Origin of the sequence: Streptomyces sp. NBC_00083 (genome assembly GCF_026343295.1) — a bacterium.
Lineage (GTDB): Bacteria > Actinomycetota > Actinomycetes > Streptomycetales > Streptomycetaceae > Streptomyces.
Genome location: NZ_JAPELY010000003.1, coordinates 1,188,956 through 1,398,095, shown reverse-complemented (window position 1 = coordinate 1,398,095; position 209,140 = coordinate 1,188,956). Strand labels below are relative to the sequence as shown.

The following is a 209,140-nucleotide window of genomic DNA, read 5'->3' as shown; positions in this document are numbered from 1 at the left end:
GAACCACCGCGCTGCGCGCGGTGGTTGCGCTCCGCTCCGCGGGAGCGCTGGCGGGATGCTGCGCATCCTGCTCAACCAGACTGCTGCGCAGTCTCGGTTGACGATCCGTCCGCTGCGCTTCTGGATCGGCGGGACTTCGTCCTGCTGCCAGTCCTTCGCTTCGCTCCGGTTCTGGCCGGCGGCTCCGCTGCGCTCCCCCGCCTGACGGTCCTTCCGGCTGCGCCTCCAGTCCCTTGGGGCCCGCTGGCGCGGGCCGGGCTGGCTACGAGATGGGGGTCGCTCGTTCGTGTGGGTTCTAGTGTACCGCGTGCATCGGGTTGATGCAGCATGTACCGTTGGCGGAAACACGGGACACCCCCCAACCACCCGGGAACTTCCCCGGAATTCCGAGAGGAACGACCGCAGATGACCGGTCACCACGAATCTACCGGACCTGATCCCGCGCTGAGCAGCGATTCTCTGCGCCGGGTGACGCAGTACCAGACGGCGGCCGTGAACGCCCGGTTGAAGCTGTTCGCTCTCCTGGAGGCGCAGGGCGTGTCCGCGAGCGAGGCTGACGACCTGGTGGCCGCGCTGGAGGCCGGGGCGGTCGCCGGGGCGCAGTGCCAGGTGGTGGAGCTGGACGGCATGGCGCCGCGCCCTCGTGGCCCTGAGTTCGAGGACGGCTGGGACAAGGGCGTGATGGCCGTGAGCGAGGCCCTGGTGGGCATCGCGGACCGGGAGTGGTCCCGGCGCGGCGGCCGGTCGGCCGGGGCCGCTGAACTGGCCGTACACATCGCGGACGTGAGGCGGCGTGAGCGCGCCGACCTGGTGCGGCTGGAGCGGTACGTCCGGGAAGCCGTACTGCCGGCCACGTACCCGCACACCACCAGGCACCGCCAGGTCCTGGAGGCGCTGGGCGAGGCCGGCGGTCTGTGCACGGCCCGGACGGTCAACAGCGATGGGGACTACGTCGTCTGCACGCTCGATGCCGGTCACTACGACCCGGACGACAAGCCGCCCTTCAAGGACGGAAAGCCCGGCGGCTGGCACAGGGCGGATGCGTCGATCTGGAACGACATGGGCGCGGCCTGCATTCCGCACGCGGCCCTCTGAAAGACCGCAGGAATTCAACTCCAGGGGAGGCACGGAATGTCAGCGATTCGGCTCAAGGAACACCAGGTAGATCAGCGGTCCGCGTTTAGGAAGTGGGTGGGATTCCCTGCAAGGTCATCTGTGCCCCCGCAGGGGGCCCGGGGCACGATCGTGTCAGCGACCGGTTCGGGTAAGACGATCACGGCCGCCGCGTGCGCGCTGGAGAGCTTCGCGGACGGCCGGATCCTCGTGACCGTGCCGACCCTGGACCTGCTCGCGCAGACCGCCCAGGCGTGGCGCCTGGTGGGCCACCGGGCCCCGATGGTCGCGGTGTGCTCGCTGGAGAACGACGCGGTGCTGAACGAGCTGGGTGTGCGCACCACCACGAACCCGATCCAGCTCGCTCTGTGGGCCGGGCACGGGCCCGTCATCGTGTTCGCCACGTACGCCTCTCTCGTGGACCGGGAGGACATCGACGCACCCGAGGGCCAGCGGAGGGTTCGCGGGCCGCTGGAGGCCGCTCTGGCGGGCGGGGAGCGCCTCTACGGGCAGCGCATGGACGGCTTCGACCTCGCGATCGTGGATGAGGCACATGGAACCGCTGGTGATCTTGGTCGTCCGTGGGCTGCGATCCACGACAACGCCCGTATCCCGGCGGACTTCCGGCTCTACCTCACCGCCACCCCGCGCATCCTCGCCGCGGCCCGCCCGCAGAAGGGCGCGGACGGCCAGGAGGCGGAGATCGCGACCATGTCGGACGACCCGGAGGGAACCTACGGCGCGTGGCTCGCAGAGCTCGGTCTGAGCGAGGCCATCGAGCGGGAAATCCTTGCCGGATTCGAGATCGACGTGCTGGAGATTCGCGATCCCTCGCCGGTTCTCGGGGAGTCGGAGGAGGCGCAGCGGGGCCGGCGCCTGGCCCTGTTGCAGACCGCGCTCCTGGAGCACGCGGCGGCGTACAACCTGCGTACGGTCATGACGTTCCACCAGAAGGTTGAAGAGGCCCGCGCGTTCGCTGACAAGCTGCCAGAGACGGCTGCCGCGCTGTACCTGAACGACGCCTCCGACGCCGATCTGGCCGCCGCCGACAAGCTCCCCGCGTCATCCATCGACGCGGAGTTCTACGAGCTGGAGGCTGGCCGCCACGTACCTCCGGACCGGGTCTGGTCGGCGTGGCTGTGCGGCGACCACCTCGTAGCCGAACGCCGAGAAGCGCTGCGCCAGTTCGCCAACGGCATCGACGCGGCCGGGCACCGGGTGCACCGGGCGTTCCTCGCCAGCGTTCGCGTTCTCGGGGAGGGCGTGGACATCACCGGCGAGCGGGGAGTCGACTCGATCTGCTTCGCGGACACCCGCGGCTCCCAGGTGGAGATCGTGCAGAACATCGGCCGCGCGCTCAGGTTGAACCGCGACGGCTCCACGAAGGTGGCGCGGATCATCGTTCCGGTGTTCCTGGAGCCCAACGAGGACCCCACCGACATGGTCGCCAGCGCCTCGTTTCGCCCCCTTGTTGCTGTCCTCCAGGGCCTGCGCTCGCATGATGATCGACTTGTTGAGCAGCTCGCTTCCCGTGCGCTCACGAGCGGCAAGCGCAAGGTGCACGTCAAGCGTGACGAGGACGGGCAGATCGTCGGGGCCGGCGGCGCGGGCGACGGCGAGGACCAGGAGGAGGACGACGACACACAGGCCGCCGCCGAAGCGGCCCTGCTCCACTTCTCCAGCCCGCGCGACGCGGCGACGATCGCGGCGTTCCTGCGGACCCGGGTCTACCGGCCGGAGTCCTTGGTGTGGCTGGAGGGATATCAGGCGCTGATCCGGTGGCGCGCGGAGAACGAGATCACCGGCGTGCACGCCGTGCCCTACGACGTCGAGGTCGAAGTGGGGGTCACGAAGTCGTTTCCGCTTGGTCGATGGGTGCATCAGCAGCGGAAGGCGCTGCGGGCGGGTGAGCTGGAGGAGCGGCGCAAGACGCTGCTGGACGCCCCGGAGGCCGGGATGGTGTGGGAGCCGGGCGAGGAGGCGTGGGAGAGCAAGCTCGCCGCGCTCCGGTCCTACCGCCGGGCCACCGGGCACCTCGCGCCCCGTCAGGACGCGGTGTGGGGCGAGGGCGAGGCGATGGTGCCCGTCGGCCAGCACCTCGCCAACCTCCGCCGCAAGGGCGGCCTCGGGAAGGACCCGGACCGGGCGGCGGAGCGCGCGGCACAGCTGACGGCCATCGACCCGGACTGGGACTGCCCGTGGCCGCTGGACTGGCAGCGTCACTACCGGGTGCTCGCCGACCTGGTCGACGCCGACGGGGCCCTGCCCTACATCGCGCCGGGCGTGCTCTTCGACAGTGACGACATCGGACGATGGCGCTGGCGCCAGCAGGAACCAGGAACCTGGACACAGCTGATGCCCGAGCAGCAGGAGCGACTCGACCGCGCTGGGCATCAAGGGCGCCTCCCGAGCGCTGCCGTCTCCCGGCACCCCGCAGCGCGCACGATCCGGCGAAGGGCCCGAGCAAGGCGCAGCAGGCATTCCAACGAGGCCTGGCGGCCCTTGCGCAGTGGGTGGAGCGGGAAGGCGCGGACCGGCCGGTGCCCCGCGCGCACAGCGAGGAGGTCGCAGCCGACGGTGAGGCCGAGCCGGTGGTCGTGAAGCTGGGCGTATGGCTCTCCAACACCAAGAGCCGGCGGGAGCGGCTGGACGCCGACCAACTCGACGCACTCGCCAAGCTCGGCATGCACTGGGCGAGCACGGTCCCGGCCCGTGCGTGAGGAGCGCACAGGCCAGCATGTTCTCCCTCTGCGGCCTGACTGCGTTGCCGGCTATCAGCCGGTGACTGAGGGCGGCAGGGGGATGTCGTAACGCTGGAAGAGCTCCCGGAAGAAGGCTGCGACGATGCGCCGGCCGTTGTCCCGGTCCAGCTCGTGGCCGCCGAAGCGGTAGACGTCGTAGCCGGAAAGGCTCAGCTGCCGGTCCTCCGACACCATCTGGGCGTAGAGCTGCGGGCTCGCCTTGCCGTCGGCTGAGTAGTGCTGTTGGCCATCGACCTCCAGGACGACGCGCACCCTGTTCGGCAGCAGCAGGAGGAAGTCCATGCGCTGCCGAGCGAGGGGGCCCGGCGCGGCGCGGTGCTTGGCCGTGTAGGGGTCGTAGTGGAGGTACACCTGTGGGATCAGGGCGGGCAGTGCGTGTCCTCCCTCGCGGAAGTACAACGCCGCGTAGGTGTGGAACAGGATCTCCTCCGGTGGGGAGGCGAGTGACTCCGCAAGCCGTGCACACAGGGCCTGGGAGGTAGAAAGCTGGTCGCTGGTTCCGCCAGGATGCGTCCGTTGCCACCAGTCGACGAGGGCGGCCCACGACAGGCCGGTGGCGTCGAGAGGCCGGGTGTAGGTCAGGCAGTATTCGGCGTTGCGGACGATTTCCAAGCGGTTGCTGACGGCGTCGCGCAGAACGATGTCGGGCTTGGGGCCGTTGGCCGCGAAGATCAGGTTCTTGAACTCGCCGTCGACTCCGGTCATGCCCAGCGACGCGAGGATCTGCTCCAGTTCTGGAACGTCGTACTCGTCGACCACCTTGCGGGCTACGGCGGCCAGTTCTGGCACGGCCAGCGGTCGCAGGCGTGTGAGCACGTAGCGGAACTTGCTCTTGAAGGCATCGCCTTCTTCGCCCGGCGCGAGCCCCAGGCGCACACATTCAGCCGGAACCTCGTAGGACTTCAGCTCGGCTACAGCGCTGGCTATGGCGGAGCGGAGCGTTTCCGGTTTAACCGCATCTCCCATGGCCGGAGACTACTGGCTCAGGTCCAGATGATCGGCCGCATTGCAGACGTGACCCGCAACCGTCCAGGTTCACGTCGGGCCCAGATCATGGGTTGGGGCCGCCGTGAACCTGGTGCAGGAGGTCAGCGAGGAGTAACGCTGAACCGCTGCGCGATGCCTTCTCCTAGGAGGCGGTGGGCTTGGTACTGCTTCGCCACCGCCTCAGGGTCGCTCCATGCCCCTGCATCCGCGAGCGCCACCATCACTTTGCGTACTGCATCAGCCAGCTGAGTCATGGTGCCGCTGGTGATGATGCGCGTGCCGGGAGGTGCCGCCGCGTTGTACTCGAGAGTGTTGACGCGGTGCAGGAGCACGGGAGTGGCGCTGCAGGTCTGGTCGTAGGTGTCCTGGAACCAGCTCATGGAGTGTGCCAGCTGGGCGACGTCGCTTCGCCAGATCTTGTCGGTGCTGGCTCCTGATTTGGCTTCAAGCACCAGGTATTTGAGTCCGCCGGTGGCCCACAGGACGTCAGGGCCGTTGCCGGTGGCGCGCTCGGGCCGCTGTGCTTCGAATCCGAGGTGATAGCCCAGACGTTCCAGGGCTCGTTCGAAGACTGGAACCTGCTTCTGGTCCGGTCGGTAGACGAGTTCGTCGAGCAGGACGTCAATGCCTACCAGGAAGTCGTTGCGGTCGGCGTAGGTGTTGGCGAGGTAGCCGGCGGCAAGGACCGCCTGCGTGTCCGTTGGTTTGATCTTGGTGGGATTGACGCCGGCGATGGGCCGGAGGATTGCGGGGTTGTAGGTGAGTGCCTTGACCAGGGTCTGCTGGGCCTTGGGCTCGTCAATGAAGTGCTGGTAGGCGGCGAGCTGTTCTTGAAGGAATCCTCGCTCGGTCTCACCGGTCGCTGCGGCAACGGCTTCGCTCATGTGCTGGACGGCTTGTGCGTACTGGCCAAGCGATGCCTGGTCGAAGGCGCGACGGGCAGGGGCCGCACCTGGGGAGACGGTGCTTTGGGGATAGGTGACTTCGGCGAGCGCGCCGCGGGCGGCAGTCACCCAGTTCGGGTCGCGACCCAGAACCTGTGCGATCACGCTTTCGATCTGCTCCAGCGGCTGGCCGGCCAGCCTGGCTGCCACCTGACGGGAGAAGTCGATCTGTGCTCGGGTGGCGGGGCTGAACCGCGAGCGGTAGCGGGGTGAAGCGATGAGCTGGGACAGGTGCGGTCCCAGCAGCAGGACGACGCAGTGGTCGTTGGCTGAGCGAACCCCCCGGCCCATGCCCTGTTCAAGGCGTTGCAACTGACGGTTGACCATCTCGTCGGAGTCGCCGAGCGCGATCGCCTCACGGCGGGTCAGGCCGCCGTATGCCTGCGGAAGTCCGTCCATGACCAGGACTTCGCAGGCTTTGCGGGGCAGGTCGATCCCGTCGTACTGGTTCACCAGGACCACGAGACCGACGTGGCCCTTGCGGAGCTTGGCAACCGCGGCTCCGATCTCGTCGGACTTTGATGCGGTGATCTGTGCGTGCTGCGCCCATGCACCGGCTTTGTGGTGAGAGGGGACCAGGACGACGACGTTGACCCGCTCAGCGAGCTTGGCGGCCATGTCACGGACCGCGGGCTCCTTGATCGAAGCGCTGATGTCCTGGGGCGCAAGGATCAGTCGGTCACCGAGATACCCGGCGCTTGCCGGCGTGATAGGGCTCCCCACCGTTTCGGGATCGGCCGCGAAGTCGGTGACCAGCACGCTGTCGTCGGCCAGCGTGGCGGTCAGATGCACGCGCCGGCGTGCGCGAGCGAAGCTGGCAATCTTGCTGATCGGCGGGTACGGAGGCTGGATCTCGAGCCTGTCGGCAGTGAAGACGGCACGGCAAATCGGGAGGACATCCTTGACCAGCGGCCACGACCACTGGAGATCCTCGTCGTCGCGCAGCTTGTTCAGAGCCGCAGTGACATCGGTATTGCGGCGGGTCCAGGCCCAAAATGGCACCGGAGCTACAGCTGAGGAGTCCTGAGTGGTCAGGCCCTGGTAGGCGATCTCCGACTGCTGGCGCAGGTCGTCAGCGAACAGGTCAAGTAGTTCGGTGAACGTCTTCTCGTGCCGGTCACGGGAGAGCGTCAGGGTGAATTTCTCCTTCACCGTGGCGAGCGCCGCGTGCGCATCATCGATGACGATCGTGCCGACGTCGACGACCGGTCGTCCGTCGCCTTGAAGGCCAAAGACGCTCTTGCCGTTGACGAACCGGTGGAGGCTGAGTACGCAGATGGCTTCACCGCTGGTGAAGCGTGTGGAGCGCGGGTCGTCGGTCACGTCAATGCCGAGTTCGCCAGCCTGCTCCATCGCCTGCGAGGCCAGGTAGGGGTCGGGGGCCAGATACAGCACCGGGCCCTCCCCCTCATTGAGGCTCGACTGGCAGATCAGCAGACCCACCACCGTCTTGCCTCCGCCGGTGTTGAGCTTGATGACCAGATCCTTCTGCGACCGCCGGTCGTACCACGTCTGCAGGACTTGCCCCTGAGGATCGCGCAGGAACTCGTAACGGGCGGCGCGGTCGGGCAGCGCGTCGAACAGGACCCGAGGGTCAGTGGGCGTCGGTGCAGGCCCCGAGCCGAAAGTGGAAAAGTCGATGCCCATGGAAAGTCCCCCCGGAACTTGTCGTCGCGGGCTCCGTGGCACCGCGACAGCCGACGTTAGCGGACGGACCGTCGCACTTTCAGAGGAAAGCGGCGTCCGTGCGGTAGTCGCGCTACTGTCCCCACCTTGCAGCACTGACATGTTGGGAGATCACGATGGACCGGACAGAGCTGAAGGCCAAGATCGACGAGCTGATGCGCCAGTACGACGAAGAGGAAATTGACGGCGCAACCTACGCCCAGGCGATGATGGAGCTGACCGCCTCCGCCCAGGAGTGATGCCAGGCCCACAGTTGATCTTCTCGGTATAGATGCGCAGCCGACCCGTCTCACCGAAGGTGTGCCAATTCGATGAGACGGACCAGCCTCTGTCCGCCTTGGAAGCGCGGGTCAGCCGACGGTCGGTGCAGCCCTGTCCGGGGCGAGGGCTGCCTCCAGCCGGTCCAGCCGTTCGTAGAGGGCGCGGACCAGGCGGGCGCGGTTCTGTACGCAGTGCACGGTGCCCTCGATCGTCGCGGACAGTCGGCCTTCCGCCTCGCGCAGAACGACGTCGGCGAGCGCCCGGCGCCCGCTGCTCTTGGGCATCTGGTCGGCGCGGCGCCGTACGTCGGAGGCGACGGCGCGGGCGTGGCCGGTCAGCTGAAGGGCGATCTGCTCGTAGTCGCGTTCGGCGAGCGTGTCCTCGCCGGTCCAGGCGAGGACTGCCGTGACGAGGCACTCGTACGGCTCGCGGTCGAGTGGGAGCTCCGCCTCAATCAGCCCGTCGGGGTCGTACAGGACGGTGTGGGTGCTGGTGTGCATGGCGGGCCTCGCTGCTGGAGCGTCATCGCGCGGGTGGCCGGCGGTCACCGCTGGGTGTCCTTGCCGCAGCCGTCCCCGTCGTCCTGGTCCTCGCTCTGCTGGGCGAGGAACCGGGCGAAGCCGCGGTCCGCGCGGGCCAGCAGGGCCGGGGAGGGAACGCCGTAGGCGGGCGGCTGGAGGCCGCGGCCCTCCGGGGCCGGGGCGGTGGTGTCGTGGTGTGCGCGCATGCGGCCCCGCCTCTCCGGCTGGTGGTCCGTCGGTGACTTCGACGCTACGCAGCGTCGGCGGATGGCCTCAACGAGATTGCGGGTAATTGCGGCTGCTTCACTCCAGGGCGTCGATCGCGGCCCGGATCAGGGCGCGGGCCGCGTCGCCGTAGACGGCCATCTCCGCGAGGCCGGTGAACGCCTTCATGTAGTCGGCGATCTCGCGCGGCTGGGTCACCTTGATCTCCGCCGTCAGCGTCTCCACCACGGCGCTGGTGTCGTCGTGGACGTAGAACGCCTCCAGCGGCCACACGGTGCGCTGCGCGGTGAACGGGATGATCCCCAACGAGAGGGAGGCGAGCGGCATCACCGTCAGGAGGTGGCGCAGCTGCCCGCGCATCGCCTCGGGTTCGGCGGTGCGGAAGCGCAGGACCGACTCCTCCATGAGGACCACGTAGCGGTGGCCGCCCTCGTAGAGGAAGCGAGAGCGGGCGACGCGGGCGGCGACGGCTTCGGCGACGTCGTTCGGTGTGCCCTGGAAGCGGGTGATCTGGTGCATGAGGGCGGTCGCGAACGCCGGGGTCTGGAGGAAGCCCGGGGGCACGTTGGAGAGGTAGACGCGGCAGATGCGGGTCTGGGCGTGCAGGTCGTACCAGTCCTGCTGGACCTGGCGCATGCCGCCCTGGTGGAGGCGGCGCCATTCCATGTACATCGAGTCGACGGCGCGGGCGGTAGCGATGAGGTCCTGCGCCTGGTCATCCGCGCCGCACGCCGAACACCAGGTCCGGATGTCGGCGTCCGAGGGCAGGGCCGCACCCTTCTGGATGCGGGTGGTCTTCGCGGGGTGCCAGCCGCACCGGGCGGAGAGCTCCTTCCCGGTGAGGCCGGCGTCCTTGCGCAGGTGCGTGAGCCGCACGGCGAGCGCCTCGCGGGCCGACTGGGCGCTGGACGATGGAGAGGTGGTCGTCATGAGATGGCGGCCCTTGGTTGTGCGTGGGTCAGATGCGGTAGTCGGCGTGCGGGGTGGCCAGGTCCCACACCGAGCGGAACGCCTCCGCGCACAGCTTGATGGCCTGCGGGTCCTCGGTGTGGTCGGGCTCCAGGGCCTCGCCGTCGCCGGAGAAGATGTTCCACCGCACGACCCGGTCGTCGATGAGCCAGAAGTCGTTGCCCGGCAGCGCAAGGGTGGAGGCGCGGCGGCGGGACAGCCAGCGGACATCCTCCCCGGCGCGCAGGTTGGCGTCGGTGATGGCGTGCTCGAAGCGGATGTAGTCGGTGACGGGCTCGGACACGATGCGGGCCCGCAGCACCTTCACCCCGCGGGCTACGGTCCGCTCCACCAGCGGCAGCCACCCGCTCCAGTACGCCGAGTCGTCCGCAGGCACGCTCCCGTCCTTCTGGAAGATGTCGTAGACCTCCCGCTCCTCCCCCACGGCGTAGGCGTCACGTAGCTCCAGGTGCAGAGCGTGCCGCTGGGCGGAGTCGAGCAGGTCCTCAAAGCTGGGTGCCGGCGGCTTCTGCGGCATCGCACGCCTTCCTGATCTGGTCGATCATCCGCGCGGAGAGCCGGATAACTCCCTCGTCATCCGCCGGCGGGCTGTCCTGGCTGCACTTGGCCCGGGTCGCCGCGTCGGCGAACTTGCCCTGCAGAACCAGTTCCGGCCCCTGCGCGGTGTCGGTGTCCACCCACACCGCCGGGCAGTTCCCACCGCCCGAGTTCGGGTCCGTGCCGAAGAAAAGTAACGCCATGATCGCCTCCGGAGAAAGCCAGTTGCGGAGAGTTGCGTAACTGACCGTCCCGCGCACCGGCACTCCCGGTCAAGAGGAACGAGAACTTCGGCGGGCTGGCCCACGGGCCGGGGCGCGGGGCCAGCCCTCTGGAGTCAGTTTCTGCCGACGGGGCGGGCGTTCAGCGCCGTGCGCAGGAGTCTGGCGATGGGCTGGTACTGCTGGACGAAGTCGGGGTCCTTCATCTGGTCGGGCTCGGGCAGCTGCTTGTGCGGGATAGACCAGTGCCCGGCGAACGTCCAGCCCAGAGGACGGAGTCCGGCGCGGTCCATGTCCTGGTCGACGCCAGCCAGGTAGGCCGCGTCGACGGGCGGCTCGCCGTTCGTCTGCCAGATCACCCCGTCCAGGGCGATGGGGAGGTGCGGGGATCCGAAGAGGAATCCCAGACATCGCTCGCGCAGAACCGCCGCGCTCTGCTCGGGGCTCAGCGGCACGCCCGTCTCTTCGCCACCGGGACCGGGCAGCGCGGTCCTGCAGTCGGTGTTCGGGAAGATGTCGATCTCCCCGAGAACGACGTGCGCCGTCGCGTTCTCACGGTCGGGGTAGTACCAGTTCGTCGGCAAAAGGACGATCGCGTCGTAGGCGTCTTGGGCGTCGGCCACCGCTGCCGCAAGCGGACTGCGGTCGGTGCGGGGCAAGCCGCGGTCGCTCTCCTGCGAGGGGTGGCGGACCTGCCACATGCAGGTGTGGCGTGTCAGGCGACCGAGGCCGTCCGGCGAGGCCCACAGCGTGCTGGTCGTCGGCTCGGGCGGGGTGGCCGGCCCGGTCTCCTTCTTGCGGCGGCCCCGACTGCGGGGCCGCATGGTCCAGCGCCAGTAGTCCTCGGCTTCCTCGAGGAGCAGGACCCGCTGTCCGTTGTGCGCCCAGGCCGCCGCGATCCCGCCGACCAGGTGGTAGAGGTGGCCCGAGCGCTCCGCCAGGAACCGCAGGACGTGCGGTGCGGGCGGCGTATCGCTGGTCGCGCGACGCAGGGCTTCGGTGTACTTGCCCCCGGCCTGGCTCGCCCGGCGGGCGGACTGCGCGGCGGTGGACTGGTTCTTCGGCATGACGTACTCCTCTGCCGGGCCGGGCCACGCCCCCGACTCCGGCTCGTACGACTGCCGTGGACACGACGGAACGCAGAACGGGAAGGAGCGGGCCCCGCAGGACCTTGACCCCCACGTCCGGTGGCGTGGCTCCGGAAGCGGGCGGTGATCGGCAGTACGCACTAGCCGGGCAGGATGCTAACCGGCGCAGCCCCATCGGCCGAAGCCACCAGCCGCCGGTTCCCTCGAATGGGCGAAGTCCCCGGCGGCCCCGCGCGTGCTGTGCGAGTGAGCAAGCCGCCTCGTCAACAACCAGCTGGCTCCCACAGGGAGCGGGCGAGCCCGGTTCCGTCGCAGTGGAAGCAGTAGCCGCTCCCGGCATCGTCGCGGGGGCTGATGCTGTAGGTGGCGTCCTGGAAGAGCCGGGTGAGCCCGGTGATGTGCGCGGTGTGGATCGGGAGCTCCTGCCGTCTGCTGAGCGTGATTTCCAGGGCGACGCCGGGGCCGGTGAAGTGAGCGTGGGGAAGGTTCTCGGTCATCGCGCGGAGGGTGTCGTTCACTTCGCGCATCGTCTCCGCGCCGGTCAGCTGCACGCGGGCTGCGAGGATCGTGTCGGCGGCGGCGGTGAAGGTCAGCAGCCCGGCCGGACGGGCGAGCGGCCCGACGCGGCCCACCGCGTCGGGATGGGTGTGGTGAAGCTGGACCAGGGCGTGCCACAGGTCGCCCGCCGGATCCGGCGCGGTCTCTTCTCTGTTGCGTCTCATGAACCCTGTCTACGGCCCGGCACCGGCGTACAGCCGGGCTCAGGCTGTCCCCTCCCGCACGGCGGCGCCGCGACTTCCCGGGTGGTCCCGCCGGGCGGGGCACTCACGCTCACGCCCGGCCCGGCGGGGTGGCTTGCCCGGGTCAGGTCCGCCGGCGGAGCCAGCCGCGGACCCGGTTCGGCTCCTGGTCGTCCTCGGGCTCCGGCGGCGCGGCGGCCGCAAGGCGGGCAGCTTCGGCGGCGGCCTCCTGCCGGGCGACGTCTTCGGCCCGGCACGGCCCGCACACCGACTTGTCCCCCGCCCGAACGGCGGTCCGGTGCACGGTGATCTCCTCCCAGCGCTCGTCGGAGAACTTCCGCCCGCACCGCGTGCACACCGGGCGCTGCGCCTCCCGCTCAGCGGCACGGCGCCGCTTGTCCTCCGCGTCGGCGCGGGCCTCCTGGGCGCGGTAGAGGTAGTGGCCGTCGGGGTTGTCGAGCGCGGCGGTCAGCGTCTGCTCGCCCGTCCGTCCCAGCCGCCGCCACACCGCCGCGCCCGCGCCGTGCTCCTGGAGCTGCTCCAGGGTGGTGACGACGACGGGCACCGCCTGGCGGTAGTCGAGCGCGGTGATGGCCTTTTCGTAGAGGGAGTCGTACCGGCGCGGCGCCCAGTAGCGGCGGCCGTCCTCCTCGAGCACGGCGACCGCGTTGTCGACCTTCTCCTCGGTGGTGTCCGCGAACACGAACGCCAGCGGGACCAGGCCCTCCCGGCCGGTCGGCGGGTAGAACCTGCGCCACAGCCGCTTGTCGTGGTCGACGTGCTCGATCGCGTCCGGCCGGGAGCGGACCAGGTCCACGGTGCGCTTGGCCGCGTCCTTCGGGAGCAGCCGGCCCCACTCCCAATACCGCTGCAGTTTGACGACCAGGTCGTGCGCGTCCTCGCTGCGGCGGTCGATCTCCAGCAGCATCACCGGCACCCCGGCCTCCGGCGCCCGCACCACCAGGTCCGCCCGCTGCACGTAGCCGTTGCCGAGCCGGTGCGCGATCTCCGTCTGGAAGCCGAGCCGGTGACCGATGCCCGCGACGTGCAGTTCGGCGGCGGTCGAGGTGACCGCCGCGGCGTGGTCGTCGTAGCCGGCACCGAGCAGCTTCCCGGTCACCGGGTGGTACTTCTTCTCGCGCAGCGCAGAGACCCGTATGCCCTTCGGCTCCAGCAGCTGCTTCGCCTCGCCGTGGCCTCGCTTGGTCAGCACCCACACCTGTCGCTGGTCGTCCCTCACCAGTTCGGGCCTCACCATGTGGTGGTCCTCCAGATCCAGGAGGTTGTCCCGCACGAGCTTGTCGTGCTTGTTGCCCGGACGGGTCAGCTTCCACAACTGGTCGGGCGTAGCCCGCTGGAAGATCCCCAGCGCTTGCAGCAACTCCCGGCGTCGAGGTCCGGTCGCAGTCCTCCGGTGCTCAGGGCTCCTTGCTACATCTACATGAGGGTTGTCGACGCTGCGCCGACCCCCTGTCCGCCGGGCCTGACCTGCCAAAACGCCCGGTCGCTGAGTGCGTGGCGCGGAGGGGGCGATGGAGGGGTCCACGGAGGGGGCCATGCCGGGCTGGTCAAGGGTCTGCTCGGGCTCGTCTGCGGTGCTCGCCACAGGGTGCTCCTGAAGGTGGGGCGAGACCTATCCCGCCATTCACCTTCTATCGGCGCGGAATTCGGGCTTCGTGTGACGCCAGCCTCGGAAAACCTCTCCGCCGTAACCACATCGTGATCAATCGAAGGGGGGAGAGTTCTCCCCCGTCACGCCGCCGGGGTGGCCCAGGGGGACGAGCAGGGTGAAGCGGGTGGGTGCGTACGAAACCAGCGAGAGTCTGCCGTCCAGGGTGCCCGCGAGGTCCTGGGCGAGCGACAGGCCGATGCCTTCGCCGGGGCCGGTCGTATGGCCCCGTGTGAACAGCTGAGCGGGGGCCTCCTCCAGCGTTCCCTCGTCGCCGACGTCGAAGGCGAGAGTGTCGTCGAAGTCCCGTACCGTCACCTCCACCGCCCCTCGGCCATGGAGCCGGGCGTTCTCGAGCAGGATGTCGAGGATCTGGGTGACAGCCCTGCCGGCGATGAGCGCGTCGGTGGTGGCGTCGGGTGCGGAGATCGCGAGGCGTCGGCCGTCACCGGCGAAGAGGCCGTGCCAGCGGCTCGTGACGTCATCGAGGACCCGGCCCACCGATTCGCGGGCGGTGGCTGCCGTGTGGTGGCGGGGGGTTCTGGTCAGGCGGAGGACGTCTTCCACGGTCCGGTGGAGGTGGCGGGTGGATGCCAGGGCCTCCTCGATGGCGGGGCGCAGCCGGGAGTCGCCGTCTTGGGCGAGGGCCGATTCCAGGGTGAGTTGCAGGCCTGTCAGCGGTGTGCGCAGCTGGTGGGAGGCGTTGGCGGTGAAGTTCTTCTCGTGTTGCAGGAGTTCGGTGAGGCTGTGCAGCATGTCGTTGTGCGTGTGCGCGACTTGGTCGATCTCGGCGATGGGGCTGGGCCGGGCGCGGGCGGTCAGGTCGCCGTCGGTGACGGCTCGGCACTGACGTGAGAGGTCTTCCAGAGGTGCGGTGAGCGCGCGTGCCTGGCGGCGGGCGACGAGTATGGCCACGGCCAGTGCGATCAGGGCGACGGCGAGCAGTGCTCCCCAGCCGGCGAGGATGCGTCGCCAGATGTCCTGGGTGGCTGTCGAGGCGCGGACGACACCGATGACCCGCTCGTTGTGCGAGACGGGTACGGCGACGACCAGGTTGGTCCCGGTCCGCGACCTCACCTCTGCCGTGGCGAGGGCCTGCCGCACCGCCTGATCCCCGCTCGGCGGCCCGGAGCCGCCCTTGAGGCGCGGGCCGGGGCCGTAGAGACCCAGCTGTTGGCCCGCCGCGGCCGCGGGCAGTTCCACCGGGTCGCCGGTGGCGAAGTCCGGGCTGACGCGGACGGCACCGGCGAGCGCTGCGCGTTCGAGGGCGTCGCGCTCGTCGGCGAAGAAGGAGGACCTGATCGCGAGACCCAGAGGGACGGCCAGCAGGACCAGGGCGATGAGCACCGCTGTCACGGCCACCCGCACCACACGCTGTCTCATTCCTTCATGGTGAGGGGTCCCGGCGCGTCCGCCGGGTCTCGCCTCGCGGCTTTGCCGTCGTCTAACCCTCATTGGGCGGGGCGTTAACCGTCGGCTCCCTAGCGTTGCTGGCATGACCGGCCGTCCCGGGGCCCCTAAGCGGTTCTGCGGGGTCCGAAGTCCGAGAAGGGCAGTGCCATGAAGCGCGTACGCACCCTTGTTGTTGTCGGCTGTGTGCTCACCGCAGCGGTGAGTGCCGGCTGTTCGGGCTCCGGTTCGGGCCATGCCTCGGGGCCCGGCACTTCGGTGAGCGCGGTGCGCAGCCGTCTGTCGGCGCCGGCCGACTCGAATCCGGCCGGTGACATCCCCGACAACCAGGCGTTCGTCGTTTTCCGCCCGGCCGGCGGTGGTTTCACCTTGAAGGTGCCCGAGGGGTGGGCCCAGTCCGCTCCGGGCGGCACCACGGTGTTCACGGACAAGCTGAATCGCATCGAGATCGCGACCGCTGCCTCGATCACCGCTCCCACCGCGCGGTCGGTGACCGTACATTCCGTGCCCGGGCTGCGGCATCGGGTGGCGCACTTCTCCGCACCCGTCGCATCCCAGGTGTCCCGGCGCGGCGGCAGTGCCGTACTGCTCACCTATCAGGGTGATTCATCGCCCGACGCGGTCACCGGCAAAGTGGTGCGGGACGCGTACGAGCGGTACACGTTCTTCCGCCAGGGCCATGAGGTGGACCTCACGCTGTCCGGGCCGGTGCACGCCGACAACGTCGACCCGTGGCGCCTGGTCACCGACTCCTTTGCCTGGCGGTGACAGCGGTGAGCGCTGCAGCGGCGGCCCTTGAGGCCCGGGAGCTCTACCGGTTCTTCCGGGCGGGCGAGGAGGAGACGCTGGCGTTGCGGGGTGTCTCGTTGCACGTCAGGCGGGGCGAGACCGTCGCCGTCGTCGGCCCGTCGGGAGCGGGTAAGTCCACCTTGCTGGGGTGCCTGGCCGGTCTCGACGACCCGTCGGGAGGTGACGTACGCGTCGGTGGCGTGCGGATCAGCCACCGGCCGGAGTTGGAGCGGGCCCGATTGCGGGCGCACGGTATCGGGGTGCTGCTCCAGTCGAACAATCTGGTGGCCCATCTCAGCGTGACGGACAACGTGCGGCTGGCCCGCAGCGCGGTCCGCGCACACCATGCGGTCGCTGTGGGGGAGCTGCTGGAACAGGTCGGCCTGGCAGGGCGGGCAAGGGCGCTGCCGCGAGAGCTGTCCGGCGGTGAGCTCGCCAGAGCGGGACTGGCCGTCGCGCTGGCCAACTCTCCGGAGGTGCTGCTGGCGGATGAGCCGACGGGTGAGCTCGACGGCGGTAGCGAGCGGCTTGTTCTGGAACTGCTGCGCAGCCGTGCCGACGACGGATGCGGGGTGCTGGTCGTCACGCACAGCGCCGAGGCGGTGCGCGTCGCCGACCGGGTGATCACCATGGCGGACGGGAGAGTCCGTGATGGCCTCCGCTGACCTGCTGATCGACTGCCGGGACGTGGCCCGGACCTTCGGCCGCGGCCCCAACGCGGTGGTGGCGGTGCACGGCTCGTCCTGCCAGGTCCGGGCCGGCGACCGGCTCGCCGTCACCGGGCCTTCGGGGTCGGGGAAGTCGACCCTGCTCCATCTGATGGCCGGTCTGGAACGCCCCACCAGCGGGGTCGTTTCCTGGCCCGCCGCGAACGGTCCTCACGACATCGGCCTCGTGTTCCAGGGCAACAGCCTCATCCCGTCCCTGGACGTCGTCGAGAACACCGCGCTGCCCCTCGTCCTGGCCGGGATGCCCGAGGAGCGTGCCCGGCAGGCCGCCGAAGCGGCGCTGGCACTGGTCGGCGCCGCCGCGCTGGCCGGCCGGCTTCCGGAGGAACTCTCCGGCGGACAGGGGCAACGAGCCGCCGTCGCGCGGGTGCTGGCGCAGGCGCCCAGGGTCATCCTCGCCGATGAGCCCACCGGGCAGCTCGACCACGCCACCGGGCAGCGCGTACTGGACGCGTTGCTGGCCGCCGCGGACCGGATCGGCGCCGCTCTGGTCGTCACCACCCATGATCCGTCCGTCGCGGAGCGGCTGATCCAGCGCCGTCCCATGCACGACGGACGGCTGCTCGCCACCGAGGAGTCGCCATGATCGGCACATGGACCTTCGGACTCGTCCGCCACCGGGCAGGACGGCTGCTCGCGACGGTCGCCGGCATCGCGCTGGCCGTCTCCCTCATTGCCGCACTCGGCTCGTTCCTCACCGCGTCGCAGGCCACCATGACGCAGCGTGCCGTGCGTTCCGTGGCCGTGGACTGGCAGGTCGAGGTACGCGGCGGGGCCGATCCGCACGCGATCCTGGCGGACGTGCGGACCACCCCCGGAGTGCGCGCGGCCGTCCCGGTCGGCTTCGCCCGCAGTTCGGCCTTCACCGCGACCGCCGCCGGGACGACACAGACCACCGGCCCCGGCATGGTCCTCGGCCTCCCCGCTCAGTACCGGACGCTGTTTCCCGACGCGATCCGCCAATTGACCGGGAAGACCTCAGGAGTTCTGCTGGCCCAGCAGACCGCTTCCAACCTCCACGCCGCCCCCGGCGACACGATCCGGATCACGCTGCCCGGGGCCACGGCGCACCCGGTACGCATCGATGGTGTCGTCGATCTGCCGCAGGCCGACTCCCTGTTCCAGACGGTGGGCGCGCCGAGCCAGTCCCAGCCCTCGGCACCGCCCGACAACGTGGTCCTGCTGCCCGCCGCGCTGTTCTCGTCGCTGACGGCGCCGTCGGCGCAGGGCCCGGTGGCTGTCACCACCCAGATCCACGTGGCACGGGACGGCCGCCTGCCGGCCGACCCGGCTGCCGCGTTCACCACGGTGACCCGGGCCGCCCACCATGTGGAGGCCCGTACCTCTGGCGGCGCGGCGGTCGGCGACAACCTCGGCGCGGCTCTTGATGCCGCTCGCCAGGACGCCCTGTACGCGCAGCTGCTGTTCCTGTTCCTCGGAGTGCCCGGGGCCCTGCTCGCCGCCGCGCTGACCGCCGCGGTCGCCGCCGCGGGCGGCGAACGGCGCCGTCAGGAACAAAGTCTGCTGCGCATCCGGGGGCTGCGGCCGGGCCGGATCGCGCGCCTGGCCGTCCTCGAAGCTGGCCTGACGGGCATCACAGGCGGGCTGCTCGGGCTCGCCGTCGCGGCGCTGGCGGGACGGATCGCCTTCGGGAACGCCTCGTTCGGAGCCGGCGCAGGCGCGACCCTCCTGTGGTCCGCGCTGTCGGTGGCACTCGGTCTCGCGGTCGCCACCGCGGCCGTCCTCGCTCCTGCCCTGCGAGATCTCCGCGCCGTCACGGTCGCGGACGTCCGCAGGCCGGCCCGCAGGACCGGTTCGGCCTGGTGGCGCCGCATCGGTCTCGATTTCGCCCTGCTGATCGCTTCCTGGTTCGTCTTCCGCGCCTCGTCGGGCAACCAGTACGCCCTCGTCCTCGCCCCGGAAGGCGTGGCGAGCATCTCCGTGTCGTACTGGGCCTTCCTCGGTCCGGCCTTGCTGTGGACGGGCGCCGGTCTCCTCCTGTGGCGGCTGTGCCTGCTCGGCCTCGCCCACGGCCGCCCTCTCCTGGCCCGCGTGTCCCGGCCGCTGGCCGGCACCCTGTCCGGGGCCACGGCGGCCACTCTGTGCCGGCGCCGACGCCCCCTGGCCCGCTCGATCGTGCTGCTCGCCCTCGCCGTGTCCTTCGCCCTGTCCACCGCCGTCTTCAACGCCACCTACCGGCAACAGGCCGAGGCGGACGCCCAGTTGACCAACGGCGCCGACGTCACCGTCACCGAACCACCCGGCGCGCACGTGTCACCGAGCGCCGCCGGCTCGCTCTCCGTACCCGGGGTCCGCCATGTGGAGCCGGTCCAGCACCGGTTCGCCTACATCGGTACCGACCTCCAGGACCTGTACGGCGTACGCCCCGACACCATCACCGGCGCCACCGCCCTGCAGGACGCCTACTTCTCCGGCGGCAGCGCCCGCACCCTGATGAACCGGCTCGCCCAGCACCCCGATTCGCTGCTGGTGAGCGCCGAGACCGTGGCCGACTTCCAGCTGTCCCCCGGTGACACCCTCAACCTCAAGGTGCAGGACAACCGCACCAAGGCCCTGCGGACCGTGCCGTTCCACTACGCCGGAATCGTCAAAGAGTTCCCTACCGCCCCCAAGGACAGCTTCTTCGTCGCCAACGCCTCCTACCTCGCCCGGGTCACCGGCAGTGACGCCGTCGGCGCGTTCCTCCTCGACACCGGGGGTACGCAGCAGAAGGCCGTCGCCGCCCGCGTACACGACCGGCTCGGCACCACCGCGACCGTCACCGACCTCACCCAGACCCGCAACCGCGTCGGCTCCAGCCTCACCTCGGTCGACCTCTCCGGACTCACCCGGATCGAACTGGCCTTCGCCGTCGTCCTGTCGGCCGGAGCCGGCGGAATCGTCCTCGCGCTGGGTCTGGCCGAACGCCGCCGCACCTTCGCCATCACCACCGTGCTCGGCGCCACACCCCGCCAGCTGCGAGGCATGGTCCTCACCGAAGCACTCATCGTGGCAACAGCCGGCCTCACAGCCGGCACCCTCATCGGCTGGGCCCTGTCCGAGATGCTGGTCAGGGTACTCACCGGGGTGTTCGACTCACCACCGGACACACTCGCCGTCCCCGGCACCTACCTGGCACTCACCGCCCTGTGCGCCGCGGCGGCAGTCATCGCTGCCGGCCTCAACGCGGCCCGTGGCACGAGCCGACCCGCCGTCGAGGAACTCCGCGACCTGTGACCCCACCACCCCCTACCCTGCACCCCATGCACCAGCCCGCCGCCACGCCCCGCACCCGCGTTCTGATCGTCGAGGACGACGCCACCATCGGCCGCCACCTCGACACGGGGCTCCGCAGCAACAACTACCTGCCGACCTGGAGCCGGACCGGCGCCAGTGCACTCACCGCATCAAAGGGCACCCCTTACGAGGCCGTCCTCCTCGACCTGGGCCTGCCCGACATGGACGGCCTCGACGTCGCACGCCGGCTCCGCACCCAACACCCCGATCTACTCATCGTCATCCTCACCGCCCGCACCGACGACATCGACATCGTCGCCGGACTCGACGCCGGAGCCGACGACTACCTGGTCAAGCCCTTCAGCCTGACCGTCCTGCTCGCCCGGCTCCGCGCACACCTGCGACGGCGCACGCCGACCACACCCCCGCGGGAACCGATCCGCCTCGGCGACCTCCTCGTCGACACCGCCGCACGGCGCTGCACACTCCAAGGCCACGAAGTGACCCTGCGCCCAAAAGAGTTCGAACTCCTCACCGCACTCGCCCGCGACGCGGGAACCGCAGTCTCCCGCGAAACCCTCATGGCCGACGTCTGGGACGAGAACTGGTTCGGCCCGACCAAAACCCTCGACGTCACCATGGCCGCACTGCGCCGCCGCCTCGCCGAAGCCGCCGACCGCGCCACCTCCCCGGCCACGCTCCCGCAGATCATCACCCTGAGAGGCCACGGCTACCGCCTGGAACGCCCCGAGCCCGAAAACCCCTCCCAGCCGTATCAGCGCGACCACTGAAAGCATCCACAGGCCAACGGCCCAAGCCACGCACACCGCGGACAAGGGCACGGCACGCGGGCGGACCGGCCCCGCCGTGGCAGCCCGGCCACCGGCCACGGCCTGCGACGCTCAGCCCAACCCACATCGACACCCCCCACCACGTCGACCTCCTCACCAACAAAGCCCAGGACAACGGCTGGACCCTCCTCTTCCCCGACCGCCACCCCCACGCCGGTGACCTGCGGTCCGCGCCCCCGATCACAGGGCTCGAGCTGTCGTGGAGCACCAACAACCCGATGCCCAAATCCTGTTGGCGCTCTCTGTTCAGTGGAGGCGGCTACCTCAGGAGCCATTGCCTGGTCAGCGCCATGACCTCCGCTCGGCTACGGCCGGCATGTTCGGCGGCGATGAATTGCTCGCCGATCCGCAGCGAGAAGGTGAGCATCGAACGGGCCTCGACCTCGCCCTCGTCGGCACAGATGGCACCGAACAGCGAGCGCAGGAACTCCATCCGCCGGTTGTCGACCCGCTGCAGCCGCTGGGCGACGTCGTCGTCACGCCGGGCCCAGTCCCGGATCGCGAGCTCGGCCACGACGCCCGTCGCCGGCCCCTGCCCGGCCATGGCGATGGAGAACAGCCGCTCCAGCTTGACCCTGGCGTCTCCCCCGCCGCTCTCGACCCGCTCGATGACCGCTTCGGACACCTCGCGCTCCCATGTGTCGAGCATCTCGGTGAGCAGTGCGCCCCGGTTTCTGAAGTAGCCGTAGAAACCGCCCTTGCTGACACCGAGGGCCTGAGCCAGCAACTCGATCCGGACCGCCTCCGGGCCACCAGCGGACAGCGCCCGCAGCCCCTCCTCGATCCACCTGCCACGCGGCGTGCGAGTCGCGCCCACGCTGCTTCTCCCCTCGCACCGACCATCACCTATACGGTGCCGTATAGACGATGCTAGCCTCTATCTATACGGCATCGTATAGACAGGGGTCCGTTCATGAAACTCCCCGCTACCGCCCACACGTCCCGCCCCTGGCGGATCCACGAGATCGCGGACGACTTCACAGTTGAGGACGTGTGGGCGCTGCCGACGCCGGGAGGCCCGGACGAACTCGACCGCCTGGTACGCCAGTTCACGAGCGACAATGACCCGCGCGACTCCTCCCGCGTGCAGCGCTTCCTGTTCACGGCCCGCTGGAAGCTCGGCAGACTGCTCGGCTGGGACAAGCCCGACGAGGGGGTGGGCACCCGGGTGCCCACCCTGCGCGACCGGCTTCCGGAGGACCTCCGCGAGGGGCCGCAGGGGCCCGCGTTCCAGTCGGCTCCGTTCACTTCCGTCTACCAGACGCACGACGAGTGGGCGGCCGAGATGGCCAACAAGACGGTGCACGCGCTGCTGCACATCGGCTGGGTACCGGACGAATCCGGCGCCTATCACGGCCAGATGGCCGTCCTGGTGAAGCCGAACGGACTCCTCGGCACCCTGTACATGGCGGCCATCAAACCCTTCCGGTACGTCGGCGTGTACCCGGCCCTGATCCGGTCGATCGGAGAGGAGTGGAACTCCAACTCTCCTGACCGGGAGCCTGGTTGACGACTTGAGTAGCTGTCTAGGGCTGTGACCGGCATGGTCCACCGTGATCGAAAGGCGGCTCGCGGGACGAGCGCACGCGCAACGGCTGGTATTACTGGGGCATGCAGGAAGAGATGGCACGCTCCGCGATCGACACGTTCATCTCCGCGTTCAACGCCTCGGACGACAGCTATGTGACTGCCCTGCTCTCCCAGGCCTTGACCTCAGACGTGATCTTCTGGGGGCCGTTGGGCCGCAGTGAAGGAATCGCGGCGGTCGAGCGGTTCGTGCTGGACATCCGGCGCCACCCGGCGGGGACTGGCACTATGGTGCGCTGCTCAGCGGTGGACATGCCTGACGAGTGGGCCCGGTACCAGTGGGTCTTCACCATGCCGGATGGAGGCCCCCGCCTGGCGGGAACGGACATCGTCCATCTGCGGCGGAGCCTCATCGACCAGGTCATCGTCTTTGCGGGGGAGATCGAGCCGTCCGCCTCCTGAGTCGTCCTTCTATCGCTGTCCTTCTGTCAAACCCACCGCGCCCATCTCTGGGCGCGCCACCTCACCGACAGAGCACCGCGACGCGTGTCTCACTTCATGAGCTGGCTGGCACTTCGGTAGTCGCGGGCCAGGCGGCGGGTCATGAGCCCGACCGGAAAGGACCAAGCCCGCTGGGCCATGCGCTGGAAGACCGTCCTGCCCGCCTTCGACATCCCCTTCGACGGCCGCGCCCCTCTCCACAGCCCGCCTCTGCCGTGTCACCTCAGCGGCGTGTGATCCACAGGTGCAGGATCTCACCTTCGGTGGGCTCTTCCGTGCCGTCGAGGGCCCGCCGGACGCCTGGCGCCAAGTCGAAACGCAACGTCGGCCCTTGGCGCGCCAGTTCAACCCGGTCTAGCGCCACGTGGCGTTCAGGATGCCCCACCATCGTTCTGTCGCAGGTGTCGGCGAGATCCTGGTTGCACTGGGAAACCCGGCTGAGCTTGACCTCCACTGATGACGTTCCACTTCCGTGCGTCAGCACCAGTTGGCAAGTGGGGCTGACGGGGAACCTGATCTCCAGTGCGTTCTCCACGCCGAAGCCGCGGTAGGCGTCGCCAGCTGTGTGCGGCTTCCAGAGCACCAGAGGGGCATCCGACGTCAGAAAGTTCGGCTTGCGGCTCGTCTCCAGGCGCCAGTGACGGTCGCGCATATGCGGGATGCACGCCGTCACCATCTGCAGAGGCAGCACGACGGCCTCATGGGGAGTGACATCGCCGCCCGTCTCCGCGCGGGAGACCTGGTAAAAGACCCAGGCCGCTCCCGCCTCCCGCGGGCTGGGGACGGTGCCGAGGTGCCGGTGCGTGAGGTAGTCCGCCACCAAGGCCCGGTCAACCTCCCGGCCCGCGGCATAGGCACTCACGCCGGCCGAGAACTGGAACGCGGTCCGCTGCCGGGGAGTCCTCGTCGCCTGCACAGCCAAGTAGACAGACAGCAGGTCACGGTCACGAGACCCGGCATCGGGCGCCACGTTCGTCTCGTCGATCCGTCGCAGGACGGCGAGCCCCTGAGCCTCCAGCTTGCCGAGCTCTGTCTCGACCTCGGTCGAGCGCGTGCCATCGTCGTTGAAGATCGTGGAAGTGGGATTCCGCCGCGATGTTCTTCACGTGGGCCAGGTGTGTCTTCGCCGGGCGTCGACGCCGGACCCGGACCTGCTCATCGCTGCCGAACCGCGCAAGGTAGGCCCGCGGCACGTAATGATGGAGCTTCGGCCTCGACATGCGACACAGCGTAGAAGGCGCAGGTCGAACCGGGCAGGGGTATTTCCACGCCGCCAACAACTGGGGCCCTCGCCTGATGCCCGGCTCGCGCCACGACGGCACTCCCCCGCCGGCCGCGTCCCGGACGTCTAGGAACCCAGCCAGGACGCGGCATTGCTCTTCCTCGCGGGCGGCCCGCCCCGGGCAAGAGCGTCACGGTCGACCTGCGCGCATGGCCTCGAGACCAGATGCCGTCCGGGTCGACACCGCCACAGACCTACCGTCGGCTGCCGGGTCAGTTCAGGCCGACGGCTGCGAGTGCGGTGGTCCAGTCGGTCGCGATCGCGTGGCGTGCGTCGTCGAGGGGGACCTGGCCGTTGCAGACGGCGGTCTTGAGGCGGTTCTCGACGGTGTCCTTGTTCCCCGCGGTCTTCCCGCCCGTGCTGTACCGCGGCTCGGGCCACAGGTTCTTCGGATCCCGCGGCGCGCCCCCGAGCTCGAGGGGAACGAGATGGTCCTCCTCATAGTCGGCGGTACTGGTGTCGCTGTACCCGTACGCCGCGATCTGCTGCACCTTCAACGGATTCGTGTACGACGTCGGCGGACGCACCGTGGACGTCCAGCCCGATACGCAGATCGTCGACCCGATCGTGGCCTGCGTGACATCCGGATTGAACGCACCCGGCTGACAGACCGGGTCCGGCAGCGGCAGGTACGACTGCGAACACGACGCGGCGACCGCAGCCGGGGCCGGGGTGATGGACGTGGTGGCGTGAGCGCTGGCCGTGCCGGCGCTCACGGCGCCGGCGGCGAGCGTGAACGCCCCGAAAGCGGACGCGAGTCGGTGAGTCGAAGGCATGTGGGGGCTCCGTCGAATCCAGGCCCGGCCATGGATACCGGGCGTCTGACGGCATGACACCAGTCCCCGGATCTATGCGGGTAGAGCCTCGCGGTGAACAACAGGCGACGTGCGCAATCCTTGCCCGCCCATGGACGTCCCATGACCGGAACTTCAGGGCTCTTTGGTGGCCTCGCAGACCACCTGTCCCCGATCGGATCCTCAGAGCAGTTGATGTCGTCCCGCCTGCCGTGAGCAAGTGGAAGCGGCCGGCAGGCGCTGAGCATGTATGACCCGCCGCCGTCCGAACTGTCCCGCCTCGCCAAACTCCGTGTCGTGGAGGAATACCAGGCGCACCAACTGGAACGCACTCGCGCCGTGATCCGCCAGCTCGAGGCCGAGCAGGAGCGCTGGCGCGAGCGGGACAAGAAGCGGCGCATCGAAGTGTCGTGGAAACTGCAGCCCTCCCGCGCCGACGGCGGCGTCGCCCTCCTCCACCGGGCCAACCGCGGCCTCTATGCCAAGGAGATCGGCTACCTCAACGCCATGGAGGCGCAGATCCATGACCGAGCCGGGCATCGAGCCATGTCAGGCGTGCCGGCCGCAGGACTAACCCGGGAGTCGACCGGCGACCAGGCTCGATCATGCCGGGCGCCCGCGTAGAAAACCCCGGCATGGCCACGACACAGCCAGCCGCGCCAGCAGCACCCAGGCCATGCCCGCCGGGCGCCAGCCAGCTAAGCAGAGGGCCGGGCGCAGTTGGTGAGGGGGGCAGGGTGTGCGGGCGAGGCCTGCCTGGCGCTGGCCGCGGCCGCGCATGTCGCTGAAGAGCCGCGGATAGGCGGCTGTCGGCTTCGCGGAGGACGACTTCGGCGAAGGCGCTGCGGCCGTCGCTCTTGGGCAGGGTGGTGGCGTGGCGTCCGATGTCGGGGACGACCGCTCGGGCGTGCCCGGTCGGCTGGAGGGCGAGGGCAAGGTCCTCCGATGTACAGGCTTGGCCGTTTTCGTCAGAAGGGCTTCGTGTACGCGCTCGGTCCGGCATGCTGCCGATGTCGGTGACGGCTTCGTGACCGTATGCCGAGGTCGGGAGGGACCATGGGAACGAACTGGGAATGGACTAGTCGGAAATTCGGACTGTCGCACCAAGGGCGATCGGGAGTGCTGCTCGAGGACGGGACCGAGCCAGGTCCAGCCATCTTCGATGCCGGTAGCGGGGCCTACATGCATCAGTCGTATCGATGGCAGGACTATGACGGCATGTACAGCAACCCCCAGGCATCGGCATTACGAGGGGCCTGCTCCTGTGGCTGGCGCGGAGAAACCCGCTATCCGCTGTCCTGGGCAACGACCGACGGCGAAAACTGGGTGGAGGAGCCGCCGACCGGTGACTGCAAACGGGACTGGAACGCTCACCTGGAGCAGGTAGAGGCCGCATCCGCCGAGGTACCCGACAAGCTGGACAAGCGTGTCACCAAGTTGGTCAGGCAGCTGGACAACCTCTCAGTTGATGAGCCCCTCACCGTCCTGAAGGTCGTGGAACGCCTGGATCGGCAGCTCAAGGAAGTCCGCCAAGCCACGGCGTACCAGGTGTTGAGCGAACAGGAGTGTCAGGAAGACGGCAGGTCCTGGGAAGAGATCGCAGCCGCCCTGGCATTGCCCATCGACCAAGTCCAGTCCAGGCTCCTGCACTATCAGCGCGGCCACTGACCCCCACGAGACCTTGGTGGAAACCCCACGGAGCCGCACTGGCGAAGGCCGAGCGTTGGACATGCACGGGTCAGGTCCGCAGGCGGAACCAGCTGCGTCGCCGGTCCGGCTCGGGGTCGTCGTCGGGCTCCGGCGGCGCGTCGGCCTCGCGGCGGGCGGCTCGCGTCGGCCTCGCGGCGGGTGACGTCGTCGGCCCGGCACGGCCCGCACACCGTCTTGTCCCCTGCCCGGACGGTGGTCCGGTGCACGGTGATCTCCTCCCAGCGATCGTCGGAGAACTTCCGCCCGCACTGTGAGCACACCGGGCGCTGCGCCTCCCGCTCAGCAGCACGGCGCCGCTTGTCCTCCGCTTTCGGCGCGAGCTCGCGAAATCCAACGGTGTGACGCTCCACCGATCACCGTTACCGACCCGTGATCACCCGGCGGGCGCCGCCTGGCAGAGCTCGGAGACGATCGCGAACGACGTCGTGACCATCGGCACGGCCATGGCCGGCGGCATCACCGCGTGCGTGGTCCGGCCGTGCGCCATCCCGTTGCGGATCTGCCGACCATGGTCGAGGTACTCCGCCTGTCGGGCCGTCAGGACCCCGTCCTTAGCGCGCTGCTGGACGAGCCGGTGCAGCTGCCTCTCGGTCTCGCGTCGGCATCCGGTGGCCTGCTCGACCCTGCCTACCGCAGCGCTTTGCGCAATGCGGCTGTTGTGGGAGGGTCGGCGGCGTCGGCCTCGATGCTGATGCGGTGCGTGCCCGTGGTGGTGGCCAGGGTGCGGCAGGCACTGGCGAAGTGCGCGGCAGTCTCGGGTCCTGCGTGCGGTTCGAACGAGGCTTGGTGGATGGTGAGGCCGGCAGAAGTGGAGGCGAGGTCGGCCCGGGCGATGAGACGGCCGTCGGCCAGGAGGGGGCAGACGTAGTAGCCATGTGCACGCCGGGCCGCGGGTTTATACGCCTCAAAGACCTGGGTGAAGCCGAAGAGCCGCTGGACGCGGGGGCGGTGCCAGATGAGGTTGTCGAACGGGCCGACGAAGACCGGCGCCCAGAGCGCGGCTTCGGGGCGGCCGAGCGCGGCGGGGTGGGCCCAGGCGGAGCCCCAGCCTTGGACGGTGACCGGGGTGAGCGCCGTACGTGGCAGCAGGCGTTCGGCGGTCGCGGGGCGGATGCGGAGGTAGTCGGCATAGTCGTCGACGGTGCCCAGTCCGAGGGTTGTTGCGGCGTGCTCGAGGAGCCGTGTGAGGCAGATGCCGTCGTCCAGGCTGTCGTCGAGCAGTTGGCGGGGGATGCAGCGTTCGGGGAGGTCGAAGAGGCGTTGGCCCGAGGTGTAGCGGGTGCAGGCGAGGTCGCCGGCCCAGACCATGAACTCGAGGGCGGCCTTCGTAGGTCCCCAGCCCCAGCCGGTGGTGATGGTCTGCTCGGTGCGCAAGCTGCGCAGCGGCAGGGGCCCGTCGGCGCGGATGCGGGCGATGAGCGCTGCGCGCTGCCGGGTATCGGGGTACTGGGGGCGGGTGCGGGTATGGCGGCGTCTGAACGCCCACAGCGGCCAGTCGGCGAGGGGCACCAGGCTCAGCGCGTGGGCGGGATACACGAACGCTGCGGGCGGGCTGCCGGAGTTGAGGGCGGCGTCGACGTCACCGGTGGTGGCGTGGGGGATGCGGGTGGCGAGGGTGAGTTGGTGGGCGCGGGCCAGGACGCTGATGCTGTCGAGCTGCACCGCATGCAGGTGCCCCAGTACCGAGGGGACGTCAGCGCGGTCGCCGGGCGGGAAGACCGCGGCCACCGCGACGCTCCGGGCCTGTGTCAGGGAGAGTTCGACCTCGGGTCGGGGTGAAGCGCTCACGCCTGCCGTTCCTGTCATGGGTGGTGGTCTGTCGCACCCGACACTGCCGGGGCCTGGGCAGGCCGGGCGTCAACGGCACTAGTGGGCTGGGCTGTTGCGACCGGTGCCGTCTCTCCCTCCTCAGCGTCGGACCCAGCGGGCCTGGCGCGGTGCAGGCTCATCTGGAGGAGGGTTGCGGCGGCTCCTGTGGCGGCGCAGCAGGTGAGGGTGAGCAGGGCGGTGTCCCATTTCTGTGCTTGGACGAGGGTTCCGGTGATGGTGGCCATGATGCCGTTGGCGACGTCGGCGGTGGCGCCGATCCAGGTGTTTGCCTCGATGCGCATGTCGTCGGTGGCGGTGGCGTCGGTCAGCAGGAAGGCGTTGATGAACAGCGGAGTGACGAACACGCCCGCGATCATGAGGAGGGTGGCGAGGAGCCAGAGGGGGCGGGCGAGGAAGAGGAGGAGTACGGGTGTGGTGAGGCCGAGGGTGAGGATCCTGTACTTGTGCCACAGGTCGCTGCGCCAGGGCAGGGCTGCGTAGGCGATACCGCCGAGGAGGCCGCCTGTGCTGGTCGCGGCGAGGAGGGGGCCGAGCCAGTTGGTGGCGTGTTCGTGCTGGGTGTAGGCGGGGACCAGGATGCCGGTGCCGCCGAACAGGGCGCCCATGATCAGGAGCGGCAGCAGGATGGCCGGCATGCCGGGCAGGGCAAGTGGCCCGAGCCAGCGTCGCCCGCGGTTTCGCGGTGCAGCGGCTGTCGCCGGTGTGCGTGTGGGGGTGAGGTGGTGGCGGTGGGCTGCGGCGAGGTAGAGGGCCATGACGGCGACGAAGCCGGCGGCCGCCGTCTCGTAGCCGTGGCGGGGGCCGAGCAGGACGAGGGCGGCTCCAGCAATCAGGGGGGCCAGGACGAAGCCGGCTTCCTCGAGCACGCTGTCCGCGCTGTGGACGGCCTTCAGCTGGGCCTCCCCTGCGGCCAGGCGCCGCCAGGAGCTGCGCAGGGCGGAGTTGAGCGGGGGGCTGGTGAGGGTGGCGGCGATGACCAGCGGGAGGGTGGTGGGCCAGGGCCAGGTGTAGTGGATGCTGGCGACGACCAGAGCGAGCAGGAGGGTGGTGGCGCTGGCCATCGCCAGCAGCGTGCGCGGGCCGCAGCGGTCGAGGAGACGGCCGCGCAGCGGGGCGCAGAGGGCCAGGACCAGGGTGTAGGTGCCGCCGACGGTCGCGGCTCGGGCGTAGCCGTGGGCGTCTGCGAGGGCCAGGAGCAGCAGTACGGGCAGGGTCGCCGCGGTGGTGCGGGTCAGGAAGGCGATCGTGAGCAGTCCGCGCACGGGCCGGCCGGTCAACAGGCGCAGTGTGCTGGTGCGTTCCGCGCTGCTGCTGGGTTCTTTCCCGGTGGGCGTGCTGGAGGCGGTCACCGCGTCTCCCCCGGTGCGTTCGGTGTCGCGGGCGTGTCGTGTGCTGCGGCGGCAGCCCGGGGCGGGGCGGTCTGTGATGCGGTGGGGGTGGGGTGTGCGGTGGCGCGCAGGGAGTCGGGGTGCAGGAGCACGATCCGGGCGATCTCCTGTCCGCGGTGGATGGGGACGGGATGGTCGGGCTGGACGGCGATGCTCATGCCTCCTCTCTCGGCCATCGCGTTGACGGCCTTGGCGGGGATCACGCCGAGCGGCACGCTCAGGCCCGACGGGTGGGGGCTGGGCGGGGGCATAACCATGAGGAAGGTGCCCTGCGGGATGTGGGCGGCAAAGCCCAGGCGCCATTCCACGGTGCCCTGCCCGTTCGGGATGAACATGCCTTCCCAACCGCCGGTGGACGTGCGGTAGTCGCCGAGGTGGAGCCAGGAGGCATGCCCGGTGGCGATCCAGTCCTTGCCGCGCTGGAACATGCGCTGGCCCCCGAGGCGGCGGCCGACCTGCTGGGGGTCTTCGGCGTCGGGGACGGCGAGGCCAATGTCCTCCAGGGGCCGCATCGTGACAGTGAGCGGAGAGCGCAGCGACCAGCCCAGCTCCTGGCCCAGTACCCAGGGAGGGCAGTCCGCGGGCAGGCGGGGGATGCGCAGGTAGCGGAACGAGTCCTGGTAGGCGTCGCGTTCTGCGCGGGCACCGGCCCGGTCGGCCTTCGGCTTCTCGGGCAGCAGCGTCCAGGGATGGAGCGGGTGAAAGGTGACCTCGGCCAATGTGGTCTGCTCCCGGACGAGAAAACACAGGGGGTTCAGGGATTGGGTGCCGTAGCGGGCCCTGCGGCCGGCCGGGCCCCGTGACGGCGAAGGGGCCTGGGAAAGCGCGGGGAAGGCCGCGCTTTCCCAGGCCCGGCTGGGTCAGGCGCTGGTGTCGGCGCGGTTGAGGCGGCGCAGGCGCTCGGGCTCGGAAAGGGTGTCGAGGTCGAACATGACGACGGAGCAGGGGCCGTAGCCCACGGTGATCTCCTCGTAGGTGAAGGTGCCTTCGTCGCGGTCCAGCGGCGCGGAGGTGAGGTCGACCATGGTGAGGCTGTTGGGGGCGAAGTTGGGGTGGGCGGCCATCATGCCGGCGCGGGCGAAGTTGGTGACGTAGACGGTCTGGTCACCGGGGTCGACGACCAGGCCGCGCGGTCCGGATCCGGTGGGGATCTGGCGGGTCACGGCGAGGGTGTCGACGTCGATGACGGCGATGGTGGAGGAGTTCTCGACCGTGACGAGCGCGTGGCGGCCGTCGGGAGTGAAGGCGACGCCGCGGCCGCCGGTGGAGGCGACGTCCACGCGGTGGGTCTGGTCGGTTGCGGTGTCGATGACGGTGGTGTAGTCAGCCTGGGTGTTGGCGACGAACACCCGCCGGCCGGAGGGGTCGATGCCCAGGCTGTAGGGGTGGGCCTCGCGGTCGACGGGGATCTGCGCGAGTTCGGTGACGCCCAGCGGGTTGCCGTCGGCCAGCGCGGAGATGTCGAGCTTGCTGACGTAGCCGCCGCCCCAGATGCAGACGTAGGCGAGGGTGCCGTCCTTGCTGATGCCCATGTGGCGGGGATCGCGGCCGGTGGGGATCTGGTGGACCTCGACGTTGAGTTCGAGGTCGACGACCGAGATGGTGTTGGAGCCGGAGTTGGAGACCAGCAGGTACCTGTCGCCCGGGATCAGGCCCTGGCCGCGCGGTCCGTGGCCGACCTCGATCCGGCGGACCTCGTTCAGGGCGACCGCGTCGATCTCCGAGATGGTGTTCTGGGAGGTGTTGCAGACGAAGCCGCGACCGTCCTTGGTGAACTTCACCCCGCCGCGCGGGGCGTTGCCGACCGGGATCTGCTTGACGGTGCGGTGCTCGCCCGGGCCGGTCTTGGCGACCACCGAAACAACTCCGTCGTCGGTGTCGGTCGAGAAGAACTGGATATTACGCATGGCGACGTTTTCCTTTTCTTTCGAGGGGACAGCAGACCAAGAAAGTGGGACAGGTCTTTTCCGGTCCGCGGGTGAACATGCAGGCCGACAGGAGTGCTTGGTCAGCCGGTGAAATAGTTCAGGTTCCAGGCAATGGAGATACGCTTCTCCTCGCCCGTGAAGGGGGGTACTGAGTGCTTGAGCCAGCCGGGAAAGACAATCAGCTCTCCCGGTGTGCAGGCGAGACGGACCCGGTGGCTCTCCCCCGCCAGACAGATCCCCGGGTCGTAGTAGTCGACCGCGGGCCGCGGGTCGAGCAGATCGATCTCACACGCCCCGGGCGCGACCACGTAGTAGACCGCGGAGAGCGCCGTGTTGGGATGGAAGTGCGGCTCGTGCAGATCACCCTCCCGGTAGAGAGAGGCCCAGCTGCGCGTCACCCCCACCGACACGGACGCCTCGCCGGCAAGCTGCTCGCCTTCCCGGGCCAGGGAATGCGTGAATGCCTTGGTCAGGGTCATGCCGGTCAGGGCCTCGACGAACTTGCCGGCGACCGAGCACACCCAGCGGCTCACCCGCGCGGCCTCAATGCCGCCCCAGGCGGTGAACTCCCCAGCCGTCTCCCGCTTGTAGCCGAAGTCCTTCACCCGTCCCGCCTCCCGCTGGCTCACAGCGGCGGCGAGCGGCGGGTTGACGTCGTCGGCGAACGGGCACCGCACGCGGGCCACCGGTGTCGTGAACAGCTGCGACACCATCGCTCGCGTCGTGGTGCTGACCTCGTCCGAGCTCTGGAGCAGGGGTGGTGTGCGGGCTGTCTCGTATACCGGCATGACGTGGTAACCCCCACAGTAAATCAGTGGATTTCACGGTGAATTGCAGAGGGCTCTCTGGGCGGGCAGCCCTCAGTGTTTCCTGGAATTCATGGCCTGGCAATCTTTTCGATCCTGCTCAAAAAGAGCGCACGCACTAACTGCACACCCTCACGCTTTCGCGGCAGTTGGTCTGCTCTTCAAGGCCGGGCCACTGGGTTGCACACCGCAGTCACCGGGCCGTCACCGGCCCCACGCTCCCCGCCAGTAAAGGGGACGGGACGAGAAGTCGGGGGCGTGCGCGGGCGCTCTCTCCCCGCCGGGATGCCGACGGGGGAGAGCTCACGGGCTGGAGGGCGTGGAAGGTGCGGCAGGCAGGCCGTGAGCATCCAGAAGGCTGCGGCCTAAGGGAGTGAGGGTGTGGCGGACGCTGGCGCCGTCGCGTCGTGTGGCAATCAGTCCCGAGCGGCTCAGGACGCCAGTGTGGTGCGACACCGTGGCCGCACCGACCTCAAGAGCTGCCACGATCTCATTCGTTGTGGCAGGGGCTCTGTTCGCGACCTGTCGCAGGACCTGCGAGCGGGTCGTGCCGAGCAGGGCGGCCAGCGCCCGGGGCCCGGGAGCCGACCGGCCACGGCCACCAGACAGGACGTTGGTGGGAGACATGAACCTCGGCCTTCCGACGTGCAATTGCTGGATAAGCCCACAGCCGCGCCGCACCCCGAGCCCAGCTCTGGGCGGGCCGGCGCGAGCCGTGTGGTCCCGCCGGGCACCGGCCACTCCTGTGGCCGGACCGCAACTCCCCCGTCTGCCGTCAGGTCCCGTTCAGCGCGAGCTCGTTGATGCGGACGACCGCGACGGCGCTGGGACGGGTCCCGGTCGCCAGGGTGTCGAACTGCGGCTCACCGTCGGTGGTGGACAAGTCCACACCGTCCAGGTGCAGCACGGCCAGACGGCTGTCCGGTGCGAGAGTGCAGTACACCGTCCCGTCATCCGCATCGATCGCGAGGTGCCGGGGCCCCGGCCCGATACGTATCTGACGGGTGACGCGCCAGTCCAGCAGATCCACCACCGCGAGCAGCCCGGCACGCTCCAACGCCACCAGGGCGAAGCCGTCCCCGCCGGTCACCGCGACACCGACCGGGGCCGAACCCGGCACGGGCAGCGCCACGTCCGCGACCAGCACGCCGTCGTCGACGTTCAGAACCGGCAGAGCGTCGCGGCGAGCACACGCCACGACTGCCCCTCCCCCGCACAGCGCGACAGCCCGCGGCTGAACGTGCGGATGGGGACCGAGTCCGGTCCGCCAGCGCAGGGAGATCCGCGCGGGGCGGCCCTTCACCAGCGGTGACAGGTCCAGAGCCCCCACCGTGCCCTCTCCCCGCTCACACACCAGCGCGGTGCGCCCATCAGCGCTCACTGCCATCGCGCCCGGCTCCCGCCCCACTTTGATCGAAGTCGTCACTCGGCCTTCTCCGGTGTCGATCACCGACACGGTGTCCGAACCCGCGTTTGCGACCAGCAGGTAAGGGGTGCCGGGGACCGGTGTGAGGCTGCGCGGCGCCCAGCCCACCCGGATCCTGCCGACCACCTGGCCCGTCGCCACGTCGACCGAGAACACCTCGTCGCAGACCGCGAGCGCCACGAACAGCATCCCGCCGGGGCCGCACTGGGCCACCCCGAGCGGTCCCCGCCCGGTCACCACCGATACGGGCCGCCGATAGGAGGACGGGCCGACCTTCTCCGTCACCGTGAGGGAGCCCGACGCAGTGTCGGCGGAGATCACGAACACCGCCATCCTCGCCCCCCTTCTCCACCTCCACGACATGAACGCCGCCCAGCGGCTGCCGCGCGAGCACGGACACGACCCTCTCCTCCGTGATAGCGGATCGGCACAGCGGGCGAGTCCCATTTCCGTCAACTGTCCGTAACTGAACGGCATATGACCGGCAGTGCAGCCTGGTAGAAACCCTCCCCATCCGGTATAGGATGCCGCCCCCAACTCACCCAAGGAGCACACTCTCCGTGACAGACATGGACACGCCTGCCACCGGCACACTGCATCACGTCGAGATCTGGGTCCCCGATCTCACCCGCGCCATCAACGACTGGCAGTGGCTCCTGGAAGACCTCGGCTACACCCTCCACCAGAACTGGGAACACGGCCGCAGCTGGAAACTCGGCCCCACCTACCTCGTCTTCGAACAGTCACCCGCCCTCACCCACACCCGCCACGACCGCCTCGCCCCCGGCCTCAACCACCTCGCCTTCCACATCGACACCCCCCACCACGTCGACCTCCTCACCAACAAAGCCCAGGACAACGGCTGGACCCTCCTCTTCCCCGACCGCCACCCCCACGCCGCTGGCCCCCAGCAACACGCCGCCTACCTCGAAAACACCGACCACTTCGAAATCGAACTCGTCGCGCCACCCCCCACCAAGACCGCGTAGCCGACAGGACAGAGCACCCCGCAACGGCGACGACGAAGACGCGTTCTGAACTCATGAAGTGTCCGGCGCGATCGGCGTCGCCGCCCCCGCATTCCACCTCATGCCACCACGCCCGAACGACGAGAAGGCCGGGCGGTCGTCAGCCATTGCGGAAGCCTCACCCGCCGTTCCGGCAACCCCACCGGCCATCCAGACCAGCCGGGTCGGCAAGCCGCCTCCGCAAGCGCCGCGGCATGGCACGCAAGTTGGAGACTGAGGGCAGCCGCTCGAAGAAGCCGTCCACGCGCGGCTGGTGGTCGTCCGGCCATGTGGCCTGCGGAAGCATGTCGTCCACCACGTACTGCGCGCCGGGCGCCAGGAGCTGGAGAAGGTCATCCAGCCGGAGGTACTTCCCCGGACGGCAGTCGACGTAGGCGAAGTCGTACAGCGCGCCGGTCAGGGTGGCCTCCGTGAGCCAGGCGCCCGCGTCAGACGCCCTGGCGGAGCTGGGCGTGCCGTGGGCGTAACACAGGGCGCTGCCGGTCGTTGGACCTGACGGTCAAGCGAAGAGCACACAGGCCCCGGGAATCATGTGATTCCCGGGGCCTTGTGCTGGGGACAACTGCAACGCGCTGATGCAACAGGAACCCTTGGTAGGCACCCAGCGCTTTCATCGCAGGTTAGGTCTGCAACACGGATCGATATTGCCGCAGGTGTCCGAGGGCCTACCGGCGGCGAGGAACGGCGACCCGAGCCTCCGCCAGGACGACGCCGGTCGCCGGGTCGCGGTACACCGGAACGCTGTGTGGCCGCCTCGCTACCATCGCCGTCCAGAGGCGCTGTCTGTTCCGTCGCGACGCCAACTTGGCGTAACGAGAAGCCCCCCTTTAAGGTGGGCGCGGGGTCACGAACCCCGCACTCCGAGGCTTCCGTCTAACGCCGACGTCGGGCGCGCCCGTCGTGTGCGGGGAGCGGACCCGCCCCGCCTACGGGCCCCTCATTTCCTGCCCACGCGCGGCTGCTGAAGGCTACTCACGACAAATTGGCCCGCCGAATCCTCCGGCGACGCTTCGCGGCCCGTTCACCTGCGGCGTTTGCCTCTGCCTCGGTGGCGCCTCGGGCGATAGCCTGCTCGTACGCCTTCACGCGTGCCTCTTCCATCTTTTGTTCGGTCCGGTTGTGGATCCACCTGAAGACGCCCATGACGTTCCTTTCCATGTCCAGCAATGACAACCCGCGGTGCACGAACCGTCGAAAGGACCCCGTCCCCACTTGTATGCGTGCCCAGACTCTGAACGGTGAGACCTGCGCGTAGGGCCGGGATCAATGACCCGGACGTTGCTCTCGCAGGCTGCTGGTCCTGCTCGCCGGCCCCGGTCAGGGAACCTCGGACTGCTCGGGCCGCGCGTCGACGGCTTTGAGGATCGATTCCGGCCTTAGCCGCATTCGCCGAGCGCGCCTGGCGGGCGTCTGGCAGCCTGTGGGCGGTAGCCGAGTGGTCAACGGCGGGATTTTGACGGTGGAGTTGGCGCCGTTCACTGCCGCCGTCAGAGTCGTGGAGGGGTTGCGGTCACCCCAGCCAGTGTGCGCCGGGGCTGGTGGGGCTCGGCGCGCTGCTGCCGATCCAGGAAGGGAGGTCGGCTACCAACCTGGCGAGTTCCAGGTCGCCCGCCTAGGGGCTGTCTGACAATGATCAAGCTGTGGCCGAAGTCGGCAGGCATGTGACTGCGGCGGTAGTCACGGCGGCGAAGAGCGGGCTCTTCATACGGACGACACTGGCGCGTGAGAGGCTGAGCAGCGTGATCAGCGAAGCCAATGAACCACGTCGAGAGCTGTTCCTCCGAAATGATCTGGAGGCTGTAGATGTGGTTAGCGCTCACCGTGAGGCGCTTCGTGTCCTGCGGGACAGTATCGAGACCGCTCACGTCGATGCTTACAGCGATGTCCCATGGCCACGAGACGTGGTGGACGCGTACGAGCATGCGTTGTCGATGGCCAAGAGCCAGTCGGCCGAGGGCGTACGGTCGGCGAAGGACGATCCCGGGATGGGAATTGACGTCGCTGTCCGCGACGACGCCGAGTTCGACGTGCTTCTGGCCTTGGCTCCTTTCACGATTCATGCAGAGGCGTGGCGCCAGGGTCAGGAGATCTTCAGCGCCAGCGACACGGGCACAGCCCTGTGGATCGCTGTCACGTCACAGCAAGAGGTTCAGCTCATGTCACGGCTTGGAGCGCTGGGTGTCCCACGGACGGCGTTCACGACTCAACCTCGCAGGCGACGGCGTCTGTTCGCCCGCTGGTCACGGCACCAGATCGCGTAGCCACAAGATGAGCGAGCACAGTTCCAGCCCCGCCTGGTAACGGATGGCGAGTTTATCGAACCGCGTGGCGACGGCCCGGAACTGTTTGAGCCGGTTGAAGCAGCGTTCCACGACGTTCCGGTGCTTGTACGCCTCCCGATCGAAGGCGGGTCGACCGGCCCCACCGGGGTTGCCCCCGTTGAGGGCGAAGCCCCCGCCCAGCACGTCGTGCGCAACCACGAGACCAGCACCAGGGCGCCACGCAGGATCGAATGTCGACGGCATCTCGTTGACCTCGGCCAGTCCTGAAAGTCCGGCGCCGCTCGGGTTGCCGAAGATCCGCGGCCACCCATCGTCCACGAGCAGACCGCCGCAGTTCAGTACGACGCCGCCCAAATTCGACCGGGCGGAGACCTGTAGTTGCAGCAGGGAGGCTCGGCCTGCCACGGGATCGCCGGGCAGCACCTCAACTGGTACGTCGGGGCCGAACAGCTCCTGAAGAAGGAGCGGCCACGCAGGAGCGTCGACGTTGATCAGTTCATTCTCCTCGCGTATCTCCGCATCGTCGCACCAACGCCGAGAGGCCTAGTCCGTCGGGTCACCCGCACGCCGCTCACCAATCGAGATGACCTCTTAAGACGGGCCGTGCCCTCTTCAGAGTCATGTGTTCAGTGTGGGGGTGTAGTTCGCTGTGTCTATACGTACAGCCACCCACGCGATCATGGGGGTGCCCAAGGGGCGTAGCTGCCACCCCGCCGCACAGGCCACCGGGAGCGCGGCGGGCGAATACAGGTCCAAGACGGTGATACTGGCCCTCGCCGCGATGGCCTCCACCGTTTCCGACAGGCTCCGGTCCGCGCCTCGATCGGCGCCCACACCGCGTGTGGGGACCCGCTCCGGCTCGGCGTGACGGGACAATCTCTAGGACGCTGACAACGCAACGCGCCCCCGACGTCGGCCGCGGGCCGACGACGGGGGCGCCTCTTGTCGAACTCCCGTGCATTGCCTGCAAGATTCAGGCGGTGGCAGGCGAACTCGCGGGCCGCTCTCCTATTTTCGCGTGGCCGCAGAATAGGCCCATACAGCGATGATGGCGAGAACGCTGCAGCCCACGGCCCACGCGAGGATCCATCCGACAGTACTCGCGTTCATGCCGGTTAGGTCTGGCCCTAGAGTGAAGAAGGTCACTATGAAAAGACCGAGGCTGATGGCAAGCACGGCGTTGCCATTGATGCGATCTCGCATATCAATCACTGTCCTTGATATTCCAGGTAGCCCTTGGTGGCGGCGCCAGCAGTGCCGCCGCCGAATGCGCCTACCAGTGCGGTGGGCAAGCAACCGATTTCAGCTCCAACTACACACCCGGCTATTGCCCCGGTAACAGCCCCCCCTATCGCACCGCCTATCGATGCGAATCCGATCTTCCGCACGCTGCTCCAGAAGCTCAGCCCGGTGGGGTCGCTGTTGTTCACCGGATCGCCTGCGGCGTAGAGGTAGGGGTTGGTTTCCTGGCCCGACGGGTCGGTGGTGGTGAAGCGGGCGAGGTTGGGGTCGTAGGAGCGGGCGCCCATTTTGTAGAGGCCGGTGGGGTCGAGGTAGGTGCCGGCGTAGCGGTAGGGCTGGGGTGTCTGCTCGGTGGTGGTGCGTGCTTGGCCTGTGGGGGTGTAGGTGTAGCTGTTGACGCGGGTTCCGGCCGAGTCGGTCAGGCCCAGGACGTTTCCGGTGGCGTCGGTGAGGTAGTAGTAGCTCTTGCCGTCCCTCGTCATGGAGTTGAGGGTTCCCGCCGGTTCGCGGACAAATCCCGTGTCCTCGTCGCCGGTTGTGGAGGCGGCGAGTCCGGTCTGGGTCTGGTGGAACCAGGTGTCACCGATCCGGATGCGTTCCGTGTTACCCGTGTCGGCGTTCTCGATCGGATACGTGGTCGATCCGGCTGTGATCGAGGTCTGCTGGCCGAAGTCGTTCCACGCTTCGTTCGTGCGGGCGGGGCCGTCGCCGGGGTTGGCGGCGGTTTCGTTGCCGTTGGCGTCGTAGGACCAGCCGGCCGGGGAACCGCCGCGGGTGACGAGCTGGCCCGGGTCGTTGTAGCCGAGGCCGATCGCGGGGCAGGTGGGCGGCGGTGACGTGGGCCTGGCGAGGAGGTTGCCCGCCTCATCCAGGCAGTAGTGGACCCAGCTCGTGTCGCCGCCGCTGCTGTGGGTGTCCTGGGCCGCGGAGAGGCGCCCTGCGCTGTCGTAGGTATAGGTGGTCTTGCGGTGGGTGGCGTCGAGGTTGTCGGTGCGGGTGTAGATCTTGACGCCGTTCTTGTCCGCGGACGCTCCGGCGGGGCGGTAGGTGTAGCTGTAGGCCAGGTCGACGAGGGTGCCCTTGGGCGAGGTCGCCTTGATGGCTTTCGGTTTCCCGTCGGCGTCCAGGGTCACGCTCTGCACCGTGTTGCCGGGGTAGGTGGTCGTGGTGCGGTGGTCGTTGGCGTCGTAGTCGTAGGTCGTGGTCTGGCCGTCGGGGGCCTTGAGGGTGTGGAGGCGGTCGGCGTCGTCCCAGGTGTAGTCGGTGGTGCCGGCGGGGTCCTGGTAGGTGTCGACGTCGCCGTCCGGGGTGTAGGTCAGTACCGACTGGGAGTTGTCCTGGAGGGTACGGACGGTTTCGCGGCCGAGGCCGTCGTAGGCGTGCTTGACCGTGCCGGTCTGGTCGGTGCGCTGGGTGAGGTTGCCGTCCAGGTCGTAGACGTACGAGACCGTCAGGCCGCCGCTCGTGGTCACCTTGCAGACCTGGTCGAGGTTGTCGTACGTGTACGTGGAGGTCACCCCTCGGCCGTCGGTGACCGTCCTGGGCCGCCCGAGTGCGTCGTAGGTCGCGGTCGTGGCGCCCTGGGGGGCGGGTGGTGCGGACTTGGTCAGGTTGCCGTGGTCGTCGTAGGTGAAGCTCGTGACCTTGCCCCGGGCGTCCTTGATCGTGCAGCGCTGGCCGGTGAAGCCGCCACAGGTGGGCGTGGAGGGGTTGTAGGTCGAGCTGGTCGTGGAGTCGCCGGTGCCGGTGGTGGCGACCGAGGTCGTGTTGCCGACCGCGTCGTAGCCTGCGAGCTCGTTGGCGTGGAAGTCCTCGTGGGGCGGGGCCGAGCCTGGGCCTCGGGGCCCGCTCCCTCGGCGGAACCCAATCGTTCGGCGCGGGCAGCTTCGGCGCCGCGGGTCCGCGTCTTTCGCAGTGCCCCGGCGGACCGTGTCCTGCCCTGGGACCGGTCCGGCCTCGCCGACCGCACCTCCCACCGAGCCGACGCCGCCCAGCTCACAGGCCGCCTCCTCCTCGCGGATCAGCCTCGCCGTCGGATCCAGGGTCGACTCGACCGTGGCCGCCACCGCGATCCGGCGGCCGTGTGCGGCCGTGGCCGCGACCATCCGCCGGTTGACGCGCAGCACCGGGACGCCGAGCGGGGACGAAGCCGCCTCGGCGACTGCGCCGCCGATCGTGGAGCAGGTGCACAGGACCGCGTCCGCGCCCCGGGCCACCGCGTCGTCGGCCAGGACGGTGCGGACTGCCCCGGCCACCACGTCCGGTCCCGACTCCCTTGCCTTGTCGAGCAGTTGGCGGTGCACTAGGTGGCGCATTGCGAGGCCGGCAGCTTCGTCGGGGCACAGGCGTCGAAGGCCGGAACGTGCTCGGACGAGGTGTGCAGCAGCGCGAGCGTTGTCACCAGCGCTCGGGCTCCGCCGCGAGCCGCGTCCGGGCCGCCTCGGTCACGGCGCGGACGGCGCGGACGGCGCGGACGGCAGCCTCCTCCGGGTGGCGCTCGGCCCAGGACGCGGCGTACGGGCAGGGCGGCACGACCGACACGCCCTCCCGTGCCGCCATGGCGTAGAGCTCCGGCACCAGGGTGCCCGGATGCCCTTGCCCTCGTGGCCGGGCTCGACCAGGGTGTGCACCGCGACGAGCGCCCCGGGCTCGGCGTCGAGCGTGAAGTAGTCGATGCGGCCGACCGCTTGAACGCCCTCGACGGCGGTGAGCAGCCCCTGCGTACGGTTCTCCCGCATCTGCGTCACGGTGCAGATTCTCTCCGGGAAGGCGGCGCCGAGCGGGGCGGCCCCGTCGGCGTCAGCGCTGCGGGGCGCTCTCCGCGGGGTTCTGCGGTGCGGGGATCCGGGCGTGCGGGCTGCGCTGCCGGGGGCGGAGGTGTCGGTGCCTAGCTGGACGGTGCCCCGTCCGGGCAAGGGCCTGCCGGGGTTCCGGGCCCTCTTTCGTCCACCTCCCCGGCGTACCGCCGGCACGAGCGGGCCATGGGGAAAGGACACAATCAGGCCCTTCTCACACCCGTCCGGCGCCGCGTCGACCTTCCGTGGGGCATGATCCGTGACGGAGCGTGCCACCGAGGAGCACCACGCGTCGCCGCGGAGGCCCCGCAACCGGAACGGACACAAGGCCGCGAATCGGCCGCCGGGCCCGGCGCTTTGCGTCGACCATGACCGACGGGCCGTCAGGTCTGGTCGCACTTGTGGCATGTTCTCGTGCGCAGAAGAAACACCCGCACCCTTATCGGAGCGCATATGGCCAGGCAGTACCGTGCCGTTCGCACACGCCAGGAACTGATCCGTTCAGCCGCCGAGATCTTCGACCATTCCGGATACGCGGAAGCGTCCATCGCCACGATCAGTTCACGCGCCGGGGTGAGCAACGGAGCTCTGCACTTCCACTTCAAGAACAAGCGGGCCCTCGGCCAGGCGGTCGAACTGGCTGCAGCGCAGGCCCTGTTGCACATCACCGGACGGGTGCCGCTGCGACACCCCGCCCCGCTGCAGCTCCTCGTCGACACCTCGCACGCGCTCGCGCGCTGTCTGCGGTACGACCCGGTGCTGCGCGCCGGCTTCAGCCTGGGCAACGACGCCACGTGGCAGAGCGACGTCAAGCTGTGGGAGCAGTGGCAGGACTGGATCCAGCTGATGCTGACCGTGGCGAGGGACCAGGGAGGACTCGGAGCCGATGTGGCGATCGAGGATGCCGTGTTCGCCATCGCGGCCATGGTCGCGGGACTCGACGCCTTGACCCGCACGGGCGTGGACTGGGATGCGGGCGAAGCCGTCACCCGCTTCTGGCGACTGACGCTGCCGCAGCTCGCGGCCGAAACCGCCAGGGCGGAGCTCCGCCCCGGCGGCAGTTCACCGGAAGCCGACTGCACCGGTGACGAATGCCCGGAGGACCAGGGCCACATGGACGTGCCGCGGTCCTGCGTGGACGCCGCGTGATCCGTGGCCGCGGGGCGCGTGTGCCGGACGCTCGGCCGCCCTCCACGAGCCGTGCGGGCAGGTGCTTTGTGTGCCCTTTGGCCACGCTTTGAGCAGCGGTCACGACCATGGGGGTGTTCAGGAGCCGAGGACCGAGGCCGCGCGGCGGCCGACGTCGATGATGGGGAGTTGACGTGAGTGGCGAGTGGTTTCGCAGGTTCGCTTCCCTCGATGGAGGGTCCGCCTCCCCCCACCGCGTCACGCTGGTGTGCTTCCCGCACGCCGGCGGTGCCGCCAGTGCGTACGTGCCGCTGTCCCGCGCGCTCGCGCCCGGCATCGACGTCCTTGCCGTGCAGTATCCCGGGCGCCAGGACCGCAGGCGGGAGCGGCCCGTCGACGACATCGGGCGGCTGGCCGACATCCTCACCGCCTCGGTCCACCGTGAACTCCGCGGCCCCTACGCGTTCTTCGGGCACAGCATGGGCGCGGTACTGGCTTACGAGACCGCCCGGCGCCTGAGGGACCGCGAGCTCGGCGGTCCGTCGAGGCTGTTCCTGTCGGCCAGGGGCGCACCGACGGGTGAACGCGACCCGAACGACCGGCTCTGCACGGATGCCGAGGTGCTCGCGGCCGTGCGCCGGCTCGGCGGTACCGCGTCCGCCGTCCTGGACGACCCGGAGCTGCGGGACATGGTCATGCCCGCGCTGCGGGCCGACTACGGTGCGCTGGGGTCCTACACATGGCGGGAGAGCGAACCGCTGTCCGTACCGTTCCGCGTGCTGGTCGGTGACAGCGACCCGGTGGTGAATGTGGCGCAGGCGTCCGCCTGGCGGGACTTCACCACGGCCCGCACCACTGTCGACGTCTTCCCCGGCGGGCACTTCTACCTCGACGCGCAGGTGCCCGCGATCGCGAGGACCGTCGCCGACGACCTGCTGGGCGCAGACGATTCCTGGGTGGCGGCCGCCTCGTCCGCCGGGCGCGCTCGGTAACCGCGGCGTCGCGACGCCCGGGAGACCGACCGCGGTCCCGTCGGCGTCGCCCCGCCGTTCGTCCCGTACGACCACTCCTTCCGTGCGCCCGGTGTCCGCAGGGCATCACGGGCCGCCGAGGACCATTGAGGACGCTGGAGCAGGCACGTGATCGAGCAGCTGCTCACCGCGCCCATGGCGGTCGCCGAGGCCTTCCACGACGACGTCGTCGAAGGGGTGGGCCCGTACGAGGCCGAGGAGCGGCTGGTGGCGGACGCCGTGCCCAGACGGCGGCGGGAGTTCACCACCGTACGTGTTCTCGCCCGGCAAGCCCTCGCGGAGCTGCGGATCGCACCGTCGCCGATCCTGCCCGGCCCGCTGGGGGCACCCGTCTGGCCGGGCGGTGTGGTCGGCAGCATGACGCACTGCGCGGGGTACCGGGCGGCCGCGGTGGCGTACGGCGGTGACTTCGCCGCGATCGGGATCGACGCCGAGCCCCATCTGCCGATCGAGGGGATCGGAACCCTCGACCTGGTGACCGTCCCGCAGGAGCGGGCGTGGCTGGCGGCGCTGCGGGTGCGCAGGCCGGAGGTCTGCTGGGACCGGCTCGTGTTCAGTGCCAAGGAGAGCGTGTACAAGGCCTGGTTTCCGCTGACCGGCCGTCGGCTCGACTTCGACGAGGCCGTCGTCACCGTCGATCCGGACCTGGGCACCTTCCACGCGCGCCTGCTCGTGGACGGGCCGGAGGTGGGCGGCCGCCGCATCCGGGGCTTCGACGGCGGCTGGCTGCACCGCGACGGCATTCTGCTGACCGCCGTCGCCCTGACCCGCGGTGCCGCGAACGCCGTGCGGGCGCCGGGCGTCGTCGGCAGCGTCTCCGGGCATCCGCGGCCCGCCACCCGCTCGGCATCCGCTCGCTGAGACTGCTTGTGCGAGATTTGTGCACGCTTGGACCACCTGCCAGCACCCTGGTGACTGAATCTCGGGGGTACGCACAACGCCACGTGTTCGCCGGACGCGTGGTGTCGGTCAGCGGCACGGGGTGCCGGGTGGGGGGATGCGATGCAGTTCCGATTGCTGGGTCCGATGGAAGTCATGGACGAGGGCAGGACCGTGGTGCTGGGCGGCACCAAGCAGAGGGCGACGCTCGGCTTTCTGCTGCTCCAGGCAAACAAGGTAGTGGCCACCAGTCAGCTCCTGAACGCCCTGTGGGGCGTCGACGACGCCCCTGTGACGGCCCGCAAAATCCTGCAGAACGCGGTCTACGGGCTGCGCGGTGCCCTGACTCCCGGGCGTGGTGCGGGAGCTCAGGCGCCGACGGCTCGGGCGGCGCTGCTGACCCAACCACCCGGCTATGTCATGCGCGTCGACCCCGAGCAGGTGGATCTGCACCTGTTCCACACCTGGGTCGGCCAGGGCCGCGACAGGCTCGCCTCCGGAGCTCCGGAGGCGGCGGCGCCCCTGCTGCGCGATGCCCTGGCGCTGTGGCGCGGGCCCGCTCTCGCCGACCTGGTCGAGACGGGCGTGGAATGGCCCGAACTCGTCGCCGTGCAGAACACCCGGCTCGACGTCCTGGAGGACTACTTCGAGGCACAGCTGGCGTGCGGGCGCCACCATGAGGTTCTCGCGGAGCTGGAAACCATGGTGCGGGCCGAGCCGCTCAGGGAACGCTCGTGCGGCCAGCTGATGCTGGCCCTGTACCGCTGTGGGCGGCAGGCGGACGCGCTGACCGTCTTCAGCCGTGTCCGGGCGGTGCTCGTGGAGAGCCTGGGTCTGGAACCGGGGCAGGCACTGCAGCGGCTGCAACAACTGATCCTCACCCAGGACCCCGCACTCGCCCTGGACCGTGCGCGGGAACCACAGGCTCCCCTCACCTCACACAGATCGCCCGCCGCCGACGCTATCTCCGCCGGCACCCCCGCCGATACGGGTGCCGCCGCCGGGGGCCGCCGCCCGGCGGCCGGCACCCGCGGGCCTGCGCCCGCGCCCGGTCCCGCAGCCGCCACGGCGGAGCGGCCGGTGGGCGTCGAACGACGTCAGGTCGGCGTCCTGTGCGTGCGCCACCGGCTCGCGCCGTCTCTCGGCGGCACCGATCAGGAGCACGTCGATCTGCTCGCCGGCGCCGCCCTGCTCGTCCGCGAACAGGTCGAGCGGCACGGGGGAACCGTGACCGCCACCATCGGCTCGGTCTGTCTGGCCCTGTTCGGACTCGACGGCCGGCGCGACGCCCCCCACCAGGCTGTCCTCGCGGCCCTCGCCATCCGCGACGTGCTCGACGTCCCGGCGCAATCGGGCGCGGACACGGACCGGTCCACCGTGCACGCGGCGGTGACCATGGGCGAGGTACTGCTGCGCGCGTGCGACCGGGGCGGGCCGCCGACCGTGATCGGCGCGGTCCTCGACGAGTCGCAGGCACTGCTCTCGGGGGTCCCCGCGAGCGAGGTGCGGGTCAGTGACGCCGTCCGCCGCGCCAGTGAGCACGGCATCGACTACCTCCGCTGTGCGGATCCCGCCGGGAGCTGGCAGGCCCTGGGCTTGCGCTCCCTCGGCGCAGACGAGCCCGACTCCGCGGAGCGGTCCGTGGAACTCGACGTCCTGCGCGGTCTGATGAAGCGCACGCTGCAGCGCGCGGTGCCCCACCTGGTCACGGTGCTCGGCGAGGCCGGCACCGGAAAGAGCCGTCTGCTCACCGACTTCGGGCGCTGGGCCGCGGCCCGGCCGGACGCGCCGCTGGTGCTGACCGCGGACGTGCCCGAGGACGGCGCCGCGTCACCGCTGCTGGTGGCGGGCCGGCTCCTCGCTTCGTACTGCGGCATCCGGCCCGGCGCCGACGAGGCCACGGCGCAGTCCGCCCTCGAACGCGAGGTGCGGGCGCTTTACCCGTCCGAGGAGACGGCGCACCTGCGGCTGGAGCGGCTGCGCCCGCTGGTCGCGCTCAGCGGCGTGGAGGCCGCCTTCGGCGAGATGTGCCCGGGTGAAGTGCTGGACGCGTGGCGGGAGTTCTTCCAGGAGGCGGCGCAGCGGCGCCCCCTGGTGCTGTGTGTCGACGATCTGCACCACGCCACCGACATGGCGCTGGACGCCGTGGGCGAGCTCGCGGAGTCGGCCGGGGCCGGGCCCCTGTTCGTGGTCGCCTGCGCCGGGCCCGAGCTGCTGGCGCTACGGCCGTCCTGGGCCGGCGGCAAGAGCCGTGTCACCACGGTGACCCTAGACCGGCCCGAGCGCATCACCAATGAACAGCTGGTGGAATTCCTGCTGTTGGCCGCGCGCAGCCAAGGTTCGCAGAACGTCGCCGGATAACCGGACGCCACTTCCCCGTGCCGCGCCGGATTCCGGCGCGGCACGTCCTCACCGGCCGAACGTCCATCATCCGGTAACCGGAGGCCCACCCCGTCGCCGTGGCGGCCCGAATGACTTTCGCATGACCGGCGGCCGCGGCGCGCGGAACAGGATGGAGAGTTCCAGGAAGTCTCCCGTTCCAGGAGGCTTTTCCGCGCACGACAAGGAGCGACACATGAATGCAGGACCGGCCGCACCCGAACTCGCCGAACCCCATCTCCTCGCGGTGCTGGCCGCGGCGGGCCTCGATGTCGAATACGTACGCGGTGCGGGAAACACGCTGTACCGGCTGGGCGACGACGGGCAGGAGCTCCCCGTCCTCGACTTCGCGGGCGGATACGGGTCGCTGATGTTCGGGCACAATCACCCCGAGATCGTGGCCGAGGCCCAGCGGCTGCTCGCCGCGCAGTCGCCGATCCACGCGCAGTTCTCGTCCCACCCGTACGCCAATCGGCTCGCCGCCGAGCTGAACCGGATCATCCACCGGGAGACGGGCACCGACGAGCCCTATTACGCCACCTTCGCCAACAGCGGCGCCGAGGCTGTGGAAGCGGCCGTCAAGCACGCCGAGTTGGACCGGGTGCTGAGGCTGGCCGAGGCCTTGGAGGAGATCGCGGCCGGGGTCGAGGAGATCCGTACCGCCGCCGCCGCGCGGCCGGTGGCCGTGGCCGACTCGGTGTGCGAGCGCCTGGGGCTCCCGCGCGGCTCGGCACTGGAGGACGTCATCGCCGAGGTCACCCGCCGGAACGAGGCGCTGAGCGCGCACGCCCCCGTGCTGCTCGCCCTGGAGGGCGGCTTCCACGGCAAGCTGATGGGCAGCGTCCAGCTGACGCACAACGAGGGCTACCGGGCGCCGTTCGCGGCGCTCGGCGCGCACGCCCGCTTCGTGCCGCAGGACCGGCCCGACGTACTCAAGGAGATCCTCGAAGACGAGCGCGCCGACCTGCTGCGGCTCGTCCTCGACGGCGCCGACGTGCGGATCGCCGAGAGCCCCGCGCCGGTGTTCTGCGCGTTCCTCCTCGAACCCGTCCAGGGCGAGGGCGGCATCAGGCCCCTGTCCGCGGAATTCGCGGGCCACATCCAGGAGTTCGCCGACGCGGCGGACTGCCCGCTGGTCATCGACGAGATCCAGAGCGGCATGGGCCGCACCGGCGCCCTGCTCGCCAGCTCCCTGGTGGGCCTGCGCGGCGACTACTACGCGCTCGCCAAGTCTCTGGGCGGCGGCATAGCCAAGGCCTCCGTGATGCTGGTGCGCACGGCCCGCTACCGGGCCCAGTTCGAGCTGGTGCACAGCTCGACGTTCGCCAAGGACAGCTTCTCCTGCCATCTGGGCCTGAAAGTACTTGAGTTGCTGGAGGCCGACGGCGGCCGCGCCTATCAGCGGGCGGCAGAGCGCGGCGCCGCCCTCGCGGCCATGCTCGACAGGGTGCGGACCGCCTTCCCCGACGTGGTCGAGGACGTGCGGGGCCGCGGACTGATGCAGGGCTTCGAGTTCAAGGACCAGTCCGGCGCCACGGACGAGGTGATCCGCGGCGCGGCCGGCTCGGGCCTGTTCGGCTATTTCCTGGCCGGGCATCTTCTGCACGCCCATGGAATTCGCACGTTCCCCACCGCCAGCGCGGTGAACACACTGCGTTTTGAGCCCTCAATCCTGATCACGGACGAGGAGATCGACCGCCTGGAGCGGGGACTCACCGATGTGTGCGGCATTCTGCGCGCGCAGGATTCGCAGCGGCTGGCAATCCCTTCCTGACGCCGATTACCGCTCCGTGCCCAGGCGTTGGAAAGCTCCTTCGCGAGCCGGGGTAGCTTCGCATCTCCTGCTGGAATCTCCGCAATACGCCTCCACAGCACGTCCTGACTCATGGGGAATGCACTGGTGAAAGGTCAGCCGAAGTTCATGACGAGTGAGCACGCTCCTACGGCCGTCGAAACATCCATCGAGCGGGACGAGCCGATCGCCGTCGTCGGGATGGCCTGCCGGCTTCCCGGGGCCGACGGGCTCAGCGCGTTCTGGAACCTGCTGAGAGACGGCACAAGCGCCATCACGGACGTCCCGGCCGACCGGTGGGGCGAGGAATCCACTTCCGCCGTCACCCGGGGTGGATTCCTCGACGGCGTGGCGGACTTCGACGCCGCGTTCTTCTCCTTGTCGCCGCGCGAGGCCGCCGCGATGGACCCCCAGCAGCGGCTCGTCCTTGAACTGGCCTGGGAGGCACTGGAGGACGCGGGCATCGTGCCGGACTCGCTGCGCGGCAGTCCCACCGCCGTGTTCGTCGGTACGTTGCGCGACGACTACACCAACCTGCTGTACCAGCACGGGGCCGAGGCCATCGCGCAGCACACCATGACGGGTGTGAACCGCGGTGTCATAGCCAACCGCGTCTCGCACCTGCTGGGGCTGCGCGGACCGAGCCTGACCGTGGACTCCGCCCAGTCCTCGTCGCTCGTCGCCGTGCACCTGGCGTGCGAGAGCCTGCGCCACGGCGAGTCCACGGCAGCCGTCGCCGCCGGTGTGAACCTCAACCTGCTCGCCGAGAACACCGTCACCGAGCAGCGGTTCGGCGCCCTGTCCCCGGACGGCGTGACGTACACGTTCGACGCCCGCGCCAACGGCTTCGTGCCCGGGGAGGGCAGCGGTGTCGTCGTCCTCAAGCCACTGCGCGCGGCGGTCGCCGACGGTGATCGGGTCTACGGGGTCATCCGCGGCTCCGCCGTCAACAACGACGGTGCCACGGACGGCTTGACCCTACCCAGCCGGGACGCCCAGGAGCAGGTGCTGCGCACCGCGCGCGAGCGGGCCGCCGTGCCCGCCGACGCGGTGCAGTACGTGGAGTTGCACGGCACCGGGACGCCCGTGGGCGACCCCATCGAGGCGGCCGCCCTCGGCGTCGCGCTGGGCACGGGCCGGGAGCCGGGACAGGAGCTGCGCGTCGGCTCCGTCAAGACCAACATCGGGCATCTGGAGGGCGCGGCGGGCATCGTCGGACTCATCAAGACGCTGCTGAGCATCCACCACCGCCGGCTCCCCGCCAGTCTCAACTTCCGTACGCCGAACCCGGAGATCCCCCTGGCGGAGCTGGGCCTGTCCGTACAGCGGGAGTTGACGCGGTGGCCGCGCCCGGACCGTCCGTTGGTGGCGGGTGTCAGTTCGTTCGGCATGGGCGGCACCAACGCCCATGTCGTCGTCGCCGAGGCGCCGGCCGTGGAGCGCGGGGCCGAGGAGCGACCGGGCGGGACCGCGTCGGCGGTTCTGCCGTTCGTGGTGTCCGGCGCAAGCCGGGAAGCGCTGCGCGCGCAGGCCGAGCGGCTGCACTCGTTCGTATCGGACGCCGCATTCGAGGCGGCCCCGGCAGACGTCGCCCATTCCCTGGCCGCCACCCGCACCCACCACGACCACCGTGGCGTGATCCTCGCCCGGGACCTGCCGGGCCTCCTCGACGGCCTCACCGCCCTCACCGCCGGCACTCCCGCGCCCACCCTCACCACCGGAACGGTCACCCCCGGCAAAACCGCGTTCCTCTTCACCGGCCAAGGCTCCCAACGCCTCGGCATGGGACAAGAGTTGTACAACACCTTCCCCGCCTACCGCACCGCCTTCGACCAAGCAGCCGCCGCCCTCGACCCCCACCTCACCCAACCCGTCAAAACCACCATCGAAACCGGCCGCCACCTCAACGACACCGCCCACACCCAACCCGCCCTCTTCGCCCACGAAACAGCCCTCTACCACCTCCTCACCACCCTCGGCATACAACCCGACTACGTCACCGGCCACTCCATCGGCGAAATCACCGCCGCCCACATCGCCGGCACCCTCACCCTCACCGACGCCGCCCACCTCGTCACCACCCGGGCCCGCCTCATGCAAACCGCCCCCACCGGCGGCACCATGATCGCCATACAAGCCACCGAACACGACATCACCCCCCACCTCACCCACCACCCCAACGTCACCATCGCCGCCCTCAACACACCCAACTCCACCGTCATATCCGGCGACGCCCAAGCCGCGCAAGACATAGCCGAACGCCTACGGGCCCAGGGCCACAAAACCACCCGCCTCAACGTCAGCCACGCCTTCCACTCCCCCCACATGGACCCCGTCCTCGACGAGTTCCACACCGCCCTCGCCGGCCTCACCTTCCACACACCCCACACCCCCGCCATCTCCACCGTCACCGGCGCCCTCGTCACCGACCAATGGTCCACACCCGACTACTGGGTCCAGCAAATACGCCGGCCCGTCCGCTTCACCGACGCCATCCACACCCTCGAACACAACGGCGTCACCACCTACCTCGAAATCGGCCCGGACGCCGTCTGCGCTCCCCTGGCCGCCACCACCCTCGCCAACCCCACGGGCAAGCAAACGGTCGCCACCCAGCGCAAGGACAAGCCCGAAACCCTCACCCTCCTCAACGCCCTCGCCACCCTCCACGCCCACGGCACCACCATCAACTGGCCCGCTCTCCCTGCGGAGTCGGCCCCTCACCGCGTCGACCTCCCCACCTACGCCTTCCAACGCAAGCGGTACTGGCTCGACGGCACCGCCCGTACTCGCCGGCCCCTGTCCAGCCTGGGTGCCACGGGCACCGCTGCCGCGGCGGCCGCCGGCAACGGGGACGCGCCCGCGCTCGACCCTCGCGGTGAACTCGGCGCACGCCTGGCCGCCTTGTCCGGTGCGGCGCGCAGGCAGGCCGTGACCGAGCTGGTCGACACACACATCGCCGCCGTGCTCGAGTACGGGGCCGATGAGCGGATCGAGCGGCACACTCCGTTCCAGAAGCTGGGCTTCAGTTCGCTGATGTCCACCGAACTGCGCACCGCGCTCGCCGCGGCGACCGGGCTCCCGCTGCCCGTGGGGCTGCTCTTCGACCACTCCACACCGGAGGCCCTCGTCCGGTTCGTGGAGTCCGAGCTGCTCGGCGCGGACACCGCGGGTGACGACGTCGCGGCCACGCCGGGCGAGGACGGCGAGCCCATAGCCGTCATCTCCATGGCCTGCCGCTTCCCGGGCGGCATCGCCTCTCCCGAGGACTTGTGGCGGCTGGTGTCCGAAGGCGGAGACGCGATCACCGCGTTCCCGACGAACCGCGGCTGGGCCGAGGACCTGTACGACCCGGATCCCGAGCGCCAGGGCAAGAGCTCGGTGCGGCACGGCGGATTCCTGCACGACGCGGGCGAGTTCGACCCCGCCTTCTTCGGGATCTCCCCGCGCGAGGCCCTCGCCATGGACCCGCAGCAGCGGCTGCTCCTCGAAACGTCCTGGGAGGCCGTGGAGCGTGCGGGCCTGCTGCCACAAGCGCTGCGCGGCAGCCGCACCGGGGTGTTCGTCGGTGCCACTGCCCTGGAGTACGGGCCCCGGATGCAGGACGCCCCGCCGTCCGTGCACGGCCATGTCCTGACCGGTTCCACCACCAGCGTCCTGTCCGGTCGCATCGCCTACCAACTGGGGCTGCTCGGCCCCGCGGTGACCGCCGACACGGCCTGCTCGTCGTCGCTCGTCGCGCTGCATCTGGCGATCCGTTCTCTGCGCAGCGGCGAGACGAACCTGGCGCTGGCCGGCGGCGCGACCGTCATGTCGTCCCCCGGCATGTTCGTGGAGTTCTCCCGGCAGCGGGGCCTCGCTCCCGACGGCCGCTGCAAGTCGTTCGCCGCCGACGCCGACGGCACCGGCTGGTCCGAGGGCGTCGGCCTGCTCCTCCTGGAGCGCCTCTCGGACGCGCGCCGCAACGGGCACACCGTCCTGGCCGTGCTGCGTGGCTCCGCCATCAATCAGGACGGCGCGAGCAACGGCCTGACGGCGCCCAGCGGCGTCGCCCAGCAGCAGGTGATCCGGCAGGCGCTCGCCGACTCCCGGCTCGCACCCGCCGACATCGACGCGGTCGAGGCCCACGGCACCGGCACCGTCCTCGGCGACCCCATCGAGGCCGACGCCCTGATGGCGACGTACGGGACCGGCCGCGCGGACCGCGACCCGGTGTACCTGGGCTCGCTCAAGTCGAACATCGGCCACGCCCAGGCCGCCGCGGGCGTCGGCGGCGTCATCAAAATGGTGCAGGCCATGCGGCACGGCGTGCTGCCGAAGACCCTGCACGTCGGGGAGCCGACCACGCACGTGGACTGGACGGCGGGCGCCGTCGAACTGCTCACCGAGAGCAGGCCCTGGCCGGCGACCGAGCGGCCTCGCCGCGCCGCCGTCTCCTCCTTCGGAATCAGCGGTACCAACGCGCACGTGGTCGTCGAGTTCGACCCGGCCGACCGGGCCCCCGCCGCCCCGCAACCCGCGGCGGACACCGAGGCCTCCGACACGACCGGCCTCCCGGCTCCCTGGATCGTGTCCGCGCGCACCGGACAGGCCCTGCGCGCGCAGGCGGCCCGGCTCCGCGCGTCCCTCGCCGGCGACGCCGACCTCGCATCCGTAGGCAGGAGCCTGGCCGTCGCCCGTACCCGGTTCGACGAGCGGGCCGCGGTCTTCGGCGCCCGCGCCGAAGACCGGCTCGCCGCGCTCGGCGCCCTCGCTTCGGGCGAGGGGCACCCCGACGTGATCACCGCGAGCGCCGCGGCCGCGGGCCGTACCGCTTTCCTCTTCACCGGCCAGGGCGCTCAACGCCTCGGCATGGGACGGGAGTTGTACGCGACCCAGCCGGTCTTCGCCGCTGCCCTCGACGAGGTGTGCCAGTCCTTCGACGGCAAGCTGGAGCGGTCGCTGCGCGATGTGCTCTTCGCGGACCCGGAGGGCCCCGACGCCGCACTGATCCATCGCACCGCGTACACCCAGCCCGCCCTGTTCGCCGTCGAGGTCGCCCTGTTCCGGCTCCTGGCCCACCACGGCCTGGCCCCGGACCTGCTGGCCGGGCACTCGATCGGCGAGTTGGCCGCGGCCCATGTGGCGGGCGTCTTCTCGCTCGCCGACGCCGCGACCCTGGTCGCCGCCCGCGCCCGGCTGATGCAGTCGGCCCCGCCCGGCGGCGCGATGATCGCCCTGCAGGCCGATGAGGACGAGGTCCTCGTGACGCTCGCCGGTCATGAGCGGGCCGTGAGCATCGCCGCCGTGAACGGCCCCCGCTCGGTCGTGATCTCGGGCGACGCCGGCGCCGCCGAGGAGATCGCCGCCGTCTGGAGCGCGCGCGGCCGCAAGACCACGCGCCTCACCGTCAGCCATGCCTTCCACTCGCCCCACATGGACGGTGTTCTCGACGCCTTCCGCGAGATCGCCGCGGGCATCACGTTCCACCCGCCGGCGATCCCGCTGGTGTCGACCGTCACCGGGCTGCTCGCCGACGCCGAAGAACTCATGTCGCCGGAGTACTGGAGCGGCCAGGTCCGCGCCACCGTCCGCTTCCTCGACGCCGTCCGCGAACTCGCCCGGCAGCACGCCACGGTCCTCGTCGAGGTCGGGCCCGACGCCGTCCTCAGCGCCCTGGCGAACAGTGCTCTGGGGAACGACAGCGCCGTCCCGCTGCTGCGCTCGGGCAGGCCCGAGGCCGACACCCTGGTCCGGGGCATCGCCCGCGCCCACGCAGCGGGCGCCCCGCTGGACGCGACGGCGCTGTTCCCCGGTACGGCCCACGTCGACCTCCCCACGTACACGTTCACACGCGAGCACTACTGGCTGGCCCCGCAGCCGTCGACGAACGCCCGCGACCTCGGGCTCGACGCCGCCGGTCATCCGCTGCTCGCCACCGCCGTGGACCTCGCCGAACATGAGGACACCGTCCTGGCCGGACGGATCTCGCTCGCCGGACAGGGGTGGCTCGCGGACCACACCATCGGCACCACCGTGCTGCTGCCCGCCACCGCCTTCCTGGAACTCGCCGTCGCCGCCGCCGACCACCTGGGGCTGCCGCACGTGGCAGATCTCGCCCTCGAAGCGCCCCTCGCACTCGCCGACGGCGAGGCCGCACGCGTCCAGGTGACCGTGGGCGCGGCCGATCACGGCGGCGCCCGCCCCTTCACGATCCACGCGGGGCACGACACCGAGGGCGAGCAGAGCCGCCAGTGGACCCGGCACGCCTCCGGCAGCCTCGCCCCGGCGGCCCCCGCCGACCGCGAGCACGACCCGCTGACCGAGTGGCCGCCCGCCGACGCCGTGCCCGAGCCGATCGAGGACGCGTACGAGCGCCTGGACGCCCTCGGCTACACCTACGGACCGGCCTTCCAGGGCCTGGCGGGGCTGTGGCGCGCCGGTGACGACCGCTACGCCGAGATCCGGCTGCCGGCCGCGCTCACCGAGGCCGCCGGCTCCTACGGGCTGCATCCCGCGCTCCTCGACGCGGCGCTGCATCCTCTCGTTCTGGCTGCGGCCGTCGACGCCGAACCCGACACCATCCGACTGCCGTTCGCGATCTCCGGAGTCACCCTGCACGCCGGCGGAGCCGCCGAACTGCGTGTCCGGATCAGCCCGCGGGGGTCGGACACGTTCAGCCTGACCCTCGCCGACGGCACCGGTGCGCCCGTCGCCGACATCGCGTCGCTGACCCTGCGCCCCGTGGCCAAGGAGCGGCTGGCCGGTGCCGCGCGACGGGCCGCCGCCGACGCGCTCTACGAGGTGCGCTGGCCGGTCGTCTCCGCGCCGCGGCCGGAGACCGACCTCACGCTGACCGACATCGGGGAGACACTCACCGGCGTCGACCCGGCCGCCGTGCTCGTCGTCCGCCCTGCCACACCCTCCGCCGAGGGACCGCACGCGGCGACCCGTCGGGTGCTGAGTCTGGTGCAGGACTTCCTGGCCGACGAGCGGTTCGCCGACTCCCGTATGGCCGTGGTGACATCGGGCGCGGTGGCCACCCGGCCCGGCGAGGACGTCACCGATCTCGGTTCGGCGCCGGTGTGGGGCCTGGTCCGGTCCGCACAGTCCGAGCACCCGGGGAGGCTGGTCCTCGTCGACCTGGACGACGCCGCGGACCAGGCCGGCCTGCGGGCGGCTTTGGCCGCGGACGAGCCCCAACTCGCGGTAAGAAAGGGGGAGTTGCTCGCACCCCGGCTCGTCCCGGTGGCCTCGGGGGTCGACGCCTCGACGCCCCGCACCGCGTTCGGTCCGGACGGCACCGTGCTCGTCACCGGCGGCACCGGCGGACTCGGCGCGCTCTTCGCCCGCCACCTGGTCTCCTCGCACGGCGTGCGCCGGCTGCTGCTCACCAGCCGCAGAGGTGGTACGGCGCCCGGCGCCGCCGAACTCGCCTCCGAGCTGGCCGAGTTGGGTGCCGAGGTGCGCATCGAGGCGGTCGACGTGTCCGACCGGGACGCCCTGGCCACACTCCTGGACACGGTTCCCGCGGCGCACCCCCTGACCGGCGTGGTGCACACGGCCGGCGTCCTCGACGACGCGACGGTCCTGGCGCTCACCCCCGAGCGCCTCGGCACGGTTCTCGGCCCGAAGGCCGACGCCGCCCGCCACCTGCACGACCTCACGGTCGGTCTGGACCTGTCGGCCTTCGTCCTGTTCTCCTCCGTATCGGGTCTCACCGGAACCGCGGGGCAGGCCAACTACGCGGCGGCCAATACGTACTTGGACGCCTTGGCCGCACACCGCAGGGCCCAGGGGCTGGCCGGTGTGTCGCTCGCCTGGGGTCTGTGGGACGCGGGCCAGGGCATGGGCGCACGGCTGACCGCCACCGACGTCGCCCGCTGGGAGCGGGCCGGTATGCCCCCGCTCGCCCCGGAGCAGGGCCTCGCCCTGTTCGACGCGGCCCTCACCCGCACCGCCCCCCTGCTCGCCCCGGTGACCCTGCGCCCCGCCCGCATGGCCGGCACCGAGCAGCACGCGCTCTTCCGCGATCTGCTCCCGGCCCGTACCCGCCGGGCCGCGCGGGGCTCGGCGGGCTCGGGCCGGAGTTCGGCGTGGGCGCGGCAGATCGCCGCGCTGCCCGCCGACAAGCGGCACGAGGCCGTCCTCGACCTGGTGCGCGGCAAGGTCGCCGCCGTACTCGGCCACTCGGGCGCGGCGTCCGTCGCCCCCGACCGCGCCTTCAACGACATCGGCTTCGACTCCATGGCCGCCGTCGAACTGCGCAACCAGCTGAACACGGCGACCGGCCTGCGCCTGCCCACCACCCTCGTCTTCGACCATCCCGCGCCGAACGCGGTCGCCACCCATCTGCTCGGCCGGATCGCCGAGGAGAAGGCTCCCGTCGCCACCCGCGCCCCACGCAGGAGCGCGGCGGACGAACCGATCGCGATCGTGGGCATGGCCTGCCGGTACCCGGGAGGGGTGGCCTCTCCCGAGCAGCTGTGGCGACTGGTCGCCGACGGCGTGGACGCGGTGAGCGCATTCCCCTCGAACCGCGGCTGGGACCTGGAGGGGCTGTACGACCCGGACCCGGAGCGAGCCGGTACGAGCTACACCCGGCACGGTGGCTTCCTGCACGACGCCGACCTCTTCGACGCGGAGTTCTTCGGCATTTCCCCGCGCGAGGCGACCGCCACCGACCCGCAGCAGCGGCTGCTCCTCGAGACCGCCTGGGAGACGTTCGAAAACGCCGGCATCGATCCCGCGGTGCTGCGCGGCACCAGCACCGGTGTCTTCACCGGGGCCATGTACGACGACTACCCGGTCCGCGCCAACGCGGCGCCGGGCGAGTTCGAGGGTTTCCTGCTCGCGGGCAACCTCTCCAGCGTCCTGTCGGGCCGCGTGGCCTACACCTACGGGCTCGAGGGCCCCGCGATGACGGTGGACACGGCGTGCTCGTCGTCGCTGGTGGCCCTGCACCTGGCGGCCAACGCGCTGCGCTCCGGCGAATGCGATCTCGCGCTCGCGGGCGGCGTCACGGTCATGGCGCAGCCGACCACCTTCGTGGAGTTCTCACGCCAGCGCGGCCTGTCTGCCGACGGCCGGTGCAAGGCGTTCGCCGCGTCGGCGGACGGCACCGGCTGGTCCGAGGGCGTCGGGCTGCTCCTGGTGGAGCGCTTGTCGGACGCCCGCCGCAACGGGCACACGGTCCTCGCCGTGGTGCGGGGCAGCGCGGTCAATCAGGACGGCGCGTCCAACGGCCTGACCGCCCCGAACGGCCCGGCGCAGGAGCGGGTGATCCGGCAGGCACTGGAGAACGCCCGGCTGACCGCCGCGGACGTGGACGCGGTGGAGGCGCACGGCACGGGCACGACGCTGGGCGACCCGATCGAGGCGCAGGCCCTGCTGAACACCTACGGGCAGGACCGCCGGGACGGGGCGGGCCCGGTGTGGCTCGGCTCACTCAAGTCCAACATCGGCCACGCCCAAGCGGCGGCCGGTGTGGGCGGCATCATCAAGATGATCCAGGCGATGCGCCACGAGGAGCTGCCGCGCACGCTGCACGTGGACGAGCCGTCCGGGCACATCGACTGGGAGTCGGGCGCGGTGGAGCTGCTCACCGAGGCCCGCGCCTGGCCGGCCTCGGACCGTCCGCGCCGGGCGGGGGTCTCCTCCTTCGGTATCAGCGGCACCAACGCCCACGTCATCATCGAGGAACCGCCGGTGCCCGCCGCGCAGGGCACCGGCACCGGCACCGGGGGCGGCCACGGCGTGGTGCCGTGGATCGTGACCGCTCGTGGTGAGGACTCCCTGCGCGCGCAGGCCCGCCGCCTGCACACGCACGTGTCCGAACACCCCGAACTCGCCGTCGACGACGTCGCGTTCTCCCTCGCCGGGAGCCGGGCCTCGCTCGCGTACGGCGCCGCCGTGGTGGGCTCCGACCGGGACACGCTGCTGGCCGGACTCGACACCCTGGCCCGGGGCGGTTCGTCCGCCGACGTGCTGCGCGGCCGCGCCGCGAGCGGGAGGACCGCGTTCCTCTTCACCGGCCAGGGCAGCCAACGCATTAATATGGGACGGGAGTTGTACGCGTCGTCACCGGCGTTCGCGCGGGCCCTCGACGAGGTGGCGGAGCATCTGGACGCCGAGCTCGTGCGTCCCCTCAAGTCCGTACTCTTCGCCCCCGAGAGCTCCTCTAGCGCAGCGCTGATGGACCAGACGATGTTCACCCAGGCGGCCCTGTTCGCCGTCGAGGTGGCGCTGTTCCGATGGTTCGAACAGCACGGCCTGCGCCCGGACTTCCTGCTCGGTCACTCCATCGGGGAGATCACCGCCGCACATGTCGCGGGGGTCCTGTCCCTTCCGGATGCGGCGGTGCTGGTCGCCGAGCGCGGCCGGCTGATGCAGGCCGCACCGGAGGGGGGTGCGATGGTGGCGATCGAAGCCACCGAGGCGGAGGTGCGCGCGGCGCTCGACGCCCGTCCCGCGGGGGCCGGGAGCGTGGACGTCGCGGGGGTCAACGGCCCCCGTTCGGTGGTGGTGTCGGGGGACGCCGACGCCGTCGACGAGATCGCCGCCCGCTGGCGGGACAGGGGAGCGCGGACCAAACGGCTCGTGGTGAGTCACGCCTTCCACTCCGCCCATATGGACGAGGTGCTGGAGGAGTTCCGCGCGGTGGCGGCCGGCCTGACGTTCCGCGCGCCGGGCATCCCGATCGTCTCCAACGTGACCGGCACGCTGGCCACCGACGAGGAGCTGACCTCGCCCGACTACTGGGTGCGGCACATCCGTGAAGCGGTCCGCTTCCACGACGGGGTGCGCTACCTGGAGGCCGAGGGCGTCACCCGTTTCGTCGAGCTCGGCCCCGACGGTGTCCTGACCGCACTGGTGCAGGGCTCCCTCGACACCGATGCCGAGGTCTTGGCCCCCGCCCTGCGCAAGGGCAGGCCGGAGGCCGAGACCGCGGTGGGCGCGCTCTCGCTGCTCCACCTGAACGGCGCCGGTCCCGACTGGACGGCCACGCTGCCCGGTGCCCGCCGGGTGGAGCTGCCCAGCTACGCGTTCCAGCGTCGGCGCCACTGGCTCGACACACCGGCCCCCGCCGCGAACGCCTCCGACTTGGGGCTCGACGCGGTGGGCCACCCGTTCCTGGGGGCCGCCGTGAGCATGGCGGGCCGCGACGAGCTGGTCTTCACCGGCCGTCTCTCTCTGCGGACCCATCCGTGGCTGGCGGAACACGCCGTCGCGGGCACGGTGCTGCTGCCCGCGACCGGCCTGCTGGAGCTGGCGGCGCGCGCCGGTGATCAGGCGGGGGCGGAGCGCGTGGCGGAGCTGACGCTGTCGGCGCCGCTGGTGCTGCCGGCCGCCGGCGGTGCCCAGGTGCAGGTGACCGTCGGTGCGCCCGACGGTGGCGGCACGCGCTCGGTCGAGATCCACGCCCGCGTCGGCGACGGCGACTGGGTTCTTCACGCCCACGGCGCACTGGCCCCTGCCGGGTCCGACGACGTCGGCACCGGCCTGACGCAGTGGCCTCCGCCGGGTGCGACGGAGGTCGACCTCACGGATGTGTACGAGCGCCTGGCAGGGCGGGACTACGTCTACGGCCCCGCCTTCCAGGGGCTGCGCCGGGTCTGGAGCGCCGCGGCCGAGGTCTTCGCCGAGGTGGTCCTGCCGGATCACCTGGCCGATGACGCCGGTGCGTTCCTGCTGCATCCCGCGCTCCTGGACGCCGCACTGCACCCGCTGCTGCCGGGTGTCGCGGCGGAGTCCGGCGCGGAGTTGCTGCCGTTCGCGTGGTCGGACGTACGGGTTCACGCCGTGGGGGCGACCGTCCTGCGGGTCCGGATCGCCTACCCCGGCGGCCCGGGAGGGGACGACGTGTCGCTGACGGTGGCTGACGGTTCGGGAGCACCGGTGGCGTCCGTGGGCTCGCTGTCGCTGCGACCGCTGTCCCGGGAGGCCCTTCGGGCGGCCGCGGAGACGGGGCCGGAGGCGCTGTTCCCGGTGGCCTGGTCCGAGATCGAGGATGTGGTCGAGGGGGCGGAGCCGGACCTCGTCGCGCTGGGCGCCTGGCCCGATGCCACCGTGGTGTCGTACCCGGATCTGGACGGGGTGGCGAAGGCGGAGGCGCGTACCGTGCTGTGGTCGCTGGCGTCGGCCAGTGGTGTCTCCGTCGGCACGGGCATCGCAAGTCTGGCGCGTGTGGAGCTGATCCGGGTCCTGGAGCGGGTGCAGGCCTTCCTGGCCGACGACCGGCTGGCCGACGCGCGGCTCGTGGTCGTGACGCGGGGCGCCGTGGCGGCCGGCCCCACCGAGGACGTGCCGGACCTGGTGCACGCCGGGGTGTGGGGGCTGCTGCGGGTCGCACAGACCGAGAACCCGGGCCGTATCGTCCTCATCGACCTCGACGACGTGGAGCAGGCGTGGCGCGTGCCCTCCGCGGCGAGGACGGGCGAGCCGCAGCTCGCCCTGCGTGCCGGCCGGGCCTTCACTCCCCGCCTCGCCCGTTCCTCGGAGGGAACGGGTAGCGGGGCCGCGGACAACCGCGTTCCGCGGTGGGACGACGGTACGGTGCTGATCACCGGCGCCACGGGCACGCTGGGCCAGGTGCTCGCCCGTCACCTCGTGGCCGAGCACGGGGCACGCCGCCTGCTGCTGCTGAGCCGTCGCGGCGAACGGGCTCCGGGTGCGGCCGAACTCAGGACCGAGCTGGAGGAGTCGGGTGCCACGGTCGAGTTCGCGGCCTGCGACGCGGCGGACCGGGAGGCGCTGGCCGCGGCGCTGGCGGCGGTGCCCGACGAGTTCCCGCTGCGGTCGGTCGTCCACACGGCCGGTGTCCTGGACGACACCGTGGTGGGCGATCTGACACCGGAGCGGCTCGACGCGGTGGTGCGCCCGAAGATCGACGCGGCCTGGAACCTGCACGAGCTGACGCGGGACCTGGATCTCTCGGCATTCGTCGTGTACTCCTCCATCGCGGGTCTTATCGGCAATGCCGGGCAGGCCAACTACGCGGCGGGCAACACGTTTCTGGACGCCTTGGCCGCGCACCGGAGGTCTCTGGGGCTCGCGGGTACGTCGCTGGCGTGGGGCCTGTGGTCGCAGTCGAGCACGATCAGCGGCGGGTTGAGCGAGACGGACCTGCGGCGCCTGGCCCGCCTCGGCCTGTCACCGCTGACGTCACAACAGGCGATGGGCCTGTTCGACGGGGCGGTCGCGGACGGACGGCCGCTGTTCGCGGCGAGCGGCATCGACACCGGTACGCTGCGCCGCCAGGGCGACGGGGCCCACCCGCTCCTGCGGGCCCTGGTGCCGGCCGCACGCCGTCGCAGGGCGGCGCTCTCCGGGGCGGACGCAGGGGGCGAGGGAGCGTCGGGCCTGTCCCGGCGTCTGGCCGCGCTCGACGCGAGCGGACGGGAGGAAGCGCTGGCCGACGTGGTCCTGGCGCAGGTGGCCGATGTCCTCGGCCATGACGGACACGCCACGATCCCGGCCGACCGGTCCTTCCAGGAACTGGGCTTCGACTCCCTCACCGCCGTCGAACTCCGCAACAAGCTGAACGCGGCGACGGGCCTGCGACTGCCCACCACGCTGGTCTTCGACTACCCGAGCCCGGTCGCGCTCGCCGCCTTCCTCGCCGGACAGATCACGGTCGCCCGGACACCCGACGCCGCGGCGGGCGCCGAGCCGCTCCTCGCGGATCTGGAGCGCGCACAGTCCCTGATCGGGGCGCTGGCCCCGGACGACGGGGCCCGGAAGCAGGTGGCGGAAAGGCTGCGTGAACTCCTGCACCTGGCCGACGGCACAGCCGCCGGCGGAACCGAGGAGATGAGTCTCGACTCGGCGAGCGACGAGGAACTCTTCGCTCTCCTCGACGACATGGAGTGACATACGAGAGGGGTCCTGGCCCGCCTCTGGCGGGCCAGGACCCCTCGACAACGGATTCGACGGCAGCAGTGGAACCCCTGTGCATCGGGGGCGCCCACGATTCAAGGCGTCAGCTGGCCACGCCCGACGCCCACAAAGGGGTGACAGCCGTGCGCAGTCCCGTGTCGTGACGGGGCCTCAGCCGTGCCGCGTCCAGCGTGTTGGTCCCGAGGACCTCGGCCTGCAACCGCTGGATCTCGGCGGAGGGTTCCAGACCCAGCTCACGGTCGAGAACGTCGTACAGGTTCTGGTAGGCCTGCAATGCTTCACCGCGCCGGCCGGCGCGGTGCAGAGCCGAGATGAGCTGGCCGTGGAACCACTCGTGCAGCGGGTGGTCATTGACCAGGGCCCGCAATTCGGGGAGCAGCTCCCGGTACCGCCCGAGGCGGTTCTCGATCTCCACCCGCAGTTCGAGGGCACGGATACGCAGCTCGTCCAGGTGGGCCATGCGCCCGTTGAGCACCGACGCGACGGGTACGTTGCTCAGTACCGGGCCACGCCATAATCGGCGCGCCCGGTCGAGGTGCTGTGCCGCTCTCTCGGGCGATCCTGCGGCCAACTCCGTCTGTGCGCGGCGCACTTGCCGCTCGAAGACATGGATGTCGACCTCGTCGTCCGCGATGTCGAGCCGGTAGCCGGGAGCCTGGGTGAGCAGCAGGCGCCGCGGGGCGTCGCCCGCCTGCACCTCGTCCAGCATCCTGCGTGCGTGGTAGACGTGCGTCTGCAGGGTCCTGATCGCGCTGTTCGGCGCGGCATCGCCCCAGAGTTCCTCGATGAGCACCCCCGACGCGACTGCCTCGCGCGGCTGGAACGCCAGCACCGCGAGCATCTGACAGATTTTCGATGCCTTCGGGGCGTGCGTTCGGCCGTCGTCGGTCACGATCTCGAAGGAACCGATGAGATTGAACTGCACTGCGCACGCTCCCGTTCCGGCGCCCTCGCGCCAGTGTCACCGACGATGCTCGTGTGTTGGTCCTGAGATTAGGGAGCGATGGCCGCCCGGGTCGCCCGGCGCAGGGGGAGAGTGTCAGGTTACCGGACGGTAGGTCGGTTCCTGTGGTCCACATCACCCTGCGCGCTGGACCGCTGCTTGACCTGGTCGACCACCACGTCCGGCTGCCGGACGAGAAAGTAATGGGCGATGGAGGCGAGCGTGATGTGACGGTGCCAGCCGGGGTACGACCGCCCCGCGAAGTCCATCGCTCCCACGCGCTCCGACACGGTGGCGAAGTCGCGGGCCACGACGGACCGCAGCCGGGTCAGGCGCAACAGCTCGGCCAGGGAGGGCCCTTCGAGGTTGGTCAGCCACAGGGCAGCGCCCGTCGCGGATGATGCGCCGGCCCGCCACTCCCCCACCAGCAGCAGCTCCCCGGTCCGCGCACCCGGATGCGGCACCGCCACGGGCACGGCCACCCCCGTCACGGTGCCGTCACCCGGGTTCACCTGCCGCCGCAGTCCGGCCAGCGATGCGGCAAGCTCCCCCGCGGTCCTGCCGCGGTCGCCGTACCGCGGCAGCCTGCCGCGGTCCAGGCGCAGCGGGGTGTCCGAGGACACCCGTGCGAGAAACGGGACGCCCATCGCCGACAGATCCCCGGCGAGCGCCACGGAGTCGATACCGGCGACGTCCACCACCACGGGAGCGGCATCCGAGCCGAGAACGTCCGTGAGCCGTGCCACCGAGGCCCGCACCAAGCCCTCCAAGGTGCCCGCCGAGAGGCCGGCGGGGATGCCGACCCGCTGCCGAAGCGGCTCTTCGAGCCAGCGGCCCGCCAGCCGCAACCGCCAGTCGACAGGCACCGCCGAACGCGGCGACGCCAGCCATGTACCCAGCGCGTACTGGCCGTTGAGGCTGCGCCCCAGGCTCGGCAGGAACTGCTGGTCGACACCAATGGAATGGGCGCCGACCTTCGGGATCACGACGGGCCTGACGACCCAGGCCTCCGGGGAGAGGGTGCGCCGGACCTGCCGGGCGAGGGCCCCCCTGAGCGGCATCCACTCCCACGGCGAGGCGCTGATGAAGTGATGCACGCTCTGCTCGGCCGCATCCCCGCCGAACTGAGTGGCGATGTTGCGCAGTGTCTTGCGCCCCGGCAGGGCCAGCAGTCCGCGGACGTACTGCTGTGCCTTGAGGCGCTGGCCCGCACGCCGCAGCGAGACGAAGAGTTCGGGGTCGCACATGATTTCTTCGAACGGCGCCTCCGGCTGCCGCTCGCGTGCGGCGTCGACGTGCCGAACGTGCTGACCCATGGCCCCCCCGAGACACCGCAGCCGGGCAACCCACCCCCACCGCACGGCACTTAGTTCAAAAAAGGACGTCCGTTCGGTTCATTTATACAGGATGCTCACAGGGTCGATCCGGCCAGCGGGCGCTCACGCTCCGCCGGAGGGACGCTGGGGGCCCTACTGGGCGGCCGGGGCGAACTCTTGGGCGGCCTCGGCCTTCTTCTCCCGGAGAAGCCGCTCGGCGCGGTACGGAGAGATGTCCAGCTTCGCCAGGACGGAGGCGCTGGCGATGCTGGGAAGCAGCAGCGCGAACAGGCCGGAGATCTCCTGGGACAGATCCCGTCCCGACAGCGCCTCGGTGACCAGCTGCACCCCGGTCCACGCGCCGACGAGCAGCCTGCCCACCTCTTCCGGATCGACGTGCGGCAGCAGTTCGCCCCGCTCCTTCGCCTCGCCGAGCAGCTCGGTCCCCACGGCGATCCAATCGGGCCAGCGGGTGCCGAACATGGTGCGCGCCTTGGAATCGACGGACAACCGGATCGACGCCCTGAGCACCGGCTCCCGCGGTACGCGGTGCGCGAGCAGCAGTGCGAGATCCACCCATTCCTGCAGCTTGAACGCCTGCGGTGCGGCGCCTTCCAGGGTCACGGCCTCGTCGAGCACGGCACGCGCCAACTCTTCCTTCGACGTGAAGTGGAAGTACAGGCCACCGCGGGTGATCTGGACGCGCTCGATGAGCGTACCGATCGTGGTCGCGTCGTATCCGAGTTCGTTGAACATCTCAGCGGCGGTCTCCAGGATCATCCTGCGCGTGCGAAGAGCACGTTCCTGCCTTGCCATGTTCCGCCTCCGCCACATCCACCCCTCGCCGGTGTGGAAATCTCAGACTGATGAGTGATACCGACCGGACAACCGGTCTTCTATATCAGCTCATTGATGACGCCGCGACTCTCGTCGTGCCCAGCTGGCCGACATGCGCCCCCTGAAGCCGGGCCGAGCAGAACCAAACCTTCCAATTACCTCGCCGTGACCGGCGACTTCCGGCCGTCCGGTTAGCTGCTGCTGGCCAGTACAAGCCGCTCGCCCTGCTCGACGGAGGACGAGGGGTGTCCCGCGCGTCCCGAGACCAACAGAAAAGATACGTAGATGAGTTCTCGACCGTCAGCCACTCGCCGATACGCAGCTTCACCGCTGGGACGCCGCTCGCTGCTCCAAGCGGCCGGGGCGACGGCGCTGGCCGGGGCGATCGGCGCGACCGCACGCGGAACCGCCCGGGCCGCGGAGACCGTCACCACGGACGCCGTCGTCGTCGGCGCGGGCTATGCGGGCGGCACGGCCGCCCGCGAGCTGAGGGCGCGGGGCCTGAGCGTCGTGGTCCTGGAGGCCCGAAACCGGATCGGCGGCCGCATTTGGACGGACTCGCTGGCGGGCGAGCAGATAGAGCTCGGCGGCGGCTGGCTCAGCCCCGACCACCACCTGGTCGCCGCCGAGCTGCAGCGCTACGGCATCACGAGCCACGAGGACATAGCGCCGACCAGCTGGGTCATGCCCGCGACGAACGGCTTCCAGGCCCTGGCCCCGACCGAGGCCAACGCGCGCATGGGCGAGCTGTTCACGAAGTTCTTCGCCGGCTCCGAGCAGTACTTCGAGCGCCCCAACGAGCCGTTGTTCCGCAAGGATCTCCTGCAGGCGGTCGACCCCCTGTCCTTCGCGGACCGGCTCGGCCAGCTCAGCGAGCTGTCCGCCGTGGACAAGCAGTGGATCGCCGGATACAGCGCCACGTTCGCCGGCGGCGACAACACGCGCGGCGCCCTGACCTCGATGGCGCAGTGGTGGGCGCTGGGCGGCTGGACCATGGACGGCTGGAACCGTCAGACCGCCTACAAGCCGAACGGCGGCATGACGGCCCTGCTGGAGAAGATGCTCTCGGCGTCGGGAGCCCAGGTCGTCCTCAACTCGACGGTCGCCTCGATCACCGACACCTCCGCCGGTGCCGAGGTGAAGCTCACCAGCGGCCGGGTCTACAAGGCGGGCACCGTCGTTGTGGCCGTCCCCGTGAACATGTGGAAGACCATCACCTTCAACCCGGGCCTGCCGGCGGTGTTCGCCGACACGGCCAAGAAGGGCGCCGGCGTCAACCCGGCGACGAAGATATGGATGCAGGTCAGCGGCAACGTCGACGCGGTCTACGGCCAGGGGCCCGAGTCGTCCGCCATGCCGCTGGTGATCCCGCAGAAGCAACTGCCGGGCGGAGGGCGGCTGATGATCGGATTCGCGGGCCCCTCCCTCGACGCGTCGAACAAGGCCGCCGTTCAGGCCGCCCTGCGGAAGTACGCTCCGGGCGCCACCGTCGTCGCACACAAGGCCCAGGCCTGGGGCGACGACCGCTACGCCCGTGGCGGCTGGGGCCTGCGCCGGCCCGGACAGCTGCTTCAGCAACTGCCCGCGATACATGAGCCGTTCGGGCGCATCGTCTTCGCGGGCAGCGACATCGCGAGCGGCTGGAACGGCGCCTTCATCGAGGGCGCGGTCGAGAGCGGCCTGTACGCGGCACAGAAGGCCGCAGTCCTGGCCTGAACCCGGAACCGAAGCGCGCGGCCCTCACCTGTCCGGATCCGTCCCGCTCCACCGTGCCCCGTCGAGTGCCCCATGGCGCCGACGGGGCACGGTGTCGCCATGACCCGCTCATTACACATTCATTACCCGTGCTTAAGCTCACATTGACCTGACGCCGAAAACAGACCGGCTAGCCGGTAATTTGGCGCCACGCGACACGCGCGTGACATCAGTCTCGAAGACAGGGGGGGCCTTGTCCGAAACAGCCGTTGCCTCACGTCCTCTGACGCTCCATCAGGCGTTAGCCGCTCCGCACCCGTCCGCACCGCTCGCCGCCTATACACATCTCAGACGGAGCGAATCCATCCTGGTCACAGGCTGGGAGCGCACCGGAGCCCATCAGTTCGGCGTCGATGCCGTCTGGCCGAAGACCCTGAGCACCTACCTGCCCTACGATCCCCGCATCCTCGCCCAGGCCGTCCGGCAGAGCGGCCTGGTCGTCGCCCATGGCGAGTACGGCGTGCCCCTGGAGCACCAGACCGTCCTCAACGCACTGCGTTTCAGGATCAGTCCAGGATTCCGGGCGCCGCGCGACGAGGCGACGGCGCTCCGCATCACCATCGACGTATCCGACCCGAACCCTGGCCGGCGCACCCCCAGCAGCCTGCACATGCGGTTCCACTTGGCGCGCGAGGGAATCACCGTGGCCAGGGCCGACTCCCGGTTCGGCTGGATCTCGCCGGCGGCGTACCGCCGCTTACGCGGTGACCACATCGCCGTCGACTGGGCGGAGTGGCCGGTACCGGCACCGGTCACGCCGGCTCGGGTCGGCCGCGTCGCGGCGGGCGACGTCGTCCTCGCTCCCGGCGACCGGGACCATTCCTGGCTGTTGCGCAACGATGTGAGCAACACCCTGCTCTTCGACCACCCGGTCGACCACGTTCCAGGCCTCGTCCTGGTGGAGGCGGCCCATCAGGCCGCGTACGCCTTCTCGGCGCCCCTCCCTCTCCATGCCATCCGCGTCGACAGCCGGTTCGACCGGTACGTGGAGTTCGACCGGCCGTGCCTGATCGAGGCCATGCCGCTCCCGACGCACGCACAGAACGGGTCGAGCGTCCGGGTTGTCGCCACCCAGGGCGGGGAGACCGTGGCCGTGGTCGACTTCGACGGCGGGACACACTGAGAACCCCTGTGGGCGGAAAAGCCTGTGTGCCCGCGGCCGGTGACGGCCCCGGGCACACAGGTTCACTGGTTGACGAAGCCTCCGTCCACCGGCAACACGGTGCCGGTGAGGAACGGGCACCGGTCGCTGAGCAGCCATGCGGCGGCCGCCGCGATCTCCTCCGGTTCCGCCGTACGGCCCTGGGGTGTGACCGAGTTGGCGAACGCCTCGATCCCGGGGTTGCGCGCGAACCAGTCGGCGGTGATCTCACTGCGGGTCGTACCGGGGGCCACCGCGTTGACCCGGATGCCCTGCTTCGCGTACTCGTCGGCCGCTGCCCTGGTGAAGCCGATCACCGCGTGCTTGGAGGCGATATAGGGCGCGGCCGTCGGGATGGCCACCAGGCCGCCCACGCTGCTGTTGTTGACGATCGAGCCTCCGCCGGTCTCCAGCATCGCGGCTATCTCGTGGCGCAGGCAGTTGAAGACACCGCGGACGTTGACATCCATGATGGTGTCGTAGACGTCGTCCTGCATGAGATGCAGCGGTGTGCGGTCGCCGCCGATCCCCGCGTTGTTGAACGCCGCGTCGAGACGTCCGAAGTGGGTCACGGCGAACTTCACCACCCTGGCCGCGTCTTCGCCGACCGAGACGTCACCGACCACGTAGGCCGCTCGCGCTCCCCCCTGCTCGAGCTCGTCGACGAGGGCCGCCAGACGAGCCTCCCTGCGGGCGGTCAACACGACCGCCGCGCCTTCCTTGGCGAACTCCTTCGCCGCAGCCGCACCGATACCGCTGCTTGCCCCCGTGACGAGGACGACTTTTCCTAAAAGAAGATCACTGGCCATGGCCGCAGTCTGCCAGAGACCGACTAATTAGAGCGTTCGTCCCAGAGGTGTGCTAGGTTTCCCTCATGCGCCAATTAGAGCGCTCGTTCTAGAGTTTGCATACCCGGAGGCCTTTCGCTCATGAGCAGCAAGCAGCCCGTCACCGTCATCGGAATCGGCCCCATGGGGCAGGCCATGGTCAACGCCTTCCTCGACGCGGGCCACGAGGTCACCGTCTGGAACCGCACGGCCTCCCGGGCCGATGCCCTGGTCGCCCGAGGCGCCGTGCTCGCCAAGAGCGTTCAGGACGCCGTCCAGGCCAATGAACTCATCATCCTGAGCCTCACCGACTACGAGGCGATGTACGCCGTCCTCGAACCCGCCGCCGATGTCCTGAGCGGCCATGTCTTCGTCAACCTCAGCTCGGACACTCCGGAGAAGACGCGGGCCGGCTCGCGCTGGATCACCGAGCGCGGCGGCGTGCACATCACCGGTGGGGTCACCGTTCCGCCGGCGGGCATCGGCCAGTCCGAGTCCTACACCTTCTACAGCGGCCCCACTGCGGCGTTCGACAAGCACAAGGCCGTCCTTGAGGTACTCACCACCGCCGACTACCGCGGCGAGGAGCCCGGCATCGCTGCGCTGATGTACCAGATCGGTATGGCCATGTTCTGGCCGTCGATGGTCAGCTACTGGCAGGCCATCGCCGTCGCCGACGCCAACGGGCTCAAGGCCGCGGACATCCTGGCGCACGCGAACGCCACCATGACGGCGATGCCGCACTTCCTCGGCTTCTACGCCGAGCGCATCGACAGCGGCAACCACGCCGGCGACGTCGACCGGCTCGCCATGGGCCTGGCCTCCGTCGAGCACGTCATGCACACCCTCGGCGATGCGGGCGTGGACACCAGCTTCCAGGCCGGCGTCGTCGAGTTCTTCCGTCGCGGTGTGGAGGCCGGCCACGCGGACGACAGCTTCTCCAGCCTGGTCGAGCTGCTGAAGAAGAAGTAACGCGAGCGGTTCCGGTAACGAGGAGGGGCGCCCTACGGCGCCCCTCCTTCTTGTTGGGCCCGCCCTGCCGCCTTGTTGGGCCCGCCCTGCCACGTCGAGCCCCCATGTCCTCGCCGATGCGCACCCGCACCCGGGAGGGTGCCGGACACAGATCCGCCCGGGACCATGGCACGGTCCCGGGCGGATCTGGGGTGGGCCCCTCGGCTGGCGTGGCTGCCCTCAACTAGCGTTTCGGTTCACCCCTCGGCGGCCAGCCGAATCGCCTCGGTGGGGCAGACGTCGAGCACGCTGCTCGCGTCCTCGATGTCGACGGGGTCCACGAGTTCCCGCTTCAGGGGCACCGCGTAGCCCTCGACACCCACCTTGAACAGCTGGGGGTGCATCGCCTCACACGTGCCCGCGCCGGTGCAGGCCCCTGTGTCGATGGTCAGAATCCGCTTGGTCATACGCGCTCTCCACCTCCGTTCCTCGCGCCTGTCACAGCGCGACCGGCAGCGACGGCAGGCTGCGCAACAGCCAGTTCTCCTCGAACAGGATCTCCTCGCGGGGAACCGAGAGGCGCAGGTCCGGGAACCGGTTGAGCAGTGCGGGCACCGCGACACCGGTCTCCAGGCGGGCCAGGGCCGCCCCCATGCAGTTGTGCAGCCCGTGGCCGAGGGCCAGGTGGCGCTGCCCGTTGCGGGTGATGTCCAGACGCCGCGGGTCCGTGAACTTCTCGGGGTCGTGGTTCGCGGACTGCAGGCCGGCGACCACCGGCGTGCCGGCGGGAATCGACACGCCACCGATCTCCAGATCCTCCTTGGCCAGACGGAACAGTCCGACGCAGAACGCGCCGTCGTAGCGCAAGAATTCCTCGATGGCAGTGGGAGTGTGCTCGGGGTGCTCGACGAGCAGTCGCCGCTGGTCCGGATGGTCGAGCAGACCCAGCACGGCGGCACCGATCAGGTTCCTCGTGGTGTCGATGCCCGCCATGATCATCAGGGCGACCATGGACACGAGTTCGTCCTCGGTGAGCCGGTCCTCACCGTCACGCGCCTGGATGAAGACGGAGGTGAGGTCGTCACCCGGGTTGCGCCGCTTCTCCACGATCAGTTCGCGCCCGTAGACGACGATCTCGTCGAACGCCGCCGCGACCTCGGCCTCGTTGTCGGGGTTGGACGGATCCGCGTGGAAGGCGCGCTCGATGGCGTGCAGCATGTCGGCGAAGCGATCGAGCGGGAACCCCAGGATCGCGCCCGTGACATCCGCGGGGATCTTGCTCGCGTAGTCCATCACATCGGGGTTCTGCGACTTCGCGAGGTCGTCGAGCGCCTCGTTCACGATCCGCTCGACCGGCTCCTGCCACGCCGCGGCCCGACGCGGGGTGAAGGCCCCCATCGCCAGCTTGCGCACCCGGGTGTGGTCCGGCGGATCGAGCACGGTGAGAATGCGCCCAATCAGCGTGTCGGCGCCGAAGATCATGCCCGACTTCTTGAACTCCTCGCTCCCCCACACGTCTCCGTCGTTGCTGAAGCGTCTGTCGCTCAGCAACGCCTTGACGTCGTCGTAACGGGACAGGAAGACCATCGGCACATCGCCGACGGGAAAACGGAACTCGTGGATCGGGTCGTGGACGCGCAGCCAGTCGTACACCGAGTACGGATCCTGGTAGTACGCGGAGTCGAACAGCGTCGGTGCCTGTTGCGCTGTAGTCATGGTGCGCCTCCCGGAACGTGGCAGGAAGAGGGTCGGTTAGATGTAGTCGGTGCCCGGCTCGAGGCCCAGCAGGACGCGGCCGTGGGCCTCCAGCGAGCTGACCGGCGTCAGCAGACCGTGCAGGGAGAGCGCCTCGATGTCCCGGAAAGCGCGCTGGAAGTGATTGCTGCGCACGATGGTCGAGGCCGAGCTGATGTTGTAGAGCGTCTCCACCGCTTCCTTGGTGGCCTGCACTACGTAGCCGACCTGTCCGCGGACGGCCGCCTTCTCCTCCACGGTCATCTTCTCGCCGAGGCCGGCGCGGCCCTGCATCACCCGGAGCCAGTCCCCGGAGAGCGCCTCGCACGCGGCGATCTTGTTCGCCGCGTGCGCGAGCTGGATCTGGGTGTAGGGATGTTCCTTCTGCTCGGTCCAGCTCGTGTACGTGATCCCCTTGCCGGGGAGGCGCTCGATGAACAGTTCCAGAGCTGCCTTCGCGATGCCCAGGTAGACAGGGGCGCAGGTCGCCAAAATGTAGCTGGTGAGGTTGTAGTTGCGGCCCTTGACGTCGGCGTTCCAGCGGTTGCCGGTGGAGGCGTCGTACACCTCGACGCCCACCACGCGGTGAGCCGGAACGAACACGTCGTCCGCCGTCGAGGTGGCGCTGCCGGTGCCGGCGGCACCGAACACGTCCCAGTCATCAGCGACGGTGATGTCCTCGGTCGGTACGAGAGCGAAGAGCTCCTCGTGCCGGCCGTCCGGGTGCTCGACCATCGCGGCGTGCACGTTCCAACGGGCGCCGGGCACACCGGTGTTGAACCGCCAGGAACCACTGAGGCGATATCCGCCCTCGGTCGGGACGAGGGTACCGCTGGGGGTGAAGCCGCCAGAGATGCGGACCGAACCGTCGGCGAAGACCTCTTCCTGCGCCTTGTCCGGGTACAGGGAGGCGATCCACGCGGTGGACACCCACACCATGGAGACCCAGCCGGTCGAGCCACAGCCGCGGGCGATCTCGGCCAGGATCACCGCCTGCTGCTCAGCCGGCAGGTCGAGCCCACCGAAACGCTCGGGGACAGCCATGCGGAACACCCCGGCCTTCTCCAGAAGGTTGATGTTCTCCTCGACGAGCCACCGCTGCTTCTCGGTCTGGGCACCATTGTGACGCAGCGTGGGTATTGCCTCCTTCACGGCATCCAGAACGCCCTGGGCATCATTGTCGTGCTGAACCATTCTTCCTCCGATGCGATTTCCCTGAATCAAGGTGTGCCGATGCGGCGTGCCAGGGACGCGTTTCACCCTAGGCGTCTCGCTCAACCTGGCACCCATTTACCGGCAATGCGCCGCTCACCGAGCCCGAAACACAATTCCTCCCCGTGCCCGAAGGGGGCGTGCACGGGGAGGAAATGGCCTTGCGGATGTGGGGCGCGGAGCCTACTCGGGGAGCAGGCTGCCCGCGACCGGGCGGTCGACGGCCATGAGCCAGCGGCCGTCGTCGCCGCGGCGCAGCACGTCGGTGCAGTTGCCCTCGATGTGCAGGGGCTTGCCCTCCCCGTCCGTGCCGTCGATGACGAACTGCACGCCGATCAGGGCCACATCGCCCGCGACGTAGGAGTGGGTGACCTCCGCCTTCAGGACCGGCTTGGTGGAGAGGAACTCCTTGAAGAACGCCAGCCGGTCGGCGCCGGTCAGGGGCGTTCCCGAGAAGTTGGAGATCGCGTCCGCGCGGTAGAGCTTGTCGAACAGCTCGCCGTCACCGGAGTTGAACACCTGAAGGAAGATCTCGTTCTGCAGGTCGGTGTCGTCGGTCAGGTCCGGGTTGTCGAGGTCGAGGTCGACGGTGATGGCCATGGAGTGGGAAACCCCCAGTTTCTTCGTTGACGTGGGTGTGGGTGCGGGGCGGCGCAGACGTGACCGTCCACCGCCGCGGCCCGGGGATTACCGGCGCGTTGCCGGTCCTACTTCTCGCCGTACGGGTCGTCGATGGCGTAACGCCAGTTACCGTCCGTCCCCTTGCGCAGCACGTCGACACCGACACCGGACAGGCGCTCGGGGGCACCGTTCTCATCCTTCGTGTCGATGGTCCAGTCCACGATGAGCAGCGCGGTGTCGCCGGTCACATAGGACTGCTGCGGAACGGCCGTCATCTTCGGCCCGTTGGCAAGGAACTCCCGCACCGAGTCGATGCGCGCCTGGCCGGTGAGCGGGAAACCCGGCTCCCAGACCGCGACGGCCTCATCGGTGTACATCGCGTTGACGGCGTCCACGTCACCCGCGTTGAAGGCCTCGACATAGAGCGCGGTGTGTTCCTCGACATCACTGGTCAGTTGCGCCACGGTGAACATTCTCCTTTTTCCACCCGAATGATTGGTCTGACGGATGGCCAGGCCAATCGGCTAAGAAAATCCAGGTAGACCCTAGTGCGGCGCGGCGGGGCGCAGGCCATCGAGCATCCATCGCGAAGTAACACTTCGGCCACTCGCCCGGGAGCCCACTCAATTACCGGCACGTGCCGGGGCGCCGTTACGATCGACAACCCGATCTGTAATTAATTGAAATTGCATGCCCATTTGGAAAAACACCGGGGAGCTGAGCACATGGCGGGCGAAGAAAAACTCCGCGACTATCTCAAGCGCGCCATCGCGGATGCCCGTGATGCACGCGCCAGGCTGAACGAGGTCGAGGACCGGCAGCACGAGCCGATCGCCATCGTCTCGATGGCCTGCCGGTTCCCGGGCGGGGTGGCCTCGCCCGAGGACCTGTGGCAGCTGGTGACCGACGGCGTGGACGCCGTCACGCCCTTTCCGGACAACCGCGGTTGGGACCTGGAGGCCCTCTATGACGCGGATCCGGAGCGGACCGGGACCAGTTACAGCCGGATGGGCGGGTTCCTGCATGACGCGGACCTGTTCGACGCGGAGTTCTTCGGGATGTCGCCGCGCGAGGCCGTGACGACCGACCCACAGCAGCGCCTGCTGTTGCAGACGGCGTGGGAAAGTTTCGAGCGGGCCGGCATCGATCCCCACTCCCTGCGGGGCAGCCGCACCGGGGTCTTCACCGGCCTGATGTACAACGACTACGGATCGCGCCCGGGGCTGCCCGCCGAGAACGCGGAGGGCTATTTGTTCAGCGGGAGCGCCGGCAGCATCGCCTCGGGCCGCATCTCCTACACGTACGGTTTCGAGGGTCCGGCGATCTCGGTGGACACGGCCTGCTCGTCGTCGCTCGTCGCCCTGCACCTGGCGGCCGGCGCGCTGCGTCGCGGCGAGTGCGACCTCGCACTCGCGGGCGGCGCGACGGTGATGTCCACGCCGGTCGCCTTCGTCGAGTTCTCCCGGCTGCGCGGGCTGGCGGCGGACGGTCGGATCAAGTCGTTCGCGGCGGCCGCCGACGGCACGTCCTGGTCCGAGGGCGTCGGCCTCCTCCTGGTCGAGCGCCTCTCCGACGCCCGCGCCAACGGCCACACCGTCCTCGCCGTCCTACGCGGCTCAGCCGTCAACCAGGACGGCGCAAGCAACGGCCTCACCGCCCCCAACGGCCCCTCACAAGAACGCGTCATCCGCCAAGCCCTCGCCGACGCCCACCTCACCACCCACGACATCGACGCCGTCGAAGCCCACGGCACCGGCACCCGCCTCGGCGACCCCATCGAAGCCCAAGCACTCCTCGCCACCTACGGCCACAACCGCCCCCACCAACACCCCCTCTACCTCGGCTCATTGAAATCCAACATCGGGCATGCGCAGGCCGCGTCCGGTGTGGGTGGCGTCATCAAGATGGTGCAGGCGATGCGACACGGTGTCCTGCCCAAGACACTCCACGTCGACGAGCCCTCACCCATGATCGACTGGGACACCGGCGCCGTCGAACTCCTCACCGAGGAACGCAAATGGCCCGAGACCGGACACGCGCGCCGGACCGCGGTGTCGTCCTTCGGGTTCGGCGGTACGAACGCGCACGTGATCCTGGAGGAAGCGCCCGCCACCGACGCTCCAGTGCGCACCGCGCCGGAGACCATCGAGGCGGGGAGCGCCACGCCGGCCACCACTGAGACGGGCGGCACCGCACCGGACGCTGTGATCCTTGCGTCCGTCGACGCCCCGATCCGACTCCCCGTCCTGCCCTACACTCTCTCGGCCAAGAGCGAATCCGCCCTACGCGCCCAGGCCGAACGCCTCATCACCCACCTCGACACCCACCCCGAGACCACCGACACCGACCTCGCCCACTCCCTCGCCACCACCCGCACCCACCACCATCACCGGGCCGTGATCCTCGCCCCCGACCTGCCAGGACTACGCGACGGCCTCACCGCCCTCACCACCGGCACTCCCGCGCCCACCCTCACCACCGGAACGGTCACCCCCGGCAAAACCGCGTTCCTCTTCACCGGCCAGGGCGCCCAACGCCTCGGTATGGGACAGGAGTTGTACAAGGCCTTTCCCGCCTACCGCACCGCCTTCGACAAGGCGGCAGCAGCCCTCGACCCCCACCTCACCCAGCCCGTCAAGACCACCATCCAGACCGGCACCCACCTCAACGACACCGCCCACACCCAACCCGCCCTCTTCGCCCACGAAACAGCCCTCTACCACCTCCTCACCACCCTCGGCATACAACCCGACTACGTCACCGGCCACTCCATCGGCGAAATCACCGCCGCCCACATCTCCGGCACCCTCACCCTCACCGACGCCGCCCACCTCATCACCACCCGCGCCCGCCTCATGCAAACCGCCCCCACCGGCGGCACCATGATCGCCATCCAGGCCGGCGAAGACGACGTGACCCCCCACCTCACCGACCACCCCGGCGTCACCATCGCCGCCCTCAACACACCCCACACCACCGTCATATCCGGCGACACCCAAACCGCAGAAGACATAGCCGAACGCCTACGAGCCCAAGGCCACAAAACCACCCGCCTCAACGTCAGCCACGCCTTCCACTCCCCCCACATGGACCCCGTCCTCGACGAATTCCACACCGCCCTCGCCGGCCTCACCTTCCACACACCCCACACCCCCGCCATCTCCACCGTCACCGGCGCCCTTGTCACCGACCAGTGGTCCACGCCCGACTACTGGGTCCAGCAGATACGCCTGCCCGTCCGCTTCGCCGACGCCGTCCGCACCCTCGAACACAACGGCGTCACCACCTACATCGAAATCGGCCCCGACGCCACCCTCACCACCCTCACCCGCGACACCCTCGACCAACCCCAGAACGCACTCGTCCTCAACACCCAACGCAGAGACAAATCCCAAGCAACCACCCTCCTCACCACCCTCGCCACCCTCCACACCCACCGCACCACCATCAACTGGCCGACCACACACCACGAGCCAACTCCCCACCCCACGGACCTGCCCACCTACGCGTTCCAGAACGAGCGGTACTGGCTCGAGGCGTCCACCGCCGCCGCGCCCGTGCGGACGAGGGAAAGCGGGCATCCGCTGCTCGGCGTCCCGCAGCCGCTCGCCCACTCCTCCGAGACCGTGCTCACCAGCCGCGTCTCCCTGGCACTCCACCCCACACTCGTCGTTCACGACGTGGCCGGTTCCGCCGTGGTGTCCGCCGCGGCGCTCGTCGAACTCGCGGTTCGAGCCTGCGACAACATCGGCTCCCCGGGTCTGGACGAGTTCGTCCTGCGCGAACCTCTGGTGCTCCCGCCCCAGGGTGAAGTGGAGTTGCAGGTGCGGGTCGGTGCGCTCGACGGCACGGGCCGTCCCGAGGTGAGCGTGTCCACACGGCCGGACGGTGTCACGCAAGCGCCGTGGACCTTGCACGCCGAGGGGGTCTGCCTGCCGGCGGACGCGACGAGCCGTCGGCCCGAGCCACCATCCGACGCCGGCAAGGGGGTCGCGATCCGGCTGCCGGAGGAACTGACCGACGAGGCCGCACGCTACGGGATTCATCCGTATCTGCTCGACGCGGCGCTGCCGCTGCGCAGCGGCGCAGAGGGAACGGTGCGGGTGCCCGCCGACTGGCGTGGGGTGCGGCTCCACGCCGTCGGAGCCGTCACCGTACAGGCCCGGGTCGTCGAGCGAGATGCGGACACCGTCACCCTCCACCTCACTGACGGTGCTGGTCAGCCGGTCGTCACGGTCGACTCGATCGAGTATCAGGACGTCGCCGCTGAGCGGTTCACCGCCGACGCCGGCACAACGGCCGACGCGCTCTTCCGCGTCGAGTGGGTCCCCGCGGCCGAGCCGGGAGAGGTGCCGGCGGTGCGCTGGTCCGTACTCGGCTGGGACGGCGCGGACACTGCGCAGGACAGGACGCTCACCGGTCTCGAAGGAGCACCGGGCGTCGAGGCGTTCGGCAGCGTCGAAGCGATCGCTGCCGCCGCCCACCGCTGCGACGCGGTGGTGCTTGCGTTGCCGGCGACCGAGCCCGCGCGGCCGGCGGCCGCCGTACACGAGGAAGCGGCACGCGTGCTCGCCGTGCTCCAAGCATGGCAGTCCGACGAGCGACTCCTGGACCTCGCACTCGTCGTCGTGACCCGGGGGGCGGTGGCGGCGTCCGACTCGGACGTGCCGAACCCGTCGGCCGCCGCCCTGTGGGGTCTGGTGCGGTCCGCTCGCTCCGAGGCGCCGGGACGGATCGTGCTCGTCGACAGCGACGGCGACGGCGAGGTCACGGCCGAGGGGCTGGCGGCCGTCCTGGCCACCGAGGAGCCCGAAGTCGCCCTGCGAGGCGGTGTGTTGCTGACGCCCCGGCTGTCACCGGCCGCTGCGGCCGAGGGGGCCGCCGAGCCGGACCTCGCACCGCCCGGACTCGCCGACGGAACCGTTTTGATCACCGGCGGCACCGGCACGCTCGGTGCGCTCCTCGCCCAGCACCTGGTCACCGCCCACGGCGTACGGCACCTTCTCCTCGTCAGCCGCTCGGGTGAACAGGCCGAGGGAGCAGCCGAGTTGACGCGTGACCTCAAGTGGCTCGGTGCCGAGGTCACCATCGCCGCCTGCGACGTGGCGGACCGGGACGCGCTCGCCGCACTCCTCGCGGACCTTCCGGCCGGCCGACGGCTTTCCGGTGTGGTGCATGCCGCAGGAGTGCTCGACAACGGCCTGGTCGGGGCGCTGACCCCGGCGCGGCTCGACGCGGTACTGCGTCCCAAGGCGGACGGGGCCTGGAACCTGCATGAGCTGACGCGGACCATGGACCTGGACGCGTTCGTGCTGTTCTCCTCCACCGTGGGCGTCTTCGGCGGACCCGGCCAGTCCAACTACGCGGCGGCCAACGCCTTCCTGGACGCGCTCGCTCATCGTCGGCGGGCCGAGGGCAAGCACGCCCGTTCCCTCGCTTGGGGTCTGTGGCAGCCGGAGGCGACCGACGACAAGACCGGTGACGGGCTCGTCGGCGGGATCAACCGCGGCCTCGACGCCAAGGACGTCGAACGTTTCGTCCGCAGCGGCTTCCACCTCACGACGCGTTCGCAGGGGCTCGCCCTGTTCGACCGGGCGCTCGGCACGGACGCGGTGGCGCTGGTCGCCACCCCGCTGAACCGGGCCGGTCTGCTCGGCACCGCGGACGGAGTGCCGCGCCTCCTGCGCACCGTGGCCGGCGCCGGCCCCGCCCGGCCCACGGCCCTTGCCTCGACGTCCGCACAGGATTCGACGGCGCAGCAACTGGCCGCCCTCTCCCCCGTGGAGCGGGAGCGGTGGGCGCTGCTCCTGGTGCGCACGGAACTGGCGGCCGTGCTGGGCCACGCGTCCGGTGACACCGTGCCCGCGGAGCGTTCCTTCCAGGAGCTGGGCCTCGACTCCATGACCGGCGTCGAGCTGCGCAACCGGCTCAACGCGGCCACCGGCATCCGGCTGCCCGCGACCACGGTCTTCGACCACCCCACACCCGCGGCCCTCGCCGATCAGGTGCTGCGGCAGGTGGAAGCCAGGCTCGACGCCGCGGCCCCGGGGATCCTCGCCGACCTGGAGCGGCTGGAAGGGGCGTTGGCCGCGTCCCCGCAGGACCCGGCGGAACGGACCGAGATCGCGTCCCGACTGCAGGCCCTCGTGGCCAAGCTGAACACGCCTACGGACGCGGACACGGTCGATGCTCTCTCGTCGGCTTCGGCGGACGAGCTCTTCAGCTTCATCGACTCACAGTTCGGCGAGTCCACCCCCTGACCGAGCCCGTCCCTCGTTGCCGCTCTAGGAGAAACAGATCCTGTATGTCCAATGAAGAGAAGCTCGTCGCATACCTCCGGCGGGTGACCGCCGATCTCCACAAGGCCAAGGAACGGATCACGGAGCTGGAAGGTGCATCCACCGATCCGATCGCCATCGTCTCGATGGCCTGCCGGTTCCCGGGCGGGGTGGCCTCACCCGAGGACCTGTGGCAGCTGGTGACCGACGGCGTGGACGCCATCACGCCCTTTCCGGACAACCGCGGTTGGGACCTGGACGGACTCTACGACCCCGATCCGAGCAAGCCCGGCACCTCGTACACGCGTGAGGGCGGGTTCCTGCACGACGCGGACCTCTTCGACGCGGAGTTCTTCGCCATCTCGCCGCGTGAGGCCCAGGCGATGGACCCGCAGCAGCGGCTGCTGCTCGAAACGGCGTGGGAGACCTTCGAGCGGGCCGGCATCGACCCCGACACCCTGCGGGGCAGCCGCACCGGGGTGTACGCGGGCGTGGTGGAGCAGAGTTACCTGGGGCTCGAAGGACCCGAGGAGTTCGAGGGGTATCTGCTCACCAGCAAGCTGAGCAGTATCGCTTCGGGCCGCATCTCCTACACCTTCGGTTTCGAGGGTCCGGCGATCTCGGTGGACACGGCCTGCTCGTCGTCGCTCGTCGCCCTGCATCTCGCCGCCGGCGCGCTGCGTCGCGGCGAGTGCGACCTCGCACTCGCGGGCGGGGTGACCGTGACGGCGACCCCGAGCGGGTTCGTCGATTTCTCCCGTCAGAGCGGTCTCGCGCCCGACGGTCGGATCAAGTCGTTCGCGGCGGCCGCCGACGGCACGTCCTGGTCCGAGGGCGTCGGCCTCCTCCTGGTCGAGCGCCTCTCCGACGCCCGCGCCAACGGCCACACCGTCCTCGCCGTCCTACGCGGCTCCGCCGTCAACCAGGACGGCGCAAGCAACGGCCTCACCGCCCCCAACGGCCCCTCACAAGAACGCGTCATCCGCCAAGCCCTCGCCGACGCCCACCTCACCACCCACGACATCGACGCCGTCGAAGCCCACGGCACCGGCACCCGCCTCGGCGACCCCATCGAAGCCCAAGCACTCCTCGCCACCTACGGCCACAACCGCCCCCACCAACACCCCCTCTACCTCGGCTCATTGAAATCCAACATCGGACACACCGTCGCGGCCGCGGGGGTCGGCGGGGTCATCAAGATGGTGCAGGCGATGCGACACGGTGTCCTGCCCAAGACACTCCACGTCGACGAGCCCTCACCCATGATCGACTGGGACACCGGCGCCGTCGAACTCCTCACCGAGGAACGCAAATGGCCGGACAAGGAGGAGCCGCGACGTGCCGCCGTCTCCGCGTTCGGTGTGAGCGGTACGAACGCGCACGTGATCCTGGAGGAAGCGCCCGCCACCGACGCTCCCGGCCCTGGCACACCCGACGCCGACGCAGCGGACATCACCGGGGCGGGCAGCGCCACGCCGGCCACCGCCGAGGCAGGCAGCACAGCACCGGACGCCGCCGCCACGAGCACCGCGGCCGTCGCGGCCGTCGACGCCCCGGCCCGGCTGCCCGTGCTGCCCTTCACTCTCTCGGCCAAGAGCGAATCCGCCCTGCGCGCCCAGGCCGAACGCCTCATCACCCACCTGGACACCCACCCCGAGACCACAGACACCGACCTCGCCCACTCCCTCGCCACCACCCGCACCCACCACGACCACCGGGCGACCATCACGACGGGCGACCGCGGCGAACTGCTGTCCGCTCTGCGGGCCCTGGCCGCGGACACGGCACACCCGCGACTGACCGTGGGCCGACGCACCAGCGGCCGTACCGCCTTCCTCTTCACCGGCCAGGGATCTCAACGCCTCGGCATGGGACAGGAGTTGTACGACACCTTCCCCGCCTACCGCACCGCCTTCGACAAGGCAGCCGCCGCCCTCGACCCCCACCTCACCCAACCCGTCAAAACCACCATCGAAACGGGCCGCCACCTCAACGACACCGCCCACACCCAACCCGCCCTCTTCGCCCACGAAACAGCCCTCTACCACCTCCTCACCACCCTCGGCATACAACCCGACTACGTCACCGGCCACTCCATCGGCGAAATCACCGCCGCCCACATCGCCGGCACCCTCACCCTCACCGACGCCGCCCACCTCATCACCACCCGCGCCCGCCTCATGCAAACCGCCCCCACCGGCGGCACCATGATCGCCATCCAGGCCGGCGAACATGACATCACCCCCCACCTCACCCACCACCCCAACGTCACCATCGCCGCCCTCAACACACCCAACTCCACCGTCATATCCGGCGACACCGACACAGCCGAAGAAATAGCCCAACAGCTACGAGCCCAAGGCCACAAGACCACCCGCCTCAACGTCAGCCACGCCTTCCACTCCCCCCACATGGACCCCATCCTCGACGAATTCCGGCGATCCGCCGCCCACCTCACCTACCAACCCCCGGCCATCCCCCTCGTCTCCACTCTCACCGGACACCTCGCCGACGACCGCTTCCGCGCCCCCGACTACTGGGCCGACCAACTCCGCGGCACCGTCCGCTTCGCGGACGCCCTTCACACCCTCGAACACAACGGCGTCACCACCTACATCGAGATCGGCCCCGACGCCACCCTCACCGCCCTCACCCGCGACACCCTCGACCGGCCCCACCTCATTGCCGCCGCCACCCAGCACCGCGACAAGTCACAGGTGGAAAGCCTCCTGACCGCACTGGCCCACATCCACAACCAAGGCGGCTCCGTCGACTGGGCCGCCTGCCTCCAGAACACCGACGCCCGCCACACCGACCTCCCCACCTATCCCTTCCAACGCAAGCGGTACTGGGTCCAGGCCGCGACGGGGAACGCCGACCCCGCGAAGCTCGGGCTCAGGCCGGGCGGGCATCCCCTACTGGGTGCGGCGATCTCCGTGGCCGGCGACGACGGGGCCCTGTTCACCAGCCGGATCTCGCTGCGTACACACCCCTGGCTGGCGGACCACCGAGTTGGTGACGCGGTGGTCGTGCCCGCGTCGGCGCTGCTGGAACTGGCGGTACGCGCCGGCGACGAGGTCGGCGCCACCAGCCTGGACGAGTTGGTGACGGAGGCTCCCCTCGTCCTCGACCGGCACGGTGGTGTGCAGATCCAGGTCGCCGTGGGCGCACCCGACGCGGCGGGGCGGCGGTCCGTCACCGTGCACGCGCGACCGGACGAGGGCGAGGTGCTGTGGACGGCACACGCCCACGGGACGTTGAGCGTACGCGCCGGGGACAGCCCGGCCGAGGTGGGTGCGTGGCCGCCCGCAGGCGCACAGCCCGTCGATCCGGCGGAGGTGTACGCGGGACTCGCCCGCTCGGGCGTCCAGTACGGTCCCGCGTTCCAGACCCTCGGGGCCGTATGGCGGCGGGGCGACGAGGTGTTCGCCGAAGTGGCACCGGGCGAGCAGGAGGACGCAGCGGCCTACCTGCTGCACCCGGCGCTGCTCGATGCGGCCCTGCGTGCGGCACTGCCCACCTCCGCGGAGGGCGCGCCGCAGGGCGAGCAGGGAGCAGCGATGGTGTCGGAGTGGCACGGCGTGCGTCTGCACGCGAGTGGCGCGTCCGCGCTGCGGGTGCGGCTGGCCCTCGCCGCCGACGACGGCCGGCCCGCGGTGCGGGTGGCCGACGCGGCGGGTCTGCCCGTCGCGACGATCGACTCGGTGCGTTTGCGGCGGTTGGGTGCCGCAGAAGTCGCGGGGGCCGCGGCACGCACCACCGATCACCTCTTCCACGTCGACTGGGTGGCGTTGCCCGTGGCGCCTCGCGAGGCGCCGGTGCGCTGGGGCGTCCTGGACGGCGACCTGCCCGGTGCGCGGCGCTTCGACACGGTGGCCGATGTCGCGACGGCGGTCGCGTCCGGCGCACCCCTCGACGCCGTCGCCGTGTCCGTCCCCACCCCGGCCGGCGAGGACCTGGCCGCCGCCGCGCACGACGCCACGCTGCGTCTGCTGCGACTGGTCCGGGGCTGGCTCGCGGACGACCGGCTCGCCGACGTGCCGCTCGTCGTGGTGACCCGGGGCGCCCTGAGCGTCCGTACGGGCGAGAGCGCCGATCCGAGCGCCGCGGCCGTGTGGGGTCTGCTGCGGTCCGTGCAGTCGGAGGCACCCGGCACGATCCTGCTGATCGACACCGACGCATACGTGGACGGTGATGGCGATGCCTGGACGGTGCCTGATGCGGTCATCGGCGCCGGTGAACCGCAGTCGGCCTTGCGCGCGGGGCAGTTGTTCGTGCCCCGTCTGCGCCGGCTCGCGCCCGCCGCGGGCATGGCCGCCGCGCCCCGCTGGAACAGCGAGGGCACGGTTCTCATCACGGGCGGCACCGGCTCTCTCGGTGCACTGTTCGCCCGTCATTTGGTGCGTGTGCACGGTGTCCGCCATCTGCTGCTCACCAGCCGGAGCGGTGAACAGGCGCCAGGAGCACGCGAGTTGGTCGCAGAGCTGACGGAGCTCGGCGCCGAGGTCACCATCGCCGCCTGCGACGTGGCGGAGCGCGACGACGTGGCCGCGCTCCTGGACGGGATACCCGAGCGCCATCCGCTGACGGCCGTGCTGCACGCCGCCGGCGTCCTGGACGACGGGCTGGTCGGGTCGCAGACCCCCGAGCGGCTCTCCGCCGTACTGCGGCCGAAGGCGGACGCCGCCTGGCATCTTCACGAGCTGGTCCGCGGGGCGGACCTCGCGGCCTTCGTTCTGTTCTCCTCGATCGCCGCAGTGGTGGGCGGCCCCGGTCAGTCGACCTACGCCGCGGCCAACTCCTTCCTGGACGCTCTGGCCGAGCACCGGTCCGCTCAGGGTCTCGCGGCGACCTCGATCGCCTGGGGGCTCTGGTCGCAGGACGGCGGCATGTCGGGGGGGCTGGACGAGACCGACCTCCAACGCATCGCCCGCAGCGGGTTCCTGCCCGTCACACCGGAGACCGGCACCGCAGTCCTCGACTTGGCGCTCGCCCTGGACCGGCCCACCGTGGTCGCCACCCCCGTGAACCTCACCGCCGTACGCGAACTCGACGAGGCTCCCCCTCTCCTGCGGGAGCTGGTGCGCGGTCCCCGGCGTCGTTCGGCACAGGGCGCGCGGACCGCCGCGGAGCCGATCGCCGAGCGCCTCGCCAAGCTCGACGAGAGCGAGCGGCTGCGTCTGGTGACCGAGACCGTGAAGGAAGCGATCGCCGTGGTCCTCGGCCATGGCGGCGCCGATGGGATCAAGGACAGCGAGCCGTTCCTCAAACTGGGCATCGACTCTCTGACCGCGGTGGAGCTGCGCAACCACCTCAATGTGCTCGCGGGGTTCCGGCTGCCCGCGACGGTGGTGTTCGACCATCCCACTCCCGCGGCGCTCGCGGGCTATCTGCTGAGTGAGCTGACCGGTGAACCTGCCGCGGGCGGGGCGCTCGGGCCCCAGGTGCCCGACTTCGCCGCCGACGTACGACTGGCGGGAGACCTCCGGCCGGCGGCCGACGTCGTCCGGGTCGTCGACGATCCGGACCAGGTCCTGCTCACCGGGGCCAGCGGGTTCCTCGGCGCGTTCCTGCTGCGGGATCTGATGCGCTCGACCCGGGCGACGGTGCACTGCCTGGTCCGGGGTGCCGATCACAACGTCGCCCGTGCGCGGCTCAAGGAGAACCTGGAACGCTACGGCGTGTGGGAGCAGATGGACCCCGACCGGCTCTCCGTCGTCGTCGGTGACCTGGCGCAGCCCCGGCTCGGTCTGAGTGAGCAGGACTTCGACCGGCTCGCCGAGACCGTCGACGTCGTCTACCACAACGGCGCCCAGGTGCACTGGCTGCATCCGTACAGCACGCTGAGGGACGCCAACGTCGTCGGCACCGAGACGGTGCTGCGCCTCGCAGCGCGCCACCGCACCGTGCCGGTGCACTACTTGTCGACCGTCGGGGTCTTCGAGAGCGCGGTGACCCCGGGGGTGCCGCTGAAGGTGACCGACCCGACGGGTCCCCCCGAGCGTCTGCCCAGCGGTTACCTGCAGAGCAAGTGGGTGGCGGAGCAGCTCATCGGTATCGCCCGGGACCGCGGCCTGCCCGTGTCCGTGTACCGGGTCGATGTGATCTCCGGCGACCAGGTCAACGGCGCCTGCCAGACCAGTGACTTCGTCTGGCTGAGCATGAAGGGCCTGATTCAGGCGGGGGCCGTGCCGGCCGATGTCGGCGGCCGCTTCCACCTGCTGCCGGTCGACTACGTGAGCGCGGCCGTCCTCGGCCTCTCGCGACGGTCCGGTGCCGCTGGCGGCACCTTCCACCTGTTCAATCCCAGCGCGCTGAGCCTCAAGGCGTGCGTACAGCGGCTGCGTACGCTCGGATACTCCTTGCGCGAGGTGGACTGGGACACCTGGCGCGATGTGGTGCAGGAGGACCCCGGCAACGCGATGGCGCCCCTGCTGCACGCCTTCGAGATGATGACCGGCGACACGGACGCCTTCTATCCCCCGATGGACACCACGGAGACCGAGGCGCAACTGGCCGGCAGTGGGATCGAATGCCCGCCGCTGACCGAGGAGTTGTTCGACACATACGTACGGTTCTTCGTGCGTACTGGGCATTTCCCCGCCGCCCCTTGACCGGACCGACCGGGCGGCGCCGAAAGGGCCGCCCGGTCGGGGCACCGGGTCGGCGCTGGACAACAGCGCCCACGGCACGGCGCTTTACCGCCTCGGTCATTCGACACCCAGTTACTTCGTGATGGGTGTCCGCAGAATCCCCAAGCCTATGTTCAGTCCCAAGAATCTTCCGAAGGGTCCGGCATGAGTTCTGTATCCGCACGCGAGACCACCGACCGAGTGCAGATCGCGCCGTCGGTACTACGCGAAACAATGTCCCGCTTCGCAACGGGTGTCGTGGTGCTCAGTGTCGGCGGCGAGCACATCCACGGAATGACGGCCAATGCGTTCACCTCGGTGTCGCTCGACCCGCCGACCGTACTGTGCTGCGTCTCCCACAGTGCGGTCATGCACCAGTCGATCGTGTCGGCGGGGCGCTTCGGCGTTTCGGTGCTGGGCGCGGAACAGGAGCGCACGGCACGGTACTTCGCCGACAAGGAGAGGCCTCTGGGGCCCGAGCAGTTCGAGGGCGTGCGCTGGCAGCCCGGCCCCACCACCGGTGCACCGCTCCTCCTGGGCGCGGTCGCATGGCTCGAATGCGAGTTCTCGGAATCCCATGACGTGGGTGACCACTCCATATTCATCGGTCAGGTGGTCAACGCCAGCGCATCCGCCGACGAGTCCGGCCTGTTGTTCTTCAACGGGAGATTCCAGCAGATCTTCGCCGCTTCCCGGTGAGCTCTCATGGCCACCGAAATCGAACCGGAATCGGCCGTCGGCCGCACCTTCATGGAAGCGCTGAACATCGGTCTGGCGCGGGCAAGGTTCTCGGCACCGCATGCGGGAGTGAGACGCGCCCCGCGTGATGAGGGCCTGTCCGATCCCTTCGCGGCCGCGCTGCTTCGCTCGTACGAGGCCGCGCTGCCCACGGTGCTCGCTCCGCGCGATCGCGGGCGCGTGGAGGTGCGGTCCGCGCTGGCAGTGCGCGGCCGCGCGCTGCTGCTGCAAGCGCTGGATCTCGCCGCCGGCCTGCCCAGCAACCGACGTGCGGTCGTGGAAGGCGACGGGTTGCCGCCCGAGTACGAGACGGTGGCGCTCACCCTTCTCATCGAGTGCGCGGCGCTGACCGCGCTGGAGGGCCGGGGGTTTCCCGGCTCCGCGTGCCGGCCGCGCGACCTCATCCGGGCCCTGGGCCGGTCGGCGCGTGCGGCACGGGAGAGGGACACCCCGCCTCCCCGCTTCCCCCGCCTGTGACCTGGGCCCCGATCGCCCTGCTCCGCTTCCGCCGGCGCCTTCGCCGCATCGCCCACCTACTAGAACGAGCGCTCTATCTGGTAGGGTGCCGTTGTGAAGAAGAACCCTGCGGGAGCGGAGCAGCATTCCTCGAACGGCGAGGGCGTCACCGCCACCCGTGAACGCATCCTTCAGGCCGCCTCCCGGCTCATGCAGCGGCAGGGGTACGACGGCACGGGGATCAAGCAGATCGCCACCGACGCGGAGGCGACGCTCGGCTCGGTATACCACTTCTTCCCGGGTGGTAAGCAGGAGTTGGCCATCGCCGCGATCCACCGGGGCGACCTGGACTTCGTCGAGGTGCTCACCGCCGCGTTCGACGACGAGGACGACCCGGCCGAGGCGATCGTCCTCCTGACCCGCAGGCTCGCCGAGGGACTGCGCGCCTCGGACTGGCGCGACGGCTGCCCCATCACCACCACCGCCCTCGGCGCGTCGGAACGCCTGCCCGACATCCGGGCGGCGGCCGCCGAGGCCTTCACGCGCTGGCACACCGTGGTCTTCGACAGGCTGCGGGGCGCGGCCTTCAGCGACGAGGACGCACACGCTCTGGCCCACACCGTGATCAGCACGCTCGAGGGCGCCGAGCTGACCTCGCAGGTGAGCCGGAGCAGTGAGCCGCTGGAGGTGTCGGGCCGCCATCTCGGCCGCCTGATCGAGAGCTTTCGCCAGATGAGCTGAGCGCGGCTCCGCCAGCGCGACCTTCCTCCGTCGCGGCGGCGACCGCAGCCCCCAAGCCGCGCACGGCCGGCCCGTCTCCCCCGTCGGGTCGGCCGTGCGCACCTCCCCGGCCCGCGCCCGCCCGTCGCCGCCCGTGTCCCGCCACGGTCGCGACGACGCCGCAATGGCCCGAGACCTGCCGCCTACGAGGCTCGCAGCCCCGCCTCTCCACGCCGAGCGTGCAACCTTTTGCGCAGTCGGACCGTCACCCTCTGCATGCGCCATCGCCGCGAGCGCGCCGCGCGTGCGGCGCGCGACGGCGAAGGCGCGGCGTCCACCCCAGGTTGTTCCGACAGAGGAGCGAGAGCAGCACGTGAACCCTTACACCACCCCGCCCGCGGCACGTCCGTGGTGGAAGACCACCCCGGCCGTACTCGGCATCCTCGCCTTCGTCGCTCTCGTAGCCGCGTTCAGCTTCGGGTTCGGATTCCTCGTCATGATCGCCGCCATGGTGGCGGTATGGGTGTTGCCGCGATGGCGCTGGTTCGCCAAACTCGGGGCGACGTTCGGCGCGTTCGTGCTTCTGACGCTCGGCGCGGGGCTGGGCGGGCAGCTCGACAGCGCGGCCCACAAGACGGACGCCAAGGCGCACGACAAGGGCGGCCACGGTGTCACGGCCAGCTCCTCCCCGGCGTCCGCACAGCTCCTCAAGGCCGCCGACTACACCTCCAAGCCACTCGACCAAGCCGAGAAGCTGGCCCGTGCAGCCGGGTTCACGCCCACTCGGCACGACGCCGCAGCGGAGCATCGCGCGGTCATCGTGGAGTCCGGGTGGACGGTGTGCTTCCAGAAGGTCGACGCCCCTGCGAAGAACATCGACTTCGCGGCGGTGAAGAGCGGTGAGCCGTGCCCCCGCAAGGACGGCGACCCGCTCCCATGGCCGACGATGCCGAACGTGGTCGGCGCCACCTACAACGCCGCCTCCAAGGAACTCAAGCAGGCCGGCATCGACCTCGGCAGCGTGCGGCTCGACGATGTCTACCTCGACGTGGACGCCCCGACCGCCGAGGAAGCCGCGGAGCACGGCGACGAGTGGCGGGTCTGCTTCCAGTCCCCCGGCGACCGGACCAAGGTCACGTCCACCACTCCGGTCACTCTCGACCTGGGCCGGTGGACCGATGCCGACAACGTCCAGCAGTGCCCGAAGGCGAAGAACACCACCTACAAGGTGCCGGCCAACGACCCCTCCCGGAAGGCCGACGACGGCTCCGACCACAACAGCGGTACATCAGGCGGCGGTTCCTCGTCCTCGACGGGCGGTTCGACGTCCAGGTCCGGTGGCTCGTCGTCCACCTCGGCTGGCGCCACTTCCACATCCGGCGGCTCGTCGTCCACCTCGGCTGGCTCCACCTCAACATCCGGCGGCTCATCGACCACTTCCGGGGGCTCCGCCTCCACATCCGGCGGTTCCGGTGGCGGCAGCGCCGGGACCGTACACCCCGGTTCGTTCTGTTCCCCGGCCGGAGCCACCGGCGTCACCACGGCCGGGACCCCCATGGTCTGCGGGCCCGGCTCCGACGGGCGCAACCGCTGGCACGCGGCATGAAGCCTGTGCGCCGCTCCAGCCTTCCCAAGCATGGTTCGAGCAGGAGGCCGGATCCCACGGCTACTCCCCCGCCGTCCTGGCCCAGGGGTGGCCGGTCGGGTCATTCGTGGCCTACGGCTTCTGCCGGGCACACGCGGTCGCGGTCGCTGTGCCCGCCCTGCAGTCGCGCGGACAACGACCACTCCCACACCAGCTATCGCATCGAACGCACCGACCACGATGGCCGGTTCGGCGGGCGATTGACGCTGTTCGCAGTCAGGGGCATCCGCGAGGACGAGGCCAGCCGCATGGCCGCCGGCCAGCCCTACGGATAGGTCGCGGACCTGTGGCAGCGGGGCCGCCCCACGCTGCCACAGCCCAGCGCTTGGCCCTGATCGGCGCCCTCTCCCCGTCGCCCGCCAGACTTCGCGGTGGGACGTGCTGCTCCAGCTCACCGAACTGCACCACAAGACCCGCGCCCACCCCAGCAGCGGACAACTGCCCCTGGAGACCGGCCCGCTCGCCCAGGGTGCGAGCGGCCTGCCTGAGACGAGCGGCCGCGAGCAGCTGGGAGCCGAGCTCGAGGTGCTGTCGATGAATGAGTCGCGGTACTTGAGCAGGGGTTTGCATCAGACCTGATTCACGGACCCTCACCCGCTCGAGTGAGTCAGGACAGGACGCTCAAGCCAAGGGTCACTACGGCTGCTACGCCCACGCCCACGCCCACGATCATCAGATACCCCTCCGTGCTCCTCCACAGCGACTCTTCCAGGATCTTCTCGGTCGTCGCCCGGCCGGTTTGCGTGGGTCATAGACAACTCGGACGATGGGCTCACCGTCCACGAGTCCGAGGTCCTCGGCAGTCACCACGACGTAGTGCCGTTCCCCTCCTTCGTCGCGGTAGCCGACGTCGATTGAGGAAATGCCGGCGTTCCAGCTCGTTCCTCCGCATCGCCCTTCGGCCGAAACTCCCCTCTTCTTGAGAATCCAAAGGTCACGCTGCCCGAAAATCCCCAGGCCCAGGAATACCAACGCCGGGACATACGGGCCCCCTTGCGGCAGGGCGACCCCAACACCCTCGCAACCTGGGGGGAATTCCTGTCCCTACGCTTCGGCCACCATGGCAAGACCGGTCTGCGGCGGCAGGTTCTCGCGAATGTCAGAGGGCGCGTAGGACGGTTACGACCTTGCCGATGATGTCCGCCTCATCGGCGGGCAGGGGCTCGAACTCGGCGTTGTGCGGGATCAGCCAGGCGTGGCCGGCCTCATCGCGCTGGAACCGTTTCACGGTGGCTTCGCCTTCCAGCAGGGCGGCGACGATGTCCCCGGGCTCAGCGGTCTGCTGACGGCGGACGACGACGGTGTCGCCGTCGCAGATGGCCGCGTCCACCATGCTCTGGCCGACCACCTTCAGGGCGAACAGCTCCCCGTCGCCTACCAGGTGACGTGGCAGGGCGTAGACGTCCTCAACGGATTCCTCGGCGAGGATCGGGGCGCCGGCGGCGATCCGGCCGACGAGCGGGACCTGGACCACGCCCACTGCGCCGACGGGAGATTCTGGAGAAGGGTGCTCTCTCCAGCGATGCCGGACGCGGTAGGCGCGCGGACGGTGCGGATCGCGGTACAGGATGCCCTTGCTCTCCAGGACCATCATCTGGTGCGCGACTGACGAGGTGCTCTTGAGTTTGACGGCCCGGCCGATCTCGCGCATGGACGGCGGGTATCCCTGCCGGGCGACCTCTGCCTGGATGAATTCGACGATCGCGGTCTGGCGGGTGGTGAGTCCATTGGGTCCGGTACGGATTCCGGGCGGGCGACCGGGGCGGGCCACAGCATCAACGGCATACATACGGTGTCCCCCTAGCAATCCTTGCGTCCCGGGACACTAGCTCACCAACTGCAACAAAGGGAACACTGATTCGGCAAGCCATCGCCAGGCGAAGCTCGGTCGTCGGCACTGCGGACGACTCGGCCCACGCACCGCACCCCGACGAGGACTCCGAAAGCGACTCCTCCGTCGAGACCGCCGAGCCCCCGTTCAAGCAGCAGATCTTCCACGTCCTCGGCGTCGTGGCCGTCCTTGCCGTCGAAATCTCGTCGCGGATGTGACGGACAGCCTCGACGCCCCTCACCGCAGGGTCTTCGAGCTGCCCGTCGAGGTACTGCTTGCCGGGGACGATTGGGCTGGCGTCGCCGCAGCTCATGGTGATGACGCAGTCGGATGCCAGGCCGGCCTCGGCGGTGCGGGCTTTCAGTTTCTGGCCGGCGATGCCGATGCGATCTGCCGCATGACTTCGACGGCGGCTGGGTTGACCTGGTCGGCGGGCAGGGAGCCGGCCTAGCGGACCCCGATGCCGTCGCCTGCGAGCTGGGTGAGGAATCCGGCGGCCATCTGCGAGCGGCCGGCGAGGTTCATGAGGGGATGACTTCTTCCTCCTGGGGGCGGGCCGGATCTCCGCGGTCGAGCTGTCGCAGCGCGAGCAGCCCGCCGACCCCGGGAATGAGGGACAGGACCTTGGGGGCCGCCGGGGTCTGCTTGAGGCGCCAGGTCGTGATGACGACGAACAGGTAGGCGCAGCCGTGGGTGGGGCCCATCAGGGACGAGACGGGCCCCAGGTGGACGGTGAACAAATTGGTCAGCATCACGATCAGGGAGATCAGCTCGGCGTGGGCCGCGATGCGCAGATGGGGCGGAGGTCTCAGGGGCATGGTCATGCCCCCGTGGTGGAGCCGGGGCGGATGATCATCAGGACGGTGACCGTCGCCCAGAGGAGGTTGAAAATGCCGGTGGTCATGGCGAGACGGCCCGTAGTCGCGGCCGGCGCCGGCGTAGCACCCGGGCTCACCATGTCCGTCAGGACGCGGTCCTGGCCGGGCAGGATCGCCAGGATCAGGACGCCGGCGGCCGCCGTGGTCAGCAGGATAGAGGTGATCAGCCAGGCGTCGCCGAGGACACCGAGGCTGCTGGCTGTGGCGAAGCCGAAGACGGGGACCGCGACACCGATGCCGGAGTAGATCCTGCAGATGCGGTGCAGGGTCCCCAGGATCGAGCGGGCGCCGTCCCGGTCGCCAGCGGTGCGTCGCAGCGTCGCGGGGAACATGCTCGCGGCGACGGCGACGGGACCGACGGCCAGAATGGCGGCCAGCACGTGCACGGACAACAGGATCTTGGTCATGCCTGGTGGTCCACGGCCGGGCGGCGCTCGCCGATGACCTTCGAGGCCGGAAGGCGGCCGGCCTTGGAAGTGCCCTTGAGCGTGTCGCCGTCAACGGTCACGTCGAAGGCCAGGTTGAGCCGCATCGGCTTGGTGATGGCCTGCTTCCAGGTGAGCCGGTTGCCGTGAAGGGCGAGGTCGCTGAGCGGCACCTCCTCACCGGTTCCGTGAGCGAAGCCGGTCAAGGTGCCGTCTTCCTTCCTGCGCAGTTCCAACCCGGCCTTGATCTTGCCGATGGGGGTGGAAACGGACAGATTCCAGGTTCCTTCAACGGACATGGTGGTGCTCTCTCTTGCGATGTGCCGCAGGTGTGCGGGGCGGTCTGCGGCGGTGGATGCGGGCCGGGGGGTCAAAGGGCGGCGGGAGCAGGGCCCTTGGCGCGCCAGACGGTGCCGCGCCGCTCATGGGCGAAGAGTTCCTCGACGGCATGCGCGATGCGCGGGCCGGCCTCTCGCTCCAACAGGTACAGGCCAAGGTCGAGTCCGGACGTGACGCCCGCACCAGTGATCAGATCGCCGTCATCGACGACACGGGCGCGTACCGCGTGTGCTCCGGTGGCGTCGAGCAGGTCCAGGCCCATGTGGTGTGTGGTGGCATATCGCCCCTCCAGCAAGCCGGCCATGGCCAGGACGAGCGAGCCGCCGCAGACCGTGGCCACGGTCATGTCCGGGGCGTCCATCGCGCGTCGCAGGAGCGCGGGCAGCTCTGTGGTCAGCGTACGGCCGAGCAGCACCGGGATGAATTCGTCCTGCTTCCACGCGCCGTTCCCCGCCTCCTCCGGCTCCTCGCCGGGCTCACCGACGCGGCCGGAGGCGCCGGGCACCAGGAACATGTCCGCCCGTTCCGGGTCGAGGGCAGCGGTGGCGCGCAGTACGAGGCCTCCGGTGCCGCTGATCACCTCGCGAGGCCCCTCCGCGGAGGCCAGTTCCACGTGCACCGCACCCTCCGTGGCCATGCCGCCGGCGTACAGGACCTCGTAGGGGGCGATGACATCGAGCGGATCGAACCCGTCGAACAGGGCGATCTGGACGTGCATGGGGCGGACCTCCGGGAGCGGGTTTGCTGTGTCGTGGTGAAGTCAACCGGCCGCCCGCCTCATCGCCCAGTGGCAGGAGTGACATACTTCAACGGAAAATTGCCATCCCCTCCAGCCAGCGGAGAAACTGGCGTCACCTGGGCACATGGGCATATCGGCCCGCGCTCACCAGTGTTCGGACAGGTAGGTTCCCGCCATGCACACCGTCGCCGTTCTCGCGTTGGACCAGGTGATCCCGTTCGACCTGTCCACGCCGATCGAGGTCTTCACCCGGACCCGCCTGCCCGACGGGCGGCCCGGCTATCAGCTACGGGTGTGCGCAGAACGCGACGAGATCGACGCCGGGGCATTCACCCTGCGCGCGCCGTGGAACCTGGAGGGTCTGAAGGACGCCGACACCATCATCGTGCCGGGGATCGCCGACCCTACGGCCCCGCTCCCACCCGCCGCATTCGATGCCCTGCGGACAGCAGCCGCGTCCGGAACGCGGATCGCCTCGCTGTGCGTGGGCACGTTCCCCCTCGCGGCCACCGGTCTTCTCGACGGGCTGCGCGTCACCACTCACTGGCGCGCAGCAGACCTGCTGGCCGCCCTCTACCCGAACGTCAACGTCGACGCGGACGTGCTCTACGTCGACAACGGCCAGTTCCTCACCTCGGCAGGCGCGGCCGCCGGCATGGACCTGTGCCTGCACATGATCCGCCGTGACTACGGCTCGGCGGTCGCCGCCGACGCCGCCCGCCTGTCCGTGATGCCACTCGAACGCGAAGGCGGACAGGCGCAGTTCATCGTCCACGACCACTCCCTCGCCCAGCAGGGTTCCGAGTTGGAGACACTGTTGGTATGGCTGCGGGAAAACCTCGCCCGCGACCTCGCCCTGGCCGATATCGCCGCGCAGTGCGGAACCAGCACCCGCACGCTGATCCGACGCTTCCGCAACCAGACCGGCACCACTCCCCTGCAGTGGCTCCACCGGGCCCGCATCCGCCAGGCGCAGCACCTCCTGGAGACCACCGAGCACTCCATCGAGCGCATCGGCCGCCAGGTCGGATTCGGCTCGCCCACCACCTTCCGCGACCGCTTCAAGCGCACCACGGGTGTCAGCCCGCAGACCTACCGGCGCACCTTCAGCTGACTCGGGATCAATCCCTCGCATGGTCCTTGCCGAAGGCGATGGCCGATGAGCCGCTGGCTGACAGGGAACGGGCGAGTACGAGGCAGGGGTTGCCGACCCGTGCTCGGCAGCTGTCCCAGCGGGTGAGGTGATGCGCGTGCGGCTCAGTTCGCGCCAACATCACCCTGACCACGATCGCAGAGGCGAAGGGCGCCCCTGCCCACCGTCAGCAGCGCGCGTGGTCAATGCATCTGGTGCAGAGGGTTGTTGGCGTCATTCATCGTTGCACTCCTTTCCACCCCCAAGGGCGGCCGCGTGAACTTCCCGGCCTGAAGGATCCCCCTTCGTCTGTCGGCGATCGAGGGTTCATTACCGTGGTCGTCGTGACGCACACACCAACCGCCCAGGATGTCCGGCGCATGGCCCTCTCCCTTCCCGAGACCGTGGAGAAGGAGGCGTGGAGCATGCCGACCTTCCGGGTGGCCGGGAGGATGTTCATCACCGTGCCGGATGAACAGACCTCGTTCGCCGTGCGCTGCCCCCGCCACGAACGGGCCGAACTGATCGCTGCGGAACCGGAGAAGTTCTGGGTGCCCACGCACGAAGCAGGATCGTCCTGGGTGAGAGTACGGCTGGCCGCGCTGGAGGGACTGGGTGAGCTGCGCGACATCTTGGAGGACTCCTGGCGCCAGGCGGCCTCCGACCGACTTCTCGAAGCCCACCCGGAACTCGGACCCGGCCGGCACTCTGCCTCCACCTAAAGTATCCCCCCGCCGAGTTCCGGGCCTCGCGGGGGCGAAGGGCCACCCGCCCCCGCCGCAAGAGTCGGAGGCACTGCCCTGGGCGGGGCGACGGCGTGAGTGACGGGACGCGCATGAGCGACGCCCCAGCTGCTCGCACCGAGCCCATGACGAGGGCTTGATGATCCTGGTCGGCGAGGTGGAGGCTGATGCGCCGGCCTCCGTCGGCGAGGGCCGTGCGCGCCGGGAGTTCGGCGATCCCGGTCAGGCATGCGGCGAGGTCCGGGGCCGGCTGGTAGTGCCAGGCCTTGAGCTGACCCAGGACGTGGCGGCCCGCTTTGGCCAGGGACCACGGCGCGTTCTCCAGCACCCAGGACGCTGCGCGCCGGTTCCTGATGACCGCCCGCATCCGCGACTTGGTCGCGACCGCGCCGGCGTCGGGGAGCTTCGACGGGCCGCTTGGGCGGGGGGCGACGTTTTCGGCGGATGGTCCGGGCGGTGGCTCTGCTCTTGGGTCGGCGTCACGGCGGCATCCCGGCGCTGAATCGGTACTCCCGCCGCCATCGTGGAGGGGTACACCATCGAGGAGCGCCGCAGGTTGCGTGCCCACAGCTGCAGGAGGCGAGTTGACCAGTCATGGATGATCGCGCCGGCGGTCACCCGGGCCAAGTCGCCGCTGATCACCGTGGGAAGCCATCGCTTCTGGCAGGCGCGGGCCGGGCTTCCCGCGGTGCTCGCGGACCGCTCGACGGTGCTGGGTTCGGGCAGCGCGGACGCGGACCCGGCCGCCGCTCCCCGGACCCCGCCCGCAATCCGCGAGGAGCTCGCCGACCGGCTCCAGGAGTACCTCGCCACCCGTGGCATCACCGACCTGGAACGGGCGGCGGTCGTGGGCGGCCACCCGGTGGACCTCCTGTTCACGGTGGAGGGCGAGAACACGGCGGTACTCATCGACACGGGCCCGCCCCCCGGCCAGGACCCGGCCCGCCACCTGCGCCTCACCCAGGCCCGTGCCGACCTCCTGCCCGGCCTCCCTTCCGGCGGCCGCGGCGCGAAGCCGGCAACGGTGGCCCGCACGGTGCGGGTGCCGGCCTGGCGGGTGGCGGCCGGGGCTCCTTGGCTGGAGCCGCTCCTCCCGTGAACCGCCCCGGCGCAGGGCCCGGGGGGCTGCGCCGGCTACACCGATGCGACCGACGTGTAGTGCGAGGCGTCCCCCGTGATCGAGTAGCTCTCCTTGCCCTCGGTGCCGACCGGCACGTCTCCGGCGACCGTCACGCGGTTCAGGCGGCGCGGCTGGTCGTCGTAGTTGTCGATGGCGTAGTGCTGGGTGATCCGGTTGTCGAAGAGGACAAGCTGGTTGGGGGACCAGCGCCAGCGCAGGATGTTCTCCGGCCGGACGACGTACGCCTGGAGCAGGTCGAGGATCTTGCGGGACTCGGCGACCGAGAGCCCGACGATCCGCTGGGCGAACCCGCCGATGAACAGGCCGCGTTCGCCGGTCAGGGGGTGGACGCGCACCACCGGGTGGGCCGTGCGGAACGCGATCGAGGTGAACTGGGCGCGCTGTTCGGCCTTCCGGTCGTCGACGTCCTCCTCCGGGACCGCGTAGTCGTAGTCGTTGGTGTGCTCGGCCCACAGCGTGTCGGCGAGCTGGCGCAGCGGCTGGGGCAGACTTCGGTACGCGGACGCCGAGTTGGCGATCAGCGTCTCGCCTCCGTACGGCGGGATCGTGATGCTGCGCAGGGTGCTGGCCTGCGGCGGGTTGAGGACGAAGGTGACGTCGGTGTGCCAGTGGTTGGCGCGGCCGCGCTCGCTGTCCACCGGGAGCACGTTCGGCGCGTCGCTGACGGCGGCGACCGTGGGGTGGGCGGTGGTGAGGTCGCCGAAGTGGCGGGCGAAGGCCTGCTGGCCCTCGTCGTCGAGGTGGACGTCGTCGAAGACCAGGGCCTTGTGCTCGTTGAGGGCGGCGCGCAGGGCGGTCACGCTCTCTTCGGCGAGCGGCCTGGATATGTCGACGCCGGACACCTGGGCGCCGATGTGCGCGGTGACCTTGCGGATTTCGATGCCGGACATGTGCGGGTTCCCTTCGGTGGTGGTCAGACCCGGCTGAGGGCCGGGACGGTGTGCTGGTTGGCGGGGCGGGGCAGGCCGTAGCGGTCGCGCAGGGTGCCCCGGGGGCCGTACTCCGTGCGGAACAGGCCCCGCTCGCGCAGGATCGGCACGACGTGCTCGACGAAGAGTTCGAGGCCGGACGGCAGCACGGCGGGCATGATGTTGAAGCCGTCGGCGGCGCCCAGCGTGAACCAGCTCTCGATCGCGTCGGCCACCTGCTCGGGCGTGCCGGCGAAGGTGAGATGGCCGCGCCCGCCGCCGAGGCGCCCGATCAGTTCGCGGACGGTGAGCCGTTCGCGCCGGGCGAGCTCCACGATCAGCGTGTAGCGGCTCTTGGCGCCCTCGATGGCGCTCTCGGGCGGCAGATCCTCGGGCAGTTGGGCATCCAGCCGGAGGACACCCGGCTCCAGGTGGAGCAGCCGTTCGAGGCGGTGGAGACCGTGCTCGGGCACGATGTGGTCGTCCAGGAGCCGCTCGTGGGCGCGGGCCTCGGCCTCGGTGGAGCCGATGACCGGCACGATGCCGGGCAGGATCTTGAGGTGCTCCGGGTCGCGTCCTGCCGCACGGGCCCGGGATTTGAGGTCGGCGTAGAAGGCTTGCGCGTCCTCCAGCGTCTGCTGCGCGGTGAAGACGGCTTCCGCGTACCGGGCCGCGAACCGCTTGCCGTCCTGCGAGGAGCCCGCCTGGACGAGCAGGGGGTAGCCCTGCGGGCTCCGGGGGACGTTCAGCGCCCCCTCGACGCTGAAGTACGTCCCCTGGTGGCGCGGCGGATGGATCTTCGTGTCGTCGCCCCAGACACCGGCCGCCTTGTCCGCGACGACGACGTCGTCCTCCCAGCTGTCCCAGAGTCCCAGCGCCACGTCGAGGAATTCGGCGGCGCGCTCGTACCGGGTGGCGTGGGCGGGTTCGTCGTCGAGCCCGAAGTTGCGGGCCGCTTCGGCGCCCGCCGTGGTGACGATGTTCCAGCCCGCCCGGCCACCGCTGATGTGGTCGAGCGAGGCCAGCCGTCGGGCCAGGTTGTAGGGCGAGTTGTACGAGGTGGAGGCGGTGGCGATCAGACCGATGTGCTCGGTCGCCGCGGCCAGCGCGGTCAGCAGGGTCAGCGGTTCCAGGACGCCGGCGGGGCGCTGGCCGACGTGGCTGAACAGGACGGGCCCGTCGGCGAGGAACAGCGAGTCGAAGGTGCCGCGTTCGGCGATGCGGGCGAGCTCGCGGTAGTGGGCGAGGTCGACGCTCGCGTACGGGTCGCTCTCGGGCAGCCGCCAGGACGCCTCGTGGTGTCCCGTGCTCATGAGGAACGCGTTGAGGTGGAGCCGGCGCGGGGTCACTGGAGGGCCTCCTGGTCCTGGGACGGGTTCTCGGTCCGGTGGTGGGTCCGGTCCTGGATCTGGTGGTGGGCGTGTTCTTGGTGGCGCTCCTCGTGTGCGGTCACGCCGAGCGCGGCGAGCAGGCGCTCGCGGTACTCGCCCAGGTGCGGATCGCGGTACGAGCGCGGGTGCGGGCGGTCGATGGTGAGGTCGACGCCGATGCGGCCCCGGTCGAGCACGAGGACCCGGTCGGCCAGCACGATGGCCTCGTCGACGTCGTGCGTGACGAGCAGGACCGAGGGCCGGTGGCGCTGCCACAGCTCGCGCAGGAGGGCGTGCATACGGATGCGGGTGAGGGCGTCCAGGGCGCCGAACGGCTCGTCGGCGAGGAGCAGTTCGGGCCGGCGGACCAGGGAGCGGGCCAGTGCGGCGCGTTGGGCCTCGCCGCCGGACAGCTCGTTGGGCCAGGCCCGTTCGCGCCCCGCGAGACCGACCTCGGCGAGGGCGGCACGGCCCCGCTCGGCGGCTTCCTTGCCGTCCGCGCCGAGGAGGACGTTGTCGAGGACGCGGCGCCAGGGCAGCAGCCGGGAGTCCTGGAAGACCACCGACACCCGTTCGGGGGCGTCCAGTTCACCGCTTCCGGTCACCTGGTGGTCGAGTCCGGCGATGGCGCGCAGCAGGGTGCTCTTGCCGGAGCCGCTGTGGCCGAGCAGGGCCGTGAACTGGCCGGCCGGGATGTCGAGGTCGATGCCGTCGAGGACGGTGCGGCCGTCGAAGGACCGGGTGAGCCCGGCGAGCCGGACCGCCGGGGCCTGGATCGTGGTCAGTTGCTCAGGGTGCGTCGCCATGAAAGGACCCTCCGTTCGACGAGGCGGACCACGCTGTCGGAGACGAGGCCGAAGACGCCGTAGATGAGCAGACCGACGAGGATGATGTCGGTGCGGCCGTAGTTCTGGGCCTGGAACATCAGATAGCCGAGGCCGCTGGTGGCGTTGATCTGCTCCAGGACGACCAGCGAGAGCCAGGACCCGGTCACCCCGAGCCGGAGTCCCACGAAGAAGCCGGGCAGCGCGCCGGGGACGACGATCTGCCGGATGAAACGGACCCTGGACAGGCCCTGGACTTCGGCGAGTTCGACGAAGCGGTGGTCGATGCCGGACAGGGCGGCGTGCAGGTTCAGATAGATCGGGATGTAGACGACGATGGCGATGATCGCGATCTTGAAGGTCTCGCCGATGCCGAGCCAGAGGATGAACAGCGGGATCAGGCCGAGGGTGGGGATCGCCCGGTTGAGCTGGACCGTCCCGTCGATCAGCGCCTCGCCGACCCGGCTGAGCCCGGCCGCGAGCGCGAGGACCACTCCGGCGGTGAGCCCGAGGGCGAACCCGTACGCGGCGCGTTCCAGGGAGGTGAGCACGTCGGTGGACAGGGTGCCGTCGCTCCACAGCTGACCCGCCGTGCGCAGCACCGTCCAGGGTGCCGGGATCGCGGCGGGATCCAGCTGTCCGGCGGCGGACGCGGCGGCCCACAGGACGAGGACGAGGCCGGGGCCGATCAGCCGTGAGGCGGGCAGCCGTTTGCCGGGCGCGAGCGCACGGCGCCTCGGCGTGCGGAGGGCGGCCGGCGTCTCGACGGGCGGGGGCACCAGGGGCGTGGTCGCGGTGGTGGTCATGGCCGTCACCTCTGGTACTCGGCCGCGACGGCCTGGGCCGCGAGACCCTCGAAGCGTCGGTCGAAGAGCGAGTCGACCCGGAACTTCTTCACGAAGCCGCCCTCGGCCAGGAGGTCCGCGGTCTCCTGCTCCCACCTGATCGCCTCGTCCCAACTGGGCGGAAAGAGCGGCTTGTTGGCGAGGGCGGTGATCGACCGGGCCTGCGCGAGCGTGAGGTTCTGCGTCTTGACGTAGAACTCCTCGTTCCAGGCGTCGGGGTGCTCGTACGCCCACACCTGCCCCTTGGCCCAGCGGGGGACGTACGCGGCGATCGCGGCCGCCTTCGCCGGATCGGCGAGCACGGTGGTGGGCGCCCACAGCAGGTTGAGCAGGTCGACCACATCGGTCGAGATGGCGTGCGCACCCTTGGGCCCGTACTGCTTGAGGTAGGCGGGGGCCTGGCTGTTGGCGAGCGGGGCGATGTCGACCTGTCCGGCCTGGAGCGCGGTGAAGAACTGATTGCTCGTCAGCGGTACGAGGGTGACGTCGTCGTGCGTCAGCCCGGCCTGCTTCAGGGCCCGCAGCAGGACGACGCCCTGCGCCTGCCCCTGCGAGAAGGCCAGTTTCCTGCCCTTGAACCCCTGGACGTCCTTGATGTCGCTGCCGGGCTTGGTGGCGAAGACGTAGCTCGGCTTGCGGGTGATGTCGATCGCGACGATCTTCGCGTCGTACCCCTGGAAGTGCGCTTGGATCGACGGGATCCCCGCGTTGTTGGCGACGTCGAGGGAGTTGGCGCGGAAGGCGTTGATGACATCGGGGCCGGCACCGGTGTTCACCCAGTCCGACACGGTGAACGGCAGGTCGCCCAGCCCGGCCAGTCTGAACTGGAGTTGCTGGACACCCTGGTACGAGGCGATCTTCAGTCGGGTCCCGGCCGGAACGGTGGTGGACAGCGGGGCGGACACGGCCCCTTTGGCCACGGTGCCGGCGGCCTGGGCGCCCGCGCAGCCGCTGAGTCCGGCAGCGGCGGCGACGCCGAGCAGTGAGGACAGGAACAGCCGCCGGTCGACACCGGGCACGGCCGAAGAAACTGGGGGCATGGAGAAACTCCGTGATGGCAGGAGGAAGAAAGGCGCACGGAATTGCGCGCGGGCAGTGCGGGCCGGAAAGGGAGCCAGGGAAGAACGAACGAGCACGAAAGGAGAGCTGGGCACAGACGCGGAACAGGAATGCGTTCCGGGGCCTGCCGTCAGCAGGGGCAGGCGACAGCGTCGAGAGGCCGGAACCGCAGCACGTGGACGCGGCCGGCGAGCCTGTGCGGCCCGGCCGGGCCTGCGCTTCGGCCGTATACCCTCCGCCGGCGCCCGATCGCCGTCACCGGCGCCGGTCGCTCCGTCGGCACGTCAACGTCAACAGTCCTGATCTCAGCGGGACATCAGCAACACAGGGTGCGGCCGATCCGCATCAGGTCGATGACACGGCACCTGGTCAGGAGAACGGACCGCGAGGGTGTCGGCGCGCCACCGGCGCCCCGGTCGCGGACCTGCCGCGACCGGTTGACCACCGGGGAGAATTCCTGCGCGCTGCTCATGCCGAGAATCCTCGCTTCCGCCCGCAATCCCTGTCAATATTCGGAGTTTCTGAATTAATTGGATTCGACACGCTTCTCGGTCGGCCTGTTCAGCATGCTCAGCGGATCCCGGAACAGCACGTCGAGCGCCACGGAACCGCCCGCCACGGCGAGGACCGAGCCCGGGAAACTGCTCGGCACGACCAGCGCGTCCCGGCGCCCCACCGCCTCGCGCAGCGCGGTGAGGCAGTCCTGCCGGTGCATCACACCGACTTCGGTGACGACGACGGTCTCCGGGTTGAGGACGTCGAGGAGCAGCCGGGCCGCGCGCCCGACCATCCTGGCCCGCTCCACGAGGAGGCGTACGGCGACGGGGTCGCCGTCGGCCGCCGCGCGCACCACATGGATGGGGTTCGCCGTGTGGATGACCTGCTGTTCGCGCGCCCTGCGGCACAGCGTGCGCTCGCTCAACTCCGCCTGCAAGCAGCCCACTTGACCGCACTCGCAGGGCTCCGTCGCCCCGGCGAGCGGCAGGTGGGCGATGGCGCCCGCCTGCGAGCGGGGGCCGTGGTGCACTTCGTCGTGGGTGGCGAAGGCGGCGTCCACCACGTTGCCGACGAAGAGGTGCAGCATGCTGCGGCTCCCCCGGGCCCGCCCGAACAGCCGCTCCGCGTTCACCAACGCCCGTGCGTGGCCGTCGACTTGGACCGGCAGGCCGATGCGCTCGCGGAGGGTGTCGCGTACGGCGACGTCCCGCCAGCCGAGCAGGGCGTGCTCCACGATGGTGCCGGAATCCCGGTCCACCCAGCCGCCGGCCGCCACCCCTACGCCGAGCGTAGTGCGGCCGTCGGCGTCGGCCTCGCCGAGCAGCACGCCGAGCGCCCCGGCGGCGTTGACGAGGACACGTTCGGGCTCGGTTCCCTCGTCATGTCCGAGGCGCCGCTCGGCGACCACGCGTCCGCGCAGGTCGAGCAGGGCGACGCTGGTGTAGGGCACTGCCACGTGCACCCCGCCGACCACGAACCGGTCCGCGTCCAGATCGATCGGCACATGAGGGCGCCCCGCCCCTTTCGACCGCGGGGGCGCGGCGGCCTCATGGATCAGGCCGAGCGTGTCCAGCCGTGCGCAGTGGTCGGTCACCGATGCCGGGGAGAGGCCGGTCAGGCGGGCGATGGTGCTGCGGGCGACGGGGCCGTGTTCGAGCACGGAGCGCAGGACCGCACTGGCGCTGGTCCGGCGCCGGGCACCGTCCGCGGCCCGGTGCGCCGCTGGGACGGCAGGTGGGTCGGACAGGGAAAGGGGGGCTGCTGAAGGGGACATGCGTACTTCCTCGGGGAGCTGGTCCGACACCGCGCCGTCTCGTACTCGGCGGAACCGGACTCGCTGCTCCCGGCCGCCTCAGCCGGTGCGACAGGTGGCCGTGCCCTGGCGTCGCAGGTCGACATAGCGACGCGACGCGAAGTTCTCGGCCTGAGGAACCATGGCCCGAAGCTAGCAAACCCGTCCGTCCCTGCCCAGAGCCCGCCCACGCTACGGACGCCCGCCTCCCTCGCCGAGCGGCGGAGCGGGCCGCGGCCGAACGGGACGCGGAGGCCGGGCTCCTCGTGCCCCGCCGCGAAGGGCCCGGCCCGTCGCGGAAGCCCTCGCCTCGACTCGGCTGAGCCCAGGCCTCGCCCCGCGCCGGCTGCCGGGCCGCCTCCGGGAGACCCCCCGGCCGGGTGCGGCGAGAGCCGCTATTCCTGCGCACCCCTGCCGCGTGCACCGCCCGGGTCCGTCTCTTCGCCGTCGCCGCGGAGCGGGTGGTCAGCGGACGCGGCGGGGCGGGTGGTCAGCGGATAAGGCGGGGCGAGTGGTCACCGGACGAGGCGGAAGAACCCGCGGACCTGCTCGACCAGCGATTCCGGCTGCTCCAGCGCGGCGAAATGACCACCTCGCGGCAGTTCCTCGAACCAGCGCAGGTCGGTGAACCGCCGTTCGGCCTCCCGCCGGGAAGGGCGAGTGATGTCGCGTGGGTAGACCGACAGCCCGGAGGGCGCCGTGACCTTGTCGCGGAACGACGCGAAGCTCTCCCAGTACAGGCGCGCCGATGACGTGGCCGACGCGGTGAACCAGTAGACCGAGATCTCGTCGAGGATCGTCTGTCGCGACAACGCGCCCTCGGGGTAGCCCCTGTTGTCCGTCCACGCCCAGTACTTCTCGGCGATCCAGGCGGCCTGGCCGGCCGGGGAGTCGGTGAGCCCGTAGCCAAGGGTCTGCGGCCGGGTGGCCTGTTGCCCCGAGTAGCCCCGACCGGTTCGCTGGAACTCCTTCTCGGCCTCCAGGTTCGCGAGTTCCGAGGGCGTCGGGTCGTCGAAGGTGCCGGCCGCCACGGAACCCAGGTTCAGATGCACGCCGGCAACCCGCTCGGGCGCCACCTCCCCCAGCGCTCCGGAGACCGCCGAACCCCAGTCGCCGCCCTGCGCGCCGTAGCGGTCGTAGCCCAGCGAGACCATCAGCGTGTCCCAGGCGCGAGCAGTGCGCTCGACTCCCCACCCGGTCGTGGACGGCTTGTCGCTCCAGCCGTACCCGGGCAGGGACGGCGCGACCACGTGGAACGCGTCCGCCGGGTCGCCGCCGTACGCACGGGGGTCGGTCAGCGGGCCGAGGACCTCCAGGAATTCGAGTACGGAGCCCGGCCACCCGTGCGTGAGCACCAGCGGGAGCGCATCCCGCTCCGGCGATCGGACGTGCAGGAAGTGGATACCCAGCCCATCGACCGTGTCGCGGTACTGCGGGAAGCGGTTCAGGCGCGCGGCGAACCCGAAGTCGTAGTCCTCGGCCCAGCTTCGGCAGAGCTCTTTCGCATAGGCCAGGGGCACCCCCTGAGACCAATCGTCCACGGGCTCGGGGTCGGGCCACCGGGTCCGGCTCAACCGGGCGCGGAGGTCCGCGATCTCGCCTTCGGAAACGCTGACTTCGAAGGGCTTGGCAGTCATGGCGGGGCTCCCTTTCTCGCGGAGACGTGATCGGGCGTGTGCGAGGACCAGGGTGGCATCCCTCGTACTGCCCGCAGGCGGAGGATGTCGTCGCCGGGCCAACGCCATCGCCGAAGCCAGGTAAAACGCGGATCGCCGGGGAGACCGTGGCGCGAAGGGCGCGGAACAGGCCTGCCCTTCGCTCTACTCAGCCAGTCACCCCAGCGCCGGCAACGAGCTCGGCAAGTCTCCCGTCAGCTCTCGATTCTCGGAAGATCACCGTTAAGGATTCGCCTCCGAGTCAAAATGGCCAACGTTTGCGCAGATCACGTCGTGGCGTATCCGCAGGAGCACCACATGGCGCCGAATTAGACAGGCGAGAACATCGGCAGCCTCTAGCGCAGTGTCCGCGCAGCGTGCATGCGCCCGCGCGCGGCGGCGACTTCGCACACTGCATCGTGTAGGTCGTCTACTGCGGTGCGCACCGGCAGCCCACGTATTCGGGCTCGATAGTCGGCCTCCCACTCCCCGGTTACCGCGGAGACGACACCGATCTGGTGCAGTCCCCCGTCGACACGGTCGACCAGGTAAGGCCCGTTACCGGCCAGCATGAACTCCGGGTTCCGGGTGCGTACGAACTCCTCGGATGTCCAGCAGACGATCCACACCAGCTCGTGCTCCTCGACGTCGGACACGGCCATCCGCATCGCGTCCACGCCCGCAGCCCGCCACTGCTGATAGTCTCGCTCCAGCTGATCCTCGACGGCCTGAACGGCGGCCTCTCGCTCGATCACGCATGCAGCCTCCCGCACAGGACTCTCTCTCAACCAGCCGATTCTGACGGCCAGGGGCACGCACGAGGCGCGTCTGGCGGACGTTCACTTGGCCAGGAATACGACAGCAACGGAACGAGTGTGCTGCGCCAGCATCCAACAAGTTCGGCTGCTGCATCGAGCGCTTCGACGGCACCCCCGTTGATCCCAGCTGCTACGTCGCGCCCTCGGCATCCGCCGCTCGCCGGCTGGCCGCATAGCGCGAGCCCCGTCCCGACCGCACAGGTCGGGACGGGGGTAACACCGGGCGGCCGCAGCATCGGCAGAGAACCGGCCGCGCCCGCTCCCCCACCCATCGGGATCAGGAGAAATCCGGCATGACGCGTCGCCACGCCACCTTTGCCGGCCTGCTCGGACTGGCCCGCGCAGGGAGCACGATCGGAGATTGCTGGGTTAACGCGGCCAAGGCCGTGCCCACCCTCCTCGGTGTCTCGCTCCCAAGGAGGAGTGGACGCAGCGCTGCGTCTTCGAGGCTCCGTTCGTATGTCTCGGCGAGGGCCGGCCGGAGACTCACATGTTCTCGTCCGACGACGACGACGCTTCATTGATGGTGTCGACCTCGGGCGTGGCCCGCCTCCGGCCCGACCGGACGCGGGCCTCATGCTTGGCACCACCGACGCGTCCCTGGGGGTAGTCGTTGAGGAACTCCGGTGCCTCATGAGACGGGTTGGCCTGCCGCCGGAGCGCGCTGCGTATGTGCTTGAGCGCTCCCGGCTCACGAACCGCCTCGGCGTTGGCGATTCCCATGAGCATCGCCGCGGCCCGGCACTGGTCGTCGCTCAGATCCTCAATCTCCTCCTTGCTCAGCTCCCGCCCCTTCAGCGCTTTGACGAGGGGGAGGAATTGCTCGGCGTCGAGAGCGGGGATCAGGCCGTTGAACTGGCTCTCTTCCTCACGGACGTAGCGGCCGTCGGTCGCCTGGGTTCCCGGATACTGATCCATGTTGGTGGTGATGTACGGAGCCCCGCCGCGTCCGGGACGCTCGTTGTACGGGCCGAACGGGGTTTCGCGCGTGGTGAAGCTCTCTGCTTGCTGGGCACCGCCGCGTCCGGTGTCGCGCTCGGCCCAACGCTTCCGCCGAGCGTCGGCCTTGGCACGCTCCTCGTCGGTGGCCCGCTGCACATATGCGGTGGCGGCAGCGTTCCCAGCCATGCGCTGCACGGCTTGGACGGACGCCTGCGTGACCTGACGATTCTCCAAGAAGGGCGCCGCATTGCCGCTCTGGGTTGCTGAGGTCCGAGGTGGCAGAGCTGTTCCTTGCCGCTCGCCACGCTCGTTCTTCCGATCGAAACCCATGATGCTGCCGCTCTCTGTAGTGAGGTCGGTAGCCGGGCGTAGCACCCGGTCCGAACCGTTCCGCCAGTCACCTTCCACGCTAGGCGAACCGGAGGCGTCCGTACATGTCCATGAGGGCAGTCCTCCGTCTCATGTGAGCAAACCGGCTTCAGTGAGGAATCCGCCCCAACAGACCTCGCCCGCAACCGGATCGTCGGCGCCGGCGCCTTTCGCCACCACGAGAGCGACTGGCGGCCCCCAGCGCAGCCCTGACGGCGGGCCACTGGCTCGTCGTCAATGACGCGCCGAGCCGAGGAGACGGCCGTCAACCGTCCCGGAGCGGCCGTCCGTCGACCGGCTGTCGCGGTGCAGCAGCCAAGGTCCGAGCTCGACGACGGCGAGTGCCGCCTCGACCACGAGGAACAGCCACAGCCACTGCGGGACGCCTTGAGCCAGGGCGTACGCCATCCATGTCGCGAACAAGGCGCGCGCGATGCCGTCGAACAGTCCGTGCACCGCAAGCGGTCTGACCACCCGCAAGGTCGCCCAGACGATTACGACCGAACCCATCAGATTCGCGTACAGGGTCTGCATCGGGTCGAGTTCGGGCGTAACGCCCAGCCCGAGATAGTCACCGATCCAGGACAGGCCGTCATGCACCAGCGCAAGAGTCCACGGCGTGGTGAAACCAGCCGTGACGATGAGGTCGTACCAGGCATTCGCACGAACGACACGAAGGTAGGCGGGGCGTGCGGGGGCGAAACGTTGGAACACGGTGAGGCTCCTGTCTGTCCGGTGGGCAGCAACACCTCACGCTAAACAGTGGAGTACGGTCCAAGGTCAAGCCCAAGATCTCGACGAGGGGACGCCATGCGCATCGGAGAGCTGGCCGCTCAGACAGGGACAACCAAGGACACCATCCGGTTCTACGAGAAGATCGGCCTGGTCTCCGGTCAGCGTCTGGCCAACGGATACCGCGACTTCCCACCCGAGACCGTGATGTGGCTGCACTACGTACGTACCGCACAGACGCTCGGCTTCTCGCTGGCGGAGATCGCGCGCACCGGCGAAACACTCCGCGAAGCGCCCGACAGCGCCGAGGCGTTGTCCGCGCTGTTCGAGGAAAAGATCCAGGTCGTCGACGCACGCATGACCGAACTCACGGCCCTACGAGCCGAACTCACCAAACGCGTCGGAACAGGATGCCCACTACGACCCACCGAAGAGTGAGGGAAGCACACCTCGGCCGGGCCCGGAGGCGGAAGTCTGCAACGCCGTACTGGTTGGGAGAGCTCCCGACGGGGATGTCCACAACGTAGACAGGACGTCGCCGATCCCCACCTCGGACGCGGGCGCGGGCGCGGCCGAGACGGCGCCTATCCCGATCGCTGCCACGGTGATGGCCACATGTGAGTGAGAACTACGAGCGAGTGCACCAGGCCGGGGAGAGCGACCCGCAGGCCGCGATCCCCGAGGGCGCGTGCGCGGGACACCACCTGTCGGCTACACGCTGATGCGCTCAGGCGCGTGCGGATGCGCGCGCCCACGAGCAACAGCGTGTCGTAGCCGGGCGCATGGGGGTGCTGCGGTTGACGCTTTGGCTGTGCGGTCGTCGGCCGGACGTTCGGCATCGGGAGGTTGAGGCACGTGCTTGTTCTGGGCCGTTCGCAGGTCGAGGCCCTGCTCGACATGCACTCGCTGATCGATGCTCTGGCCCCGGCGATGGAGGACCTCAGTGCGGGCCGCGCCTCGGTTCCCGACCGCGTCGCCGCCCTGGTGCCCGAACACGATGGATTCCTGGCGGCCATGCCGGGCTTCCTGCCGTCGGCCGAAGTGCTGATGACCAAGCTGGTGTCCCTCTTCCCGCACAACGACGGGACACGGTTGCCTACACATCAGGCGCTGATCGTGGCGTTCGATCCGGACACCGGAGAGCCCGCCGCACTGTTGGACGGTGCCGCCATCACCGCGGCACGCACCGGCGCCTGCTCGGCGTTGTCGGCGCGGCTGCTGGCCCGTGAGGACGCGAAGGTGCTGGCCGTGCTGGGCACCGGCGTGCAGGCAGGGGCCCACGCCCGCGCGATCTGCCGGGTCCGCCCGATCGAGCAGGTCCGCGTCGCGGGCCGCGATCCGGCGAAAGCCGCTGTCCTGGCCGCGGAGCTCTCAGCCGTCCTGGATGCCGAGGTCCAGGCGGTGTCCAGCTACGCTGCGGCGCTCGACGGAGCGGACATCGCCGCCGCGACGACGCACGCCGTCGAACCCGTGATCCGCCGTTCCTGGCTGACACCCGGTGTGCACATCACATCCGTGGGATACAACCCGGCCGGCCGCGAGATCGACGACGCCACGGTCACAGAGGCCCTGGTGTGCGTCGAATCGCGTCAGGCCGTGCTCGCACCGTTTCCCGCGGGCAGCAATGACCTGCTCATGCCGATCCGGAACGGCCTCATCACAGCCGAGCACATCCACGCCGAACTGGGCGAACTCATCTCCGGCAGCAGACCGGGACGCACCACACCGGACCAGATCACCCTCTACAAGTCGGTCGGCGTGGCAGCGCAGGACGCCGCGGCCACGGCCCTCGTCGTCGCCTCCGCCCGCGAGCAGTCCATCGGGCAGAAGGTCGCACTGCGGTGATGCCACCATCAGGACCCGCGAATGGATAAAGGGACCGGCTCAGGCTCCGGCCTGCAGGCGCAGGCCCGTGAGGGTCAGGTCCAGCGCGGCGCGGAACTGGACGATGTCGTCGTGCCCGTCGAACTCGTCGATGATCTCGTGCACGAAGGGGAAGTCCTCGGGGTCGAGCTCTCGCCAGGCCGCGGCGTAGCGTCCGAGGAACTCTTCGCGGTTCACGGCGCCGTCGAGGACCTCCTGGGGTGGTTCCTGCCCCAGGTCCACGGCTGAGCCGACGACGACCCCGGTCACCGCGGACACCGCGTGGAACCGCTGGCGCGCGGTGAGCTTCAGCCGGAGGGTCTGTTCGCCGAGCCTCTCGTACACGCGCAGGGTATTGCCCTGCACATCGGTGTTGCGCATGAAGTAGGCGCCCAGCCATGGCCGTTGCACGATCGCGTCGAACAGGGTCAGGGCCATCGCGCGGAGGTCGTCGATCGGGTCGTCGGTGCGCGGAAGTGCCTCGATCTCGGCCAGGGCCGTAGCCATGACGTGGTCGGTGGCGCGGTCGAGGAGTTCGTCCTTGCTCGCCACGTACCAGTAGATGCTGGCGACGCCGCCCCCGAGACGCTGCGCGAGTGCCCGGAACGTCAGAGCGGGTGCCCCGGCCTCATCGAGCAGGGCCACCGCTTCGGAGAGCACGGACTCCATCGAATGTGAGGCGCGTCGGCGTCCGCCTCGGGAGCGTTCCTGCTGGCCGGCCATCGCTTCTCCCTCGCCCTTTGCACCGTATCGAACTGTGTTCTATCGTAGCTCATCGTACGCCGTTCGATAGCCGAACGACGTTCGATCGAGAGGACTCGCCATGACCACAGCCCCGCCCCCAACCGCCTCCCGGGCCTACCCCTCCCTGCGCGCGGCGTGGATTCCCCTGGCCGCCCTCTGCCTGGCCTTCTTCGTCGAGATGGTCGACAACACGCTGCTGTCGATCGCCCTGCCCACCATCGGCCGCGACCTCGGCAGCGGAACCACCGCACTCCAGTGGGTGACCGGTGCCTACTCGCTGACCTTCGGCGGCCTGCTGCTCACCGCCGGATCGATGGCCGACCGGTTCGGACGCCGCCGGGTGCTCCTGATCGGACTCGCCGTGTTCGGCTCGCTGAGTCTGTGCGTCGCCCTGGTCAGCACGGCGGGCGAGCTCATCGCCCTGCGGGCCGCGCTCGGCATAGCCGCGGCCGCGATGGCCCCGATCACGAACTCACTCGTCTTCCGCCTGTTCGACGACAAGGCCCTGCGGATGCGCGCCATGACGGTGATGATCATCGTCGGCATGTCCGGATTCGTACTCGGACCGCTGCTCGGTGGCACCGCACTGGCCCACGTACGGTGGGAGTGGCTGCTGCTCGTCAACGCCCCGATCGCGCTGATCGCCTGCATCGGTGTCCGGCTCGGCGTCCCGGCCGACCAGCCACAGGACCTCACCAAGGACGCGCTCGACCTGCCGGGCGCCGTCCTGAGCGTCGCCGCCATCGGACTCGCCTGCTACTCCCTGACCAGCGGTGTCGAACACGGCTGGCTGTCCGCGATCACCCTCGCGTCGATCACCGGCGCTGTCGCCGCCGCGGTCGCGTTCGTACGGCACGAACGCCGCAGCCCGGCACCGATGCTGGACCTCAAGGTGTTCGCCCACGGCACCGTGCGCGGGGCCGTCATCGCGCAGATCGGGACGTCCATCGCGATGGCCAGCGTCATGTTCGGACTGATCCTGCACTTCCAGTACGCCTACGGGTGGAGCCCCGTGCGGGCCGGCCTGGCGAACCTGCCGATCATCGTGACCATGCTCACCGCGACCCCGCTGTCCGAGTGGCTCGCGCGCCGGTTCGGTCACCGCATCGCCTGCCTCGTCGGCGCAGCCTGCCTGGCAGGGGCGCTGGCCGGCCTCTCCTGGGGCGTCGACCATGGATACACCGCCATCGCGGCCTGCATGGTGCTCATGACCGTAGGACTGCGTACCGTCATGACGATCTGCGCCGTAGCACTCGTCGACGCCATGCCCAGCAACCGCACCTCGCTCGGCGCGGCCCTCAACGACACTGCCCAGGAAGTCGGTTCCAGCGTGGGCACCGCCGTGGTGGGCACGCTCATCGCCGCCCTGGTCACCACCCAACTGCCCGCCGGAACATGGGACAGCGGCCTTGTCGCGTCGTTCTTCCACGGCGAGCGGATCACCTACGCCCTCCTGGCCGTCGTCGTCGGACTCGTCGCGGCGGGCGGCGCGCTGAGCCTCACCAACTCCCACACCCTCGAGGAGCCCGCCGCCGAGGAGCCCAGCACGGTGGCGGCATGACCCCTGCGGGCTCCTCCGGCCGGAGAACGTCGTTGCCCCGCACCGGGGTCAACACGGACCATGCGTGCTCACCTGCAACCCCGGCGTGTCGAGGAGCACGCCACCGTGCCACGACGAAAGGGTGACGTGAGACCTCACGAGAAAGGGCGAAACATGCCCGAAGTCACCTCCCCGTACGCGACCGGCACTCCGTGCTGGGTCGACCTGATGGCCAAGGACCAGCAGGCCGCGTTGGACTTCTACCGCGACCTGTTCGGCTGGCAGGGAAAGCCCGGCCCGGCCGAGTTCGGCGGATACGCGGTCTGCGAGCTCCACGGCCGAGCGGTGGCCGGCATCGGCCCGACCATGGCAGCCGAGGGGATGCCGGAGGCACCGACCGTCTGGACCAACTACCTGGCCAGCACCGACGCCCAGGCCACCCAGGAGGCCATCGTCTCCGCCGGCGGCACTCTGATGGTCCCGACCATGGACGTCGGCAACCTGGGCCGGATGCTGGTCGCCGCCGACCCGCAGGGCGCGGTGTTCGGCATCTGGCAGCCCGGCGAGTTCTTCGGCGCCCAGGTCGTCAACGAGACCGGGGCCCTGGTCTGGAACGAGCTCCACACCAGCGATGTGCCTGCCGCCACCGCCTTCTACGGCGAGGCGTTCGGCATCGAGATCGAACCGCTGGACGGCGCCGACTCCTACTGGGAAATGCGGGTCGGCGGCCGTGCGGTCGGCGGCGTCACCCTGCTCGACAACGACCCGCCCGGCACCCCTGCGCACTGGCTGGCCTACTTCGCCGTCGACGACACCGACTCCACCCTGGACACTCTCGTCAAGCGCGGCGGCACCGTGATCGCGCCGGCCTTCGACATGATGGCCGGCCGCATGGCAGTCGTCGCCGACCCCCAGGGCGCCCCCTTCGCCATGATCAAGCCCCAGCCCCTGGCATAGCCCGGCCGTGTCCTGCCCGCCCAGGACAAGAATCAGGGCGGGCAGGACAGGCACCGACGAGCCCCGGCCCTGCAACGACCTTGCTACGGACGGGCGTTGCGCTCCGGACCTGCCGCGGTCAACCTGCGGTGTCGCGTCATGGCCGCAGCCCATCGCCGGTGGCCATCAATTCACGTTTACCGGCGTAGGTCACGGGTACTGCGGCCCGGACGGCCGCGCGGTTCCAGAACCTTCCACAGAGCGTCCTCGGGCTACCTACCTGTGACCGAACCGAGAGCCATCACCGCGTCGCCCGCGAGTCCCCTTCGAGGCCGGGCTCGGTGTTGGCCGACTCCACGGGCGTGGTGGAGCCGCTGCACAACGCCGCACCGCCGACAGGGCCTGTGCGCGCCAGCGGCGGGCAGCGCCGCTCGGCTTCGTGGCGCTCTGGTGCCGCCCAGCGGCTTCGTGCAGGCAGGGCAGTCAACTCCCCTGCTGACGGCGGCAGCGTGACCGCGTAGCGGGACGCACAGGGTCGCGGTCGCCGTGCCGTCACACCGGGGCGTCCTGCGCTCGCACCCCGTCGGCCACCGGCGCGCAATATCGGGCGAGCATGGTCTGCACCGCTTGGTCGACCGCGTTGGTGATGGCGGTGTCGTCGGGCTCCCAGCGTGCGAGCAGCATCCGCGGCCAGAACACGTAGTTGGAGATCATCCCGAGGAATTGGGTCGCCGCCATCTCCGCGTCGTCGAGCCGGGCTGTACCAGCGGCGTTCTCCGCTGCCAGGTAGCGGCGGACCGATTCGAAGTAGGGCATCTTGCCGAGCTTGAACTGGGTCTCGCCGAGCTCGGGGAAGCGCGGTACCTCGGCGATGACGATGCGGAACAGGGCGGCCATGCCGGGCTGGGTGAGCAGGGCCACGTATCGGCGTCCGATGGTCTCAAGCCCCGCGCGCAGATTCCCGGGCTCCGGGAGGGGCGCCTCCTCGTCGTCGACGTTCCAGTATTCGGTGACGATCGCCTCGAACAGGGCCGCCTTGGTGGTGAACTGCTTGAAGAGAGTCGCCCTCGATACTCCGGCCGCCTCCGCGATGCGGGCCAGCGAGGTGCCGTCGTAGCCGGAGTCGAGGAACAGCTTCGTCGCCGCCTCGATGATGGACGTCCGCTTCTGCGCTGCCACGCGCCGGTGGTATTCCGAAGGCTGTGCCGTCATGCCCTCCAGTATGCCCCTCCATCCGAGGTGAGTCACTTGACTCACCTCTCGTCCTGCTCCTACCTTGAGCGAGGAGGTGAGTCACTCGGCTCACCACTACGTGAGCTGTGCAAGCCTGGAAGGAAGCACCATGGAACGCTTTGAGGGCCAGACCGTCGTCGTCACCGGCGGCAGCGGGGGTATGGGCAGCAGTCATGTGCGGGGCTACCACGCCGAGGGAGCGAACGTCGTCATCGCCGGCCGCGACGACGACGCCGGCCGCGATCTCGCCGCCCAGCTCGGCGAACGTGCTCTGTCTGTTCCCCTGGATGTCGCCGACGAGGACGACTGGGCGGCCCTGGTGCGGGAAGTCGAAGGACACTTCGGACCAGTCACCATCCTGGTGAACAACGCGGGAGTCCAGAACCCGGCTGCCCCTATCGAGCACACCGAACTCCGCAACTGGGAGCACACCTTCAGCGTCAACGTCACCGGCCAGTTCCTCGGCATCAGGGCAGTGGCTCCGTCGATGCGCAGGGGCGGTGGCGGGACCATCGTCAACATCGCCTCGACCATGGCCCACGTCGGCACGGCCTTCTACGCCCCCTACACCGCCAGCAAGTGGGCCGTGCGCGGGCTGACCAAGACGGCCGCGCTGGAGCTGGGGCGGGACAACATCCGGGTCAACTCCATCCACCCCGGCGTCGTCTCTACACCGCTGATCAACGAACCCACCGTCGCGGGCCAGCCGGCCATCGCCGACTTCTACTCGCCCGACCCCTTCGCCATCCCCCGCCTCGCCGAACCCTCCGACATCACGCGCCTGTTGCTCTTCATCACTTCCCAGGAAGCGTCCTTCGCTACGGGCTCGGAATTCGTCCTGGACGGGGGCCTCCTGCTCGGCCCCGCGCTCCAACCCGAAGCCGGCATCGCGGCTTGAGCCGGCATCGCCGTGCGGAGCGCGCAGTCGTCGTCGCCCATCTCGTTCAACTCGACCGCCACGGCGTCGTACTCCTCGACCCCTGGGCGGCTGCGGCAGCAGCTAGGCCGCTCCATGGGGACCTCGCGGCCGCCTCGGAATAGCCGGGGTACGGCCGAGGCTGACCTGATCATGAATGAGATTCTTGTGACGGGCGCGACCGGCAATGTCGGCCGACACGTAGTCGGCCAACTCCTGGCCGCAGGTACCGCCGTACGTGCGTTGGCGCGTGCCCCCGAGTCGGCCGCGCTACCGCAGGGCGTCAAGGTCGTGGGCGGGGACCTGGCCCAGCCGGACACGCTGAGGGCGGCGCTGGCCGGGAGCGACACGCTGTTCTTGATCTGGCCGTTCCTCACGGCCGAGCGCGCCCCCGCCGTATTGAAGGTCATCGCACAGCATGCCCGCCGCATCGTCTACCTCTCGTCGTCGGGGGTGAACGAAGACGCCGAACGTCAGACCGACCCGATCAACCAGCTCCACGCCGACCTGGAGCGCCTGATCGAAAGATCTGGCATGGAGTGGACCTTCTTGCGGTCGAACACCATCGCCTCCAACACGCGAGGGTGGGCCGAGCAGATCCGCACCACGCATGTAGTTCGCGGTCCGGACATCGCCGCCACGGCAGTGGTCCACGAGCGCGACATCGCGGCCGTGGCGGTACGCGCACTGGTCGATGACGGGCATGCGGGTATGAAACACATCCTGACCGGCCCGCAGGTACTCAGCAGGGCCGAGCAGGTGCACGCGATCGGGGAAGCGATCGGTCACCCGACGCGCTTCGAGAGGGTCTCGGTAGAGGTGGCACGTCAGCAGATGCTCGCCGACGGCAGGCCACCCGCTCTCGTCGAGGCTCTGTTGGCCAGTGCTGACACCCGACCGGAATCGAACCTGATCACATCCACGGTGGAAGAAGTCACCGGAGCGCCGGCACGCACGTTCCGCTCATGGGCGGAAGAGCACGCGGACGACTTCCGCCGGGCCGGATAGCGATTCGTGATCGATCTGCGGGACTCGCGGGCTCGCCCTGGCGGCGGGGCGGGGCCTGGGCCCGCTTCCGGCAGTGGTGTGACAGCGGACAGGGGGCGCGGCCATGCCGTGCCCGGGAGCCCCGCGATCCTCGTGCGGGACCGCGAAGGACACGACCGGGGGCGGCACTCCTGCTGCCGCGACCGGTCCCCTGCCTGCCCGGCGTCAAGACAGGGGGATGGTGACCTCGTCCTCGACCGGCGGATCGATCTCATGGTCGAGAGTCCCGGTCGCCGAGTGGCAGCGCAGACGGACCGCGGCCGGCGTGACGTCCAGCCGCAGAAAGCACTTGAAGAACGGCGGGCTGTACGTGGCCGAACTCGGTGAGAAGAGCCGCGTGTAGATCCTGCGTACCGGCAGCCGGAAGTGCGCGTTGCGGTCGGGACGGCGGCCGGCGCCGAGGAGACTGGCGACCAGGCGGATGCGCCGGGTGACACGAACGGGCTCCCCCTGCGCGCGGGTCGGCGGGACGCCGAGCCGTTCGGCGATCACCGCCATGGCCTCGGCCTCGGTCAGCGTGAAGAAGCGGGGCATCCGCAGCCGGCGCCCGTACAGCCTGCTGTAGAAGGCCAGCGAGTCGCCGCGCAGCGGATAGCAGCGGAACTCGTTCTCCGTGACGTCGGCTACGGAGACCCGCGGGACCGTGTGCGTGGCGTGCATGAACGCCCCGCCGCCACCGGCGACGACGTACTGGATCGTGCGTCCGCCATCCACCCGTACCGGATACCGCTGGTAATTGTGTATGTCGCCGCCGATCGCCGCGATGTAGTGGTGCTCAGGGTCGCGCACGATGGCGTCCACCGTGCCGCCGCCGTCGATGGCGCACGGGTGGTGCTCGCCGTCCACGTACAGCGGGGACCCGGTCACCAGGATCTTGGGCCGGTCGCCGCGTGACACCTCGCGCAGCCAGCGACCTTGTTCGGCGTCGATGGTGCCCAGCAGACCCGTGTCGATGCCGATGATGCGTATCGGTCCGGCGTCGATGGTCCAGTACGGGCCCGGCTGGACGGCCTGTTGGGACGGATCCGAGCGCAACGCCCGTGCCTCGGCGAGACGATGCTCGTCGGTGCTGTGCGGAGTGTGCCAGAGCAGCGAGCGGAACCAGGCCCGCGTCAGAGGGCGGGGTCGCGCCTCGGGCGGCAGCGGCGGTACCTCACAGAAGACCCGCATGAAGCCTTGCAGCCCCTCGTACCAGTCGTGGTTGCCCGGTATCGCGTAGATGGGCGCCGGGTAGTCCTGGTAGGGGCGAAAGAACTTCGTGCCGTAGTCGTCGGTGCTGCCCACCGGGTAGATCACGTCGCTGGCGATCACGGCGAAATCCGTGCCTTGACTGACTTTCAGGAAGCCCGGGACCACGGCATATTGAGGGTCGTCGCCTTCACCGGTGTCACCGAGGACCATGAACGAGAAGTGGTCGGCGTCCGTGCGGCGGACGACCGCGTCGGTGGGTGCGCCCGCGGCGACGGCCCGCTCTACCCAGCGACTGCGGGTGCGGCCCGTCGGGTCCCCGAACCAGGAGGCGAGGACTCCGTTGCGGGCGCGCCACAGCGTCCTGGGGTCCAGCCACGAGACCTTGTCCACCCGGGCGGGCATCAGCCGTCTGTACGCGCCGAGTTGGGACTTCCCCCAGCCGGCGCCTTCTGGTGTGTCACGCGAGGAGGGAGGCACGGGTGCACGGTAACAACCGGTCTTCCATGCATAAAGAGCGGGGTCGGCGGCCCCGGACGCGGTTCCGGCGGCCGGTGCCGGCCCAACGCGGGGACGGGCTGCGGAAGCTGGGCGTGGGAGGAGCGTGAGCCGGCCCCCGATGCGGTTCTGGGGCTGATTCGGCGAGAGTTGGACAGGACTGTTGCGCTGCTCATCGACACGGGAGGCACAACAGGGGACGAGGACAACGACGCGCTGGTCCTGCACGGCCGACTACCGATGGGCCCGCGCCCGGACCGAGGGCAGTTCCGGACGGACGGGCTCAGCGCCGTCCCGGCTGTTCTTGCCGGGGCGGAGGTGAGGGATCTCGGCAACGGGTTGAGCGCAGTCCGCTGGATCGTCCGTGACGAGTACGCCTTGCCGGTGATGACCGCGACGGGCCATCGGTTCGGCCGCCCGACACCGGTCCTGGGCACTCGCAGGAGGCAGGTCATCCGGGACCGCATCGAAGTCGGTGGGGTCGTAGGCGTTGCCCGGCGTGACGAGGATCGCCGAAGGCGGGCCCTGGTCGTCGCAGGCCGGATGAACCTTGGTGGTCAGCCCGCAGCGGGACCGGCTGAGCTGCTGGGCAGCCGCCCCGTGGGCCGGATCCTCCAGGTCGTCCCTCGCCGGTGTCCTCCTCTTTTTTCGGGCGCGGGCGCGTGCTCGTGAGCACGATTGACCGTGGAGCGACCGACATGGTCCGACTGCACCCGCAGGAAGCCGGCTGCGCCCCTCGGACCGGACCTGAGACGTCGCGCTCAGCAACGCCTAGCAGCGATCGATCGTCCCTGGTCACCGCGGTGCCGCCCACGCGTGCCCCCAGCGACGGCGGCCCGTTCCGTACCCTGGGGGGCATGCGTATGCGTCCCACTCTCAGCTGGACCCCCACCGGGGAGCTCTCGCCGGGCACCACGGATCTGGGGCCGGTCACCGATGCGCTGAGCAGCGGAGGCGTGCTGGTGCTCAGCGGGGCGGGCCTCTCGACGGAGTCGGGCATCCCCGACTACCGCGGCGAGGGCGGGAGCCTGAGCCGGCACACCCCGATGACCTACCAGGACTTCACCGCGAGCGCCCAGGCCCGGCGCCGGTACTGGGCCCGCAGCCACCTCGGCTGGCGCACCTTCGGCCAGGCGCGCCCCAACACCGGGCACCGGGCCGTGGCGGCCTTCGCACGACACGGCCTGCTCTCGGGTGTGATGACCCAGAACGTCGACGGCCTGCACCAGGCCGCGGGCAGCGAGGACGTCGTGGAGCTCCACGGCAGCCTCGACCGGGTCGTGTGCCTGTCCTGCGGCGCCTTCAGCCCGCGCCGCGCACTGGCAACGAGGCTGGAGGAGGCCAACCCCGGCTTCGAGCCGGTGGCAGCGGCCATCAACCCGGACGGCGACGCCGATCTGACCGACGAGCAGGTCCAGGACTTCCGCGTGGTGTCCTGCGCGGTGTGCGACGGCATCCTCAAGCCGGACGTGGTGTTCTTCGGCGAGACCGTTCCGCCTCAGCGGGTCGAACGCTGCCGCGCGATGGTCCGCGAGGCGTCCGCGCTGCTGGTCCTGGGCTCTTCCCTGACAGTGATGTCCGGCCTCCGCTTCGTCCGCCAGGCGGCCGAGGCCGGGCGACCCGTGCTGATCATCAACCGGGACCCGACCCGGGGCGACCAGCACGCGGTCTCGCGCGTCGCTCTCCCGCTCGGCGCGGCCCTCACCGCCGTGGCGGACCGGCTGGGTGTCACCGTACGCGGCTGAGCCCTCCGGCCACCGAGCCCCCGTTACCGTCTCCCTGGCTCGGCTGCTGCCCTTCTCCTCCTTGGCGTAGGAGGAACGGCCCGCGATGGTCGTGGACCGGTTGGACTTGCCCCAGGTGCAGTCCGGAACGCCGGAGGGACCGGTGTAGGTGTCGACGTTGTCGTTGGCCGTATCTGTCACGGGCCCCTGCGCGCTGGATACGCGAAGACCACACCGACCTGTCGCCCCGTTATGGACCCTGTTCTTTCCAGCAGGTAGGCGGCAATCGCACTGTGTGCCTCCTCTGCCTCACGCAGCAGCACAGCGGTCTCTTCGTTCGTCAGAGGCTGTCGAGCATGGCGGTGGGCGGCGTCGATGATGTGCTGGGACGACGCAGTCAGCAGGTCCGCGAACGCCCGCTGGTATCGGCCGTCCACGGAGCGGTCGGCTGCATCTCGCCCTGCCAGGCGGTAGAGCGCCTCGGTGAACTCCCTCAGCTCGGCCCGGCTCTCGGCCCGGTACTGCTCGACGTCGACTTCCCGTCCCGCCGCGATGCCGGCGAGCATGCCCTGCGCACTGGTCCACCAGACCCGCGCCGCGACACGTGCGGTCGCCACCGTCTCCAAGACCAGTTCCTGCTCAGCCTTGCGCGCGGCGGCAGCTGCCTCAGCCCGAATCCGATCGGCGGCCGCGGCCGCGGCGCCCTCAGCGCGCTGGGCGGCAATGGTTGCCGCAACGGCGTCGTCCCTGCGCTTCGCCCGCTGCACCCACAGTGCACCGCCGGCCCCGAGGCCGGCACCCCCCAACCCGCTGATCATCGCGAGAACCGCCTCGACTGTCATGTATCGAGAATGAACTCCCGCTCACATCCCAACCAAGCCATCTGCAAGCCAACCTGGCCCAAAAGCACCACCGGCGATCCCCAGCCTTCCGGGTTCAGAGGAAGCGGCGGATCGGCAGGACCGCAGCCTCCCTGGCCCGCTGAAGGAGCGAACGACGCATCCAGCGACCGCCCTCGATGAGCTCGCTGCGTTCCAGGTCCTCGGCGAAATGGCGATCCAGTGTCGCCGTGAAAGCCTGGTCGAGTACGGCCAGCATGACTTCTTCGTCGTGATCCAGGGAGCGGCGGTTGAAGTTCGTCGAGCCGACCAGAGCTGTGGTCCGGTCGACCGTGACGACCTTGGTGTGGAGCATCGTCGGCCGGTACTGGAAGATCTTCACTCCGCAGGCGGTGAGCTCCTCGTAGTAGCGCTGACCTGCCAGTTGACAGACCCGTTTGTCGGTGTGCGGGCCCGGCAGCAGGATCTCGACCTCCACTCCCCGGCGCGCGGCGGCGCACAGCAGCTCGACGAAGTATGCATCCGGCGCGAAGTAAGCAGTGGCCAGCCGGATTCGCTCTTCCGCCGACTCGATCACGACCCGGAACAGCGTCTGCATGTCCTGCCAGCCGAGACTGGCCGAGCCGCGCACCACCTGCACGACGGCGTCACCTTCTGGGACGTGGGTGACGAACCTGTCGCGGTCGTCGAAGAGCTCTTCGTGGCACTCGGCCCAGTTCTGTGCGAAGGCGGCAGCAAGGCCGTCCACCGCCGGGCCGCGCACCTGGACATGCGTATCGCGCCATTCACTCGGGTTGCGCGCATCGCCACACCACTCCTCAGCGATGCCCACACCACCGGTGAACGCCGTCTCCTCGTCGACCACGAGGACCTTGCGGTGGCACCGGTGGTTCTGCTTCAACGGCGACAGGTAGAGGGGCTTGCGGAACCAGGCGACCCGCACGCCGGCCCGCTCCATCGACTCCAGCTGGCCCTTCTCGATGAGCCGGCTGCCGAACCCGTCCAGGAGCAGCCGCACCCGCACCCCACGCCGCGCCTGCTCGGCCAAGGCGTCCGCGAAGGTCTGCGCGATCTCACCCTTCCAGTAGACGAAAGTCATCATGTCGACCGTGTGCCGGGCGGAGCGGATCGCGTCCAGCATGGCCGTGAAGATCTCATCGCCGTTGCGCAGCGGGACCAGCGCGTTGCCTTCGGTCGCCGCGATCCCTATGAGCCGCTCCAGTCTGCGTCTCGTACGCCGGGCGCGGTCGTCCAGGACGGAGCCGGGCTCGCGTGTGGTGCCCTCGCCGGGCTCCGGCCGGGGCAGCACGGGAGTCGTTTCTGCGGGTATGACGGGTTCGACAGGTGCGGTGTACGGGGGTGTCATGGCAGACCTTCCTCAGACGATGCCCGACACACATGTCCGCGATACGCCGCACCAAACGGTCATCGCACCGCTGCGCCATCACGTTGTGTTCGCCTCAACCGTCAATCGCGGGTCCTGCGTCGTCCCCCTCTCGCGGTCGAAGGCCGCCGTGCTACTCGATGGAGGCCGGAGACTGAACCCGCGGCACAAGAAAGCCGGTACGGGTCACCGCACGGTTTCGGCACCGGCGCGGCAGCCAGCGACTGGACTCGTCTCGGTCTCGGCGCGATGACCGGACTCTGGAGACTCCCCGGCCGGGCGGCTCAGCTCCCGCTCCCCGAGCCCGGACAGGAGTACGTCGTTGGGGGACCCGATGATCGGCAGCGCCAGCGCGTCGCGATAGTGCCGTCCCAAGGCCTGTTCGGGGGCCGCGTATCCAGCTCCCCCACAGAGCAACGCCGCCTCCCTCACCACGTCCTGAAGCGTGCTGGTGCAGAACACCTTGGCCGCTGCGGAGGTCATGGGCGGATGAGGTGCCGTAGATGCCGCCTCGTCGCCGGGCCGGCGCGAATCGAGCAGCGCGTGCCAGATCGTGCGCATCACGGCGACCTTCGTCGCCATCTCACCCAACCGCAGCCGCATCGCGCCGCGGGCGTCCGCCGAGCGGTGGGCCCAGCCTTCCCGCACGAAGCGCACCGCATGGTCGAGCACGGCATCGGCCGACCCCACGGCCCGAGCCGTGTAGCTGGTCAGGTCATGGGAGAGCAGGGAATCCGTCAGGTCGTGGCCCCACCCGCCCAACGTGGCCTCGTCGGGCTCGAACTCGTAGTCGCTGAAGGTGATTTCGGCGAGCGAGACGCCGAGCAGACCGGGCCTCGGCAGCTCAGGCCCGACCGTCACACCGGGGCGTGCGGGGTCCACCAGGACGCCCACGGTGGCGTCACCGCTCCGGGCCAACGCCAGCACCCGGTCGGCGTGGCGCGCGTTGGTCACCCAGCTCTTGCGCCCGTTGAGCACTGCCACCAGACCGCGGCGGGTGACGCGGGTCGTCAATGCGGCGGGGTGAGCGACGCCCTGCTCGTGATAGGCCCGAGCGAAAACCGTCTCGCCACGGGCCATCGGGCCGAGCAGCTGTGCGCGTTGCTGGACGGTGCCGTGTTCCAGCACTTGACGGCAGAGCTTGAGGTGAGTGCCGACGAGACCGGCCAACGGCTGCCAGCCGCGGCCCAGTTCGTATCCGATACGGGCGACGTCCTGTCGGCTCCAGCCGTCTCCCCCGCACTGGGTGGGCACGGTGGCGCCGAAGACGCCGAGGGCAGCCAGCCGTTGGACCAGCGGCAGGGGGTAGCGGTCCTCCGGGTGGTCGGCCAGATAGGGCCCGATCTCCTGCCTGGCGAACTGCGCGATCCGGTCGGCGCCTCCGCGCTCCAAGCCGCTGCTGTCGCTGCCCATGCTCCGGTGCTCCTTTCTGCTGTGGGGTCCCCGCGGGCGACCCGCGGCTGCTGGGGGATCTCCTGCGGGACTCGCCCGGGACCACCGGGGCCGAGGAGTCAGCGAGCCGATAGGCCGGGGAGCCGACAAGCCGGGGCGTCGGGGCCTCGGGAGTCGCCCCGCACCCCCCATCGTCGAGGTGGAAGTGGCCGATGGCGCATGTGGCGCGCTGATGATCACTCATGCAGGTGAGCCTGGTCCGGCGATGTCGTCGTGAAGGAACGTCGGCCGATTGGATGGGCGGCAACCACCCAAACCACCCAAGAGCATCAGCGCGGCCGACCGACCGCGCGCGTGAGGACGACCATGACCACTGCCGCCCCGCTCACCGCCGAAGACGCCGCCGTGATCATCGACTTGGCACCCTGGCGCGACGGCGGGCCCGACGGACGGAACGAGGTGGCCCGCCGGCTGGACAGCGCGTTCGTCTCGAATGGCTTCTGCCTGATCACCGGGCACGGTGTGCCGACCGATGTACTTGCTGAACTGCGGTTGCTCGCGAGGGAGTTCTTCGCCCTTCCCGAGCAGGTCAAGGGCGGCTACCGGGCCGCCAGCGGCGGCAGCGGATGGTCGGCCGGGCTCGCCATCGCGCGGGGCGGGCCGACCGACCTCAAAGAGGCGTTCACTTTCAGGGCCGGCGGTTCCACGGGCTCGCCCGAGCTCGACCAGCGACGCTCGCAGCGCTGGCCCGCGGAGGTTCCACGGCTGGCAGAGGCCGCCGACGCCTACCTCCGGGCGATGCGGCGGCTCAGCGATGAACTCCTGGAGCTGTGCGCCCACGCTCTCGGCGCGCGCGTCGATCACTTCACCTCGCTGCGGCGGGACCCCACCCAGGTCGGCGCGCTCAAGTGGTACCCCTCGCTGCGTCACCTGGGCACGGCGGCAGCGGACCGTCCACGGCTGGGTGAGCACAGCGATTTCGGCGCGCTGACCGTCCTCGACCGCGAGAGGGGGCTGGGCGGCCTTCAGCTCCGCACGGCCGAGGGAGGCTGGGCGGATGCCCCGTTCGTTTCCGGATCCCTCGCGGTCAACGTCGGCGAACTGCTGGCCCGGTGGACGGGAGACCGGTGGGTGGCCTGCCGACACCGGGTCGCCCCGCCGCCCGCCGCCGCCCCCGATGAGGACCTGGTGTCCCTGCTCTATGTGAGCGGCGCCGACCACGACGCCCTCATCGAGGCGTTCCCGCCGCCCATCGGACGCACCGTCCACCCTCCGGTGCGCTGGGGCGACTGGCTGCGCGAGTACCTCACCACGCCTCGCTGAACAGCCACCGAACTGACCGACCGCAGAACTGACCGACGGCAGAGCTGACCGACGGCAGCGTCACGCAATCGTGAAACGGACCGGAGGCGCCCATGCAGATCTATGCGCAGGACGATGTCGTGTGGCGCTACGCCGCCCATCTTTCGGCCGGCCGCCGGGAGATCCGCCGGGCGAGCCTCCTGGAGAGCGGACGCATCGTGCGGCTACCGCCCCAGGGCGGCGTTTTCACCGACGTACTGGATCTGTCGACGGCGAACGCCACCGGCACCTTCAAGTCCTGGCTGATCTGTCTGGCCGTCGCCAGGTGTTTGCGCCAGGAGCAGCCGCTGGTGCTGGCGCAGAGTTCCGGGAACACGGCCAACGCCCTTGCCGCGTACGCGGCGCACACGGGGCTGCGTGCGGTGATCCTCCATCCGCCGGCCTCCCGTCGCCGTATCGTGCCCCGGCTCGCGGAGAGCGGTGCCGTGCAGTTCGTCGAAGTCGACGCGCCCGAGCAGCGGATCAAGGCCATCCTCGCGACGTGTGCCGAGACTTTGGCGCTCCCCGTCGTGCCGCACCCGGCCGACCAGGACGAGGCGAACAAGCTCCGCGCCTACTTCCTGCACGACGCCGCGACCGAACTGGGAACGCGGTGGGACTGGCATGTGCAGGCCCTGTCCAGCGGATACGGTCCGCTCGGCTACTACGCGGGGCTGCGCGAACTGCGAGGCCGTACGCGGTCCGTTCCCGTGCCTCGCTTCCTCGGTGTGCAGCAGGAGGCGGTCACTCCGTACGTGCGTGCCCTGAGCGGTGAGACGACAGGTTCCCGCGGCGGGTCGGACGGGGCCGAGGCCAGCGGCGTCCCGGTGCTCGAACCCACGCTGTTCCGGCAGAGCCTCACCGAGGATCTTGTCCGGCGCATGCGCGAGTTGTGCGCGTACAGCCACGGAACCGTCCGCGCCCTCACCAACAGTCGCTACCTTCAACTGGAGCCGCACGCAGCCGACTTGCTTCGCGAGGCCGGGATCGCCGTCGCCCTCGAACCCGACGGCACCCCGCGCGAACGGGCCGGCCTCTACTCGCTCGCCGGGACGCTCGACGCGATCGAACACGGCGTGATCCGCCCCGGTGAGCGCGCGTTGGCCGTCTTCACCGGAGGGGCCGCCCCCTCCCCCGGCGGCACGTACGAGCCGCACTGGCGCGCCCACCAGGACGAAGCCTGCGACATCGTGGCCCGCGCGGTCGACAAGCTCCGCCCCTGAAGCCCTCGCGCCTGCCCTTGGCGCCGCAGCACCGCGACTCCCGTGCGACACACCTTCTGACCAGCCCATACGTGCATTTCTGCTCGCCGTACCTCTCGGAGCCCCCCATGACCGAACCGATCATCGCCTCCGAGTCGATCACACCCTTGTCGATCGGCTCTCTGCCGGCGCTCCCCACCCAGTCCGCCACCTATTACGCGCAAGGCCAGTGGCGGCACGGGACCTTCGTGGACGATCTCCACGCGCTTGCCCGCACCGCGGCCGACCAGCCCGCGTACATCAACGTCCGTACGCTCCTTGGCGGGTCCGTGACGGTCACGTTCGGCGAACTCGCCCGTCACGTCGAGCAGTTCGCGGCGGTTCTCCGGACGCGAGGAGTGCGCCCGGGTGACGTGGTGGCCTGGCAGCTGCCGAACTGGTGGGAGTCCGGAGCCCTGTGGCTGGCGTGCGTCCGAGTGGGAGCGGTGGCGCTCTCGCTGCCGCCGGGCACCGGTGCGCGCGAGCGGGAGATCATGATGACCGGCACGCGGGCCCGCCTCTTCATCGCATCCGACCACGACGCGACCGATGGCTGTGCGGACGCGAGTGTCCTGCGCCTCGGCGAGCTGCTGCTCGATGCCGACCTGGCCGTTCCGCTGTCCGTGGCCGAACGGCCGGCCGTGCATGCCGACTCGGTGTGCCAGGTGCTGTGCACCTCGGGAACCACCGGTCGGGCCAAGGCCGTTCTGCACACGCACAACACCAGATATGCCGCTCTCCGGGCGGCGCTGCCGCACCTGCCGCAGAACGCCGTCACGGCCGCCGCTTCCACCTTGACGCATGCCATCGGACTCATCTTCAACCTGCTGTCCCCGCTCGCCACCGGACGCCCCTCGGTGTTCACCGACACCCACGACACCGCGGTCTGGTTGGATCTGCTGGCCCGGCACCGTGTGAACTGCCTCCTCGCGGCGCCGCGCACCTTGGGCGAGCTGGTCGACGCGCAGCGGGCCAAGCCGCGTGACCTGGGCGAACTGCGGCAGGTGACCAGCGTGGCCGCGCCGCTGCCCGAGCCTGTCGCCGCGCGTGTGCGCAGATTCCTGTGCCCACGGCTGGTCAGGTTCTACGGCATGACAGAGGCGGGCACGGTGATGGCGACCAGCCCGCAGGACGCGTCGGCGTCTGCCGGTCGCGGCCTCGGCCGCCCCGTGAGGGGTACGCGGCTCCGGCTGACCGAGACGGACGATCCCGGGGCCGGGCTCCTGCACGTACGCGGGCCCGGACTGTGCCGCGCCATGTTCGACCTGCGCACCTCGCGTGAGCTGTGGAGTCCGGCGCACGACGAGGGCTGGTACGACACCGGGGACCTGGTGGCGACCGATGCCGAGGGCGGTCTGCGCTACCTCTCGCGCGCCGCCGACCGCATCGGATGGGGCTATGTGATCCCGGTGGCCGAAGTGGAGAGCGAGCTGCTCGACCACCCCGGTATCGCCGAGGCCGTCATCGTCGGTGTGCCCGACGCCCAGGGTCATGAGGTCGCCTGTGCCGTCGTGGTCCCACGCGGCACGCCGCTCACCCTCGATGGCATCCGTTCCTTTCTGCGGGCCAGGAGCATGACCGAGTTCTATCTGCCGGTGCGGCTGGCCCTCGTGCCGGAACTGCCCCGTACCGCCCTCGGCAAGGTCCGCAAGGAACAGGTCCGCCGGCAGATCGGTTCGGACACCGGCGGCGGCCGGCCCTGCACGACGCCGCCGGAAAGCCGCAGGTGAGGCCGGAGCAATGCGCTCGAACGGCGCACGCGAACGGGCTGACACCGCCGGGCTGGACCGATCTCGGCAGCGCCGGCCGGCGGACGGGGCGCGCACAGCGAGGCGTTTGCGCACCCGCCCCGCGGGACAGAAAGGCCCGGTGCGAAGCCGAGTCCCATCGACGGAGCCCACATGAGCGTCTGCCTGATCGTGCTGCTGATCGTCCCGGCCGTGTTCGCCGCCACGGTGGTGACCGCTCTCACCGCCTGCCCACGTCTGGCAGCCGCCTACAGATTCCACTTGCTCACCAAGGACGACGAGCCGCCCGGCCTTCCGCCCAGACGGCTCCCCGATCACGACATCCATGGGAACCTGCTGGAAGCCCTCTTCGCCCACGAGTCCGCGAGCCACCGGGGACGGACCCACGCGCGACGAGCCATCCTGTACTTCCACCGGCCCGCCGACGAGCACCAGGAGAACATCGACACCGACCATCCCCGCTACGCGGAATCGTCCAGAGCCACGTACCGGGCTCTCGCCGTGCCGCGCGAGGACGTGGACGCGATGGCCCGCAGGTCCGTCCGCCTCGTTCTCGACGACGCCTGGCCCGCCGGTTCCACCAGCCGCGTACTGCGTCTCATGGATCTCGCCGTCCCGATGTCCGCACGGCTCATGTTCGAGCTGGCGTTCAAGTCCACTCCGACGCGGGAGCAGATCGCACTGATCTGTCGTTCCGCCCGCGATTCGATGAGGAGTTCCAAGGGCCTTCGGCACGCAAGGACCATCGAGGTCCGGCTGCGGCTCCTCAATGCCGTACGAGCCGAGGTGCGCGACCGCGACGGCTGCCCCGAAGTGTTCGGCCGTGACAGCACCCTGGACACGATGTCCCGGGCGAAGCACCTCCAGGGGGTGTTCTTCCACACCGGAGTCATCCAGCTCTCCGAAAGCGTCTGCCACACCGTGCTCGCGGCCTCCGCGCATCCCCATGCCGTCGAGCGGATCATCCGGGACGACCCCCGCTACCTCGACGACGTCCTGACGGAGGCACTGCGGCTCTACCCCTTGCACGCCACGATCCAGCGACTCGTGGTGGACGACATCCCCCTGAGCCCGACGGTGACAGTCCCCCGCGGGACCCAACTCCTGTTCGACATAGGCCGTCACCAGCGCATGGGCCACCCCGAGGCGGACGCGTTCATGCCCGAGAGATGGCAACAGCGCGACCGTCCCGGAACCGGGTTCGTGGGCTTCGGCCAAGGACGGCGCAAGTGTCCTGCCGAGCGCTTCGCCCGCACCGCGGCAGCTGCCATCGTGCGAGAACTACTGACGATCTACGCCGTGTACGCCCCCGTCCGGCACACCAGGGCACTTGAGGGAGGCGGCCTGTGCTGCCTGACGGTCCGCGGCCGGCGCGCACCCACCGGCGTGAAGCTCCTCGTCCGAACACGCGACCACGCGGAACGCATCGGCTTCTCAGCGGCACAGCTGATCTGCCTGCCCCTGACCGGCCGGGCAGTTCGACACCTGCAGCACCCCACCCAAGCCGTCCCGCCCAGCACATCGGGCTGACCCCGGCCCGGCTCTCCGAGCATCTCCCGCCTTCGAACGCGACCTCCGCCGAGAACTGACCGTCCAGATCTCTCGGCAAACAGAGCCCTTGGTAGAACGAACAGGCTGCTCGGGTGAGGGGCGCGGCATCGCTTCGCGGGAGCCACGGCCGGAGTCGCGGGACGTGAGGCCCTAGAACATGTCTGCCAGGGACTTGGCGACGGCGAAGCCCTCCTGCGCGCTCATGTAGACCACCTCCGGGTCGTTGCCGGCCAGTTGCCGGGCCGCGCCCTCGTCCGCGGTGAAGCTGACCCGGTCGCAGAACTCGGTGCGCAGGTCGTTCCCGTGGATCGGGGCCAAGGTCATCTGTGCGGTGGCGGGAACCAGGTTCTCCAGACCCTTCACCGGATCGACCGTGGCGGTGATGATCTGACGCGTGACCGGGCACACCGCGATGACATCCGTACGCCGCCCCATCACGATCGAGAACAGCATCGTGTCCTCCGCACACCAGGCGTACAGGCGCCGCTCGGACAGATCGGTGACGTAGGTGCCACCGGAGCCGGGAGTGGGACTGAACGCCATGCCGATCACGTCGCCCCGGGCATCATGCTCCAGGTGGAAGCCGGTGCGCGCCAAGCGGTCCACGGCGTCCTGCCCCGGTTGCAGAAGGTCCGCGCACAGCTCGTTGATCTCGGCGCGGGACAGCGGTGCGGGGTCCTCAAAGATCCGCGCCACGACCCGCGCCCCGACCTGGATGCGCCACAGTCCTTCGGGGTTGTTCCAGTAAGCGAGCACCTGCTCGTGGACCTCGTGGATCCGTGTGGGGCTGTTCGGGTCGGGGCGCCTGTTCATGGACCGGGGCTCTCCTCTGCGGGGTGGCTGGCGGCGGCACGGTCGGGTCCGTAAGGCGAGCATGACCGGTGCCTGGCGCGCCGCCGGGGTCGGCACACCGGACACCGCCTCGCGAGAGGGCAGGGCATCATCCTTGTCGGCCGGGCTGTGTGTGGTTTGCGGTGCAGTCCGTCGCGGTGGCTGGTCTCGGCGGCGGAAGCAACTGCCCACGCATCGCCTCGTAGTGGGCGGCATGTAAGCGCGCAGGACGCATTGCTCCATGAGAGCGCCGTAGCGGTGGCCGCACGCGTATCCCGGGAAACCCTCCTCGATGGCAGCATCCAACCGAAGGGCGTCCCGTACCCATACCTATCGGGTGAAACAGCCCGACCTGAGCTGGTATCGGCCGGGTCGTGCCACTAGCGTCCGCAGGAAGGACCCCCATACGACCGAGGGCCGGCGGGGGGACGAAAGGCAACTCGGTCCCGCACTGATCCGGACCACGCCGACACAACGGTGCGGCAGTCCGCCGCAGCAGTACAGCCCGGCCCGACACGCGACCACCGACCGAAGGAACAGCCATGGGCAAGCTCGCCGACACCGAGGTCCAGGACCTCTTCAAGAAGATCGACACCGACGGGGACGGGGAAATCCGTCTGCGGGAACTGCGGGATTACGGTCAGGCCAACGAAGGGACCATCCAGGGCACCAAGCTCGCCGACTTCGTCAAGGAAGCCGACACCGACGGCGACCGCCGGATCACCCTGGCCGAGTTCACCACCTACTTCGCCTGACCCGGCACCCGTGGCGCCGCCGGTATCCCGCCCGGCGGCGCCACGGGCATCCGTCGGACCGACGATGACATCACCCGCGCCCCTCCCCTGTCGGAGCGGCGGCCGACGGAGCTCCCCCGGCCCTTCGTATCCCGGGCCACGGGGCCGGCGAAGTGTGGTGACGCGAGCCAGCCGGGCAGGTGACACTTCGGCGCTGCGCCGACCGTGGCCCGCTCACCTGCGGTAGACCACCGTGCCCAAGCACTTCCTCACTCCCACCTACACCGACGCGGCCGGGAAACGTATCGCGGGCCACGTCCGAACCCGGGCGGCCACCGTGATTTCCTGTCCCGACCTCCCTGCCGACACACCAGACCGCTTCGCCGCGGACAGCTACCTCCCGCTGCCAGGACTGATCCCCCAACACGTACTGGACCGGCTCCTGACGGAACTCGCAGGGCTGGAAGCCGACACCAGACGACGGGACTTCACGATGGAATGCATGGGAGGCTCGCCCCGCCACATGACCACCATCGGCGGGCCCGCCCTGAACGCCCACTCCCCGCTCGTCTCCGGGCTCTACCAACAGCCCGACCTGATCAACCTGCTCCGCACAGTCACCGGACGACCCGTCGTTCCCGTACACGAAGTGACCGAGCGGCACGTCGTGAACATCCTCCACCACCCGGGCGACACCCACGGCGAGCACACGGACGACTACCCCTACGCCCTCGTCCTCTTCATCGAGGCGCCGACCGACCCCCGCGACGGCGGCCTCCTCGAATACACGCCCCACACCACCACCCTGCCGCTGCCGGCCGACCTCCCCGTGCACCGGCGCCATCACCACGCAGGCGACGCCTACCTCCTGCGCTCCGACACCACCGCCCACCGCGTCAGCCCCTTGACCCGCCCCGGCATCCGCCGCACCGTCCTCAACTTCGCCTACACCACCCCAGACCGCCAGAGCCCACGCACCCCCTCCGCCCAACTCCTCTACGACGACGAACACACCCGCGCCGACCGAGCACAGTGACCAGGCAGCGAGGCCCGGGGCGAATCTGCGGTCCGGGGCCCTCTAGTGACGTGCGGACCCACGGCGCGGGCTGTCAGCGCTCTACGGTCCCGATGAGTCGGCCTCGGGCGAGGACGGGTGCGGTGACGGACGACAGCAGGGCGCGGGGCCTCGCCCGGTCCGGAGCGGTGCCGTCGGGAGCCGCGCCGAGCGGGGCGGCCAGGGCGAAGAGCTGGAAGGAGTACTGGTGCGGCCCGTGGCCCTTGATGGGTGAGGGCCCCTTGTAGCCGCGCCCGATGAAGGAGCGCAATACCGTGACGCCGGGGGCGGGTTGTTCGGCTGCGAGGGCGCCGGGTTGCAGTTCGTGGACCGCCGGGTCGATCAGGGCAACGCAGTGCACGGCGGGCCGTGGCGTAGGAACGTCGGTGTCCTCGACGACGAGGAGGAGCTGCGCGGTGCCGGTCGGCGGGGTACTCCACGCGAGGTGCGGGGAGAGGTTCTGGCCGCCCACGTTCTTGGCGTGGTGCGCCGGGGGCATCTTGTCGCCGTGGTCGAAGTGCGTGCTGCTGACTTCCAGCAGTTGAGGGCCCTGAAGGTTGGGCAGGTTCCACGCCGCGTGCGTATCGCCCGAGCGGCGGTTCTTCAGGAGTCGTCCGAGCAGGGTCATCGTGTGGCCTCCAGCATGTCGAGGATGTTCGCGGTGGTGTCCGTTTCGCCGAGCTTCGGGAATACCCGCTCGGTGCTGTGGCGGTGCGCGACGTCGTCGCGGTCAGTCATGGCGTCGGTGGCCAATACCACGTGGTAGCCGTAGTCGTGGGCCGAGCGGGCCGTGGACTCGACGCCCGCACTGGTGGAGATGCCGGCGAGGACGACCTGGGTGACGCCCAGGTCCCGCAGGAGGGTGTCGAGCCCGGTGTCGTGGAACGCGCTGCGCCGCCGCTTGGTGATCAGGTGGTCGGTCGCCTGGACGTCGAGGTCCCCGATGAGGTCGGCCCAGCCGTCCGGAAGGGATCCGCCGCCTCCTCCTCGTCCCGCCTCGGTACGCCCGGGGGCCGACGCGATGACGTTGACCAGGACTACGGGCAGGCCGTGCCGGCGGTACCCGGCCGCCAGGTGTGCGGCCTGCTTGACGGCGTCGGCGGTGGGGTGGCCGGAGAGCACCGAGACGATGCCCTCCTGAAGGTCGATCACCACCAGCGCGCACCTGGGGTCGATCGTCGTCACAGACATGCTGGGGTTTCTCCTTCGGAGGGGCTTCGAGAGTGCCGCCCCGCCCTGGGGCAGGGGCGGCAGAGGGGAAGTGCCGGTCGCATCACTGCGGGAAGGCACGTTTCCGCGGGGCCAGAGAGCGCCTCAGACCGGTTCTTTCGTCCTGGCGTTGCCCACCGATGTGCCTCTTCGTCCGCGTCGCGTCGAAGACCACCGCGAGCGCCCCGACGATGAACGCGATGGCGATCTTCATGGCCAGTGGATCAGTACGATCCTCTGCAGGCGTCCCGCTCATCATGAAACTCGCTTTCTGCGGCCGTCCAGGTGCACATGCAATACGTCATTCGTCGGCCGGTGGCGGCGTCCTGGGCGACCATCGACCGGACTCGCGGGCTCAGATCTTCCGGGCCAGGCGCGCGAGCAGCGGCGCGGCTACCGCGAGCTGCTCGAGTTCCACCGGAGTGAAACCGTCCGCGAGCGCGTGGGTGATCTGCTCCAGGCGGGCGCCGCGCTTGTCCACCAGCGCCTGGCGGCCCGCATCCGTCAGCGACAGGAGCACGCGCCGCCCGTCCTGAGGGTCCGGGGTCCGCTCTACGAGACCGCGGACTTGGAGCCCGCTGAGCGTTGCCCCCATCGCCTGCGCGGTGATCTGCACCTTCCGCGCCAGCGCGGACGAGGCAGCCGGCCCCTCTCTGTCAAGGAGCGACAGTGCGGTCCGCTCGGGCAGTGTCAGCTCACCCTCGGCCCGCGTCTGCTGCGCCCGCCTCAGCAGCGCACCCACGCTCGTCAGCAGGGCGATCGCGATCGCTTCGGTGCTCTGCTCGCCACTCATAAGCTAAGGCTAGTTTATAAACCAGCCTTAGGGAAATGGGGGCCGTCGTCCAGAGGGATCTGCCGCTGTACTGACTGCCGCCTGTGTTAGGTGTGCTGCCGTCCTCGTTGGACTGCATAGGGGAAGGGTTGCCGGGCCTGCAGCCGGGGCCCGGGACGCGCGTACCGGCCTCGCTCACCGGGTGCGACTCCACGGCGTCGTCGCGGTGCGCATAACCGTCCATCGCCCATCCAGCACAACCCGCCGGCGACACCGGCCGATTCGTAGGCCCCCGACCGCCCGTCGGCCTCAACCAGCCACCTGGTCAACCCAGTTCAGCGTGTCGGGTGCCGGGTGGCGGGTGCCGATCAGCCCCCACGAAGCGATAGGGGTTTGCGTCGCCTGGCTAGTCGGACAGGTCAGCCGCCAGCTCGTCGCGCCAGTGGACGGACCTGCGCAGGCTCAGGACCGTTCGCGCCGCTGCGGGCAGGGGCAGCAGTAGGTACTGGCGCAGGGCCCCGGCGGCCGCGTCCCGTCCCTGCCACGCCGCGAGGTCGGCCTCGGTGACGGGGGCCGGGTCTGGCCGGTGGTCAGTCGCGTCGAGCAGTCCGCGGACGGCCCGGGTCTCCGCCCCGATGGTCCGCATCCGCAGGTCGAGGGCCCCGTCAGCCGTCAGATCCACCGGCTCGCCCCGTCCGGCCTGCTCAAGCGCCCGAGCGATCTCCGGATAGCCGTCGATTCCGGTCTCTGACGCCAGCCGTGCGAGCTGCGCCGCCACCGCGGAACGCAACCGCTCCGGCGGGGTGCGCTCCACGAGGGCGCCGAGGTCGAAGTCGCGTACGACGGTGACGGGATGGCGCACTTCCGGAACCTCGTCGAGGACCGGCAGCAGCAGCGCGCTGGCCAGCGGCACCTCCGCGTCGTCCGCCGGATCCCAGCCGATGCCGTGCTCCACCGTCAGACCTGCCAGCAGCCGCGCGTAGGCGGCCGTCGAGCCGGGCCAGGGGTCGACACCGATGCGCTGCCATTGCTGTCCGCCGGGCCCGAGCACAGGCTGGCCATCGGGCTCGGTCACGTAGTCCTCGCGCGGCGATTCGATCCGGTGGCCCGCCTCCGGCCGCTCCCTGCCGTCCTCCACGACGCTCACGCACACCTCGCGTCCCTGCTTCACGAGCCGCACCACCCGGGTTCCGCGGGACAGCCGTGCCAGTACCTCGGGACGGCCGAACTGGGCGTCACCGCCCTCCTGCGTGGCGTACGACCACCCGTCCCCGCAGGACCCGGCCCGGACCAGCGGGCGGTGCGCGGCCCACGGCGAATCCGCGGACAACCGCGCCTGCTCGCGGCTGCGCGGCCCGGCGGTCGCAGGCAGCGCGCCCAGCCGGTCCAGCAACTCCCCTGGGTCGATGCCCGCCACGAACACGACGTCCGGCTGTACGAGCGGCGCGGGCTCGGATCCGAAGAATCCGCCGCTGCCGAAGGTGATGGTGGCGTAGGTCCCGTCGGGCCGCGGGACGGGCGGGGCCGGCTCGGCTGCGGCTGGGACCTGCGGCTCGGGGACTCTGGCGGCGACGTCCAGGGCGGAGGTCGGGTCGGCGATGACCGTCCCGCCAGCGTCCCAGATCAGCCGGCCCTCGTGGGCCAGGGGCATCCGCCCGTCGAAGGGCAGGCCGTTGTCCAGGGCCGTGGCGAAGTCGGAGAGGACGTGCCGCAGTCCCGACCAAGGGGTGAAGGCCGAGCCCGATTCGTCGAAGTACCTGCCTATACGCCCGTGGTGTGGGCCGGGGCGGGTGACCTGGAAGAGTCCGTCCGAAGACTGCCATCCGATGCCCAGGGTGATCAGCAGTCGTTCGTGCGGCCAGTACGCGTACTCGTCGCGCTCCTCCTCATGGAGCTCGTCCTCCTCCTCGGCGACGTCCTCCCCGACCTCACGCAAAAACTCTGCGCTCCGGACGATCTCCTCGACTGCGGACAGCGGTCCGTAGTAATCGAGCCGGAGCGTCCCGTCCTGGAGCTCCACACCGTCGTGCCGCAGCAGCGACTCCCTCAGGTCGGGCGGAAAAGCAACCCCCAGCCGGAGCTCGGCCGCCGCGATGTCCGCCAGGAGTGCCGGTGGTCGCAGCAGCTCGTAAGTGACAGGGGCGTGACGCGCGAGCCAGTTCTCGATGCGGTCCCACGACTCGTCGACAGTGAGTGTGATCATGCCCGGCACCCTAGACGCGGGCACTGACACCCGGACCGGGGTGAGGTGTCCGCACTCCCCTCAACCCCGGCCATCCATCAGGTCACTTCATCCATCAACCAACAGGCACGCCGTCCCGCACCGCCCCGCACATGCGGCGGTTGTCAGCCACCGGCGGCCGCGGATCGGATCGGCGTTCGTCGGCGTCGGCCGTCCAGGGCGGCGGACGTGGGGCGGGGCGTCGTCAGGCAGAGCCGCCGAGCGGCGGGTGCTCAAGGATGCGGGGCTTGTACTCGACCAGCTGAATGCGGCCGTCGAAGGTGCGGTGGTCGATCATCTCAAGGGCAATGTCCGGATAGCCGTCGTAAATGCGTTCTTCACCCGTGGCCCCGGTGATCACCGGGAACATCACCACCCGGAAGCGGTCGACGAGTCCGGCACGCAGCAGGGACCGGCACAGGCTGAGGCTTCCGATCGTGCTGAGGAGCCCCGAGCCCGTGGACTTCATGGCGCGGACCGCATCGACAGCGTCCTCGCGGACGAGCGTGGAGTTGGCCCACGCCAATGGCTCCTTGAGAGAGGACGAGAACACCACCTTGGACGCGTGCGTGAGCTGGTCGACGGACGCCTCCTCCTCGGGCCTGAACTCGTCCTGCCCACCCGGAACCTCACCTCCGGCAAAGCCCGACATCAGACGGTAGGTGTTCGCTCCCATCAGGTAGGTGACCTCCGGCTGCTCGCCGAGCCATGCCAGGTACTCCGGGCCTTCAAGACCCCAGAATCCAGGCCATCCCTCTGCTGCCGCATAGCCGTCGAGAGACGTGATGAAATCGACCAGAAGCTCCGACATGGCGATGTCCCTTCTTTGGGTGTTTCACGTTTGGACCGGCCGGAAGCCACAAACTCATCGGCCGCCCTGTGGCGAGAAGCCGTCTCAAGTCATGCCAGCAGGACGCGGCGTCCGCCGCGCCGCGATCACGCCGACGACCGCGGCCGGGCGAGAACAGTGCTCGGCACGTCTTCACCACGGACAGCTTCCGGGGTGAGAATCCTCGTGAGGTCGACCGAGGTCTTGTCGCACCGCCCGGTTCAAGGCGTCTCCAGCAGGCCCAGAAGCCGGCCTGTTAGCGGCGATGAAAGCTGTGAAAGTGCGAGGTCCGCGAGGGAACCGGACGGGGAGTGGCCGAGGCCGGCCAGATGAACTGCGAGAGTGACAGCCGGCTCGGCAGAGCAGGGCGTAGGCCACAGGTATCCGCGCGGCGTGCGATTTCACCCGTCGTCTCGTGCCTTGCGGCGGGCGTGACACCAGGCGATCGCGCGCCCGATTTCCCGGCGGTGGCCTTGTTCGAAAATGGAGTCTGGTCCAACTTTTGCGATGCGCCTACTCCCTGTGACGTGGTGTCTACGTGACCGTGCTGGTCGACATCGAGACGCGCAGGCCGGTGGACCTGCTGCCGGACCGCGAGGCAGGCCCTGTCGCGGCCTGGCTGGCCGAGCACCCGGGGATCGAGGTCGTCTGCCGTGATCGAGCCCCGTTCTTCGCCGAAGGCGCCAGGATCGGGGCTCCGACCGCGGTCCAAGTCGCCGACCGGTTCCACCCGTGGCGCAACCTTGGCGAGGCGGCCGAACGGTGCGTCTCCCCGCACCGTTCGTGCCTCCGCCTGACCTTCGTCGAGTCGGTGCCGGAGAAGGCTTCGGCACGGGCACCGGCCGAGAGCGGGTCGCCATGGCCCACCGGACACCGGTGCGCCGACCGCACCCGCGCCAAGCACGCAGCCGTCCACACGCTGCTGGCCGCCGGTCACAGCCGACGCTCGATCCAGCGACAGCTCGACATGACCTACCGCACCGTCCAGGGGCTGGCGGACGCGGCGAGGCCGGAAGAGCTGTTCCAGGGCCAGCGGCAGAACCGCAGGACCAAGCTCGACGACTTCAAGCCGTACCCGCACGAGCGATGGGTCGAGGGCTGCACGAACGCCTGGACCCGCTGGGAAGAGATCAAGACCCACGGCTACACGGGCGGCTATGGAGCCGTACGCGCCTACCTCCAGCGGCTTCGCACGTCCCCGGCCCCACGGCAGCCCGTCCGCCATCCCCACGTACGGTCACCGGCTGGATCCTGACTCGCCCCGACACCCTGCCGGATAGCGAGCGCCAGAAGCTGACATCCGTCCTCGTCGGCTGCCCCGAACTCGATGCCCTCACTAGGCACGTCCGCGCGTTCGGCAAGATGCTCACTCAGCTCCAGGGTGACCAGCTACCGCAGTGGATCAAGACGGTTCGCGCCAACGACCTGCCTAGCCTCCACACGTTCGTCAACGGCCTCGCCGCCGTCACCGCCGACCTAAGACTGCCCTGGAGCTCCGGCGTCGTCGAGGGCCACGTCAACCGGATCAAAATGATCAAGCGCCAGATGTACGGGCGGGCCGGCTTCAGCCTCTTGCGGAAACGAGTCCTGATGGCATCCTGACGGGCCCGTCATGAGTCCTGTCGGAGCCGCTCCGCAGCCTGAGCAGGGGTGTCGTAGTAGCCAGGCCGGGCCAGCAGGACCGAGTTGAAGTAGTAGCCCTGTTCTTCCTCGGGTTCGTCGTCGGCTGCGAAAGGGCGCCAGAAGCTCAGGAGCAGGTCAGAGGCGATGAAGGATGCTGGGTCGTCGGGGTCTGCTTCGATCGAGGTGTACTCGCCCATCCGGTGCACCAGCTCGCGGGCCGGGATCGCGAACACGTCCAAGCCCCTGAAGAAGACTCGGTCTGTCGAAGTGGACGGCCGCCCAAGCTCAATGGCTTCGAGCATGTCTCGCGTGCAGTGAATGCTGATCATCAATCCACTGGGCCGGAAGACGTGCTGACCCGGCCGGTCGGACTCCGATACCGCGGTGAGGTCGCGGAGCGATTCCAGCGCCGTGTTGGCCGAGTACCGAGTCATACCGATCCGCAACGGGTCAACGCCGATTGACGGGGCGAGGTCGAAGTCCATGCAGGGATGATCCCAAAAAGGTCCGTCAACGAGTCACCAAGGGCCCCAGCCCCGACGGTTGCAGAGCGTGAGAGTTCCACAGGCGTTGGACCAGAATCGCAGAACGGGCAGCTCTTCGGCGGGCTCGCGCAGCGGATGAAAAACACATTGGCTGGTCCGGCGCTGAGCTGCGACGATGGGCCCGTTTCGCTTACGGAGGATGATTGTTCGTTTTCGTGTGTGCTGGCTGTGGTGCCAGGTTGACCATCCCTCTGTCTCAGGTCGCGCTGCCGGTCCACGCTCATCAGAAGTACGGGAACGGGGTCCAGCTCCCGGTGCTCATGGAGTCGGGCACGTTCGCCGTGGACCCGGAGCCCTGGGGGCCGCCGTGGCGGAGGTGGGAGGAGATCCATCCGGACGAGGCGGCCGCCCGCGGTGTCCATGCGCCGGTCTACGCCCTCTCCGACGGCGAGCGTGGCGCGATCGTCATCGCGCCAGGTGACGCCAGCGGAACGGTGCTGATCCCGGAAGAACGCGCAGGCGGCTACTGCTGCGGCCTCGACGGTTCCGACGGCCCCAACGCGGCCTGCGGGGAGTGTGCCTTGCCCGTGGCCAGTCGGATCGACGACTGCTCGCTATGGCAGGCGATGTGGCTCGCACCGAACGCTGTACGCCGCCTTCCCGTCGACGGCGCCGGTGCCTTGCCGCTTTCCTGGTCTGAGCTGATGGCGGAAGGGGAGGGCACGCCGCCGTTCGAGCCGATTGCCACATGGGGGTCGCGGATGACGGCGGGCCTCTGGTCGAACTACTGGTGGTCGTGGAGCCCGCAGTGGGAGGCGGCTGCCGGCCGGGCGCTCGCCCACCTGCTGGCAGCTTCGGAGGGCGTACCGGTGGTCGTCCCGGACGGCTTGGTCGGGGAGGTCTTCCAACGCGCGCTCGACGCCCTGTTGCCCGCGGGCCCACCCGCGCTGTGCGCCGTCCTGGCCGGACCGGGACTGCCTGCTCCCAGCGAAGACATCTCCATCCTCCTCGTGCCGGCCCATCCTCAGACCGGGAAGACCTGGGCCCCGGCCGAGCCGACGCCGTACCTGGTGCCGCTGCCGTTCGGGGTGTGGCTGTGGCTGGCCTTCCCCAAGCCAGTCCTGCCCGTCCCCGCGTCGGGCGCCCTGCCCGTCGGCGCCCTCCGTGACGACTTCGACCCGCCCGCGCCGCGTCCCCGTCACCTGTTCCGGGCCGATTTGGAAGTGTTCCGGCGCACGCTGGTCCGGCTGCCGACCGTCCGCAGCCCGTGGCTGCGCGAGATCCTCGAGAACCTCACGCACCACATGCGCAGTGGCCTCTTCTAGCCGACGGACAGGGGACTGCCGGTCACTCGCGATCGAGCCTGCGCCTTTTTGCGTTCCCTCGGTGAGGTCTACTGAGCGACGCCTAAAGCCTCGTTGCGCGACCGTTCCTTGGCAGTTCGCGCACTCGGAAGCTCTTGGCGTCACCTCACCACGAGCGTCGTGCGCTTGGTCTGTGACCCAACCTCCCAGCACTGTCAGGACAGCGGGACACGATTGGGGAGCAGGGCCTTCGACAGGACCCGAGTTCCACGCAATCGTGCATCGCCATGTCCCAGCGCAGGCCCCCTCATGCAGCCTGCGCACCGCGTGTGCGCTGGTTCAGACGCCCTCGGTCTTCAGCGCCTACAACTTTGCTAGGGACGCGTCACCGTCGAGGGGGTGATTCGAGGCGCTCTGCCTGTTCCTTGATGTGGGCGGCTGCCTGGTTCAGGAAGTTGACCACTGTGGCCAGTTCGTCTTCGCTCAGCGCTGAGGCGGCGTTCTCCACGGCACCGATCAGCGGTGTGAGGGCAGCGATGATCTCGTCGCGGGCCCGCGGGGTGGGCTTGACGACGGTGCGGCGCCGGTCGGTGTGGTGGGGGGCGCGGGTGACGTGGCCCGCTTCCTGGAGTCTGTCGACCAGGACGGTCGCCGAGGCGGAGCGGATTCCGAGGCGGTGGGCGATATCGATGGGCCCGAGTCCGTCCGGGGCCGCCAGGAGGTGTTCCATGGCGGTGACGTCGTTGGGACCGAGGCCCAGGTGGCGGGCGAGGGCGAGTTCGGCGTCCCGGTTGGCCAGCAGTACTTGGCGCAGGGCCCAGGACGCCGGCCCTCCGATCTGGGGTCCCTCCGGGGGCGTGCTCGTACGCTCCGCGCCGGTGGCTGCGTCGGCCATCTTCAACGCCGCCCTTCTGTCGACTCGACTGTCCAGAGCCGCCGGTCGGGGCCCGTGTCTGCTCTCGCGTGCCTATTGTTCCCTAGTTCGATCGCGCTCCGGTGCAGCCGGTGGGCGAGGCTGCGCGCGGCTGAGGCGGCTGGGCCACCACACGCGGCTGCCCAGGTCGTAGACGAGTCCTGGGACCAGAAGTGAGCGGACCACCACGGTGTCAAGCAGGACACCGAAGGCGACGATGAAGGCGATCTGCAGCAGGAACGCCAAGGGGATCACTCCCAGCGCGGAGAAGGTGGCGGCCAGTACGACGCCGGCAGAGGTGATGACTCCTCCCGTGGTACTCAGGCCCCGCAGTACCCCTGCCCGAGTGCCGTGTGTCCGGGATTCTTCGCGGACCCTGGTCATGAGGAAGATGTTGTAGTCGACGCCGAGCGCCACGAGGAAGACGAACCCGTACAGCGGCACCGAGGCGTCCGCTCCGTCCAGGCCGAACAGGTGGGGGAAGACCAGTGCGCTGACGCCCAGGGTGGCGGTGAAGTTGAGGATCACGGTCGCGATCAGCAACAGGGGTGCGGTGAGGGCCCGCAGCAGCAGGACGAGGATCAGAGTGATGATGGCGAGTACGACGGGGATGATGATCAGCCGGTCGCGGGCGGCAGTGTCCTGGGTGTCGAGCTGTTGCGCGGTGCGGCCGCCGACCAGCGCGTGGGCTCCCGGCACCCGGTGCACGGCCTCCCGCAGTCGCACGATGGTCTGCTGAGCGGCCCGGCTGTCGGACGGGGCGGCCAGGACGGCGTTCAGGGCGGTCCGTCGATCAGGGGTCGTGTGCGGTGTGCGGGAGACGTTGGCGACGCCAGGAGTCGCACGGACGACGGCCAGCACCCGATCCGCTTGTGCGACGTCGGTGAGGACGACGGCGGGGTCGCCCTGGCCTGCGGGGAAGTGGCTGTCGAGGACCCGCTGCGCGGTGACCGAAGGTTCCGAATGGATGAACGTCTCCTCCAGGGGCAGCCCCCGCGCGGAGAACAGCGGGAGCGCGCACGATGCAGCGAGGAGTGCTGCCAACGACCAGCCCCACACCTTGCGCGGGCTGCGCGCGATCAGCCTGGAAACCCTCTCCCAGAGACCGGAACTGGCGCTCTGTCCCGATCGGGGCCGGGCGGGCCAATAGGCTCCGGGGCCCAGCAGGACCAGGACGGCGGGCAGGAACGTCAGGGCCGCCAGTGCGGCGCAGGCAACCCCGATCGCGCCGACCGGGCCGAGCGCCTGATTGTTCGCCAGGTCGCTGAGCAGCAGCGCGAGCAGGCCCAGGGCCACGGTCGTCGCACTCGCCGCAACGGGCTCCACAGACCGGCGCCATGCCGTGCGCATCGCATCGAAACGGTTGGGCGTGTGCGTCAGCTCTTCGCGGAATCGTGCGCTGAGCAGCAGGGCGTAGTCGGTGGCCGCGCCGATGACCAGGATCGACAAGATGCCCTGGACCTGACCGTCGATTCGTACCACCCCGTGCTGGGCGAGGGCGTAGACGATGCCGCTGGCCAGGCCCAGTGCGAACACGGCACTGAGGATGACCAGGAAGGGCAGGAGCACACTGCGGTACACGGCCAGCAGGATGACGAGGACCACGCCGAGCGCCACACCCAGCAGCAGGCCGTCGATACCGGAGAAGGCATCGCCCAGATCGGCCTGGCTGGCGGCCGGGCCCGCCAGGAACACGGTGACACCCGCGACGTGCGCGGCGGAACGCAGAGAGTCGACGGCCCCTCGCAAGTCCGTACCCAGATCGGCGCGCAGCGGCAGCACCGCCTGAAGCGCCTGCCTGTCGTCCGAAGTGACCACCGGGCTGGGGGCTCCGGCCAGCGCGGGACTGCCCGCCATCTGCCCCAGCGCCTTGCGTGCCGCGCCCATCGTGCCCGCGGGCAGCGGCGCAGGAGCCGCGCTCCACACGATCACCAGCGGAAGGGCCTCCCGTGCGTCCATCTCCCTTTGCAGAGACAGGACTTGCGTCGATTCCGCACTCTGCGGCAGGAACGACGCGCCGTCATTACTGGCGACCTGCCCGAGCTTTCCGGCAAACGGGCCGAGCCCCCCGCCGATCACCAGCCAGACGACAAGGAGCAATCCGGGCAGGAGCCAACGGCGTTCGCGGAGAGCTCGCATCGGCGCAGTCACAGCATTGCCTATCGCTAGATAAACTTACTACATGTTTCCCTAGGTATATAGCGACGCATCATCTGACGCAACTGGTCAGCTGAGCCCGGCCCGGACTGGTGCCGCATCAGGCGACGTTCACCCTTCGCCCGGCGATGAGGCCCCGCCTGTCGACGGGTTTGGATACTGGCGATAATCAAGCGATGAGTGCCATCGATCGCCCCATGCCGCCCCTGAACGCCGACGAGCGCACCACGTTGGAAAGCTGGCTCGACTTTCACCGCACCACACTGGCCATGAAGTGCGAGGGGCTGGACGATGAACAGGCCGCGGTCGCGTCCGTGCCGCCGTCCGGCTTCACGTTGACCGGCCTGGTCCAGCACATGGCGGAGGTGGAGCGGAGCTGGTTCCGCCGCGTGTTCGCCGGAGAACAGGCTCCGCCCATCTACGCCCCGCAGGCCGAACCGGTCGGTCCCGACGGTGGTTTCGACGTGGCTGAAGGCGCGACCCTGAGCGACGCCCTCGCCACCTGGCACGCGGAGATCGCCCGCGCCCGTGAGAACTGCGCCGACCGCGCTCTGACCGATACGGGGCGCTTCATGGAGCAGGACGTCAGCCTGCGCTGGATCTACGTCCACATGCTCGAGGAATACGCCCGCCACAACGGCCACGCCGACCTGGTCCGGGAACGCGTCGATGGCACCACCGGCGTATAGCGCCGGACCAGGAAGCGGGAAGCCTCCTGGTCCCGTGCAAAGGCCTTGTCTCAAGTGGCGTTGTGGGAGAGGCTCGATGCGCTCCGGCACCGCCCGACGCCGGACCCTGCCATGCAGAAGGGCCGACCGGTTCAACGGTCCAGCCGTAGGCGGCCCTTCGCCACGATCGCCGGCACAGCTCCCGTTCCCGCGTTGGCAGGGGCGCGGCTGACCAAGACTGCGCAGCCCGGATCACCGCCCGGGGTCAACACCATTTGTCGGCCAGCTTGGGGGCGACGTGCCGGCAGTAGCGGCAGGTGGAGCCGGCCTCAAGGTCGTCGGTGGAGCCGCTGCACGCGGGACATGTTCCGCGTTCGCGGACGGGCCCGCGTCCGGCCGCGCAGGCAGGACAGAGGTGTGCGAGGACGTCGGGCGCGGCCGGGTAGCCCGGCAGGACCGCGGCCGCCGGACGCACGACCCAGCCGGCCTCCAGCGCCACGCTCTCGAACGACGCGCTCTCCGCCTCCGCGGGCTCCAGGTAAAGGGCGAGGCAGCCGTCACGGTCGCAGGTCAAGGCGTTGCGGATCACAGGGTCTCCTGACTCTTGCGGATGTGTCCTGGCCAGGCGCGTGCCCGATGCGCCGGGCGCCATGCGCTCGCAACGGATCCCGGCTGCTCGGTGGGCCCAGCGGTTGTGTGGGCCGCCGCGCGCCCATCGGGGCCGGCGGCCCGGCGCCGCCCACTACCGCGGGATGTCGGGGAACAAGCCGGCTTCGCGGCCGGCACGGAGGCCTGCCCGCCGAGCCCATGCACAGGCCGCAACCCCACGGTCACCTCTGCGTGCCGCGTCCGCAGCCGGAGCCTGAGGTGGTGCACACGGTCACCGGCGCCCCGCCCACAGCTAACAGGTTCACCTGCTCGAGGTGAAGGTGCGCCAGCCCTCGTCGAGGAGGTCGAAGGCACACGTGATCACAGAGCGTGGTGGTGGAGATGTCGCGGCTTCCGCGATCTCGCGGATCCCCACGTCCAACCGCAGCCCGCCCGGCAGTTGGCGCCGGTGGACGGTCAAAGGCGTAGGAGCCTACGGGCGTTGCCGGAGGCGATCTTCCGCTTGTCGACGTCCGGAAGGCGGGTCCGCTCCAGGGCGGCGACTGCCTCATCTGTTTTCTCATAGGGGTAGTCGACGGCGAACAGCACGCTGTCCGCTCCGAGCACGTGCACGAGCGCTTCGATCGCGGCCGGTGACAACACCCCACTGGTCGTGGCGAGCACGTTCGTCCCGAAGTACGCGGACGGCTTGCGCCGCAGCGGGTGCGGCACCGTGAGAGTCGCGTAGCGCGAGTCGAAGCGGGAGAGCTGGAAGGGGAGGAACTCGCCGGCGTGCCCGAGGATCATCGTCGCCTCCGGATGCCGGTCGAACACCCCGGACATGATCACCCGCATGGCGTGCCCGCCGGTGGCCGCCTGCCAGCTCCACAACGCGCCGTCCAGCTCGGGATGGGCGTCGAGCACGCGCCAGCGGTCCGCGGGCGGCATCCCGGGGTGCAGGTACAGCGGTACGCCGAGTTCGCTCAGCACGGCCCAGACCGGGTCGAATGCCGGGTCGTCGAGGTACCGGCCCTGGATGTGGTCGTTGACGAGGACCCCCTTGAACCCGAGGCGTTCGACGGTTCGGCGCAGCTCCGTGACGGCGGCGGCCGGGTCCTGGAGCGGAAGCGCCGCGAAGGCGGCGAACCGGCCGGGGTGGGCGTCGACGATCTCGGCGAGGTGGTCGTTGACGTACCGGGCGTCGTCCACCGCGCGGGCCGGATCGGCTTCCGCTTCGATGCCGGGGACGGTGAGGGAGAGCACCTGCATTGCGATGCCGTTGGCATCCATGTCGGGCAGCCGTAGCCGCGTGACGTCGGGCAGCCGGGCGGCCATGTCCGCGAGGAAGGCGGGATCGATGTTGTCCGGTATCGGCGACGGAGGCCGCCGGTCGGCCAGGCCCGGGATCGCGATGGCTTCCTCGATGGCGACGTACCCGCGCATCAGACGCGTCCCACCGGGACGAGGATCCCCGCTGCGCGGGTCGGCCGCTCGGCCTCGTCGAGCATCAGCGCCGCGACGGTGGCTCGGGAGGCGTGCGGCGGCAGGACGGGCTTGGCGTAGTCCTCCAGCGGGATGTTGCGCCGCCCGGTGCTGACGCCGCCGGCCCACAGGTCGGGGGCGTGGAAGACGGTAGCGCCGCCGTCGAGGGCGATCGAGTCCGCGGCGGCCTTCTCCGCCAGCTCCTCGCCGACGAAGGCCTTCATGACCCACTGGTAGATCCCGCCGCCGGCGCCGACGGAGGAGCCGGAACCGAGCGCGCCGAGCCACAGCGTGCGTACCGGGACGTCGGCGAGGACCCGCGCGCCGGCGACGAGCGTTCCCTGGCCGTCGTCTTTGCCACGGCCGAGCGCGGAGACCACCACGTCGACGTCGGTCAGGTCCGGGAACTCGCCGGGGGCAGTGACGTCGGCCCGGCGGATCTCGACAGCCGACTGATCGGACATCGGGCGGGTCTCCGGTCGGCGGACCAGCGCGACGACCTCGTGTCCGCGCTGAAGGGCTTGCTCGACGACGAGGCGGCCGACCCTGCCGGTCGCCCCGAGTACGGCGATGCGCATGCTTGCTCCCGAGTAACTGAACATCTGTTGGTTACGTAAGTGAACAAGTGTTGGTAAGCGGTGTCAAGACACGGGGTCGGAGGTGAGGGAGTTGAAGTCGGGCGCTCGGGCGGCGGTACAGTGAACGACTGTTGCCGAACGCCGGGAGTACGCCTGTGAGCAGCGAAGAGGCCGTCCCCCGCCGACGCCGACGGAATCCACGGGGACAGGGGCAGGTCCTCAAGACCGAATTGGTGGAGGCCGCCGCCCGGCTGCTGGCCACGCTCGAACGGCCCGAGACGCTCACTCTCCGGCAGGTGGCCCGCGAGGTCGGCGTCGCCCCCGCGAGCATCTACGGGCACTTCCCGGACCTCGGCGCGCTCGTCCAGCATGTGCTGCGGCTGCGCTACGACGAACTCGCGGCGGTCATGCGCACGGCGGCGGACGGCACCGAGGGGCCCCTGGCCGACCTGGCCGCCCGGTGCGCCGCCTACGTGCACTGGGGAGTCGATCATCCCGGGCCGTACCGCACGCTCTTCGGCGGCGGAATGCCCGACGAGCTGGTGCCCACGAACGCACACGGCGCGGGCGAGGAACTGCTCGGATCCGTCGTCGCTTCGCTGGCCGGCGCCCAGCAGGACGGGCCGGAACACCGGGACCATCGCGGCCCCGAGCAGGAGTGGCAGGCCGGCCTGCTGCTCTGGACCGCTCTGCACGGCCTGGTCGCGCTGTACAACGCGCACGGCAACATGCCTTGGCCCGACCTCACCGACCTCATCGCGCAGACCCTCGCCCTGCACACCGGAAGACCTGTCGCAGAACTCGTGGAGCTCGCCCGGACGGCCGACCGCCCCGCCTGAGCGGCTCACGCCAACAGCTCCGCGCGGTCTCGATCGATCCCCGGCCCAGCAGACGGGCCGCACCCGAATGAGCCCCCGACCGCCCCGCCCGGGTGCGCGGTGCGTGCGGCCTTCATCCGCGACCAGTAGCCGTGCACCACGGCCAGGCCACGCCGTGCTCCTTGCCCGCCGGGCAGCCCGGAGGAGTGCCGCCAGGGCGGCGGTAGACCACGGATGTCGCGGCGCCGATCACCTCGATTGAGCAACACGTCGACGAGGTAACTCCGCAACTGCGGGCCGCCATCTGGCAATCCGCGCGCCTGGTCGGAGTCTTGCTCCAGGTTCGGTCCCTTCGATCTTGCTGAATGTCACGAAAACCCGGTCGAGTTCACACCGGACGGGCCGTACTCTGACCAGCATGGCCCACGCGAAGACCTCCTATGTCTGCCTGCCGTGTCGGGCCTCCTACAAGCAGCCTTACCCAGGTGACCACGACCGGCTCTGCCCGCGCTGTGCCGAGCCGTTGATCCATGTGGGCTCCGCCTTCGCAGCACCGCGGCGACGCAACACTGCTGCCTGGCGGACCCTGTCGGTCCTCTTGAATGCCGGCGTCCGCTTCCACAAGAGTTGCTGTGGTGGCCCTGGCTATCGCCCGCGCACACTCGGCGAGGTGCGCGAGCGAATGGCATACGCACGAAAAACCGGTGAACCGTTCGCGCGTGCCCTGGTGCGTCATGAGCTGCCGTAGCCCGGTGGCGTAACAGAGCAGCCACGCGTGTCCGAGCGTCTGCCTCGTTGGATCGCACCGGCGACGGGATGCCGCAGCGATTTCCAGCCGCGTCCGTTGACACCGATCCCCGGCTTCGCCCACTGGTGGGCGAAGTCTTCGTCCTGCGCAGCGGATCCGGCGTTGCTTCCCAGTGCTCATGGCACCGAGATCGACGCCGATCTGAGCGTCAGCGCATGCCGCCGGAGGCGAGAATGACGTCCCCGGTGATCCAGCGCGCGTCGTCGGAAGCCAGGAACGCCACGAGCGGTCCGTAGTCGTCGGGGGTCCCGGTACGACCCAGGGGGGTGGCGGCGATCCCCTGTGCCTCCAGCTCCGACCCGACGTACCCCATGGCCCTGGACCCTTCGGTGTCCGACGGTCCGGGCATGATCGCATTGACACGGATGCCGCGCGGGCCGAGCTCCTTGGCCGCAACGATGGTGAAGGCGTTCACAGCGCTCTTGGACGCAACGTAGAGCGAGGTGTACGGAGGATGGGTGACCGTACCAGCAGTCGAAACGTTGATGATGGACGCGGCGTTGATGTCGTCCTGTGAGGCCAGTGCCTGGGTGGTCAGGATCGTGCCCAGCAGGTTCGTGGTCATCTCGCGGTGGAACTCGTCCTCGGTGATGCCCGACAGCGGCGCGAACGTGGCGACAGCCGCATTGTTGACGAGCACGTCGACCGGGCCGTACACCTCGCGCGCCCGGTCGAAGAGACGGCGCACATCGTCACCGCTGGCCACGTCGCCCTGAACCGCGGTCGCCCGGCCGCCCTTGGCGACGATGTCCGCAACTACCCGCTCTGCGCCCTCCACATCCCCCCGGTAGTTCACCACGACCGCTGCGCCGGTCTCGGCCAGAGCCTTGGCGATTCCCGCGCCCAGACCCTTCGAAGCGCCCGTGACGATTGCCGTATGTACGTTGTTGCTGCTCACAGTGGCTCCTCGGAGATAGGTGCTTCCGAAGATCACCGTAGGAAAGGTACTCACTGTGGGGAAGTAGGTACTTTTTTGTAAGCTCCTGTCATGTTGGAAACAGAGCAGGTCGCGACGGCTGCCAGGCTTCTGGCGCATGACACCTTCGACAGCAAGTGCCTCCTCAGGCCGATCATGGACCAGACGACGAGCCGGTGGGCGACACTGATCATCTCGGCCCTCGTCGCCGGCCCGCACCGCTTCGCACAACTCCATGGGCGCGTCGGTGGCATCAGCCAGAAGATGTTGTCGCAGAACCTCAAAGCACTGGCCAGGGCCGGGCTTGTCGCCCGCCATGTCGCGCCCACCAACCCGCCCCAGGTCACCTACAGCCTGACGGAACTCGGTGTTGGCCTGGCTGGACCGCTCACCGATCTGATCCGCTGGTTCGGCCGGCACGGAGACGAACTCCTCGCCCATCAGGAGCACTACGACAACCACCAGGCGTGACCACCAAGAACTCCCGCAGCAGATCAGGGCACACCCGAGGGTCAGGAATGCGCAGTCCATGAGGATGTCGTCGCGGAACTCCCAACGGACCCACAGGTGGTCGACCAGCGCAGGTGAGCGAATACACGCTCCGCAACCCAGTGGGCTGTGCCGGAACCGGTGTTGCACGACCTACCTGCCGCCATCAGCACGCGGCCGGTGCCCCGGCTCGGCCGAGGGCTTGCGAGTGCCCTGCAGAGCCGAGGGTGGCCGGCATAGTGAAGCGCGAGCGATGGCTATGTGCCGCTCTGGCTGGTGACGCGTCCGTTGATGTGCAGGGTGCCGGACAGGTCAGCCGGAACGTCGGCCTCGACCGTTCCCTCTCGCGTTGCGCCGGCGGGAATCGAGTCGTATGCGCAGCGGATGCTGGTGCCCGTGTTCTGGCAGGGCGCGCTGGCTTCGACATGGTTGAGGGGCGGATTCAGCGTGTGGGTGAGGGTGATTTTGCGCGCGGTCTTGGTGCCGGTGTTGGTGAGCTTCCAGTGCCAAGTGACGTGGCTGCCGTCGTCATTGAGGTGCGGAGCCTCGTAGGAGACTGCTACGTCTACGCCACCGGCCTGCGGTGCGTGAGCGGCCTGAGCGGCCGGGAGGACCGCGAGGAAGACCGCGGCTGACGCCAGGACAGTCACGGCCGGACGGCGACAGGTACTGGGGATGCGGGGAATTTTCACAGCTCATGAACGTTCGGCCCGGCCAGCAGGTCACGCCATCCCCGCATCGGGGTGAGGACGTCCCGGTGTTACCGCGGCCCACCGTCGGCGCTGTCACCGTTCGGTGAGCCTCCGCCCCAAGGCCAGGTGACCGCGCCTCGTCATCTGGGCGGCGCCACGCGGCCCGCGCAGATGCAGCTCGGCAGCTCGGCGACATCGCCAGACATCATCCGAACTCCCCGCGTGCGGAGGCCTGTTACCCCGGCCGCGGTGGCGCCCACACGGGCACACCGTTGAGCCGCTGGGTCAGTTCAGCCCGATCAGTCCGACGGCCGGCACCGGCGACAGCCGAGGACCCGCCATCCGATCGCCCCCTTCCCACCTCAACTGGGCGCTGTCCGGCCGATCATGGGGTCCGTACCCTTGCCTCGTGATTGATCACGGTATTGCGCTGCCCTACTACCGCCTCCACGTCGTGCCCGCGGTCGTGGCCCTGGCCAGCCCGACATGGCAGCGGGAGGTTTGGCTCGATCCGGATCAGTTCGAGGACCTCGACCACACCGTGCACGTGCTCTTCGACGATTTCTGCGATGCGAGCGATCCGCTGCCCTGGCTGGGGCAGTGTCTTCGCAGTGAGGAGGAAGTCGAGCTGATGGCGCGTCTTGGTGCTGCCTACAGCGCGGTTCAACGATCGGTCGGCGCCGCTGCCCGCGACGAGGTCTACATGGACTCTCCGGGTTGGCCGGCCGTAGTAAGCGCGGCAGCCCGGCTGGCCCAGGTGCTGGTCTCCAACGATCACTCGGCGCTGAGCAAGCTGCATGACGCCGGCTATCGCTGGCCGCCCGGCACCGAATCGGTTTCGTCCGAGGCTGACGACCAGCACCTCGATTCATGACCTCATCCAGATGGTCAGGACAGCAGCAGTGACAGTTCCAAGAAAATCGTAGCCGCGCTTGTCGCAGCGCATCGCGTCGGCACGGGAGTTCTTCAGACTGTTGATGTGCGGGGGACCCGGCTCTTCTCCAGCACCGGCACGAACTGGACGCAGTCGGCCCGCTGCCCGGCTTGATGATCAGAGGCAGCGGGCGGCAGCGCCCTCCGGCGCTCAGGTGGATCTTGCCGGTGAGGCAGGGGCGGCGGATCGGTGCGGGCGTCGGCCGCGTGCTGGTGGGCGCGGACGATCGTGGAGTCCACCGAAATACCTCAGCCAAGCTCACCCGCCACGTCGGCTTCGGCCCGGACTTGCTGGAGCAGATGCTCCCAGGTCCTGCCGGCCGACCAGATCCGGCTGCGTGCGTGAGATCGCTTTTCCCCATGACGGCACCAACACCCCGGTCATAAACCAGTCACCTGATCGGCCTGCCAAGCCATAGCCACTTTCAACGGCCGCACACATACTTGAATCACGTCAATACGGGGAGGTATCAATGGCGTTCATAGTGCTGTTCGGGGGCATGAGTGGGCTGGCTCTGGTGTTGGTCGTCACGCTTCTGCGCCGTAGCTGGAACCAGACGGAGACTGCTGAGGGGCTCCGGATCGAGCAGGAGGCCCGTATGCAAGCAGCACACGACCGCGTCTCCTTCAACTCGTGGGCCATGCACAACGCGCCGCCCACAGCCAGCGACGCTTACCAGCGCCGTCGCTGAATCCCGCACGACACCCGACGCCCCGGTCACATGCTGACTGGGGCTTCGCACACTTGGCGTGTCCTCAGACCCGGCGCTCACGCCAGACCGGCCAGATGTAGCGCGATCGGAGAGTCGGTGGCAGACACTCCAAACCGTTCGAATGCAGCAGGCTCATGATCGGCCGGACAAGGCCCAGCCGGGCGGCCGGATTGCGGCGAACCGGTGGTGCATCCGCACCGGATCAAGCGCTGAGTGCCTTCCGTCGTGCTGCCCGGAGGAGACCACAGTGCCAATCTTCGCGGCCCTCCCCCGCTTCCCCGCATGCCTCCAGCCCCGCCCAGCGCCGACGCTTCCGTCGCGCCATCCTGGATTGCCTTCGTATCGACCTGCGTACCGGCCGCCAGTCCCGCCCGGGTTACAGGTCAAGCGCGTTCAACGGCGGCCGGGATTTCTATCAAAGGGAAGAAGCGGAACCCTAGTTGGAACTGGCCCCGGAACGGGGCTACTGGCTCGTTGTCCCAGCCGAACGCGAGCCCTGAGACAACCCCATCAGGCCAATAAGGAGGCGGAAGATGGGCAAGCGCAAAGGCAGCGTCCACACAGAGTTCGAGTCCGCGGTCCGCGACGCACTCGCGTTCCTCACAGACGAACTCGGCTTCGACCGCCCCCTTGCCGAGGTGGGCATCCTGCACACGGTGACCTACACCCGTGGCCAGCACACCCGCGATCAGCAACAGATCATCGTCTACTACGACCCCATGCCCCATGGCCTCACCACCGAAGTAGCGACTGTGTGGGAGGGGATCAAATACAGTGCATCCCTGTCGACCCTGGTCTTCGCTGCGGGGCTGGGGCATCGCAACGTCGTGACCACTGCCGCCAACAACCTTCGCAACATGGATAAATCGCTGGAATCGCAGGCGTACTACCTGCGCCTGCTCGCACCCTACTTACAAGACCCGGCAGAGTCGGCCCAGCTCATGCACGAGGCCGGAGCGAGAGGTTTCCCTGTGTGAACGCGTGCGGGGATTCGTGACGAAGACAAGTCACCGACTGCCCGTCCTGTGCCAGATCTCCATCGCGGTCTGCAGCACGCATAGGGCCTGGGGCCCTCTCCGTTCACACGACTGTGTGACCGCCGCTGGATCGCAGCGGCGGTGGAGACGAGGGCCAGGAGCCGGACCTGCCGCTCCAGGGCTCACCAGTGCCCGGTCTCGGCATCGCGAACGGGAGGCCGGCCAGCGGCGCGGTGTCGGCGTCATTCGTCCCGGGGAAGCTCAATCAACGAGATCCCCCGCACCGGAATCGCACCGAACGCCCTGTCCGCGAAGGAGGCGGCTGCCCCTGCGGCGGTGCGCGCCATGGACCGAGTGCGGCAACGGCTGACCTGACGCCGGCGTCCTTCAACCCCAGGGGTGCGTTGGCATGGGTCATGGCGTGGCCTGCGTGTTGGGGAATGCGTGGCGTCGGGCCCCGGCGACGATAAGCAGGCTGATTGCCCCAAGGGCGGCGGCCGACGAGGCGACCGCTGTGACGCCCGAACTGTGCAGTACAAGACCGCCGATGATTCCACCAAGGGCCATCGCGGCGTTCCAGAGGGTGACGAGGACGGCTTGGGCGGTGTCAGCGACAGCGTTGCCGCGCCGCATGCCGGCTTGTCCAGCCGCGGTTTGCAGCAAGGACGGGGCACCGCCCCACCCCAGGCCCCAAAGAACAGTGGCGCCCCAAACGATCGGATGCGTTGCGGTGACGGCCAGAGCTGCGGTGGCGATACTGAACAGCAGCGTGCAGGTGACCATCAGATTCCGCAGCCGGCGATCTGCGTACCGTCCGACGCACCAAATACTCGCCAGGCATGCGGCACCGAAAGCCAGGAGAACAGCGCCGGTCGATGGAGCAAGCCCCGCGTGCTGCAGGTAGGGAGCGATGTAGGCGTAGATGATCGTGTGCCCGAGAACGAACGTCGATACCGTTGCCATGATCGCCGCGACGCCGGGTGCCGCCAGCGTCTGTCGCACTGTCGACTTCGCTGGTTCTGATGCCGCGTCCGAGGGGTCCACGTCGACCTGTTGGATGAGGGGCTGCCCAACTCCGGGGACTGACACGCTGATCCAGCCGATGACTGCAAGTGTGACCAGCGAGACAGCGCCAAAGGCTGCCCGCCATCCCACCTGTTCACCGATCAGCGTGCCGGCCGGGACTCCCAAGGACAGCGCCACGGGGATACCGGTCATCGCCACTGCGATGGCGCGGCCTTCCAACCCGGCGGGTGCGATACGACGGCTGTAGCCCGCGAGGATCGCCCACGCCAGGCCGGCGGCGACGCCGGCCAGGAACCGTCCCGCAAGCAGGGCGATGTACCCCGGTGCTGCGGCAGTCAGCGTGTTGGCCACAAGGAAGACGGCCATGGCGCCGAGCAGGAGCGGTTTCCGCGGCACGGGTGCCGTGACCGTGGCGAGCGGGATTGCGGTCAGCGCTGTACCGGCCGCGTAAACGGTGACGGCTTGGCCGGCTGCACCTGAACCGACGCTCAATGAGGCCGACATTTCGGGTAGCACACCGGCGGGCAGAGTCTCCGTCAAGCTCGTGATGAAAACAGCAGTTCCGAGTGCCAACAACGCCGACCAGGGCAGGCCGGCCTGTCGCGTACGAGGCTGAGTGTCACAAGACGTGGTGGTCATGGACAGAAGCTTGAAACCTTCACATAGATGTGATGGTCAAGTCGAGGCGCGGCAAGTAGTTTCGGCAGGTGTGAGGATCGGTGAATTGGCGCGACTGACGGGCGCGTCCCGTCGGCTGCTCCGCTACTACGAGGAGCAAGGCCTGATTGTCCCGGACCGCGGCACGAACGGGTACCGGGAGTACGACGACCGCTACGTGGACCGGGTCAACCAAATTCGTGGCCTGCTGAATGCGGGGCTTCCCACTCGCATCATCAAGCAGATCCTTCCGTGCCTGGACAAGCCTCGCTCGATCCACTTTCCCGATGCCACACCGGAGATGCTGGCTTTGCTGGCCGCCGAGCGGGACAGCCTCACCGAGCGGATCAACGTACTCATCCGCAACCGTGATGCGATGAGCGAGTACCTGACCGAAGTCGAACAATGCCGAGCGCCGGCTCCTGGCAGCTCAGACGGAGCACCGAGTTCCTGACATCGAGATCGTCGGCAGAGGGCCGGATGACGCCGTGATCTGTGACCGCCCTGTCCCGCCCTGCGGAATGCGCTCCGCAACAGCCAGCACGGTCCTCCTCAATGGGAGAAACGAACGAACGCACCAACCCGGCCTGGAGGTTGACGAGGACCGCTGGCCGCCGGACACGAGCGCGTGGAGAGTCTGTGGGCCATGGACTTCCTCGACGGAACCCGTACGGTTGGACAACGCTCCCTGGTTCATAGGCGGACTCGCCAGCGACGACGTCATCCAGTTGAAGATGGACGATGAACGCCTCCGCTCGGCTGACGGATTCGGCAGTTCCTCGAACTGGCTTACCTGTGCGGCTAGTTGGCTTCCCGCCGGCGGCAGCGGACCGAGTCTTTCGGAACCGACCCGGCAGCCCCTTTCAGTGCCGCATCCACAAGTCGCTGTTCCCGGCGATGACCACCGTTCCGTTCGCCAAGGTCGTTACGGCGGCGGGCGGCTGGGAGTGGCAGCCGAGTTCGCCGCGCTGCCACCCTGCCGGGGTTCCATCGCCGGTCCAGACCGCACCGCAGTACGTCGCCGGGTCCTGCGGGGACTTCCCCGGCACCCGCAGGCTACCCACCATGATCGGGAGCCCCTGGGCGTCGACGGTCGCCGCGACGACGCCACCGGCACCCATTGCCGTGGTGTCCGTCTCCGTCCAGGTGGCGCCATCGGTGCTGGTGAGGAGCACGGGCACATCGGGCTTCGTGGGAGCCCCCGAGGTGTCCCCCACGGCGAACCAACGTCCAGCGGCCCGGAACGCGCCGCGCATTCTCGTGCCCATCGGCAGTCCCTTCACGGTCGCGCTGGTCCAGTGCGCTCCGCTGTCGGTGGAGTGCCAGACCACCAGAGTGCCGGTGGTCTCCTGGGTGAAGGCGTTCGAGGAGTAGCTGCCCACAGCGATCACCTCCCGGCCTTCGGCCGCCATCGGCCCGACCGGGGCCCGGCTCCCGCGGCCCGTCTCTCCCGGCAATGTCACCCGGTGCACGGTGGCACCGCGGTCGTCGGAGGCGTACATGAAGGGCCCGGTGGCGCCCGAGACGGTCTCGCTGCCTCCGATGAGGAGCCGGCTCCCGCTGCGGACCGCCGAGCCGACCGTCCCGCGGTCCGAGGTGTCCGACTCCTTGACGGCCCAAGGCAACTTGAGATCCGCCAACTGCCGCACCTGGCCGTCCCGTTCGCGGAGACGGACCACGCTGGATACGAAGAACTGCGACCCGTCGCCCCATTCGACCACCGCCTGGGCCGGCACTCCGCCGCCCGGAGCGCCGTGCCGCATCGAGTTCGGCACGTCGGATTCGTCCTTGGGTGAACCGGCGGGGTCGGGGTGCAGCGTGAGCTTGGTGCAGTCCGCGTTGCCGGACCAGTTGACGGGCACGTACCCGTAGCCGTTGGCATACGTGCCGATGCCCAGTACGCAGCTCCCCTGAGGGGCGAGGAGCTGCAACCCCTCGCCCGGCGCGACGTAGTCCTCGTCCTTGGATCCGGGCCACTGCACACTGTTGGCGTAGCGCTCGAACCCCAGCTTGTCGGCCCCCGCCCCGCCCACGCCGGGCGGCGAGCCGGCCGTACGCGTGCCGCAGGCCGACACCGCAAGCACTAGTACGGCAACCCCTGCGTGCGCCGCGAGGCGCACCCTCCCCCGGTGCAGAATCATTGCGACACCCTAGCGACCGCGGCTGGCCGAACCTCGGCCCGGTGGTCTCCTGGAGCCCGGCGTGACAGCTGGTTGCAGCACCGCGCCCGACGCGGTGGACGTCAGGTGGCCATGGCGCATCCCGGCCCGGCAGGAGGAACGCGTCACCTTTGACCTGGCGGATGCCGGTTCGAGGACCGCGGACGGCGTCCGTTCAGACTGTGAGCAGGCGGAGGCCGAGGTCTGCCGCGTCGCGTTCGGCGAGATCCCTGTTGCGCTCGGCCCACCGGCCGGAGTCCAGGTCGGCGCTGAGACTTCGGACCGCCCGCTGCTCGGCCTTCGGCCCGACCCTCGTCCACACCGACATCGCACGGCGCACATGATCCTCCAAATACGCTTCCGGTCGGCGCCAGTACGCCTCGAACAGGCCGTCAGCGCAGTCCCAGGGGATCGGCACCGGCTCAGCGCGGGCGCCGATCGCCTCGGCCATCCCGGCAAGCGAGGGAAAATCTTCGAGGACGGCGGCGAACTCGGGCAGGTAATCACGGGTGAGCCAGAACCGGTTCTGCCATCCCAGCTCGTCGGTGTCGAAGGTGAGCACCACCACGCGGCGGGCGACGCGCCGCATCTCGCGCAGCCCCGCTATCGGGTCCCCCCAGTGGTGAACGGTGGAAACGGCCATCGCGACATCGAAGGACCGGTCCTCGAACGGCAGGCTCTCCGCGGCGGCGGCCACGCACGGCGCCGAGCCGGCAGGCCGCTGCCCCCGCATGACAGCCGATGGCTCGACCGCGGTCACGTCGCGATCAGCAGGCTCGTAGGAGCCGGTGCCGGCCCCGACGTTCAGCACCGTCCGCGCGTCCCCGAGCGCGTCCCAGATCTGCGCGGCGATCCGCGGCTCGGTATGCCGTGTCGCGGTGTAAGCGCCGCCGATCGCGTCGTACAGCCGTGCACCGAGCATCTCCAATTGCTCCTCCGGTGTCACCTTCTGTCCCTTCGCCCGTGTCGTGAGTTCCCTGTCGATGGCCGCGAGCATGGCGTCAGTGCGGTCACGCCGCTCCTGCAGCAGGTCGCGCATTCGGCGTAGGTGCGCGACCGCGTCGGTGGCCGGGTCGCCGACCAAGTCCGCCACCTCTCGCAGGCCGAAGCCCAGCCGCCGGTAGGCCAGCGCCTCCCTGAGCCGCTCCACGTCGCTTGCCGAGTAGGCCCGGTACCCGGCCGCGGTCCGCGCCGACGGATGTACGAGCCCGATCTCGTCGTAGTGGTGCAGCGTGCGAACGCTCACCCCGGCCAATTCGGCTACGCGTCCCACGGTCCAGTGATCCTCCACGCCACCGACTATGCAGCCTGACGTCACGTGAGGGTCAAGCGCCTCACTCACGACAGCAAGAGCCGAACGCGAGGCAGAGGTCCGAGGCGACTTCCGCAAGCCACAACAATCGCCAGTTCAGGCAAGCCTGCATGAGATGGCCCATGCCCCGACCCGACCCCGCCAAGTGGGCCCGACTCCAGGACCCTCGCTGCTCCCCGCTCTCGCGAGGCTGGGCCCGACCGCCGTTCAGGAGCGCGGGCTCCCCGCCAAGCGGATCGCGCCGGGCTGGGTCACCCGGAGCGGGCTGGGGTGGCCGTACCTGCTGTACGGCTCATCCCGGCGTGCCGCCTGTCACGACCGTGAGTTGTGGTCGGGCTCGTGGACGCCCGGCTCCGGGCAGGGCGTGCTGCGGCGGGCCCGGCGGGTTCCGATCAGCAGGAGGGTGCACGCGAGGGCGATGAGCGGCCAGGGCGTGAACGGCAGGACGACTGCGTCGACAGCGGTCCAGGCCCCCAGTGTCCAGGCGATGAACGTCGGCGGAGTCACGCCGCGGCGGTCCAGCCACAGCACCAAAAGGCCGACCAGGATGAGTGGCGGGCCGAAGCTTTCCAGGCTCAGCCAGTACGCGCTGCCCGCCGGGCTCATGTCGGCAAGGTCTTCGTTCCGCAGTCCGCCGCTGAACCAAGTCCCAGCGTGGCGTGCAGCTTTGTCCAGCGTCAGGGCAAGGAGCGTGTGCGCGGCTCCGAATAACGTGATGATCCAGCCAGCCCACTTGATCACCCGAGTTCTCCGTTTCTGTCGCGAAGTCACGTGGTGCGACTTCCTGCCGGTTGTCTCTGCGCAGCGAGGTCCAGCGGTCCCTGGAACCACAGTTGCGAGACTGTCGTTCCGAAACGCTAGTTCCGTATACTGCAGGCATGACGGCGACAAGGCAACGGGGCGGACGCCCCCGAGACAGCCGCGTGGATGACAAGATCCTTGAGACCACGCGTGAGTTGATCGATGAAGTCGGATACCCGGCGCTGACCGTCGATCAGGTCGCGGCACGCGCAGGGGTGGGCAAGGCGGCGATCTACCGCCGCTACACGTCCAAGGCCGAGATGGCGTTCGCCGCCACCATGTACGAGCAGGAGCTGCCGCCGTTGGCCGGCACCGGCTCCTTGCACGGGGACCTGCTGGGGCTACTCCGGGCGTTCCACATCCGCATGGCCGGCCCGGCGGCCCGGCAACTCGCACCGGCCCTGATCGGCGAGATCGCCGTCAACCCCGGGCTGGAGGCGCGGTTCCAGGACACCTTCCTGGCCGCCGAACAGGCCATCTTCGCCGACATCATCGAACAGGCCGTGGCCCGCCGGGAGCTGGCCGGGACCGTCGACCCCGCCATGGCCCACCTGGTGGCGCTCGGCACCCTGGCATCCGCCCTGTACATCATGCGGCTGCCCGTCGACGACCGTGTGCTCACCGATCTCGCCACCGCGGCCACAGCAGGCATCACAGCCCTGGCCGACCGACGCCACGGCCCCGGCGGAGCCGCCGAGCCGCACTGACAGAGCCGGTTGACGTGGCCTTCTGCAGGGCCAGGGTGCGGATCTACCGGCTCGCCACCACTGGGCGCCGACCATCAACCCGTCACAGTGCCCTGGTGGAAGTACATCCGCCAGCCCGTCTCCGTCAGGCGCCACAATGAGCTCCGCCATGTCCGACGGCCCTGATGGTCGGCGAAGTACGTCAGATGAACGACACCCGGGGCCAGGACCGCGCCGGACATGTCAGTGACCTTGACCGGAGTCTCCGCGGACACCGAACCACCACTTGTCACGGCGAGGACCGACTCCACATCCCACCGGCGTCCAGAAGCTCCGAACTCGATGAATTCCGGGTCGAGGAGTTCCAGGACCCGGGCCCGGACAGCTCTCACCTCAGGATCGAGAAGTCGCATCTCTCCATCGACAGCAGCCTGCACGGCCTGCTCACGCTCGTCATCCGCCATGCCGGAACCCTACGAACATGCCGTCATCGCGGGGAGCGGCTCCAGGCCATCCCACCGCCTATCTGCCGCCGCGCCCAAGCCAAGGAGCCGAGCCCCGAGCCCCGAGCCCCGAGCCCCGAGCCCCGAGCCCCGAGCCCCGACGAGAATCGGCCAACTGTGGCCGAAGAATCGGCCGCGTACACGTTGACACACCTGGGGATACCAGGATCTACCGATCGTGTGAGGATAGTGTGCTCGTGGGTCGAACGGATCTCCGTATGACCCGACTTGACCACCATGACGGTAGGTCGCGATCCGAACTCTCGTACCCGGCCTCCTGAAAGTGGCGCTGATGAACGTGTCGACCGGCGGTAGACAGCTGCGAAGCCGGGTCGCTCTGACAGCCTTTGTCAGTGCGATCACCCTCATACCGGGCCTGAGTTACGCGGCTCCCAACGACCCCGGACCGACCGCCGGCGGGCCCCTGGAACAGATCCGTAGCCAGCTCGACGGCCTCTACCGGGAGGCAGAGGTGGCGACCGAGGCGTACGACGCCGCCAACGAGAAGGCCACCGAGCAGACGAAGCGGCTGACCTCCCTCCAGGGTGACCTCGCCCACACCCAAGGCCGGGTGGACGCCCTGCACGGCCTCGCGGGGGCCGCGGCCCGAGCGCAGTACCGCGGGGACTACTTCAGCTCCGCGGGCTTCCAGTTGATCCTCAGCGACCATCCCGAGAACGCACTCTCCGACGCCGCACAGGCCGGCCGGACCAGTGACACCCTCGCGAACATCTACGAGAGCCAGAAGACAGCCCGCGCGGAGCTGGACCGGCAGACCGAGGCCGCGACGAACAACCTGCGGGAGCTCAAGAAGACCCTCGCGGACAAGGCCGACGCGAAGGAGAAGATCCAGAACAGGATCGCCGACGCCGAGCGGATCGAGGCGGGGCTGAAGTCCGAACAGGTCGACGGGCTGGCCCAGTTGGAGAAGCAGAAGGCAGACGAGGCCAAGTCCAAGTGGCCTGGCTCCGGTTCGGACGGCGGGCCCGCCAACAAGGGCGGCCCGGGGGGCGGACCTTCGGGCGGCGGCCCGGCCGTGAGCGGCAGTGCCGGACAGGCCGTCTCCTTCGCCATGGCTCAGATCGGCAAACCGTACGGGTGGGGTGACGTGGGTCCCTCGTCGTACGACTGCTCGGGGCTCACCTCCGTGGCGTGGGCCCATGCCGGACACCCGATACCCCGCACCTCACAGGCTCAGTGGCAGGGACTGCGCCACGTCAGCCTCTCTTCCGCCCAACCCGGGGACCTGATCATCTACTTCCACGATGCCACGCATGTGGGCATGTACATCGGAGGTGGACAGATCGTCCACGCTCCACGGCCTGGGCGTACGATCACGACCGCACCGGCCGCATCCATGCCGATCCTCGGCGTGGTCCGACCCGGAGGCTGAGCGGAAATGTCCCACTTGCCTGTATCCCGTGACGACGGGAACCTGCCTGCGCTCAGCGCGCAACCGTTGATCCGCCTGGACGCGTACGTCGCCGAGGACGGATCGACGGTGGTCAACGGCCATCTGCTGACGATGGGCGGCACCAGGCCGCCCAATGAGGCGATCCTCGACGCCGTGGCCATGTTCGCCCGCACTCTGGGGGCTCCGGTGGCGGCGACCGTAGTCGACCGCACCGTGCAGCAGGTGGCGCGGCTTCGGGTGCACCCGGACGGCTCCAGCTACACGATCGCCGACGAGGAGGACCTGCCGCCCGGCCGCGAGCGCACCGACGCGGAGGAGCAGGCGTTCCCTCCGCTCGCCCGCGTCGAGCGGATCATCCAGCACGCGCAACGCGAGGAGCTGCACGCCGCGTTCGTCCTGGCCAGCGCTCTGCGTGAGCACCTGACGCTCCGTAGGGGCGTGGAGGACGACCTCTCGCTCGAAGCGCGGGCGATCGAGGCCTACATGGCGTTCCTGCGCGGCGACTACACGGTCTCGACCGTCCTCGCGCTCACCGTCGCGCGCATCCGGTGCCGCACCGACCTCGACCGGGCCGCGCCCGAGGTGGCCCGCGCCACCGCGGCGTGGCAACGACTTGAGGACGCGTCCCAGGTGGCGGCCCGAGGGCAGGAACTGCTGTACATGTGGGACCGGTTGTCCGCGGCGGGCCTCGTACAGCATCAGGCCCATCAGACCATGGCACTGGCGGTGCGGAACCGGCTCGAACGGGGCACCCACTACGTGGAAGCCCCGGCGGAGCGTCCGGCTGCGGCGCTCACCGCGGCTGAGAGCCCTGCTGCCCCGGAGGACACGCCGCTCAAGCGCAGCCGAAGAGGCCTGCGGCGCTTCACGAGGTGGCCGGGCAGAGCAGCCGACTGAAGCGAGCCCGGCGGGGCCGACGCCGCCTCGGCTCGGCGGGCACGCTGCTGCCGGCCCGGGGGCGGCGGTGCGCGTTCCCCAGCGATATCGCGCGCCCTCGACATGTGGCTGTCGGGCTGTCCAGTTCAGCCAGCTGGCGCAAGCCGTGAACTACCGCGACCGATCTCTCAGAACCCCGGGGCAGGGATGAGACTCGGCCACCACGAGGGCACGCCGCTGGGGCACGACGGTGTGATGGCGCCCTCCCAGAAGACCGAGATGACGCACCAGACGACACCCAGGAGCGCCACGGTGAGGGCGCAGGCGTGGAGAAGGGAACGGTTCCCCACAACGGCCCCCACCGCAACCCAGACCAGCAACAAGACCGTCCAGAGGCCCGGGATGAACAGCCACGGCAGGTAACCACTGTTGGCCGCGTTGTTCACTCCCACATCGCAGGCGCTCCACGACCTGCCCAGAAGCATGGCAGCGGATACCGCGAGAAGCAGAGCCACCGCTGCCGCGAGACCCCCATGCAGCCGTCGACCCTCCACGGGGCCCTCCGTTCGCCATCCGCTGCGGCAAGCACCGGATCCGCACCGCCATCACTGCCCCGCCCGCCCATGTACCGGCACTGACCAGCAAGGGACCGACACCCCGCCGGATCCTAGTCATCACATGTTCCGCAGGACAGCGCCCTGCCCTCCACGCACTTGAGCGGGATGTCCGACCGGTCCTGCCACCATCGCTCGCGCCCGCTCAGATCGTGCCACGAGGCAGCACCAGCCCAGTGCGCTACCAGCGGGCGCCGTCATCGCCCCGCCAGGCGCGGCCCTCGGCAGCACACACTCCGCGAGGGGTCGCCTCTCGTTCGCAATAGCTGAATGCAGCCTGCTATTCCGATGTTGGTCGAACAGGGGGAATTCCGTTTACGTTATGGGTCAGTTGGGGCGCTTCGCCTGCCCCGATCGCCTTTGATGCACCCTGTGAAAGGCCCTATGGACATGCCTCCTATGGCCGTCCTAGATTCGTTTCAAGCGAGGTCAGGCCGGGGATGGGCGTCAATGGTCACGCGCCGGGGGGAAGATGAAATTTGAATTACTGGGGCCGTTGCGTGCCCGGATAGCCGGGCGCGACGTCCCGTTCAACGGGCCGCGGCAGGCGAAGATGCTGGCGGCACTCCTGGTCGACGCGAACAACACCGTTGCCGTGGAACGGCTCGTCGCCGTGATGTGGGACGAGAAAGTCCCCGCTACGGCGGTCCGTCAGGTCCAGGACGCCGTCTCAGGGCTGCGCCGCAACCTCGTCGGCTGTGGGGCACCCGGCTCCTTGGTCAGCACACGCCGCGGTGGCTACGAGATCCACCTGGCCCCGGACCAGCTCGACGTGCTGGAGTTCGCGCACGAGCGCGCCCTCGCCGCGCGGCTCAGCGCTCCGCACGAGACGGCTGCCGCGCTGCGGAAGGCACTCGGCTGCTGGCACGGACGCGCCCTGATGGACGTTCCCAGTCGGGCCCTGGAAATCGACGCAGCACGCCTGAACGAGCAACGGGCCGCCACGCACAAACAGTGCTTGAGCATCGAAATCAGCCTCGGGCGCCACCGCGAAGTCATCGACGAGCTCACCGCCCTGCTCCGCGAGCATCCCTTCGACGAGGACGTGGCGGAGCAGACCATAGTCGCCCTCTACCGATGCGGGCGCCAGGGCGAGGCGTTGCAGGCCTATGAGCGGCTGCGCCGGACGCTGGCCGACGAACTCGGCGTCGATCCGACCCCACCACTCCGAGCACTGCATCAGCGCATCCTGGCGGCGGATCCCGCCCTCGCGTTACCGGACCTGGATCGGCCGCCCCTGGAGGCGCGGCCGAAGGGTCGCGTCCTTGCGATCGCGGGATCCGGCATGCCCATGCCCGTACGTCAATTGCCCCTCGACGTGCCCGACTTCGTGGGCCGGGACGCGGCCCTGTCCGAGATCGCCGGACTGCTCGACGGACCGGCGTCCTACCGCTCCCCCGTGGTCGTCGTCGTGGGCGGTCCGGGCGTCGGCAAGTCCTCCTTGGTGACACACGCCGCCCGGCTCGCGAGCGGGCACTTCCCCGACGGGCAGCTGTACCTCGACCTCGCGGCGACATCGGACGAGCCGCGAGATCCGGGGCTGATGCTGGCCGAGGCACTTCGTGCGCTCTCGATAGTCGGCAGCGCGATCCCGAGCGGTCTGTACGAGCGGGCCGCGCTCTACCGATCGTTGCTGGTGGAGCGTCGCATGCTCGTGGTCCTGGACGACGCCGGTCAGGCCGACCAGGTGCTGCCCCTGCTGCCGGGAGCCGACGGCTGCGCCGTCCTGATCACCAGCCGCACGCTCCTGACACAGCTGCCGGGAGCCCACCACATCGACCTGGACGTGCTGAGCCGGGCAGAGGCACGGGAGATGTTCACCAGGATCGTGGGGCGCCCACGCGTCGAACGGGAGCCGGAGGAGGCCGACGCGATCCTCGGCTGCTGCGGAAACCTGCCGCTGGCGATCCGGATCGCCAGCGGCAAGCTCACGGGGCGACCCGCCTGGTCGCTGCGGGTGCTGCGGGAACGGATCGAGGACGAGTCGCAGCGGCTGGCCGAGCTGAGGATCGGAGACCTGAGCGTGCGGGCCAGCGTCGAGCTGAGCCTGCGATTGCTGCCGGCCGACGCGGTGCGTGCGCTGAGCCTCCTGGGCCTGCTGGGCGCGTACACCCTGCCCGGCTGGGTCGTCGGCCCGCTGCTGGACCGCGCGGACGCCCATGAGGTGCTGGACGTTCTCGTCGACGCCAGCCTGGTGCGGCTGACCGCCACCGACGCCAACGGCGAGCCGCGTTACCGCCTGCACGACCTCATCAGGACGTGCGCCGTGGAGCTCGCCGCCCCGTTGCCCGCGACGGACAAGCGGGACGCCATCGTCCGGGTCCTGTCGGTCTGGCTTGAGCTGATCGGGCGCGCCACGGATCGGCTGCCGGCCGGGCTCCTGACCGCCGCGCCAGGTTCGGCGCCGCGCCGGTCGCTGCCGGACGCGGTCGTGGACCGGCTGCTCGCCGATCCGTTCGGCTGGTTCGACGCGGAGCGCGACAACCTGCTCGGCGTGGTGAAGCTGGCCGTGGACTGGCACCTGGACGAGCTTGCCTGGGAGCTGGCGGCCGGCGCCTCCACCTACTACGACCACCGCTGCCTGTACCAGGACTGGCAGCACGGACACCGGCTCGCGCTGGACGCGGCCGAAGCCGTCGGCAATGCGCGCGGCGCTTCGGTCCTCCTGCGCGGACTGGCCCAACTGCACATATACGCAGACGAGTTCGAGCGGGCCACCGTCGCGCTGGAATCGTCCGTCGAGCTGTGCCGGGACGGTGGGGACAAGCGCGGTGAGGCGTTGTCGGTAGCCATGCTCAGCACGGTCAGCCGGGTCCAGGGCAGGGACGACGAAGCCCTCGACCGCATCGAGCAGGCACTGGCCATCGCGGTCGGCGAGGGCGACGGCCACATCGAGGCGCAACTGTCGTGCTCCATGGCCGTGATGAAGCTCATGCAGGGTCGGATCGACGAGGCAGAGACCTGGTTCGCCGGCGCCCTGCGCCTGGCCGAGGCACTCGACGACGAGCATCGCGTGGCGGTCGTGCTGCGCCGATACAGTCGGCTGCACGATCTGCGCGGTGACCCCGACGAGGCGCTCCGCTGTCTGTGGCGGGCGCTGGCCACCTTCGAGGAACTCGGTGACGAGCGGTGCGCCGCGTACGCGCTGCTGGAGGTCGGCCGCGTCTACGCCGGCCGGTCCGAGCGGGACCGGGCGGTCCCGGCTCTTGAACGCGCGGCCGGCCTGTTCCACCGGCACGGGGACCGTCAGGACGAAGCCGCGTGCTGGGAGCTGATCGGCGATCTGGACGCGGCGGCGGGCTTCCACGACCTGGCACGCCGACACCGCGAGCGGGCCTTGCCCCTGTGGCAGGCGATCGGCGACATGAACCGGCGGGAGCCCCTGACCCCACCGTCGTCACCCTGACTTCGGGTCGGCGCGGAGGTGAGGCCGGCCGGGCGGCCCTCGCCGCCCTTGAGCCCCTCCTCCGCATTCCGCACAACCTCTCAGGGTTGTGTCACTCCGGCGGGGTCCGTGCCTAGCGCAAGATCCAGCCCTGGTACGGGTTGCCGCTGTTGCAGCCCTCTTCGTGGAAGAGGTACGGGCTCCCGCCGTTGCCTTCGTCGAGGCAGGAGCGCACGGCGAAGTTGAAGAACTGGGTGCCCACCGGGCTGTTCGTCATCGCCCAGATCTCGTTCGGGTCAGAGGAGTTGCACGACTTCATCTGGACCGAGCTGGAACTCATGGCGCGCATGCACCGGTTCGTGGCGCTGTTCCGGATCACGACGTTCGGATAGCCGGTGTCGGGAGCGACGGAGATGATGCTCCAGGTGTTGATGGACGGGCTGGTCGGCTTCTGGGTCAGCGTCGAGCGGAGCTCGTAGCTGTTGTAGTTGTTGTACAGGCCGTAGGCGTCGTGACCGCTCTGGATGAACACGAAGTCCATGTGCACCGAGGCGCTCGCCGGGCTGGTGGCGCCGACCAGTAGTGCTCCGGCGGCAACCGCTACGCCGAGCGAGGCCTTCAGCCGCATCTTCATGCTTCGTCCTTCTCTCATCATGACTGACCGTTCCGCAGGAGAAGCTACGGAGTCGGGCCCTCGGCCTGCCCTGCATGCGTCCTAGATGTGGCCTAGGCGCGCAGACGGTTCGGGCTTACGGGCGCGAAGGCCTGCTGACCTCGCGGCTCGTGCGCCCGGCCGTCGCGCCGGCCCCTGCGGATGGGCCGCTGCGACTGCACGGGGCCGACCTGCTCCTGGGACGTCGGCCGGCAATCGGATGCGGTCACGGTCCGGTTCGGCAGGGACAGGATTTGCTAGGGGCGCTCCCCGGCGCACGCGGTGTCCCCGCCCGCCCACACCGCGGGCCTCCGGTGCGCCCAAGGTGCGGCCTGTTCCAGTTGGGCGGCGAGACGGAAGAGCAGGTCCTCGCGTCCGTAGCCCGCGGCGAACTGGATGCCGATCGGCATGCCGGTGTCCGGGTCGGAGCCGAGCGGTACCGACATCGCGGGCGTGCCGGCGACGTTGAAGGCCGCGGTGAACGGGGAGCGGTGGAACAGGTGCTCCACCCAGCCAAGCCCGTCGGCGTGCTCCGCTCCCCTGCCGTAGGTGCCGAGGGCCACCGGGACTTCGGGCAGTGTGGGCGTCACCAGGGCGTCCCAGGTCTCGAAGTGGGCGCCGATCGCGCGGGCGACCCGGTTGCGTACGGCGAGGGCGTCCACGAACTCCGCGCCGCTGACCTTCAGTCCCCAGGCGTTGCTCGCGAGCATCTCGGGTTCGACGGTGGTCTCGTCCACCGGCCGGCCGGACGCCCCGGCGAGGGCGTCGATCCACTGCGCCAGGTTGGCGCACCACAGGCGGGCGTTGGCGAGGACGAACTCCTCCCAGCTCACGCCGAGTTCCACGGTGGTGACCTCGATCGTGTGGCCGAGCGACTCCAGCAGCCGGGCGGCGGCCAGGGTCGCCTCGTGCACGGCCGGTTCCACGGCGCGGCCGCTCCAGGGGGTGGTGACCAGGCCGACGCGGAGGCGGCCGGGTGACCTGGTGATCTCGTCGAGGTACGGGCGGCGCGGGCGTTCGGCGAAGTAGGGGTCGCCGCTCTCCGGGCCCTGGATCAGGTCGAGCAGGGCCGCACTGTCGCGTACGGTCCGGCTGAGGCCGCCGTGGACCGCGAGGCCGTTGAATACCTCGTCGGCCTCGGGCCCCAGGGAGACCCGGCCCCGCGTGGGCTTGAGCCCGAACAGCCCGGTGCCGGCGGCGGGCACGCGTATCGATCCGGCCGCGTCGGTGGCGTGCGCGAGAGGGGTGATGCCGGACGCCACGGCCGCGGCCGAGCCGCCGCTGGAGCCGCCGGGTGTCCGGGTGGGATCCCAGGGGTTGCGGGTGGCGCCGTACAGGAGCGGCTCCGTGGTGGTGCTGAAGGCGAACTCGGGCGTGCCCGTGCGGCCCAGCGTCACCAGGCCTGCGCGGCGGAACCTCCGCATCAGGAAGGAGTCCTGCCCCGCCACGTTGCCCGCGGCGAGGCGGCTGCCCGACTCGACTCGCTTGCCCTTCATGGACACGGCGAGGTCCTTGATGAGAAACGGCACGCCCGCGAGCGGGGTGCTGCCCGGAACCGGGGCGTCCTCGGCCGGCCAGCTCTCCACGACGGCGTTGATCCGCGGATTCACGGCCGTCATCGCGGCCAGGGCCGCGCCGGTGAGCTCCGCCGCGGTCACCTCGCCCCGGGCGACGAGATCGGCCAGTCCCATCGCGTCGTACTGGGTGTATTCGTGCAGCTCCACGGAGTTCCACCTTCGTTTCCAGTCGGTCCCATGCGATACCGATCGGTATCGTTTGGGGCTGGCCGGTAACGTAGCATGATCCGGAACGCGGGCCAACGCGACGAAGCGAGGCACACCATGACCAGCAACTCCCCCAGGCCGGGCCGGGATTCGAGGGTCGCGCAACTGCCCCCGCGCGAGCGCATCCTCGACGCAGCCGAGGAACTCTTCCTCCGCGAGGGCGTCAGGGCGGTCGGAGTGCAGGCCATCGCCGAACGGGCGAAGACGACGAAGATGGCCCTCTACCGCCATTTCGCCACCAAGGACGTGCTGATCGAGGAGTGGCTCAGGATCGTCGCCGCGCAGTACGGGGCCGCCTTCGACCGGGTGGAGGCCGAGCACGCCGGGGACGGCCGGGCCGAGGTACTGGGCATGGCCCGCTTCGTCGCCGAGGGGCTGCCGGACATCACCGAAAGGGGCTGCCCCTTCGTGAACTCCATCGCCGGCCTGACCGACCCCGGCCATCCCGCCCGCCGGCTGATCGCGGACCACAAGGCCCAGCAGCGCCGCCGCCTCACGGCCATGTGCGCGAGGGCGGGTGCCCACTCGCCCGACGACGTCTCCGCGGAGATCACCTTCCTCCTGGAAGGCGCCCAGATCTGCGCGCAGAACGGCAGCGTCGACCGCGCGGGAGACCGTCTCGTGGCAGCCGTCACGGCCGCCCTTGACCGGGGGACGGCCCTTGACCGAGGGGCGGCGGAACGGGAATGAGATGACAGCGGATCGCGCTCCGGACAGCGGACGCTCGTGTCGTCGGCCTCAGCGCCGGGGGGCGGGGCGGGGGGCCGCTTCGCCTGGGCCGAGGCCGTAGTCGTGGGGCGGCGCGTCGCGCCACTCCAGCAAGGGAGACGAGGACGCCACCGTGGACTCCGGGTCGGTCACGCCCACGATCCGCAGCACCTCGATCAGGTCGGAGTCGCTGTACACGATGCCCTGGATACGGCCCCGGACCGTGACCCGCCGCCCGCCCTCCCCCTGGATCCGGTGCACGACGATCGGCTCGCTGCTCATGCACTCCACAGTGGGCCGCGGGCGCCGACCCGGCACCCCGGCTCACCCTCTGTGATGGCGCGAGATCCCCACGGGGTCGGTGACGGCGCCTGATCGCGCGGTTCTCGGCGCGATCAGGTAGTCAGGAAGGGTGAGCAAGGACGCGAGCAACGCCTTCGTGCAGGTCCGTGGCGCCAGCGAGAACAACCTGCGGACCATCGATGTCGACGTGCCACGGGACGCGATGGTCGCCTTCACCGGCGTTTCCGGTTCGGGCAAGTCCTCGCTCGCGTTCGGCACGCTCTACGCCGAGGCCCAGCGGCGCTACTTCGAGTCCGTGGCACCGTACGCCCGGAGGCTGTTGCAGCAGGTCGGCGCACCGCACGTGCAGGAGATCACCGGGCTGCCCCCCGCCGTAGCCCTTCAGCAGCGACGCGGGTCGCCCAGCTCGCGCTCCACGGTCGGCACCCTCACCACGCTCTCCAATCTGCTGCGCATGCTGTACTCGCGCGCCGGGACCTACCCGCCCGGGGCCGAGCGCCTGGAAGCCGAATCGTTCTCGCCCAACACCGCGGCGGGCGCCTGCCCGCACTGCCACGGGTTGGGTCTCGTGCACGACGTAGCCGAGGACCTGCTGGTCCCGGACCCCTCGCTGAGCATCCGCGACGGGGCGATCGCCGCCTGGCCTGGCGCCTGGCAGGGCGCCAATCTGCGCAGTGTCGTCAACGGTCTCGGGATCGACATCGACCGGCCGTGGCGCAGGCTCAGGAAGAAGGACCGGGACTGGCTGCTGTACACGGACGAGCAGCCCTCCGTGTACATCGAGCCGGAGGAGGAGCGCGTCGACTACGGCTACCAGGGCACGTTCTGGAGCGCCCGCAAGCACGTCATGCACGTCCTCGCCGACTCCAAGAGCGAGCGGATGCGCGAACGGGCGCTCCGGTTCGTCAGGAGTGTGTCCTGCCCCGAATGTCTCGGCAGCGGGCTGCGGCCCGAAGCGCTCGCCGTGACCTTCGCCGGACGTTCCATCGCCGAGATCAACGCGCTGCCGCTCGCCAAGGTCGTCGCGCTGCTGCGGCCCGTCGCCGGCCGGTCCAGGGCCGACGCCACCACGGCGACCGCCCGGTCCGGTGAAACGACCGAGGTCGCGGTCCGGATCTGCGCCGATCTGGTGGCGCGGGTCGATGTACTGCTCGACCTGGGCCTCGGATACCTCAGCCTCGGACGCCGCTCGACGACCCTGTCGCCCGGCGAGGCGCAGCGCCTGCGCATCGCCACGCAGCTGCGCTCGGGGCTGTTCGGCGTCGTCTACGTACTCGACGAACCCTCCGCGGGTCTGCACCCGGCCGACGCGGAACCGCTCCTCGACGTGCTGGACCGCCTCAAGGCGGCGGGCAACTCGCTGTTCGTCGTGGAGCACGACATGGACGTCGTACGCCGCGCGGACTGGGTGGTCGACATCGGCCCCGGAGCGGGCGAGGGCGGCGGACGCGTGCTGTACAGCGGTCCGGTCGCCGGGCTCCGGAAGGTCGGGGAGTCGGCCACGAGCCAGTACCTGTTCGGGCGTGCCGAGCGGCTCGATCACCGCCCGCGGACACCGCACGGCTGGCTGCGGCTGCGTGGCGTCTCCCGTCACAATCTGCGCGACGTGTCCGTCGATGTACCGCTCGGCGTGCTGACGGCGGTGACGGGTGTGTCCGGTTCCGGAAAGTCGACTCTGGTGACGCAGGTGCTCGCCGAGGTCGTCCGCGAGCACCTCGGCCTCGGACCCGAGGAACCCCAGGACCCGGAGGGGCCCGACGCGGCGCGGCTGGAGGCCGGCGTCGGGGAGGCGTCGGGTGTCGAGTCGTTCGACCGGCTGGTCCTGGTCGACCAGCGGCCCATCGGCCGCACTCCCCGGTCCAACCTGGCCACGTACACGGGGATGTTCGACGCGGTGCGCAAGGTGTACGCGACGACGGACGAGGCCAGGGCGCGCGGCTACTCGGCCGGGCGGTTCTCCTTCAACGTGCCCGAGGGACGGTGCGAGACCTGCCAGGGCGAAGGATTCGTGGCGGTGGAGCTGCTCTTCCTGCCCGGTACGTACGCGCCGTGCCCGGCCTGCCGGGGTGCCCGGTACAACGCCGAAACACTGGACATCACCTACCGCGGCAAGAACATCGCGGAGGTGCTCGCGCTGTCCGTCGACGCGGCCGCGACGTTCCTGTCCGCCGTCCCGGCCGCCGCCCGCAGTCTGGAGACGTTGCGTGAGGTCGGGCTGGGATACCTGCGGCTGGGCCAGCCCGCGACGGAGCTCAGCGGCGGCGAGGCGCAACGCATCAAGCTGGCCACCGAACTGCAGCGAGCCCGACGCGGTCACGCGCTCTACCTGCTCGACGAGCCGACGGCCGGGCTGCACCCCGCCGACATCGCGCTGCTGCTGCGACAGTTGCACCGACTCGTCGACTCCGGCAACACGGTGGTCCTCGTCGAGCACGACCTGGACACGATCGCCACCGCCGACTGGGTCGTCGACCTCGGGCCGGGCGGTGGCGACGCGGGCGGACGGGTGGTCGCGTCGGGCCCGCCTGCCAAGGTGGCGAAGTCCCGCCGCAGCGCCACCGCGCCCTATCTCGCGGCCCGGCTCGCGCGCTCCTGACGACGGCGCGAGGGTCCGGCCGCATCGGCGGGTACGTGCCGCGCCCGGAAACCCAGCTCTCGTCCGAACACGGCATCTGTGGTGAGCCGGGGTCTGCTGCCCGCCGCCCGTGGCGGCAGTCGGCCGCGGGTGTGATCCGGCATCGAGGCCGCGTCGGCGGTCGGGTGATACCGGTTTTGCCGCGGCCGGGCGCCGGGGACAGTCACCCTGTTCTTCATCCACCCGCTCGAACAGGAGTAGTCATGCGTATGCGTACCTCCCTCGCCGCCGGCGTTCTGGCCGTCACCGCGATCCTCGGCAGCACCGGCACCGCGCTCGCCCACGACCGGGACGACGACCACCAGTCCGGTGGCAGGACCAGCAGCTGCGGCACGTTCGCCGCGGCGGGCGACGGGCACGCGGCGTACGGCAGCGCCTGCAAGCACTCCGAGTGGATGGGCCACATGGGCTGGATGGGCCACGACTCCCACTGAGGCCGCCTCGTTCCGGACCCACGCCGGGCCGGACCGAGCATCACAGGGCGCGTCCCGTCGCGAGACGGGGCGCGCCCTGTCGCATGCGGGCGGGTCGATGGGCCGCGGTCCCTGACCGGTTTGATCCCCGCCGGCGCGTGCCGAGCCTCGCATCTTGACAGGCACCAGGTTCAGCTCGTAGAACTTAGTTCGTCGACAACGAACTAAGTTCGTTCAGAGTCGTTCCACTCTCTCGGAGGTGTTTTTGATGCGCGTTGCCATCATCGGAGCCGGTCTCGGCGGGCTTGCCCTCGCGCAGGGTCTGCGCGGTGCCGGAATAGCGGCCGACGTCTTCGAGCGCGACCCGGGGATCGCCGCACGCTTCCAGGGCTACCGGCTCGTGCTGAACCCGACCGGATTCCAGGCGGTCCGGGACTGCCTGCCGCCGCGCTGGCATCCACTGCTGGACGAGATCGTCATGGACGCCTCCGCCGAACAGCTGATCCTGGATCCGCAGCTGAACGAGGTCGGCAGGCTCGGCGCCGGCCGGACCGGCATCGTGGTCGACCGGCAGGTGCTGCGGCACCTGCTGCTGACGGGCCTCACCGTGCACACCGATGCGGCGCTGACCGGCTACGACGTGAGGCCGGACGGCAAGGTTCAGGCCCGCTTCGCCCGCCGCGATCCGGCCACCGCCGACCTGCTGGTCGGCGCGGACGGCGTCACCTCCGCGGTCCGCGGGGTCCTCTCGCCCCGGACCGCCCCCACCGACACCGGCGTCCGGTTCGTGATCGGCCGCACCCCGCTGACCGACGAGTTCACCGGCCTGTCCAAGGCGTACGGCTCGAAGATCACGGGCGACGGTGTCAGCCTGCTGCTCGGCGCGATGCGCTTCCGTACCCCGCCGAAGCAGGCCGCCGAGAAGCTGGCTCCCGATGTCACGCTGCCCGACATCGGCGACTACGTACGCTGGGCCATGATCCTTCCGTCGAACGGCTCACCTGAGGACCTGACGGCGCAGGACGCCGTGCTGTCCAGGATGGAAGGGTGGCACCCGCAGCTGCGCGCACTGATCGAGCAGGCCGACCCGGACAACAGCACGCTGCTGTCCATCCGGGTGGTCAAACCCGGTGAGCGCTGGGCCTCCGGGCCGGTCACGCTGCTCGGCGACGCGATCCACGCCACCTCCCCGACCGGTGGCAACGGCGCGAACACCGCACTGCGCGATGCCGACCTGCTGCGCCGCCATCTGATCGAGGCCGACGAAGGCCGCCGGGAGCTGCTCGGCGCGGTCGACGACTACGAGCGGCAGATGTTCGAGTACGGCACCGAGGCGGTGCGCAGCAGTCTTGAGAAACTGCCCGCCTTCGCTCCCGAAGCGCGGCTCTCCTGAGGCCGGGCGACGCCCCCTGAGTGCGATCGCCGGAGCCGCCCGGTCGCGGACACGCTGAATACGGGGCGCCTGACGCACGATCAGGCATGCGGCGCATCACCGTGCGCGGCCAGGCGCGTGAGCCACTCGCGCAGCAGGCACAGCTCGGCGCCGCTCAGGACATCGGCTTCGTCGGGGAGGGCGGCGCGCAGCGCGCGGGCCGCGGCGGCGGGAGCGGACTCCGCGGCGGGGACAGCCGGCTCGGCGCGGGTGACCGCCGCGACCATGGATTCGCGCAGGACGGTCAGCAGCGCCGGATCGCGGCGCTCCGCCGGGGTGGCGTGCCAGGTGAGGACAGCCCCCTGGCCGGTTGCCTGGATGATCTGGGCGGCCAGCTCCTCGTCGACCCGCAGCCAGCCCCCGGCCGCCAGCCGGCGCACCCGCCGGTAGAGGATCTCCAGGCCCGCGCGGTGCGCCGCGTCCTGCCCACGGGCCGCCGCGCGGTTCATCACGGCGAACAACTCGGGACGCGTGACCCCGAACTCGACCACCATGCCCCAGCCTTGGCGCAGCTCTTCCACCGGATCCTGCGATGCGGGGTCGAACTGGGCCCGCTTCGTCTCCAGGAACTGCGCGTAGCCGTGTTCGGCGACGGCCTCGAGAAGGCCTTCCTTGTCGCCGAAGAGGCGGTAGATCGCCGGTGGCTGCATTCCGGCCGCGGCGGCGACCGCGCGGGTGCTCACCGCCTCGGGGCCGCCCTTCTCCAGCAGCTCGACGGCGGCCTCGACGATGCGGCGCCGAGGGCTGTCGGGTGAGTCGCGCGTGGTCATGAATCGATGATAGCGAGGTTTTGCTTCCACTGTGATTTCCAGTGTTACCGTTGAAGCGATTCCACTGGAAACAGCCTCAGGAGAACCCCATGATCATCGTCACCGGAGCCACCGGAAAGCTCGGCCGTCGTACCGTCGAGCACCTCCTGGAGCGCGTCCCCGCCGACCGCGTCGGCGTCAGCGTCCGCGACCCCCGCAAGGCCAAGGACCTCGCGGACCGCGGCGTCCGCGTCCGGCAGGGCAGCTTCGACGACCCCGCCTCACTGGCGCACTCCTTCGAGGGCGCCGAGCACCTGCTCCTCGTCTCCCTCGACCGCGCGGGCCAGGAGTGCGTCGACGGCCACCGCACCGCCATCGACGCCGCCGTGCGGGCCGGGGTCGGCCGCATCCTCTACACCAGCCAGATGGGCGCCGCCCACGACTCCCGCTTCCAGGCCTGCCGCGACCACGCCCGGACCGAAGACCTGCTGCGCGCCACCGGCCTGCCCTGGACCGCGCTGCGCAACGGCTTCTACGCCTCCAGCGCCCTGCAGTTCCTGGAGCCCGCCCGCCACACCGGCGACATCGCCCTCCCCGCCGACGGCCCCGTCGCCTGGACCGGCCACGACGACCTGGCCGAAGCCACCGCGGCGATCCTCACCGGCGCGGCCCGCTTCGAGGGGCCCACCCCGCCGCTCACCGCCTCGGCGACCCTCGACTTCGACGCCGTCGCCGACCTCGCGTCCCGGACCACCGGACGGCCCGTCACCCGCACCGTCGTCCCCGATGACGCCTTCCGCGAGCAGACCCTGGCGCACGGCGCCCCGGCCCCGATCGCCGACCTGATACTGAGCATCTTCAGCGCGGCGCGCAACGGCGAGTTCACCACCGTCGACCCGGCCCTGGCCAAGCTGATCGGGCGCGAGCCCGCCACCTTCCGCACCCAACTGGAGCGCGCCTGGGCCCAGTAGTCTGCCGCGCGCGGGGGTGGGGCCCACTCACCGACCGAGGGACGGACACGTGCGATCGTGGCCTCAGCACGCCCGATCGCGGCAGCGCACGGCGTTGAACTGGGCCCCCGCGAGCAGTGACAGGTTGGTGAACCACAGCCAGATGAGGAACACCACGACGCCGGCCAACGAACCGTACAGGCGGGTGTACGAGGCGAAGTGGTCGGCGTAGAGCGTGAATCCGGCCGATGCGGCGCACCAGAGCAGGACCGCGAGCACGCCACCTGGCAGACCTCGACGCACACCACGGGCCTCGGACGGGCCGGTACGGAAGAGCACGAGCACCAGGACCGTGACGACCCCCAGCATGATCGGCCACCGCAGCATGGACCAGGTGCCCAGACTGTCGAGGCCGAGCAGCGCTGCCGCCCTGCGGTCGAGGGGGCCCGAGAGCACGATCGCGGCCGAGCCCGTGAGGAGCAGGGCGAGCAGAACCAGTGCGGTGGCCACGATGGTGTGCGCGGTCCGCAGGGCAGGCCTGCTGTCCGCCCGGCGATGCATGGCGTGCAGTGCGCGGCGGAAGACAGCCAGGTAACTCGCCGCCGACCACAGGGCGCTCCCCGTGCCCGTCACGACCAGCACCCACACGCCGGATTGCGCGGTCGTCATCTCACGCAGCGCGCCGCGCAGGGCGCTGGCGGACTGGGCCGGGGCGTACGACGTGAGGTCGTCGATCAACCGGTCCGTCGCCTGTGGAGCGGCCAGGCCGATGACGGAGACGGTGACGAGCAGCGCGGGCACCAGCGCCAGGACGGCGTAGTAGGTCAACGCGGCCGCGTAGTCGGACACGTTGTCGTCCCACACCGCCACCCCTGTCGCACGCAGATCACCACGGAGCTGCTTCACCATGGCGGTGGCGCGGACACGTCGTCCGCTGGGACTCGGGGAGGGGTCGGGCACAGAACTCTCTCTTCGTAGGGCGGCGGCCGAAGTGCCCGTACCCGCCGTGGCGCGCGCCACGCCACGGTGAACGGGGCAACTGGCGAAGGTACCAGCGGCCGCCACGCCCGCGGCCGGCTGCACGCGACGGGGCCGGTCGCCCCTCGCTACCGGCGGCCCGTCACGCCACGAGCAGGTCGTCGCGCGTGAAATGGCGTGGCGCCGGACGGCGTGACCGGCCGGGCTCGTCGGGTGTCAGCCGCGGTCGGCGATGAAGGCCGTTATCGCGGCAGTGACGGCTTCGGGCTGCTCGTCCGGGATGAAGTGGCCGGCGTCGGGCACGACGATTCCGGTGGTGTTGTCGGCCCAAGGGCCGATGGAGGCGGCCATGTCCGGAACCGACCCGTGGCTGCTGGAGATTCCGAGGACGGGGACGGTCAGGTGCCGGCGCTTGAGAGCGTCGCGATTCTTGCGCGCCGACTCCGCCGCGTCCCGGTAGTACGCGAGGGACGCGCGCAGGCCTCCGTCCGCGGCAACGGACGCGGCGTAGTGGTCGAGCTCGGCGTCGTCGAACTTGTCGGGAGAGAGGGCCTTCGCCCTCAAGAACCAGCCGACGTACTCGCGTTCACGGCCGACAAGGAGCGTTTCGGGCAGGTCGGGCACCAGGTGGAACGCGAAATGCCAGGTCTTCCAGGCCCGATCCGGGTCCGTGGGAATCGACTCCGGGAGAGTGATACCGGGAATGCCGGCGTCGAGCAGGGCGAGCCCGCGCAGGTGGCTCTCGAAGGTGAGGGCGAGCGAGAAGGCGACCCAGGCCCCGATGTCGTGCGCCACCAGGGTGTAAGTCGACACTCCGAGAGCCTTCACGGCGGTGTGGACGTGCGCGGCGACCGTATGCGTCTCGTAGCTGCGGTCCGGACGCTCGGAGTGGCCCTGACCCGGCAAGTCGATGGCGATGACGCGGAACCGGCGGGCGAGGCTGGGCATCACCTTGCGCCAGGCCCACCAGGTTTGCGGGAATCCGGCGAGGAGGACGACGGCCGGACCGGTCGGCAGGCCGCCTTCGACGGCGTGAAGGCGGATGCCGTCGGCGTCGACCCAGCGGTGCGTGAATCCGGCGAGGTGCTGCAGGGGCAGGTCACGGATGGGGTTGGTTGCGCAGGGAGTCTCGCAGGCATGCGGCGTGGTGGCTGATGGGGCGGTCACGGGATCCTCCGTCGAGGTGGGGTGCGCGGCTGAGACGGTGCGGCCGACAGCGGTGACCGAGCCCGCGGGGCGCGTCCGCGGCTCGGGCGTGCGGTGCGGGAATGCCGGGCCATGACCGCGCTCGAAGACTAACGCATCTTGAACCGATCAGTTCAAGATAGGATGATGCGCACCAGCCCGAACCCATCGACGTACCGGCGAGGAAGTCCCGCGTGGCAGGCAAGAAGCAGTTCGACGTGGATACGGCGCTCGACGCCGCGATGATCCAGTTCTGGCGCGACGGCTACGCCGACACGTCATTGGACGACCTGTCCAGGGCGACGGGCCTGAACCGCAGCTCCCTCTACTCCTCCTTCGGCGACAAGGACAAGCTCTTCCTCCACTGCCTCGATCGCTACGCCGTGCGCTACGGCCAGAAGTACGACGCCGCCCTGTCGTGCTCAGCCTCGGAACCGGTCGCCGCCGTTCGCGCGTTCTTCGACGTCACCCTGAAACGCATCGCCGATCCCGCGCTGCCCGATGGCTGCCTGATCGCCCAGTCGGTCATGGCCATTTCCGCGCTGAGTCCACGTGTCGGAGCACACGCCAAGGAGGCACTCGGACTGCAGCTCCGGCGCCTTCGCGCCGCGCTCAGGGCAGGCTCGCTGACGGACCGGGACGCCGACGCCTTCGCCGTACACGTGGCGGCCGTGAACCAGTCGCTGGCCGTCATGAGCAGAGCGGGGACGAGTCCGGCGCAGCTCCGGGCTGCCGTAGGCGTGACCATCGACGCACTGTCGCGGACGCTGCACGCCTGAGCCCTCGCGAACGCCACGATTGCTCCACGCGCCGCTCAGCTCGGACGCTGCGGAGGGTGTTACCTTCTGCGCCTGTGCGTCCCTTTCGTCTGCTTCCTCCTGCTGTCGCGCGCCGTGGGCGTCTCGCGTCCCTGGCCCTTTCCACCGCGCTGCTCTGTGCCGCGCTGCCCGGCCAGGCGTCCGGTGCCGCCGCGATAAGCGCACGGTCCGCCCGCGCCACCGACCTGACCGGCAGTCAACGGGGGGTCGCACGGCTGGGCGCACCTCCCGGGCGGACCGGATCCTTTGCCGCCGCAGTGAGCAGCACAAGGGGCGCAGACACGACCCTGCAGGCCCAATTCGCCCACGCGGCACGCGAGTTCAAGGTTCCGCAGAGCGTCCTGATGGCGGTCTCCTTCCACCAGACGCGCTGGGAGGACCACGACGGCAGGCCCAGCACTACGGGCGCGTACAACGTCATGGGCCTGACCCGGGTCGTGCCCGGCGACACCGCGCGGTCCAGCGACCACGAACGCCCGCCGCACCACCACATGCGCGGCGACCCGGCGGTGCCGGAGAGCTCCGCCGCCCGCCGCGCCCCGGCCGCCCTCAACACCGACGACCCACGGCTGCACACCCTCGACGAGGCCGCGTGGCTCATCGGCGAACCGGTGGACGCGGTGCGTACCGACACCCGGCAGAACATCCGGGCCGGCGCCGCGCTCCTCGCGCACTACCAGCGTGCGGCCACCGGCTCCCTGCCCGCAGAACCGGGATCCTGGTACCCGGCGGTGGCCCGCTACAGCCAGGCCTCGGACGCGCGGGACGCCGACGCCTTCGCCCGTCGCGTCTTCGACTCGGTGCGCTCGGGCGAGAGCCGCGTCACCTCACACGGCCAGCGCCTCGCACTGCCCGCCGATCCGCGGGTGAGGACCGCCGCGCCGCCCCTGGCGACCACCGCCTCGGCGGCCGAGTGCCCGGCCGCCCTGTCCTGCGACTTCAAGCCGGCCGACCCGGCCAACTACAACGTCGCCACCCGGCCGGCCGACGGGTTCGGCATCCGACGGATCGTCATCCACGACACCGAGGGCAGCTACGACGGCACGGTCTCCGAATTCCAGAATCCGGAGAACGAGGCGAGTGCCCACTACATCGTCAAGGGCGACGGCAGCCACGTCACGCAGATGGTGGCGACGAAGGACGAGTCCTACCACTCCGACAACAAGACCGTGAACATGCACTCGCTCGGCATCGAGCACGTGGGCTACGCCATCGAGGACGGCAGCTGGTTCGGGGAGCAGCTGTACGAAACGTCGGCCGCGCTCGTCAAGTACCTGGCCCAGCGGTTCTCGATTCCGCTCGACCGCGACCACGTCTTCGGCCACGACGAGGTGCCCGGCATCCTCGACGGCCGGGTGGCCACGATGCACTGGGACCCGGGCCCCTTCTGGGACTGGAACCACTACATGTCTCTGCTCGGCGCGCCCGCAGCCACCGCCGGCGCGGCCCAGATGCCGCAGGCGGGCCAGGTCGTCACGGTCGTCCTGCCCTTCACCCAGGCGAACCAGCCGCCGCTGACGTACGGCGGCAAGGACGTCGCGCCACGGCCCGCGAACTTCGGGTACCTCTACGCGACCGCCGCGGCAACCACGCCCCTCACCGACCCGTACATGCCGAAAGCCGTGTGGAACCACGGCGCGACCTGGGGCGACAAGGTGATCACCGGGACCCGGTACGTCGTCGCCGACGCGAGCGGCGACTGGACCGCGATCTGGTACGGCGGCCGCAAGGCCTGGTTCCACAATCCGGGCGGCCGTTTCACCTCCGTCCTGACCCCCTCGACCCCCTCGACCGCCGTCGTCCTGAAGGCGAAGGGCACCACGGCGGTCCAGGTCTACGGGCGCGCCTACCCCGAGGACGCGGCGTACGCGGGCACTGGTGTACCGGTCCAGAGCAGCAACAACACCCCGCTGACGAAGTACACCATCCCCGCCGGTCAGGCCTATCTCGCCATCGGAGAGCCGGTCGCGGGCGACTACTACTACGGCGGCCCCGCGCTCGGCACTCTCGTCAGGGGCGCCCAGACCTTCTACCCCATCCGCTTCAACCACCGCATCGCGTATGTGAGGACGGCGGACGTCCAGCAGGCCCCTCCAGCCACGCCGACACCCCTCGTCGCCAAGCCGCCCGTAGGAGCATCGCCCGCCGCCGTCCCCAAGAAGCCGTAGCCCGGCGGCTCCTCGGGTGAACGTGGCCGACCCGAGGCGCGGCGCGCGTCCTGATAGTCGCTGACAGTCGTCAGTTGCGGCCAACGGATGTGTCGGGTCAGCTGATGGTCAGCTGCCATTCGATCTCTCCGTCGTGCCACTGGCCGGTGGGGGTGAGGCCGGCTGCGGCGGCGACGGCGGTGGATGCCCCGTGGTCGGGGTGGATGTGGGCGACGACCGTGTCCACCGCGTGTGTCCTGAGCCACGCGACGAGTCCTCGGGCAGCCTCGGTGGCGATGCCGCGCCCCTGCCAGGGAGTGCCTGTCACCCAGGCGATCTCCGCGGCGGCACCGTGCTCATCGACAGTGACCGTCGCCTGGACATAGCCGGTCAGGCAGGCGCCGTCACGGAGTTGAACGACCCAGTTGCACCAGGATTCACCGGGGCGGGACGACCCGGCCACCCAGCGTGCGTAGCGGGCGCGCAGGTCCCGGGCGGTGTCCGGGGTGCCGCCGGTGAAGAGGTGCAGGCCGGGGTCGGACAGCACCGTGAGCATCTCGTCGGCGTGCTCGACCCGCAAGGGAATCAGGATCAGCCGATCGGTGTGGATGGTTTCGGGCGCGAGGGCGATCACGCTGCCTCCTGGTCGGAACGTCCGATCAGTATCCCGCGCTCGAAGCGGACGCCGGCGCGGACAAGTGCGACGAGAGAGGGCGCATTCGGGTTCCGCGCCTCCCCCTGCACCATGACATCAGCGTGCCGTGCGCTGGGCGCGCATCTCGGGTCCGGCGAGGTCAGGGGGGCCCGTCACGCATCAGCCCTCTGTCTCGTCAGGGCCTACTTCGACCCCGAGAGCTGGTATGCGAACTTCCCCGTATCCGGGCTCAGTTGGCTGCCGCAGGCCGGCCCGTGCAGCATGTATCTCGTCAAGGACGACGGCGCCATGTTCCTCGCGCTGGCAGCCCTTGCCGTGCTCGCCATCCGCTACGCACGGAACGGAGCGGTCGTTCAGATCACCGCTTCAACCTGGCTCGTCTTCAGCGTGCTCCACCGCATCTTCCATCCGCGGCATCTGCATGCGTGCGACACGGTGGACAAGATCCTCAGGGTCGCACTTCTCGGCCTGCCGGTCCTCGTCACCGTGGCACCGATCGACGGCGCCTCGCGATGGCCGGAGGGGGCCCGGAAAACCGGTCCCGATGGGCGCTTCCGAACCCGTTCGCAGAAAAGTTCGGACCAGGTGCAACCGTGCGCTCCGCCCAGGCGTATAGGAGGCGACACAGCATTTCACCTGGGGGGACTCCATGCACCAGCACCGTTCAGCCGGCTGGACCGCCGGCCGGCTCGGCGCCGCCGTCACCGTCTGTTTCGCTCTGCTCCCGGTCGTCGGCTGCTCGGCCGGTTCCGGTTCCGGTGGCGCCGCCGACGCACCCGGCGCCGCGGCTTCCGCGGCGGCGCCCGCGAACGCCAAGGACGGCGCCGGTACGGGCACCGGCTCGCCCTCGCCCACGGGCCCGCCCGAGCCCGCGGTGCTCGCGAAGGCTCAGGTGCACATAGCCGACGGGCAGACGGTCGGCGTGGGGATGCCGATTTCGGTCACGTTCACCACCCCGGTGCGCGCCGACGACCGCAAGGCTGTGGAGAGTTGGCTGCGGGTGCAGACCTCCACCGGTACGGCCGGCGCCTGGAGCTGGGTGAAGGACCAGAACCTCCGGGACGGTCAGCGTGTCGACTTCCGCCCGAAGACCACCTACTGGCAGCCCGGCACCGAAGTCACCCTGCACCTCGGCTCCCACGCCGTCCGCCAGTTCACCGTCGGCAGATCGCTGATCGCCTCCGTCGACGTGGACGCCCACATGATGACCGTGCGCACCGACGGCAAGACCACGCGCATCCCCGTCACCACCGGGCGACCCGGCCTGGACACCTGGAACGGAACCATGGTGGTCATGGACAAGGCTCCCAAGGTGCACATGGACTCGCGCACCGTGGGCCTCGGCGACGCGTACAACGGCGACTACTACTGGGCCGTGCACCTGACGACGTCGGGCACGTACGTCCACCAGAACGACCGGGCCGACACCGAGGCCGGGCACCACAACGTCACCCACGGATGTGTCGGCCTCGCCACGGACGGAACGGCGCGGAAGTTCTACGATCAGGTCCGGGCCGGCGACGTCGTGACCGTCACGGGGGGCAAGAAGGACATCGTCGCGACCGGCAACGGCTACGGCGACTGGAACCTGAGCTGGGAGCAGTGGCTCAAGCACAGTGCCGCCGGGGAGAGCGCGACCGCATGATGTCCTGCGCCCCGCCGCACCCCGTTCGCAGAACACCGTAAGAAGCCCCGTTCGCAGAGCACCGCGAGAAGAGAGCACGACAGCGTGACCGAGGACGAGTTCGACCTCTTCTACGCGGCCGCCTATCCGCGTCTGGTCGGCCAGCTGTACGCCCTCACCGGCGACCACGCCGAAGCACAGGACGTCGTCCAGGAGGCGTTCGTCCGCGCCTGGGACCGGCGCGCCTCGGTCCTGTCCGGCGACCGGGCCCCCGAGGCCTGGCTGCGCACCGTGGCCCATCGCCTGGCGATGAGCCGCTGGCGGCGCACGCGCCACTGGTGGGAGCTGGTCCGCGGCGAGTCCACGCCGCGGACCATGCCCGAACCGGGCCCCGACCACGTGGCGTTGGTGGCCGCGCTGCGCCATCTCCCCGAGGTGCAGCGCACCGCGATCGTGCTGCACCACCTGTGTGATCTGAGCGTGGAGCAGATAGCCGCGGAGACCGGCGCGCCTACCGGCACCGTCAAGGCGCGCCTGTCACGCGGCCGTTCGGCCCTCGCCCCGCACCTGATGAGCGAGGAACCCCACCCCACGGAGGAATCCTGTGTCTGATCGCCCGCCGGCTCCCGGCCTGACCGAGACGGAGCTCTCCGACCGGCTCCACGGCCTGGCGGCACAGGGCGCGGTCCGGGCCCCGGCTTCCGGAGCGGCGGTCAGGAGCCGCGCGGTACGCCGCCGCCGGACCCGGCGCGCCCTGCTCACCACCGCCGGACTCACGGGGGCGGCCGTCCTCACCCTCGCCTCCGGCACCCTTCGCTCCCCCGCGCCCCGGCCCGCCGCCTCCCCGCCCGCCCCGTCCCGTGCGTCCGTCCAGCAGGTGCTGATCGACCTGGACGCCCACACCCTGACCGTCGAGGGGCGGAGTTACGCCATCAGCGGTCCGGCCCCGCACTGCCCGCTCGGCGAGAACGCGGTCACGGTCACGGCGAAGTACCCCGTCGTGAACCTGGCCCCCAATGCCATCGGTGTGGGGCGGAAGGGCCCGCGGAACTGGGCCGTCACCTTCACCGACCAGGCGCATCAACAGCGCCTGCTGTTCTTCGAGTTGACCCCGTCCGACCTTCCCGACGTCGGCGAGGACCACATCCTGGGGGCCGTCGGCGTCACACCGGCCTCGGGGAAGGCGGTGTACGACGCGGTGCGGCTCGGCGCGCAGGTGCGCATCAAGGGCGGCCCCCAGTCGAGGGATGTGCCGGCCAACTCCGCGTGCATCGATCTCCAGCCGATCAAGGGCGGCGGCTGAGACAGCTCTGTTCGATCCAGGACATACCATCTCGCCCATGACGCAAGACGACGGGCAGCTGGACAGTCTCGTACGCACACGGATCCGCGCTCTGCGCGTCGCACAGGGCTGGTCCCTGGAGGAACTGGCCACGCGGGCCAACCTCAGCCAGTCCTCGCTGAGCCGCATCGAGAACGGTCAGCGACGTCTCGCCCTGGACCAGCTGGTCACCCTCGCCCGCGCGCTCGACACCACGCTGGACCAGCTCGTGGAGAACGCCGCCGACAACGTCGTCATCAGCCCGATGATCGACGCCGCCCACGGCCTGATGCGCTGGCCCATGAAGGGCGAGCCCGGCATGAGCGTGATGCGTCAGCGGATGACCGACCCGCCGCCCGACAACCCCGCCCGCATGCGCGCCCACCCCGGCCGCGAGTGGCTCGTGGTGCTGTCCGGTACCGCCGTCCTCATGCTCGGCCACCGGCGCCTTCGCATCGAGACCAACCAGGCCGCGGAATTTCCCACGATGATGCCCCACGCCATCGGCGCCGATGGCGGGCCGTGCGAGATCATGGGCATCTTCGATCGCGACGCCCGCCGGGGCCACCAGAACGACGGCGGCGCCGTCGGCGGCGAAGCCGATTGCGGAGGCGTCGAGAGCCCCTTCGCATAGGCGCGCCGGGGCTCGGGGGTCCGGTGACCTTGCGTGCGGAGCAGCGCACGGCATGAGTTTCTTGCCTATCGCGCAAGCTGTCACGCGTTACACGCATGAGCTGGTTACGGTGGTGCCATGACCCAAGCGCACGAGCACACCCCCAGCCATGGCCAAGGCCCCGAGCACCCCGAGCACAGCCATGGCACGCACCCCGAGCACAGTCACGACGAGCACAGTGACGCCGGCCAGGCCGAGATCCTGGATCTGGATGCCGAGGTGCTTTCCGAACACATAGCCTCCATCACCGCCTGGCTGCCGCTGAAGGGCGAGCCGCACCAGATCGTGGACCTGGGCTGCGGCACCGGCGCGGGGACCTTCGCGCTCCTTGAGCGCTTCCCCGACGCACACGTCACGGCCGTCGACACCTCCGCGGAGCACCTCAGGCTCCTGCGCGAGAAGGCGTGCGCCCGCGATGTCGAGGGCCGTGTCCGGACCGTGCAGGCCGATCTCGACAGCGACCGCTGGCCGGACCTCGGAAGGCCGGATCTGGTGTGGGCCTCGGCCTCGATGCACCACATGGCCCACCCCGACCGCACGCTGGCCCGCGTCCGTGAACTGCTGGCCCCCGGGGGGCTGTTCGCCGTCGTCGAGCTCGCGGGCTTCCCCCGCTTCCTGCCCGCCGGCGCTCCGGCGAACCGGCCCGGCCTAGAAGAGCGCGCCCATGCCGCGACCGACGCCTTCCACGCCGAGCACGTTCCGCACCGCGGCGCCGACTGGGGCCCGATGCTGACGGCGGCCGGTTTCGCCGTCGAGGACGAGCGCACCATCTCCGTCGACATCGACGGTGCACGCAGCGACGCGATCGGACGCTACGCCCACGGCAGCATGCAGCGCATACGCGGCGTCGCCGCTCCCGCTCTCAGTGCCGAGGACCTGACCGCACTCGACGAACTCCTGGACACCGACAACCCGAACAGCCTTCTGCACCGCAAGGACCTCGCCGTACGCACCGAGCGCACCGTGTGGGCGGCCCGCCGCACCTGACCCCGACCGCACGGGACCGTTCGCCTCCTGCCTCGCGATACCGGCCCGGAAACCCGCAGGCCGCCGCCGACCTCCTTCGCCGCGGCCACGCCGCGCCCGAGCGTGCCCGCGGCCTGATCGGCTTCTTTCCACCCGGCGCACTTGCCCGACCCACCGAGGGCACCTGGGCTCCGTGAGGGCTTCCCGTGACACCCGCCGGCTAGGCGTGGAACGTCGTCGTCGCCGCAAGCTCCGCGCGTCCGGCGCTGACCCGGTTCACCGGTGCGGCGTCGTCGGCGTAGCCGAACGCGACCCCGACCAGCAATTTCCCCTCGCTGACGCCGAGTTCGCCGCGCACGGTGTCGGCGTAGAAGCTCAGCAGCCCCTGCGGACAGCTGTCCACGCCGTAGGCGGCCATCGCCAGCAGCAGAGTCTGCATATAGGCGCCGACGTCCGCGGCCGGCCGGGCGTCGGCGCGGCCCGAGGAGACGAAGAGGAACGCGACGTGCGGCGCCCCGTAGAACCCCAGGCTCTCGGCGTCGTAGGCGAGGCGTGCCGCGGTGTCGTCACGGCCGATTCCCAGCGCCCCGTAGAGCCGGGTGCCGAAGTCTGCACGCCGTTCCTGCTGTACGGGTGCGTACATGTCGTCGCGGTAGGGGAAGTCGGCGGAGGTACGACGTGCTGCGTGGGCCGCCCGCAGGGCGTCTGCCAGACGGTCGCGGCGCCCGCCGCTGACCACCTCCACCCGCCACGGCTGCGTGTTGGAGTTGGAGGGCGCGGCACCGGCCAGCGAGAAGATCGCGCGCATCGTCTCCGGGGCGACGGCGTCGGGCCGGAAAGCCCGCACGGCGCGGCGACCGCGGATCAACCGCTCCGCGTACCCACTCAGTTCGATGTGACCGGACCCGCCCATGGAGCACTCCTCGCCCTGCGCAACCTCATCGAGGTAAACGCCATCGTTTACTTGAACGGATGCGACTCTACCCACACACCTCATCGGAAGTAAACGCGGTCGTATACTTACCGCATGAGTGCGGCACACGAGACGGAAGTGCACGACCCCGCGCAGCCGGCGCGACGGCCGGGGCGGGGCGGGCGGGAGCGCATCCTGGCCGCCGCGACCGGGCTGTTCGCGGACCAGGGGATCACCGCCACCGGCATGGAGCAGATCGCGGAGGCGGCGCCGGTATCCAAGCGCACCCTCTACGCCCACTTCCGGACCAAGAGCGACCTCGTCATCGCCTACCTGCGGGCGCTCACCACGTCGGGGAACACCCTGGAGAGCGTGCTCACCCGTGCGGAGCTCGATCCTCGCGAGCGGATTCTCCGGCTGTTCGACCCACCCGCCGCCAAGGCGGCTCCGGTCCGGGGATGCCCGTTCATCGACGCCGCGGCGGAGTTCCCCGACCCCCAGGACCCGATCCACGCCTTCGCCCGCGAGCAGAAACTCCTGATGGCCCAGCTGGTCACCACGCTCCTGGCGGAGCTGGGATACGCCCAACCCGCCGCGTTGGCCGAGCAGTTGGTGACCCTTGCGGATGGCGCCGCCAGCCGCGCCATGGTGCTGAACGAGCCGGAGTACGGCCGGCACGCCCGCATCGCCGCGGAGACCCTCCTCGCCCACGCCGCCCCCCGGACGGACCGCCCGTAGCCGGGCGGGCCGGTCCGAGGAGCCGGCGCCCCCTCGTGGGCAGGCCTCAGCGCGGCGGCCACGGGAAGAAGGCGCTGGTGCGTGCCACGTACGCGTCCCAGCCGGGGCGGCCCGCCATGTGCCGCTCCAGCAGCCGCTTCCCGCTGCCGTTGATCAGGAGCACGCTCATCACCAGCGGTGAGACGACCGAGACCGCCGCGGGCCGCCACCCGCCGTCGCACGCGACGAGGAACAGTCCCCACCAGACGCAGAAGTCCCCGAAGTAGTTGGGGTGCCGCGTCAGACTCCACAGGCCCCGGTCCATGATGCGCCCACGGTTGGCCGGATCCGCCTTGAAGCGGGACAGCTGGGCGTCGCCGACCGACTCGAAGAAGAGCCCGACCGCCCAGAGTCCCGTGCCGGCCCACGCCGCCACGGACAGGGGCGCCGACGCGTACTGCGCCGCCTGCACGGGCAGGGACACCAGCCACACCAGGGCGCCCTGCAGCAGGTAGATCATGCGCAGGGCGTACAGGTTGCGGTTGCCCGGGGCGCGGGTCAGCATCGCCTCGTAGCGCGGGTCCTCGCCGTGGCCGCGGCCGCGTCGCGCGATGTGGACGGCCAGCCGCAGCCCCCACACGGCGGTGAGGCCGGTGACCAGCAGGCGCCTGCCCAGGTCGCCCTCTCCGGCGGACGCGGCGAGGACGACCACGGACACCGCGGCGAAGGCCGCGCCCCAGGCGGCGTCGACCACGCGGTGCACGCCTTTGGCGAGGGCGATCGCGAAGGTGACGAGCATGACGGCCGCGGCCGTCGCCGCGGCCCAGCGGAGCCCCACCGCGAAGGCGTCCCAGGCGAAGTGGTTCATCGCTCCTCCAGGTGCCGGTACCAGTCGGCGGTCTCCGTCCGGGTCAGGCCGCTGTCACCCGTCGCCCCGGGTCGTACGGCGAGGAACTGGTCCACGCCCATGCGCCGTTCCTCGAAGGCGATGGCCCCGCCGACCAGGTACAGCCGCCACACGCGGGCCGTCTCCTCGCCGACCAGCCGGACGAAGTCCGCCCAGCGTTCCTCCAGCGTGCGGTGCCAGGCGTCGATGGTGCGCACATAGTGTTCGCGCAGCGACTCCACGGACCGGACCTCAAGGCCGGCCGCCTCCAGCAGCCCGACGGTTTCGCCCATCGGCCGCATGTGCATGTCGGGGGCGATGTACGCCTCGATGAACGCGCCGCCGCCGGGTGCGGTCGCACCGCGGGACATCTGCTGGACCAGTACGCGCCCCCGCGGGCGGACCAGCCGGCACAGGGATGCGGCGAAGGCGGGGTACTCGTCGTCGCCGACGTGCTCGCCCATCTCGATGGTGGCCACGGCGTCGTAGACGCCGCCGGTGATGTCCCGGTAGTCCTGGCACAGAACCTCCACCCGGTCCTCGATGCCCCGTTCCCGCACCTGTTCCCGCACGTACGCGGCCTGCTCCTTGGCGAGGGTGACGGCGGTGACCCGCGCCTCGTGCCGCTCGGCGGCGTACAGGGTGAGCGAGCCCCAGCCGCAGCCGATGTCGAGCAGCCGTGCCCCGGGGATGAGGCCGAGCTTGCGGCAGACCAGCTCCAGTTTGGCCCGCTGGGCGTCGGCCGGGCCCACGGCGGGATCCTCCCCCGTCCAGTAGCCGCAGGAGTAGGCCATGGTGTCGTCGAGGAGGAGACGGTAGAAGTCGTTCGACAGGTCGTAGTGGTGGCTGATGGCCGCACGGTCCCGGGCCCTGCTGTGCAACCCGCCGCGCAGGCGTGCCTGGGTGGCCGGCGCGGCGGGGCGCGGGCCCACGGCGCCGAGCCGGACGGCTTCGACCAGTGCGCGCGTCCGGTCGGCCGCCGAGAGCCGGGGCGCGTGCAGACCCCGCGCGCGCACGGCGGACCACATCGCGCGCAGTCCCTCCGCCAGATCGCCTTCCACGTCCAGCTCGCCGGTGACATAGGCCTGGGCGAGGCCGAGTTCACCGGGCTGCCACAGCAGGCGGCGCAGCGCACGCCGGGAGCGTACGACGACCACGGGAGCGTCGGCGGCGCCGGTTTCGCTGCCGTCCCAGGCGCGGAGCGCCACCGGGAGCGGGCCGCCCAGCGCGTCTTCGGCGAGCGCCGCGAGTCGCTGAGCGGCACCGGAGCGGACCGGAGTTCGGACGGTGGTCATCGGGCCGATGCCTCCTTGGTGAACAGGTACTGATGGACGTCGAGGTATCCGGAGCGGAATCCGGCCTCGGAGTAGGCGAGGTAGAAGGTCCACAGACGGCGGAACGTCTCGTCGAAGCCGAGGGCGGCGGCCTCGTCGGCGCGTCCGGTGAAGCGCTCCCGCCACAGGCGCAGGGTCTCGGCGTAGTGCGCGCCGAAGCCGTCCCGGGCCGCCATCGAAAGACCCGTGTGCTCGCGGACGGCGTCCTCGATGGCGCGTGTGGAAGGGATCAGGCCACCGGGGAAGACGTACTTCTGGATCCAGGTGTGGGTGTGCCGACTGGCCAGCATCCGCTCGTGCGGCATGGTGATGGCCTGCAGGGCCACCCGGCCCCCCGGCGCCAGACGCTCGTCGAGGGTGCGGAAGTACACGGGCCAGAACTCCGCGCCCACGGCCTCGATCATCTCGACGCTGACCACCGCGTCGTAGGTGCCGTGCGCTTCGCGGTAGTCGCACAGGTCGACCGAGACGCGGTCGGCGTACCCGGCGCGGCGTACGCGCTCCAGGGCGAGTTCGCGCTGTTCCCGGGACAGGGTGAGTGAGGTGACCTGTGCGCCGCGGGCGGCGGCCCGCAGTGCCAGCTCGCCCCAGCCCGTTCCGATTTCCAGGAGGCGGGTGCCTTCCCGGACGTCGGCGAGGTCGAGCAGGCGGTCGATCTTGCGCTGCTGCGCGGTGGCCAGTTGTGATCCGTCCGCGGGAAAACCGCGGAAGACGGCCCCGGAGTAGGTGAGGGTCTCGTCCAGGAACAGGGCGAACAGGTCGTTGGACAGGTCGTAGTGACGGCTGATGTTGGTGCGCGACCCGTCCAGGGTGTTGCGCTGTGTGTGGGGCTGCCGCTGTGCCCACAGGCGACGCAGCCGCTGCAGGCGGGCCGGGATCAGATCGGACGCCTCTGCGGCGAGCACGGTGAGCGCGCCGACCAGATCGGGGGCCTCCCACTCGCCGGCCATGTACGACTCACCGAATCCGATGAGCCCGCGGGTGCCGATGCGGGCGTGGAACGCCTTGGGGTCGCGCACGTCCATCAGGGGACCGCCCCGGCCAAGGACGGTGCCGTCGGCGTGCCGCACCCGCAGCGGCAGCCGTCGCAGGGCGCGGGCCAGGATCGATGCGGTGACGGCCCGCACCGGCCAGGACGCCCTCGGGACCGCGGCCACATCGGGCCAGCGGCCGGTGTCCCCGGGGAAGGTTCGCCGGCCGCTCGTGCGGTGGCGGCCGGAGGGACGGGGTTCGACTTGGGTCATGACGCACTCTCCTGGGTACGGCGGCCCGGACGTGGCTGCACGGGCAGGCCCCGCAGGAACAGGCGGATGCCGTGGAAGCGGATGGCGGCCGACACCATCAGGGTCGACCAGGGGTGACGCAGGGACAGGCGCACCAGCACGGGGAGGGTCGCCGCGCGGCGCCTGCCGTGCACGGCGGCGGTGAAGGGCGGGCCGGCCGGCCGGTGCAGCCGCACCGACAGCTGCAGGCGCTCACCGGGCGGCGGGAGCCGCATCTCGTAGTGGCCGTCCACCGGGTGGAACGGTGACACGTAGAAGTCCTTGTCCACCGTCGCGGTGCCCGCCGCGTCGGTGTGCAGCAGGTAGGCGTGGCGCTCGCCGTAGGTGTTGTGCACCTCGGCCACCACACAGCGCAGGGCGTCGTCCGGGCCGTAACACCAGTACAGCGTCAGCGGGTTGAAGACGTAGCCGAGGACCCGGGCATTGCCGAGCATCAGCGCACGGCCGCCCCGCAGGTCGATGCCGTGTTCGGCGAGGAACCCGTCGAGCGCGGCCCGGAGCGAAGGGGCACGCCCCGTGAAGTGGTCGCGGGCGAGGAAGCGGGCGAGCGGACGGAGTGGGCGCGGCAGCACGGGCAGTCGGTCGAGGTCGACCAGCCACAGGTAGGTCCGGTGCCGCAGGGTGTAGCGCACGGGTGCGCGGCGTACGTGACTGACCGTGCACGGGTAGAGGGCGGGTGGCCCCGGCCGTGCCGGCTTCCGGCCGGACGCGGTGGTCACCACCTCACCCCCAGCGCCGCGGCGGCCTCGACGCCCGACCGGCAGCCGTCCTCGTGGAAGCCCCAGCCGTGGTAGGCGCCCGCGAACGCCGTGACGGACGTGTTCAGTTGGGGCAGTCGGCGCTGGGCGGCGACCGACTCGGGTGTGTACACGGGATGTTCGTAGGTCATGCGGGCGAGCACCTGGGCGGGGTCGATGCGGTCCTGCCCGCCGAGGGTGACGACGTACGTCTGCTCGGCGTCGATGCGCTGCAGCCGGTTCATGTCGTAGCTCACCCGCACCCGGTCGGCGCCGGCCGCGCAGTTCGGCATCAGGTAGTTCCAGGCGGCGCGGGCCCCGCTCGCGTGCGGCAGGAGGGAGGTGTCGGTGTGGAGCAGGGTGGTGTTCGGGGAGTACCGGAAGGCGCCGAGGACCTCCTTCTCGGCCGGGGTCGCGTCCGCGAGCAGCCGCAGGGTCTGATCGGGGTGCGCGGCCAGGACGACGTGGTCGTAGGAGGCGGTGCTCCCGTCCGCCGCCGTCACCTCCGCGTGGTCGGCGTGCCGGAGCACGGACCGTACGGGAGTGCCGGCGCGCACGTCGCCCAGGCCGGCGACGATCCGCTCGACGTACGTTCCCGAGCCGCCCGTCACGGTCCGCCACACCGGCGAGCCGCCCACCGACAGCAGTCCGTGGTGGGCGAGGAAACGGAACAGGTAGGCCGCCGGATATCGGAGGGCCGTCTCCGCGTCGCAGGACCACACGGCGGACACCACCGGTGTCATGAAGTGGGCCCGGAAGTACGGCGAGAAGCCCGACGCGTCGAGGAACTCGCCGAGCGTGCGCAGGTCGTCGTCGCTCCTGTCCTGCGCGAGCAGGCGGCGGGCCGCCCGGTGGAAGCGCGGCACCTCGGCGAGCATGCGCAGATACGGTCCACGGAGTGCGTTGCGCGGCTGGGCGAGCAGTCCGCGCGGGCCGCGGGAGCCGGCGTACTCCAGGCCGCATCCCTCACACCGTACGGACATGCTCATCTCCGACTCCTGCGTGGCGACGCCGAGTTCGCGCAGGAGTCGCAGCAGGTGCGGGTAGGTGCGCCGGTTGTGCACGATGAAGCCGGAGTCGACGCGGTGCGTGCGGCCGTCGGGCGCGGTCAGGTCGTGGGTGTGGGCGTGGCCGCCCAGGCGGCCGTCGGCTTCGTACAGGGTCACCTCATGGGCCCTGCCCAAGACGTACGCGGCGGTCAGCCCCGCGACCCCGCTGCCGATGACGGCGGTACGGCGCGGGTGCTCGGAGCCCGCCGCCCGGCGGTTCTCGCGGTCGGGCGGGCGGCCGGTGCCCGCGCGCGTGCCGCGCCCGCCCTCGCGCGCGGGGCGCGCCGGGGCGACCTGCCTCTCCGCGGGATCCGGCGGCTCCGGCTGTATCAGTCGCTGATCCTTCTCCTCATCCCTCACACAGACAGTTCGGTGCCGGCGCCGCCGCGGATTGGTGACTTCGCCGATCACTTGGCACAGCGCCCGCAGCCGTCCGGCCCGCGTGCGGCGACGCATCGTCAGGCAGGATCACGGACACTGGGGCACGGGCGCGGGCGTGGGCGCGCGGGCACGGGCGCACGCTTCTTCCGCGCGCCGGAGCAGACCAAGCCGCCGGCCCTGCGGCTCCGAATCCGGCGTATGGGGCCCGGGGCGCGCGGGCGCCCGCCCCGAAGACGGAGGTCATGCATGTCAGCAGGCACAACCGAGTGGTCGGCCGCGTCATCCCTGTGGGTCCGCCATCTGCCTCCTCAGGCGCGGGTCGCCGTCATCACTCTGCACGGAGGCCGCGCGGACAGCTATCAGGCATCGCGGCCCTGGCATCTGGCGGCCCTGCGCATGCGCCCCGTGCTGCGGGCCGCGGCCTCGGCCGTCCGTCTGGACGAGACCGTCCTCGGCCAGGTTCGGTACCGGCACAGGGGATGGAACCAGGAGGACCCGCTCCAGGACGCCTGTCACGCGCTGGGGGAACTCGGCGAACTGGCCGGGCCCGTTCCCGTCGTCCTCATCGGCCACTCCATGGGCGGCAGAGCGGCTCTGCGCGCGGCAGCCCATCCGAACGTCAGCGGGGTGGTGGCCCTGGCACCGTGGCTCCCGGCGGACGAGCCGACCGAGCACCTCCGGGGAAAACGGGCCGTTGTGCTGCACGGCGACCGCGACACGGTGACCAGTGCCGACGCGTCCGTCGACTACGTCCGCCGAGCACGGGCCGCGCAGGCCCGCGCGGACATCGTGCTGATCCGCGGGAGCGACCACGCCATGGTGCGCCACTCGGGCCTCTGGCACCGTACGATCGCCGACATCGTCGCGGACATGATCAGATCGGCCGACGACCCCGCCACCGGCTGACTGACGGCGGCCATGCGCGCGCCCACCCGCGGGACCGCGTGACGGTGGCGGATGGGCACGCTCGGCGAAGGGTCGGCTACTTCGCGGGACCCGCCATGTCGGGGGGCATGAGGACGCTGTCGATGATGTAGACGGTGGCGTTGGCGGTCGGCACATTGCCGCAGACCACGGTCGCGGTCTTGTTGACCTTGTACGCGGTGCCGGATCCGCTCGTGGTGAGCTTGCCCTTCTCCAGGGTGGTGAAGGAACCGTTGCCGAGCTGGCTCGGGGTGAGCTTCTGGCCGACCACGTGGTAGGTGAGGATCTTCGTCAGATCCGCCTTGTTGGCCAGAACCTTGTCGAGGGTGGCCTTGGGAACCTTCGCGAACGCCGCGTTGGTCGGCGCGAACACCGTGATGTTCTTGGCGCTGTTCAACGTGTCGACGAGGCCGGCCTTCTTGACCGCCGTCACTAGGGTGGACAGTGCGGGGTTGTTGGAGGCGGCCGTGGCGACCGGGTCCTTGGCCATGCCCGAGAAGCTGCCGGCGCCCTCCTTCGGAACGGACGAGCATCCGGATCCGAAGGGCTGCGCGGCCGAGTCCACGGCGTGGGCCGATGGGGCCAGGAGCGCCACCGAAAGCGGCAGTGTGAGCGCTGCGGCCCACACGCCGGCACGGAGTGTACGGGTGGAAGTCACTTGATTTCCCCTTCGTGGCTGGCAGGGACGGGAACCGTGCCCGTCCCTGGGGTCAGCCCCCTGTCGGGGCTCTGACGTGCTGCCGGAAAGCGTGGGGGACACACCCCGTAGGGGCACTCCTCATCCATGCGCCACGTGAGGGAAACCGGCGCGTTCTGCGCTCCCATTATCTCCCCCCGAAACCCCCTCCTGTCGACCGCGGGCCCCTGGGCCGCAGGCCGACGGCCCGGAGAGCAATCCCTGCGCGCCTTGGTGACGAACCACCAGGGACAGGAGGCCGCAGGCGCCTTCGTTCCCCGAGAGCGGGCTGTGATGCTGGTACTGATCCTGATCGGACTCCTGGGAGGGCTCATCACAGCGGTGTCGCCCTGCATCCTGCCGGTGCTGCCCGTCGTGTTCCTCGCGGGCGGGCCCGGAACGGACACCCGGGCTCGTCCCGCAAAGGACACCGGGAAGGCACGGCAGGCACGTAATCGCCGCCCCTACGCCGTCGTCGCCGGTCTGGTGCTCAGCTTCAGCTTCTTCACGCTGCTGGGTGTGACCCTGCTGTCGGCCCTCGGGCTGCCGCAGGACATCCTGCGCTACATCGGCCTGGCCCTGCTGGTGCTCATCGGGTTCGGGCTCGTCTTCCCGCCTGTCGAACGCCTCCTGGAGAAGCCGTTCGCCCGTCTCCCCCAGCGACAGGTCAACAAGGAAGGCAGCGCGTTCGTGCTCGGCCTCGGGCTGGGCCTGCTGTACGTGCCGTGTGCCGGTCCGGTGCTGGCGGCGATCACGGTGGCCGGGGCCCGCGGGCAGATCAGCGGTGAGATCGTGGCCCTGACGCTGTCGTTCGCCGTCGGAACGGCTGTTCCGCTGCTCGCCTTCGCTCTGGCGGGGCGCCGCGTGGCGGAGCGCGTCGCCGCGTTCCGCACCCGGGCCCGCAAGCTCCGCATCGGTGCCGGGGTGCTGATGGTCGCCCTCGCGTTCGCGCTGGCGTTCAACGTCACGGACGCCATCCAGCGTGCGCTGCCCGACTACACGTCCGCGGCGCAGAAGAAGATCGAGGACAGCGACGCGGCCCGCCAGCAGTTGTCCGGTCTGTACGACAACTCCAACAAGGAGCTGTCCCGCTGCGAGGACGGCGTCGACGAACTCCGCTCCTGCGGCAAGGCCCCCGCCATCGACGGCATCGCCAAGTGGCTCAACACCCCCGGCGGAGCGCCCGTCGACCTCGCGGCCCAGCACGGCAAGGTCGTACTGATCGACTTCTGGACCTACTCCTGCATCAACTGCCAGCGCAGTCTGCCGCACATCGAGGCGTGGAACGCCACGTACAAGGCGTACGGCCTCGAAGTGATCGGGGTCCACTCGCCGGAGTTCCCCTTCGAGAAGGACGCGGGCAATGTGGCCAGCCAGGCCAAGAAGCTGGGCGTGACCTATCCGGTGGCCCTGGACAACAAGCTGACCACCTGGGACAACTACCGCAACCGCTTCTGGCCCGCCAAGTACCTCATCGACTCCGACGGAACGGTCCGCTACTTCAAGTTCGGCGAGGGCCAGTACGACCAGACCGAGAACCTGATCCGTACGCTCCTGAAGAAGGCCGATCCCACGGTCCAGCTTCCGCCGAAGACCGGCCAGAAGGCCGACGTCCTGACCGCGGACCGCACTCCGGAGACGTATCTGAGCAACCTGCGCATCCGCGGTTACGTCGGAACCCCGCTCGTCGACGACAAGCCGACCGCCTACCACTTCCCGGCCGCCGTACCTCTCAACAGCCTCTCCCTGGACGGCACTTGGACCGCCGGGTACGACCACTTCACCGCAGGCGTGAACGCGCGGCTGGCCTTCACCTACCGGGCGAAGAACGTCAATCTGGTCCTCGGCGGGGACGGCCCCGTGACGGTCCTCGTCAACGGCAGGGTGACCAAGACGATCCAGGTGCACGGGACACCGTCCCTTTACGCACTCGTCAACGACGCCCACGCCGCCCAGGCGAAGCTCGAACTCCGCGTCGCTCCGGGAGTCCAGGGCTACGCCTTCACCTTCGGCTAGAGCGGGCCGCGGGCTCTTCTCCCCGCCTCGGGCACAGAGCCGCACACGCGGCTGAGGGCGGCCAAGGTCATGGCCGCCCTCAGTCATACGCGAATGGGCTGGGCCGCTGCCGGATACGGGCCCTCACTCCCCTACGCGGCAGCAGCACCGGCCTATGGGTGATTCGGAGCCCGGCGGCCGATGGACTGGTGCCGGACCGGACTTTCTTTGTCGATCAATCGTCATCCCACGCCGTAACGGGAGCGGAACCGCGACGGCGAGCGCGCGCCGCATCGGCGAAGCCACGTTCGCACCCGGCGAGCCCCGCTCTGGCGTCCTGCCGTGATCGGGTTGCCGCATTCTGGGCAGGGTCGGTACAAGCCACTACTCACCTGGAGGTCACCGTGCGCCAGTTCCCGCGTTCGACCCGCGCAGTCAAGGTTCCGTCCGGCGCCGGGCGCCTCGGGCGGCTGCCGGTCTGGGTGGCCGGCGCCTCGCTCGTGCTCCTGTCCCTCACTGGATGCTCGACGCAGGACGCGATCTGCGGCGGCGGCGAATACCCCGTCCTGAACGTGGGCTCGACGGGCAAGGCATGCGTGGACAAGCAGCAGGAGCCGCCCCAGGGCTACGTCCGCTATCCCAAGGACAAGGTGCCGGAGCACGTGGGAGACAAGTGGGACACGTACTGGGAGACGCACACGATCGACCGGAGCGGGAAGATCACCGAAGTGGCGCCCCACTCCTGAGCGGCACGACGCCTGGGACGCCGGCCCGTGCTCCATGTGAGACAGGACACGGGAACGCCCGGCGGGGGACCACTCGACGGCTGACGCCCGCCCGGACGCCCTCTCCCCCTTCGACGGCGGCTCCCCCGCCCGCCGGCGTCACCACCCCGGGCCGGCCGGGCACGCCGAGATGCCCGCCGCTTCAGCGACGGGCATCTCGGATTCGGCTGTCTGAGTCAGCTCGTGGCGGCTCAGTACCAGTGGTGGGCCTGCCAGAAGTTCCAGGCGCCGACCGGGCTGCCGTAACGGGAGTTCATGTAGTCCAGACCCCACTTGATCTGCGTGGCCGGGTTGGTCTTCCAGTCCGCGCCGGCGGACGCCATCTTCGACGCGGGCAGCGCCTGGACCAGGCCGTAAGCACCGGAGGAGGAGTTCGTGGCGGTGTGGCTCCAGCCACTCTCCTGGGAGACGATCTTGCTGAAGGCCGCGAACTGCGCCGGGTCCTTGATCATCTGCTGGGCGATCGCCTTGGCGTTGGCCGGGGCCGCCTGGGCGGGAACCGTGGCGAACAGCGAACCGGCGGCACCTACGGCGACGACGGCGCCCGCGAGGGCCTTCTTGGAGACGGCGATGCGGCGGATGACTGCGTTGGACACAAAGAGACCTTCCGAAGGGAACAGGGGCGGTCGCCGCATGCCGGGGCATGCCTGAGCCACTCACACGAGGGGGAGGGGTTCGTCTGCGGCGGGTGAAGCTCGGGTGAAGCACCCGTACCGCCTGGCGACTCATCCAGTTCTACCGACCACCGGACGGCCTGGCAACGCCCCCCTTCTACTAACGCACTTCGCAGCAAGGCGGTACGGCGCCTCACGCCCGACCCGGTCCGCGCAAGGCATGAGCGGGTGACCAGGCCCGGCCGAGACCCGGCGAGGGCCACTAGGCCCGCTCGTATGTGACCTAGGTCCTGTGGGCCGCCTCACGACATATGTGCCCGAATATGACGGATTGCTACTGTTCGTACCCATTAACGGGCAGGGCGGAGGGCCCGAAGACCTCCTCATTCGAAGGAAGACGAGCAAGGGGAGCGACCAATGCGAAGGCCCCCGCCCCCCTCCGTACGCCGGATGCGCCGGCGCCTCCGCGCTGCGGAGGTCTCGCCCCGTGCGTACCGCAGTACGTTCCAGGAGTACTGACCGAGCGGTCCGCAGGCGGCGTGGAACGAGGCAATTGGCCCAGGATTTCGAGGCATAAATGGCCTGGTGGGGTGGACGCTCAAGATCGTAAGGTCGAGCCATGACCACCCAGGAGACACCTTCGCCGGCCGCCGCCCCCTTCCCGCCGGTGCTGACCCGTCACGCAGAGGCCGAGACGTGTGCGGACCCCAGCAGCGTGATGCGCCTGTTCGCCGACTCGGATGACACGGCCGACGGATTCACCAGCTACCGTTCGTCGTTCGCCAAGGGAGCCGTGGGCGCGCCCGCGCACTTCCACACCAAGGCGACGGAGCTGTTCTTCGTGATCAGCGGGTCGCTGCAGGTGCTGCTCGGCGAGGAGGTCACCGTCCTGGAGTCGGGCGACTTCCTGGCCGTGCCGCCGCACACCCCGCACGCTTTCGCCGCGGCCCCCGGCTGCGAGGCGGACGTGCTGTTCGTGTTCACGCCGGGCATGGGCCGCTTCGACTACCTGCGCCTGCTCGGCCGGGTCATGCGCGGCGAGGCCGACCCGAGCGAGATCGCCGAGTCGGCACAGCGCTACGACAACCACTACGTGGACAGCCCCGCATGGCGCGCCGCCCTGGAGGCCTCGGCATGATCGACTCCGCAACCCATGTGCGGGTCGCCCGCCCCTCGCGGGACCTCGCCGCCGCCGAACGCTTCTACGTGGACGGCCTGGGCCTCGACGTCCTGTGGCGCACCACCGAGCGCGTTCCGGGCGAGCACGACCTCGTCATGGTCGGGCCGCCCGGTGGCCGCTGGCACTTCGAGCTGACGAACGACCCGGAGCACCCGCTCGAACCGACCCCGACCGTCGACGACCTGTTCGTGGTCTACCTCGGCGCGCCCGTCGACGACCAGCAGGTCGAGCGGCTGATCGCGTGCGGCGGGACCCGCGTCACCGCGCACAACCCGTACTGGGACGAACACGGCGTGACGGTCGCGGACCCGGACGGCTACCGCCTCGTGCTGTGCAGCCGCACCTGGAGCTGAACCGAGCCAGCGCCCGCCACCTCGTACGCCGGGCGGTCCGGCGGCAAGCCGCGCCGGACCGCCATGTGCTGCTCGGAGGTCCACCGGCTCAGAAGCAGGTCCTGGCATCGGCCCACCTCGTTACGTCCAGTGGTGGCTGGTTTCGTCGTAGAGCCTGCAGTGCCACCACTGGTCCCCACGCCAGGGCCGCCGGCCGGCGTGTGGGTCCGGAAGGGTCCTGCGCCACAGTTCGGCGTCCAGGGTGGCCAGCAGCGCTTCCAGTTCCCGGCGGGCCTTGAACGGCAGGGTGGGCAGGAGCAGCTCAAGCAGGTCGCGCGCACGGGTCACATCGGTCTCCGCCTCGCAACCGTCGCAAGGACAGCGGGATCTGAGCAGGTACAGGTAGCGGCCAGGACGGGCGAGGAATCCTCGACAGGAGCGCAGAGCCGCCTCGGTCACCCCTGGCCCGAGACCCCCCTCGCCCCAACGCCTCGTCTCCACCCGGTGAATCGCGGACACCGTCCGCGGCGAGAGGCCATCGAGACGCGTCGGCCACGGCAAAGGCTGCCGCTCCGCCGTCCACCAGGGCGCGGCCCACCGGAACGAACAAGGGGGCTTCCACTGCTGCGTGCGCAGCACACTCGGCCGTCTACGCGGCATGAGCCTTTCGGCACGTCGTCATGGCCGCCATCCTGACACGGCCACCACAACCCTGTCGGGAGATATCGATTCCGCTGCGTGCGGCCGCAGTTGCCGCTTCGCGGAGGCGAGCCGCGGGGCCCCGGAAGGTGCTGCTCCCGGTGTTCCCCGTTCGAGCGGGCGCCGGACCGGTGCGGCCGAGGACGGTCGTCCTACGAGGTCCGCCGCTCAGCGGTGATGCCGCCCGGGTCGTCGGTGAGTGCGATACGGGCCGTGATGCGCTTGCCGGCATCCTCGCGTTGCGCCTCGAAGTCCCGCGCGACGGCCATGACGATCTCCAGTCCGTGCTGGCCGACCCGGCCGGCGTTCGCGGCTCGCGCGATCGGCAGGACCGGGTCGGAGTCCCAGACACCGACTTCGATCAAGCCGTCGGCGATGCGAAGGTCCAGCAGGATGGGGCCCGGAGCGTACTTGCGCGCGTTGGTGACCAGCTCGCTCACGACCAACTGGGTCAGATCCATGGCGCGTTGCGAGACGGACAGGCCGTGCTCGGCCTGCACCTGTGTGAGAAAGCCGACGGCCAGATGGCGGCCATGGGCGATGTCCGTGCCGTCGCCCACCAGGGTGACGCTGGTCTGTATGGCCGGCCGGTCCGGCACCACGCCGCCTGCCGGCGCCGGGTCTGGCTTCATCACGGCCCCCACTCGTCCCCTGTTCACAACTCCCCCACCTACCCGCGCAAGTGTGGGCTACGCCTTGCCATCCTCAGCCGGGCCCCACCCGGACCGGCGTCGTTCGCGTGATCCCGAGTAGTGGGGCGCACGAGGGGCCAAGTGTGCCAGTATCACGGCATGTCTGAGGGAAAAATGACGGGCGCTGAACACCTCGAGAGGCCGGGTCCGCTGTCGGTCGTGACCACAGCCACCGACGGCATCCGCGTTCTGTCCCTGGCCGGAGAGATCGACGACCACACGGGTGACACACTTCGTCAGGCCCTGGACGCCTCCGGCATGACGTGCCCGCGCATCGTGGTCGACCTGCGCAAGGTCACCTTCATGGACTCCAGCGGCATCAACATCTTCCTCTCGGCGCACCGTTCGCTGAGCGAGGCCGGAGGCTGGCTTCGCCTGGCCGCGCCCGGTGAATCCGTGATGCGCACCATCAGCATCGTCGGCGTCGACACGGTCATCGACTGCCACGCGACCCTCCGCCAAGCCCTCGGCTGAAGCCCGGCACCGGTGGTGCCGACCCCGGCCTGCCCCGCCCCGGTTACTGAGCCGTCGTCACCCTCACCCGCATGGCTTAGAGTTTCGGTGGGGTCGCTTGATCCCTTTTACGGAGGGGACCCCATGCCAGGCAAGAACGTTTCGGAGCGCTTGATCGGTCTGCTTTCCGTCCGCGGCGAGAACCTCGCCGCGGAGTGGTCGGAGCTGGTGACCGGCTCGCTGGGCGGCCGAGTGGCCCGCGCCGAGGTCGAGCGTGAATCGCAGGAGATCTACACCGCTCTGGTCGCCGCTCTCGGCGAGGGAAGCGTGGACGGGCACGACGAGGCGTTCGGCGAGGTGCGGGCGCTGCTGACCGAGCTGTCCCGCAACCGGGCCATGCAGGGCTTCTCGCCCACCGAGACCGCTACGAGCGTCTTCGCGCTCAAGAAGGTCCTGGAGTCGTCGCTCACCGGTCAGGACAATGACGTAGAGGCGTACCTGGAGTTCGCGGGTCTGCTGGACACGCTCGGCCTGTTCACGATCGACGTCTACGCCCGTACCCGCGAGGAGCTGATCTCCGCGCAGGCCGAGCAGCTCCTTGAGCTGTCCACTCCTGTGGTGCGGCTGTGGGAGGGCGTGATCGGCGTTCCCCTGGTCGGCACGCTGGACTCGGCGCGGACCATGGTGGTCATGGAGAAGATGCTCCAGGAGCTCATCGACACCGGGTCCGAGCAGGCCATCATCGACATCACCGGTGTGCCGGCGGTGGACACCGAAGTCGCCCAGCACCTCCTGAAGACGGTGGTGGCGGCCCGGCTGATGGGGGCCGAGTGCACGATCTCCGGCATCCGTCCGCAGATCGCGCAGACCATTGTCGCGCTGGGCATCGACTTCGGGGACATCGTCACGAAGGCCACCCTCGGCGACGCCCTGCGCCACGCGCTGCGCCGCTCCGGCACCACGATCTCCCGCACGGCGCCGCAGGCCGGTCTCCGGTGAGCGAACGGATTCCGATTCTGAGGATCCGGCAGGTCCTGCTGGTCTCCATCCAGACCGACCTGGACGACCAGGACGTGCTGCAGCTCCAGGACGACCTGGCCGCGGCGGTCGTGGACTGCGGGGCGCACGGAGTGGTGATCGACATCACCGCCGTGGAGATCGTCGACTCCTTCGTCGGGCGGATGCTGGCCACCATCGCCTCGCTGTCCCGGCTGCTGGACGCGCAGACCGTCGTGGTGGGCATGCGCCCCGCGGTCGCCATCACCCTGGTCGAACTGGGCCTCTCCCTCGGCGGCGTGCGGACAGCCCTGAGCTTGGACAAGGGGTTGCGGATCCTGGAAGAAGCCCACGACAGGCACGCGTTCGAGGGCACCGTGCCGGATGCCGCGGCCGACGCATGAGCAGCGCCTCCCGTACCCCGGAGGTACTGGAGATCGCCACGACCGCCGGTGTGGTGCAGGCCCGTCAGCAAGTACGGGCGCTGGCCCAGCAGTGCCGGCTCTCCCTGGTGGAGCAGACCAAGCTCATCACCGCCGCAAGTGAACTGGCCCGCAACACCCTCATCCACGGCGGCGGGGGCACCATGACCTCCTTCCTGGTGGAAGAGCGGGGACGGCGCGGGGTACGCCTGGTCTTCATCGATCACGGACCGGGCATACCGGACGTGAACCTCGCGCTGACCGATGGCTGGACCTCGGGCAACGGCATGGGGCTCGGCCTGTCCGGGGCCAAACGCCTGGTCGACGACTTCGCCCTGGACACCACTCCTGGTGAGGGCACCACGGTCACCATCACCAAGTGGGGCCGCTGATGACCACCGGTTCACCCATGCTGGTGGACTGCGAGGACGTGGCCTGGTTCCGCGGCCAGCCGGAAGCCGCCCGCGGGGCTGCCGCCGCGCTGGGCCGGCGGATCGGCCTGGACGAACAGCGCACCGCCCAACTGGTCCTGGCCGTAGCCGAATTGGCCGGCAACCTCACCAAGCACGCCGTCGACGGCTCGCTGCTGCTGCGCGTGGTGCGCACCCACGCCGCGCCCGGAACGGACGTTCTGGCCGGGGTCGAGGTCATCTCCGTGGACGGCGGCCCCGGCATGGCGGACATTCCGGCCGCCCTGCGGGACGGGATGTCGACCAGCGGCACCTTGGGCATCGGCCTGGGCGCGGTGCAGCGCCTCGCCGACAGCTTTTCCCTGCACTCGCAGCCCGGCAACGGCACCATTCAGCTCGCCCGCTTCTGGCCACGTCCCGCGCAGTCGGCGGTCGTCCGTGAGCCGGTCGTCGAAGGCATCACCCGGCCGATCAGCGGTGAGCAGATCTGCGGTGACGCCTGGGCCGCTCGCACCGACAGTGCGCAGATACCCGCAGTCGCGCCCCAGCGCGACGAGGCGGTCATCCCGCGTCCCTCCGGTCAGGCGCGTCCCGACTGGGCGGCGCTGACCAATCCGCGCTCCCACGCGACGCGGCCGGCCGGCTCGGCCCCCCGCACCAACGTGGATGTCCGGCCGTACCGGACGGGCCGGGCAACTCCCGTGCGTGCCGCGGCGCCGGGGCACGGTGAGGGCATGCTGATCATGTCCTGTGACGGACTGGGCCACGGCCCGCTGGCCGCCCTGGCCGCACAGAGCGCCGTCCAGGCCTTCCGTGCCGCGGCCGGCCGCATGCCGGAGCAGGTGATGGAGGAAGTGCACCGGGCGCTGCGCGGAACCCGCGGCGCCGCCGTGGCCATCGCCCGTCTGGAGCAGGACGGGCGGGTGCTGCTCTGCGGCATCGGGAACATCACCGCCGCCCTGGTCAGCCCGACCAACCGCACCACCCTGTTGTCGCACCCCGGCATCGTCGGTCACCAGATCCGTCAACTACGCACCTACGAGAACCAGTTGCCGCCGGGAGGAGTGCTCGTCATGCATTCCGACGGGCTGAGCGAACGCTGGAGCGCGGCCGACCTGGTCGGCCTGTTGCATCACCCGCCCGCGGTGATCGCGACCGGTCTGCTGCGCCAGGCCGGCACCCGCCGCGACGACGCCAGCGTGGTGATTGCCAGGGCGGGCCGGTGAAGACGCCCGCCGCCCGCCGGCGCAGCCCCCTTCCGGTCCTGGTCACGGCGCTGAGGACCGAGCACGACGTGTTCGCGCTGCGCCGCCATGTCAAGACCCTGACCGAAGCCGTCGGCCTGGACCCGCGCGATCAGGTACGCCTGGCCACCGCGGTCAGCGAACTGGGCCGGGACCTGCTGCGCCCCGCGGTGATGACCGCGGTCTTCGACGTACAGCAGGAACCCGCCGCACTGCGGACCGTCCTGCAGTGGAACGACGACCGTGCGCCGAGCCCGGAGTCGCTGACGGCCGTCACCCGCCTGCTGCCGCAGACCCGTTACGAGCCCGCGCCGGCCGGCACGCCCACGCGCGCGGGCCGGATCGAGATCGTCTTCGCGATCCCCGAACTCGCGGCCCGGGACCTGGACCTGGAGCAGTTGCGGGGTCTGCTGGAGTCCGCGAGCCCGACGAGCGCGATCGACGACCTCCGGGCCCAGACCCGCGACCTGATCGCCTCCCTTCAGGAAGCGCACGCCCAGCGTGACGAGTTGGAACGCCTCAACGAGGAACTGACCGAGACCAACGCCGGTGTGATGGCGATGTACGCGGAACTCACCGTCGAGCACAAGGACGTCGTGGAGCGCTACAGCCAGGAGCACGAACTCGCCCTGACCCTGCAGCGCACGTTCCTGCCCACCACCCTGCCGCAGGTCGACGGCGCCGAACTCTCCGTCCGCTACCTTCCCGCCGCCACCACGGCCGAGATCGGCGGCGACTTCTACGAGGCCGTCAGCACCCCCCGAGGACTCCTCCTGGCGGTCGGCGACGTCGTCGGCCACTCGCTGCAGGCCGCGATGGTCATGGGCGCGCTCCGCCACGCCCTGCGTGCCTACGCCGCCCAGGACCATCCCCCGCACGTCCTGCTGGAACATCTCGACCACCTCCTGCGTCTGCACCAGCCCGGCTGGACCGCGACCGTGTGCATCGCGCTGATCGAGCCGGGCAACACCCGCCTGCACATCGCGAACGCCGGCCATCTCCCGCCCCTGCTCCTGACCGGCGACACCGCGCCGCGCTACCTCACCCCCCACGGGCCGCTGCTGGGAATCGGCCTGCCCCAGCCCGTCGCGACCGAGTACGCCGTCGAAGCGGGCAGCCGACTGCTCATGATCACCGACGGGCTCATCGAGACCCGTGACGACCCCCTGGACGAACGCCTCGACCTCCTGGCCGCCACGGCGGTGGCCGGCCCCGAAGACCCCGATGCCCTGTGCACCAAACTCCTGGACACCTTCGGAACCGAACCGGACGACGACATCATCACGTTCGCGGCGCGCCTCACCCCTCCCCCACCCACCTGAGGAAGGCGCACCGCGAGCGAGCCAACGCTCAGCAGGACCAGGAGCCACTCATCGGCTCCGTCCGCCGGACGCAACGGCGTTACCCCACCACCGGTTGTGGACCGGGCCACGGAGCCGCACCCGCGCCCGCGCCTCCGCAGTCAGGCGCGGGCCCGTGGGTCCACAGGGCCGCGACGGCCTGCCCCCACCACGCTCGGCGGCAGCCCCATGCGGGGGATCCGCGTGTCCGCCGACCGGACCAGCCGCGTGCGCCGCGACCCCTCCCACCCGCGCACCGCTGCTAAGCAGGCGGTGCCGGCAGAGCCCGCATGGCCGCCGGTCCACTCCGCCGCCACACCGGGAGACACCCGTGCCCACCCCCGTACGCCGCTTCCGCATCGGCCTGTCCGCCGCCGCCCTCACCGCCGCCGCGCTCGGCGCGCTCCTCCCACCCGCGCAGGCGGCCGACTCGGGCCCCGGCGCCACAGGCGGCCACCCGGGCCACGACGACCGCCTCCAAGAGCGGCTCGACCGGCTCGTCGCCCAGGACGACGGTCCTCCCGGGGCGATCGCCGTCCTCACCCGGGCCGGCCGGACACAGGTGTACACCTCCGGTGTCGGAGACATCACCACGGGACGACCGCCGAACCCGGACGACCACATGCGCATCGCCAGCATCTCCAAGGCGTTCAGCGGGGCGGTGGCACTCCGGCTCGTCGACGAGAAGCTCCTCTCCCTCGACGACACCATCGGCGAACGACTGCCCGACCAGCCCGCCGACTGGCACCCGGTGACCCTGCGCCAGCTCCTCCAGCACACCAGCGGCCTGCCCGACTACTCGGCCGACCCCGTATTCCTGAACATCCTCCAGAGCGACCCCCACCACGAGTTCGACCCGCACACCCTCCTCGACTATGTCGCGGCCGAACCACTGCGATTCCACCCGGGCACCCTGTACGAGTACTCCAACTCCGACAACATCGCCGTCGCCCTCATGGCCGAGGCCGTCACCGGGCGTCGCTACGAGGACCTCCTCACGGACCTCGTCCAGCGCCCCCTCGGCCTGCGCCGGACCAGCCTGCCCCGGGGCTACCGCCTCCCCCGCCCGTACCTGCACGGCTACGACATCGTCCCGCCCGCCGAAGCGGAGGACATCAGCGAGGCCCTCAGCGCCTCCGGGGTCTGGGCGTCCGGCGGCATCATCTCCACGCCGCAGGAACTGGGCCGCTTCATCCGCGCCTACGGGGGGCCCGCCCTGCTGACGGAGAAGACCCGCAAGGAGCAGCTCACCTTCCGTCCGGGCGACTCCTCTGAACCCGCGGGGCCGGGCACCAACGCCGCGGGGCTCGCGATCTTCCAGTACACCACCCGCTGTGGCGTCCTCTACGGTCACACCGGCAACTTCCCCGGCTATACGCAGCTCGCCGCCACCACCCCCGACGGCACCCGCTCCCTCACGTTCTCCATCAACACCCAGACCAGCAAGGGCAACAAACCCGCCCTGCTGGCCCGACTCCGCACGGTCCAGGAGGACTTCGCCTGCGCGCTCCTCAAGGAGCACTGACTCTGTCCGACCGGGCGCCCTGTTCCACCCACACGGCCGGTGCCTGTACAGCGCCCCGAAAACCCGACAGCGTGTTCCCCAAGATCTCGTACGAATCGGGGGAGGACACGATGAACGGCGTGCTGGAAGAACCGCCGGCCCTCGGACGGTCACGGTATGCGGTACGTGCGGCGCGGGCGGCCGGAGTCGGGCTGGCCACCGTGACGGTGTCCACACTGTCGACGTGGCTCATGCTGGACTCCGGTACCTGCCGAAGCGCGCCGGGTACGGCTGCCTCGGCTTCGCCGTCCTGTGGTCGTACACCGTGCCGCCTCTGCACTTCCTCTTCTCGTGGGCCGCCCTGCGCGTCGTCCGGGTCCGGCCGGCTTGGCTCACCGGCCTGCTCGGCACCGGAACCAGCTGGTACGTCTGCTGGACACCGCCATGGCCAGGTGGGCCT

175 protein-coding genes and 7 pseudogenes (1 of these 182 only partly in view) are annotated in these 209,140 nt (G+C 70.1%); 87 read left to right on the top strand and 95 right to left on the bottom strand.

The window, feature by feature from the left end; genetic code table 11:
* The first annotated feature begins 468 nt into the window (after window positions 1-468).
* Window positions 469-1,095: a hypothetical protein gene (locus OOJ98_RS30100; protein WP_267058209.1), complete on the top strand. Its 627-nt coding sequence runs from the start codon at window positions 469-471 to the stop codon at window positions 1,093-1,095.
* 36 nt (window positions 1,096-1,131) lie between these two features.
* Window positions 1,132-3,833, top strand: a pseudogene (locus OOJ98_RS30095) (Helicase associated domain protein).
* A gap of 54 nt (window positions 3,834-3,887) precedes the next feature.
* Here OOJ98_RS30095 and OOJ98_RS30090 read toward each other — a convergent pair.
* Entirely contained in the window at window positions 3,888-4,841 is a 954-nt protein-coding gene (locus OOJ98_RS30090) for a hypothetical protein (protein WP_267058208.1), read from the bottom strand.
* Between the two features lie 122 nt (window positions 4,842-4,963).
* On the bottom strand, window positions 4,964-7,453 hold the full coding sequence (locus OOJ98_RS30085) for a DEAD/DEAH box helicase (RefSeq protein ID WP_267058207.1): 2,490 nt from the start codon (window positions 7,451-7,453) through the stop codon (window positions 4,964-4,966).
* Window positions 7,454-7,608: 155 nt separating this feature from the next.
* Here OOJ98_RS30085 and OOJ98_RS30080 point away from each other — a divergent pair, with 155 nt between their 5' ends.
* Complete coding sequence (locus OOJ98_RS30080; protein ID WP_267058206.1) at window positions 7,609-7,731, top strand: hypothetical protein; 123 nt, start codon at window positions 7,609-7,611, stop codon at window positions 7,729-7,731.
* A gap of 111 nt (window positions 7,732-7,842) precedes the next feature.
* On the opposite strand, the gene OOJ98_RS30075 is transcribed toward OOJ98_RS30080, so the two are convergent.
* From OOJ98_RS30075 to OOJ98_RS30035, 9 genes are all read right to left on the bottom strand, one after another.
* Window positions 7,843-8,253, bottom strand: a complete 411-nt coding sequence (locus tag OOJ98_RS30075) for a DUF6415 family natural product biosynthesis protein (protein ID WP_267058205.1) — start codon at window positions 8,251-8,253, stop codon at window positions 7,843-7,845.
* 44 nt (window positions 8,254-8,297) lie between these two features.
* A complete protein-coding gene (locus OOJ98_RS30070; RefSeq protein WP_267058204.1) occupies window positions 8,298-8,480 on the bottom strand; it encodes a hypothetical protein in 183 nt (60 codons plus the stop codon).
* A 97-nt stretch (window positions 8,481-8,577) separates the two neighbouring features.
* Window positions 8,578-9,429, bottom strand: a complete 852-nt coding sequence (locus tag OOJ98_RS30065) for a Scr1 family TA system antitoxin-like transcriptional regulator (RefSeq protein WP_267058203.1) — start codon at window positions 9,427-9,429, stop codon at window positions 8,578-8,580.
* Between the two features lie 28 nt (window positions 9,430-9,457).
* On the bottom strand, window positions 9,458-9,985 hold the full coding sequence (locus OOJ98_RS30060) for a DUF6879 family protein (protein ID WP_267058202.1): 528 nt from the start codon (window positions 9,983-9,985) through the stop codon (window positions 9,458-9,460).
* On the bottom strand, window positions 9,954-10,265 hold the full coding sequence (locus OOJ98_RS30055; RefSeq protein ID WP_323177948.1) for a hypothetical protein: 312 nt from the start codon (window positions 10,263-10,265) through the stop codon (window positions 9,954-9,956). Before OOJ98_RS30055 ends, OOJ98_RS30060 begins: the two co-directional genes overlap by 32 nt.
* A 77-nt stretch (window positions 10,266-10,342) precedes the next feature.
* Entirely contained in the window at window positions 10,343-11,293 is a 951-nt protein-coding gene (locus OOJ98_RS30050) for a hypothetical protein (protein ID WP_267058201.1), read from the bottom strand.
* Between the two features lie 284 nt (window positions 11,294-11,577).
* Complete coding sequence (locus OOJ98_RS30045) at window positions 11,578-12,036, bottom strand: hypothetical protein (protein ID WP_267058200.1); 459 nt, start codon at window positions 12,034-12,036, stop codon at window positions 11,578-11,580.
* 142 nt (window positions 12,037-12,178) lie between these two features.
* Window positions 12,179-13,435: a replication-relaxation family protein gene (locus tag OOJ98_RS30040; RefSeq protein ID WP_267058199.1), complete on the bottom strand. Its 1,257-nt coding sequence runs from the start codon at window positions 13,433-13,435 to the stop codon at window positions 12,179-12,181.
* A 342-nt stretch (window positions 13,436-13,777) separates the two neighbouring features.
* A complete protein-coding gene (locus OOJ98_RS30035; protein ID WP_267058198.1) occupies window positions 13,778-15,106 on the bottom strand; it encodes a HAMP domain-containing sensor histidine kinase in 1,329 nt (442 codons plus the stop codon).
* A gap of 177 nt (window positions 15,107-15,283) precedes the next feature.
* On the opposite strand from OOJ98_RS30035, the gene OOJ98_RS30030 reads away from it, so the two are divergent.
* From OOJ98_RS30030 to OOJ98_RS30010, 5 genes are read left to right on the top strand one after another with little or no spacing between them, the layout of a single operon-like run.
* Window positions 15,284-15,901, top strand: coding sequence for a hypothetical protein (locus OOJ98_RS30030; protein ID WP_267058197.1), 618 nt, complete (start codon window positions 15,284-15,286; stop codon window positions 15,899-15,901).
* Between the two features lie 5 nt (window positions 15,902-15,906).
* Window positions 15,907-16,587 (top strand): ABC transporter ATP-binding protein, encoded by a 681-nt coding sequence (locus OOJ98_RS30025; RefSeq protein WP_267058196.1) that lies wholly within the window; start codon window positions 15,907-15,909, stop codon window positions 16,585-16,587.
* Window positions 16,574-17,236, top strand: coding sequence for an ABC transporter ATP-binding protein (locus tag OOJ98_RS30020; protein ID WP_267058195.1), 663 nt, complete (start codon window positions 16,574-16,576; stop codon window positions 17,234-17,236). Before OOJ98_RS30025 ends, OOJ98_RS30020 begins: the two co-directional genes overlap by 14 nt.
* Entirely contained in the window at window positions 17,233-19,887 is a 2,655-nt protein-coding gene (locus OOJ98_RS30015) for an ABC transporter permease (protein WP_267058194.1), read from the top strand. The genes OOJ98_RS30020 and OOJ98_RS30015 overlap by 4 nt, the downstream gene beginning before the upstream one ends.
* Window positions 19,888-19,913: 26 nt before the next feature.
* Entirely contained in the window at window positions 19,914-20,678 is a 765-nt protein-coding gene (locus OOJ98_RS30010; RefSeq protein ID WP_267058193.1) for a response regulator transcription factor, read from the top strand.
* A 319-nt stretch (window positions 20,679-20,997) separates the two neighbouring features.
* Here OOJ98_RS30010 and OOJ98_RS30005 read toward each other — a convergent pair whose 3' ends face one another.
* Entirely contained in the window at window positions 20,998-21,555 is a 558-nt protein-coding gene (locus OOJ98_RS30005; protein WP_267058192.1) for a TetR/AcrR family transcriptional regulator, read from the bottom strand.
* Between the two features lie 96 nt (window positions 21,556-21,651).
* Here OOJ98_RS30005 and OOJ98_RS30000 point away from each other — a divergent pair, with 96 nt between their 5' ends.
* The 3 genes from OOJ98_RS30000 (at window position 21,652) to OOJ98_RS29990 (ending at window position 23,003) form a co-directional block, all read left to right on the top strand.
* Window positions 21,652-22,248, top strand: a complete 597-nt coding sequence (locus OOJ98_RS30000) for a DUF2867 domain-containing protein (RefSeq protein WP_267058191.1) — start codon at window positions 21,652-21,654, stop codon at window positions 22,246-22,248.
* Between the two features lie 101 nt (window positions 22,249-22,349).
* Entirely contained in the window at window positions 22,350-22,727 is a 378-nt protein-coding gene (locus OOJ98_RS29995; RefSeq protein WP_267058190.1) for a nuclear transport factor 2 family protein, read from the top strand.
* Between the two features lie 141 nt (window positions 22,728-22,868).
* Entirely contained in the window at window positions 22,869-23,003 is a 135-nt protein-coding gene (locus OOJ98_RS29990; RefSeq protein ID WP_267058189.1) for a hypothetical protein, read from the top strand.
* On the opposite strand, the pseudogene OOJ98_RS29985 reads toward OOJ98_RS29990, so the two are convergent.
* A pseudogene (locus tag OOJ98_RS29985) lies at window positions 22,990-23,986 on the bottom strand (DUF4238 domain-containing protein). The gene OOJ98_RS29990 and the pseudogene OOJ98_RS29985 sit on opposite strands and share 14 nt — an antisense overlap.
* Window positions 23,987-24,260: 274 nt before the next feature.
* Window positions 24,261-24,824: a hypothetical protein gene (locus tag OOJ98_RS29980; RefSeq protein ID WP_267058188.1), complete on the bottom strand. Its 564-nt coding sequence runs from the start codon at window positions 24,822-24,824 to the stop codon at window positions 24,261-24,263.
* A 315-nt stretch (window positions 24,825-25,139) separates the two neighbouring features.
* Here OOJ98_RS29980 and OOJ98_RS29975 point away from each other — a divergent pair, with 315 nt between their 5' ends.
* Window positions 25,140-25,466, top strand: a complete 327-nt coding sequence (locus OOJ98_RS29975; RefSeq protein WP_267058187.1) for a hypothetical protein — start codon at window positions 25,140-25,142, stop codon at window positions 25,464-25,466.
* A 495-nt stretch (window positions 25,467-25,961) separates the two neighbouring features.
* Window positions 25,962-26,510 (top strand): hypothetical protein, encoded by a 549-nt coding sequence (locus OOJ98_RS29970; RefSeq protein WP_267058186.1) that lies wholly within the window; start codon window positions 25,962-25,964, stop codon window positions 26,508-26,510.
* A gap of 669 nt (window positions 26,511-27,179) precedes the next feature.
* On the opposite strand, the gene OOJ98_RS29965 is transcribed toward OOJ98_RS29970, so the two are convergent.
* From OOJ98_RS29965 to OOJ98_RS29940, 7 genes are all read right to left on the bottom strand, one after another.
* Entirely contained in the window at window positions 27,180-28,340 is a 1,161-nt protein-coding gene (locus OOJ98_RS29965; RefSeq protein WP_267058185.1) for a crosslink repair DNA glycosylase YcaQ family protein, read from the bottom strand.
* Between the two features lie 14 nt (window positions 28,341-28,354).
* Window positions 28,355-29,731, bottom strand: a complete 1,377-nt coding sequence (locus OOJ98_RS29960) for an MFS transporter (RefSeq protein ID WP_267058184.1) — start codon at window positions 29,729-29,731, stop codon at window positions 28,355-28,357.
* Window positions 29,728-30,489: a hypothetical protein gene (locus OOJ98_RS29955; protein ID WP_267058183.1), complete on the bottom strand. Its 762-nt coding sequence runs from the start codon at window positions 30,487-30,489 to the stop codon at window positions 29,728-29,730. Before OOJ98_RS29955 ends, OOJ98_RS29960 begins: the two co-directional genes overlap by 4 nt.
* Window positions 30,490-30,630: 141 nt before the next feature.
* Window positions 30,631-31,677 (bottom strand): beta-propeller fold lactonase family protein, encoded by a 1,047-nt coding sequence (locus OOJ98_RS29950; protein ID WP_267058182.1) that lies wholly within the window; start codon window positions 31,675-31,677, stop codon window positions 30,631-30,633.
* Between the two features lie 101 nt (window positions 31,678-31,778).
* Window positions 31,779-32,486, bottom strand: coding sequence for a TIGR02466 family protein (locus OOJ98_RS29945; protein ID WP_267058181.1), 708 nt, complete (start codon window positions 32,484-32,486; stop codon window positions 31,779-31,781).
* 321 nt (window positions 32,487-32,807) lie between these two features.
* Window positions 32,808-33,131 (bottom strand): helix-turn-helix transcriptional regulator, encoded by a 324-nt coding sequence (locus OOJ98_RS34910; RefSeq protein WP_353963739.1) that lies wholly within the window; start codon window positions 33,129-33,131, stop codon window positions 32,808-32,810.
* A 148-nt stretch (window positions 33,132-33,279) separates the two neighbouring features.
* Window positions 33,280-34,263, bottom strand: coding sequence for a YncE family protein (locus OOJ98_RS29940; RefSeq protein WP_267058180.1), 984 nt, complete (start codon window positions 34,261-34,263; stop codon window positions 33,280-33,282).
* Window positions 34,264-34,499: 236 nt separating this feature from the next.
* On the opposite strand from OOJ98_RS29940, the gene OOJ98_RS29935 reads away from it, so the two are divergent.
* Together OOJ98_RS29935 and OOJ98_RS29930 are read left to right on the top strand one after the other, a co-directional pair.
* Complete coding sequence (locus OOJ98_RS29935) at window positions 34,500-34,919, top strand: VOC family protein (protein ID WP_267058287.1); 420 nt, start codon at window positions 34,500-34,502, stop codon at window positions 34,917-34,919.
* Window positions 34,920-36,598: 1,679 nt separating this feature from the next.
* On the top strand, window positions 36,599-37,219 hold the full coding sequence (locus tag OOJ98_RS29930; protein WP_267058179.1) for a hypothetical protein: 621 nt from the start codon (window positions 36,599-36,601) through the stop codon (window positions 37,217-37,219).
* Here OOJ98_RS29930 and OOJ98_RS29925 read toward each other — a convergent pair.
* From OOJ98_RS29925 to OOJ98_RS29910, 4 genes and pseudogenes are all read right to left on the bottom strand, one after another.
* Window positions 37,199-37,369, bottom strand: a pseudogene (locus tag OOJ98_RS29925) (IS5/IS1182 family transposase); the annotation flags it as partial. The gene OOJ98_RS29930 and the pseudogene OOJ98_RS29925 sit on opposite strands and share 21 nt — an antisense overlap.
* A 21-nt stretch (window positions 37,370-37,390) precedes the next feature.
* Window positions 37,391-37,732 (bottom strand): annotated as a pseudogene (locus OOJ98_RS29920) (DUF2625 family protein); the annotation flags it as partial.
* A gap of 716 nt (window positions 37,733-38,448) precedes the next feature.
* Window positions 38,449-40,797, bottom strand: coding sequence for an RHS repeat-associated core domain-containing protein (locus OOJ98_RS29915; RefSeq protein ID WP_267058178.1), 2,349 nt, complete (start codon window positions 40,795-40,797; stop codon window positions 38,449-38,451).
* Window positions 40,798-40,879: 82 nt separating this feature from the next.
* A pseudogene (locus tag OOJ98_RS29910) lies at window positions 40,880-41,220 on the bottom strand (GNAT family N-acetyltransferase).
* Between the two features lie 510 nt (window positions 41,221-41,730).
* Between OOJ98_RS29910 and OOJ98_RS29905 the strand changes: the two are divergent.
* The 6 genes from OOJ98_RS29905 (at window position 41,731) to OOJ98_RS29880 (ending at window position 62,337) form a co-directional block, all read left to right on the top strand.
* The gene (locus tag OOJ98_RS29905) at window positions 41,731-42,426 is read left to right on the top strand and encodes a ScbR family autoregulator-binding transcription factor (RefSeq protein ID WP_267058177.1); all 696 of its coding nucleotides are present in this window, start codon (window positions 41,731-41,733) and stop codon (window positions 42,424-42,426) included.
* A gap of 173 nt (window positions 42,427-42,599) precedes the next feature.
* Window positions 42,600-43,397, top strand: a complete 798-nt coding sequence (locus tag OOJ98_RS29900) for a thioesterase II family protein (RefSeq protein WP_267058176.1) — start codon at window positions 42,600-42,602, stop codon at window positions 43,395-43,397.
* 147 nt (window positions 43,398-43,544) lie between these two features.
* On the top strand, window positions 43,545-44,297 hold the full coding sequence (locus OOJ98_RS29895) for a 4'-phosphopantetheinyl transferase (protein WP_267058175.1): 753 nt from the start codon (window positions 43,545-43,547) through the stop codon (window positions 44,295-44,297).
* 174 nt (window positions 44,298-44,471) lie between these two features.
* The gene (locus tag OOJ98_RS29890) at window positions 44,472-46,676 is read left to right on the top strand and encodes a BTAD domain-containing putative transcriptional regulator (protein ID WP_267058174.1); all 2,205 of its coding nucleotides are present in this window, start codon (window positions 44,472-44,474) and stop codon (window positions 46,674-46,676) included.
* A 214-nt stretch (window positions 46,677-46,890) separates the two neighbouring features.
* The gene (locus OOJ98_RS29885) at window positions 46,891-48,468 is read left to right on the top strand and encodes an aspartate aminotransferase family protein (protein ID WP_267058173.1); all 1,578 of its coding nucleotides are present in this window, start codon (window positions 46,891-46,893) and stop codon (window positions 48,466-48,468) included.
* Between the two features lie 147 nt (window positions 48,469-48,615).
* On the top strand, window positions 48,616-62,337 hold the full coding sequence (locus OOJ98_RS29880) for a type I polyketide synthase (protein ID WP_267058172.1): 13,722 nt from the start codon (window positions 48,616-48,618) through the stop codon (window positions 62,335-62,337).
* Between the two features lie 109 nt (window positions 62,338-62,446).
* Here the strand turns inward: OOJ98_RS29880 and OOJ98_RS29875 are convergent, their stop codons facing one another.
* From OOJ98_RS29875 to OOJ98_RS29865, 3 genes are all read right to left on the bottom strand, one after another.
* The gene (locus OOJ98_RS29875) at window positions 62,447-63,289 is read right to left on the bottom strand and encodes an AfsR/SARP family transcriptional regulator (protein WP_267058171.1); all 843 of its coding nucleotides are present in this window, start codon (window positions 63,287-63,289) and stop codon (window positions 62,447-62,449) included.
* Between the two features lie 119 nt (window positions 63,290-63,408).
* Window positions 63,409-64,623 carry a transposase gene (locus OOJ98_RS29870; protein WP_267058170.1) on the bottom strand — a complete coding sequence of 405 codons (1,215 nt, stop codon included), beginning with the start codon at window positions 64,621-64,623 and terminating at the stop codon, window positions 63,409-63,411.
* Between the two features lie 153 nt (window positions 64,624-64,776).
* Complete coding sequence (locus OOJ98_RS29865; RefSeq protein WP_267058169.1) at window positions 64,777-65,439, bottom strand: ScbR family autoregulator-binding transcription factor; 663 nt, start codon at window positions 65,437-65,439, stop codon at window positions 64,777-64,779.
* A 306-nt stretch (window positions 65,440-65,745) separates the two neighbouring features.
* Here OOJ98_RS29865 and OOJ98_RS29860 point away from each other — a divergent pair, with 306 nt between their 5' ends.
* Both OOJ98_RS29860 and OOJ98_RS29855 read left to right on the top strand, forming a co-directional pair.
* Window positions 65,746-67,176 carry an NAD(P)/FAD-dependent oxidoreductase gene (locus OOJ98_RS29860; protein ID WP_267058168.1) on the top strand — a complete coding sequence of 477 codons (1,431 nt, stop codon included), beginning with the start codon at window positions 65,746-65,748 and terminating at the stop codon, window positions 67,174-67,176.
* A 232-nt stretch (window positions 67,177-67,408) separates the two neighbouring features.
* Entirely contained in the window at window positions 67,409-68,338 is a 930-nt protein-coding gene (locus OOJ98_RS29855; RefSeq protein WP_267058167.1) for a ScbA/BarX family gamma-butyrolactone biosynthesis protein, read from the top strand.
* Window positions 68,339-68,400: 62 nt separating this feature from the next.
* Here the strand turns inward: OOJ98_RS29855 and OOJ98_RS29850 are convergent, their stop codons facing one another.
* Complete coding sequence (locus tag OOJ98_RS29850) at window positions 68,401-69,165, bottom strand: SDR family NAD(P)-dependent oxidoreductase (RefSeq protein ID WP_267058166.1); 765 nt, start codon at window positions 69,163-69,165, stop codon at window positions 68,401-68,403.
* Between the two features lie 120 nt (window positions 69,166-69,285).
* Between OOJ98_RS29850 and OOJ98_RS29845 the strand changes: the two genes are divergently transcribed.
* Complete coding sequence (locus OOJ98_RS29845) at window positions 69,286-70,155, top strand: NAD(P)-dependent oxidoreductase (protein ID WP_267058165.1); 870 nt, start codon at window positions 69,286-69,288, stop codon at window positions 70,153-70,155.
* A gap of 236 nt (window positions 70,156-70,391) precedes the next feature.
* On the opposite strand, the gene OOJ98_RS29840 is transcribed toward OOJ98_RS29845, so the two are convergent.
* The 5 genes from OOJ98_RS29840 to OOJ98_RS29820 all read right to left on the bottom strand — a co-directional run bounded on the left by OOJ98_RS29840 (window position 70,392) and on the right by OOJ98_RS29820 (window position 74,174).
* On the bottom strand, window positions 70,392-70,601 hold the full coding sequence (locus tag OOJ98_RS29840) for a ferredoxin (RefSeq protein ID WP_267058164.1): 210 nt from the start codon (window positions 70,599-70,601) through the stop codon (window positions 70,392-70,394).
* 31 nt (window positions 70,602-70,632) lie between these two features.
* Window positions 70,633-71,850, bottom strand: coding sequence for a cytochrome P450 (locus OOJ98_RS29835; protein WP_267058163.1), 1,218 nt, complete (start codon window positions 71,848-71,850; stop codon window positions 70,633-70,635).
* Window positions 71,851-71,886: 36 nt separating this feature from the next.
* The gene (locus OOJ98_RS29830) at window positions 71,887-73,062 is read right to left on the bottom strand and encodes an acyl-CoA dehydrogenase family protein (RefSeq protein WP_267058162.1); all 1,176 of its coding nucleotides are present in this window, start codon (window positions 73,060-73,062) and stop codon (window positions 71,887-71,889) included.
* A 201-nt stretch (window positions 73,063-73,263) separates the two neighbouring features.
* Complete coding sequence (locus OOJ98_RS29825; protein ID WP_267058161.1) at window positions 73,264-73,680, bottom strand: nuclear transport factor 2 family protein; 417 nt, start codon at window positions 73,678-73,680, stop codon at window positions 73,264-73,266.
* 107 nt (window positions 73,681-73,787) lie between these two features.
* Window positions 73,788-74,174 carry a nuclear transport factor 2 family protein gene (locus tag OOJ98_RS29820; RefSeq protein WP_267058160.1) on the bottom strand — a complete coding sequence of 129 codons (387 nt, stop codon included), beginning with the start codon at window positions 74,172-74,174 and terminating at the stop codon, window positions 73,788-73,790.
* Between the two features lie 252 nt (window positions 74,175-74,426).
* Between OOJ98_RS29820 and OOJ98_RS29815 the strand changes: the two genes are divergently transcribed.
* From OOJ98_RS29815 to OOJ98_RS29775, 7 genes are all read left to right on the top strand, one after another.
* Window positions 74,427-79,961, top strand: coding sequence for a type I polyketide synthase (locus OOJ98_RS29815; protein WP_267058159.1), 5,535 nt, complete (start codon window positions 74,427-74,429; stop codon window positions 79,959-79,961).
* Window positions 79,962-80,005: 44 nt separating this feature from the next.
* The gene (locus OOJ98_RS29800) at window positions 80,006-86,593 is read left to right on the top strand and encodes a polyketide synthase (protein ID WP_323177947.1); all 6,588 of its coding nucleotides are present in this window, start codon (window positions 80,006-80,008) and stop codon (window positions 86,591-86,593) included.
* Window positions 86,594-86,776: 183 nt separating this feature from the next.
* Window positions 86,777-87,310: a flavin reductase family protein gene (locus tag OOJ98_RS29795; protein WP_267058158.1), complete on the top strand. Its 534-nt coding sequence runs from the start codon at window positions 86,777-86,779 to the stop codon at window positions 87,308-87,310.
* Window positions 87,311-87,316: 6 nt separating this feature from the next.
* Window positions 87,317-87,826 carry a hypothetical protein gene (locus tag OOJ98_RS29790; RefSeq protein WP_267058157.1) on the top strand — a complete coding sequence of 170 codons (510 nt, stop codon included), beginning with the start codon at window positions 87,317-87,319 and terminating at the stop codon, window positions 87,824-87,826.
* A 93-nt stretch (window positions 87,827-87,919) separates the two neighbouring features.
* A complete protein-coding gene (locus OOJ98_RS29785; RefSeq protein WP_267058156.1) occupies window positions 87,920-88,546 on the top strand; it encodes a TetR/AcrR family transcriptional regulator in 627 nt (208 codons plus the stop codon).
* Window positions 88,547-88,898: 352 nt separating this feature from the next.
* Window positions 88,899-90,131, top strand: a complete 1,233-nt coding sequence (locus tag OOJ98_RS29780) for a Stk1 family PASTA domain-containing Ser/Thr kinase (protein WP_267058155.1) — start codon at window positions 88,899-88,901, stop codon at window positions 90,129-90,131.
* A 417-nt stretch (window positions 90,132-90,548) separates the two neighbouring features.
* Window positions 90,549-90,749 (top strand): hypothetical protein, encoded by a 201-nt coding sequence (locus tag OOJ98_RS29775; RefSeq protein ID WP_267058154.1) that lies wholly within the window; start codon window positions 90,549-90,551, stop codon window positions 90,747-90,749.
* 520 nt (window positions 90,750-91,269) lie between these two features.
* Here the strand turns inward: OOJ98_RS29775 and lexA are convergent.
* The 6 genes and pseudogenes from lexA to OOJ98_RS29745 all read right to left on the bottom strand — a co-directional run bounded on the left by lexA (window position 91,270) and on the right by OOJ98_RS29745 (window position 94,361).
* Entirely contained in the window at window positions 91,270-91,959 is a 690-nt protein-coding gene (gene lexA / locus OOJ98_RS29770) for a transcriptional repressor LexA (RefSeq protein WP_267058153.1), read from the bottom strand.
* A 241-nt stretch (window positions 91,960-92,200) separates the two neighbouring features.
* Window positions 92,201-92,526 (bottom strand): annotated as a pseudogene (locus OOJ98_RS29765) (phosphotyrosine protein phosphatase); the annotation flags it as partial.
* Window positions 92,523-92,825 carry a DUF3817 domain-containing protein gene (locus OOJ98_RS29760; RefSeq protein WP_267058152.1) on the bottom strand — a complete coding sequence of 101 codons (303 nt, stop codon included), beginning with the start codon at window positions 92,823-92,825 and terminating at the stop codon, window positions 92,523-92,525. The gene OOJ98_RS29760 and the pseudogene OOJ98_RS29765, both read right to left, overlap by 4 nt.
* Window positions 92,822-93,286 carry a hypothetical protein gene (locus OOJ98_RS29755; RefSeq protein WP_267058151.1) on the bottom strand — a complete coding sequence of 155 codons (465 nt, stop codon included), beginning with the start codon at window positions 93,284-93,286 and terminating at the stop codon, window positions 92,822-92,824. The genes OOJ98_RS29760 and OOJ98_RS29755 overlap by 4 nt, the downstream gene beginning before the upstream one ends.
* Entirely contained in the window at window positions 93,283-93,603 is a 321-nt protein-coding gene (locus tag OOJ98_RS29750) for a hypothetical protein (protein WP_267058150.1), read from the bottom strand. The genes OOJ98_RS29755 and OOJ98_RS29750 overlap by 4 nt, the downstream gene beginning before the upstream one ends.
* A gap of 71 nt (window positions 93,604-93,674) precedes the next feature.
* Window positions 93,675-94,361, bottom strand: a complete 687-nt coding sequence (locus tag OOJ98_RS29745; protein ID WP_267058149.1) for a DJ-1/PfpI family protein — start codon at window positions 94,359-94,361, stop codon at window positions 93,675-93,677.
* 196 nt (window positions 94,362-94,557) lie between these two features.
* On the opposite strand from OOJ98_RS29745, the gene OOJ98_RS29740 reads away from it, so the two are divergent.
* From OOJ98_RS29740 to OOJ98_RS29730, 3 genes are all read left to right on the top strand, one after another.
* Window positions 94,558-95,496, top strand: coding sequence for a GlxA family transcriptional regulator (locus tag OOJ98_RS29740; RefSeq protein WP_267058148.1), 939 nt, complete (start codon window positions 94,558-94,560; stop codon window positions 95,494-95,496).
* Window positions 95,497-95,894: 398 nt separating this feature from the next.
* Complete coding sequence (locus tag OOJ98_RS29735) at window positions 95,895-96,236, top strand: MmcQ/YjbR family DNA-binding protein (protein WP_267058285.1); 342 nt, start codon at window positions 95,895-95,897, stop codon at window positions 96,234-96,236.
* Between the two features lie 619 nt (window positions 96,237-96,855).
* Window positions 96,856-97,356: a hypothetical protein gene (locus OOJ98_RS29730; RefSeq protein ID WP_267058147.1), complete on the top strand. Its 501-nt coding sequence runs from the start codon at window positions 96,856-96,858 to the stop codon at window positions 97,354-97,356.
* A 35-nt stretch (window positions 97,357-97,391) separates the two neighbouring features.
* Here the strand turns inward: OOJ98_RS29730 and OOJ98_RS29725 are convergent, their stop codons facing one another.
* The 11 genes from OOJ98_RS29725 to OOJ98_RS29675 all read right to left on the bottom strand — a co-directional run bounded on the left by OOJ98_RS29725 (window position 97,392) and on the right by OOJ98_RS29675 (window position 108,691).
* The gene (locus OOJ98_RS29725; protein WP_267058146.1) at window positions 97,392-98,288 is read right to left on the bottom strand and encodes a TauD/TfdA family dioxygenase; all 897 of its coding nucleotides are present in this window, start codon (window positions 98,286-98,288) and stop codon (window positions 97,392-97,394) included.
* Window positions 98,289-98,311: 23 nt separating this feature from the next.
* On the bottom strand, window positions 98,312-99,655 hold the full coding sequence (locus OOJ98_RS29720) for an LLM class flavin-dependent oxidoreductase (RefSeq protein WP_267058145.1): 1,344 nt from the start codon (window positions 99,653-99,655) through the stop codon (window positions 98,312-98,314).
* Window positions 99,652-100,482 carry an ABC transporter ATP-binding protein gene (locus OOJ98_RS29715; protein ID WP_267058144.1) on the bottom strand — a complete coding sequence of 277 codons (831 nt, stop codon included), beginning with the start codon at window positions 100,480-100,482 and terminating at the stop codon, window positions 99,652-99,654. Before OOJ98_RS29715 ends, OOJ98_RS29720 begins: the two co-directional genes overlap by 4 nt.
* Window positions 100,458-101,306 carry an ABC transporter permease gene (locus OOJ98_RS29710; protein ID WP_267058143.1) on the bottom strand — a complete coding sequence of 283 codons (849 nt, stop codon included), beginning with the start codon at window positions 101,304-101,306 and terminating at the stop codon, window positions 100,458-100,460. Before OOJ98_RS29710 ends, OOJ98_RS29715 begins: the two co-directional genes overlap by 25 nt.
* Before the next feature lie 5 nt (window positions 101,307-101,311).
* Complete coding sequence (locus OOJ98_RS29705) at window positions 101,312-102,385, bottom strand: ABC transporter substrate-binding protein (RefSeq protein ID WP_267058142.1); 1,074 nt, start codon at window positions 102,383-102,385, stop codon at window positions 101,312-101,314.
* A 335-nt stretch (window positions 102,386-102,720) separates the two neighbouring features.
* Window positions 102,721-102,876, bottom strand: a complete 156-nt coding sequence (locus tag OOJ98_RS29700; protein ID WP_267058141.1) for a hypothetical protein — start codon at window positions 102,874-102,876, stop codon at window positions 102,721-102,723.
* Window positions 102,877-102,930: 54 nt separating this feature from the next.
* Window positions 102,931-104,175: an ROK family transcriptional regulator gene (locus OOJ98_RS29695; RefSeq protein ID WP_267058140.1), complete on the bottom strand. Its 1,245-nt coding sequence runs from the start codon at window positions 104,173-104,175 to the stop codon at window positions 102,931-102,933.
* Between the two features lie 533 nt (window positions 104,176-104,708).
* Window positions 104,709-105,830, bottom strand: a complete 1,122-nt coding sequence (locus tag OOJ98_RS29690; protein ID WP_267058139.1) for an epoxide hydrolase family protein — start codon at window positions 105,828-105,830, stop codon at window positions 104,709-104,711.
* A gap of 374 nt (window positions 105,831-106,204) precedes the next feature.
* On the bottom strand, window positions 106,205-106,603 hold the full coding sequence (locus tag OOJ98_RS29685) for a YrhB domain-containing protein (RefSeq protein WP_323177946.1): 399 nt from the start codon (window positions 106,601-106,603) through the stop codon (window positions 106,205-106,207).
* A 549-nt stretch (window positions 106,604-107,152) separates the two neighbouring features.
* Window positions 107,153-107,938 (bottom strand): hypothetical protein, encoded by a 786-nt coding sequence (locus OOJ98_RS29680; RefSeq protein WP_267058138.1) that lies wholly within the window; start codon window positions 107,936-107,938, stop codon window positions 107,153-107,155.
* A 273-nt stretch (window positions 107,939-108,211) separates the two neighbouring features.
* A complete protein-coding gene (locus OOJ98_RS29675) occupies window positions 108,212-108,691 on the bottom strand; it encodes a hypothetical protein (RefSeq protein WP_267058137.1) in 480 nt (159 codons plus the stop codon).
* 96 nt (window positions 108,692-108,787) lie between these two features.
* On the opposite strand from OOJ98_RS29675, the gene OOJ98_RS29670 reads away from it, so the two are divergent.
* Together OOJ98_RS29670 and OOJ98_RS29665 are read left to right on the top strand one after the other, a co-directional pair.
* Window positions 108,788-109,147 (top strand): MerR family transcriptional regulator, encoded by a 360-nt coding sequence (locus tag OOJ98_RS29670; protein WP_267058136.1) that lies wholly within the window; start codon window positions 108,788-108,790, stop codon window positions 109,145-109,147.
* 417 nt (window positions 109,148-109,564) lie between these two features.
* Complete coding sequence (locus OOJ98_RS29665) at window positions 109,565-110,554, top strand: ornithine cyclodeaminase family protein (RefSeq protein ID WP_267058135.1); 990 nt, start codon at window positions 109,565-109,567, stop codon at window positions 110,552-110,554.
* 39 nt (window positions 110,555-110,593) lie between these two features.
* Here OOJ98_RS29665 and OOJ98_RS29660 read toward each other — a convergent pair whose 3' ends face one another.
* Window positions 110,594-111,241: a TetR/AcrR family transcriptional regulator gene (locus tag OOJ98_RS29660; RefSeq protein ID WP_267058284.1), complete on the bottom strand. Its 648-nt coding sequence runs from the start codon at window positions 111,239-111,241 to the stop codon at window positions 110,594-110,596.
* 154 nt (window positions 111,242-111,395) lie between these two features.
* Between OOJ98_RS29660 and OOJ98_RS29655 the strand changes: the two genes are divergently transcribed.
* Window positions 111,396-112,877, top strand: coding sequence for an MFS transporter (locus tag OOJ98_RS29655; protein WP_267058134.1), 1,482 nt, complete (start codon window positions 111,396-111,398; stop codon window positions 112,875-112,877).
* Window positions 112,878-113,030: 153 nt separating this feature from the next.
* Complete coding sequence (locus tag OOJ98_RS29650; protein ID WP_267058133.1) at window positions 113,031-113,813, top strand: VOC family protein; 783 nt, start codon at window positions 113,031-113,033, stop codon at window positions 113,811-113,813.
* 531 nt (window positions 113,814-114,344) lie between these two features.
* Here the strand turns inward: OOJ98_RS29650 and OOJ98_RS29645 are convergent.
* Window positions 114,345-115,004, bottom strand: a complete 660-nt coding sequence (locus tag OOJ98_RS29645) for a TetR/AcrR family transcriptional regulator (protein ID WP_267058132.1) — start codon at window positions 115,002-115,004, stop codon at window positions 114,345-114,347.
* A 130-nt stretch (window positions 115,005-115,134) separates the two neighbouring features.
* Here OOJ98_RS29645 and OOJ98_RS29640 point away from each other — a divergent pair, with 130 nt between their 5' ends.
* Both OOJ98_RS29640 and OOJ98_RS29635 read left to right on the top strand, forming a co-directional pair.
* Window positions 115,135-115,923 carry an SDR family NAD(P)-dependent oxidoreductase gene (locus tag OOJ98_RS29640; protein WP_267058131.1) on the top strand — a complete coding sequence of 263 codons (789 nt, stop codon included), beginning with the start codon at window positions 115,135-115,137 and terminating at the stop codon, window positions 115,921-115,923.
* A 171-nt stretch (window positions 115,924-116,094) separates the two neighbouring features.
* Window positions 116,095-116,949 carry an NAD(P)H-binding protein gene (locus tag OOJ98_RS29635; protein WP_267058130.1) on the top strand — a complete coding sequence of 285 codons (855 nt, stop codon included), beginning with the start codon at window positions 116,095-116,097 and terminating at the stop codon, window positions 116,947-116,949.
* A gap of 204 nt (window positions 116,950-117,153) precedes the next feature.
* Here the strand turns inward: OOJ98_RS29635 and OOJ98_RS29630 are convergent, their stop codons facing one another.
* Window positions 117,154-118,656, bottom strand: coding sequence for a metallophosphoesterase (locus tag OOJ98_RS29630; RefSeq protein WP_267058129.1), 1,503 nt, complete (start codon window positions 118,654-118,656; stop codon window positions 117,154-117,156).
* Between the two features lie 371 nt (window positions 118,657-119,027).
* Window positions 119,028-119,363 (bottom strand): annotated as a pseudogene (locus OOJ98_RS29625) (IS5/IS1182 family transposase); the annotation flags it as partial.
* Window positions 119,364-119,531: 168 nt separating this feature from the next.
* Between OOJ98_RS29625 and OOJ98_RS29620 the strand changes: the two are divergent.
* Complete coding sequence (locus tag OOJ98_RS29620; RefSeq protein WP_267058128.1) at window positions 119,532-120,419, top strand: NAD-dependent protein deacetylase; 888 nt, start codon at window positions 119,532-119,534, stop codon at window positions 120,417-120,419.
* Between the two features lie 176 nt (window positions 120,420-120,595).
* Here the strand turns inward: OOJ98_RS29620 and OOJ98_RS29615 are convergent, their stop codons facing one another.
* The 3 genes from OOJ98_RS29615 to OOJ98_RS29605 all read right to left on the bottom strand — a co-directional run bounded on the left by OOJ98_RS29615 (window position 120,596) and on the right by OOJ98_RS29605 (window position 124,034).
* Entirely contained in the window at window positions 120,596-121,240 is a 645-nt protein-coding gene (locus OOJ98_RS29615) for a hypothetical protein (RefSeq protein WP_267058127.1), read from the bottom strand.
* Window positions 121,241-121,334: 94 nt separating this feature from the next.
* The gene (locus tag OOJ98_RS29610; RefSeq protein WP_267058126.1) at window positions 121,335-122,603 is read right to left on the bottom strand and encodes a phosphatidylserine/phosphatidylglycerophosphate/cardiolipin synthase family protein; all 1,269 of its coding nucleotides are present in this window, start codon (window positions 122,601-122,603) and stop codon (window positions 121,335-121,337) included.
* Window positions 122,604-122,807: 204 nt separating this feature from the next.
* On the bottom strand, window positions 122,808-124,034 hold the full coding sequence (locus OOJ98_RS29605) for an acyl-CoA dehydrogenase family protein (RefSeq protein ID WP_267058125.1): 1,227 nt from the start codon (window positions 124,032-124,034) through the stop codon (window positions 122,808-122,810).
* Window positions 124,035-124,379: 345 nt separating this feature from the next.
* Between OOJ98_RS29605 and OOJ98_RS29600 the strand changes: the two genes are divergently transcribed.
* The 4 genes from OOJ98_RS29600 (at window position 124,380) to OOJ98_RS29585 (ending at window position 129,873) form a co-directional block, all read left to right on the top strand.
* Window positions 124,380-125,336, top strand: a complete 957-nt coding sequence (locus OOJ98_RS29600) for an isopenicillin N synthase family oxygenase (RefSeq protein WP_267058124.1) — start codon at window positions 124,380-124,382, stop codon at window positions 125,334-125,336.
* A 92-nt stretch (window positions 125,337-125,428) separates the two neighbouring features.
* Window positions 125,429-126,577 (top strand): pyridoxal-phosphate dependent enzyme, encoded by a 1,149-nt coding sequence (locus tag OOJ98_RS29595; RefSeq protein ID WP_267058123.1) that lies wholly within the window; start codon window positions 125,429-125,431, stop codon window positions 126,575-126,577.
* Between the two features lie 107 nt (window positions 126,578-126,684).
* Window positions 126,685-128,325, top strand: coding sequence for an AMP-binding protein (locus OOJ98_RS29590; RefSeq protein WP_267058122.1), 1,641 nt, complete (start codon window positions 126,685-126,687; stop codon window positions 128,323-128,325).
* 171 nt (window positions 128,326-128,496) lie between these two features.
* Window positions 128,497-129,873 (top strand): cytochrome P450, encoded by a 1,377-nt coding sequence (locus tag OOJ98_RS29585; protein ID WP_267058121.1) that lies wholly within the window; start codon window positions 128,497-128,499, stop codon window positions 129,871-129,873.
* A 171-nt stretch (window positions 129,874-130,044) separates the two neighbouring features.
* On the opposite strand, the gene merB is transcribed toward OOJ98_RS29585, so the two are convergent.
* On the bottom strand, window positions 130,045-130,707 hold the full coding sequence (merB, locus tag OOJ98_RS29580; protein ID WP_267058120.1) for an organomercurial lyase: 663 nt from the start codon (window positions 130,705-130,707) through the stop codon (window positions 130,045-130,047).
* 560 nt (window positions 130,708-131,267) lie between these two features.
* Between merB and OOJ98_RS29575 the strand changes: the two genes are divergently transcribed.
* Both OOJ98_RS29575 and OOJ98_RS29570 read left to right on the top strand, forming a co-directional pair.
* On the top strand, window positions 131,268-131,480 hold the full coding sequence (locus OOJ98_RS29575) for an EF-hand domain-containing protein (RefSeq protein ID WP_267058119.1): 213 nt from the start codon (window positions 131,268-131,270) through the stop codon (window positions 131,478-131,480).
* Window positions 131,481-131,961: 481 nt separating this feature from the next.
* The gene (locus OOJ98_RS29570) at window positions 131,962-132,495 is read left to right on the top strand and encodes a hypothetical protein (protein ID WP_267058118.1); all 534 of its coding nucleotides are present in this window, start codon (window positions 131,962-131,964) and stop codon (window positions 132,493-132,495) included.
* A gap of 73 nt (window positions 132,496-132,568) precedes the next feature.
* On the opposite strand, the gene OOJ98_RS29565 is transcribed toward OOJ98_RS29570, so the two are convergent.
* The 6 genes from OOJ98_RS29565 to OOJ98_RS29540 form a co-directional block, all read right to left on the bottom strand.
* Window positions 132,569-133,141, bottom strand: coding sequence for a YbhB/YbcL family Raf kinase inhibitor-like protein (locus OOJ98_RS29565; RefSeq protein ID WP_267058117.1), 573 nt, complete (start codon window positions 133,139-133,141; stop codon window positions 132,569-132,571).
* Window positions 133,138-133,704, bottom strand: coding sequence for an isochorismatase family protein (locus OOJ98_RS29560; protein WP_267058116.1), 567 nt, complete (start codon window positions 133,702-133,704; stop codon window positions 133,138-133,140). The genes OOJ98_RS29565 and OOJ98_RS29560 overlap by 4 nt, the downstream gene beginning before the upstream one ends.
* An 82-nt stretch (window positions 133,705-133,786) precedes the next feature.
* Window positions 133,787-133,936 (bottom strand): hypothetical protein, encoded by a 150-nt coding sequence (locus tag OOJ98_RS29555; protein WP_267058115.1) that lies wholly within the window; start codon window positions 133,934-133,936, stop codon window positions 133,787-133,789.
* 141 nt (window positions 133,937-134,077) lie between these two features.
* A complete protein-coding gene (locus tag OOJ98_RS29550; protein ID WP_267058114.1) occupies window positions 134,078-134,515 on the bottom strand; it encodes a MarR family winged helix-turn-helix transcriptional regulator in 438 nt (145 codons plus the stop codon).
* Between the two features lie 385 nt (window positions 134,516-134,900).
* Entirely contained in the window at window positions 134,901-136,697 is a 1,797-nt protein-coding gene (locus OOJ98_RS29545; RefSeq protein ID WP_267058113.1) for an SMI1/KNR4 family protein, read from the bottom strand.
* Between the two features lie 223 nt (window positions 136,698-136,920).
* The gene (locus OOJ98_RS29540; protein ID WP_267058112.1) at window positions 136,921-137,526 is read right to left on the bottom strand and encodes a dihydrofolate reductase family protein; all 606 of its coding nucleotides are present in this window, start codon (window positions 137,524-137,526) and stop codon (window positions 136,921-136,923) included.
* 556 nt (window positions 137,527-138,082) lie between these two features.
* Between OOJ98_RS29540 and OOJ98_RS29535 the strand changes: the two genes are divergently transcribed.
* Complete coding sequence (locus tag OOJ98_RS29535; protein ID WP_267058111.1) at window positions 138,083-138,799, top strand: transposase; 717 nt, start codon at window positions 138,083-138,085, stop codon at window positions 138,797-138,799.
* Window positions 138,793-139,146, top strand: coding sequence for a transposase (locus OOJ98_RS29530; protein ID WP_267058283.1), 354 nt, complete (start codon window positions 138,793-138,795; stop codon window positions 139,144-139,146). The genes OOJ98_RS29535 and OOJ98_RS29530 overlap by 7 nt, the downstream gene beginning before the upstream one ends.
* An 8-nt stretch (window positions 139,147-139,154) precedes the next feature.
* Here the strand turns inward: OOJ98_RS29530 and OOJ98_RS29525 are convergent, their stop codons facing one another.
* Window positions 139,155-139,652: a hypothetical protein gene (locus OOJ98_RS29525; RefSeq protein WP_267058109.1), complete on the bottom strand. Its 498-nt coding sequence runs from the start codon at window positions 139,650-139,652 to the stop codon at window positions 139,155-139,157.
* Between the two features lie 203 nt (window positions 139,653-139,855).
* Between OOJ98_RS29525 and OOJ98_RS29520 the strand changes: the two genes are divergently transcribed.
* A complete protein-coding gene (locus tag OOJ98_RS29520) occupies window positions 139,856-140,977 on the top strand; it encodes a hypothetical protein (RefSeq protein WP_267058108.1) in 1,122 nt (373 codons plus the stop codon).
* Between the two features lie 364 nt (window positions 140,978-141,341).
* Here OOJ98_RS29520 and OOJ98_RS29515 read toward each other — a convergent pair whose 3' ends face one another.
* Together OOJ98_RS29515 and OOJ98_RS29510 are read right to left on the bottom strand one after the other, a co-directional pair.
* Window positions 141,342-141,851 (bottom strand): MarR family winged helix-turn-helix transcriptional regulator, encoded by a 510-nt coding sequence (locus OOJ98_RS29515; RefSeq protein ID WP_267058107.1) that lies wholly within the window; start codon window positions 141,849-141,851, stop codon window positions 141,342-141,344.
* A gap of 72 nt (window positions 141,852-141,923) precedes the next feature.
* Window positions 141,924-144,008: an MMPL family transporter gene (locus OOJ98_RS29510; protein ID WP_267058106.1), complete on the bottom strand. Its 2,085-nt coding sequence runs from the start codon at window positions 144,006-144,008 to the stop codon at window positions 141,924-141,926.
* Window positions 144,009-144,202: 194 nt separating this feature from the next.
* On the opposite strand from OOJ98_RS29510, the gene OOJ98_RS29505 reads away from it, so the two are divergent.
* Window positions 144,203-144,715: a DinB family protein gene (locus OOJ98_RS29505; protein WP_267058105.1), complete on the top strand. Its 513-nt coding sequence runs from the start codon at window positions 144,203-144,205 to the stop codon at window positions 144,713-144,715.
* A 244-nt stretch (window positions 144,716-144,959) separates the two neighbouring features.
* Here OOJ98_RS29505 and OOJ98_RS29500 read toward each other — a convergent pair whose 3' ends face one another.
* The 3 genes from OOJ98_RS29500 to OOJ98_RS29490 all read right to left on the bottom strand — a co-directional run bounded on the left by OOJ98_RS29500 (window position 144,960) and on the right by OOJ98_RS29490 (window position 147,342).
* Window positions 144,960-145,283 (bottom strand): hypothetical protein, encoded by a 324-nt coding sequence (locus OOJ98_RS29500; protein WP_267058104.1) that lies wholly within the window; start codon window positions 145,281-145,283, stop codon window positions 144,960-144,962.
* Window positions 145,284-145,759: 476 nt separating this feature from the next.
* Window positions 145,760-146,725, bottom strand: coding sequence for an amidohydrolase family protein (locus OOJ98_RS29495; protein WP_267058103.1), 966 nt, complete (start codon window positions 146,723-146,725; stop codon window positions 145,760-145,762).
* Entirely contained in the window at window positions 146,725-147,342 is a 618-nt protein-coding gene (locus tag OOJ98_RS29490; RefSeq protein WP_267058102.1) for an NAD(P)-dependent oxidoreductase, read from the bottom strand. Before OOJ98_RS29490 ends, OOJ98_RS29495 begins: the two co-directional genes overlap by 1 nt.
* A 155-nt stretch (window positions 147,343-147,497) precedes the next feature.
* Here OOJ98_RS29490 and OOJ98_RS29485 point away from each other — a divergent pair, with 155 nt between their 5' ends.
* Together OOJ98_RS29485 and OOJ98_RS29480 are read left to right on the top strand one after the other, a co-directional pair.
* Complete coding sequence (locus OOJ98_RS29485) at window positions 147,498-148,181, top strand: TetR/AcrR family transcriptional regulator (RefSeq protein WP_267058101.1); 684 nt, start codon at window positions 147,498-147,500, stop codon at window positions 148,179-148,181.
* 397 nt (window positions 148,182-148,578) lie between these two features.
* On the top strand, window positions 148,579-148,908 hold the full coding sequence (locus OOJ98_RS29480) for a deoxyxylulose-5-phosphate synthase (RefSeq protein ID WP_267058100.1): 330 nt from the start codon (window positions 148,579-148,581) through the stop codon (window positions 148,906-148,908).
* A gap of 208 nt (window positions 148,909-149,116) precedes the next feature.
* Here OOJ98_RS29480 and OOJ98_RS29475 read toward each other — a convergent pair whose 3' ends face one another.
* The gene (locus OOJ98_RS29475) at window positions 149,117-149,866 is read right to left on the bottom strand and encodes an SDR family NAD(P)-dependent oxidoreductase (protein ID WP_267058099.1); all 750 of its coding nucleotides are present in this window, start codon (window positions 149,864-149,866) and stop codon (window positions 149,117-149,119) included.
* A gap of 90 nt (window positions 149,867-149,956) precedes the next feature.
* Between OOJ98_RS29475 and OOJ98_RS29470 the strand changes: the two genes are divergently transcribed.
* On the top strand, window positions 149,957-150,355 hold the full coding sequence (locus tag OOJ98_RS29470; RefSeq protein ID WP_267058098.1) for a helix-turn-helix domain-containing protein: 399 nt from the start codon (window positions 149,957-149,959) through the stop codon (window positions 150,353-150,355).
* 275 nt (window positions 150,356-150,630) lie between these two features.
* Here OOJ98_RS29470 and OOJ98_RS29465 read toward each other — a convergent pair whose 3' ends face one another.
* A complete protein-coding gene (locus tag OOJ98_RS29465) occupies window positions 150,631-151,023 on the bottom strand; it encodes a hypothetical protein (protein ID WP_267058097.1) in 393 nt (130 codons plus the stop codon).
* Window positions 151,024-151,474: 451 nt separating this feature from the next.
* Here OOJ98_RS29465 and OOJ98_RS29460 point away from each other — a divergent pair, with 451 nt between their 5' ends.
* Window positions 151,475-151,939, top strand: a complete 465-nt coding sequence (locus tag OOJ98_RS29460) for a hypothetical protein (protein ID WP_267058096.1) — start codon at window positions 151,475-151,477, stop codon at window positions 151,937-151,939.
* A gap of 1,305 nt (window positions 151,940-153,244) precedes the next feature.
* Complete coding sequence (locus OOJ98_RS29455) at window positions 153,245-153,688, top strand: hypothetical protein (RefSeq protein WP_267058095.1); 444 nt, start codon at window positions 153,245-153,247, stop codon at window positions 153,686-153,688.
* Between the two features lie 414 nt (window positions 153,689-154,102).
* Here OOJ98_RS29455 and OOJ98_RS29450 read toward each other — a convergent pair whose 3' ends face one another.
* On the bottom strand, window positions 154,103-155,353 hold the full coding sequence (locus tag OOJ98_RS29450; protein ID WP_267058094.1) for an MFS transporter: 1,251 nt from the start codon (window positions 155,351-155,353) through the stop codon (window positions 154,103-154,105).
* 70 nt (window positions 155,354-155,423) lie between these two features.
* On the opposite strand from OOJ98_RS29450, the gene OOJ98_RS29445 reads away from it, so the two are divergent.
* Window positions 155,424-155,825 carry a MerR family transcriptional regulator gene (locus OOJ98_RS29445; protein WP_267058093.1) on the top strand — a complete coding sequence of 134 codons (402 nt, stop codon included), beginning with the start codon at window positions 155,424-155,426 and terminating at the stop codon, window positions 155,823-155,825.
* Window positions 155,826-156,234: 409 nt separating this feature from the next.
* Here the strand turns inward: OOJ98_RS29445 and OOJ98_RS29440 are convergent, their stop codons facing one another.
* The 3 genes from OOJ98_RS29440 to OOJ98_RS29430 form a co-directional block, all read right to left on the bottom strand.
* On the bottom strand, window positions 156,235-157,512 hold the full coding sequence (locus tag OOJ98_RS29440) for a hypothetical protein (RefSeq protein ID WP_267058092.1): 1,278 nt from the start codon (window positions 157,510-157,512) through the stop codon (window positions 156,235-156,237).
* Window positions 157,513-157,705: 193 nt separating this feature from the next.
* Window positions 157,706-158,803 (bottom strand): MerR family transcriptional regulator, encoded by a 1,098-nt coding sequence (locus OOJ98_RS29435; RefSeq protein WP_267058282.1) that lies wholly within the window; start codon window positions 158,801-158,803, stop codon window positions 157,706-157,708.
* Between the two features lie 351 nt (window positions 158,804-159,154).
* Window positions 159,155-159,583, bottom strand: a complete 429-nt coding sequence (locus OOJ98_RS29430; RefSeq protein ID WP_267058091.1) for a DUF6463 family protein — start codon at window positions 159,581-159,583, stop codon at window positions 159,155-159,157.
* A gap of 182 nt (window positions 159,584-159,765) precedes the next feature.
* Between OOJ98_RS29430 and OOJ98_RS29425 the strand changes: the two genes are divergently transcribed.
* Complete coding sequence (locus OOJ98_RS29425; RefSeq protein WP_267058090.1) at window positions 159,766-160,350, top strand: TetR/AcrR family transcriptional regulator; 585 nt, start codon at window positions 159,766-159,768, stop codon at window positions 160,348-160,350.
* Between the two features lie 74 nt (window positions 160,351-160,424).
* Here OOJ98_RS29425 and OOJ98_RS29420 read toward each other — a convergent pair whose 3' ends face one another.
* Window positions 160,425-160,793 (bottom strand): DUF4440 domain-containing protein, encoded by a 369-nt coding sequence (locus OOJ98_RS29420; protein WP_267058089.1) that lies wholly within the window; start codon window positions 160,791-160,793, stop codon window positions 160,425-160,427.
* A gap of 331 nt (window positions 160,794-161,124) precedes the next feature.
* On the opposite strand from OOJ98_RS29420, the gene OOJ98_RS29415 reads away from it, so the two are divergent.
* The 3 genes from OOJ98_RS29415 to OOJ98_RS29405 all read left to right on the top strand — a co-directional run bounded on the left by OOJ98_RS29415 (window position 161,125) and on the right by OOJ98_RS29405 (window position 167,142).
* Window positions 161,125-162,225: a C40 family peptidase gene (locus OOJ98_RS29415; protein ID WP_267058088.1), complete on the top strand. Its 1,101-nt coding sequence runs from the start codon at window positions 161,125-161,127 to the stop codon at window positions 162,223-162,225.
* Window positions 162,226-162,240: 15 nt separating this feature from the next.
* Complete coding sequence (locus OOJ98_RS29410) at window positions 162,241-163,143, top strand: hypothetical protein (protein WP_267058087.1); 903 nt, start codon at window positions 162,241-162,243, stop codon at window positions 163,141-163,143.
* A gap of 1,089 nt (window positions 163,144-164,232) precedes the next feature.
* A complete protein-coding gene (locus tag OOJ98_RS29405; RefSeq protein WP_267058086.1) occupies window positions 164,233-167,142 on the top strand; it encodes a BTAD domain-containing putative transcriptional regulator in 2,910 nt (969 codons plus the stop codon).
* A 112-nt stretch (window positions 167,143-167,254) separates the two neighbouring features.
* Here OOJ98_RS29405 and OOJ98_RS29400 read toward each other — a convergent pair whose 3' ends face one another.
* Both OOJ98_RS29400 and OOJ98_RS29395 read right to left on the bottom strand, forming a co-directional pair.
* Window positions 167,255-167,755 (bottom strand): ricin-type beta-trefoil lectin domain protein, encoded by a 501-nt coding sequence (locus OOJ98_RS29400; protein WP_267058085.1) that lies wholly within the window; start codon window positions 167,753-167,755, stop codon window positions 167,255-167,257.
* Window positions 167,756-168,030: 275 nt separating this feature from the next.
* On the bottom strand, window positions 168,031-169,497 hold the full coding sequence (locus OOJ98_RS29395; RefSeq protein ID WP_267058084.1) for an amidase: 1,467 nt from the start codon (window positions 169,495-169,497) through the stop codon (window positions 168,031-168,033).
* Between the two features lie 117 nt (window positions 169,498-169,614).
* Between OOJ98_RS29395 and OOJ98_RS29390 the strand changes: the two genes are divergently transcribed.
* Window positions 169,615-170,247 carry a TetR/AcrR family transcriptional regulator gene (locus OOJ98_RS29390; RefSeq protein ID WP_267058083.1) on the top strand — a complete coding sequence of 211 codons (633 nt, stop codon included), beginning with the start codon at window positions 169,615-169,617 and terminating at the stop codon, window positions 170,245-170,247.
* A gap of 48 nt (window positions 170,248-170,295) precedes the next feature.
* Here OOJ98_RS29390 and OOJ98_RS29385 read toward each other — a convergent pair whose 3' ends face one another.
* The gene (locus OOJ98_RS29385) at window positions 170,296-170,547 is read right to left on the bottom strand and encodes a hypothetical protein (protein ID WP_267058082.1); all 252 of its coding nucleotides are present in this window, start codon (window positions 170,545-170,547) and stop codon (window positions 170,296-170,298) included.
* Between the two features lie 130 nt (window positions 170,548-170,677).
* Between OOJ98_RS29385 and uvrA the strand changes: the two genes are divergently transcribed.
* From uvrA to OOJ98_RS29370, 3 genes are all read left to right on the top strand, one after another.
* Complete coding sequence (gene uvrA / locus OOJ98_RS29380; protein ID WP_267058081.1) at window positions 170,678-173,164, top strand: excinuclease ABC subunit UvrA; 2,487 nt, start codon at window positions 170,678-170,680, stop codon at window positions 173,162-173,164.
* Window positions 173,165-173,406: 242 nt separating this feature from the next.
* Window positions 173,407-173,637 carry a hypothetical protein gene (locus tag OOJ98_RS29375; protein WP_267058080.1) on the top strand — a complete coding sequence of 77 codons (231 nt, stop codon included), beginning with the start codon at window positions 173,407-173,409 and terminating at the stop codon, window positions 173,635-173,637.
* Between the two features lie 247 nt (window positions 173,638-173,884).
* Window positions 173,885-175,009: an NAD(P)/FAD-dependent oxidoreductase gene (locus OOJ98_RS29370; protein ID WP_267058079.1), complete on the top strand. Its 1,125-nt coding sequence runs from the start codon at window positions 173,885-173,887 to the stop codon at window positions 175,007-175,009.
* Window positions 175,010-175,089: 80 nt separating this feature from the next.
* Here the strand turns inward: OOJ98_RS29370 and OOJ98_RS29365 are convergent, their stop codons facing one another.
* Window positions 175,090-175,818, bottom strand: coding sequence for a TetR/AcrR family transcriptional regulator (locus tag OOJ98_RS29365; RefSeq protein WP_267058078.1), 729 nt, complete (start codon window positions 175,816-175,818; stop codon window positions 175,090-175,092).
* Window positions 175,819-175,907: 89 nt separating this feature from the next.
* On the opposite strand from OOJ98_RS29365, the gene OOJ98_RS29360 reads away from it, so the two are divergent.
* Entirely contained in the window at window positions 175,908-176,768 is an 861-nt protein-coding gene (locus tag OOJ98_RS29360; RefSeq protein WP_267058077.1) for an SDR family oxidoreductase, read from the top strand.
* A 63-nt stretch (window positions 176,769-176,831) separates the two neighbouring features.
* On the opposite strand, the gene OOJ98_RS29355 is transcribed toward OOJ98_RS29360, so the two are convergent.
* Both OOJ98_RS29355 and OOJ98_RS29350 read right to left on the bottom strand, forming a co-directional pair.
* Complete coding sequence (locus OOJ98_RS29355; protein WP_267058076.1) at window positions 176,832-177,656, bottom strand: YihY/virulence factor BrkB family protein; 825 nt, start codon at window positions 177,654-177,656, stop codon at window positions 176,832-176,834.
* Window positions 177,657-177,941: 285 nt separating this feature from the next.
* Entirely contained in the window at window positions 177,942-178,892 is a 951-nt protein-coding gene (locus OOJ98_RS29350; RefSeq protein WP_267058075.1) for an alpha/beta fold hydrolase, read from the bottom strand.
* Between the two features lie 212 nt (window positions 178,893-179,104).
* Here OOJ98_RS29350 and OOJ98_RS29345 point away from each other — a divergent pair, with 212 nt between their 5' ends.
* Window positions 179,105-179,689: a TetR/AcrR family transcriptional regulator gene (locus OOJ98_RS29345; protein ID WP_267058074.1), complete on the top strand. Its 585-nt coding sequence runs from the start codon at window positions 179,105-179,107 to the stop codon at window positions 179,687-179,689.
* A 296-nt stretch (window positions 179,690-179,985) separates the two neighbouring features.
* On the top strand, window positions 179,986-181,896 hold the full coding sequence (locus OOJ98_RS29340; RefSeq protein ID WP_267058073.1) for an N-acetylmuramoyl-L-alanine amidase: 1,911 nt from the start codon (window positions 179,986-179,988) through the stop codon (window positions 181,894-181,896).
* 97 nt (window positions 181,897-181,993) lie between these two features.
* Here the strand turns inward: OOJ98_RS29340 and OOJ98_RS29335 are convergent, their stop codons facing one another.
* Window positions 181,994-182,509, bottom strand: a complete 516-nt coding sequence (locus OOJ98_RS29335) for a GNAT family N-acetyltransferase (protein ID WP_267058072.1) — start codon at window positions 182,507-182,509, stop codon at window positions 181,994-181,996.
* A gap of 670 nt (window positions 182,510-183,179) precedes the next feature.
* Between OOJ98_RS29335 and OOJ98_RS29330 the strand changes: the two genes are divergently transcribed.
* The 5 genes from OOJ98_RS29330 to OOJ98_RS29310 all read left to right on the top strand — a co-directional run bounded on the left by OOJ98_RS29330 (window position 183,180) and on the right by OOJ98_RS29310 (window position 187,135).
* Window positions 183,180-184,175: a L,D-transpeptidase gene (locus OOJ98_RS29330; protein WP_267058071.1), complete on the top strand. Its 996-nt coding sequence runs from the start codon at window positions 183,180-183,182 to the stop codon at window positions 184,173-184,175.
* An 84-nt stretch (window positions 184,176-184,259) separates the two neighbouring features.
* Complete coding sequence (locus tag OOJ98_RS29325) at window positions 184,260-184,766, top strand: SigE family RNA polymerase sigma factor (protein WP_267058070.1); 507 nt, start codon at window positions 184,260-184,262, stop codon at window positions 184,764-184,766.
* Window positions 184,759-185,457 (top strand): hypothetical protein, encoded by a 699-nt coding sequence (locus tag OOJ98_RS29320; protein WP_267058069.1) that lies wholly within the window; start codon window positions 184,759-184,761, stop codon window positions 185,455-185,457. Before OOJ98_RS29325 ends, OOJ98_RS29320 begins: the two co-directional genes overlap by 8 nt.
* A 37-nt stretch (window positions 185,458-185,494) precedes the next feature.
* The gene (locus OOJ98_RS29315; RefSeq protein WP_267058068.1) at window positions 185,495-186,109 is read left to right on the top strand and encodes a helix-turn-helix transcriptional regulator; all 615 of its coding nucleotides are present in this window, start codon (window positions 185,495-185,497) and stop codon (window positions 186,107-186,109) included.
* A gap of 117 nt (window positions 186,110-186,226) precedes the next feature.
* Window positions 186,227-187,135: a trans-aconitate 2-methyltransferase gene (locus OOJ98_RS29310; RefSeq protein ID WP_267058067.1), complete on the top strand. Its 909-nt coding sequence runs from the start codon at window positions 186,227-186,229 to the stop codon at window positions 187,133-187,135.
* 199 nt (window positions 187,136-187,334) lie between these two features.
* Here OOJ98_RS29310 and OOJ98_RS29305 read toward each other — a convergent pair whose 3' ends face one another.
* Complete coding sequence (locus OOJ98_RS29305; RefSeq protein ID WP_267058066.1) at window positions 187,335-188,027, bottom strand: nitroreductase; 693 nt, start codon at window positions 188,025-188,027, stop codon at window positions 187,335-187,337.
* A gap of 114 nt (window positions 188,028-188,141) precedes the next feature.
* On the opposite strand from OOJ98_RS29305, the gene OOJ98_RS29300 reads away from it, so the two are divergent.
* Complete coding sequence (locus tag OOJ98_RS29300; RefSeq protein WP_267058065.1) at window positions 188,142-188,765, top strand: TetR/AcrR family transcriptional regulator; 624 nt, start codon at window positions 188,142-188,144, stop codon at window positions 188,763-188,765.
* 46 nt (window positions 188,766-188,811) lie between these two features.
* Here OOJ98_RS29300 and OOJ98_RS29295 read toward each other — a convergent pair whose 3' ends face one another.
* Genes OOJ98_RS29295 through OOJ98_RS29275 form a run of 5 tightly spaced genes read right to left on the bottom strand, consistent with a single transcriptional unit; the run spans window position 188,812 to window position 194,207 of the window.
* Window positions 188,812-189,612, bottom strand: a complete 801-nt coding sequence (locus OOJ98_RS29295) for a DUF1295 domain-containing protein (RefSeq protein WP_267058064.1) — start codon at window positions 189,610-189,612, stop codon at window positions 188,812-188,814.
* A complete protein-coding gene (locus tag OOJ98_RS29290) occupies window positions 189,609-190,925 on the bottom strand; it encodes a cyclopropane-fatty-acyl-phospholipid synthase family protein (protein ID WP_267058063.1) in 1,317 nt (438 codons plus the stop codon). The genes OOJ98_RS29295 and OOJ98_RS29290 overlap by 4 nt, the downstream gene beginning before the upstream one ends.
* A complete protein-coding gene (locus OOJ98_RS29285; protein ID WP_267058062.1) occupies window positions 190,922-192,208 on the bottom strand; it encodes a cyclopropane-fatty-acyl-phospholipid synthase family protein in 1,287 nt (428 codons plus the stop codon). The genes OOJ98_RS29290 and OOJ98_RS29285 overlap by 4 nt, the downstream gene beginning before the upstream one ends.
* The gene (locus OOJ98_RS29280) at window positions 192,205-192,966 is read right to left on the bottom strand and encodes a DUF1365 domain-containing protein (RefSeq protein WP_267058061.1); all 762 of its coding nucleotides are present in this window, start codon (window positions 192,964-192,966) and stop codon (window positions 192,205-192,207) included. Before OOJ98_RS29280 ends, OOJ98_RS29285 begins: the two co-directional genes overlap by 4 nt.
* The gene (locus OOJ98_RS29275) at window positions 192,963-194,207 is read right to left on the bottom strand and encodes an NAD(P)/FAD-dependent oxidoreductase (protein ID WP_267058281.1); all 1,245 of its coding nucleotides are present in this window, start codon (window positions 194,205-194,207) and stop codon (window positions 192,963-192,965) included. The genes OOJ98_RS29280 and OOJ98_RS29275 overlap by 4 nt, the downstream gene beginning before the upstream one ends.
* Before the next feature lie 453 nt (window positions 194,208-194,660).
* On the opposite strand from OOJ98_RS29275, the gene OOJ98_RS29270 reads away from it, so the two are divergent.
* Complete coding sequence (locus OOJ98_RS29270) at window positions 194,661-195,320, top strand: alpha/beta fold hydrolase (protein WP_267058060.1); 660 nt, start codon at window positions 194,661-194,663, stop codon at window positions 195,318-195,320.
* Between the two features lie 76 nt (window positions 195,321-195,396).
* On the opposite strand, the gene OOJ98_RS29265 is transcribed toward OOJ98_RS29270, so the two are convergent.
* On the bottom strand, window positions 195,397-195,945 hold the full coding sequence (locus OOJ98_RS29265; protein ID WP_267058280.1) for a fasciclin domain-containing protein: 549 nt from the start codon (window positions 195,943-195,945) through the stop codon (window positions 195,397-195,399).
* Between the two features lie 363 nt (window positions 195,946-196,308).
* Here OOJ98_RS29265 and OOJ98_RS29260 point away from each other — a divergent pair, with 363 nt between their 5' ends.
* Both OOJ98_RS29260 and OOJ98_RS29255 read left to right on the top strand, forming a co-directional pair.
* On the top strand, window positions 196,309-198,030 hold the full coding sequence (locus tag OOJ98_RS29260; protein WP_267058059.1) for a cytochrome c biogenesis protein CcdA: 1,722 nt from the start codon (window positions 196,309-196,311) through the stop codon (window positions 198,028-198,030).
* Window positions 198,031-198,479: 449 nt separating this feature from the next.
* Complete coding sequence (locus tag OOJ98_RS29255; RefSeq protein ID WP_267058279.1) at window positions 198,480-198,755, top strand: SCO0607 family lipoprotein; 276 nt, start codon at window positions 198,480-198,482, stop codon at window positions 198,753-198,755.
* A 230-nt stretch (window positions 198,756-198,985) separates the two neighbouring features.
* Here OOJ98_RS29255 and OOJ98_RS29250 read toward each other — a convergent pair whose 3' ends face one another.
* Window positions 198,986-199,429 (bottom strand): transglycosylase SLT domain-containing protein, encoded by a 444-nt coding sequence (locus OOJ98_RS29250; protein WP_267058058.1) that lies wholly within the window; start codon window positions 199,427-199,429, stop codon window positions 198,986-198,988.
* A gap of 598 nt (window positions 199,430-200,027) precedes the next feature.
* On the opposite strand from OOJ98_RS29250, the gene OOJ98_RS29245 reads away from it, so the two are divergent.
* Both OOJ98_RS29245 and OOJ98_RS29240 read left to right on the top strand, forming a co-directional pair.
* Window positions 200,028-200,546 (top strand): cupin domain-containing protein, encoded by a 519-nt coding sequence (locus OOJ98_RS29245; protein ID WP_267058057.1) that lies wholly within the window; start codon window positions 200,028-200,030, stop codon window positions 200,544-200,546.
* Window positions 200,543-200,941, top strand: coding sequence for a VOC family protein (locus tag OOJ98_RS29240; RefSeq protein WP_267058056.1), 399 nt, complete (start codon window positions 200,543-200,545; stop codon window positions 200,939-200,941). The genes OOJ98_RS29245 and OOJ98_RS29240 overlap by 4 nt, the downstream gene beginning before the upstream one ends.
* Before the next feature lie 120 nt (window positions 200,942-201,061).
* Here the strand turns inward: OOJ98_RS29240 and OOJ98_RS29235 are convergent, their stop codons facing one another.
* Together OOJ98_RS29235 and OOJ98_RS29230 are read right to left on the bottom strand one after the other, a co-directional pair.
* Complete coding sequence (locus tag OOJ98_RS29235; RefSeq protein ID WP_267058055.1) at window positions 201,062-201,268, bottom strand: hypothetical protein; 207 nt, start codon at window positions 201,266-201,268, stop codon at window positions 201,062-201,064.
* A 503-nt stretch (window positions 201,269-201,771) separates the two neighbouring features.
* A complete protein-coding gene (locus OOJ98_RS29230) occupies window positions 201,772-202,251 on the bottom strand; it encodes an ATP-binding protein (RefSeq protein WP_267058278.1) in 480 nt (159 codons plus the stop codon).
* A gap of 219 nt (window positions 202,252-202,470) precedes the next feature.
* On the opposite strand from OOJ98_RS29230, the gene OOJ98_RS29225 reads away from it, so the two are divergent.
* The 8 genes from OOJ98_RS29225 to OOJ98_RS29190 all read left to right on the top strand — a co-directional run.
* Entirely contained in the window at window positions 202,471-202,785 is a 315-nt protein-coding gene (locus OOJ98_RS29225; RefSeq protein ID WP_267058054.1) for an STAS domain-containing protein, read from the top strand.
* 123 nt (window positions 202,786-202,908) lie between these two features.
* Entirely contained in the window at window positions 202,909-203,763 is an 855-nt protein-coding gene (locus OOJ98_RS29220; protein ID WP_267058053.1) for an STAS domain-containing protein, read from the top strand.
* Window positions 203,760-204,164, top strand: a complete 405-nt coding sequence (locus OOJ98_RS29215; protein WP_267058052.1) for an STAS domain-containing protein — start codon at window positions 203,760-203,762, stop codon at window positions 204,162-204,164. The genes OOJ98_RS29220 and OOJ98_RS29215 overlap by 4 nt, the downstream gene beginning before the upstream one ends.
* Window positions 204,161-204,574 carry an anti-sigma regulatory factor gene (locus OOJ98_RS29210; RefSeq protein WP_267058051.1) on the top strand — a complete coding sequence of 138 codons (414 nt, stop codon included), beginning with the start codon at window positions 204,161-204,163 and terminating at the stop codon, window positions 204,572-204,574. Before OOJ98_RS29215 ends, OOJ98_RS29210 begins: the two co-directional genes overlap by 4 nt.
* Window positions 204,574-205,818, top strand: a complete 1,245-nt coding sequence (locus tag OOJ98_RS29205) for an ATP-binding SpoIIE family protein phosphatase (protein ID WP_267058050.1) — start codon at window positions 204,574-204,576, stop codon at window positions 205,816-205,818. The genes OOJ98_RS29210 and OOJ98_RS29205 overlap by 1 nt, the downstream gene beginning before the upstream one ends.
* The gene (locus tag OOJ98_RS29200) at window positions 205,815-207,158 is read left to right on the top strand and encodes a PP2C family protein-serine/threonine phosphatase (protein ID WP_267058049.1); all 1,344 of its coding nucleotides are present in this window, start codon (window positions 205,815-205,817) and stop codon (window positions 207,156-207,158) included. Before OOJ98_RS29205 ends, OOJ98_RS29200 begins: the two co-directional genes overlap by 4 nt.
* Before the next feature lie 349 nt (window positions 207,159-207,507).
* The gene (locus tag OOJ98_RS29195; RefSeq protein WP_267058048.1) at window positions 207,508-208,701 is read left to right on the top strand and encodes a serine hydrolase; all 1,194 of its coding nucleotides are present in this window, start codon (window positions 207,508-207,510) and stop codon (window positions 208,699-208,701) included.
* A gap of 423 nt (window positions 208,702-209,124) precedes the next feature.
* Window positions 209,125-209,140, top strand: the start of a protein-coding gene (locus tag OOJ98_RS29190; protein ID WP_267058047.1) for a hypothetical protein. Its footprint extends 629 nt past the window's final position; the window shows 16 of its 645 coding nt (coding positions 1-16); it begins with the start codon at window positions 209,125-209,127; its stop codon lies off the right edge, out of view.

What these genes read in the sequence shown, in the direction of transcription:
- OOJ98_RS29750 (WP_267058150.1), bottom strand. Translation starts at nt 93,603, where the DNA reads ATGTCCGTTGAAGGAACCTGGAATCTGTCCGTTTCCACCCCCATCGGC.
- OOJ98_RS29840 (WP_267058164.1), bottom strand. Translation starts at nt 70,601, where the DNA reads ATGACCAAGCGGATTCTGACCATCGACACAGGGGCCTGCACCGGCGCG.
- OOJ98_RS29655 (WP_267058134.1), top strand. Translation starts at nt 111,396, where the DNA reads ATGACCACAGCCCCGCCCCCAACCGCCTCCCGGGCCTACCCCTCCCTG.
- OOJ98_RS29800 (WP_323177947.1), top strand. Translation starts at nt 80,006, where the DNA reads ATGTCCAATGAAGAGAAGCTCGTCGCATACCTCCGGCGGGTGACCGCC.
- OOJ98_RS29620 (WP_267058128.1), top strand. Translation starts at nt 119,532, where the DNA reads ATGCGTATGCGTCCCACTCTCAGCTGGACCCCCACCGGGGAGCTCTCG.
- OOJ98_RS30020 (WP_267058195.1), top strand. Translation starts at nt 16,574, where the DNA reads ATGGCCTCCGCTGACCTGCTGATCGACTGCCGGGACGTGGCCCGGACC.
- OOJ98_RS29305 (WP_267058066.1), bottom strand. Translation starts at nt 188,027, where the DNA reads ATGGGCGGGTCCGGTCACATCGAACTGAGTGGGTACGCGGAGCGGTTG.
- OOJ98_RS30050 (WP_267058201.1), bottom strand. Translation starts at nt 11,293, where the DNA reads ATGCCGAAGAACCAGTCCACCGCCGCGCAGTCCGCCCGCCGGGCGAGC.
- OOJ98_RS29260 (WP_267058059.1), top strand. Translation starts at nt 196,309, where the DNA reads ATGCTGGTACTGATCCTGATCGGACTCCTGGGAGGGCTCATCACAGCG.
- OOJ98_RS29725 (WP_267058146.1), bottom strand. Translation starts at nt 98,288, where the DNA reads ATGTCCGGCATCGAAATCCGCAAGGTCACCGCGCACATCGGCGCCCAG.
- OOJ98_RS29680 (WP_267058138.1), bottom strand. Translation starts at nt 107,938, where the DNA reads ATGGGTTTCGATCGGAAGAACGAGCGTGGCGAGCGGCAAGGAACAGCT.
- OOJ98_RS30090 (WP_267058208.1), bottom strand. Translation starts at nt 4,841, where the DNA reads ATGGGAGATGCGGTTAAACCGGAAACGCTCCGCTCCGCCATAGCCAGC.
- OOJ98_RS29450 (WP_267058094.1), bottom strand. Translation starts at nt 155,353, where the DNA reads ATGACCACCACGTCTTGTGACACTCAGCCTCGTACGCGACAGGCCGGC.
- OOJ98_RS29715 (WP_267058144.1), bottom strand. Translation starts at nt 100,482, where the DNA reads ATGGCGACGCACCCTGAGCAACTGACCACGATCCAGGCCCCGGCGGTC.
- OOJ98_RS29290 (WP_267058063.1), bottom strand. Translation starts at nt 190,925, where the DNA reads ATGACCACCGTCCGAACTCCGGTCCGCTCCGGTGCCGCTCAGCGACTC.
- merB (WP_267058120.1), bottom strand. Translation starts at nt 130,707, where the DNA reads ATGAACAGGCGCCCCGACCCGAACAGCCCCACACGGATCCACGAGGTC.
- OOJ98_RS29740 (WP_267058148.1), top strand. Translation starts at nt 94,558, where the DNA reads ATGCACACCGTCGCCGTTCTCGCGTTGGACCAGGTGATCCCGTTCGAC.
- OOJ98_RS29950 (WP_267058182.1), bottom strand. Translation starts at nt 31,677, where the DNA reads ATGCGTAATATCCAGTTCTTCTCGACCGACACCGACGACGGAGTTGTT.
- OOJ98_RS29880 (WP_267058172.1), top strand. Translation starts at nt 48,616, where the DNA reads ATGACGAGTGAGCACGCTCCTACGGCCGTCGAAACATCCATCGAGCGG.
- OOJ98_RS29330 (WP_267058071.1), top strand. Translation starts at nt 183,180, where the DNA reads ATGCACCAGCACCGTTCAGCCGGCTGGACCGCCGGCCGGCTCGGCGCC.
- OOJ98_RS29545 (WP_267058113.1), bottom strand. Translation starts at nt 136,697, where the DNA reads ATGATCACACTCACTGTCGACGAGTCGTGGGACCGCATCGAGAACTGG.
- OOJ98_RS29250 (WP_267058058.1), bottom strand. Translation starts at nt 199,429, where the DNA reads ATGCGGCGACCGCCCCTGTTCCCTTCGGAAGGTCTCTTTGTGTCCAAC.
- OOJ98_RS29505 (WP_267058105.1), top strand. Translation starts at nt 144,203, where the DNA reads ATGAGTGCCATCGATCGCCCCATGCCGCCCCTGAACGCCGACGAGCGC.
- OOJ98_RS29455 (WP_267058095.1), top strand. Translation starts at nt 153,245, where the DNA reads ATGGGCAAGCGCAAAGGCAGCGTCCACACAGAGTTCGAGTCCGCGGTC.
- OOJ98_RS29795 (WP_267058158.1), top strand. Translation starts at nt 86,777, where the DNA reads ATGAGTTCTGTATCCGCACGCGAGACCACCGACCGAGTGCAGATCGCG.
- OOJ98_RS29595 (WP_267058123.1), top strand. Translation starts at nt 125,429, where the DNA reads ATGCAGATCTATGCGCAGGACGATGTCGTGTGGCGCTACGCCGCCCAT.
- OOJ98_RS29555 (WP_267058115.1), bottom strand. Translation starts at nt 133,936, where the DNA reads ATGAAGATCGCCATCGCGTTCATCGTCGGGGCGCTCGCGGTGGTCTTC.
- OOJ98_RS29845 (WP_267058165.1), top strand. Translation starts at nt 69,286, where the DNA reads ATGAGCAGCAAGCAGCCCGTCACCGTCATCGGAATCGGCCCCATGGGG.
- OOJ98_RS29610 (WP_267058126.1), bottom strand. Translation starts at nt 122,603, where the DNA reads ATGACACCCCCGTACACCGCACCTGTCGAACCCGTCATACCCGCAGAA.
- OOJ98_RS29570 (WP_267058118.1), top strand. Translation starts at nt 131,962, where the DNA reads ATGGGAGGCTCGCCCCGCCACATGACCACCATCGGCGGGCCCGCCCTG.
- OOJ98_RS29700 (WP_267058141.1), bottom strand. Translation starts at nt 102,876, where the DNA reads ATGAGCAGCGCGCAGGAATTCTCCCCGGTGGTCAACCGGTCGCGGCAG.
- OOJ98_RS29835 (WP_267058163.1), bottom strand. Translation starts at nt 71,850, where the DNA reads ATGACTACAGCGCAACAGGCACCGACGCTGTTCGACTCCGCGTACTAC.
- OOJ98_RS29370 (WP_267058079.1), top strand. Translation starts at nt 173,885, where the DNA reads ATGCGCGTTGCCATCATCGGAGCCGGTCTCGGCGGGCTTGCCCTCGCG.
- OOJ98_RS29820 (WP_267058160.1), bottom strand. Translation starts at nt 74,174, where the DNA reads ATGTTCACCGTGGCGCAACTGACCAGTGATGTCGAGGAACACACCGCG.
- OOJ98_RS29995 (WP_267058190.1), top strand. Translation starts at nt 22,350, where the DNA reads ATGCAGGAAGAGATGGCACGCTCCGCGATCGACACGTTCATCTCCGCG.
- OOJ98_RS29210 (WP_267058051.1), top strand. Translation starts at nt 204,161, where the DNA reads ATGAGCAGCGCCTCCCGTACCCCGGAGGTACTGGAGATCGCCACGACC.
- OOJ98_RS30060 (WP_267058202.1), bottom strand. Translation starts at nt 9,985, where the DNA reads ATGCCGCAGAAGCCGCCGGCACCCAGCTTTGAGGACCTGCTCGACTCC.
- OOJ98_RS29525 (WP_267058109.1), bottom strand. Translation starts at nt 139,652, where the DNA reads ATGGACTTCGACCTCGCCCCGTCAATCGGCGTTGACCCGTTGCGGATC.
- OOJ98_RS29360 (WP_267058077.1), top strand. Translation starts at nt 175,908, where the DNA reads ATGATCATCGTCACCGGAGCCACCGGAAAGCTCGGCCGTCGTACCGTC.
- OOJ98_RS29890 (WP_267058174.1), top strand. Translation starts at nt 44,472, where the DNA reads ATGGACGAGGGCAGGACCGTGGTGCTGGGCGGCACCAAGCAGAGGGCG.
- OOJ98_RS30015 (WP_267058194.1), top strand. Translation starts at nt 17,233, where the DNA reads ATGATCGGCACATGGACCTTCGGACTCGTCCGCCACCGGGCAGGACGG.
- OOJ98_RS29980 (WP_267058188.1), bottom strand. Translation starts at nt 24,824, where the DNA reads ATGCCTTCGACTCACCGACTCGCGTCCGCTTTCGGGGCGTTCACGCTC.
- OOJ98_RS29285 (WP_267058062.1), bottom strand. Translation starts at nt 192,208, where the DNA reads ATGACCCAAGTCGAACCCCGTCCCTCCGGCCGCCACCGCACGAGCGGC.
- OOJ98_RS29760 (WP_267058152.1), bottom strand. Translation starts at nt 92,825, where the DNA reads ATGACCATGCCCCTGAGACCTCCGCCCCATCTGCGCATCGCGGCCCAC.
- lexA (WP_267058153.1), bottom strand. Translation starts at nt 91,959, where the DNA reads ATGTATGCCGTTGATGCTGTGGCCCGCCCCGGTCGCCCGCCCGGAATC.
- OOJ98_RS30075 (WP_267058205.1), bottom strand. Translation starts at nt 8,253, where the DNA reads ATGCACACCAGCACCCACACCGTCCTGTACGACCCCGACGGGCTGATT.
- OOJ98_RS29310 (WP_267058067.1), top strand. Translation starts at nt 186,227, where the DNA reads ATGACCCAAGCGCACGAGCACACCCCCAGCCATGGCCAAGGCCCCGAG.
- OOJ98_RS30010 (WP_267058193.1), top strand. Translation starts at nt 19,914, where the DNA reads ATGCACCAGCCCGCCGCCACGCCCCGCACCCGCGTTCTGATCGTCGAG.
- OOJ98_RS29660 (WP_267058284.1), bottom strand. Translation starts at nt 111,241, where the DNA reads ATGGAGTCCGTGCTCTCCGAAGCGGTGGCCCTGCTCGATGAGGCCGGG.
- OOJ98_RS29270 (WP_267058060.1), top strand. Translation starts at nt 194,661, where the DNA reads ATGTCAGCAGGCACAACCGAGTGGTCGGCCGCGTCATCCCTGTGGGTC.
- OOJ98_RS29515 (WP_267058107.1), bottom strand. Translation starts at nt 141,851, where the DNA reads ATGGCCGACGCAGCCACCGGCGCGGAGCGTACGAGCACGCCCCCGGAG.
- OOJ98_RS29315 (WP_267058068.1), top strand. Translation starts at nt 185,495, where the DNA reads ATGACGCAAGACGACGGGCAGCTGGACAGTCTCGTACGCACACGGATC.
- OOJ98_RS29230 (WP_267058278.1), bottom strand. Translation starts at nt 202,251, where the DNA reads ATGAAGCCAGACCCGGCGCCGGCAGGCGGCGTGGTGCCGGACCGGCCG.
- OOJ98_RS29605 (WP_267058125.1), bottom strand. Translation starts at nt 124,034, where the DNA reads ATGGGCAGCGACAGCAGCGGCTTGGAGCGCGGAGGCGCCGACCGGATC.
- OOJ98_RS29550 (WP_267058114.1), bottom strand. Translation starts at nt 134,515, where the DNA reads ATGAGTGGCGAGCAGAGCACCGAAGCGATCGCGATCGCCCTGCTGACG.
- OOJ98_RS29640 (WP_267058131.1), top strand. Translation starts at nt 115,135, where the DNA reads ATGGAACGCTTTGAGGGCCAGACCGTCGTCGTCACCGGCGGCAGCGGG.
- OOJ98_RS29885 (WP_267058173.1), top strand. Translation starts at nt 46,891, where the DNA reads ATGAATGCAGGACCGGCCGCACCCGAACTCGCCGAACCCCATCTCCTC.
- OOJ98_RS29745 (WP_267058149.1), bottom strand. Translation starts at nt 94,361, where the DNA reads ATGCACGTCCAGATCGCCCTGTTCGACGGGTTCGATCCGCTCGATGTC.
- OOJ98_RS29935 (WP_267058287.1), top strand. Translation starts at nt 34,500, where the DNA reads ATGGACACGCCTGCCACCGGCACACTGCATCACGTCGAGATCTGGGTC.
- OOJ98_RS29385 (WP_267058082.1), bottom strand. Translation starts at nt 170,547, where the DNA reads ATGAGCAGCGAGCCGATCGTCGTGCACCGGATCCAGGGGGAGGGCGGG.
- OOJ98_RS29495 (WP_267058103.1), bottom strand. Translation starts at nt 146,725, where the DNA reads ATGCGCGGGTACGTCGCCATCGAGGAAGCCATCGCGATCCCGGGCCTG.
- OOJ98_RS29730 (WP_267058147.1), top strand. Translation starts at nt 96,856, where the DNA reads ATGATCGCGCCGGCGGTCACCCGGGCCAAGTCGCCGCTGATCACCGTG.
- OOJ98_RS29240 (WP_267058056.1), top strand. Translation starts at nt 200,543, where the DNA reads ATGATCGACTCCGCAACCCATGTGCGGGTCGCCCGCCCCTCGCGGGAC.
- OOJ98_RS30035 (WP_267058198.1), bottom strand. Translation starts at nt 15,106, where the DNA reads ATGAGACAGCGTGTGGTGCGGGTGGCCGTGACAGCGGTGCTCATCGCC.
- OOJ98_RS29600 (WP_267058124.1), top strand. Translation starts at nt 124,380, where the DNA reads ATGACCACTGCCGCCCCGCTCACCGCCGAAGACGCCGCCGTGATCATC.
- OOJ98_RS29365 (WP_267058078.1), bottom strand. Translation starts at nt 175,818, where the DNA reads ATGACCACGCGCGACTCACCCGACAGCCCTCGGCGCCGCATCGTCGAG.
- OOJ98_RS29755 (WP_267058151.1), bottom strand. Translation starts at nt 93,286, where the DNA reads ATGACCAAGATCCTGTTGTCCGTGCACGTGCTGGCCGCCATTCTGGCC.
- OOJ98_RS29735 (WP_267058285.1), top strand. Translation starts at nt 95,895, where the DNA reads ATGGCCCTCTCCCTTCCCGAGACCGTGGAGAAGGAGGCGTGGAGCATG.
- OOJ98_RS29865 (WP_267058169.1), bottom strand. Translation starts at nt 65,439, where the DNA reads ATGGCAAGGCAGGAACGTGCTCTTCGCACGCGCAGGATGATCCTGGAG.
- OOJ98_RS29490 (WP_267058102.1), bottom strand. Translation starts at nt 147,342, where the DNA reads ATGCGCATCGCCGTACTCGGGGCGACCGGCAGGGTCGGCCGCCTCGTC.
- OOJ98_RS29825 (WP_267058161.1), bottom strand. Translation starts at nt 73,680, where the DNA reads ATGGCCATCACCGTCGACCTCGACCTCGACAACCCGGACCTGACCGAC.
- OOJ98_RS29390 (WP_267058083.1), top strand. Translation starts at nt 169,615, where the DNA reads ATGACCAGCAACTCCCCCAGGCCGGGCCGGGATTCGAGGGTCGCGCAA.
- OOJ98_RS29830 (WP_267058162.1), bottom strand. Translation starts at nt 73,062, where the DNA reads ATGGTTCAGCACGACAATGATGCCCAGGGCGTTCTGGATGCCGTGAAG.
- OOJ98_RS30030 (WP_267058197.1), top strand. Translation starts at nt 15,284, where the DNA reads ATGAAGCGCGTACGCACCCTTGTTGTTGTCGGCTGTGTGCTCACCGCA.
- OOJ98_RS29990 (WP_267058189.1), top strand. Translation starts at nt 22,869, where the DNA reads ATGAGCCCGACCGGAAAGGACCAAGCCCGCTGGGCCATGCGCTGGAAG.
- OOJ98_RS29635 (WP_267058130.1), top strand. Translation starts at nt 116,095, where the DNA reads ATGAATGAGATTCTTGTGACGGGCGCGACCGGCAATGTCGGCCGACAC.
- OOJ98_RS29415 (WP_267058088.1), top strand. Translation starts at nt 161,125, where the DNA reads ATGAACGTGTCGACCGGCGGTAGACAGCTGCGAAGCCGGGTCGCTCTG.
- OOJ98_RS34910 (WP_353963739.1), bottom strand. Translation starts at nt 33,131, where the DNA reads ATGTCTCCCACCAACGTCCTGTCTGGTGGCCGTGGCCGGTCGGCTCCC.
- OOJ98_RS29295 (WP_267058064.1), bottom strand. Translation starts at nt 189,612, where the DNA reads ATGAACCACTTCGCCTGGGACGCCTTCGCGGTGGGGCTCCGCTGGGCC.
- OOJ98_RS30070 (WP_267058204.1), bottom strand. Translation starts at nt 8,480, where the DNA reads ATGCGCGCACACCACGACACCACCGCCCCGGCCCCGGAGGGCCGCGGC.
- OOJ98_RS29300 (WP_267058065.1), top strand. Translation starts at nt 188,142, where the DNA reads ATGAGTGCGGCACACGAGACGGAAGTGCACGACCCCGCGCAGCCGGCG.
- OOJ98_RS29705 (WP_267058142.1), bottom strand. Translation starts at nt 102,385, where the DNA reads ATGCCCCCAGTTTCTTCGGCCGTGCCCGGTGTCGACCGGCGGCTGTTC.
- OOJ98_RS29565 (WP_267058117.1), bottom strand. Translation starts at nt 133,141, where the DNA reads ATGACCCTGCTCGGACGACTCCTGAAGAACCGCCGCTCGGGCGATACG.
- OOJ98_RS29710 (WP_267058143.1), bottom strand. Translation starts at nt 101,306, where the DNA reads ATGACCACCACCGCGACCACGCCCCTGGTGCCCCCGCCCGTCGAGACG.
- OOJ98_RS29420 (WP_267058089.1), bottom strand. Translation starts at nt 160,793, where the DNA reads ATGGCGGATGACGAGCGTGAGCAGGCCGTGCAGGCTGCTGTCGATGGA.
- OOJ98_RS29375 (WP_267058080.1), top strand. Translation starts at nt 173,407, where the DNA reads ATGCGTATGCGTACCTCCCTCGCCGCCGGCGTTCTGGCCGTCACCGCG.
- OOJ98_RS29470 (WP_267058098.1), top strand. Translation starts at nt 149,957, where the DNA reads ATGTTGGAAACAGAGCAGGTCGCGACGGCTGCCAGGCTTCTGGCGCAT.
- OOJ98_RS29790 (WP_267058157.1), top strand. Translation starts at nt 87,317, where the DNA reads ATGGCCACCGAAATCGAACCGGAATCGGCCGTCGGCCGCACCTTCATG.
- OOJ98_RS29870 (WP_267058170.1), bottom strand. Translation starts at nt 64,623, where the DNA reads ATGGGTCAGCACGTTCGGCACGTCGACGCCGCACGCGAGCGGCAGCCG.
- OOJ98_RS30045 (WP_267058200.1), bottom strand. Translation starts at nt 12,036, where the DNA reads ATGAGACGCAACAGAGAAGAGACCGCGCCGGATCCGGCGGGCGACCTG.
- OOJ98_RS30000 (WP_267058191.1), top strand. Translation starts at nt 21,652, where the DNA reads ATGAAACTCCCCGCTACCGCCCACACGTCCCGCCCCTGGCGGATCCAC.
- OOJ98_RS29905 (WP_267058177.1), top strand. Translation starts at nt 41,731, where the DNA reads ATGGCCAGGCAGTACCGTGCCGTTCGCACACGCCAGGAACTGATCCGT.
- OOJ98_RS29510 (WP_267058106.1), bottom strand. Translation starts at nt 144,008, where the DNA reads ATGCGAGCTCTCCGCGAACGCCGTTGGCTCCTGCCCGGATTGCTCCTT.
- OOJ98_RS29945 (WP_267058181.1), bottom strand. Translation starts at nt 32,486, where the DNA reads ATGCCGGTATACGAGACAGCCCGCACACCACCCCTGCTCCAGAGCTCG.
- OOJ98_RS29245 (WP_267058057.1), top strand. Translation starts at nt 200,028, where the DNA reads ATGACCACCCAGGAGACACCTTCGCCGGCCGCCGCCCCCTTCCCGCCG.
- OOJ98_RS29220 (WP_267058053.1), top strand. Translation starts at nt 202,909, where the DNA reads ATGCCAGGCAAGAACGTTTCGGAGCGCTTGATCGGTCTGCTTTCCGTC.
- OOJ98_RS30065 (WP_267058203.1), bottom strand. Translation starts at nt 9,429, where the DNA reads ATGACGACCACCTCTCCATCGTCCAGCGCCCAGTCGGCCCGCGAGGCG.
- OOJ98_RS29440 (WP_267058092.1), bottom strand. Translation starts at nt 157,512, where the DNA reads ATGATTCTGCACCGGGGGAGGGTGCGCCTCGCGGCGCACGCAGGGGTT.
- OOJ98_RS29540 (WP_267058112.1), bottom strand. Translation starts at nt 137,526, where the DNA reads ATGTCGGAGCTTCTGGTCGATTTCATCACGTCTCTCGACGGCTATGCG.
- OOJ98_RS29650 (WP_267058133.1), top strand. Translation starts at nt 113,031, where the DNA reads ATGCCCGAAGTCACCTCCCCGTACGCGACCGGCACTCCGTGCTGGGTC.
- OOJ98_RS29940 (WP_267058180.1), bottom strand. Translation starts at nt 34,263, where the DNA reads ATGGCGGTGTTCGTGATCTCCGCCGACACTGCGTCGGGCTCCCTCACG.
- OOJ98_RS29850 (WP_267058166.1), bottom strand. Translation starts at nt 69,165, where the DNA reads ATGGCCAGTGATCTTCTTTTAGGAAAAGTCGTCCTCGTCACGGGGGCA.
- OOJ98_RS29575 (WP_267058119.1), top strand. Translation starts at nt 131,268, where the DNA reads ATGGGCAAGCTCGCCGACACCGAGGTCCAGGACCTCTTCAAGAAGATC.
- OOJ98_RS29355 (WP_267058076.1), bottom strand. Translation starts at nt 177,656, where the DNA reads ATGGTGAAGCAGCTCCGTGGTGATCTGCGTGCGACAGGGGTGGCGGTG.
- OOJ98_RS29205 (WP_267058050.1), top strand. Translation starts at nt 204,574, where the DNA reads ATGACCACCGGTTCACCCATGCTGGTGGACTGCGAGGACGTGGCCTGG.
- OOJ98_RS30080 (WP_267058206.1), top strand. Translation starts at nt 7,609, where the DNA reads ATGGACCGGACAGAGCTGAAGGCCAAGATCGACGAGCTGATGCGCCAG.
- OOJ98_RS29560 (WP_267058116.1), bottom strand. Translation starts at nt 133,704, where the DNA reads ATGTCTGTGACGACGATCGACCCCAGGTGCGCGCTGGTGGTGATCGAC.
- OOJ98_RS29590 (WP_267058122.1), top strand. Translation starts at nt 126,685, where the DNA reads ATGACCGAACCGATCATCGCCTCCGAGTCGATCACACCCTTGTCGATC.
- OOJ98_RS29860 (WP_267058168.1), top strand. Translation starts at nt 65,746, where the DNA reads ATGAGTTCTCGACCGTCAGCCACTCGCCGATACGCAGCTTCACCGCTG.
- OOJ98_RS29695 (WP_267058140.1), bottom strand. Translation starts at nt 104,175, where the DNA reads ATGTCCCCTTCAGCAGCCCCCCTTTCCCTGTCCGACCCACCTGCCGTC.
- OOJ98_RS29815 (WP_267058159.1), top strand. Translation starts at nt 74,427, where the DNA reads ATGGCGGGCGAAGAAAAACTCCGCGACTATCTCAAGCGCGCCATCGCG.
- OOJ98_RS29670 (WP_267058136.1), top strand. Translation starts at nt 108,788, where the DNA reads ATGCGCATCGGAGAGCTGGCCGCTCAGACAGGGACAACCAAGGACACC.
- OOJ98_RS29480 (WP_267058100.1), top strand. Translation starts at nt 148,579, where the DNA reads ATGGCCCACGCGAAGACCTCCTATGTCTGCCTGCCGTGTCGGGCCTCC.
- OOJ98_RS29400 (WP_267058085.1), bottom strand. Translation starts at nt 167,755, where the DNA reads ATGAAGATGCGGCTGAAGGCCTCGCTCGGCGTAGCGGTTGCCGCCGGA.
- OOJ98_RS29585 (WP_267058121.1), top strand. Translation starts at nt 128,497, where the DNA reads ATGAGCGTCTGCCTGATCGTGCTGCTGATCGTCCCGGCCGTGTTCGCC.
- OOJ98_RS29690 (WP_267058139.1), bottom strand. Translation starts at nt 105,830, where the DNA reads ATGACTGCCAAGCCCTTCGAAGTCAGCGTTTCCGAAGGCGAGATCGCG.
- OOJ98_RS29645 (WP_267058132.1), bottom strand. Translation starts at nt 115,004, where the DNA reads ATGACGGCACAGCCTTCGGAATACCACCGGCGCGTGGCAGCGCAGAAG.
- OOJ98_RS30085 (WP_267058207.1), bottom strand. Translation starts at nt 7,453, where the DNA reads ATGGGCATCGACTTTTCCACTTTCGGCTCGGGGCCTGCACCGACGCCC.
- OOJ98_RS29615 (WP_267058127.1), bottom strand. Translation starts at nt 121,240, where the DNA reads ATGACAGTCGAGGCGGTTCTCGCGATGATCAGCGGGTTGGGGGGTGCC.
- OOJ98_RS29915 (WP_267058178.1), bottom strand. Translation starts at nt 40,797, where the DNA reads ATGCGCCACCTAGTGCACCGCCAACTGCTCGACAAGGCAAGGGAGTCG.